At 70.5% G+C, this 209,476-nt stretch carries 195 protein-coding genes and 3 pseudogenes; 127 read left to right on the plus strand and 71 right to left on the minus strand.

From position 1 onward, the window contains the following. Positions 1–113 precede the first annotated feature (113 nt). From ACWC1K_RS18170 to ACWC1K_RS18185, 4 genes are all read left to right on the plus strand, one after another. A complete protein-coding gene (locus ACWC1K_RS18170; protein ID WP_450832460.1) occupies positions 114–758 on the plus strand; it encodes an HAD family hydrolase in 645 nt (214 codons plus the stop codon). 69 nt (positions 759–827) lie between these two features. Beyond that, a complete protein-coding gene (locus tag ACWC1K_RS18175; protein WP_450832462.1) occupies positions 828–1,562 on the plus strand; it encodes a VC0807 family protein in 735 nt (244 codons plus the stop codon). A gap of 78 nt (positions 1,563–1,640) precedes the next feature. Continuing rightward, positions 1,641–2,864, plus strand: a complete 1,224-nt coding sequence (locus tag ACWC1K_RS18180) for an MFS transporter (RefSeq protein WP_450832464.1) — start codon at positions 1,641–1,643, stop codon at positions 2,862–2,864. Next, complete coding sequence (locus tag ACWC1K_RS18185) at positions 2,815–3,987, plus strand: acetoin utilization protein AcuC (protein ID WP_450832465.1); 1,173 nt, start codon at positions 2,815–2,817, stop codon at positions 3,985–3,987. The genes ACWC1K_RS18180 and ACWC1K_RS18185 overlap by 50 nt, the downstream gene beginning before the upstream one ends. Before the next feature lie 35 nt (positions 3,988–4,022). Here ACWC1K_RS18185 and ACWC1K_RS18190 read toward each other — a convergent pair whose 3' ends face one another. Continuing rightward, positions 4,023–4,466: a hypothetical protein gene (locus ACWC1K_RS18190; protein WP_450832467.1), complete on the minus strand. Its 444-nt coding sequence runs from the start codon at positions 4,464–4,466 to the stop codon at positions 4,023–4,025. A gap of 203 nt (positions 4,467–4,669) precedes the next feature. On the opposite strand from ACWC1K_RS18190, the gene ACWC1K_RS18195 reads away from it, so the two are divergent. The 5 genes from ACWC1K_RS18195 to ACWC1K_RS18215 all read left to right on the plus strand — a co-directional run bounded on the left by ACWC1K_RS18195 (position 4,670) and on the right by ACWC1K_RS18215 (position 8,487). After that, complete coding sequence (locus ACWC1K_RS18195) at positions 4,670–5,485, plus strand: phosphatase (protein WP_450832469.1); 816 nt, start codon at positions 4,670–4,672, stop codon at positions 5,483–5,485. 129 nt (positions 5,486–5,614) lie between these two features. Then, positions 5,615–5,824, plus strand: coding sequence for a helix-turn-helix domain-containing protein (locus ACWC1K_RS18200; RefSeq protein ID WP_016437488.1), 210 nt, complete (start codon positions 5,615–5,617; stop codon positions 5,822–5,824). 155 nt (positions 5,825–5,979) lie between these two features. Continuing rightward, positions 5,980–6,078: a 30S ribosomal protein bS22 gene (locus ACWC1K_RS18205; RefSeq protein ID WP_003948845.1), complete on the plus strand. Its 99-nt coding sequence runs from the start codon at positions 5,980–5,982 to the stop codon at positions 6,076–6,078. 280 nt (positions 6,079–6,358) lie between these two features. Beyond that, on the plus strand, positions 6,359–7,420 hold the full coding sequence (locus tag ACWC1K_RS18210; protein WP_450832471.1) for an NAD-dependent epimerase/dehydratase family protein: 1,062 nt from the start codon (positions 6,359–6,361) through the stop codon (positions 7,418–7,420). Positions 7,421–7,434: 14 nt separating this feature from the next. Further along, positions 7,435–8,487 (plus strand): lysophospholipid acyltransferase family protein, encoded by a 1,053-nt coding sequence (locus ACWC1K_RS18215; RefSeq protein ID WP_450832473.1) that lies wholly within the window; start codon positions 7,435–7,437, stop codon positions 8,485–8,487. 233 nt (positions 8,488–8,720) lie between these two features. On the opposite strand, the gene ACWC1K_RS18220 is transcribed toward ACWC1K_RS18215, so the two are convergent. The 3 genes from ACWC1K_RS18220 to ACWC1K_RS18230 form a co-directional block, all read right to left on the minus strand. Continuing rightward, entirely contained in the window at positions 8,721–9,944 is a 1,224-nt protein-coding gene (locus ACWC1K_RS18220; protein WP_450832475.1) for a DUF5667 domain-containing protein, read from the minus strand. 293 nt (positions 9,945–10,237) lie between these two features. Next, positions 10,238–11,014: an ECF subfamily RNA polymerase sigma factor, BldN family gene (locus tag ACWC1K_RS18225; protein WP_351462793.1), complete on the minus strand. Its 777-nt coding sequence runs from the start codon at positions 11,012–11,014 to the stop codon at positions 10,238–10,240. Positions 11,015–12,258: 1,244 nt separating this feature from the next. Beyond that, entirely contained in the window at positions 12,259–13,170 is a 912-nt protein-coding gene (locus ACWC1K_RS18230; RefSeq protein WP_450832477.1) for an HAD family hydrolase, read from the minus strand. Positions 13,171–13,331: 161 nt separating this feature from the next. Between ACWC1K_RS18230 and ACWC1K_RS18235 the strand changes: the two genes are divergently transcribed. The 5 genes from ACWC1K_RS18235 to ACWC1K_RS18255 all read left to right on the plus strand — a co-directional run bounded on the left by ACWC1K_RS18235 (position 13,332) and on the right by ACWC1K_RS18255 (position 19,066). Next, complete coding sequence (locus ACWC1K_RS18235) at positions 13,332–13,607, plus strand: glutaredoxin family protein (protein WP_180292213.1); 276 nt, start codon at positions 13,332–13,334, stop codon at positions 13,605–13,607. A gap of 281 nt (positions 13,608–13,888) precedes the next feature. Beyond that, positions 13,889–14,659: a redox-sensing transcriptional repressor Rex gene (locus ACWC1K_RS18240; RefSeq protein ID WP_450832479.1), complete on the plus strand. Its 771-nt coding sequence runs from the start codon at positions 13,889–13,891 to the stop codon at positions 14,657–14,659. Beyond that, positions 14,656–16,410, plus strand: a complete 1,755-nt coding sequence (locus ACWC1K_RS18245; protein ID WP_450832481.1) for a glutamyl-tRNA reductase — start codon at positions 14,656–14,658, stop codon at positions 16,408–16,410. Before ACWC1K_RS18240 ends, ACWC1K_RS18245 begins: the two co-directional genes overlap by 4 nt. Beyond that, positions 16,407–17,366 (plus strand): hydroxymethylbilane synthase, encoded by a 960-nt coding sequence (gene hemC, locus ACWC1K_RS18250; protein WP_450832483.1) that lies wholly within the window; start codon positions 16,407–16,409, stop codon positions 17,364–17,366. The genes ACWC1K_RS18245 and hemC overlap by 4 nt, the downstream gene beginning before the upstream one ends. Next, complete coding sequence (locus tag ACWC1K_RS18255; protein ID WP_450832485.1) at positions 17,363–19,066, plus strand: uroporphyrinogen-III synthase; 1,704 nt, start codon at positions 17,363–17,365, stop codon at positions 19,064–19,066. Before hemC ends, ACWC1K_RS18255 begins: the two co-directional genes overlap by 4 nt. Positions 19,067–19,130: 64 nt before the next feature. On the opposite strand, the gene ACWC1K_RS18260 is transcribed toward ACWC1K_RS18255, so the two are convergent. Next, positions 19,131–20,522: an FAD-binding oxidoreductase gene (locus ACWC1K_RS18260; protein ID WP_450832487.1), complete on the minus strand. Its 1,392-nt coding sequence runs from the start codon at positions 20,520–20,522 to the stop codon at positions 19,131–19,133. 188 nt (positions 20,523–20,710) lie between these two features. On the opposite strand from ACWC1K_RS18260, the gene hemB reads away from it, so the two are divergent. The 4 genes and pseudogenes from hemB to ACWC1K_RS18280 all read left to right on the plus strand — a co-directional run bounded on the left by hemB (position 20,711) and on the right by ACWC1K_RS18280 (position 24,552). Continuing rightward, on the plus strand, positions 20,711–21,703 hold the full coding sequence (hemB, locus tag ACWC1K_RS18265) for a porphobilinogen synthase (RefSeq protein WP_030945597.1): 993 nt from the start codon (positions 20,711–20,713) through the stop codon (positions 21,701–21,703). Positions 21,704–22,003: 300 nt separating this feature from the next. Continuing rightward, complete coding sequence (locus ACWC1K_RS18270; protein WP_450832489.1) at positions 22,004–22,363, plus strand: DUF805 domain-containing protein; 360 nt, start codon at positions 22,004–22,006, stop codon at positions 22,361–22,363. A gap of 553 nt (positions 22,364–22,916) precedes the next feature. Beyond that, positions 22,917–23,232: pseudogene (locus ACWC1K_RS18275) on the plus strand (SAM-dependent methyltransferase); the annotation flags it as partial. A gap of 93 nt (positions 23,233–23,325) precedes the next feature. After that, positions 23,326–24,552, plus strand: coding sequence for an aminotransferase-like domain-containing protein (locus ACWC1K_RS18280; RefSeq protein WP_450832491.1), 1,227 nt, complete (start codon positions 23,326–23,328; stop codon positions 24,550–24,552). A gap of 193 nt (positions 24,553–24,745) precedes the next feature. On the opposite strand, the gene ACWC1K_RS18285 is transcribed toward ACWC1K_RS18280, so the two are convergent. Together ACWC1K_RS18285 and ACWC1K_RS18290 are read right to left on the minus strand one after the other, a co-directional pair. Beyond that, the gene (locus ACWC1K_RS18285) at positions 24,746–25,522 is read right to left on the minus strand and encodes a DUF4253 domain-containing protein (protein WP_450832493.1); all 777 of its coding nucleotides are present in this window, start codon (positions 25,520–25,522) and stop codon (positions 24,746–24,748) included. A 45-nt stretch (positions 25,523–25,567) separates the two neighbouring features. Next, on the minus strand, positions 25,568–26,155 hold the full coding sequence (locus ACWC1K_RS18290; protein ID WP_450832495.1) for a TetR/AcrR family transcriptional regulator: 588 nt from the start codon (positions 26,153–26,155) through the stop codon (positions 25,568–25,570). 87 nt (positions 26,156–26,242) lie between these two features. Between ACWC1K_RS18290 and ACWC1K_RS18295 the strand changes: the two genes are divergently transcribed. Beyond that, positions 26,243–27,082 (plus strand): class I SAM-dependent methyltransferase, encoded by an 840-nt coding sequence (locus tag ACWC1K_RS18295; protein ID WP_450832497.1) that lies wholly within the window; start codon positions 26,243–26,245, stop codon positions 27,080–27,082. Here the strand turns inward: ACWC1K_RS18295 and ACWC1K_RS18300 are convergent. Further along, positions 27,063–27,905, minus strand: a complete 843-nt coding sequence (locus ACWC1K_RS18300; protein ID WP_450832499.1) for a DUF2690 domain-containing protein — start codon at positions 27,903–27,905, stop codon at positions 27,063–27,065. The two genes, ACWC1K_RS18295 and ACWC1K_RS18300, sit on opposite strands and share 20 nt — an antisense overlap. Next, on the minus strand, positions 27,902–28,687 hold the full coding sequence (locus ACWC1K_RS18305) for a peptidoglycan-binding protein (protein ID WP_450832501.1): 786 nt from the start codon (positions 28,685–28,687) through the stop codon (positions 27,902–27,904). The genes ACWC1K_RS18300 and ACWC1K_RS18305 overlap by 4 nt, the downstream gene beginning before the upstream one ends. A 327-nt stretch (positions 28,688–29,014) precedes the next feature. Here ACWC1K_RS18305 and ACWC1K_RS18310 point away from each other — a divergent pair, with 327 nt between their 5' ends. Next, positions 29,015–29,398: a peptidase inhibitor family I36 protein gene (locus ACWC1K_RS18310; protein ID WP_450832503.1), complete on the plus strand. Its 384-nt coding sequence runs from the start codon at positions 29,015–29,017 to the stop codon at positions 29,396–29,398. Positions 29,399–29,473: 75 nt separating this feature from the next. Here ACWC1K_RS18310 and argS read toward each other — a convergent pair whose 3' ends face one another. Beyond that, positions 29,474–31,234 carry an arginine--tRNA ligase gene (gene argS, locus ACWC1K_RS18315; RefSeq protein WP_450832505.1) on the minus strand — a complete coding sequence of 587 codons (1,761 nt, stop codon included), beginning with the start codon at positions 31,232–31,234 and terminating at the stop codon, positions 29,474–29,476. A gap of 146 nt (positions 31,235–31,380) precedes the next feature. Between argS and lysS the strand changes: the two genes are divergently transcribed. Continuing rightward, positions 31,381–33,126 (plus strand): lysine--tRNA ligase, encoded by a 1,746-nt coding sequence (gene lysS / locus ACWC1K_RS18320; RefSeq protein ID WP_450832507.1) that lies wholly within the window; start codon positions 31,381–31,383, stop codon positions 33,124–33,126. A 57-nt stretch (positions 33,127–33,183) separates the two neighbouring features. Here the strand turns inward: lysS and ACWC1K_RS18325 are convergent, their stop codons facing one another. From ACWC1K_RS18325 to ACWC1K_RS18335, 3 genes are all read right to left on the minus strand, one after another. Next, positions 33,184–34,449, minus strand: a complete 1,266-nt coding sequence (locus tag ACWC1K_RS18325) for a DUF2637 domain-containing protein (protein WP_450832509.1) — start codon at positions 34,447–34,449, stop codon at positions 33,184–33,186. A 167-nt stretch (positions 34,450–34,616) separates the two neighbouring features. Next, the gene (locus tag ACWC1K_RS18330; protein WP_450832510.1) at positions 34,617–35,525 is read right to left on the minus strand and encodes a DUF3558 family protein; all 909 of its coding nucleotides are present in this window, start codon (positions 35,523–35,525) and stop codon (positions 34,617–34,619) included. Positions 35,526–35,645: 120 nt separating this feature from the next. After that, on the minus strand, positions 35,646–36,479 hold the full coding sequence (locus ACWC1K_RS18335) for a DUF3558 domain-containing protein (protein ID WP_450832511.1): 834 nt from the start codon (positions 36,477–36,479) through the stop codon (positions 35,646–35,648). A 204-nt stretch (positions 36,480–36,683) separates the two neighbouring features. Here ACWC1K_RS18335 and ACWC1K_RS18340 point away from each other — a divergent pair, with 204 nt between their 5' ends. Further along, positions 36,684–37,877: an RtcB family protein gene (locus tag ACWC1K_RS18340; RefSeq protein WP_450832512.1), complete on the plus strand. Its 1,194-nt coding sequence runs from the start codon at positions 36,684–36,686 to the stop codon at positions 37,875–37,877. Positions 37,878–37,938: 61 nt separating this feature from the next. On the opposite strand, the gene ACWC1K_RS18345 is transcribed toward ACWC1K_RS18340, so the two are convergent. From ACWC1K_RS18345 to ACWC1K_RS18360, 4 genes are read right to left on the minus strand one after another with little or no spacing between them, the layout of a single operon-like run. After that, positions 37,939–39,204 (minus strand): GNAT family N-acetyltransferase, encoded by a 1,266-nt coding sequence (locus ACWC1K_RS18345; protein WP_450832514.1) that lies wholly within the window; start codon positions 39,202–39,204, stop codon positions 37,939–37,941. Between the two features lie 17 nt (positions 39,205–39,221). Then, positions 39,222–39,374 (minus strand): hypothetical protein, encoded by a 153-nt coding sequence (locus ACWC1K_RS18350; RefSeq protein ID WP_351462750.1) that lies wholly within the window; start codon positions 39,372–39,374, stop codon positions 39,222–39,224. Then, positions 39,374–40,147: an SDR family NAD(P)-dependent oxidoreductase gene (locus ACWC1K_RS18355; protein WP_450832516.1), complete on the minus strand. Its 774-nt coding sequence runs from the start codon at positions 40,145–40,147 to the stop codon at positions 39,374–39,376. The genes ACWC1K_RS18350 and ACWC1K_RS18355 overlap by 1 nt, the downstream gene beginning before the upstream one ends. Positions 40,148–40,200: 53 nt before the next feature. Beyond that, on the minus strand, positions 40,201–40,539 hold the full coding sequence (locus ACWC1K_RS18360; RefSeq protein ID WP_030945548.1) for a YnfA family protein: 339 nt from the start codon (positions 40,537–40,539) through the stop codon (positions 40,201–40,203). A 119-nt stretch (positions 40,540–40,658) separates the two neighbouring features. Here ACWC1K_RS18360 and ACWC1K_RS18365 point away from each other — a divergent pair, with 119 nt between their 5' ends. After that, entirely contained in the window at positions 40,659–41,123 is a 465-nt protein-coding gene (locus ACWC1K_RS18365) for a hypothetical protein (protein ID WP_450832518.1), read from the plus strand. A gap of 61 nt (positions 41,124–41,184) precedes the next feature. Next, the gene (locus ACWC1K_RS18370) at positions 41,185–41,658 is read left to right on the plus strand and encodes a MarR family winged helix-turn-helix transcriptional regulator (RefSeq protein ID WP_450832519.1); all 474 of its coding nucleotides are present in this window, start codon (positions 41,185–41,187) and stop codon (positions 41,656–41,658) included. Positions 41,659–41,662: 4 nt separating this feature from the next. On the opposite strand, the gene ACWC1K_RS18375 is transcribed toward ACWC1K_RS18370, so the two are convergent. Continuing rightward, complete coding sequence (locus tag ACWC1K_RS18375; protein ID WP_450832521.1) at positions 41,663–42,064, minus strand: winged helix-turn-helix transcriptional regulator; 402 nt, start codon at positions 42,062–42,064, stop codon at positions 41,663–41,665. A 133-nt stretch (positions 42,065–42,197) separates the two neighbouring features. On the opposite strand from ACWC1K_RS18375, the gene ACWC1K_RS18380 reads away from it, so the two are divergent. Continuing rightward, positions 42,198–43,088, plus strand: coding sequence for an NADP-dependent oxidoreductase (locus ACWC1K_RS18380; RefSeq protein ID WP_450832522.1), 891 nt, complete (start codon positions 42,198–42,200; stop codon positions 43,086–43,088). Between the two features lie 7 nt (positions 43,089–43,095). Here the strand turns inward: ACWC1K_RS18380 and ACWC1K_RS18385 are convergent, their stop codons facing one another. Next, the gene (locus ACWC1K_RS18385) at positions 43,096–44,502 is read right to left on the minus strand and encodes an MFS transporter (protein ID WP_450832524.1); all 1,407 of its coding nucleotides are present in this window, start codon (positions 44,500–44,502) and stop codon (positions 43,096–43,098) included. Between the two features lie 46 nt (positions 44,503–44,548). Continuing rightward, entirely contained in the window at positions 44,549–45,355 is an 807-nt protein-coding gene (locus ACWC1K_RS18390; protein WP_450832525.1) for an AraC family transcriptional regulator, read from the minus strand. Between the two features lie 105 nt (positions 45,356–45,460). Between ACWC1K_RS18390 and ACWC1K_RS18395 the strand changes: the two genes are divergently transcribed. From ACWC1K_RS18395 to ACWC1K_RS18430, 8 genes are all read left to right on the plus strand, one after another. Continuing rightward, entirely contained in the window at positions 45,461–46,552 is a 1,092-nt protein-coding gene (locus ACWC1K_RS18395; RefSeq protein WP_450832527.1) for an LLM class flavin-dependent oxidoreductase, read from the plus strand. Next, positions 46,549–47,160 (plus strand): FMN reductase, encoded by a 612-nt coding sequence (locus ACWC1K_RS18400; RefSeq protein WP_450832528.1) that lies wholly within the window; start codon positions 46,549–46,551, stop codon positions 47,158–47,160. The genes ACWC1K_RS18395 and ACWC1K_RS18400 overlap by 4 nt, the downstream gene beginning before the upstream one ends. Before the next feature lie 118 nt (positions 47,161–47,278). Next, positions 47,279–47,986 (plus strand): response regulator transcription factor, encoded by a 708-nt coding sequence (locus ACWC1K_RS18405; protein ID WP_450832737.1) that lies wholly within the window; start codon positions 47,279–47,281, stop codon positions 47,984–47,986. Continuing rightward, positions 47,986–49,446 (plus strand): ATP-binding protein, encoded by a 1,461-nt coding sequence (locus tag ACWC1K_RS18410; protein ID WP_450832529.1) that lies wholly within the window; start codon positions 47,986–47,988, stop codon positions 49,444–49,446. Before ACWC1K_RS18405 ends, ACWC1K_RS18410 begins: the two co-directional genes overlap by 1 nt. 159 nt (positions 49,447–49,605) lie before the next feature. Next, a complete protein-coding gene (locus ACWC1K_RS18415) occupies positions 49,606–53,238 on the plus strand; it encodes an nSTAND1 domain-containing NTPase (protein WP_450832531.1) in 3,633 nt (1,210 codons plus the stop codon). A 165-nt stretch (positions 53,239–53,403) separates the two neighbouring features. Next, positions 53,404–54,048, plus strand: a complete 645-nt coding sequence (locus ACWC1K_RS18420) for a hypothetical protein (protein ID WP_450832533.1) — start codon at positions 53,404–53,406, stop codon at positions 54,046–54,048. Between the two features lie 26 nt (positions 54,049–54,074). Beyond that, positions 54,075–54,956, plus strand: a complete 882-nt coding sequence (locus ACWC1K_RS18425) for a glycine betaine ABC transporter substrate-binding protein (protein ID WP_450832534.1) — start codon at positions 54,075–54,077, stop codon at positions 54,954–54,956. Positions 54,957–55,032: 76 nt separating this feature from the next. Beyond that, a complete protein-coding gene (locus tag ACWC1K_RS18430; RefSeq protein ID WP_450832536.1) occupies positions 55,033–55,392 on the plus strand; it encodes a hypothetical protein in 360 nt (119 codons plus the stop codon). Positions 55,393–55,587: 195 nt separating this feature from the next. On the opposite strand, the gene ACWC1K_RS18435 is transcribed toward ACWC1K_RS18430, so the two are convergent. Further along, the gene (locus ACWC1K_RS18435; protein ID WP_450832537.1) at positions 55,588–56,988 is read right to left on the minus strand and encodes a glycosyltransferase family 39 protein; all 1,401 of its coding nucleotides are present in this window, start codon (positions 56,986–56,988) and stop codon (positions 55,588–55,590) included. A 567-nt stretch (positions 56,989–57,555) separates the two neighbouring features. Between ACWC1K_RS18435 and ACWC1K_RS18440 the strand changes: the two genes are divergently transcribed. The 4 genes from ACWC1K_RS18440 to ACWC1K_RS18455 all read left to right on the plus strand — a co-directional run bounded on the left by ACWC1K_RS18440 (position 57,556) and on the right by ACWC1K_RS18455 (position 61,141). Beyond that, positions 57,556–57,849: a lactococcin 972 family bacteriocin gene (locus ACWC1K_RS18440; protein WP_450832539.1), complete on the plus strand. Its 294-nt coding sequence runs from the start codon at positions 57,556–57,558 to the stop codon at positions 57,847–57,849. A 208-nt stretch (positions 57,850–58,057) separates the two neighbouring features. Beyond that, entirely contained in the window at positions 58,058–60,097 is a 2,040-nt protein-coding gene (locus tag ACWC1K_RS18445; RefSeq protein WP_450832540.1) for a hypothetical protein, read from the plus strand. Positions 60,098–60,139: 42 nt separating this feature from the next. Then, the gene (locus ACWC1K_RS18450; protein ID WP_450832542.1) at positions 60,140–60,823 is read left to right on the plus strand and encodes an ABC transporter ATP-binding protein; all 684 of its coding nucleotides are present in this window, start codon (positions 60,140–60,142) and stop codon (positions 60,821–60,823) included. A 93-nt stretch (positions 60,824–60,916) separates the two neighbouring features. Further along, complete coding sequence (locus ACWC1K_RS18455; protein ID WP_450832543.1) at positions 60,917–61,141, plus strand: hypothetical protein; 225 nt, start codon at positions 60,917–60,919, stop codon at positions 61,139–61,141. On the opposite strand, the gene ACWC1K_RS18460 is transcribed toward ACWC1K_RS18455, so the two are convergent. Then, the gene (locus tag ACWC1K_RS18460; protein WP_450832545.1) at positions 61,138–61,842 is read right to left on the minus strand and encodes a ribosome-inactivating family protein; all 705 of its coding nucleotides are present in this window, start codon (positions 61,840–61,842) and stop codon (positions 61,138–61,140) included. The genes ACWC1K_RS18455 and ACWC1K_RS18460 overlap by 4 nt on opposite strands. A gap of 276 nt (positions 61,843–62,118) precedes the next feature. After that, on the minus strand, positions 62,119–65,844 hold the full coding sequence (locus tag ACWC1K_RS18465) for an nSTAND1 domain-containing NTPase (protein ID WP_450832546.1): 3,726 nt from the start codon (positions 65,842–65,844) through the stop codon (positions 62,119–62,121). Positions 65,845–66,028: 184 nt separating this feature from the next. Between ACWC1K_RS18465 and ACWC1K_RS18470 the strand changes: the two are divergent. After that, positions 66,029–66,570: pseudogene (locus ACWC1K_RS18470) on the plus strand (site-specific integrase); the annotation flags it as partial. A gap of 76 nt (positions 66,571–66,646) precedes the next feature. Here the strand turns inward: ACWC1K_RS18470 and ACWC1K_RS18475 are convergent. Continuing rightward, positions 66,647–67,285 carry a hypothetical protein gene (locus ACWC1K_RS18475; RefSeq protein WP_365833696.1) on the minus strand — a complete coding sequence of 213 codons (639 nt, stop codon included), beginning with the start codon at positions 67,283–67,285 and terminating at the stop codon, positions 66,647–66,649. A 386-nt stretch (positions 67,286–67,671) separates the two neighbouring features. On the opposite strand from ACWC1K_RS18475, the gene hemL reads away from it, so the two are divergent. The 9 genes from hemL (at position 67,672) to ACWC1K_RS18520 (ending at position 76,403) form a co-directional block, all read left to right on the plus strand. Further along, positions 67,672–69,003: a glutamate-1-semialdehyde 2,1-aminomutase gene (hemL, locus tag ACWC1K_RS18480; protein ID WP_450832548.1), complete on the plus strand. Its 1,332-nt coding sequence runs from the start codon at positions 67,672–67,674 to the stop codon at positions 69,001–69,003. After that, positions 69,000–69,698, plus strand: coding sequence for a histidine phosphatase family protein (locus tag ACWC1K_RS18485; RefSeq protein WP_450832549.1), 699 nt, complete (start codon positions 69,000–69,002; stop codon positions 69,696–69,698). The genes hemL and ACWC1K_RS18485 overlap by 4 nt, the downstream gene beginning before the upstream one ends. 140 nt (positions 69,699–69,838) lie before the next feature. Continuing rightward, positions 69,839–70,174: a hypothetical protein gene (locus ACWC1K_RS18490; protein ID WP_450832550.1), complete on the plus strand. Its 336-nt coding sequence runs from the start codon at positions 69,839–69,841 to the stop codon at positions 70,172–70,174. A gap of 180 nt (positions 70,175–70,354) precedes the next feature. Continuing rightward, complete coding sequence (locus ACWC1K_RS18495) at positions 70,355–71,644, plus strand: hypothetical protein (RefSeq protein ID WP_450832551.1); 1,290 nt, start codon at positions 70,355–70,357, stop codon at positions 71,642–71,644. Between the two features lie 66 nt (positions 71,645–71,710). Beyond that, positions 71,711–72,334, plus strand: coding sequence for a TlpA family protein disulfide reductase (locus tag ACWC1K_RS18500; RefSeq protein WP_450832553.1), 624 nt, complete (start codon positions 71,711–71,713; stop codon positions 72,332–72,334). A 1-nt stretch (position 72,335) separates the two neighbouring features. Next, positions 72,336–73,109 (plus strand): cytochrome c biogenesis CcdA family protein, encoded by a 774-nt coding sequence (locus tag ACWC1K_RS18505; protein WP_450832554.1) that lies wholly within the window; start codon positions 72,336–72,338, stop codon positions 73,107–73,109. Between the two features lie 3 nt (positions 73,110–73,112). Continuing rightward, a complete protein-coding gene (gene resB, locus ACWC1K_RS18510) occupies positions 73,113–74,885 on the plus strand; it encodes a cytochrome c biogenesis protein ResB (protein ID WP_450832556.1) in 1,773 nt (590 codons plus the stop codon). Further along, on the plus strand, positions 74,882–75,985 hold the full coding sequence (gene ccsB / locus ACWC1K_RS18515) for a c-type cytochrome biogenesis protein CcsB (protein ID WP_450832558.1): 1,104 nt from the start codon (positions 74,882–74,884) through the stop codon (positions 75,983–75,985). Before resB ends, ccsB begins: the two co-directional genes overlap by 4 nt. A 25-nt stretch (positions 75,986–76,010) precedes the next feature. Next, positions 76,011–76,403, plus strand: coding sequence for an SRPBCC domain-containing protein (locus ACWC1K_RS18520; protein ID WP_450832560.1), 393 nt, complete (start codon positions 76,011–76,013; stop codon positions 76,401–76,403). Here the strand turns inward: ACWC1K_RS18520 and ACWC1K_RS18525 are convergent. Beyond that, positions 76,390–77,367, minus strand: coding sequence for an isopenicillin N synthase family dioxygenase (locus ACWC1K_RS18525; RefSeq protein WP_450832561.1), 978 nt, complete (start codon positions 77,365–77,367; stop codon positions 76,390–76,392). The two genes, ACWC1K_RS18520 and ACWC1K_RS18525, sit on opposite strands and share 14 nt — an antisense overlap. Next, positions 77,348–77,815 (minus strand): nucleoside deaminase, encoded by a 468-nt coding sequence (locus ACWC1K_RS18530; RefSeq protein ID WP_450832563.1) that lies wholly within the window; start codon positions 77,813–77,815, stop codon positions 77,348–77,350. The genes ACWC1K_RS18525 and ACWC1K_RS18530 overlap by 20 nt, the downstream gene beginning before the upstream one ends. A gap of 105 nt (positions 77,816–77,920) precedes the next feature. On the opposite strand from ACWC1K_RS18530, the gene ACWC1K_RS18535 reads away from it, so the two are divergent. Next, a complete protein-coding gene (locus ACWC1K_RS18535; RefSeq protein WP_450832565.1) occupies positions 77,921–79,192 on the plus strand; it encodes a PucR family transcriptional regulator in 1,272 nt (423 codons plus the stop codon). Positions 79,193–79,194: 2 nt separating this feature from the next. On the opposite strand, the gene ACWC1K_RS18540 is transcribed toward ACWC1K_RS18535, so the two are convergent. Together ACWC1K_RS18540 and ACWC1K_RS18545 are read right to left on the minus strand one after the other, a co-directional pair. Continuing rightward, positions 79,195–80,094, minus strand: coding sequence for a transglutaminase-like domain-containing protein (locus ACWC1K_RS18540; protein WP_450832567.1), 900 nt, complete (start codon positions 80,092–80,094; stop codon positions 79,195–79,197). A 112-nt stretch (positions 80,095–80,206) separates the two neighbouring features. After that, complete coding sequence (locus tag ACWC1K_RS18545; protein WP_450832568.1) at positions 80,207–81,181, minus strand: quinone oxidoreductase family protein; 975 nt, start codon at positions 81,179–81,181, stop codon at positions 80,207–80,209. A 155-nt stretch (positions 81,182–81,336) separates the two neighbouring features. Here ACWC1K_RS18545 and ACWC1K_RS18550 point away from each other — a divergent pair, with 155 nt between their 5' ends. Beyond that, the gene (locus ACWC1K_RS18550) at positions 81,337–81,672 is read left to right on the plus strand and encodes an ArsR/SmtB family transcription factor (RefSeq protein ID WP_450832570.1); all 336 of its coding nucleotides are present in this window, start codon (positions 81,337–81,339) and stop codon (positions 81,670–81,672) included. Positions 81,673–81,732: 60 nt separating this feature from the next. Further along, positions 81,733–82,362, plus strand: coding sequence for a hypothetical protein (locus ACWC1K_RS18555; RefSeq protein ID WP_450832571.1), 630 nt, complete (start codon positions 81,733–81,735; stop codon positions 82,360–82,362). Here ACWC1K_RS18555 and ACWC1K_RS18560 read toward each other — a convergent pair. Beyond that, positions 82,335–83,747 (minus strand): purine-cytosine permease family protein, encoded by a 1,413-nt coding sequence (locus tag ACWC1K_RS18560; protein WP_450832573.1) that lies wholly within the window; start codon positions 83,745–83,747, stop codon positions 82,335–82,337. The two genes, ACWC1K_RS18555 and ACWC1K_RS18560, sit on opposite strands and share 28 nt — an antisense overlap. A 169-nt stretch (positions 83,748–83,916) precedes the next feature. Between ACWC1K_RS18560 and ACWC1K_RS18565 the strand changes: the two genes are divergently transcribed. Next, on the plus strand, positions 83,917–84,879 hold the full coding sequence (locus tag ACWC1K_RS18565) for a DMT family transporter (RefSeq protein ID WP_450832575.1): 963 nt from the start codon (positions 83,917–83,919) through the stop codon (positions 84,877–84,879). Here ACWC1K_RS18565 and ACWC1K_RS18570 read toward each other — a convergent pair. From ACWC1K_RS18570 to ACWC1K_RS18590, 5 genes are all read right to left on the minus strand, one after another. After that, positions 84,776–85,660, minus strand: coding sequence for a LysR family transcriptional regulator (locus ACWC1K_RS18570; RefSeq protein ID WP_450832577.1), 885 nt, complete (start codon positions 85,658–85,660; stop codon positions 84,776–84,778). The genes ACWC1K_RS18565 and ACWC1K_RS18570 overlap by 104 nt on opposite strands. After that, a complete protein-coding gene (locus tag ACWC1K_RS18575) occupies positions 85,660–86,058 on the minus strand; it encodes a PLD nuclease N-terminal domain-containing protein (protein ID WP_450832578.1) in 399 nt (132 codons plus the stop codon). The genes ACWC1K_RS18570 and ACWC1K_RS18575 overlap by 1 nt, the downstream gene beginning before the upstream one ends. A gap of 96 nt (positions 86,059–86,154) precedes the next feature. After that, on the minus strand, positions 86,155–86,283 hold the full coding sequence (locus ACWC1K_RS18580) for a hypothetical protein (RefSeq protein ID WP_450832580.1): 129 nt from the start codon (positions 86,281–86,283) through the stop codon (positions 86,155–86,157). Further along, positions 86,280–87,200, minus strand: a complete 921-nt coding sequence (locus ACWC1K_RS18585; protein WP_450832582.1) for a pyridoxamine 5'-phosphate oxidase family protein — start codon at positions 87,198–87,200, stop codon at positions 86,280–86,282. The genes ACWC1K_RS18580 and ACWC1K_RS18585 overlap by 4 nt, the downstream gene beginning before the upstream one ends. Then, the gene (locus ACWC1K_RS18590) at positions 87,197–87,892 is read right to left on the minus strand and encodes a hemerythrin domain-containing protein (protein WP_450832584.1); all 696 of its coding nucleotides are present in this window, start codon (positions 87,890–87,892) and stop codon (positions 87,197–87,199) included. Before ACWC1K_RS18590 ends, ACWC1K_RS18585 begins: the two co-directional genes overlap by 4 nt. 156 nt (positions 87,893–88,048) lie before the next feature. Between ACWC1K_RS18590 and ACWC1K_RS18595 the strand changes: the two genes are divergently transcribed. The 4 genes from ACWC1K_RS18595 to ACWC1K_RS18610 are packed head-to-tail and all read left to right on the plus strand — an operon-like array spanning position 88,049 to position 94,398. After that, positions 88,049–91,381, plus strand: a complete 3,333-nt coding sequence (locus ACWC1K_RS18595; protein ID WP_450832585.1) for a BTAD domain-containing putative transcriptional regulator — start codon at positions 88,049–88,051, stop codon at positions 91,379–91,381. 49 nt (positions 91,382–91,430) lie between these two features. Then, on the plus strand, positions 91,431–92,882 hold the full coding sequence (locus ACWC1K_RS18600) for a menaquinone biosynthesis decarboxylase (protein ID WP_351462667.1): 1,452 nt from the start codon (positions 91,431–91,433) through the stop codon (positions 92,880–92,882). Next, on the plus strand, positions 92,879–93,781 hold the full coding sequence (gene mqnP / locus ACWC1K_RS18605; protein ID WP_450832587.1) for a menaquinone biosynthesis prenyltransferase MqnP: 903 nt from the start codon (positions 92,879–92,881) through the stop codon (positions 93,779–93,781). The genes ACWC1K_RS18600 and mqnP overlap by 4 nt, the downstream gene beginning before the upstream one ends. A 44-nt stretch (positions 93,782–93,825) precedes the next feature. Then, on the plus strand, positions 93,826–94,398 hold the full coding sequence (locus tag ACWC1K_RS18610) for a Uma2 family endonuclease (RefSeq protein WP_450832588.1): 573 nt from the start codon (positions 93,826–93,828) through the stop codon (positions 94,396–94,398). Here ACWC1K_RS18610 and ACWC1K_RS18615 read toward each other — a convergent pair. Next, positions 94,389–94,994: a rhomboid family intramembrane serine protease gene (locus tag ACWC1K_RS18615; RefSeq protein ID WP_450832590.1), complete on the minus strand. Its 606-nt coding sequence runs from the start codon at positions 94,992–94,994 to the stop codon at positions 94,389–94,391. The genes ACWC1K_RS18610 and ACWC1K_RS18615 overlap by 10 nt on opposite strands. Before the next feature lie 92 nt (positions 94,995–95,086). Between ACWC1K_RS18615 and ACWC1K_RS18620 the strand changes: the two genes are divergently transcribed. The 7 genes from ACWC1K_RS18620 (at position 95,087) to ACWC1K_RS18650 (ending at position 99,931) form a co-directional block, all read left to right on the plus strand. Then, the gene (locus ACWC1K_RS18620) at positions 95,087–95,770 is read left to right on the plus strand and encodes a UbiX family flavin prenyltransferase (RefSeq protein WP_450832592.1); all 684 of its coding nucleotides are present in this window, start codon (positions 95,087–95,089) and stop codon (positions 95,768–95,770) included. Positions 95,771–95,828: 58 nt separating this feature from the next. Next, the gene (locus tag ACWC1K_RS18625) at positions 95,829–96,284 is read left to right on the plus strand and encodes an Lrp/AsnC family transcriptional regulator (RefSeq protein ID WP_030945405.1); all 456 of its coding nucleotides are present in this window, start codon (positions 95,829–95,831) and stop codon (positions 96,282–96,284) included. Between the two features lie 93 nt (positions 96,285–96,377). Beyond that, on the plus strand, positions 96,378–97,541 hold the full coding sequence (gene mqnE / locus ACWC1K_RS18630) for an aminofutalosine synthase MqnE (protein ID WP_450832594.1): 1,164 nt from the start codon (positions 96,378–96,380) through the stop codon (positions 97,539–97,541). 105 nt (positions 97,542–97,646) lie between these two features. Next, a complete protein-coding gene (locus ACWC1K_RS18635) occupies positions 97,647–98,294 on the plus strand; it encodes a UdgX family uracil-DNA binding protein (protein ID WP_450832596.1) in 648 nt (215 codons plus the stop codon). Positions 98,295–98,310: 16 nt separating this feature from the next. Next, positions 98,311–98,835 carry an N-acetyltransferase family protein gene (locus tag ACWC1K_RS18640; protein WP_450832598.1) on the plus strand — a complete coding sequence of 175 codons (525 nt, stop codon included), beginning with the start codon at positions 98,311–98,313 and terminating at the stop codon, positions 98,833–98,835. A 98-nt stretch (positions 98,836–98,933) separates the two neighbouring features. Beyond that, positions 98,934–99,242, plus strand: a complete 309-nt coding sequence (locus tag ACWC1K_RS18645) for a DUF4229 domain-containing protein (RefSeq protein ID WP_450832600.1) — start codon at positions 98,934–98,936, stop codon at positions 99,240–99,242. 38 nt (positions 99,243–99,280) lie between these two features. Next, entirely contained in the window at positions 99,281–99,931 is a 651-nt protein-coding gene (locus tag ACWC1K_RS18650; protein ID WP_450832602.1) for a TetR/AcrR family transcriptional regulator, read from the plus strand. Here ACWC1K_RS18650 and ACWC1K_RS18655 read toward each other — a convergent pair. Then, positions 99,926–100,780: a MaoC family dehydratase gene (locus ACWC1K_RS18655; RefSeq protein WP_450832738.1), complete on the minus strand. Its 855-nt coding sequence runs from the start codon at positions 100,778–100,780 to the stop codon at positions 99,926–99,928. The two genes, ACWC1K_RS18650 and ACWC1K_RS18655, sit on opposite strands and share 6 nt — an antisense overlap. A gap of 284 nt (positions 100,781–101,064) precedes the next feature. Between ACWC1K_RS18655 and ACWC1K_RS18660 the strand changes: the two genes are divergently transcribed. The 3 genes from ACWC1K_RS18660 to kstD all read left to right on the plus strand — a co-directional run bounded on the left by ACWC1K_RS18660 (position 101,065) and on the right by kstD (position 107,160). Continuing rightward, positions 101,065–103,017, plus strand: a complete 1,953-nt coding sequence (locus ACWC1K_RS18660) for an AMP-dependent synthetase/ligase (protein WP_450832604.1) — start codon at positions 101,065–101,067, stop codon at positions 103,015–103,017. 262 nt (positions 103,018–103,279) lie between these two features. Beyond that, on the plus strand, positions 103,280–105,196 hold the full coding sequence (locus ACWC1K_RS18665) for an AMP-dependent synthetase/ligase (RefSeq protein ID WP_450832606.1): 1,917 nt from the start codon (positions 103,280–103,282) through the stop codon (positions 105,194–105,196). Between the two features lie 173 nt (positions 105,197–105,369). Next, entirely contained in the window at positions 105,370–107,160 is a 1,791-nt protein-coding gene (kstD, locus tag ACWC1K_RS18670; RefSeq protein WP_450832608.1) for a 3-oxosteroid 1-dehydrogenase, read from the plus strand. Here kstD and ACWC1K_RS18675 read toward each other — a convergent pair. The 3 genes from ACWC1K_RS18675 to ACWC1K_RS18685 all read right to left on the minus strand — a co-directional run bounded on the left by ACWC1K_RS18675 (position 107,157) and on the right by ACWC1K_RS18685 (position 109,260). Further along, positions 107,157–107,840: a class I SAM-dependent DNA methyltransferase gene (locus tag ACWC1K_RS18675; protein WP_450832610.1), complete on the minus strand. Its 684-nt coding sequence runs from the start codon at positions 107,838–107,840 to the stop codon at positions 107,157–107,159. The two genes, kstD and ACWC1K_RS18675, sit on opposite strands and share 4 nt — an antisense overlap. 398 nt (positions 107,841–108,238) lie before the next feature. Beyond that, entirely contained in the window at positions 108,239–108,553 is a 315-nt protein-coding gene (locus ACWC1K_RS18680; protein ID WP_450832612.1) for an AzlD domain-containing protein, read from the minus strand. Continuing rightward, positions 108,550–109,260: an AzlC family ABC transporter permease gene (locus tag ACWC1K_RS18685; RefSeq protein ID WP_450832614.1), complete on the minus strand. Its 711-nt coding sequence runs from the start codon at positions 109,258–109,260 to the stop codon at positions 108,550–108,552. Before ACWC1K_RS18685 ends, ACWC1K_RS18680 begins: the two co-directional genes overlap by 4 nt. A 65-nt stretch (positions 109,261–109,325) precedes the next feature. On the opposite strand from ACWC1K_RS18685, the gene ACWC1K_RS18690 reads away from it, so the two are divergent. After that, positions 109,326–109,892, plus strand: a complete 567-nt coding sequence (locus ACWC1K_RS18690; RefSeq protein ID WP_450832616.1) for a helix-turn-helix domain-containing protein — start codon at positions 109,326–109,328, stop codon at positions 109,890–109,892. A 106-nt stretch (positions 109,893–109,998) separates the two neighbouring features. Here the strand turns inward: ACWC1K_RS18690 and ACWC1K_RS18695 are convergent, their stop codons facing one another. Then, positions 109,999–110,202: a cold-shock protein gene (locus tag ACWC1K_RS18695; protein WP_003992177.1), complete on the minus strand. Its 204-nt coding sequence runs from the start codon at positions 110,200–110,202 to the stop codon at positions 109,999–110,001. Positions 110,203–110,509: 307 nt separating this feature from the next. Here ACWC1K_RS18695 and ACWC1K_RS18700 point away from each other — a divergent pair, with 307 nt between their 5' ends. Further along, a complete protein-coding gene (locus ACWC1K_RS18700) occupies positions 110,510–111,358 on the plus strand; it encodes a menaquinone biosynthetic enzyme MqnA/MqnD family protein (RefSeq protein ID WP_450832618.1) in 849 nt (282 codons plus the stop codon). A gap of 67 nt (positions 111,359–111,425) precedes the next feature. Further along, positions 111,426–113,213, plus strand: a complete 1,788-nt coding sequence (locus ACWC1K_RS18705; protein ID WP_450832619.1) for a serine/threonine-protein kinase — start codon at positions 111,426–111,428, stop codon at positions 113,211–113,213. A 12-nt stretch (positions 113,214–113,225) separates the two neighbouring features. Here the strand turns inward: ACWC1K_RS18705 and ACWC1K_RS18710 are convergent, their stop codons facing one another. Together ACWC1K_RS18710 and ACWC1K_RS18715 are read right to left on the minus strand one after the other, a co-directional pair. Next, positions 113,226–114,293, minus strand: coding sequence for a sugar ABC transporter substrate-binding protein (locus tag ACWC1K_RS18710; protein ID WP_450832621.1), 1,068 nt, complete (start codon positions 114,291–114,293; stop codon positions 113,226–113,228). 279 nt (positions 114,294–114,572) lie between these two features. After that, positions 114,573–116,279, minus strand: coding sequence for a sigma-70 family RNA polymerase sigma factor (locus ACWC1K_RS18715; RefSeq protein WP_450832622.1), 1,707 nt, complete (start codon positions 116,277–116,279; stop codon positions 114,573–114,575). 240 nt (positions 116,280–116,519) lie between these two features. On the opposite strand from ACWC1K_RS18715, the gene ACWC1K_RS18720 reads away from it, so the two are divergent. From ACWC1K_RS18720 to ACWC1K_RS18740, 5 genes are all read left to right on the plus strand, one after another. After that, the gene (locus ACWC1K_RS18720) at positions 116,520–116,933 is read left to right on the plus strand and encodes an SsgA family sporulation/cell division regulator (RefSeq protein WP_450832623.1); all 414 of its coding nucleotides are present in this window, start codon (positions 116,520–116,522) and stop codon (positions 116,931–116,933) included. A gap of 43 nt (positions 116,934–116,976) precedes the next feature. After that, a complete protein-coding gene (locus tag ACWC1K_RS18725; RefSeq protein ID WP_450832625.1) occupies positions 116,977–117,603 on the plus strand; it encodes a prepilin peptidase in 627 nt (208 codons plus the stop codon). A 49-nt stretch (positions 117,604–117,652) separates the two neighbouring features. Further along, positions 117,653–118,852, plus strand: coding sequence for a cyclic dehypoxanthinyl futalosine synthase (gene mqnC, locus ACWC1K_RS18730; protein WP_115906557.1), 1,200 nt, complete (start codon positions 117,653–117,655; stop codon positions 118,850–118,852). Positions 118,853–118,859: 7 nt separating this feature from the next. After that, on the plus strand, positions 118,860–119,306 hold the full coding sequence (locus ACWC1K_RS18735) for an imidazolonepropionase-like domain-containing protein (protein ID WP_450832627.1): 447 nt from the start codon (positions 118,860–118,862) through the stop codon (positions 119,304–119,306). A gap of 149 nt (positions 119,307–119,455) precedes the next feature. After that, on the plus strand, positions 119,456–120,148 hold the full coding sequence (locus ACWC1K_RS18740) for a demethylmenaquinone methyltransferase (RefSeq protein WP_450832629.1): 693 nt from the start codon (positions 119,456–119,458) through the stop codon (positions 120,146–120,148). 3 nt (positions 120,149–120,151) lie between these two features. On the opposite strand, the gene ACWC1K_RS18745 is transcribed toward ACWC1K_RS18740, so the two are convergent. Together ACWC1K_RS18745 and ACWC1K_RS18750 are read right to left on the minus strand one after the other, a co-directional pair. Continuing rightward, positions 120,152–120,454: a PASTA domain-containing protein gene (locus ACWC1K_RS18745; RefSeq protein ID WP_450832631.1), complete on the minus strand. Its 303-nt coding sequence runs from the start codon at positions 120,452–120,454 to the stop codon at positions 120,152–120,154. A 126-nt stretch (positions 120,455–120,580) separates the two neighbouring features. Beyond that, positions 120,581–121,096, minus strand: a complete 516-nt coding sequence (locus ACWC1K_RS18750; protein ID WP_450832633.1) for a GNAT family N-acetyltransferase — start codon at positions 121,094–121,096, stop codon at positions 120,581–120,583. A gap of 100 nt (positions 121,097–121,196) precedes the next feature. On the opposite strand from ACWC1K_RS18750, the gene ACWC1K_RS18755 reads away from it, so the two are divergent. Next, complete coding sequence (locus tag ACWC1K_RS18755) at positions 121,197–122,513, plus strand: geranylgeranyl reductase family protein (protein ID WP_450832634.1); 1,317 nt, start codon at positions 121,197–121,199, stop codon at positions 122,511–122,513. 3 nt (positions 122,514–122,516) lie between these two features. Here ACWC1K_RS18755 and ACWC1K_RS18760 read toward each other — a convergent pair. Next, positions 122,517–122,756 (minus strand): annotated as a pseudogene (locus tag ACWC1K_RS18760) (peptide deformylase); the annotation flags it as partial. A 229-nt stretch (positions 122,757–122,985) separates the two neighbouring features. Continuing rightward, positions 122,986–123,777: a C40 family peptidase gene (locus tag ACWC1K_RS18765; protein ID WP_450832635.1), complete on the minus strand. Its 792-nt coding sequence runs from the start codon at positions 123,775–123,777 to the stop codon at positions 122,986–122,988. A gap of 767 nt (positions 123,778–124,544) precedes the next feature. On the opposite strand from ACWC1K_RS18765, the gene ACWC1K_RS18770 reads away from it, so the two are divergent. The 15 genes from ACWC1K_RS18770 to recQ all read left to right on the plus strand — a co-directional run bounded on the left by ACWC1K_RS18770 (position 124,545) and on the right by recQ (position 142,730). After that, on the plus strand, positions 124,545–124,904 hold the full coding sequence (locus tag ACWC1K_RS18770) for an NADH-quinone oxidoreductase subunit A (RefSeq protein WP_003992243.1): 360 nt from the start codon (positions 124,545–124,547) through the stop codon (positions 124,902–124,904). A 13-nt stretch (positions 124,905–124,917) separates the two neighbouring features. Further along, the gene (locus tag ACWC1K_RS18775; protein ID WP_007383964.1) at positions 124,918–125,472 is read left to right on the plus strand and encodes a NuoB/complex I 20 kDa subunit family protein; all 555 of its coding nucleotides are present in this window, start codon (positions 124,918–124,920) and stop codon (positions 125,470–125,472) included. Then, complete coding sequence (locus tag ACWC1K_RS18780) at positions 125,469–126,212, plus strand: NADH-quinone oxidoreductase subunit C (protein WP_365833750.1); 744 nt, start codon at positions 125,469–125,471, stop codon at positions 126,210–126,212. The genes ACWC1K_RS18775 and ACWC1K_RS18780 overlap by 4 nt, the downstream gene beginning before the upstream one ends. Then, positions 126,209–127,531 (plus strand): NADH-quinone oxidoreductase subunit D, encoded by a 1,323-nt coding sequence (locus ACWC1K_RS18785; RefSeq protein WP_450832637.1) that lies wholly within the window; start codon positions 126,209–126,211, stop codon positions 127,529–127,531. The genes ACWC1K_RS18780 and ACWC1K_RS18785 overlap by 4 nt, the downstream gene beginning before the upstream one ends. Continuing rightward, the gene (gene nuoE / locus ACWC1K_RS18790) at positions 127,528–128,397 is read left to right on the plus strand and encodes an NADH-quinone oxidoreductase subunit NuoE (protein WP_450832638.1); all 870 of its coding nucleotides are present in this window, start codon (positions 127,528–127,530) and stop codon (positions 128,395–128,397) included. Before ACWC1K_RS18785 ends, nuoE begins: the two co-directional genes overlap by 4 nt. Then, positions 128,394–129,743 (plus strand): NADH-quinone oxidoreductase subunit NuoF, encoded by a 1,350-nt coding sequence (nuoF, locus tag ACWC1K_RS18795; protein WP_398962483.1) that lies wholly within the window; start codon positions 128,394–128,396, stop codon positions 129,741–129,743. Before nuoE ends, nuoF begins: the two co-directional genes overlap by 4 nt. Then, positions 129,740–132,244 carry an NADH-quinone oxidoreductase subunit G gene (locus tag ACWC1K_RS18800; protein WP_450832640.1) on the plus strand — a complete coding sequence of 835 codons (2,505 nt, stop codon included), beginning with the start codon at positions 129,740–129,742 and terminating at the stop codon, positions 132,242–132,244. The genes nuoF and ACWC1K_RS18800 overlap by 4 nt, the downstream gene beginning before the upstream one ends. Next, positions 132,241–133,605 (plus strand): NADH-quinone oxidoreductase subunit NuoH, encoded by a 1,365-nt coding sequence (gene nuoH / locus ACWC1K_RS18805; RefSeq protein ID WP_450832642.1) that lies wholly within the window; start codon positions 132,241–132,243, stop codon positions 133,603–133,605. The genes ACWC1K_RS18800 and nuoH overlap by 4 nt, the downstream gene beginning before the upstream one ends. Beyond that, complete coding sequence (gene nuoI / locus ACWC1K_RS18810; protein ID WP_450832643.1) at positions 133,598–134,239, plus strand: NADH-quinone oxidoreductase subunit NuoI; 642 nt, start codon at positions 133,598–133,600, stop codon at positions 134,237–134,239. The genes nuoH and nuoI overlap by 8 nt, the downstream gene beginning before the upstream one ends. Continuing rightward, positions 134,236–135,078, plus strand: a complete 843-nt coding sequence (locus tag ACWC1K_RS18815; protein WP_450832645.1) for an NADH-quinone oxidoreductase subunit J — start codon at positions 134,236–134,238, stop codon at positions 135,076–135,078. Before nuoI ends, ACWC1K_RS18815 begins: the two co-directional genes overlap by 4 nt. Beyond that, positions 135,075–135,374 (plus strand): NADH-quinone oxidoreductase subunit NuoK, encoded by a 300-nt coding sequence (gene nuoK, locus ACWC1K_RS18820; protein ID WP_020130147.1) that lies wholly within the window; start codon positions 135,075–135,077, stop codon positions 135,372–135,374. The genes ACWC1K_RS18815 and nuoK overlap by 4 nt, the downstream gene beginning before the upstream one ends. 14 nt (positions 135,375–135,388) lie before the next feature. Next, on the plus strand, positions 135,389–137,335 hold the full coding sequence (gene nuoL / locus ACWC1K_RS18825; RefSeq protein WP_450832647.1) for an NADH-quinone oxidoreductase subunit L: 1,947 nt from the start codon (positions 135,389–135,391) through the stop codon (positions 137,333–137,335). Positions 137,336–137,340: 5 nt separating this feature from the next. Then, positions 137,341–138,915, plus strand: a complete 1,575-nt coding sequence (locus ACWC1K_RS18830; protein WP_450832649.1) for an NADH-quinone oxidoreductase subunit M — start codon at positions 137,341–137,343, stop codon at positions 138,913–138,915. Continuing rightward, complete coding sequence (gene nuoN / locus ACWC1K_RS18835; protein ID WP_450832650.1) at positions 138,912–140,570, plus strand: NADH-quinone oxidoreductase subunit NuoN; 1,659 nt, start codon at positions 138,912–138,914, stop codon at positions 140,568–140,570. The genes ACWC1K_RS18830 and nuoN overlap by 4 nt, the downstream gene beginning before the upstream one ends. A gap of 168 nt (positions 140,571–140,738) precedes the next feature. After that, entirely contained in the window at positions 140,739–142,730 is a 1,992-nt protein-coding gene (gene recQ, locus ACWC1K_RS18840) for a DNA helicase RecQ (RefSeq protein ID WP_450832652.1), read from the plus strand. A gap of 69 nt (positions 142,731–142,799) precedes the next feature. Here recQ and ACWC1K_RS18845 read toward each other — a convergent pair whose 3' ends face one another. From ACWC1K_RS18845 to allB, 8 genes are all read right to left on the minus strand, one after another. Further along, the gene (locus ACWC1K_RS18845) at positions 142,800–145,565 is read right to left on the minus strand and encodes a fumarate reductase/succinate dehydrogenase flavoprotein subunit (RefSeq protein WP_450832653.1); all 2,766 of its coding nucleotides are present in this window, start codon (positions 145,563–145,565) and stop codon (positions 142,800–142,802) included. Between the two features lie 11 nt (positions 145,566–145,576). Next, positions 145,577–146,344 carry an ABC transporter ATP-binding protein gene (locus ACWC1K_RS18850; RefSeq protein ID WP_450832655.1) on the minus strand — a complete coding sequence of 256 codons (768 nt, stop codon included), beginning with the start codon at positions 146,342–146,344 and terminating at the stop codon, positions 145,577–145,579. Further along, the gene (locus ACWC1K_RS18855) at positions 146,328–147,248 is read right to left on the minus strand and encodes an ABC transporter permease (protein ID WP_450832656.1); all 921 of its coding nucleotides are present in this window, start codon (positions 147,246–147,248) and stop codon (positions 146,328–146,330) included. Before ACWC1K_RS18855 ends, ACWC1K_RS18850 begins: the two co-directional genes overlap by 17 nt. Then, positions 147,245–148,591, minus strand: a complete 1,347-nt coding sequence (locus ACWC1K_RS18860) for an ABC transporter substrate-binding protein (protein WP_450832658.1) — start codon at positions 148,589–148,591, stop codon at positions 147,245–147,247. Before ACWC1K_RS18860 ends, ACWC1K_RS18855 begins: the two co-directional genes overlap by 4 nt. A 16-nt stretch (positions 148,592–148,607) precedes the next feature. Further along, on the minus strand, positions 148,608–148,835 hold the full coding sequence (locus ACWC1K_RS18865) for a 4Fe-4S dicluster domain-containing protein (protein ID WP_030347217.1): 228 nt from the start codon (positions 148,833–148,835) through the stop codon (positions 148,608–148,610). Positions 148,836–148,877: 42 nt separating this feature from the next. Next, complete coding sequence (locus ACWC1K_RS18870; RefSeq protein ID WP_450832660.1) at positions 148,878–149,666, minus strand: GntR family transcriptional regulator; 789 nt, start codon at positions 149,664–149,666, stop codon at positions 148,878–148,880. Between the two features lie 217 nt (positions 149,667–149,883). Continuing rightward, positions 149,884–150,999 carry an allantoicase gene (alc, locus tag ACWC1K_RS18875; RefSeq protein WP_450832662.1) on the minus strand — a complete coding sequence of 372 codons (1,116 nt, stop codon included), beginning with the start codon at positions 150,997–150,999 and terminating at the stop codon, positions 149,884–149,886. Between the two features lie 52 nt (positions 151,000–151,051). After that, positions 151,052–152,392, minus strand: coding sequence for an allantoinase AllB (allB, locus tag ACWC1K_RS18880; protein ID WP_450832663.1), 1,341 nt, complete (start codon positions 152,390–152,392; stop codon positions 151,052–151,054). Positions 152,393–152,660: 268 nt separating this feature from the next. Between allB and ACWC1K_RS18885 the strand changes: the two genes are divergently transcribed. Beyond that, the gene (locus ACWC1K_RS18885; RefSeq protein ID WP_351466972.1) at positions 152,661–153,470 is read left to right on the plus strand and encodes an IclR family transcriptional regulator; all 810 of its coding nucleotides are present in this window, start codon (positions 152,661–152,663) and stop codon (positions 153,468–153,470) included. Between the two features lie 50 nt (positions 153,471–153,520). Continuing rightward, positions 153,521–153,829 (plus strand): antibiotic biosynthesis monooxygenase family protein, encoded by a 309-nt coding sequence (locus tag ACWC1K_RS18890; protein ID WP_450832664.1) that lies wholly within the window; start codon positions 153,521–153,523, stop codon positions 153,827–153,829. A gap of 19 nt (positions 153,830–153,848) precedes the next feature. Here ACWC1K_RS18890 and ACWC1K_RS18895 read toward each other — a convergent pair whose 3' ends face one another. Continuing rightward, a complete protein-coding gene (locus ACWC1K_RS18895) occupies positions 153,849–154,136 on the minus strand; it encodes a DUF5955 family protein (protein WP_344397933.1) in 288 nt (95 codons plus the stop codon). 215 nt (positions 154,137–154,351) lie between these two features. On the opposite strand from ACWC1K_RS18895, the gene ACWC1K_RS18900 reads away from it, so the two are divergent. Together ACWC1K_RS18900 and aceB are read left to right on the plus strand one after the other, a co-directional pair. Next, the gene (locus tag ACWC1K_RS18900) at positions 154,352–154,954 is read left to right on the plus strand and encodes a nucleotidyltransferase family protein (RefSeq protein ID WP_450832666.1); all 603 of its coding nucleotides are present in this window, start codon (positions 154,352–154,354) and stop codon (positions 154,952–154,954) included. A gap of 202 nt (positions 154,955–155,156) precedes the next feature. Further along, entirely contained in the window at positions 155,157–156,782 is a 1,626-nt protein-coding gene (aceB, locus tag ACWC1K_RS18905; RefSeq protein WP_450832668.1) for a malate synthase A, read from the plus strand. 7 nt (positions 156,783–156,789) lie between these two features. Here aceB and ACWC1K_RS18910 read toward each other — a convergent pair whose 3' ends face one another. The 3 genes from ACWC1K_RS18910 to ACWC1K_RS18920 all read right to left on the minus strand — a co-directional run bounded on the left by ACWC1K_RS18910 (position 156,790) and on the right by ACWC1K_RS18920 (position 160,438). Continuing rightward, the gene (locus tag ACWC1K_RS18910) at positions 156,790–157,071 is read right to left on the minus strand and encodes a SelT/SelW/SelH family protein (protein ID WP_115910050.1); all 282 of its coding nucleotides are present in this window, start codon (positions 157,069–157,071) and stop codon (positions 156,790–156,792) included. Beyond that, positions 157,068–157,982, minus strand: coding sequence for a HipA family kinase (locus tag ACWC1K_RS18915; protein WP_450832669.1), 915 nt, complete (start codon positions 157,980–157,982; stop codon positions 157,068–157,070). Before ACWC1K_RS18915 ends, ACWC1K_RS18910 begins: the two co-directional genes overlap by 4 nt. Positions 157,983–158,134: 152 nt before the next feature. Further along, positions 158,135–160,438 (minus strand): beta-L-arabinofuranosidase domain-containing protein, encoded by a 2,304-nt coding sequence (locus tag ACWC1K_RS18920; RefSeq protein ID WP_450832670.1) that lies wholly within the window; start codon positions 160,436–160,438, stop codon positions 158,135–158,137. Positions 160,439–161,306: 868 nt separating this feature from the next. Between ACWC1K_RS18920 and ACWC1K_RS18925 the strand changes: the two genes are divergently transcribed. From ACWC1K_RS18925 to ACWC1K_RS18945, 5 genes are all read left to right on the plus strand, one after another. After that, on the plus strand, positions 161,307–162,734 hold the full coding sequence (locus ACWC1K_RS18925) for a glycoside hydrolase family 43 protein (RefSeq protein ID WP_450832672.1): 1,428 nt from the start codon (positions 161,307–161,309) through the stop codon (positions 162,732–162,734). A gap of 217 nt (positions 162,735–162,951) precedes the next feature. Next, entirely contained in the window at positions 162,952–164,490 is a 1,539-nt protein-coding gene (locus ACWC1K_RS18930) for an alpha-L-arabinofuranosidase B (RefSeq protein ID WP_450832740.1), read from the plus strand. Between the two features lie 89 nt (positions 164,491–164,579). Next, positions 164,580–165,956, plus strand: coding sequence for a glycoside hydrolase family 43 protein (locus ACWC1K_RS18935; protein ID WP_450832674.1), 1,377 nt, complete (start codon positions 164,580–164,582; stop codon positions 165,954–165,956). A 137-nt stretch (positions 165,957–166,093) separates the two neighbouring features. Continuing rightward, on the plus strand, positions 166,094–166,504 hold the full coding sequence (locus ACWC1K_RS18940) for a hypothetical protein (RefSeq protein ID WP_450832676.1): 411 nt from the start codon (positions 166,094–166,096) through the stop codon (positions 166,502–166,504). A gap of 154 nt (positions 166,505–166,658) precedes the next feature. Continuing rightward, complete coding sequence (locus ACWC1K_RS18945; protein WP_450832678.1) at positions 166,659–167,231, plus strand: YbhB/YbcL family Raf kinase inhibitor-like protein; 573 nt, start codon at positions 166,659–166,661, stop codon at positions 167,229–167,231. Here ACWC1K_RS18945 and ACWC1K_RS18950 read toward each other — a convergent pair. Then, the gene (locus tag ACWC1K_RS18950) at positions 167,216–168,730 is read right to left on the minus strand and encodes an IucA/IucC family protein (RefSeq protein WP_450832680.1); all 1,515 of its coding nucleotides are present in this window, start codon (positions 168,728–168,730) and stop codon (positions 167,216–167,218) included. The two genes, ACWC1K_RS18945 and ACWC1K_RS18950, sit on opposite strands and share 16 nt — an antisense overlap. Before the next feature lie 93 nt (positions 168,731–168,823). Between ACWC1K_RS18950 and ACWC1K_RS18955 the strand changes: the two genes are divergently transcribed. The 3 genes from ACWC1K_RS18955 to ACWC1K_RS18965 are packed head-to-tail and all read left to right on the plus strand — an operon-like array spanning position 168,824 to position 172,460. Beyond that, on the plus strand, positions 168,824–170,335 hold the full coding sequence (locus ACWC1K_RS18955) for an IucA/IucC family protein (RefSeq protein ID WP_450832681.1): 1,512 nt from the start codon (positions 168,824–168,826) through the stop codon (positions 170,333–170,335). A 44-nt stretch (positions 170,336–170,379) separates the two neighbouring features. Then, positions 170,380–171,651, plus strand: a complete 1,272-nt coding sequence (locus ACWC1K_RS18960; protein WP_450832682.1) for a VWA domain-containing protein — start codon at positions 170,380–170,382, stop codon at positions 171,649–171,651. Further along, positions 171,651–172,460 (plus strand): hypothetical protein, encoded by an 810-nt coding sequence (locus ACWC1K_RS18965; RefSeq protein ID WP_450832684.1) that lies wholly within the window; start codon positions 171,651–171,653, stop codon positions 172,458–172,460. The genes ACWC1K_RS18960 and ACWC1K_RS18965 overlap by 1 nt, the downstream gene beginning before the upstream one ends. Positions 172,461–173,193: 733 nt before the next feature. On the opposite strand, the gene ACWC1K_RS18970 is transcribed toward ACWC1K_RS18965, so the two are convergent. Beyond that, positions 173,194–173,820, minus strand: coding sequence for a winged helix-turn-helix transcriptional regulator (locus tag ACWC1K_RS18970; protein WP_450832685.1), 627 nt, complete (start codon positions 173,818–173,820; stop codon positions 173,194–173,196). Between the two features lie 87 nt (positions 173,821–173,907). Here ACWC1K_RS18970 and ACWC1K_RS18975 point away from each other — a divergent pair, with 87 nt between their 5' ends. The 6 genes from ACWC1K_RS18975 (at position 173,908) to ACWC1K_RS19000 (ending at position 177,939) form a co-directional block, all read left to right on the plus strand. Beyond that, positions 173,908–175,116: a pyridoxal phosphate-dependent aminotransferase gene (locus ACWC1K_RS18975; RefSeq protein ID WP_344397913.1), complete on the plus strand. Its 1,209-nt coding sequence runs from the start codon at positions 173,908–173,910 to the stop codon at positions 175,114–175,116. 5 nt (positions 175,117–175,121) lie between these two features. Continuing rightward, entirely contained in the window at positions 175,122–175,442 is a 321-nt protein-coding gene (locus tag ACWC1K_RS18980) for a serine hydrolase (protein WP_450832687.1), read from the plus strand. A gap of 235 nt (positions 175,443–175,677) precedes the next feature. Further along, positions 175,678–176,049: a hypothetical protein gene (locus ACWC1K_RS18985; RefSeq protein WP_450832689.1), complete on the plus strand. Its 372-nt coding sequence runs from the start codon at positions 175,678–175,680 to the stop codon at positions 176,047–176,049. 65 nt (positions 176,050–176,114) lie between these two features. After that, entirely contained in the window at positions 176,115–176,714 is a 600-nt protein-coding gene (locus ACWC1K_RS18990; protein WP_450832691.1) for a histidine phosphatase family protein, read from the plus strand. An 86-nt stretch (positions 176,715–176,800) separates the two neighbouring features. Further along, entirely contained in the window at positions 176,801–177,439 is a 639-nt protein-coding gene (locus tag ACWC1K_RS18995) for a hypothetical protein (RefSeq protein WP_450832693.1), read from the plus strand. A gap of 77 nt (positions 177,440–177,516) precedes the next feature. After that, the gene (locus tag ACWC1K_RS19000) at positions 177,517–177,939 is read left to right on the plus strand and encodes an acyl-CoA thioesterase (protein ID WP_450832695.1); all 423 of its coding nucleotides are present in this window, start codon (positions 177,517–177,519) and stop codon (positions 177,937–177,939) included. A gap of 13 nt (positions 177,940–177,952) precedes the next feature. On the opposite strand, the gene ACWC1K_RS19005 is transcribed toward ACWC1K_RS19000, so the two are convergent. Then, entirely contained in the window at positions 177,953–178,354 is a 402-nt protein-coding gene (locus ACWC1K_RS19005) for a winged helix-turn-helix transcriptional regulator (RefSeq protein WP_450832697.1), read from the minus strand. A gap of 101 nt (positions 178,355–178,455) precedes the next feature. On the opposite strand from ACWC1K_RS19005, the gene ACWC1K_RS19010 reads away from it, so the two are divergent. Beyond that, the gene (locus ACWC1K_RS19010) at positions 178,456–179,883 is read left to right on the plus strand and encodes an MFS transporter (protein WP_450832699.1); all 1,428 of its coding nucleotides are present in this window, start codon (positions 178,456–178,458) and stop codon (positions 179,881–179,883) included. A 71-nt stretch (positions 179,884–179,954) separates the two neighbouring features. On the opposite strand, the gene ACWC1K_RS19015 is transcribed toward ACWC1K_RS19010, so the two are convergent. Beyond that, entirely contained in the window at positions 179,955–180,812 is an 858-nt protein-coding gene (locus tag ACWC1K_RS19015) for an SDR family oxidoreductase (protein ID WP_450832701.1), read from the minus strand. A gap of 87 nt (positions 180,813–180,899) precedes the next feature. Here ACWC1K_RS19015 and ACWC1K_RS19020 point away from each other — a divergent pair, with 87 nt between their 5' ends. Both ACWC1K_RS19020 and ACWC1K_RS19025 read left to right on the plus strand, forming a co-directional pair. Continuing rightward, a complete protein-coding gene (locus tag ACWC1K_RS19020; RefSeq protein ID WP_450832703.1) occupies positions 180,900–181,697 on the plus strand; it encodes a helix-turn-helix domain-containing protein in 798 nt (265 codons plus the stop codon). Positions 181,698–181,751: 54 nt separating this feature from the next. After that, positions 181,752–182,366 (plus strand): 3'-5' exonuclease, encoded by a 615-nt coding sequence (locus tag ACWC1K_RS19025; protein WP_450832705.1) that lies wholly within the window; start codon positions 181,752–181,754, stop codon positions 182,364–182,366. On the opposite strand, the gene ACWC1K_RS19030 is transcribed toward ACWC1K_RS19025, so the two are convergent. The 9 genes from ACWC1K_RS19030 to polX all read right to left on the minus strand — a co-directional run bounded on the left by ACWC1K_RS19030 (position 182,320) and on the right by polX (position 190,829). Next, complete coding sequence (locus tag ACWC1K_RS19030; protein ID WP_450697567.1) at positions 182,320–182,940, minus strand: TMEM175 family protein; 621 nt, start codon at positions 182,938–182,940, stop codon at positions 182,320–182,322. The two genes, ACWC1K_RS19025 and ACWC1K_RS19030, sit on opposite strands and share 47 nt — an antisense overlap. A 62-nt stretch (positions 182,941–183,002) precedes the next feature. After that, complete coding sequence (locus tag ACWC1K_RS19035) at positions 183,003–184,370, minus strand: nucleobase:cation symporter-2 family protein (RefSeq protein ID WP_450832707.1); 1,368 nt, start codon at positions 184,368–184,370, stop codon at positions 183,003–183,005. 220 nt (positions 184,371–184,590) lie between these two features. Continuing rightward, positions 184,591–185,970, minus strand: coding sequence for an 8-oxoguanine deaminase (locus tag ACWC1K_RS19040; RefSeq protein ID WP_450832709.1), 1,380 nt, complete (start codon positions 185,968–185,970; stop codon positions 184,591–184,593). A 130-nt stretch (positions 185,971–186,100) separates the two neighbouring features. Beyond that, on the minus strand, positions 186,101–187,024 hold the full coding sequence (pucL, locus tag ACWC1K_RS19045; RefSeq protein WP_099932192.1) for a factor-independent urate hydroxylase: 924 nt from the start codon (positions 187,022–187,024) through the stop codon (positions 186,101–186,103). Positions 187,025–187,030: 6 nt separating this feature from the next. After that, positions 187,031–187,423 (minus strand): hydroxyisourate hydrolase, encoded by a 393-nt coding sequence (gene uraH, locus ACWC1K_RS19050; RefSeq protein ID WP_450832710.1) that lies wholly within the window; start codon positions 187,421–187,423, stop codon positions 187,031–187,033. 4 nt (positions 187,424–187,427) lie between these two features. Further along, the gene (gene uraD / locus ACWC1K_RS19055) at positions 187,428–187,940 is read right to left on the minus strand and encodes a 2-oxo-4-hydroxy-4-carboxy-5-ureidoimidazoline decarboxylase (protein ID WP_450832712.1); all 513 of its coding nucleotides are present in this window, start codon (positions 187,938–187,940) and stop codon (positions 187,428–187,430) included. 136 nt (positions 187,941–188,076) lie between these two features. Further along, the gene (locus ACWC1K_RS19060) at positions 188,077–188,445 is read right to left on the minus strand and encodes a helix-turn-helix domain-containing protein (RefSeq protein WP_030940519.1); all 369 of its coding nucleotides are present in this window, start codon (positions 188,443–188,445) and stop codon (positions 188,077–188,079) included. Further along, positions 188,442–188,702: a thiamine-binding protein gene (locus ACWC1K_RS19065; protein WP_450832714.1), complete on the minus strand. Its 261-nt coding sequence runs from the start codon at positions 188,700–188,702 to the stop codon at positions 188,442–188,444. The genes ACWC1K_RS19060 and ACWC1K_RS19065 overlap by 4 nt, the downstream gene beginning before the upstream one ends. 375 nt (positions 188,703–189,077) lie before the next feature. Beyond that, entirely contained in the window at positions 189,078–190,829 is a 1,752-nt protein-coding gene (gene polX / locus ACWC1K_RS19070; protein ID WP_450832716.1) for a DNA polymerase/3'-5' exonuclease PolX, read from the minus strand. Positions 190,830–190,953: 124 nt separating this feature from the next. On the opposite strand from polX, the gene ACWC1K_RS19075 reads away from it, so the two are divergent. From ACWC1K_RS19075 to ACWC1K_RS19155, 17 genes are all read left to right on the plus strand, one after another. Further along, the gene (locus ACWC1K_RS19075; RefSeq protein WP_450832717.1) at positions 190,954–191,940 is read left to right on the plus strand and encodes a lytic transglycosylase domain-containing protein; all 987 of its coding nucleotides are present in this window, start codon (positions 190,954–190,956) and stop codon (positions 191,938–191,940) included. Between the two features lie 268 nt (positions 191,941–192,208). Beyond that, positions 192,209–193,225: a sigma-70 family RNA polymerase sigma factor gene (locus ACWC1K_RS19080; RefSeq protein WP_450832719.1), complete on the plus strand. Its 1,017-nt coding sequence runs from the start codon at positions 192,209–192,211 to the stop codon at positions 193,223–193,225. A 717-nt stretch (positions 193,226–193,942) separates the two neighbouring features. Then, on the plus strand, positions 193,943–194,890 hold the full coding sequence (locus ACWC1K_RS19085) for an ABC transporter ATP-binding protein (RefSeq protein ID WP_450832742.1): 948 nt from the start codon (positions 193,943–193,945) through the stop codon (positions 194,888–194,890). Continuing rightward, a complete protein-coding gene (locus ACWC1K_RS19090; protein WP_363299291.1) occupies positions 194,887–195,657 on the plus strand; it encodes an MlaE family ABC transporter permease in 771 nt (256 codons plus the stop codon). The genes ACWC1K_RS19085 and ACWC1K_RS19090 overlap by 4 nt, the downstream gene beginning before the upstream one ends. Positions 195,658–195,660: 3 nt before the next feature. Further along, the gene (locus tag ACWC1K_RS19095; protein WP_351467129.1) at positions 195,661–196,464 is read left to right on the plus strand and encodes an MlaE family ABC transporter permease; all 804 of its coding nucleotides are present in this window, start codon (positions 195,661–195,663) and stop codon (positions 196,462–196,464) included. Positions 196,465–196,469: 5 nt separating this feature from the next. Beyond that, on the plus strand, positions 196,470–197,705 hold the full coding sequence (locus tag ACWC1K_RS19100; protein ID WP_450832720.1) for an MCE family protein: 1,236 nt from the start codon (positions 196,470–196,472) through the stop codon (positions 197,703–197,705). Further along, a complete protein-coding gene (locus ACWC1K_RS19105) occupies positions 197,702–198,739 on the plus strand; it encodes an MCE family protein (RefSeq protein WP_450832722.1) in 1,038 nt (345 codons plus the stop codon). The genes ACWC1K_RS19100 and ACWC1K_RS19105 overlap by 4 nt, the downstream gene beginning before the upstream one ends. A gap of 260 nt (positions 198,740–198,999) precedes the next feature. After that, positions 199,000–199,980: an MCE family protein gene (locus ACWC1K_RS19110; RefSeq protein ID WP_450832744.1), complete on the plus strand. Its 981-nt coding sequence runs from the start codon at positions 199,000–199,002 to the stop codon at positions 199,978–199,980. Beyond that, a complete protein-coding gene (locus ACWC1K_RS19115; protein ID WP_450832723.1) occupies positions 199,977–201,104 on the plus strand; it encodes an MCE family protein in 1,128 nt (375 codons plus the stop codon). The genes ACWC1K_RS19110 and ACWC1K_RS19115 overlap by 4 nt, the downstream gene beginning before the upstream one ends. Beyond that, positions 201,101–202,372: an MCE family protein gene (locus ACWC1K_RS19120; protein WP_450832725.1), complete on the plus strand. Its 1,272-nt coding sequence runs from the start codon at positions 201,101–201,103 to the stop codon at positions 202,370–202,372. Before ACWC1K_RS19115 ends, ACWC1K_RS19120 begins: the two co-directional genes overlap by 4 nt. After that, entirely contained in the window at positions 202,369–203,640 is a 1,272-nt protein-coding gene (locus ACWC1K_RS19125) for an MCE family protein (protein ID WP_450832726.1), read from the plus strand. Before ACWC1K_RS19120 ends, ACWC1K_RS19125 begins: the two co-directional genes overlap by 4 nt. After that, positions 203,613–204,113 (plus strand): hypothetical protein, encoded by a 501-nt coding sequence (locus ACWC1K_RS19130; RefSeq protein WP_450832728.1) that lies wholly within the window; start codon positions 203,613–203,615, stop codon positions 204,111–204,113. The genes ACWC1K_RS19125 and ACWC1K_RS19130 overlap by 28 nt, the downstream gene beginning before the upstream one ends. A 23-nt stretch (positions 204,114–204,136) precedes the next feature. Beyond that, the gene (locus tag ACWC1K_RS19135; RefSeq protein WP_450832729.1) at positions 204,137–204,820 is read left to right on the plus strand and encodes a hypothetical protein; all 684 of its coding nucleotides are present in this window, start codon (positions 204,137–204,139) and stop codon (positions 204,818–204,820) included. 182 nt (positions 204,821–205,002) lie between these two features. Beyond that, positions 205,003–205,842, plus strand: a complete 840-nt coding sequence (locus ACWC1K_RS19140; RefSeq protein ID WP_450832731.1) for a TIM barrel protein — start codon at positions 205,003–205,005, stop codon at positions 205,840–205,842. Between the two features lie 163 nt (positions 205,843–206,005). Further along, on the plus strand, positions 206,006–206,896 hold the full coding sequence (locus tag ACWC1K_RS19145) for a 2-hydroxy-3-oxopropionate reductase (protein WP_450832733.1): 891 nt from the start codon (positions 206,006–206,008) through the stop codon (positions 206,894–206,896). A 160-nt stretch (positions 206,897–207,056) separates the two neighbouring features. Next, positions 207,057–208,529 (plus strand): catalase, encoded by a 1,473-nt coding sequence (locus ACWC1K_RS19150; RefSeq protein ID WP_450832735.1) that lies wholly within the window; start codon positions 207,057–207,059, stop codon positions 208,527–208,529. 370 nt (positions 208,530–208,899) lie between these two features. Next, a complete protein-coding gene (locus ACWC1K_RS19155) occupies positions 208,900–209,139 on the plus strand; it encodes a hypothetical protein (RefSeq protein ID WP_450832736.1) in 240 nt (79 codons plus the stop codon). Positions 209,140–209,476 lie beyond the last annotated feature (337 nt).

The raw sequence follows: 209,476 nt of genomic DNA on the forward strand, positions 1-209,476 counted from the left end.
TGCAGGGGGGACCCTGTGGGAGAGTAGGACGCCGCCGAACAATTCTTGAGAAAACCCCCGCACCATTCGGTGCGGGGGTTTTCTGCGTTTCGGCTCAAGTTAGGCTCGGAGCCATGCGCTACGACCTCGTGATCTTCGACAACGACGGTGTCCTCGTCGACAGCGAGCCGATCTCCAACCGGCTCCTCGCCGACTACCTCACCGAGCTCGGGCACCCCACCTCCTACGAGGACTCCCTGCGCGACTACATGGGCGCCGCCATGCACCGCGTACACGACATGGTGGAGGAGCGGACCGGGCAGCGGTTGCCGGCAGACTTCGACGACGTCTTTCATGCGCGGGTCTTCGCCGCTTTCGAACGGGAGCTGAAGCCCGTCGCCGGGGCCACCGACGTACTGGAGAAGCTGGCGTCGGACGGGGTGGCGTACTGTGTCGCCTCCTCCGGGAGCCATGCGCGGATCCGGGTGGGGCATCGGACGACCGGGCTCGACCGGTGGTTCGGGGAGGAGCGGATCTTCAGTTCGGAGGATGTGGGGCGCGGGAAGCCGGCGCCCGATCTCTTCCTGTACGCGGCCGAGCGGATGGGGGTCGCGCCCGGGCGCTGTGTGGTCGTCGAGGACTCGCCGCTGGGCGTGCAGGCGGCTGTCGCGGCCCGGATGGACGTCTACGGGTTCACGGCCATGACGCCTGCCGAGCGGCTGGTGGGGGCCACTGGACTCTTCGGCTCCATGGGGGAGTTGTCAGGGCTGCTGCACTGACATTTGTCATGCCGAGCTCCGGACGATCGTTTCTACTGGCGACCGGGTGCCGGACGCGAAGCTAAGGGCATGACGACGAACACGGTGTCCCAGGGCCAGAGCAGCAACCAGACTCCCAGCGCGCTCGACAACCTCCGCCCGCTGATCGTGGATGTGGCGGTCCCGCTCGGTTCGTACTACCTGTTCAAGGACGCCTTCGGGATGAGCACCTTCGCGGCGCTCGCCTGGAGCAGCGTCGTCCCGGCGGTGCGGACCGTCTGGAGCGTGGTGAAGGAGCGCAGGACGAACGGGCTGGCGGGGCTGATCCTCGCCGTCAACGTGGTCTCCCTGCTGCTGAGCTTCGTCTCCGGCGACCCGCGGCTGATGCTCGCCAAGGACGGCGCGGTCAGCAGCACGGTCGGTATCGGCATCCTGGTCTCGGTGGCTCTCGGCCGGCCGATGATGACCGAGGGGATGAAGCCCTTCCTGGTGAAGGGTGACCCCAAGAAGGAGGCGGCGTGGCAGCGACTGGCCTCGGGCCGGGCAGCCGCCTCGGCCGACTTCCTGCGCAAGGAGCGGACGTTCTCCGTGGTCTGGGGCGTGGCCCTGCTCGCCGAGTGCGTGGCGCGGGTCGTGGGGGCGTACACCGTCCCCGTGGACACCATGGTCTGGCTCGGTGGCGTCATGATGGCCGGCGTGATGGTGCTGACCTTCGTCGTCAGCGGTGGGCTGGCCGCCGGACCGATGGAGGAGATGCTCCGCGCCGAGGTGGAGGCCGAGGCCGAGGAAGCGGCCGCACGGGACTCCATCGCCGTAGCCGCCTGACAGAGAAAGTAAAGCTGAGGGAAATTCATCTTTGGCTTGATCTACCCACAGGTAGCCCGGGGCCCTACGCTCGCCGCCATGACAGATGTGCTGCGGCGCGGTAGGGCCTCTTTGGCGTTCAGCTTCCTCGCCCAGGGCGCCACCTTTGCCCTTCTGGTGACCCGTATCCCGGCCATTCAGGACCGGTACGGGGTCTCCGACGCGCTGCTGCCCGTCTTCCTGGCCGCCGTGCCGATCCTGGCCGGTGTCGGGAGTGTGACGACCGAGCAGCTGGTGAAGCGGATACGGCCCGGGCTGCTGCTGCGGTGTCTGCAGCCCGTGGTGCTTCTGGCGCTCCTCGGCGTCGGGTCCGGCGATCACCTGGCCGAGCTGGGGATCGCGCTGGGGGCCTTCGGGCTGGCGGTGGGCGGGCTCGACGCCTCGATGAACATGCTCGGGGTGAGCCTGCAGCGGGTGTACGGGCGCAGCATCATGCTCAGCTTCCATGCCGCGTTCAGCCTGGGCGGGATCCTGGGGGCCTCGCTGGCCTGGGCGGGGGCGCACTGGCATCTGGCGCTGTGGGTGTCGTATCTGCCGGTCGTCGCCGTGCTGTTGCCGGCCACGCTGGTGGGGAGCCGGTGGTACATCGACTCCGGTGCCTCCGTCGACGTACCGGAACAGAGGGAGGGCCAGGCGCCGGGGCAGTCCATCGTCTTCAAGCTGCTGCTGCCGCTGTGTCTGGTGATGACCTTCGCGTACATCGGGGACTCGACCGTCTCCAACTGGAGTGCCAAGTATCTGAAGGATGTGCTCGGGAGCTCGGAGCAGCTGTCGACCGTGCCGTACAACGTCTACATGGTGACCACACTGCTGGGGCGGTCGCTCGGGGACCTGGGCGTACGGCGGTTCGGGGCGGTGGCGGTCGTGCGGCTGGGGGCGCTGGTGGCGGCGCTGGGGTTCGCGGTGGTGGCCCTCGCGCCGGGGGCGTGGGCGGGGATGCTCGGGTTCACGCTGGTGGGGCTGGGGCTGTGTGTGCTGGTGCCGCAGACCTTTGCGGCGGCCGGGCGGTTGTTCCCGCATGCGTCCGATGCGGCCGTCGCGAGGCTGAATGTGTTCAACTACGTCGGCTTTCTGATCGGCTCGCCGCTGGTGGGTGCGCTGGGGGATGCGTGGAGCTACCGCTGGGCCATGGTCGTGCCGATGGTGTTGGTGCTGGTGACCGTGGTCTACGCCAGGTCGTTCGCTCCTCAACCGGACCGATACGGTGGCGGGCATGAGCGGCCGCGCACAGCTGATGTGGGACGAGGCAGTAACGGGCTATGACTTCGGTCCGGACCATCCGATGGATCCGGTCCGGCTCGCCCTGACCAGGCGTCTTGTCGATGCCTTCGGGCTCGACAAGGAGGTCGAGGTGGTCGCGGCGAAGCCCGCCGGGGAGTCGACTTTGCGGCTCGTCCACCGGGAGGACTACGTCGACGCGGTGAAGGCGGCCTCGGCGGAGCCGGAGGCGGCGGACGAGGCGTACGGGCTGGGCACGATGGACGATCCCGCCTTCGCCGGGATGCACGAGGTGTCCGCGCTGATCGCCGGGCAGTCGGTGGGAGCCGCGGAGGCGGTGTGGCGCGGGGACGCGCTGCACGCGGTGAACTTCGCGGGCGGCCTGCACCATGCGATGCCGGGGACCGCCTCGGGGTTCTGCATCTACAACGACGCCGCGCTGGCGATCGCCCGGCTGCTGGAGCTGGGCGCCGAGCGCGTCGCGTACATCGATGTGGACGTGCATCACGGGGACGGTGTGCAGGCGGCCTTCTGGGAGGACCCGCGGGTGCTGACGATCTCGCTGCACGAGCATCCGCGGACTTTGTTTCCGCAGACCGGGTGGCCGGAGGAGACGGGTGCCGACTCGGCTGAGGGGTCGGCGGTCAATGTGGCGCTGCCGGCCGGGACCGGGGATGCCGGATGGCTGCGGGCCTTCCACGCCGTCGTACCGGAGCTGATCGCCGACTTCCGGCCGCAGGTGCTGGTGACGCAGCACGGGGCCGACACGCACTTCGAGGATCCGCTGGCGCATCTGGCGGTGTCGCTGGACGCGCAGCGGGCCGTGCAGGTCGCCTGCCATGAGCTTGCGCACGAGTACGCCGGCGGGAAGTGGGTCGCGCTGGGTGGTGGTGGATATGCGGTGGTCGAGGTCGTGCCGCGGTCGTGGACGCATCTGGTGGGGATCGCGGCGGGGCGGGAGATCGCGCCGGAGGCCGTGATCCCGGAGGGGTGGCGGCAGGAAGTGTTCGCGCGGACGCGGCAGTTGGCACCGGCGCGGATGACTGACGGGCGGTGGCCGGTGTCGTACCCCTCCTGGGAGGCGGGGTACGACCCTGCGGACCGGTTGGATCAGGCGGTGCTGGCTACGCGGAGGGCCGTTTACCCGTTGCGGGGGCTGCTGGCGTAGCCCGTGCGGCCGCGCCGGCAGGGCACCGCGGCGGCTCAGGTGCAGAGGCCGTTGTCCGAGGTGGAGTAGATGTCGTACGAGCCGCTCCAGGTCAGGCACTGGCCGTCGTCGGGGGCGTCCTTGTAGACCGGGCCCGCGTACGAGGTGTAGGAGCCGTAGTCCTTGGCCTGCCCGCTGCTGTAGGGCCAGGTGTCGAGCGTGACCTCCATGAAGACGCGGGCGCCCGGGGTGGTGCGGACGGTGACCGCGCAGACCTTGCCGGCGTCCTTGTTGAAGGTCACGAACGTGGTGGCCGGGATGGCCGACTGCGAGGTCGAGTGGATCGGTGTGGCCCGGATGGCCTCGTAGCCCTTGCCGCAGGCGCCGTTGTAGGCGGTGGGCGTGGCGGCCGCGGCCGGGGTGGTCGCGGCGAGTGTGCCGCCCAGGGCGAGGACGGCGAGGGCGCCGGCGGTGGCTGCCTTGCGACGGATCGACTTCATGGTGTTCCCCCTGTTGGCTGATCAGTGCGTGGGTGGCGGCTGGTCGTTGCCGGCCACGCATGATGAGACCCGGGAGGCCCCCGGACAGTTGTGGGTTGTTGTGTCCCTGTCCTGTCACCAGTGTCACGGGAGCCGTTACGCCAACTGTGCGGTGTTTGCGCGTTCGCATGCCCCTGCCCGGCCCCGTCCGCCACCATCGACGTGTGTTGAGCACCGGAGCCCTGCGGGCCCATCTTCTGGCCGCCCGTCTCGCCGGGCCCGTGGCCACCTCCCGGGAGGAGAGCCTGCGTAGCTATCGGTTGTTCGCCGCCGGCGACCCCCGCGTGATGATCGGGCTCGATCCCGAATGGACCTGGGCGCAGCGGGATTTGATCGAGTTGATGGCGGACAAGTGCGGGGTTTCGGCCGATCCACGGCATGTCTCCGGCCATGACGTGATCGATCCGGAGCGGACTCTGGCCGCCCTGGATGCCTTCGCGGACCGTCTGGCCGCAGCCGCCCAGCGCAGCGCCCCTGTGCTCCTCGGCACCGGTCACCCGCACCGGCTGCTCGGCTTCTACGCCGCCTTGGCGGACGCCCTGTCGGCGGCGGGATGTACCGTCCTCACACCGGCGCATGGTCACTGTGTCGACATAACGACCCGGTTCGGTCTACGCACGTACAACCTTGACTACGTACAAGGAGTCGCGCTGGTGCGGGAACCCGGCGCGCCTCGCCCCGGTTGTGCGACCGGCGCGCACACGCATTCACCGCTCCCGGTTCGTACCGCGCTGGCCGCAGCGGCCGAGGCCGGCGGGCCGCTTCCCGAGCTGGTGGTCGGGGACCACGGCTGGGTCTGCGGGGCAGGTCAGCTGGGGTTCGAGGCCATTGGGCTGGCCGATACGGACGACCCCGCGCTCTTCGTGGGAGAGGCCGAGGGGTCCGTGTCCGTCGTCGTTCCACTTGATGACGCCGTGCGGTCTGATTACTACCGGCCGCTTACCCGCTACGTACTCAATCGAGCGTGTCTGTCACAGTAGGCCGCCGATGGGTGCACCTCTTCCCCACTCGCATCACCCGCCCCTACATTGGGGAGTGAGCACGCAGCGACGAAGAGTCACCGGAAGGGGAAGCCGGTGGCCGTCGAGTGCGGAAGGTTCAGGTGTGTCATGGCTGCTGAGCAGAGGCCTCTGAGCGAGGTTCAGTTCCTTACCGTGGCGGAGGTCGCCTCGGTGATGCGAGTGTCGAAGATGACCGTGTACCGCTTGGTGCACAGCGGTCATCTGCCCGCGATCAGGGTGGGGCGGTCCTTCCGCGTCCCCGAGAACGCGGTTCACGAGTACCTCCGCGAGAGCTACGTGGGGGTGGAAACCGCCTGACGACGATCCCCCGGGGGGATCCTCAGGGCTCTTCTGGATCTCCCCCGGCATCCTCGATTACGACCTCAGCGCTCGGGCGGGTAGGCTGACCCCTCGTAGGTCGTATGGGCCCATGGCGCCCAGCACCGAGTGATGAGAAGTGAGCGAGGGTAGTCGTGGGCTCTGTTATCAAGAAGCGGCGCAAGCGGATGGCCAAGAAGAAGCACCGCAAGCTGCTCAAGCGCACGCGCGTTCAGCGTCGCAACAAGAAGTAGGCGACGCTCCAGGAGCGTGTTCTGTGGCCCCCCACCGCAACCGGTGGGGGGCCACATGCGTTTGGAGTTCACAGGAGCTGACAGAAGCGCACGGGACCTCACACAAGGCCTGTGCGTACGCACGTGCCTCACGTGGCTTGGTCTGTTCGTACGTCTGTGGATGTCGTCACTTCGTGCATTGGGTGGTCATCACAGCGCAACATCGACCCGCTAAGTTGGCCGCACACGGGGAACACGGCAGGCTACGGGTACTGGACGGGCTGGAAGGAAGGCGCAGATCTTGGGCAAGGTCGTGCTCGTGACCGGAGTGGCCCGCAGGCTTGGGGGCCGGTTCGTACGACGGATCCAGCGTGACCCGCAGGTGGACCGGGTCGTCGCCGTGGACGCGGTACCACCCGAGCACCACCTTGGCGGTGCCGATTTCATCCAGGCCGACATCCGGCAGCCCACCATCGCGCGCGTGCTCGCCGAGACGGGCGCCGACACGGTCGTCCACATGGATGTGAGCGCGACCGGGCTCGGCAGCGGCAGCCGGACGGCGATCAAGGAAACCAACGTCATCGGCACGATGCAGCTGCTCGGCGCCTGCCAGAAGTCGCCGACCGTGAAGCGGCTCGTCGTGAAGTCCAGTACGAACGTGTACGGGTCCGCGCCCCGTGACCCCGCGGTGTTCACCGAGACGACCCCGCCCAAGTCCCTGCCGAGCGGCGGCTTCGCCAAGGACACCGTCGAGGTCGAGGGGTATGTACGGGGCTTCGCGCGGCGGCGGCCGGATGTGGCCGTGTGTGTGCTGCGGTTCGCGAACATCCTGGGGCCGACGGCCGACACGCCGCTCGCCTCCTACTTCGCGCTGCCGGTCCTGCCGACCGTGTTCGGCTACGACCCGCGGCTGCAGTTCGTGCACGAGGACGACGTGATCGAGGTGCTGCGGATCGCCTCGCACGAGCCGGAGCGGGGCACCCTCAACAGCGGCACCTTCAACATCGCCGGCGACGGCGTCCTGCTGCTCTCCCAGTGCTCCAGGCGGCTCGGCCGGCCCACCGTGCCGCTGCTGCTGCCCGCGGTCACCTGGGCGGGCTCCCTGGTGCGTACGCTGGGTATGACGGACTTCTCGCCCGAACAGATCCGGCTGCTGACCCACGGCCGGGTCGTGGCGACGGACCAGATGCGTGAGACGCTCGGATTCAAGCCGAAGTACACGACCGCGGAGACGTTCGCGGACTTCGCGCGCAGTCACGGACCCGGGCTCCTGCCGCCGGAGGCCCTTGCGGGGGCCGTCGACCGGATCGCCGCGCTGTCCCTGCCGGACAGCGGCCACCCCCCGACGCAGAGCGCCAACTGAGGAGCGCATCAACGATGGCGGATGCCAAGGTCATTCCGTTCGACGACGACCGGTCCCGTGGGAGCGCAGTACAGCGGCCGCCGCGCCGCCGGGGCGCGGGGAGCCGACGCAAGGCCAAGGAACCCGCGCTGGTCGGCGACGTCCAGCCACTGCCCAGCAGGGCGCGCACGCAGGATGATGTTCCTGTGACGCATGAGGAACAGCCGCCCCAGCGGCCGCAGAACGACGGCGGCCTGGAGCGGCGCGTCGCGAGCGGCCTGAGCTTCCTGCGCCGCCGCCTCACCGGCGACTACGAGGTCGACGACTTCGGCTATGACGAGGAGTTGACCGACCAGGTCCTGATGTCCCTGCTGCGGCCGGTGTACGAGAAGTACTTCCGGGTCGAGGTGAAGGGCATCGAGAACATCCCCTCGGAGGGCGGGGCGCTGATCGTCGCCAACCACTCGGGGACGCTCCCGCTGGACGGCCTGATGATGCAGGTCGCCGTCCACGACAACCATCCCGCGGGCCGCCATCTGCGCCTGCTCGCGGCGGACCTCGTCTTCATGTTGCCGGTGGTCAACGAACTGGCCCGCAAGCTGGGGCACACCCTGGCCTGCGCGGAGGACGCCGAACGGCTGCTGGGCCAGGGCGAGCTGGTCGGGGTCATGCCGGAGGGCTTCAAGGGCATCGGCAAGCCCTTCAGCGAGCGCTACAAGCTGCAGCGCTTCGGCCGCGGCGGCTTCGTCTCCACCGCCCTGCGGCACGGCACGCCGATCATCCCGTGCTCGATCGTCGGGGCGGAGGAGATCTACCCGATGATCGGCAACGCGAAGACTTTGGCGCGTCTGCTGGGCTTCCCGTACTTCCCGCTGACGCCGACCTTCCCGTGGCTGGGTCCGCTGGGTGCGGTGCCGTTGCCCACGAAGTGGACGATCCAGTTCGGCGAGCCGATCCCGACGGACAGCTATCCGCCGGAGGCGGCGGAGGACCCGATGCTGATGTTCAACCTGACGGACCAGGTGAGGGAGCAGATCCAGCACACGCTGTACAAGTTGCTGGTGCAGCGGCGGTCGGTGTTCTTCTGAGGCGGCGTGCTTCTGAGGCGGCGTCGGGGCCGCGGGCCGGCGGACGGAGTCCGGCGCAGCTGCTCGAAGCCTGCGAAGCAGTGCGAGGGCGGCAGATAAGAGGGGCCAAGTTGCTGGTGCAGCGGCGGTCGGTGTTCTTCTGAGGCGGCAGCGGCGGTCTGTGTTCTTCTGAGGGTTTTTCGTACGACGACGGGGGCGCCCTCTCCAGAAGGGCGCCCCCGCTGCCGTACGGGCTACTGGTTTGTTTCTCCGCTTTCGATGCCCAGGCCGGGGAGCAGGCCCGGGAGCAGGGGCGGGATTGTCACGTCCGGTTCGGTGGACGGGGACTTGGTGGACGAGGGGGAAGCGCTGCCGCTGTCCTTGGGCGGCTCGAGCAGGCCGCCGGTGCTGCCTCCGAGCAGGCCCTCGCCGGTGGAGCCGGCCGACTGGCTGGGGCTGCTGGAGTGGCTGTGCTTGGAGGAGCCGCTGCCGCTGCCGGATGCCGTCGGCCCCCGGCCGGAGCCGGGTGTCCCCTTGGTCGCCGCGCCCGAGCCGTGATGCTTGCCGTGGCCGCCGCCGTGGGCCGAGGACGGGGGCAGCAGGGACTGCAGCGGGGCGACCTCTTCGTCTATGGCGGCGAACACCGACGACACCTGGTTGCTGACGTCCCCGAGCTGGACCGGGAGCTTCTGGCGCAGGGCGCCCCAGACCTCGCGGTGCGAGCGTGAGAAGGCGGACAGGGCCTGGATGGGGCCGAGGGACCCGGGGTCGCGCTCATACGCCTCGTGCAGCAGCCGGTGGCCCTCGGACGCGTCGCGCGTCATGCCCGACAACGTGCGGCGGATCTCGCCGACGGACTCGTGGTCGAGGTGGCCGCCGCCGCGGCCGCGCTCCATCAGACGGCGGGCCTCGGCCAGCCGGGTGGAGGCCTGATCGAGGTAGGCCACTCCGCGCTCGTCGTCCCCCTGGGAGAGGTAGTTGAGCTTGAAGTCCTCGATGCCGCGTTTGAGTCCGTAGAGCGAGTCGCCGGGCAGGGCGTCCGAGCTCGCGGCGGCGACTCCGCCGAAGGCGCCCGCCGCGACGCCGACGCTGAGCCCGCCCGCGGCCAGGCCCTTGGTCAGCCGCGACCGCGGTCGCAGCTTGCCCAGTGGGCTTGCCCGGTGTGCGCCGCGGGAGCGCTGCTCGGGTACCGCCGTGTCCGCCGCCTCGCCGCCGGCGCCCTCCTGCACCATGGCCTCGAACGCGGCCACCAGTTGTGCTCGTTGGACGACCTTGACCTCGGGGTCGAGCGCCGGTCTGGGCAGCTCGCCGAGACCCTCCGCGAGGGCCAACAGACGGCCCTGCTCGGTCTGTTCCGCAGCAGCCGGGGCCGGGGCCGGTCCTTCGGACTGCTCGGCCGCCGTGCCCTGGTCCGGCTGCTCCTCCAGGGCCTGGGCGAAGGCGTTCGCCCGCCGGTGTGCCGATACGTTCGCGATCACTGGCGGCACCTCCTCTCGTGATGACGGTCGACTCCCCAGGGGGTCCTGAGGGTTGCACCCTCTGCCCGCATCCACACGATCGAGTGATCGGAGACGGCCAGGGAGTGACCACAGGGAGCCTGCATCCCGCACAACGAGTGTCTCGGCACTTGGGTTACGGACGACGGATGATCGGATCGGGAAGTCAACGGACTTTCACTGACAGCTAGTTGGGCATCACTGAGCGTGTACCGGCCTGTTCTGTCAGGTCCGGTGCGGGTGCCGGGTGCGTTTCCCGTGTGCCGTGCGTTCCGTCAGCGGGCGTCGTCCGGGAGGAGGCGGGCGAGGGTGCGTACGGCTCGGTACTGGAGGGTCTTGATGGCGCCCTCGTTCTTGCCCATCACGCGGGCGGTCTCGGCGACGGAGAGGCCCTGGAGGAAGCGGAGCGTCACGCACTCCTGCTGCTGGGGGTTGAGGCGTCGTACGGCCTCGAGCAGGGCGGCGTTGGAGAGGGACTCCAGGACGGAGTCCTCGGGGGAGCGCTCGACCTCGTTGGCGTCGAGCATCTCGCCGGTGGTCACCTCGAGGCGGAAGCGGCTCGACTTGAAGTGGTCGGCGACGAGGTTGCGGGCGATGGTGACCAGCCAGGCGCCGAAGTCGCGGCCCTGCCAGGTGAAGGTGCCGATGCGGCGCAGGGCACGCAGGAACGTCTCGCTGGTGAGGTCCTCGGCGGTGGCTTTGCCGCCGACGCGGTAGTAGATGTACCGGTACACGGTGTCGCTGTACTGGTCGTAGAGGCGGCCGAAGGCGTCGGCCTCGCCGGCCTGGGCGCGTTCGACGAGGTCCATCATCCGGGCGCTGTCGCTGTCCGCGGCCGGGCGGCGGGTGGTGGTGGCGCCGGCGGCGCGGCTGCGTCTGCCGACGGCGGCGGTGCTGCCGTCGGCGAGGGCGTAGCACGGGCCGACGGGGGTGCTGGCTACGGCTAGGGCGGGGACGGCGTACGCGGTGGGGACGAAGCCGCGCAACAGGTTGTGGACCGTTGCGCGCAGCGTAGCCAGGCCCGAGGCGTCAACCCCGACGTGTGGGTACACGGGACTCCCAGAGGCAGAGCTTCCATCACGTGCAGTGCGGGACCTTTCACCCGTCGTAGCGACGGAGGGGTACCGGTTTGCGTCTGAGGAGAATAACGCTTCGTACAGGCGCTGCTACACCCAGTTGCTCAAATCATCGATTACGTCGCTTCTGTAACCGATTGGCGGCGCATCAAGTGCCGTAGCGTGACTGATTGTTGATCGATATGGGTCTTGTTTCGAGTGGGAACGGGGCGTGTTGTGGCCGTGTGCAGCCAATGGGACTGGACAGGGGGTGTGGGGGTAGGCAGTGGGGATTGGCGTGTTCGGGGCGGGGCCGGTTGCGGTGTGATCAGGAGTGGTGCGGGTGTTGATGTTTTTCGCCCCCGCCGCCCCTACCCGTCCCGTCCCCAGGGGCTCCGCCCCTTCGACCCCGCCAGGGGCTCCGCCCCTTCGACCCCGCCAGGGGCTCCGCCCCTTCGACCCCGCCAGGGGCTCCGCCCCTGCACCCCGGCGGGGACTGCGTCCCCTGCACCCCTTGTGGGGCTCTGCCCCTGAACTCCGCCGGGGCTATGCCTCTGCACCCCTTGTGGGGCTCCGGCACCTGCGCCCCGGCGGGGACTGCGTCGCCTGCACCCCTTGTGGGGCTCCGCCCCTGAACCCCGCCGGGGCTATGCCTCTGCACCCCGCCGGGGCTATGCCTCTCCACCCGTTGTGGGGTTCCGGCACCTGCACCCCGCCGGGGCTTCGCCCCTGCACCTCGTCGGAGCTCCGCCTCTCCACCCTCTGTGGGGTTCCGGCCCCTGAACCTCGGTGGCGACCGTCCCCTGCACCCCGCCGGGGCTTCGCCCCGGACCCCGGTCGGCCTGAACGGCCTCGTCCTCAATCGCCGGACGGGCTGAGGTCTGGTGCGGCGCCGGAGCGGAGGGGGGCAACTGATGTGTGGCGCAAGGTATTTGTGCCGGGCGTCCGCTCACGATGCGCGGGTGTCAGTCCTCGGGTCGGCCTGCCGGCATTGCGCCGGGCGGTTGCCGGTGATCCGCCCTCGGGCCGGCCTGTCGGTACTGCGCCGGTTGCCGGTGGTCTGCCCTCGGGCCGGCCTGTCGGTACTGCGCCGGGCGGTTGCCGGTGGTCTGCCCGCGGGTCGGCCTGCTGGCACTGCGCCGGCCGTTGCCGGTGGTCTGTCCTCGGGGCGGCCTGGCGTACTGCATCGGGCGGTCGCCGGCGGGGCGGCTTGGAGTGCGGTGGTTGCTCGGCCGGGTGGGTCAGCGGCGGCGTTTGTGGAGGGCGATCGCTGCCGCTGTGCCGCCTGCCACTGCTCCTACGCCTGCCGCTGCGGGGATGCCGACCTTGGCTGCCTTGCGGCCGGTGCGGTAGTCGCGCAGGCGCCAGTCGAGTTTGCGGGCGTGCTTGCGGAGCTTGGTGTCGGGGTTGATCGCGTAGGGGTGGCCCACGAGGGAGAGCATGGGGATGTCGTTGTGGGAGTCGCTGTACGCGGCGCAGCGGGAGAGGTCGAGGCCTTCGGCGGCGGCGAGGGCGCGGACGGCTTCCGCCTTCGCGGGGCCGTGGAGGGGTTCGCCGACCAGTTTGCCGGTGTAGACGCCGTCGACGGACTCGGCCACCGTGCCCAGGGCGCCGGTGAGGCCGAGGCGGCGGGCGATCACCGTGGCGATCTCGACCGGGGCCGCGGTGACGAGCCACACCTTCTGGCCCGCGTCCAGGTGGGCCTGGGCGAGTGCGCGCGTACCCGGCCAGATGCGCTCGGCCATGTACTCGTCGTAGATCTCCTCGCCGATGGACTGGAGTTCCGCGACGCGGTGGCCCTTCACGATGGACAGGGCCGAGTCGCGGGCCTCCTGCATGTGCTCCGGGTCCTCGACGCCGGCCAGCCGGAACCACGCCTGCTGCCAGGCGAACCTGGCGAGGTCGCGCGTCTCGAAGAACTTGCGCTTGTAGAGGCCCCGCCCGAAGTGGAAGAGGGCGGCACCTTGCATCACGGTGTTGTCGAGGTCGAAGAAGGCTGCGGCCTTGTCGTCGCCGAGCACCGGGAACTCCGGTTCCTCCGGGGGGACGTCCTGCGAGGACTTGCGCGCAGCCTCTGCCGAGGCCTCGCCTGCCAACACGCTCCGCGCCGTGGCGGAGCGCCTACGGGGAGTGAGCCATCCGAGAGCGGCCATGCCCGTGAGCATAGCCAGTTTGTTCGGTGCCTCCAGACGCGACAGGTTTGGGGGTTGTGAACTCTCCGCGACCGCGTCGTTAAAGAACTGATCCGATCCGCCCGCTCCTTGGCGTTTTCGCGGGTGTGCCGCCGCCGTGCGCTCGCGCGAGAATGGCTGACATGAGTCCCCTCTTCCGTCGTAAGGCCCAGGACCTCCGGAGCCGGAACGTCACTCTCATCCGCAAGCCCGGGTGTCACCTGTGTGATGACGCACAGCTTGTGGTGGAGAAGGTGTGTGCGGAGGTGGGGGTGGCGTGGGAGGCGAAGGACATCTCCCTGGATCAGCAGCTCCACGACCAGTATTGGGAGCAGATTCCCGTGGTTCTCGTCGACGGCCGGCAGCACACCTTCTGGCGCGTGGACGAGCAGCGGTTGCGCAAGGCACTGACTGAGTAGTCCAAGTCGTCCGGAACCTCGCTTAGGATCGACGGCGACTGGTCTCGGGGGCGGGGATCGTAAGAGGAGAGTGTGCGGTTTTGCCCCCACGAGATGAGAAGCGGTGGTGTTTGTGCGCCGGTTCCGCACCAGTGCGCCGGGGGCGCGTGACCCCGGTCACGTTGGCCGGGCAAATCGGACACCATCTTTGTGCACGCGTTCACAAAGACATAGCCTGCTGTCGACGGGGCGGTCTGGGTACGTGTGACCGCCTACAGCCCCGCTCTACCCGCAGGAGCACCGTGGCAACTGGCCGAACTCACCGACCGGCGACCCGTAGCCGAGGGATTCCCGAGGCCACCGTCGCCAGGCTTCCGCTGTACCTCCGCGCCCTGACCGCACTGTCGGAGCGCTCGGTACCCACGGTCTCCTCCGAGGAGCTCGCGGCCGCGGCGGGGGTCAACTCCGCCAAGCTGCGCAAGGACTTCTCCTACCTGGGCTCGTACGGGACGCGTGGTGTCGGCTACGACGTCGAGTATCTCGTCTACCAGATCTCGCGTGAGCTGGGGCTCACCCAGGACTGGCCGGTTGTGATCGTCGGTATCGGCAACCTCGGCGCGGCTCTCGCCAATTACGGCGGGTTCGCCTCCCGTGGCTTCCGCGTCGCGGCGCTCATAGACGCCGATCCGGCCATGGCGGGCAAGCCTGTCGCGGGGATCCCCGTGCAGCACACCGATGACCTGGAAAAGATCATCGAGGACAACGGGGTGTCCATCGGCGTCATCGCCACTCCCGCGGGCGCCGCCCAGCAGGTCTGCGACCGGCTCGTGGCCGCCGGGGTCACCTCCATTCTGAACTTCGCGCCGACCGTGCTGTCCGTCCCGGACGGTGTCGACGTACGCAAGGTGGATCTCTCGATCGAGCTGCAGATCCTCGCCTTCCACGAGCAGCGCAAGGCCGGCGAGGAGGCCGAGGCCGCGGGTTCCGACGGCTCGGGGCCCGTCGCCGCCGCCCGCCAGGAGTCCGCCGAGCAGGGACCCGACGGGGACGTACCCGCCGTGATGCCGGCATGAGTCTCCTCGTCGTCGGGCTGAGCCACCGCAGCGCCCCGGTCAGCGTCCTGGAACGGGCCGCGCTGCATGCGGACGCCCAGGTCAAGCTGCTCCAGGACACGGTCGCCGCGGAGCCCGCCACCGAGGCCGCGGTGCTCGCCACCTGCAACCGCATCGAGCTGTACGCCGACGTGGACAAGTTCCACGCCGGTGTCGCCGAGCTGTCGACGCTGCTCGCCCAGCACAGCGGGGTGGGGCTGGACGAGCTGACCCCGTATCTGTACGTGCACTACGAGGACCGGGCCGTCCACCATCTGTTCTCGGTCGCCTGCGGCCTCGACTCGATGGTCGTGGGCGAGGGGCAGATCCTCGGGCAGATCAAGGACTCCCTCGCCAAGGCGCAGGACCTGCACACCGCCGGGCGGCTGCTGAACGACCTCTTCCAGCAGGCGCTGCGGGTCGGCAAGCGCGCACACTCCGAGACCGGGATCGACCGGGCCGGGCAGTCGCTGGTCACCTTCGGTCTTGAGCAGCTGGCGGCCGGGGCGGATGTGCAGGCGTGGGCCCGGGGGAAGAAGGCGCTGGTCATCGGGGCGGGGTCGATGTCCTCGCTGGCTGCTGCGACGCTGGTGCGGGCAGGGGTCGGCGAGGTCGTGATCGCCAACCGGACGGGGGAGCGGGCCGAGCGGCTCGCCGAGATCTTGAACGACGGTGCGGGCGACAGCGTGCTGGCCCGTGCCGTGCCGATGGGTGCGGTGTCGGGTGAGCTGACACGTGCCGATGTTGTGGTGTCTTGTACCGGGGCCACTGGGCTTGTGCTGTCCGCCGGCGCGGTTGCTACGGCGGTGCGGGGCCGGGTGGTTGACCAGGTGCCGGATGCCGGTGCGGGCCAGGGGGACGTCGCGCAACCCGGCGCTGACGGGGTGCCGCCGGCGCCCACCCGTGCCGCCCTGGCGGCACGACTGCCCGCAGGCTCCGCAGATGAAGAGAACTGCCCGCTTGATCTTCCCGCTGTGCAGCAAGGCTTCTCCGTCATGGGGGAAGCTGCCGTTGCCGGGATGGATGCGGCGACCCTGGAGCAGCATGCCGTCTGGGTGGACAACGGCGACGTCGACCGGCGTGAGGCGGCCCGGCGGGCGCCCGAGGCCGATGCCGAGCTGATCACCGCGCTGGCCGCGACCGTGGCCACGGTCGGGCGGATTCCGGAGCGCCGCAAGGCCGAGCCGGTCGTCGAGACGCCGCGGCCCGCGCCCGTGCTGTTCCTCCTCGACCTCGCGATGCCCCGCGACATCGACGCGGCCGTGCACCGGCTGGCCGGTGTGCGGCTCGTCGACATCGAGTCGCTCGCCGAGGCCTCCGCGGACGCTCCGATGGCGGCCGACGTCGACCAGGTACGCCGTATCGTCGCGGACGAGGTCGCGGCCTTCGGGGCGGCGCTCAGGGCCGCGCACATCACACCCACCGTCGTGGCCCTGCGCACCATGGCCGCCGATGTGGTCGCGAATGAGATCGCGCGGCTCGAGGGGCGGCTGCCCGGGCTCGACGACAAGCACCGCAGCGAGATCACCCAGACCGTCAAGCGCGTCGTCGACAAGCTGCTGCACGCGCCGACCGTACGAGTCAAGCAGCTCGCGGCCGAACCGGGCGGAGCAGGGTACGCGGATGCCCTGAGGACCCTGTTCGACCTCGACCAGGAAGCGGTGGCCGCCGTCTCCCGGGCCGAGGGCGCCGACGATGAATCTGAGAACAGCAAGAACCGAGGGCCGGCATGAGTAGCAAGGCATGGAGACTGGGGACGAGGCGAAGCAGACTCGCCATGGCCCAGTCCGGGCAGGTGGCGGACGCCGTGAGCCAGGTGACCGGACGGCCCGTCGAGCTCGTCGAGATCACCACCTACGGCGACACCTCTCGCGAGCACCTCGCGCAGATCGGCGGCACGGGTGTGTTCGTCACGGCGCTGCGCGACGCGCTGCTGCGGGGTGAGGTCGACTTCGCGGTTCATTCGCTCAAGGACCTGCCCACCGCGCAGCCCGAGGAGCTGGCGCTCGCCGCCGTCCCGCGGCGCGAGGACCCGCGTGACGTGATCGTCGCCCGGGACGCGCTGAAGTTCACCGACCTGCCGCGCGGGGCGCGCATCGGTACGGGTTCGCCGCGTCGCACGGCGCAGCTGAACGCGTACGCGCGCAGCCACGGGCTGGACATCGAAACGGTCCCGATACGGGGGAACGTGGATACCCGGATCGGATACGTGCGGGACGGTGAGCTGGACGCCGTCGTCCTCGCCGCCGCCGGCCTGAGCCGGATAGGCCGTAGCGATGAAGTGACCGACTTCCTGTCGGTCGACACCGTTCTGCCCGCCCCCGGCCAGGGGGCACTGGCGATCGAGTGTGCCGCGGACAACGCGGAACTGATCGCCGCGCTCGGAGAGCTCGACGACCCCTTCACCCGGGTCGCCGTGACCGCCGAGCGGTCACTGCTCGCCGCCCTGGAGGCCGGCTGCAGCGCCCCTGTGGGCGCGCTGGCCGACCTGCTGGCCGACGGGCAGATTGTCAAGGAAATGCGCCTGCGGGGCGTCGTCGGTACCACCGACGGCTCCCGCACGGTGCAGCTGTCCACCACCGGTCCCGTGCCCGAGACGTACGACCAAGCAATGGCGCTCGGCCGTGAACTCGCTGCCGAGATGCTTGCCCAGGGCGCGGCCGGTCTGATGGGGGAGCGAGCACAGTGAGCCCCACCACCCTTCCCGCCGGCCTTGAACACGGGCACGTCACCTTCCTCGGTGCCGGACCCGGGGATCCGGGACTGCTGACTCTGCGCGCCGTGGAGGCGCTGGCGAACGCGGACGTCCTCGTCGCCGAGCACGACGTGCTCGACGTGGTGCGTCAGCACGCCAGACAAGGCGTCGCCGAGGTGCACACGGACGGGGGTCCTTCCTCGGACTCGCTTCCGGGCACGGGCGCACCTCAGCTCGCGGTTGTTGACAGCTCGTCAACAACCGCTGGGGTCCCCGTGGTACGGGATGCCGCACATCTTGTCATGGAGGCCACGCGGGGCGGCAGGCGGGTCGTCCGTGCCGTGTCCGGTGACCCCGGACTCGACGCGTACGCCGCCGAGGAGATGCTCGCCTGCGCCGCCGCGGGCGTGCCCTTCGAGGTCGTGCCCGGTGTCGCCGCGGCCGTCGGCGTGCCCGCGTACGCCGGTGTTCCGCTGCGCGACGCCCACGGCGCGGACGTGCGGTTCGTGGACGCCCGTACCGCCTCGGACCGCTGCTGGACGGAGGTGGGTGTCTCCGACGGGACGGTGGTCGTGTCGACGACCCTCGACTCCGTGGGCGCGGCCGCGGGCGAGCTGGTGTCGGCCGGACGTAAGCCGGACACGCCGATCACCGTGACGGTGGCCGGTACGACGACGCGTCAGCGGACCTGGACCGCGACGCTGGGGAGCATCGCCCAGACGCTGAAGCAGGCCAAGGTGCTGCCCTCGCCCGAGGGCGGGCGGCCGGTGATAGCCGTGGTCGGTGAGCGTTCCGCCGCCGCCCAGCGCGACCGGCTGTCGTGGTTCGAGTCCAAGCCGCTGTTCGGCTGGAAGGTGCTCGTGCCGCGTACGAAGGAGCAGGCGGCGTCGCTCTCCGACCAACTGCGGTCCTACGGCGCCGTACCGCACGAGGTGCCGACCATCGCCGTCGAGCCGCCGCGGACGCCCCAGCAGATGGAGCGGGCCGTGAAGGGGCTCGTCACCGGGCGGTACGAGTGGATCGCGTTCACCTCGGTCAACGCGGTGAAGGCGGTCCGGGAGAAGTTCGAGGAGTACGGGCTCGATGCCCGGGCGTTCGCGGGGATCAAGGTCGCCGCGGTGGGGGAGCAGACCGCGAAGGCGCTCGTCGCCTTCGGTGTGAAGCCGGATCTGGTGCCGAGCGGGGAGCAGTCGGCTGCGGGGCTTCTCGAGGACTGGCCGCCGTACGACCCTGTTTTCGACCCGATCGACCGGGTGTTCCTGCCGCGGGCCGACATCGCCACGGAGACCCTCGTTGCCGGGCTGATCGAGCTCGGGTGGGAGGTCGACGACGTCACGGCCTATCGGACCGTGCGGGCCTCGCCGCCGCCGGCCGATACGCGGGAGGCGATCAAGGGGGGTGGGTTCGATGCGGTGCTGTTCACTTCGTCGTCCACCGTGCGGAACCTGGTGGGTATTGCGGGCAAGCCGCACAACGTGACGGTGATTGCTTGTATTGGGCCGGCCACCGCGAAGACCGCTGAGGAGCATGGGCTGCGGGTCGATGTGATGGCTCCGGAGCCGTCCGTGCACAAGTTGGCTGAGGCGCTTGCGGACTTCGGGCTGCGGCGTCGGGCTGCCGCCCTGGATGCGGGGGATCCAGTTACTCGGCCCAGTGAGCGGCGGCCGGGGGCCAGGCGTCGTCGGACGACCTGAGGTGTGTGGGGGTGCGCGGCCCTGGGGGCTGCGCCCCCGGACCCCCACGACGGGCTGGAATTGCTCACGCCGGCTGAGGCTTCACCGTATGGCCGTAGCGCAGCAGGTTGCACGGGTCGTATGTCGACTTCGTGTGCGTGAGGCGGTCGTAGACCTCGTCCGACCAGGCGCGCGCCCGGTCCTTCTCGTCGCCCGGGCGGCCGTGGAGGTTGACCATCGTGTGGCCGGTGCTCCACGGGGACATGGTCTGGTGGAGGGCCGTGGTGGCTGATTCCACCGCCGCTGCCGTGTCCGGGTCGGGCAGGACGCCGACCGTTTCCAGGAGGTAGCCGGCGTCGCGGGCGCAGATGGCGTCCTCGACGGGGGCCGGGCGGGAGAGTTCGCCGCCCATGTGGCGGAGTTCGATCAGCAGGAGCGGGAGGTCCGGGACGGCCGGGCCCGCCCGGTCCAGGAACGCGGTCCGGGCGTCCGGGGGCAGCGCCCTGAGCAGGGTGCAGGCCTCGCGGGCGGGGAGCGGGTCGTGCGGGTCCTCGTAGATGCGGTCCATGGCGGCGTACGGCATGTCCTCCACCGTGTCGATCGCGACGGGAGCGGCCGCGCGGATGGGGGCCAGCAGGTTCTCGCCCTCCCTCGCGTCGCCGGTCCAGGCCAGCGCGACGCGGGCCCAGAAGCCGCCGCGCAGGGGCTCGGGGATCTGCGGGATCGGCGGCAGACGCAGGATCGTGTACGCGCTGCACATCTCGGTGGGCAGGTCGGCCGTCCAGTCGGCCCAGGTGCGCAGGACCGTCTCCGCGTGTTCGCCGGGGAAGTAGATGCCGCCGCCGAGGACCGTGGCCAGCGGGACCAGCTCGAAGGTCAGCTCGGTGACCACGCCCACGTTGCCCTTGCCGCCGCGCAGGGCCCAGAAGAGGTCCGGTTCGGTGTCGGCGGTCACCGTGCGCAGGGTCGCGTCCGGCGTGACGACCTGGACGGAGCGGACCCGGTCGGCCGCGTAGCCGTAGGCCCGGCCGAGGACGGGCAGACCGCCGCCCAGGGTGTAGCCGACGACGCCCGCGTCCGAGGACGACCCGTTCAGCGGGGCGAGGCCGTAGGGGGCGGCCGCCTCCAGGACGTCGCGCCACCTCGCACCGGCGGCGACCGTCGCGGTGCGCTCGGCCGGGTCGATCGTCACGTCGGTCATGCGGGTGGTGCTGATGAGCAGGCCGCCGTCGATCGGGAAGTTCGCGCCGTGGCCGGTGGCCTGGACCGCCACCGGCGTCCCGGTGGCCGCGGCCCAGCGCATCGCCGTCACGATGTCGTCGGCGCCTGCCGCTCCGATCACGATGTCCGGGTGGTGGAAGGCCGACAGATTGAAGCCGGTGACCTCGGCCACATAGGCGTCGTCGCCGGGCCGCAGGACGGGGCCGTGGATCTCGGACAGGGCGAACAGGTCCGGGGTGTGGTGGGTGGCGGTCATCTCGTCCTCCTCCTTCGCGCAGGCGGGCAGGCGTGCGCGGCGAGGGGACGGGGGCCCGGTCCTTGCTCCTTGCTGTTTTCTCAGGATGGACCCGTGGGATGCGGGCCGCATCGCGGGGGGCGAACGGCTGCGCAGGACCGACATACCGTCGGCAAAGGTGCCGGTGGGCCGGGCGTAGCGTAGGTGGCATGACGAAGTACGGATCCTTCCCCGGCACGCGGCCGCGGCGGCTGCGGACCACCCCCGTCATGCGGCGCATGGTCGCCGAGACCCGGCTGCACCCGGCGGACTTCATCCTCCCCGCCTTCGTGCGCGAGGGCGTCTCCGAGCCCGTGCCGATCTCCGCCATGCCCGGCGTCGTCCAGCACACGCGCGACAGCCTGAAGAAGGCGGCCGCCGAGGCGGTGGCCGCCGGAGTCTCCGGGATCATGCTGTTCGGCGTGCCGGAGGAGGAGAAGAAGGACGCCCTCGGGACGCCGGGGACCGACCCGGACGGGATTCTGCAGGTCGCGATCCGCGATGTGCGGGCCGAGGTCGGGGACGACCTCCTCGTCATGTCCGATCTCTGTCTCGACGAGACGACCGATCACGGGCACTGCGGGGTGCTCGACGCGGAGGGGCGCGTCGACAACGACGCCACGCTCGAGCGGTACGCCGAGATGGCGCAGGTCCAGGCCGACGCGGGGGCCCATGTGGTGGGGCCCAGCGGGATGATGGACGGGCAGATCGGGGTCATCCGTGACGCGCTCGACCAGATCGGCCGGGAGGACGTCGCGATCCTCGCCTACACGGTGAAGTACGCCTCCGCGTTCTACGGCCCGTTCCGCGAGGCCGTCGGCTCCTCCCTGAAGGGGGACCGGAAGACCTATCAGCAGGATCCCGCCAATGTGCGTGAGTCGCTGCGGGAGTTGGCGCTCGACCTCGAAGAGGGCGCCGACATGGTGATGGTGAAGCCGGCCGGACCGTTCCTCGACATCCTCGCGCGGGTCGCGGACGCGGTGGACGTACCGGTCGCCGCCTACCAGATCTCCGGCGAGTACTCGATGATCGAGGCCGCCGCCGAGAAGGGCTGGATCGACCGCGACCGGGCGATCCTGGAGACGCTGACCGGCATCAAGCGGGCGGGCGCGCAGAACATCCTCACGTACTGGGCGACCGAAGTGGCGGAAAAGTTGCGCTGATCCGGGCTACGGATGGGGATACGTCAGGACTCGAATCGGCCACCGACCCGCATCGGAATGCACTCGGTTCGGCAACGGAACCAACTCGGAACCGTGAACTGAGGCCTCGCGCTCCATGGTTGCCCGCCGTTCGCCGCGATCAGTGGCGGGTTCGGGGCCGATTCGCGGTAGATCTGTCCGAAAAGAGCTCAACCCTTGCGCCGTACACACCGAATTGACGAGTTCTCATCAGTGTCCTTACCTTCTCGCCTGGCCTGATCCGTTCCGGATGGTCCGAACGTCGATCCCTGGGGGACACACATGAGCTGGTTCATCGAGGCGCTGAAGAAGTACGCGGTGTTCAGCGGGCGCGCGCGCCGCAAGGAGTACTGGATGTTCGTGCTGTTCACGGCGATCATCTACGCCGTCCTGCTCGGCATCGGCATCGCGATCAAGGCGCCGTTCATCGCGATCGTCTTCTACGTCGCGATCCTGCTGCCCAGCCTGGCCGTCGGCGTCCGCCGTCTGCACGACACCGGCCGCTCCGGCTGGTGGCTGCTGTTCGGGATCGTCCCGATCGTCGGCGGTATCACCCTGCTGGTCTTCAGCTGCTCCGACAGCCAGCCGGGCGAGAACAAGTACGGCCCGAACCCGAAGGAAGCGGTTGTGGCCCACGCCTGATCCTCTGAGCAGGGAGGCCGCCCGGTTCACGACCGGGCGGCCTCTTCGCGTTCCGTACGGCGGCAGTGTGCCCGGCGGGAGCGTGCAGGGAGTGGGTCGTTGCCGGGCCCTCGTCCTTGAGGCCCTTCCCGTCCCTGCACCCGGCCAGCGCGAACGCGGCGAGTACCAGGGCGGTGGCGGCGAAGAGGCGGATGCGAGGGGCTCGGGCGGGCATGGTGGTACGTGCCTTCCGTGGGCGGTGGGCTGGGGATTCCAGCCTGAGCGGTGATCGGCTCCGCCCGCCACAGTCCGCGGAGGATTCGGGACGCCGAAGCCCGGGGATGCCCTCTGACCTGCGGTGATATCGCGTCCCAAAGGCTCGGTACGGGACGCTTCCGGGGGCCGGGACTTGCGAGGTCACGGTGCCGGCCACGACAAGTGCCGCCGACGGCGAGGTCGTTGGTGACTGGTCCTGGTCTCTTGAACGACCGCCCCCACGCTCCAGGGAGACGCTCATGCCCGGTGACGTCCTCAACCGGGATCCCGCCGAGCTGAGAAGGAGGACCTCGGCCGCGACCGGCCGGTCGCGCTCCGCCTCGTGGCGCTTCTGCGCTTCGTCGACGACGAGGAGGCCTGCCCGATCGTGCGTGAACTCCTCGACACGCTGCCGTCCGGCAGCCGGCTCGCTCAGCCATCTCACCGGAGACCTCAACCCCGAGAACACCCGCGCGGTCCAACGGACGTACACCGAGCGGTGCTTCACCTTCGTGCTGCGCTCCCGGGCCGAGGTCGAGCGCTTCCTCACCGAGAGCGCCCTGGAGCCGGCGGATCCGTGTACGCGGCGGTCGGCACCAAGCCCTGAGTGGCCGGCCGAAGGCCTGAGGGGCGGTCCGTCCGTATCGCGGAAACCTGCTTGTAGAGGGCACGTACATCCCTAGGCTGCGGTCACGAGCCGCCGTCACCGCAGCCGAAGGAGCCGCGCCATGACCGTCGCACCCGCCTTTGCCCCCGTCCCGCCGCTCGCCGCGCGGGCCCGGTCGATCGGCGGTTCGCCGGTACGGGACATCCTCGCCGTCACCGCCCGCCCCGAGGTGATCAACTTCGCGGGCGGGCTGCCGGCACCGGAGCTGTTCGACGCGCAGGGGGTCGCGGAGGCCTTCGGGGCCGTGCTGTCGCAGGCGTCCGCGCAGGCCATGCAGTACTCCACGACCGAGGGCGAGCCGACGCTGCGGGGCGCGCTCGCCGCGCGGACGGCGGCCCGCGGGCTGCCCACGGACGCCGACGACATCCTGGTCACCACCGGCTCGCAGCAGGCGCTGTCCCTGCTGGCCACGGCGTTGCTGGAGCCCGGGGACGCCGTCCTCGTCGAAAGCCCCTGTTACCTCGCGGCACTTCAGGTCTTCGCGTTCGCGGGCGCGCGGGTGCTGGCGGTCCCCGGAGACGGGGACGGCGTCGACCCCGACGCCCTGGAGGAGCTGGTGGTGCGGGAGCGGCCCAAGCTGCTGTACACCGTGCCGACGTTCCAGAACCCGACCGGCCGCACCATGCCGGCCGAACGCCGGGCCGCCGTCGCGGCAGTGGCCGCCCGCCGGGGGCTGTGGATCGTCGAGGACGACCCCTACGGCGAACTCCGCTTCGAGGGCGAGCGGGTGCCGTGGATCGCCTCGTACGAGGAGGCGGCGGACCGGACCGTGCTGCTCGGCTCCTTCTCCAAGGTCATGGCGCCGGGCCTCAGGCTCGGCTGGCTGCGGGCGCCCAGGGAACTGCGGCGCGCCTGTGTCGTCGCCAAGCAGGCCGCCGACCTGCACACCCCGACCCTCAACCAGCTGGCGGCGGCACGGTACCTGGCGGACCGTGACCTGGACGCCCATGTGGCGCGGGTGGCGGGCGTCTACCGCGAGCGCCGGGACGCCATGCTCGCCGGGCTGCCCGAGGCGCTTCCCGAGGGCTCGGCCTGGGCCCGGCCCGAGGGCGGCATGTTCCTCTGGGCCCGCCTCCCGGAGCCGTACGACACCAGCGCGCTGCTGCCGCGAGTGGTGCGGCACGACGTGGCGTACGTCCCTGGCGCACCCTTCTACGCCGGCGACCCCGACCGCTCGACCCTGCGGCTGTGCTTCGTGACGCAGACGCCGGAAGAGATCCGGGAGGGGCTCAGGAGGCTGGCGGAGGGGCTGCGGGACCAGGCCCTCCCGTTTGGATCACGCCCGTAACGCGGGTGGGAATGTGACGTTATTGAGAACGGAAGAAACGTCACATTTCGCACATGGAGGTCTCGAATGGTTCTCGCTGCTCTGCTCACCGGTGTGGCTCTCCTCCTTCACCACGCTCTCGGCGTCTGAAGACAGTCCTCACACCGCGGCCGGGTCCGGTGCGCCCACCACCGGACCCGGCCGCGGCGGACCGTCAGTCCCACCAGAAGTGCCAGGCCGGCTGGTTGAGGAGCTGGTGTTCGGCATAGGCGGCCAGGGCGGTGTCCGCGCCCTGCAGGAAGTTGTCCGGACAGAACGCGAAGTGCTCGGCGGCGAGGGCCTCCGCCTCGGCGAGAGTGGTGGGCGGCGCTGCGACGGACACCGTCAGCTGGTCGAAGCCGAGCGCCACGACCCGTATGCCGAAGCGGTCCTCCCAGGAGCGGAGTACCGCGCAGAGCCGGGCCACGTCGTTCTCGTGGTTCGCGGGGCCCATCCAGCCGATCGCCGCGGGTATGTCGGCGCTGCGGCGGGCGGGGACCAGGGCCAGGCGGGGGTCCTTGAGGGGGCGGCCGCCGTCGAGGAGGGAGTCCACCACGGCGGAGGCGACGGACTCGGGGTCCGCGCCGGCGCCCACGGTCTGGGCGGCGGCCGGGCCGGGCCAGTCGGCGCCGTCCTCCGCGCACTCGTACCAGAGTTCCTCCAGCACCTCCTCGGCGTCGTGATCCCCCGGGTAGGACATCTCGCCCGGTACCAGCTCCCATTCCTCCGGGCCGCCGTGCCCGGCACCGACATCGAGGATCACCGGGAGCAGACCGGCGGCCGGTGCCGACTGCTGGAGCGCGGCCCGGGCACCGGGCACCGCCCGGCCGTCGGCCAGCCACAGCAACGGCTCGTGCCACGGCCCGTCGTCGGTCGCGTCGACCAGTACGCCCGGCGGAAGTCCGAGGCCGAGGGACGCGAGACGCGGCAGGGGGTTGGGAAGAGTCGCCATGTCAGTGACTGTAGGGGCAGCCACTGACAATCCCCCCGGCGGCCGTCACCGCACAGCGCCCCCGACGACCGTCGCCACCGTCCCGCGCACCGCCGCCGGGTCCGGCGGCCCCGCCTCCCGGTCGGCGAACAGGAGGTGCGCGGCACCCAGCAGGGTGGCCGCGAGAAGGCCCAGGTCCGCGTCCGCCGCGACACGGCCCAGGTCGCGCTCGGCGGCGAGGTAGCCCGTGAGCACCGCCGACGCCTCCGTCATGAGCGGGATGCCGCTGGAACCGGCCGCGCGCAGACGGGCGCGGAGTTCGTCCCGGGTGATGACCAGGCCCACGACGGCGATCGCCACCGCGTCGAACAGGTCCGTCAGGGCGCCGGTGAGGTTGCCGGCGACCGTGCCCGTCCCGGCGGCCTCGCGAAGGGCCGCATCCAGGCCCGCCAGCCGGCGGATACGGTCCAGCACCAGCTCGGCCAGGAACGCGTCGAAGTCCGCGAAGTGCCGGTGCAGGACCCCCTTCGCGCAGCCCGCCTCAGCCGTCACCGCCCTGCTGGTCAGGGCGGTCGGACCGGCGCGCAGCAGGATGCGTTCGGCGGCGTCGAAGAGCTGCTGGCGTGGGTCGCGGATGGCCACACCTGTCGGCATACCGCCTCCTGTCCCGGCGCGAGTGGGCGCATGCCCATGGATGGGTGCCCCTTGACGAGTGGGCATGCGCCCACTCATAGTGGGCGCATGCCCACTTTACCGTCCTCGGCATCGTCGCCGGCCTCCCCCGCCGAGAACCAGCCCCATCAGTGGCGGGACATGGCGGAGTCGTTCGGCGGCGACGCCGAGCGCTACGACCGGGCCCGGCCCCGCTACCCCGACGCCCTGGTGGCGCGGATCGTCGCCGCGAGCCCCGGACCGGAAGTCCTCGACGTCGGCTGCGGCACCGGAATCGCCGCCCGGCAGTTCACCTCCGCCGGGTGCAGCGTGCTCGGGGTCGAGCCCGACGCGCGTATGGCCGAAGTGGCCCGGCGGCCGGACGCCGGCGTGACGGTGGACGTGGCGAGGTTCGAGGAATGGGAGCCTGGGAAGCGGCGGTTCGACGCCGTCGTCGCCGGGACCGCCTGGCACTGGATCGACCCCGTCGCGGGGGCCGCGAAGGCGGCGGGCGTCCTGCGGCCCGGCGGGGTGCTGTCCGTCTTCTGGAACGTGGCCCTGCTCCCGGCCGACCTGACCGAAGCGGTCGCCGACGCCTGCGAACGCGTCATGCCCGACTCGCCGTTCGACTTCCGCGCGGCCCTCACCCGGCCCGCCGCGGTCCCGTACCGGGCCATCCTCGACAAGGCCGCCGACGGGATCCGCGCGGCCGGCTGCTTCGGTGAACCCGAACAGTGGCGGTACGACTGGGAGTTCACCTACACCCGTGACGCCTGGCTGGACGTCGTGCCCACCCAGGGCGCCTTCACCCGCCTCCCGGCCGCGGCACTCGCCGAGGTCCTGGAGGCCGCCGGGAGCGCCATCGACGCGCGCGGCGGCAGCGTCACCATGCCGTACGCCACCATGGCCGTCACCGCACAACGGACCTGAAGCACTCCTCCGCACGGCCCTTCGCCGGCCGGAAACAGGTGCGCAGGGCCGTTCCGGGGCGGGTCACCGTCATCGGGGTGTAGACGAAGCTGTCCGCGTCGACGGCGTTCCCGACCTCGGCGCCGCGGACCCGGCCGCCCGCCGTCAGCTCGATCCGGTCGCCGATCCGCGTGCCCCACATCCGGGCCCAACTCGTCCCGCACTCCTTGCTGTAGCGCACCTCCACCCAGGCGCCGGCGGCCGTGTGATGCGTGGCGATCGTGTCCGGTCTGGGGGCGCAGTACATGTCGATCGGGCTCCTGCCCTCGCAGGACGAAGCCCGGCAGTGCGGTCCCGGAGCGGAGGTGGTCGCGGCGGCCGGGCGCGCTTCCTCGTGCTGGCGCGGCAGCAGGAGCAGCGCGACCGCCACAGCGCCGACGGCCACGGCACACACCGTCGCGAGCACCGCCACGGTTGCCGCACCCCGGTGACCACCGCGCCGGGACGGCCCCGGCGGATCCGGCGGCGGGACGGGATCGGCGGCCGGGTCCGCGACCGGCGACGACGCCTGCGCGGGCGTATCCGCCCGATCCGCCCGCGACACCCGACCGCTCCACTCCGACTCCGCGATCTCCCACAGCGCCAGACACCGGCCCTCCGGTTCACCGGCCAGCCGGCACAGCTCCTGCACCGCCGTGCGCGGCGGCAGCGTCCTGCCGTTGAGATAGCGCTCCCAGGACGACTTGCTGAACGCCGACTTCGCCGCGAGAGCCGCCAGGCTCAGACCGGTGCGGGTTCTCAACTCCCGCAGTGCGGCGGCCAGTCGGGCCTGTTCCAGGGTCATCCGCGCAGCGCCTTCCAGGTGACCGGGCCCACGGTTCCGTCCACATCGACCCGCGCCTGCTTCTGGAAGGCCTTGACCGCGCCCTGCGTCAGCGGCCCGAACATGCCGTCGATACCGCCCGGCGAGATGCCCGCCCGGCGCAGCAGACACTGCACCTCGGCCACCGCCGGCCCGGAGTCGCCGTACCCCACCGTCGCGGTCCGGGTACGGCTGTTGCCCGCGTACCAGCGGCCGTCGACCTGCTGCACACGGCAGGCGTACGACGGCGCCGACGTCCCCGCCGACAAGGTGACCGTGGTCGTCGTCCCCTCCGCCGTGCCGCCGCGGTGGTCCATGAGCCGCATGGTCACCAGCACCGCCGACGACACGGCCAGCACCAGGGCCACCGCCCCCGCGACGAGCGCGACGCGCAACGACCGCGTGCCTGCGCCGCCGGGCTCCGCCGACAGGATCTCCGGCTCCGGCACGGCGGTTTCCACAACCGCCGTCTCCGGTACGGAAACCGCGCCGCGCGGGTTCCCCCAGGCCTCGGCGGCGACTTCATGCAGTGCGAGCAGCCGGGTCGGGTCGTCGCCGCCGATCCGGGCCAGCGCCTCCACGGCCTCCCGCGGCGGCAGCGAACGGCCGCCCAGATACCGCTCCCACGACTTCGGGCTGTACCCCGTCCGCGCCGCCAGCTGACGCACGCTCAGCCCGCTGTGGTCCTTCAGCCGGCGCAGGCGCACCAGTAACTGCCGTACACGCGGATCGAGTTCGGCGGGCAGCGCTTTCCAACGCGACATGGTGTGGTCCCCCCACGCGTTCATGAACAGCGGCCGTGGTCAGTGGCCCCTGTACCCCGTGCCGCATTCTGCACCAGCATCTACAAGACCGCACCGGAACCTGCGCCCTGCACCCATACGCAATCGGCCACCAGTGGGCCGCCGGCAGCCTGCCGACGGCCGTCCCGCCGCGCCGTCGCACCACCGTACGTCCCCGCAGGTCAACGCATGGGACGTCCCGCGAGGGCGTCACTTCCGCGGCAACTGTGGCTGTCGCCGCTCCCCGCCCAGCAGTCTCGTCGTCGAGCCGGCCGGTGCGGTCGGCCCGTCTAGGAGGGGGATGACAGCATGCGCTTGACCAGGAAGTTCGCGGCCGTGGCCGGTGGCATCGTGCTGACCGGTGGCCTGCTGGTCGGCGGCGCGGGGGCCGCCGGTGCGACCCAGGCCGCGCCGCAGGCGGCGTCGGACTGCCCGTCGGGCTGGTTCTGCGTCTGGTCCGGGCAGAACTACACCGGCCACATGCAGAAGGTCGCAGGGACGAACGCGTCCCTGACCCAGTACTCGGTCTTCCAGGACTTCCAGTCCTGGTACAACCACGGCAGTTCCTGTGACTTCGTGTGGTACTCGGCGACGAACTACGGCGGATCCAGCGGCGTCATTCCGAGGGGATACAAGACGTACGACAGCGACCACCACTACATCAAGTCCAACAAGTGGACCAACTGCAGCTGACCGGCCGCCCGAACGCGCCGCGGCCCGCCCTCCCGGTGGAGAGGGCGGGCCGCGGCACGCCGGCCGGTACGGGCCTCAGAGCCGCTCGGGCGTCCTGATCCCCAGCAGCGCCATGCCCTGGTGCAGGGTGCGGGCCGTCACGTCGCACAGGAACAGACGGTTCTCCACCTGCTCCGGCGTCTCGGCCTTCAGCACCGGGCACTTGTCGTAGAACGACGTGTACAGCGAAGCCAGCTGGTACAGGTACGCGGCCAGCTTGTGCGGCGCGTACTCCGCGGCCGCCTCGAAGACCGTGTCCCCGAACGCGTCCAGGTGCAGGCCGAGCGCCCGCTCCGCCGGGGCGAGCTCCAGCTCCGGGTGCGCGGCCGGCTTCGTCTCCCCGGCCTTGCGCAGGATCGACTGGATACGGGCGTAGGCGTACTGCAGATACACCGACGTGTCGCCGTTCAGCGACACCATCTGGTCCAGGTCGAACTTGTAGTCCCGGTTCGGCGACGTCGACAGGTCCGCGTACTTCACCGCACCGATGCCGACCTGCGCGGCCCGCTCCTGGATCTCGTCCTCGGTGAGGTCCTGCGCCTTCTCCCGGACCACCTCGGCGGCCCGCTGCACCGCCTCGTCCAGCAGGTCCTCCAGCCGTACGGTCTCGCCCTCACGCGTCTTGAACGGCTTGCCGTCCGCGCCCAGCACCGTGCCGTAGCCCATGTTGTGCGCGGTGACGCCCTCGTTCAGCCAGCCGGCCCGCCGGGCCGTCTCGAAGACCATCTTGAAGTGCAGCGACTGCCGTACGTCCACGACATACAGCAGCGTCGAGGCGTGCAGGTCGAAGACGCGGTTGCGGATCGCGGACAGGTCGGAGGCCGCATAGCCGAAGCCGCCGTCCGCCTTTTGCACGATCAACGGCACCGGCTGGTCGTCCTTGCCGCGGATCTCGTCGAAGAAGACCACCAGCGCGCCCTCGGAGCGCACGGCCACACCCGACTCCTCCAGGAGCCGTGCCGTCTCCGCCATCATGTCGTTGTACGCGGACTCGCCGACGATCTCCTCGTCGCGGATCTCCATGTCCAGCTTCTCGAAGACCGAGTAGAAGTAGACCTTCGACTCGTCCACGAACCGCTGCCACAGTTCGAGGGTCTCCTTGTCGCCGGACTGCAGCGCGACGACCCTCTTGCGCGCCCGCTCCTTGAACTCCTCGTCGGAGTCGAAGACCGCGCGCGAGGCCTTGTACACCCGGTTCAGGTTCGACATGGCCTGCTCGCCGTCGACCTCGTCGGCCGGAGCCAGCTCGCCGGGGTGCTCGATCAGATGCTGGATGAGCATGCCGAACTGGGTGCCCCAGTCGCCGATGTGGTGCCGGCCGATCGTCTGCTCGCCGGTGAAGTCGAGCATGCCGCGCAGGGCGTCACCGATCACCGCGGACCGCAGATGGCCGACGTGCATCTCCTTCGCCACGTTCGGCTGCGCGTAGTCGACGACCGTGATGCCCGGGTTCTCCTTCAGCGGCACACCGAGCCGGTCGCCGTCGGCGGCACGCGCCGCGAGCGTCTGAGTGATCGCCCGGTCCGAGATGGTGATGTTGAGGAAGCCGGGCCCGGAGACCTCGACGTCCTTGATCAGCCCCTCACCGGTGACGATGTGGGAGACGACCTGGGCCGCCAGCTCCCGCGGGTTCGCCTTCGCCTTCTTCGCCAGCGCCAGGATCCCGTTGGCCTGGAAGTCGGCCCGGTCACTACGTCGCAGCAGCGGGTCCGCTCCGGCGGCCTCCGGCAGGGTGGCCGAGAGCGCGGACGCAAGATGCTGCTGGACGGAGTCGCTGAGGGACTTGACCGAGGCCATAGGAAGGGGTGCCGTTCTCCTCGTGGGAATCGATAGACCCAGCAAGTATCCCACGGAGGGTAAAGCGGTTTTCCCGGGCGCGATGCGGTCTGGGAGTATGGGATGTCAGCCGTTGACCGTACTGGCTGCCCCGGAGAAAGAAGGACGTGCCGATCGTGGCTCAGAGCACCGAGACCGCCGACTGGGTCTCCCGTTTCGCGGATGACGTCATCGAGGAGTCGGAGCGTCGGGCCCCCGGCAAACCTGTCGTCGTCGCGTCCGGCCTGTCGCCCTCCGGCCCGATCCACCTCGGCAACCTCCGCGAGGTCATGACCCCGCACCTCGTCGCCGACGAGATCCGGCGCCGCGGGTACCAGGTCCGCCACCTGATCTCCTGGGACGACTACGACCGCTACCGCAAGGTGCCGGAGGGCATCCCCGGGGTCGACAAGGAGGCCTGGGCCGAGCACATCGGCAAGCCGCTGACGTCCGTGCCCGCCCCCAAGGGATCCGCGCACCCCAACTGGGCCGAGCACTTCAAGGCCGCCATGATCGAGTCGCTCGCCGAGCTGGGCGTCGAGTTCGACGGCATCAGCCAGACCGCGCAGTACACCTCCGGCGTGTACCGCGAGCAGATCCTGCACGCCGTCGCACACCGCGCCGAGATCGACGCGATCCTCGACCAGTACCGCACCAAGAAGGCCCCGGCCAAGCCCAAGCAGCAGAAGCCCGTCGACGAGGCCGAACTGGAGGCCGCCGAGGGCTCCGGAGCCGCCGGCGAGGACGACGGCTCGTCCGGCTCCGCCGGCTACTTCCCGTACAAGCCCTACTGCGGCAACTGCGAGAAGGACCTGACGACGGTCACCTCCTACGACGACGAGACGACCGAGCTGACCTACGCCTGCACCGCCTGCGGCTTCTCCGAGACCGTCCGGCTGAACGAGTTCAACCGCGGCAAGCTGGTCTGGAAGGTCGACTGGCCCATGCGCTGGGCCTACGAGGGCGTGATCTTCGAGCCGAGCGGCGTCGACCACTCCTCCCCGGGATCCAGCTTCCAGGTCGGCGGACAGATCGTCGGGATCTTCGGCGGCAAGCAGCCCATCGGACCGATGTACGCCTTCGTGGGCATCAGCGGCATGGCCAAGATGTCCTCCTCGCGCGGTGGCGTGCCCACCCCCGGCGACGCCCTGAAGATCATGGAGCCGCAGCTCCTGCGCTGGCTCTACGCCCGCCGCCGCCCCAACCAGTCCTTCAAGATCGCCTTCGACCAGGAGATCCAGCGCCTCTACGACGAGTGGGACAAGCTCGACGCCAAGGTCGCCGACGGGTCGGCCCTCCCGGCGGACATCGCGGCCCACTCGCGTGCCGTGCGCACCGCCGGCGGCGAACTGCCGAAGACACCCCGCCCGCTGCCGTACCGCACCCTGGCCTCCGTCGCCGACATCACCGCCGGCCACGAGGACCAGGCCCTGCGGATCCTCAGCGAACTGGACCCCGCCAACCCGCTCGGCTCCCTCGACGAGGCCCGCCCTCGCTACGACAAGGCCGAGGCCTGGATCAACACGCACGTCCCCGCCGACCAGCGGACCATCGTGCGCGACGAACCCGACGCCGACCTGCTCAAGTCCCTCGACGAGGCCTCCCAGCAGTCCCTGCGGCTGCTGACCGACGGCCTCGCCGACCACTGGTCGCTCGACGGGCTCACCCACCTCGTCTACGGCGTACCGAAGGTGCAGGCCGGATTCCCCGCCGACGCCACGCCCAAGGAACTCCCGCCGGAGATCAAGACCGCCCAGCGGACCTTCTTCGCCCTGCTGTACCACCTGCTGGTCGGCCGCGACACCGGCCCGCGACTGCCCACGCTGCTGCTCGCGGTCGGGCAGGAGCGGGTACGGGCCCTGCTCGGGGAGTGACGCCACGAGAAAGCGCCCGGTGCCGCACGGCACCGGGCGCTTTCTCATGCGGCACGCCTACGCGATGTGCTCTTCCGCCAGCTCTGCGTTGAGCCGGTTGGAGAAGCGATTCACCATCTGCTCGGCCTCACGCTGCGGAAGAGAGACGTTGTACGTCGCCTCCACATCGGCGATGAACCCGCGAGGAGTGGGCGCCCCGTTCCCGCTCTTTATCGACTCACGGAAAACCTGGTAGTACGCGTCCTCGTCCGGCTCCGGCGGGCCACCGCCCTCGCCGAGCTCACGGGTGCGCCCCGGGCCGGCCGGAATCGGGAAGCTGCCCGTCTCCTCCGGAGAGGGCTCCTCGTACACCGGCTGCTCCGGGAACTGCTCCTGCCGGTACTGCTCCTGCTGGTACTGCTCGGCCTGCTGCTGCTCATCGAACCACTGGGCGTACTGCTCCGGGTCGTACGTCGGGTCGTAGTCGCCGTGGTACTCCACCTGCTGGGGATGCCGGGCATGCAGCCACTGGCTCTGCTCCGGCAACTGCGCCTCCGGAACAAACTGCTCCACCGGCTGCGGAACCGGCGCCGCCACCGCGGGACGGCTCTCCACCGGCCGGGCGATCTGCGGCGCCGGCGGCAGCAACGCCGGCTCGATGCCCGCCGCCGCCAGCCCCTCCGGAGCCGTCTGCGCCAGCGGAACCCCGTACCGCGCCAACCTGAGCGGCATCAGCGACTCCACCGGAGCCTTACGCCGCCACGCCCGCCCGAAGCGCGAACGCAACCGCGCCTGATAGACCAGCCGCTCCTGCTCCAGCTTGATCACCTGCTCGTAGGAGCGCAGCTCCCACAGCTTCATCCGGCGCCACAGCAGAAACGTCGGAATCGGCGAGAGCATCCACCGCGTCAGCCGGACACCCTCCATGTGCTTGTCCGCCGTGATGTCCGCGATACGGCCGATGGCATGGCGGGCCGCCTCGACCGACACCACGAACAGCACCGGGATCACGGCGTGCATCCCCACACCCAACGGGTCCGGCCAGGCCGCCGCACCGTTGAACGCGATCGTCGCCGCCGTCAGCAGCCACGCCGTCTGACGCAGCAGCGGGAACGGAATACGGATCCACGTCAGGAGAAGATCCAGGGCCAGCAGGACACAGATACCCGCGTCGATGCCGATCGGGAAGACATACGAGAAGTTCCCGAAACCCTTCTTGATGGCCAACTCGCGGACCGCCGCATACGAACCGGCGAAGCCGATGCCGGCGATGATCACGGCGCCGGAAACGACCACGCCGATGAGAACGCGGTGCATCCGAGTCAGCTGCAGTGGCGCGGCCACCCGTACTCCCCTCCCATTGCGTGCTGTTGCGCGCAACAGAGTGGCACATGTGTACGCCGAACGAGGTAACGGTACGGATGGAGCCCGACCCCCGCAGGGGGCCGGGCTCCATCAAAAAACGGTGCTGAGCTGCGAGTTGGCGTCCACACACGGCCCAGATGTGACAGTCAGCTCTTCTTCGACGCTGAGGAGGAGGGAGAGGCCGAAGCGGACTTCGAAGGAGACGTCGAGGCCGACTTCGACGCCGACCCGGAAGGCGAGGGCTTCGCCGTGCCCGCACCACCCCCCGTACCCGCGCCTCCGTCACCGTTCGCCGCCGACACCGAGGCCACCACCTCCCTGGCTGCCGCCTCCGCGACCTTCACCAGATCGTCCGCGCTCGGGGTCTTCTCACCCGCCAGACCCGCACCGTTGTAGTCCAGCGTGATCACCACGTTCTCGACGCGCGCCACCACCGTCTGCTGCTTGAAGGCGCCTTCCTTCTTCTTCAGGTCGTAGCGCACCAGCGTCGCCTCGGCACCCGTCCCGGCAACCGGCTCCGACTTCAGGTTCTTCGCACCCTGAGCCCCCTGGGCGTCCTTCACCTGCTTCTCGAAGTAGGCGTGCGCCAACTGGTTGCCCTCACCACGCGTCGCATCCGACTCGAAGCGCAGCAGCGACACATTGAGCCAGCGGAACTGCGAGCCCTTCACACCGTTGTTGTCCAGACTGCTCCACGAACAGCTCGCCCGCGTCGCCGTATCACCGGACTTGCCCGCCTTGCCCGACTTGACGCCCTTCGGTACGAGCGACGTCAGTGTCTTCTTCGACAGCACCCCACACGAATCCGGCAGCTTCTTGTACGCCGCCGCCTGCACCGTCGGCGCCGTACTCGCCGTCGCCGGAGCCGTCTCGCCGGCGCTCGCGCCCTTGCTGTCCCCGTCACCGGAGCCGGAGTCTGAGGAGCAGCCCGCGGCGAACACCATCACGGGGACTGCGACCGCGCCCACAAGTAGACGGCCTGACCGCCCCACTCGCTTCTTACGCCGGTTGCGCTGGTCTCGCTCTGCTGGTCGCTGCATGGTTCCTTCACTCATGACGCTGTGGTTCCTGAGGTCGGCGGATCGGGTCCGAGGAGCCACCGTACGCGGTGAGGAAACTGTGTGCTTCCGGTTCTTCAGCATGACGAAGGGGCGCCCGAGGCACCCCAGCGACCCCTAACCACCCAGCGTGTCCGCCAGCTGCGCAGCCAGATTCCGGGCCCTGTCCTGCATTTCCTTGCTGTCCGGCACCACGCCGACGGCAGCCGGCTGCTCCTCGTACTCGATGGTCACCATCACGTTGGACGTGCGGAACACCACAGTCACCGTGCGCTGCCGGGCCGTCGAACCCGAGCCACTCAGAGCGTCGTTCAGGAACGCCTCGTCACCGAGATCGTCGAGCGTGCGGGGCTGGAGATTGGCCGGGGTCGCGGACGACGAGGCGGACTGTGAGCCGGAGCCGGAAGGGGAGACCGACGCCGAGGAACTGGAACCGGCGCTGGGGCTGGAACTGGCAGAGGGAGTGGAAGCGGAGCCGGAACCACTCTCCGAACTCGTCGGCTCCGGCAGGTCGGCCGCCGTCTCCTTCTCCGCGAACAACTCCTGCGCCTGGGTGTCGTCGCTCACCGAGTTGTCATAGGAGACGACACGCTCGAAATCGACCAGCAGCCGGTCGGTCGCGGTCGTCGAGTCGACCTTCCAGCGGCAACCCGCCTTGCGGTCGTTGTCGAACGCGAGCGTGGCCTCACCCTCGTACGCCTTCTCCCGCTGGTCCGCATCGGCAATCTGCTTGATGCCGGGCAACAGCGAATCGAGCGTCTCCTGACTCACCGCACTGCACGGCCCCGGCAGCGTGCGGTACTTGCCCGGCTGCGCCACGACGCTCGCCGTACCGGCGTTGCCGGGATTCGCGTCATCCGTCGCACCGCCACCGCCCGAACCGCCTGTGCAGCCGGCCAGCAGCGCCACGAGGAGCGCGGCGACGCCGGATACGTACGCCTTCCGCTGCACGGTCGGGCTCCTCTCGACGGTGGCTCTGTGCCGTTGCTCCAGTGCCCCCGCTGGTTAATCGCTTGCCGCGCGGGGGCGTCCACTGGAGACAATGTGTATCGCACGCACTGCCGTGGACGCCGGTCCGTTGTCCTTTTTCATCGACCTTGGCGCCGGTTTTGCGATCTAAGACTTCTGTCATGTTTTCGGGGGAATGAGGACGATATGTCGTACGTAGAGATGCCGGGCGCGAAGGTCCCGATCCGCATGTGGACCGACCCTGCGACGGTCGAGGACGTGGCCCTCCAGCAGCTCCGCAATGTCGCGACACTGCCGTGGATCAAGGGCCTGGCCGTGATGCCGGACGTGCACTACGGGAAGGGGGCGACGGTCGGGTCCGTCATCGCGATGCAGGGGGCTGTTTGTCCCGCGGCGGTGGGGGTGGACATCGGGTGCGGGATGTCGGCGGTGAAGACGTCGCTGACCGCCAATGATCTGCCGGGGGACCTGTCGCGGCTCCGGTCGAAGATCGAGCAGGCCATTCCGGTGGGGCGGGGGATGCATGACAGTCCTGTGGAGCCGGGGCGGCTGCATGGGTTCGGTACTGCGGGGTGGGACGACTTCTGGGGGCGGTTCGACGGGATCGCCGAAGCGGTCAAATTTCGTCACGAACGCGCCGAAAAGCAGATGGGTACGCTCGGAAGTGGCAACCACTTTGTCGAAGTTTGCACGGATACGACCGGTTCTGTTTGGTTGATGCTGCACTCGGGGTCGCGGAACATCGGCAAGGAACTCGCCGAGTTCCACATCGGCGTTGCCCAGAAGCTGCCGCACAACCAGGGCCTCGTCGACCGTGACCTCGCTGTCTTCGTGGCGGACACCCCGCAGATGGCGGCCTACCGGAACGACCTTTTCTGGGCGCAGGAGTATGCGAAGTACAACCGCACCCTGATGATGGCGCTTCTGAAGGACGTGATCCGCAAGGAGTTCCGGAAGGCGAAGCCGACCTTTGAGCCGGAGATCAGCGCTCATCACAACTACGTTGCCGAAGAGCGCTACGAGGGCATGGATCTGCTCGTCACCCGTAAGGGCGCGATCCGCGCGGGCTCCGGCGAGTACGGGATCATCCCCGGCTCCATGGGCACGGGTTCGTACATCGTGAAGGGCCTCGGCAACGAGAAGGCCTTCAACTCGGCGTCGCACGGCGCCGGTCGGCGTATGAGCCGCAACGCGGCCAAGCGGCGCTTCACGACGAAGGACCTGGAGGAGCAGACGCGGGGCGTGGAGTGCCGTAAGGACTCCGGCGTCGTGGACGAGATCCCGGGCGCGTACAAGCCGATCGAGCAGGTCATCGACCAGCAGCGGGACCTGGTCGAGGTCGTGGCGAAGCTGAAGCAGGTCGTCTGCGTGAAGGGTTGACGCGGCCGACTGCCGTGCGCCGCTCATGGGCCCGAGCCGGATGGCTCGGGCCCTCATTCCCTCAATGGAGCCGTTTCTCCAGCAGCGTCACCGCATACGGGCTCCCCAACCCGCCGTCCTTCGCCAGCTGTTCGCCTACGACCTTGTAGCCCGCCGACTCGTAGTACGCGCACAGCCGCGGGTTGGAGGCCAGGCAGTCCAGGCGGGCGTACGGGCGGCCCGTGGCGGCTATGCGGGACTCCGCCTCCGTCAGCATGTGGCGGCCTGTGCCCGGTGGGGCCGTGTGCGGAGTGGTCATCAGGCGGTGGATGTAGCCCGCGTCGGCGGGGCGGGGGCCCCAGGCGGCCTCGTCCTCCCACCAGAGTTCCCAGGCGCCCGCCAGGTGGCCGCCCGCGTGGGCCAGCCAGACCTCACCCTCCTGCATGCGCGTGCGGAAGTGGGTCTCGTCCTTCTCGCCCGGCTTCCACTGGTCGATTCCCCGGGCCAACTGCCAGAGCGCGGCCGAGTCGCGGAGGCGGACGAGGGTGCGGGCGTCGGGCGGGGTCGCCTTGCGGAAGGTGAGAGTCGGCCAGTCGATGGGCCGGGGTTCCAGGAGGGCCGTGCGCAGGGTTGCCGCCAACGCCTCTGCGTCCAGGGAGAGTTCCCGCGTGATGTAGTCCTCCAGCGAGCCGTAGCGCTGCTTCATGGAGGCCAGGAAGGTGCGCATCACCTGCTGCGGGGCGCGACCGAAGCCCGGCCAGGTCGGTTCGCGGCCGTCGTTTCTCGACTTCCAGGAGGCGAGGATGGCCGGGGTGGCCAGTTCGGTGAGGCTGTAGTCCTCGATGACGGTCTCTTCCGGGATGCCCAGCAACGTCAGGATCAGCGCGGCCAGTTGGCCCGTGCGGTCCTTGCCCGACGCGCAGTGGAAGACCAGCGGGGTGTCCGATTCCGCTGCCTCCGCCACCAGTTCCAGGGCCCGGCGGATCTCCTTCACGCCGTCCTCCGCCACCTCCATGTAGCGCTCCGCCAGGTACGGGCCGGGGTCGACGTCGGGGGCCTGGACCGCCTGCTCGTAGGCGCGGTGCTCGATGCTGAGGTTGTGGTACGCGAAGGAGGGGTGGGAGGGGACGCGTCCGCGCGCCTCCGCCTCCCACGGGTGGCGCAGGTCGATGACCGTGCGGATGCCGAGGGAGAGGAAGCGGTCCCAGTCCTGTGTGCCCTCGGTCAGCTTGCCCGGGGAGTCGGCGCGGTACAGGCGTCCGGGGCGGATGCGGTGGCCGTCCGGGGTCGTGTAGCCGCCCAGGTCACGGAAGTTGTGCAGCGCGTCGAAAGCTATGTGTCGGTCCACAGGCTGTGACCCTATGCCTACTTGGCGTGCAGCACCGCGTAGATCATCACGAAGGCCACGATGTGGATGCCGAAGAGGAAGTACGCGAGGTAGTACCAGACGTAGCGTTCGCGTTTCTTCTCCAGCCGCAGGCGCTGCTGCTCCGCCTCCCGCTCGGCGTCTTCCGCCATCACAGCTCCCTGTGGACCTTCGTGTTGGAGGCCTGCGCGCGCGGGCGGAGGACCAGGAGGTCGACGTTGACGTGGTGGGGGCGGGTGACGGCCCAGGTGATGGTGTCCGCGACGTCGTCGGCGGTGAGGGGTTCGGCGACGCCCTCGTAGACCTTCGACGCCTTGGCCTGGTCGCCGCCGAAGCGGGTGAGGGCGAACTCGTCGGTCTTGACCATGCCGGGGGCGATCTCGATGACGCGGACGGGCTGGCCGACGATCTCCAGACGGAGGGTCTCGGCGAGGACGTGGGCGCCGTGCTTGGCGGCGACGTAGCCCGCGCCGCCCTCGTAGGTGCTGAGGCCGGCGGTGGAGGAGAGCACGACGACCGTGCCGTCGCCGCTCGCCACCAGCTTGGGGAGCAGGGCCTGGGTGACGTTCAGGGTGCCGATGACGTTCGTCTCGTACATCGCGCGCCAGTCGGCGGGGTCGCCGGTGGCGACGGGGTCGGCGCCGAGTGCGCCGCCGGCGTTGTTGACCAGGACACCGATGGTCTTGAAAGCCGTCGCGAACTCGTCGACCGCGGCGCGGTCCGTGACGTCCAGCTGGTACGCCGTGGCCTGGTGGCCGGCCGCGTTGATCTCCTCGGCCAGCGCCTCGATGCGGTCCTTGCGGCGGGCGGTGAGGACGACCCGGTAGCCGGCTGCGGCGAGCTGCCGGGCCGTGGCGGCGCCGATTCCGCTGCTCGCACCCGTCACGACGGCGATGCGGGAGGCGGCGGACGGTGCGGGTGCCATGCGGTGCTCCAGGTGTTCGGTCGGCGGTCGGCTCCGTCCAGCGTAAGTGAGGCTCAGCCGCCGTTCCGCGGCGCCCACATGATGAGAGCCATGCCGGCGAGGCACACCAGTGCGCCCGTCACGTCCCAGCGGTCGGGGCGGTAGCCGTCGGCGACCATGCCCCACAGGATCGAGCCGGCGACGAAGATGCCGCCGTACGCGGCGAGGATGCGGCCGAAGTGGGCGTCGGGCTGGAAGGTGGCGACGAAGCCGTAGGCGCCGAGGGCGAGGATGCCGCCGGTGATCCACAGCCAGCCGCGGTGTTCCCGCACGCCCTGCCAGACCAGCCAGGCGCCGCCGATCTCGAAGAGGGCGGCGACGACGAAGAGGGCGGCGGAGCGGGCGACGAGCATGCCTGCAGCTTGGCATGCCGACTTTCACCGGCAGGTGTCCTGTCACCTGTTGGACGGCGCCTGCCCTGTGCTCCGCGTGGGATACATCCGTACGACTGCGTGGAGTGAGGAGTGGCGGTATGCGGAGGATGCGGGTTCCTGTGGTCGGGGCTGCCGCCCTGGTGATGGCGGCTGCTGTGCCGGGCGGTGCCGTCGGTGCGCCCGAGGCCGATCTGGCGTATCACGGTGTCGTCGCCATGTCCGGCGGCCGGGTGGACCTGCGGCTCACGCCGCGCAATTACGGGCCGTCCGCGGTGCCGGACGCGACGGTGCGGCTGCGCTGGTCGGCGGCGCCGGTGAACAAGCAGGCGCTGCCGGCCGGGTGTGTGCGGTCGGGGGCGCGGGTGATGCTGTGCCGGGTGGGGGCGCTGGCCGCGAATTCCGTGGCCCGGCAGATCCGCTTGCGGGTACGGCTGCGGGGTGCGCCGCCGGAGGTGCGGGTGGAGATCGACACGGCGTGGAACGGGGGCGCCGTCGACCGGCACCGGCACAACGACCGGCAGCGGGTGCTGGTGCTCGCCACCGGGGACGAGTACTCCTTCTAGGGAGGCCGGGTCGTACGATTCCTGCACGGCGCAGATGAAGTGGGGCGAAGAGGAGCGGGGCATGGCCGGGAACGTGCGGGAGCGGCTGCTCGACGAGCTGACCGGTGTCTCGCGTCGCTACATGGCCTCGTACGCCCTCTTCAACCAGGCCGTGGCCGACCATCTGGGGCTGCACCCCACGGATCTGCAGTGTCTGAATCTGCTGACGCTGGAGGGCGGGCCGGTGACCAGCGGCCGGATCGCCGAGATGACGGGGCTGACGACCGGTTCGGCGACGCGGCTGGTGGACCGGCTGGAGAAGGCGGGTTACGTCGTACGGGAGCGGGACGCGCAGGACCGGCGGCGGGTGCTGGTGGCGACCGTGCCGGAGCGGATCGCCGAGTTCGGGCGGATGTGGGAGCGGCTGGGCGGCGGCTGGTCCGCCCTCTTCGAGGAACTGGACGACGCCGAACTCGCCGTGGTCATCGGGCACATGCGGCGCACGGTGGAGTTCAGCGCGCGGCAGGTCGCTCGGCTGCGGGCGGGCGAGGCGTGAGCGGTCAGGCGTTCCCTGTGTCGTAGCGTTCGCGGGCCTCGTGGACCTCGTCGAAGTGGGTTTCGGCCCAGGTTTTCACGGCGGTGAGCAACTGGGCGAGGCTGCCGCCGAGTTCGGTGAGTTCGTAGTCGACGCGGACCGGTACGGACGGGGTGACGGTGCGGGTGAGGATGCCGTCGCGTTCCAGTGAACGCAGTGTCTGCGTCAGCATCTTGGGGCTCACGCCCGCGATCTTGCGGCTGAGGTCGCTGTAGCGCATGGGGCCGGAGGTGAGGGCCGCGAGGACGAGGCTGACCCATTTGTCGCTGAGGCGGTCGAGGAGCTGGTTGGTGGGGCAGGCGCGGAGGAACGCGTCGTACTCCACGCGGGCCTGTTCGCGCTTCTGGGCCGCGGTCATGGTCGCCATGGCTCTCCTCCCGGTGAGGTAGGCACCTCCAGGTAACTACTTCCTCCTGGATAGTAGCTCTTCCTAGGGTTGTTGCACGCAGAGCGGAACCAAGCAAAACCGTTCGAAGAGTCTCTTTACGGGAGCAATGACCATGCGTGCTGCAGTGGTGAGGACGTTCGGCGGGCCCGAGGCCGTGGAGCTCGTGGACGTGGAGGTGCCGGAGCCGGCGGCCAGGCAGGTACGGATCAGGGTCGCGGCGGCCGCCGTGAACCCGGTGGACGCGGGGGTGCGGGCCGGTGCCTTCGGGGGTGCGGGCAAGCAGATCGGGTTCGGCTGGGACGTCGCCGGGACCGTGGACGCGACGGGAGTGGCCACGGCGTGGAGCGTCGGCGACGCGGTGGTGGCGCTGGACCACGGCATGGTGAAGCCGCTGGGCACGCACGCCGAGTACGTCGTCGTCGACACGGACGCGGTGGCGAAGGCGCCGGCCACGGTGGACGCCGTGCACGCGGCGACGCTGCCGCTGAACGCCCTGACCGCCGTACAGGCCCTGGATCTGCTGGAGTTGACGGCGGGGCAGTCGTTGCTGGTGACGGGGGCCGCAGGTGCGGTCGGCGGGTTCGCCGTGCAGCTCGCCGCCCATCGGGGGGTGACCGTGACCGCGCTGGCCAGGGAGGACGACGAGGAGCTCGTACGGTCCCTGGGGGCCGCGCACTTCGCCTCCGGTGCCGTCGGGGCGGGGAGCGTCGACGCCGTGCTGGACGCGGCGGTCCTCGGCGAGGCGGCGCTGGAGTGGGTGCGGGACGGGGGCGCGTACGTCGGCGTCATCCCGCAGGCGGCCCCGGCGTCCGTGCGGGGTGTGCGGACCGGTGCGGTGGAGGTGAGCGCCGACGGGGCCGGGCTGGCCGAGCTGGCGGGGCTGGTGGACGCGGGGGTCCTGACGCTGCGGGTGGCCGAGACGTACGCCCTGGAGGACGCGGTGAAGGCGCACGCCCGCCTGGCGGAGGGCGGGGTGCGCGGCCGGTTGGTGCTCGTTCCCTAGGTCCTGCCTAGTGGTCCCCTTGCGGGGCTTTGTGCGGCAGCAGTCGTACGAGGGGCAGGCACAGGGCGACGGCCGCGGCGACCACGGCGAGGCTCATCAGCAGGGCGTGGGTCTCGCCGCCGTCGACCGCCTTGAAGTACACGGTGGTCACGGCTGCCGCGCCGACCGCGTTGGCGAGCTGCTGCACCGCGTTGAGGGAGCCGCTCGCGCTGCCGGCCTCCTCGGGGGCGATGTCGCCGATGGTGACGTCGTAGACCGTGCCGAAGCAGGTGCCCATGCCGAGGCCGGTCAGCAGGAGGGGTGGGACGAGCATCCAGCCGGACCCTTCGGGGAGGAGGGCGAGGCAGCCGCAGCCGCCCAGGATCATCAGCAGTCCGGCGACGACGAGCCGTCGGCCGTGGGTGTGGATCAGCCGGTAGCAGGCGATGGACGCGAGGACGATGCCCGCGGAGAGCGGGATCAGGCCGAGTGCGGTGCCGGCGGGGGAGCGGCCGAGGCCTCGCTGGAGGTGGAGGGAGACGACGTAGAGGAGGCCGGCGACCGCGGCGAAGGCGAGGACGCCGAGGACCAGGCCCGAGGTGAAGCCGCGGTTGCGGAGCAGGGTCGGGCGGATCAGGGGTTCGGCGGCGGTGCGCTGGCGGTGGCAGAAGGCGGCGAACAGCGCGAGACCGAGCAGCAGCAGGGCGAGCGGGCGGGTCGTCCAGCCGGACGCCGAGCCGTCGATGAGGCCGCCGAGCAGGCCGAGCATCGCGCCGCCGAGCAGGGCCGCACCCGGGATGTCCACGCGGACGGACGGGTCGCCGGTGTCGCGGGGGAGCAGCCGGACGGCGGCGAGCAGGGCGGCGCCGCCGAGGAGCAGGTTGATCAGGAACATGGGGCGCCAGCCGAGGCCCGCGAGGTCGGCGTCGACGAGGAAGCCGGCGAGGATCGGGCCGCCGACCGCGGACAGGCCCATGACCGGCCCGAACAGGCTGAACGCCTTGCCGATCTCCTCGCGCGGCCAGGTCGCGCCGAGGATGCCGAAGCCCTGCGGGATGACGAGCGCCCCGAAGGCGCCCTGGACCAGCCGGGCGAGGACCAGCGAGGTCGGGTTCGGGGCGAGCCCGCAGGCCAGTGAGGCGGCGACGAAGCCGGCGAGTCCGGTCAGGAACAGCCGTCGGCGCCCGTACTTGTCGCCGAGCCGTCCGCCGGGCACCAGCAGCACGCCGAGCGCGAGGGCGTAGGAGGCGCCGAGCCACTGGACGAGGCTCGCGCCGCCGCCGAGGTCGCGGGTGATGGTGGGCGCGGCGATGTTGGTGATCGTCGCGTCGAGGAGGTCGAGGACGTCGGCGGCGAGCACGACGGCGAGGACGGCCCAGCGGGCACGGGTGGAGAGCGGAGGACTTTCCGCTGCGTTACGAAGAATCTGTGTCACGCAGATAAATATGCGGAGTGGGCCGCCGGGCGTCAAGGGGATTTGGCTAGCCGGAGGTTCTGGCGGCGTAGGCGGTGGGCGGCACCCCGACCGTCGCCGTGAAGTCCCGCACCAGGTGGGCCTGGTCGGCATAGCCGAGGTCGGCCGCCAGGGCCGCCCAGTCCACCTCGCGGTCCGTCTCCGCGTGCTCCAGGGCCTCATGGATGCGGTAGCGCAGGATGACCCACTTCGGGCCCACGCCGACGTACCCGGCGAACAGCCGCTGGAGCAGCCGTACGGACATCCCCTCGGTGCGGGCGAAGTCGGCGACGCGGCGGATCGTGCGGTCGGTGCGGATGCGCTCGACCAGGGTCATCGCCAGGTCGGCCTGGGGGTCGGGGCGGGGGGAGAGGGAGAGCAGGAAGGTGTCGAGGGCGGCGATGCGGGCGGCCTCGTCGGCCGGCGTGAGGACGGCCGCCAGATCCGCCGTCGGGAAGACCTCGGGGAAACGGACCCGCCGGCCCGTCCACTCGCTCACCGCCTGCGCGGGTGCGAAGGGGCGGAAGCCGCCGGGCCGGAACTTGATGCCGCACACCCGGCCGCGCCCCTCCAGCTTCTGCGCGAAGAGCCCGTGCTGGACGCCGGCGACCTCGACGAACGGCTCCTGGTCCGCGAACTGCTGGAAGACGAGGTGGACCGCGGGGTGCGGGACCACGTGCGAGACGTACGGCGCGTCCAGGTCCCAGTCGATCAGCCAGTAGTGCTCGACATGGCGGCGCAGCGGCTCGGCGGGGTCCGGGCGGCGGAAGTCCACGTGCGCGAGGAAGTCCGCGGCGCCGACGATGCCTCGGGTGTCACGGCGTGGGGCGGCCATGTCGGGATCGTAGGACGGGGCACTGACAATCGCCGGAATAAGGGGGCCGGGGTGACGGTTGAGCGGCTATAGTTGAACAGTCAACAACTTGGAGGTTGAGCGACCATGCAGTTCGGGATCTTCAGCGTCGGCGACGTCACGCCGGACCCGACCACCGGGCGTACGCCGACCGAGCGCGAGCGCATCAAGGCCATGGTCGCCATCGCGCTGAAGGCCGAGGAGGTCGGCCTCGACGTCTTCGCGACCGGTGAGCACCACAACCCGCCGTTCGTGCCCTCGTCGCCGACCACGATGCTCGGCTATGTCGCCGCGCGGACCGAGAAGCTGATCCTGTCCACCTCCACGACCCTCATCACCACCAACGACCCGGTGAAGATCGCCGAGGACTTCGCGATGCTCCAGCACCTGGCCGACGGCCGGGTGGACCTGATGATGGGCCGCGGCAACACCGGACCGGTCTATCCGTGGTTCGGCCAGGACATCCGCGAGGGCATCAATCTCGCCATCGAGAACTACGCCCTGCTGCGCCGGCTGTGGCGCGAGGACGTCGTGAACTGGGAGGGCAAGTTCCGCACCCCGCTGCAGGGCTTCACCTCCACGCCCCGCCCGCTGGACGGCGTCCCGCCGTTCGTCTGGCACGGCTCGATCCGCTCGCCGGAGATCGCCGAGCAGGCCGCGTTCTACGGCGACGGCTTCTTCCACAACAACATCTTCTGGCCGGCCGACCACACCAAGCGGATGGTCGAGCTGTACCGGACCCGGTACGCGCACTACGGACACGGCACCCCCGAGCAGGCGATCGTCGGCCTGGGCGGCCAGGTGTTCATGCGGCACAACGCGCAGGACGCGGTGCGGGAGTTCCGGCCGTACTTCGACAACGCGCCGGTCTACGGCCACGGGCCCTCCCTGGAGGACTTCACGGACCAGACCCCGCTCACCGTCGGGTCCCCGCAGCAGGTGATCGAGAAGACCCTGTCCTTCCGGGAGTACGCCGGTGACTACCAGCGCCAGCTGTTCCTGGTGGACCACGCCGGGCTGCCGCTGAAGAGCGTGCTGGAGCAGATCGACCTGCTGGGCGAGGAGGTCGTGCCGGTGCTGCGCAAGGAGTTCGCCGCCGGGCGTCCGGCGGACGTGCCCGAGGCGCCGACGCACGCGTCGCTGAAGGCCGCCGCGGAGAAGGAGGAGGCCGCCGTATGAAACTCGTCGTCGTCTCGGCGGGGCTGAGCGTCCCGTCGTCCACCCGGCTGCTGGGCGACCGGCTCGCCGCCGCCGTGGGCCGGCAGACCCCGGTCGACATCGAGGTCGTGGAGCTGCGCGACCTCGCCGTGGAGATCGCGCACAACTTCACCAACGGCTTCCCGGGGAGGAAACTCTCCGCCGCGCTGGACGCCGTGACGCAGGCGGACGGGCTGATCGTCGTCACTCCCGTGTTCTCGGCTTCGTACAGCGGGCTGTTCAAGTCCTTCTTCGACGTGCTCGACAAGGACGCGCTGACGGGCAGGCCGGTGCTGATCGCGGCGACCGGCGGCACGGCCCGGCACTCCCTGGTGCTGGAGCACGCGCTGCGTCCGCTCTTCGCCCACCTGCGCGCGGTGGTCGTCCCCACCGGGGTCTACGCCGCCTCGGAGGACTGGGGCGCGGAGGGCCTGGACGGGCGCATCGAACGGGCGGCCGGCGAGCTGGCCGGTCTGATGGGCGGCCTGGCGCGGCCGGCGAAGGCCCCGGCAAGGACGGGCGGTTTCGAGGTGGTGCCGTTCGCCGAGCAGCTGGCCGCGCTGTCCGCCCCTTCAGTGAGAGGACGGTAGGAGGGACCGTCGGGTTGCTCGTGTGACGGTGAGAGGCGGGTAAAAAGGCAGATCGTACGGCCACCGTCCTCCGCTGAACCCCCGGATGAATTGGCAGTATGGGTACGTGCCCCAAACTGTGCTGCTCGCCGAAGACGACCGCGCCATCCGTCACGCCCTGGAACGCGCCCTGAGCCTGGAGGGCTACCAGGTGACCGCGGTCGCCGACGGCGTCGAGGCGCTGGCGCAGGCCCACAAGACCCCGCCGGACGTGCTCCTGCTCGACGTGATGATGCCCGGCATCGACGGGCTGCAGGTCTGCCGGGTGCTGCGCGCCGAGGGCGACCGCACGCCGATCCTCATGCTGACCGCGCTCGTCGAGACCGCCGACCGCATCGCGGGCCTGGACGCGGGCGCCGACGACTACGTGGTCAAGCCGTTCGACGTCGAGGAGGTCTTCGCCCGGCTGCGGGCGCTGCTGCGCCGGAGCAGCACGGACCCCGCGGCCCTGGCCGACGTCCCGAAGGAGCTGCCCGCGGCCTCCGACCGGCAGATCGAGGCCGCCGGACTGCGCATGGACGTACAGGCGCGGCGGGCCTGGCGCGGCGAGCGCGAGCTGGAGCTCACGCGGACCGAGTTCGAGCTGCTGGAGCTGCTCGTGCGCAACGCCGGGATCGTCCTCGACCACTCCACCATCTACGACCGCATCTGGGGCTACGACTTCGGACCCGGTTCCAAGAACCTCGCCGTGTACGTCGGCTATCTGCGCCGCAAGCTGGACGAGCCGGGCGCACCGGCGCTGATCCACACGGTGCGCGGTGTGGGTTACGTGCTGCGGGAAGACTAGTGGGCAGTATCAGGCGGCTGCTGGCGAGAAGACGGCCCGGGCTGGTCTCCCTGCGCACCACGTTCGCGGTCTCGTTCGCGGCGGTCACCGCCGCCGTCACGGTGCTGGTCGGCGTGCTGTCGTACAGCGCCGCGGCCCGGCTGGTGCGGGTGGACCAGGAGTCCGTGTTCGACCAGGTCGTCCAGGACCTGCGGGACGAGGTGCGGCAGCACCGGATGACGACGGACGACTTCTCCTCCTCGGCACCGGGCCACGACATCGTGCGGCCCGCCCGTACGGATGTGCAGGTGCTGGGGGCGGACGGCAAGGTCGTCGACCCGGGCAGCCCCGGGCTGCCGGTGGTCGCCGCCGACCGGTCGGTCGCGGCCGCCCGGAAGGCCGGGAAGCTGGTCGAGCACAAGGACGTCGACGTCGACACGGACGTCTACCGCATCGCGACCGTCTCGCTCGGCACCGGCCGGGGCGCGGTGCAGGTCGCGCAGGAGTTCAGCGACACCGAGGACCTGCTGCGGGCGCTGCAGCAGCGCACACTGATCCTGATGTGCGCGGTGGTGATCGCGGCGGGTCTGTTCGGCTGGTGGCTGGCGCGGCGCATCACCCGCCGTCTGATCCTGCTCACCTCGGCCGCCGAGGACGTCGCCCGCACCCGGCAGCTGGGCATCGAGGTGCCCGTCACCGGCTACGACGAGGTGGGCCGCCTCGGCCGCGCCTTCGACCGCATGCTGGGCCGCCTCGCCCAGTCGGAGGAGGACCAGCGGCGCCTGGTCCAGGACGCGGGCCACGAACTGCGCACGCCGCTCACCTCGCTCCGTACGAACATCTCCCTGCTGCGCCGGATCGACGAGCTTCCCCCGGCCACCCGCGACGAGCTGGTCGCGGACCTGGGCCAGGAGGCGCGCGAACTGACCGACCTGGTCAACGAGCTGGTGGACCTGGCGGCCGGGCAGTCCGACACCGAGCCGCCGCAGCGGGTCGACCTCGCGGACATCGCGGAGGACGTGGCCGATCTCGGGCGGCGGCGATGGGGGACCCCCATGAGCGGGGGAGGGCGGCAGATCACGGTCCGGGTGAGCGGCGACACGACGACCGACGGACGGCCCGGGATGTTGCAGCGCGCGATCTCCAACCTCGTCGAGAACGCCGCCAAGTTCGACCGCGACGGCAACGGGCCCATCGAGATCGCCGTCTCCGGGCCCGCCCGGTCGGGCACCGTGCGCGTGGAGGTCCTCGACCGCGGCCCCGGAATCGCCGACGGCGACCTGATCCGTGTCTTCGACCGCTTCTACCGCGCGGCCGACGCTCGGTCCCTGCCAGGTTCGGGGCTGGGTCTGTCGATCGTGCGGGAGGTCGCCCTGGCGCACGGCGGGGCGCCGTTCGCGGTTCAGCGGGAGGGGGGCGGAGCGGTGATCGGGTTCACCGTCGGCGGGGTGCCGGGGAGCGGGACGGGCGCCGGGGGGTGACTCCGCCTCTCCCGCCAGGGGCTGGAACAGGCCATTCCACTCAACCCCATTTAACTCTCAAGCTGTCATGACATACTCGCGATCCGGCGTGTGATCGTCCCCCTGAGGGTTGGGAAAGCGATTGCCAGTGAACGTGAGAAGCCATGTGCTGGAGCGGCCGTGAGCCGGCAGCGGGGACGTCCCGAGCGGCCGCTCGATCCCGACGCGGGGCCGGTGCAGCGCTTCGCGCACGAGCTGCGGTCCCTACGGGCCCGGGCCGGTTCCCCGTCGTACCGGACGATGTCCGGACAGGCCCGGATCTCGGTGGCCGCGCTGTCACGGGCGGCCTCCGGCGAACGGCTGCCGTCGGTGGCCGTGGTGCGCGCGTACGCGCAGGCCTGCGGGGCGGACCCGGACGTCTGGCAGGACCGATTACGGGCGGCGGCCGACGAGGTCGCGGCCTGCGGACCGGCCGAGGGGGAGTCGCCGTACCAGGGCCTGGCCCGGTTCGAACCGGGTGACCAGGAGCTGTTCTTCGGGCGGGACGCGCTCGCCGAGGACGCCGTGCAGCTGATGAAGGAGCACCGGTTCGCGGTGCTGCTGGGGGCGTCCGGCAGCGGCAAGTCCTCGCTGCTGCGGGCCGGGGTCATGCCGCGCCTCGAGCGGGTGGTGGACGAAGCGGGCTGCGGCGCCCGGCTGCGGCTGATCACGCCCGGCGCCCGGCCCGCCGCCACCCACGGCCAGCTGCTCGCACCGGGGCCGGACGAGCCCCACCGCGTGGTCGTGGTCGACCAGTTCGAGGAGATCTTCACCCTCTGCCGGGACCGGGCCGAACGATGGCTGTTCGTCGACCGGTTGCTCGCAGCCAAGGAGGGGGACGGCCGGTTGCGGGTGGTCGTCGCGGTCGGGGCGGGCTTCCACGGCCGGTGCGTGGAGCACCCCGGACTCGCCGAGGCGCTGCGGCACACCACGCTGTCGGTCGGACCGATGAGCCGGGAGGAACTGCGGGACGCGGTCGTCAAACCGGCCACGGCGGCGGGTCTGCGGGTCGAGAGGGAACTCACCGCCCGTATCGTCGAAGAGGTCCACGACCACCCCGGCGCGCTCCCGATGCTCTCGCACGCCCTGCGGGAGACCTGGCGCAGACGGCGCAGCGGAGTGCTGACGCTGGCCGCGTACGAGGAGGCCGGCGGCGTCCACGGAGCGATCGCCGCGGCGGCCGAGGAGGTCTACGGCGGGCTGTCCGCCGACCAGGCCGGCACCGCCCGGCGCCTCCTGCTCGCCCTCATCGCCCCCGGTGACGGCACCCCCGACAGCCCCCGCCCGGTCAGACGCGCCGATCTGCGCGAATGGCCGGACCCCGAGGTGCCCCTCGTCCTCGAACGGCTCGCCCGCGCCCGGCTGATCACCGTGGACGAGGAGAACGTGGAACTCGCCCACGCGGCCCTGATCACCCGCTGGCCGCGGCTGCAGCAGTGGATCGAGGAGAACCGCGAGCGGCTGCGCATGCACCGCCACCTCGCCGAGGCCGCCCGCAACTGGCAGGAGCACGGGAGCGACCCCGGCACCCTCTACCGGGGGATCCATCTCGCCCTGGCCGACGTGCTGTTCACCCGCGAGCGGCACGAGGACGACCTGACCGCGCGGGAGCGGGCCTTCCTGTGTGCCTCCCGGGTCGCCCACCGCATGGAGCGCTGGACGGCCGCCCGTATGCAACGCCGGATACGGTCACTCGTCATCGCTCTCACCTGTGTGCTCGGCGGGGCCCTGGTCGCCGGTCACCTCGCCTGGCGGCAGAGCGACGTGGCCGAGGCCGAGCGCACCCTCGCCGCGGCCCGCCAGGCCGCGGGCCTCGCCGACCGGGACCGGGTGACCGACCCCCGCACCCGCACCCTGCTCGCCGTCGCCGCCTGGCGGCTCGCCCCGCTGCCGGAGAGCCGCGCGGCCCTCTTCGACGCCCTGACCGACCCCGAGCGCGACACCTTCACCGCCCCCGACCAGAACACCACCACCCGCACCTTCCTCACCGACTCCGGCCGCACCCTCCTCACCACCGGCGCCGGCACCTGGTCGACCTGGAACGTCCCCACCCACCACCACACCGCCTCCGGCCACCTGCCGGACCTTCCGGTGACCGCGGCCAGTCCTGACGGCCGGACACTCGCCCTGGCCGGCCCCGGCGGAGAGCGACGGCTGTGGCGTCTGCCGGAGGGGGCGGGAGACCCCGCCCGGTATCGCGGTGCGGGCGGGCCGGGAACCGGTGCCGGCGGTCATGTCGTGGACGGGCCGGACACGCAGGCGCAGTTGCGGGGGTTCACCGATGATTCCGCGGTGCCGGCGGGGGCCGTCGGGGGTGTCGTGGTGGTGAGCGCGGAGGGGCGGCTGGCCGTCGTCTGCGGGCGGGAGGGGGTGCTCGTGGTGCGGGACCTCGTCCGGCACCGTACTGTTCCGGGCGCCTGGGAGGGCCGGCCGGTCGGGAACTGCGCCGCCGACTCGCTCGTCCTCGACCGGCGCGGGACACGGCTCGCCGCGGTTTCGGACACGGGAGTGCATGTCTGGGACACGGCCTCGGGGCGGCAGCTAGCGGATCTCGGCCAACAGGGCGCCACTCGCCCGGCGTTCACCGCGGACGGGCGGTTCCTGGCGGCGGCAGGGCAGGACGGGATCACCGTCTGGCGCATCCCGGGGGCGAGAGCACCGGTGTTCCGCCACGCCCTGGCCGACGGGCCCGTCACCGCACTCGCCTGGGACCCCGGCGCCCCGACCCTGCGCTACCTGACCGGCGGCACCGTCCACACCCTCGACCTCTCGGCGGCCCTCACCTCCCCGTGGCGCGACCGGCCGCTGGAGCGCGAGACGCTCAGCCCGGACGGGCGCCTGCTGGCCACCGCCGAACGGTACGGCGACAGCTACCGCTTCCGCCTGCGCTCCACCCGCACCGGCCGAAGCGCCGCCGGACTGCCCGCGCCCGCACACACCGAGACCGCCGCACCCCTCCTGGCCTTCAGCCCCGACAGCCGGACCCTCGCCTACGGCAACGGCGCCCGGATCGTCGTATGGAATGCGACAACTCGTCGTGTGAAGGCGGTACTTGAGCCGGGCGGGCCGTCCGCCGTCCGCTCGGTCGCGCTCACCCGGGGCGGCCGGGAACTGCTGCTGACCCGGGCGACCTCCAGCGGTTCGCTCGTCGGTGAGGTGTGGGACACCGCCCGGCGGACGAGGACCGGCCGGCCCGCGGCACTTACCGGAACGCTTGCGTCCGTCCTCGCCTCCGGGTTCACGGGAGCGGCCACCTCCCTGCCCTTCGGTCCGGAGACCGGCGTACCACTCGGCGACGCCGGCCTCCTCGCCGTCAGCCCCGACGGCGTCCACCTGGCCACCGGCGGTTCCTTCGGCAGCGTCACCGTCTGGCGGGGCCGCGGGGAACGCCACCGGGAGGCCGTCGTCCCGGCCGGCGCCCCGGGCTCCCCGGTCACCGCCCTCGCCTTCAGCCCCGACGGCCGCACCCTCGCGGTGGGGTACCGCTCCGGCGCGCTGCGCCTGTGGGACACCGCCGGCCGGCAACCCCTCGGCTCCAGCTTCGACACCCCCGGCGACGCGATCCGTTCGCTCGCCTTCGACCCGCACGGGGACGCCGTGTACGCCGCCGGCCCGCACATGCCCGTCCAGCGGTACGCCGTCGGCGCCGCCCAGGTCGTCACCCGGCTCTGCGCGCGCACCGGCCGTAACCTGACCGGCGACGAATGGCGGACGTACCTCCCCGAGGTGCCCTACCGGCGCGTGTGCGACATCTCCGGCGACGGGGACTCGTAGGCCCGTCGCCCGCAAGCCCGGCGCGGTCCCATGCGCGGGCACCTGTCCGGTTCCGTCCCCCCGGGTTGGGTTGTTTACGCCTCTGACCTGCATTGATCAACAAATCGGCACCCCGAAGAGTGGGGGGCCACCAGGACACCACCCCCCACTCACCGGAGTAACCCGATGCGATTCGCACGCCGCAAGCCCGCCTCCCCCCAGCGCGTCCTCCGTACCGGCGGGGCGGTGGCGGCCCTGGCGCTGGGCGCCTCGCTGCTGGCGGCCCCGCAGGCCTCCGCCGCCGACAGCCCCACCACCAAGGAACTCCTGGACGCCTGCAGCTGGGCCGACCTGTGCGAGTTCCACGCCACGGACTACTGGACGTACACCGGCCCCCAGCACCAGGTCGGCAGCACCGCCTACAACTGCGCGAGCCAGACCAACCAGCACCGCATCGACTGGGCGGACACCACCGGCTCCACCAACACCTTCGGCATCTCGATCAGCGCGGAATACAAGTGGTTCGAGGTGTTCACGGTCGGCGTCAGCACCACGTACTCGCACAGCTGGGAGGCCTCGCACACCGACACCGAGAGCAACACGGTCAACATCCCGGCCGGCTACAAGGGCTGGATAGAGCGCGGCACGGCCAAGCAGCAGGCCAAGGGCTGGTACGAGATCCACTTCGGCAAGCGCTTCTACGGCCACTACATCTGGTACGTCAACAACTACCAGTCGTCCGGCTTCAACAAGGACAACCCCAACTCGGGCTACGTCAACTTCAAGGACGCGAAGATGACCGCCGGCGAGCGCGCCGCCCACTGCAACTGACACCGGCCGACGGCATGTGGTGCTCCGTGACTCCGGGAACCCGCCCCCGGCTCCGCCTCGCGGCGGCCGCCGTCTGCTCCCTGGTCCTGCTGACCGGCTGCGCGGCCGGCACGAGGAGCGAACCCGACACCGCCCACGCGGACCGGCAGGGGCCGACGGTGATCGGCACCGACACCTCGGCGGAGAGCCGGGTGACGGCCGCGCTCTACCGCGAACTCCTCACCGACGCCGGACAGCCGGTGCGGATGGCGACCACGAGCTACCCGTCGCCCGCCGCCACCGCCAGGGCCGTGGTGGCGGGCAGGATCGGCCTGGCTCCCGCATACGAGAGCGCCCTGCTGCGCACTTTCCCGGGCGGTGGCACGCTGCCCGGGAACATGCCGGCGACGCTCAGCATGGCGCTGCCCGAGGGGATCGACGCCCTGCCGCCGGCCGCGGCCGAACACGGCGTCGTCCTCGCGGTCACCCGGGCCACCGCCCGCCGCCACGCCCTGCACAGCCTCGCCGACCTCGCCGGAGCCGGCCGCCGCCTCACCCTCGGCGGATCCGCCTCGGGTGATCCGGACGCCCCGGCGCCCTCGTCGCTGAAGAAGGCGTACGGCGTCACCTTCACCGCCGCCGGCACCTCGGCGACCGCCGATGTGCTGGCCCTGCGCGGCACCGACCCCGTCCTCACCCGTGACCGGCTGGTCGTGCTGACCGACCCCGAGGGCGTCATCCCGCCCGAGCACGTCTTCCCGCTCATCCAGGCCCCCTACGCGGGCCTGGCCGCGAGAAAGGCCCTGGCCAGGGTCAACGCTGCACTCACCACGGACCAACTGGCCGCGCTCGCCTCCGCCGTCGACGCGGGCCGGTCGCCCGCCGCGACGGCCCGGACCTGGCTGCGGTCCAAGGGCCTGCTCGGCTGACCCCCTTTCTCGTACCTCTCTCGTACCTCCCGCGTACCTCCCCCGTGCCTCACTCGTACAGAACGGTGACAGCGAAATGCGTGACATCAGAAGGAAGTTCGCCATCGCGGCACTCGCCGCAGGAGCCGCTTTCAGCTCTCTCGCCGTCCCGACGACGGCCAGCGCCGAGTCGGTCTCCGCCGTACAGATCACGGTCTGCAACGACGCCGGCGTAACACAGGTGTTCTGGGTCAAGGGCTACAACCAGCACAACGACTGGGTCGGCTCGCCGATCTGGACGGTCGACGCAGGCACCTGCGCCACCGGCTGGGACTACTGGTGGAAGAAGAACTCGTCGGTCGAACTCCACCACAAGCCGGGCAGCGCGGCCTGGACCTGGAAGCAGCAGTACGTCCCCACGACGGATGACCGGACGACGACGTTCCGTCTGCCGTAGACGGCAGACGGCAGGCGCGGCACCGAACCGCGCACGCGCCGGGGGCGGGACTCGAAAGGTCCCGCCCCCGGCGCGGCCCTGTCCGGCTTGGTCGACGCGGCGCCGATCGGCTTGTCGGCGCGCAGGCTGAGGCAAGGGACCTCAGGCCTGGGTCGCCCGGAGCAGTACGGCTGAGGCTCCGCCTCATGCAACCGTTCAGCGTGTCGGCGCGAGGCGCTCGTACACCGTCAGCCTTCGCCCGTGCACCTGCTGGTCGGCCACCACCCTGAAGTACTTCTTCAGCACGGACGTCTTCATCCTGTCCCGCTCGGCCGTCACCGGTCGCGCCACCCCGCTCGCGTCCGTCACCAGCAGGATGCGTCGCTGCGTCAGCATCGAGGCGCGTATCCGAGCCGGGGTCGCCTCGATGCCCTTCAGCGTCCCGGACTCCTGCGGGGTCCGCGCCAGAGCTATGTCCCGCAGACCGGAGAAGGCGCTCGGGGTCACGGACTTGGTGTCCCGGCGCGCCGCGGGGACGAAGAGCACGGCGTCCCCGGTCTCCTTGACCCGCCGTACGTCCGAGGCGACCGCCAGGACGTCGTCCACCCGGCTGGAGGGGGAGCGCTTGGCCAGCGACTGCGGCAGCAGCGCCACCGTCGCCACGGCGACCAGCGCGGGGAGAACCCACGTGGAGGCTCTCGGGAGGCGGGGCTGCACCGCCCGTACCGCCGAACCGATCACCGTTCCGATCAGCAGTGCCAGACCGAGCAGGCTGAAGAGAACGTACCGGTCCAGGAAGAGCGGCTGGATCAACGACAGACCCATGAGGCCGAGCTGCGGCACCGCCAGCAGCGGCAGCCCGACGGTCGCCACCGACAGCCGGCCCACCCGGGGGCGATCCAGCAGTGCGCCGAATCCGCCGATCAGCAGCAGGACCGCCGGGCCGATCAGCATGTGCCAGGTGAGCGGCGGTATCCATGACACCTGCGCGGACTGGCCCCGGCTGAAGAGCACCAAGGGCAGCGCGCAGGCCGTGGCGGTCGCGGAGGCGGCCGCCCAGCGGGTTCGGATCCCGCGGCCGGCCCGGGCCCAGACCAGCGTCGCCAGGTGTGCCGGAAGGATCATGAGCGAGAGCCAGTTCAGCAGGGCACACAGCAGGACCGTGCCGCCGTAGGCGACCCAGTGCACCGCGCGGACACGGCGTAGCAGCGCGGTCACGAGCAACAGGGTGGAGACCCCGGCCCCGGCCGCGACAAGTGCGTACGGCCGACCCTCCTGGAGGTAGAACTGCACGGCCGGCAGCAGCCCGAACGCCATCCCTCCTCCCAGGCCCACCCACAGGCCGGCCAGCCGGCGGCCGATGACGGCCACGCACGCCGCCGCCACCGCCGTGGCCAGGACCGAGGGCAGCCGCAGGGTCGTGGTGCCGGGCCCGAAGCACTCGAACAGGGCGTGCATCAGCAGGTAGTAGCAGCCGTGCACGACGTCGACGTTCCCCAGCATGTGCCAGATCTCAGCGGTGGAGCGCTCCGCCACCTGCCAGGTCGCGGCCTCGTCCCGCCACACCGTGTTCTGCCGCGATATGCCCCAGAGGCCGAGGGACACCGTCCACAGCATCGGTATCAGCCAGACGAGAACTGCCTGATGCCGTGGCGCACTTGGCAATGCCTCAGGCGGTTTTCCGGCCCAGGAGGAGCGCGGAGTCGAGCGAAAGGCATGGGTGATGGGCATGAAGGAGGACTTCCGGAAAGGCTGTTGAACAGGGCTGAGTGTCAGCGGCGCGAAGTGGCGGCGGCATGAAGAGGCAGCGCGCGGAAGCCATGCATCGCGCGCGAAGCGTATGAACCCGCAGTCCTCCCGTAGATCCCCCGTGTGTGCGGCCCGATCGAAGCCAGCCCGATCAAGGATGCCATCACGGCGTCCGCATGGCCCATGCGTTTTCGGTCACACCCCGGCCGGCGCCTTTCTGGCCACGCCTCATCGCTGAATGACCGGAATTCGCCCAACCGGCTTCCGTTCACATCCCTCCACGCGTGACTAACACTTGCTTGCTGCCGAAACCGCTTGGCTCACGGATATTTCAGAGTCGACTTGATCACACAGTTATTCGGTTGCGATGCGGCCGCACCCTGCATAAGGATTTTGCGATGTCCAGACCAAGTCATGATGAAAAGGGGATCATTCATGAACAAGAAAACTGGCATTAAGGCGGCCGTTGTGACCGCCGGTCTCCTGTTTGCCGCGGCCACTCCCGCGCTTGCGACCACCGTCGATGTCGGCGGTGGCAAGTGGAGCTACGACGAGGGCGCCAACACGGCCTGGTCGAACTACAAGCACCCGAGCAAGCTGCACTCCTCCTCGGTGAAGATCGGTCGTACGACCTTCGCCAGCGGTTGTACTTCCGCGGGGGACTGGTCCCTGGCTTCCGGGACGAAGAACGGTGGCTCGATCAGCTACTACTACAAGACCTCCTGCTAGGTCTTTCCAGTCGAAAAACGAGTTCTGAGCATGCGCGGGTGGCGCCGCCCGTGCATGCTCCACTCGGCCCAGCTGTGGAGGCGAGTTCCACCTGCCTCCACAGCTGTTTTTTCGCCGTTTCAATTGTCCTGGAAGCCTGCTCGCCGAGCGCCCTCAACCTAGGTATCCGATGCTGCATCGAGGCATACGATTCGTCCACGCCGCCCTTTTGGCGTTCTCCGCGGTACTGGCCTTTCTGTTCGTACGTGGCCTTGATGAGAACGCACCGCTGGGAAACTCGGCGCTGGTCGATGTTTTCGACTCCGACGACTCGGTGAGTGCTGCCCGGGTGGTCCGGTCCGTCGAGTCGTTCGCGGCCGAACGCGGAGTCGGCGTCGCTCGGGATGTGACCGACCTGAAGAACCCCGACGGGGTACGGAATCTCTACGTGGCCCCAGGCGGCCCGGGCTCCCTCACGGCGCGCTGGCTGGACGACGGCTATCCGTCGTTCAGCGGCCACTTCAAGACGCGCGTGCGTCCTCTCTCCGCACTGGCACAGCAGGATCCACGGGGCCCCTACTACGTGTTCGGATCACCCGCGGACGCCGACGCCCTGCGGGCGCAGTTCGCCGGCCTCGGCCTGACGGCGGCCGTTTCGCATCCGCTGTCGTACGCCGAACTGTCCGAGACGTACGCGGCCGACCCCCTGTTCCAGGCCTTCTGCGTGGTCGCTCTGGCGGCGCTGACGATGACCGGCGCGAGTGTGCTGCTCAACGCGAAGGCGTACGGGGTGCTTCGGCTGCAGGGCATGTCCTTCGCCGGCATCCTCCTGCGTGATCTGCGGCAGCTGGCGGTCTTCTGGCCGGCGGCGGCCGGTGTTGTGGTGGCCGCGAGCCTGGCCTTCCTCGGCTTCTGCAACGGCTTCGCCTGGCTGGGGCTGTTCGCCTCGGTGGCCCTGGCCGTCGCGCTCCTCCTGGTGCTCGTGGTGCTGGCCACCCATGCGGCCGTGCTCGCCCTGACCTTCAAGGTCGACGTCCTGCGCGCCCTCAAGGGCGAACTGCCCTCCCAGGGCGTGTCCATCAGCGTCTACCTGGTGCGCGTCCCCGCCCTGCTGCTCACTCTCAGCATCGCCACCAACGTCACCCTCGCGGGCCGGGACGTACTGACGCGTCAGGAGAACCAGGAGGTCTACCGCACCGTGGGCGAGGCGGTCTCGATCCGCGTCAACGGCGCCATGGCCCCCCACATGGACCAGGTGAACGGGCACGTCGGCCCCTGGCTGCGCCGAGCCGACAAGCAGGGACAGGTCATCCTCGCCGGGCGCAGGGATCTCCAGATCTCCGCACCGGGCGCTCGACTGCCGGCCGGTGAGATCTTCGTCGTCAACGACACCTATCTCGGCAGGCAGCCGGTGCTCGACCGGGCGGGGCACCGCTACGGCCCCGCCCCGGGGGCGGTGCGGGTCATCGTTCCCGAATCCCTGAGCTCGCACGCACCGGCGATCACCCGGGCGGTTTCCCGGATCGTCGATCCCGGACGCGATCGGCACATCCCGCTCAGAACACTGACAAGCCGGACGGGGCAACGCCTCTTCGGCTACAACACCGGCTCCTCCGTCTACAACGCGGCACAGGGTCCGGACGAGGACAGGTCCCTGGTGCGCGACCCGGTTCTCGTCGTCGTCCCCAACGGATCGCGATTCCTCACAAACGACGCCTACACCGCGTTCGCCACCCAGGCCGGCGTGGTCTTTCCCGACCCCGACGACGCGCTGAACGGCATCAAGACGGAAAAACTGCAGGACTATGTGAACGCCGTGAGTCCCGTCGGGCAGAAAACCGCCATGGACCTCAGGGACGCGACCGGTGAGCTCCGGCTGCAGATCTTCAATCTCCTCGTTTCCCTCATCGTGCTCCTCATCGCCGGTGTCGGCGTCTGTGTCATCTACTCGCGCAAGAACGCGCAGTGCATATTCGTGAAGCGCATCAGCGGATGGAGATATGCCGCGACCCATCGCTTCATGCTCGCCGTGGAAGTGGCCATCGCGGTCATCTTCGCCACCCGGGTCCCCTTCGTGGCATGGGAGCAGCACCAGGAACTGAAGAAGTATGCGGCTTCCGGTGCGCCGGCCCCCTTCGAGCCCATCCGCATCACCGCGCTGGATGTCACTCTCATCACCGGTCTCGTCGTTTTCGAGCTAGGGGCCGTGCTGCTCGCCCTGGCGTTCTTCCACGGCCGCATCATGAAGGGCGGAGCGACCGATTCCTGAACCCTTCACGCGTGAAACCCCTTTACCCAGCCGGAGTATGTTGTGATCGATATCGAGAACCTGTCGAAGACCTTCGGCGCCCGAACTCTGTGGCGCGACGTCAACTTCACCGCCCATCGCGGTGAGATGCTCGCCCTTGTCGGTCCGAGCGGATCGGGGAAGTCGACCCTCCTCAACTGCCTGGGACTTCTCGACAGGCCGAGTGCTGGGGCGATTCGTCATGAGGGAAAGGACATCACGCGATTCGGGAGGCGTGAAATCCTCCGGTTCCGCCGGGACGTTCTCGGCTACCTGTTCCAGCACTATGCCCTGATCGAGAACGCGACGGTCGACGAGAATCTGGAGGTGGTCACCAAGCTGCGCCGTTCGGCACAGGGCGGAGCCACCACGAGCGCTGCCGCCGCGCTCGACCGGGTGGGCCTTGCGGGTCGGGGGGACGAGAAGATCCACCATCTCAGCGGCGGAGAACAGCAGCGCGTGGCGCTCGCCCGTCTCATGGTCCAGCAGCCCGCCCTGGTCCTGGCGGACGAGCCGACAGGAGCTCTCGACGACGCCAACACCACCATGGTCGTCGACATCCTCCGCGAGATGAGCGAGACCGGCTGCGCCGTGGTCATCGCCACCCACGACACCGGGGTCCGCGACCGCTGCGACACCGTATTCGCCGTGCACGAGTCCGCACGGGTCGAGTCCGTCCGGGTCGAGTCCGCGCGGAGCACGGCCTGACACGGACAGGGAAGCATGACAGAGGCGGGGTCCGAAAACCCCGCCCGGAACCGGCGAAACCTCAGCTCAGGGCCACACGAGACAGTACGGCTGATGCCCCGCTCGACGGTCGGCTCCGGCGCGTCCGCCTTCACCGCGCTCGCCGTACGGCAGGCCCCGACGCGTGAGCTGTCTCACGGGTGGGGTTCGGGGCCGTCGTCGAGAGCGACCGTGCGCAGGTCCGCGGCGACGCGGACGTCCGTGATGGCGTTGCCGGCGACGCTGGTGCCGGCGGAGAGGTTGGTGCGGCCGATGAGGACATGGCTGATGCCGGTCTAGTGACGGATCAGGCCGACCTGCTGTGCGGTGACGAAGACATCTGACCCGTGGTCCATGCCGTTCGCGATGTGGTGGGCGATGGGGCGGAACCGGGAGGCCTCGGTGATGGCGATGATGTAGCGCAGCATGCCGCGAGCCTGGGCGGTGCGGTCGGTGCCGCGGATGCCGAGGTCCCTGAGGCTGTTCTCAAGGCTGGACTCGCTCAGGTCGACGGCGGTCAGCGACTGGTGCGCGACGCGGGCGAGGGTGTCGTAGCCCTCCTTGCCGAGGAACCAGTCGTCGTCGGCATCCGCCTTGCCGGGGACGTCGGAGGCGAGGTTCAGGACGAAGTCGTGCGGGGTGTCGCTGGAGAAGAACCGCACGACGCGGAAGTCGCTGAGCCGGACGAGCGCATGCACCGTGGGAGTGTGGTTGCCGCTGCTGATCACGATGTCGGCGAAACGCTGGCTCTCCGTGCTGGCGGTGACGGCGACGTTGCGCAGCTTGTCCAGCATGGTCAGATAGGCGCCCGAGCCGCGGTTGATGTTCCAGCGGACCTGTGGGAAGTCGACGTGTTTCTTGCCGGCGACGTTCTCGGCGTTGATCGGCACATGGTCCGCCGCCGTCGAGGCGGATGTCTCGGTGTCCCTGGGCACCGTGAAGAACACCAGGATCCCGAGAAGGACGGACAAGGCGACCACCATGAGGACGCTGGTGGGCATGGTGTGCTCCGGTTGTTCGACGTGCAGCGATGTCACGACCGACGCTCACAGCCGGGAGGTTGTCCGGCAGGCCCCCTTGGCCACCGCAAACAATTCCGGAGGATCAAGTTCCACGTTACTTGTCCGGATGTAAACCCGCTGCTCGACGCCCCGCCCGCTTCTTCGCGCCTTGCGGCGGACGCGAGACCACGGGTCACAGCCGGGTTGTGCCGGTGGGGATGCCCAGGAGGGGCCGTCCGGCTGGTTCGCGCCGTACCGGCGCGAGGCTCGTGACGGTCAGGGGCAGACCCGCCTGTACGGCCGGTCCGGAACGTAGGTGTGCCACTGCGCCCGGGTCAGCTCCGTGTTCCCGGCACGGGAGCAGACAAGGGATGCCGCCCGGTCGGGATCCACGACGTACCGCTGGATCGGGACGTGCTTGCCACCCGCGTACAGCATCGTGCTGTCCGGGCTGAAGGCGAGCGTGTCGACGCTGCCACCGGGGGTGGGCAGAGATGGACCGAGTGGTTGCTGGGTCGCGATGTCCCAGAGTTGGACGGTGCCCGCGTCGCCGCCCACGGCGAGTGTGCTGCCGTCCGGGCTGAACGCGAGAGACGTGATCGTCTCGGCTGAGCCGGTGGACGGATCGGTGGGCGCCGAGAAGACGTTGCTCAGGATGCCCGCTCGGTGCCGGAGACCGCCGTCCCAGATGGCGACCCGCCCTGTCCCGTCGCCGGCCGCGAGGCGGCCGCCGTCCGGCGCGAAGGCGATGGCTCCGATGTCGTCGTGCTGGACGAGGTCATGAGCGCGGGACCGGCCCGCGCGGACGACGCGGTTGTCGGTCACGAGGAGCCCGCCGTCCGGGCTGACGGCCAGATGACGGCCGGCCGGGCCGGGGAGAAGCGCCGTCCTCCGCTGCCGCGTGGTGTCCCATGTCTCGTTGAAGTAGCCGCCCTCGGTCAGACGTGCGGTGAGGAGCGTACGACCGCCCGGTCCCAGGGCGATCGCGTCCGTGGATGTGGTGGACGCCGTCGCCAGGTCCACCGTGGCCTTCGTGTGTCCGGCGGCCACGTCCCACACCGTCACACGCTGAGGCGCCGTGTCCCAAGGGGCGGAGACTCCGTATGCGAACGTGCCGCCGTCGGGGCTGAAGGACAGCAAGGGCTCGGTGATGTCCCCGGGGACCCTCGGGACGCCGGTGCGGAAGGAAGGACGTGACGGGGTCGGCAGGGTTCGCAGCAGACGGCCGTCACGCGTGTTCCGCAGCTGGACGACGTAGCGGTCACCGATACGTTCGGCGGTGGCGAACGTCCTGCCGTCGGGACTGAGCCGGACCCCTGCGAGCGGACTCGTGCGCCAGGCACGGGTGAGCGTCGTGGTGAGGTCGAGGGTGTGGACCGTGCCTCCCTCGAGGTACCGCAGCAGGGGCCGCGAGGGGTCCCAGGCGAGATCCGAGAGCGACGCGTTGTCCAAGGGGTGCCGGAAAACGGGGGCGCCGCCCTTGGACAGGCGCCACACTCTGATCTCCTGGCCGCCGCCCGTCGCCAGAAAGGAGCCGTCCGCGCTCACGACGGCCGAGACGGCACCCGGGTGGGCGATGTCGGCGAGTTCTCGTCCCGACGTGGTGTCCCACACCCGCACCCGGCCCCCGACAAGAGCCAGGAGTCGGCCGCCGGTGAGGCCGAGGTGGGTGCGGCCGGCATCACAGACGCCGCGAGCGCTCGTCCAGGCACCGGAGCGGACGCGGCGCGTGGAGGTGTCCCAGACCTGCGGGGCACGGCCGCGCGGGCAGACGGCCAGCAGCCGGTCGTCGGCCGCCGCGGTGGCGCGCTCCTCGCTGCCGGCCGACGGGGTCCGGAAGACCAGATGGCCGTCGGTGGCGGAGTAGAGCCCAACCCGGTCGTCGAACAGGCTCGTCACCAGGTAATTGCGCCCACTCGCCGCGAAGCTCACGGTGTACGTGTCCGGCAGGGGACCCCCGATCCAGCGCCTCGTTCGGGTGTCCCACAGCCGCTGGGTCCTGTCAGTGGTCTGGATGACGAGCACCCGGCCGCCCGGACCCGCGTCGAGTACGGCCCCGTGCGGTAGCGGCCCCGAGGCGATACGGCGGTGGGTGCCCACGTCCCACGTCCGCCAGGTGCCGCTGTCGGTGGTGCTGAGCAGAGTGCGCCCGGAGACGTCGAGGAACCGCGCCGGGGTGTCACCGGGCGCCGGGTCGGTGAAGTTGTCCAGGTCGGGCTGGGCCAGGGCGCCCAGCACGGCCCGGCGGGACTCCGGCAGCGCGGAGGTGCGCCATGCGGCGACGCCGAGCAGCATCGCGGTGCGCGGGTCGGTGGTCCGCAGTGCGTCGGCGACCGCGGCCACCCGGCGGGCCGCCGTGTCGGTGGTCTGCTGCTCGCTGTCCTGACGCAGCCGCAGAGCGGTCAGCCCGACAACCAGGGCCACCGCCAGCACGGCACAGAGCGAGGCCGTGAGCGTGCGGCTGCGGCGCCGGGCCCGGGTGGCGGACCGCTCCTCCGCCGCCCGCTGCTGCGCCGCGGCGACCAGGAAGGCCGTTTCCTCGGACGTCAGACCGTCGTGGCCGCGGTCGTCGCCAGCGAACAGTTCCTCGGCCCGCGCCAGGCGGGTGCCCCGGTAGAGCGTGCCCGGGTCGCGGTCGTGCTCCAGCCAGGTACGGGCGGCGTCGGTCAGCTGCCGGTGGTGGCGCAGCCGCTCCCGGTCCGCGTCGATCCACTCGCGCAGCCGCGGCCAGCAGGTGATGAGTGCCTCGTGGGCGAGCTGAACTCCGTCGTCGTCGGTGGTCAGCAGCCGGGCCCGGGTGAGCCGCCCGGCGACGGCTCGCACCTCAGGGTCCTCCCACCCGGCCATTTCCTCCCGGCTGAGCGGGCGGCGCGTGTCGGCGTTGCCCTGGCCGGGCTCGACCATCCGCAGGAGCAGGTGCCGGGCGACGTGCGCCTGCTCCGGTGAGAGTTCCCCGTACGCCTCCTCGGCGCTGGCCGCGATCGCGCCGCGCACCCCGCCGGCCGCCTCGTACGCGGCCAGGGTCAGCATCCGGCCCTTGCGCCGCCGCCAGGTCTCCAGCAGGGCGTGGGACAGCATCGGCAGCCCGCCGGGCTCGTCGAGCACGTCCTCGACGAGCCGTGCGGTCAGGGTCCGCTCCACGATGAGCCCGGCCGCCTGCGCGGGACCGATCACCGCCTCGCGCAGCTCGTCCGCGGTCATGGGCCTGACCAGCAGCCCACTCGAGTGCAGCGCCTCGGCCAGCCGCGGGTGCTCGGCGCACCGCGCATAGAAGTCGGACCGTACGGCTATGAGCACGCGCAGCCGGCTTCCCGGGTCGCGCGCGGCGAGCAGAAGGTCGAGGAAGCGGTCCCGCTCGGCGCGCTCGCGGCAGAGGGTGAAGACCTCCTCGAACTGGTCCACCACCACCCAGCTCTCCGGGTCGTCGGCCGTCGGAGTCAGCAGATGCCCGTAGGTGGTGGCGGGCCGGGCTCCCGGAGTGAGGATACGGAGCACCGCCGTACGCCCCTGCTGCGCGATCCTCTCCCGCAGCAGCGGAATCAGACCGGCCCGCAGCAGGGAGGACTTGCCGCTGCCGGACGCCCCGAACACCACGGCGAACGGGGACCCGCAGGCCAGCTCGCTCAGCTCGTCGATCAGCCGGTCCCGGCCGAAGAACAGCTCACGGTCGTCCGGCTCGAAGCGGGCGAGGCCGCGGTAGGGCGGTGCGGCGTCGGCATCCTCCTGCCTCTCCTCCCCGGCCAGCGCCTCGGCCTCCGCCCACCGGGCCTCCCATGGAACGGGGTCCTCCCCGCATGCCTGGACGTACGCCTGGAGCACGGCCAACGACGGCAGCCGCTCGCCGCTCGCCGCCTTCGCCAGGGTCGTCGCCGAGAAGCCGGCCTTCTTCGCCATGGCCCGGTACGACAGACCACCCGCCGAACGGCGCAGCTCCCGAAGATCATGGGCGAGTCGCTGCACGGGACCGGCCGCCGGGTCGACCGGTAGTTCGGGGCGCCCCATGGCGAAGCCTCTTTCGCATACAAGAAGAACATGCTGATCCGCAGCACAAGGTACTTTTCGTCCCCCTGGGGCGAGAACCCTTTCCGACTGTGATGTCCGCCGGAGAAGTTGTTCGTACCCGCGGTGCTGAGTTTGTTTTCCCTGATGAGAGGGGGGATGGCTGACAACTCCCGGGGTGCCGGGCTCGGTCCGGCCGCCGACCGCGACCAAGAAGAAGATCGTCCCCTGATCGTTGGAGCGCGTACGCGCCGTCATCGCCGGTCTCCCGAAGCGCTTCCAGGCCGGCGGCAAGCTGGTCTTCGGCTGCGGCCCAAGAAGGAGCGGGCGTACCACCGCAGTGTCTTCAACATGGGCGACTGGAAGCGCGCCCTGGCTGCAGCCGGAGTGATCCCACCCCGCGAGCGCGGCGCGCGCTCCCTCCAGGCGGCCCCGGAAGACGGCATGCACGCCCTCCGGCACGCCTACGCCTCCGTGCTCCTGGACGCGGGGGAGAGCATCAAGGCGCTCTCCGAGTACCTCGGCCACTCGGACCCGGGTTTCACGCTGCGGACGTGCACGCACCTGCTGCCGTCCAGCGAGACCCGCACCCGCAAGGCGATCGACGACGCCTTCACGGAAACGGAAGCCGAGGCGGAAGCGGAAGACGACGGCGGCCCGCCCGCCACCCAGGGCACATCAGCACCCCCAGCAAAACCAACGTGCCCTCAATGTGCCCTGGCCGCCTGACGGCCCCCTCCGCCACCAAAAAGGGCGAGGCCCGAAGACCCCGCCCAACCCGAAAGAAACCCCAGATCAGAGCCGATCAGGGCCAGACAAGGCAATACGGCTGATGCCCCGCCTCATGCAACCGATGGCTGAAGTCCTGCCACTCGTGCAGCAGTTGGTACACGTTGAACGCATCCCGCGGGCCCCCGCGGTCCGGCACCGTCGACCAGATGAACGCCGCCGCGCCCACCGCCTCCTCGCCTATGCCCCGCAGCGGGTCGACGACCGTCATCGGGAGCTTGACCACCGCGTAGTCGGGGTGCAGGACGACCAGTTCGAGGGGCGGGACCTTGTGGAGGGGGACGCCTTCGATGCCTGTCAGCACCATCGCCGCCATCGTCTCCGGCTTGATCTTGGTGAACATGCCGTTCATGCCGAGCTCGTCGCCGCCGAGTTCCTCGGGGCGCATCGAGATCGGGACACGGGCCGCGGTCGCGCCGTCCGGCGCGCCGAAGTACTTGTACGTCACCCCCACCCGACCACCATTCCTGCTCCCCGCCCGGAGCGCGTCGCCCCGACGGTCGATCCGCCGGTCGATCTGCTCGGGCTCACTCGGTGCACCCTGTCCCCGACGTGTCTCGGTCGCTTCCTCCGCCTCGCGTCGGTGCCTTCCTCGATGGGCACGTCGAGGACCCAGGTCATCAGTCCCCTCGCCCAGTCCGCCACCGCGATGCATATCTCCACCCGACTGCTTTTCTAGGACGCGTGGCCCCCGCCGCGCAACCCGATCATCGTGTCAGTGACCTCCCCCACGGCCGCCCGCCGAAACGTGCGTTGAAACACCTGTCCGCAGGATCTTCGCAGCCTCTGAACAAGCCTCCGTACACCTCGTCGTACACCTGGCCGCGCACCCGGTCGTACATCCGTCCGCACACCTATACGTACGTCAGGGCCGTATGAGCTGTGTGTATCAGGTCCCAGTTTCGCAGATCGCGCCGGGCGGCGGCTGTCTCCCGGGTCAGCAGCGGTGCCGGCTGCCACCCGTGCACCCTGGCCTACCCTGAGGAGGTCCCTTGCAACCGGAGCCCGAGAAGTCGGAGAAGGTCGGAGAAGTCGCAGGTCATGAGCGAACTGCCTAATTCACTGCCTTATTCATACGAAGCGCCTGCCTCGCAGGCACTGTTCGACCGGGCCGCGGCCGTCACTCCCGGTGGGGTGAACTCCCCGGTGCGCGCATTTCGTGCCGTGGGCGGTACGCCCCGGTTCATGGTGTCCGGTACCGGTCCGTATCTGACGGATGCGGACGGGCGGGACTACGTCGACCTGGTGTGCTCCTGGGGACCCATGATCCTCGGGCACTCCCACCCGGAGGTCATCGCCGCCGTTCAGGACGCCGTCTCGCGCGGTACCTCCTTCGGTACGCCCGGTGAGGGCGAGGTCGCGCTCGCGGAGGAGATCGTCGAGCGGGTCGGGCCCGTGGACCAGGTGCGGCTCGTCAGCAGCGGGACCGAAGCCACCATGTCGGCCATCCGGCTCGCCCGCGGGTTCACCCGGCGCACCAAGGTGATCAAGTTCGCCGGGTGTTACCACGGTCACGTGGACTCGCTGCTCGCCGCCGCCGGCAGCGGCGTGGCCACCTTCGCCCTCCCCGACACGCCCGGAGTCACCGGCGCCCAGGCCGGCGACACCATCGTGCTGCCGTACAACGACCTGGAGGCCGTGCACGAGGCCTTCCACCGGCACCCCGGTGAGATCGCCTGCGTGATCACCGAGGCCTCGCCCGGGAACATGGGCGTCGTGCCGCCCCGGCCCGGGTTCAACCAGGGACTGAAGGACGCCTGCTCCAAGAACGGCGCCCTCTTCATCTCCGACGAGGTCATGACCGGTTTCCGGACCAGCCGGGCGGGCTGGTTCGGGATCGACGGGGTCAGGCCCGATCTCATGACTTTCGGGAAGGTCATGGGCGGCGGGTTCCCTGCCGCCGCCTTCGGCGGGCGGGCCGATGTGATGGCGCATCTCGCACCCGCCGGGCCCGTCTACCAGGCCGGCACCCTCTCCGGGAACCCGGTCGCCACCGCGGCCGGCCTCGCCCAGCTGCGCCTGCTCGACGACGCGGCCTACGACAAGGTCGACTCGGTGTCGGAGACCATTCAGGGGCTCGTGACCGAGGCGCTCAGCAAGGAAGGCGTCGCGCACCGGCTGCAGAACGCCTCCAACATGTTCTCCGTCTTCTTCACGGACCGGGAGGTCCGCGACTACGAGGACGCGAAGAAGCAGGAGTCCTTCCGCTTCACCGCCTTCTTCCACTCGATGCTGGCGCAGGGCGTCTATCTGCCGCCCTCGTCCTTCGAGTCCTGGTTCGTGTCCACGGCCCACGACGAACAGGCCGTTCAGCGCATCGCCGACGCCCTTCCGGCGGCGGCCCGAGCGGCGGCGGAGGCCACGGCAGCATGAGCGACAGCACCAACACGGCGGGCAGCGACGTCACCGTCGTCCACGTCATGAGGCACGGCGAGGTCGCCAACCCGGACGGGGTCCTGTACGGGCGGCTGCCCGGCTACCACCTGTCCGAGCTGGGGCGCCAGATGGCCGACCGGGTCGCCGAGCACCTCGCGCCCCGGGACATCACCTACGTCTGCGCCTCCCCGCTGGAGCGGGCCCAGGAGACGGCCACCCCGATCGCCAAGGCCCACGGACTGGACCTGGCCACCGACGAGCGGCTCATCGAGGCCGACAACGTCTTCCAGGGCAAGACCTTCGGGGTCGGGGACGGCGCGCTGCGCAAGCCGGGCAACTGGAAGCACCTCGTCAACCCGTTCAGGCCGTCGTGGGGCGAGCCGTACGTCGACATCGTCGTCCGGATGATGCAGGCGCTGGACTCCGCCAAGGACCGGGCGCGGGGGCACGAGGCCGTCCTCGTCAGCCACCAGCTGCCCATCTGGATCGTGCGGTCGTACGTCGAGAAGCGGCGGCTGTGGCACGACCCGCGCAAGCGGCAGTGCACCCTCGCCTCGCTGACGTCCTTCACCTACCGGGGCGACAAGCTGGTGTCCGTCGGCTACAGCGAGCCGGCCCGCGATCTCGTCCCGGCCCATCTCCTCGCGGGCGCCAAGCCGGTGAAGGGACAGGACAAGGCCTTCGGGGCATAGGGCAGGCCCTGCCAGAAGGGGCTGGACGCGTCTGTTGGATCTTGGGTAGCGTCCTCCGCGACCATCGCCGCGGCCGTTTTCCAGGGTCCCGGTCCCGGCTGCCTGCTCGACCGGCAGGCAGACACAAGGGGGAAGAAGTCATGAAGATGAAGAAGCTGGCGTCGCTCGCCATGACGCCGCTGGTGCTGGCCGGCATCGCCGTCGCCGTGCCGATCGCGGGCGCGACCGCCGCGAGCGCCGTGCCGGACGTGTGTGAGTACGCGGAGGACGTGATCTCGCCGGTACCGACCTGGGGATCCGTGATCTGCTACGCCGGCACCGGCCAGTACCGCGTCAAGGTGACGTGCACGGACGGCATCACCGGCAACCATCTGACGTCGTACGGCCCGTGGGTCGGCATCAGGAAGACGTCCAAGGCATCCTGCGGCAACGCGTCGCGGTACGCCGTGACGAACGTCAGCTACCAGGATCGCTGAACCGGCGGGCGGGCGGTGGTGCGCCCACCGCCCGCCCCGTCTGTTTCCACGAACCCTCGCTGTTACTCATGACACGTTCGTGACATTTATTGCCAGATCGACGTGATCGAGAGGAACCTCCCCGTTCGTCATGTCCTCTGACTGGGTGACCATCACAGGAAATGACGGATCGGGGATGGAATGCGCACTCGCAGCGCTCTCACTCGCAGGGGAATGCTCGGTCTCGGCGCGGGCGCCGCGGCCGCTGTCGGACTCTCCGGCTGTGGCACCCTCACGCCGTCAGACGGGTCCACCCACTCCTCGGGTTCCAGGAGCGGCGGAGCCGACAAGCCCTCGCACCCCGCCCGCCCCATCGGCGACGGCTCGACCTCCTTCACCGGCAAGCAGCCTCACCAGCCCGCGAAGCCCGAGCCGCTGGAGCCCGGGCAGACCCCGCCGCAGTTCGTGATCTTCTCCTGGGACGGGGCCGGCGAGGTCGGCAACGGGCTCTTCCCCCGCTTCCTCGACCTCGCCAAGCAGCACGGCGCGTCCATGACCTTCTTCCTGTCCGGGCTGTATCTGCTGCCCGAGTCGAAGAAGCGCCTCTACAACCCGCCGAACAACCCGCGCGGCGCCTCCGACATCGGCTACCTCACCGACGAGCACGTCAGGGCCACGCTCACCAACGTCCGCCGCGCGTGGCTCGAAGGGCACGAGATAGGCACCCACTTCAACGGCCACTTCTGCTCCGGCTACGGCACCGTCGGCAACTGGACGCCCGCGCAGTGGAGGAGCGAGATAGCGCAGGCCAAGGCCTTCGTGAAGGAGTGGCGGACGAACACGGGGTGGTCCGAGATGCCGTCCCTGCCCTTCGACTACGAGAAGGAGCTCGTCGGCGGCCGCACGCCCTGCCTGCTCGGCCAGAACAACCTGCTGCCCACCGCCAGGGAGCTCGGCTGGCGCTACGACGCCTCCTCGCCCGGCGGCCGCCAGGTCTGGCCCGAGAAGAAGCACGGGCTGTGGGACCTGCCGCTGCAGCAGATCCCGTTCCCCGGGCGCAGCTTCGAGGTCCTGTCGATGGACTACAACATGCTGGCCAACCAGTCGGTCAACTCGACCCAGGCGCCCGCCTACAACTACCCGGGCTGGCGGACTCAGGCCTCGAAGGCCTACATAGCGGGCTTCCAGCGGGCATACGAGACAAACCGTGCACCTTTCTTCATAGGCAACCACTTCGAGCACTGGAACGGCGGCATCTACATGGACGCCGTCGAGGAGGCGTTCAAGCACATCGCGCGGGAGAAGGAGAAGGGGGCGGACGTACGCCTCGTCTCCTTCCGGCAGTTCGTCGACTGGATGGACGTACAGAAGCCGGAGGTCCTCGCCAAGCTGCGCACCCTCGAGGTCGGACGGGCGCCGGTGGGAGGCTGGAAGACGTTCCTCAAGGAGACCCCCACCTCCTCGTCCTCACCCACCGGGCAGGCTGCCTGAAATGCGGTTTTCCCCCCGCAAGGGGGGCGCGCACGACCCCGGGAACGGGCATGCGAAACTTTTCACATGAGTGCCGCCAGCCGCGCCCATGTGCGCTCGAACCGCGCACGTCGCCGAACAGTCCTGACCACCGCCGGTGCCGCGGTCGCCACGCTGCTGATGTCCGCCTGCTCCTCCGGGGGGACCTCCGGCGGGGGCGGTGACACCAACTTCGTCATGGGCAAGGACGGCATCTCCAGCGCGAAGAAGGGGGAACGGGCCACGGCGCCCGACCTTTCCGGCAAGACCGTCAACGGGGGACAGCTCGACGTCGCCTCCTACAAGGGCAAGGTCGTCGTCCTGAACGTGTGGGGCTCCTGGTGCGCCCCCTGCCGTGCCGAGGCGCCCAACTTCGAGAAGGTCTACCAGGACCTCAAGGCCAAGGGCGTCCAGTTCGTCGGCATCAACACCCGCGACACCAGCGTCCAGAACGCGGTCGCCTTCGAGAAGCAGCAGGGCATCACCTACCAGAGCCTGTACGACCCCACGGGCAAGCTGATGCTGCGCTTCCAGAAGGGCACGCTCAACCCGCAGGCGGTCCCCTCCACGCTCGTCCTCGACCGGGAGGGCAGGATCGCCGCACGCTCGCTGGCCGCGCTCAGCGAGGACAAGCTGCGCAAGATGATCGCCCCCGTCCTCGCGGAGAAGTGACGTGACCTCAGTCACCACGCTCGCCGCCGAGACGGGCTACAACACCACCGTGTTCCACGGCGCCCTGCTGATCGCCCTGCCCATCGCGCTGCTCGGCGGACTCGTCTCTTTCTTCTCCCCCTGCGTCCTGCCGCTCGTACCCGGCTATCTGTCGTACGTCACCGGAGTCGCCGGCACCGACCTCGCCGAGGCCCGGCGCGGGCGCATGGTCGCCGGGGCTTCCCTCTTCGTGCTCGGTTTCACCGCCGTGTTCGTCTCCAGCGGCGCCCTGTTCGGCTACTTCGGCGCCACCCTTCAGGAGAACAAGGACGTCCTGTCGAAGGTGCTGGGCGTGCTCATGATCCTCATGGGTGTGTTCTTCATGGGCCTGATGCCCTGGATGACCCAGCGCGAGTTCCGCTTCCACAAGCGGCCCGTGGCAGGTCTCGCCGGCGCCCCGCTCCTGGGTGCGCTGTTCGGCATCGGCTGGACCCCGTGCATCGGCCCGACCCTCTCCTCCGTCCTGACCCTGTCCGCACAGCAGGGCAGCGCGGGCCGCGGCGCCATACTGACCGTCGCCTACTGCCTCGGCCTCGGTGTGCCCTTCGTGCTCGCCGCGGTCGCCTTCCGCAAGGCGCTCGGCGCCTTCGGCTGGGTCAAGCGCCACTATGTCTGGGTGATGCGGATCGGCGGCACGATGATGATCGTGACCGGTCTGCTGCTGCTGACCGGCGCCTGGGACCGCATCGTGCAGGACATGCAGTCCTGGTCCGCCGGCTTCACTGTGGGGATCTGATCGATGAGCAAGGCCACCACCGGTACGCCCCCCGAGCGGGCCGACGACCCGGACCTCGGCGCCGCCGGCTCCCAGCTCTCCACCGCCCCCAGGGAGGAACTGGCGAACCTGCCCGCCCTGGGCGTCATCGGCTGGGCCCGCTGGTTCTGGCGGCAGCTCACCTCCATGCGGGTCGCGCTGCTGCTCCTCCTGCTCCTCTCGCTCGGCGCCATCCCCGGCTCGCTGATCCCGCAGTCCGGCATCGACGAGACGAAGGTCGCCGACTTCCGCAAGGCGCACACCTTCCTCGCGCCGGTCTACGACAAGCTCGGCCTCTTCCACGTCTACAGCTCGGTGTGGTTCTCCTCGATCTACATCCTGCTGTTCGTCTCCCTCATCGGCTGCATCATCCCGCGCACCTGGCAGTTCATCGGCCAGCTGCGCGGCCGGCCGCCGGGCGCCCCCAAGCGCCTGACCCGGCTGCCCGCCTACACGACCTGGCGCACCGGGGCCGAGCCCGAGCAGGTCCGCGAGGCCGCCCTCGCCCTCCTGAAGAAGCGCCGCTTCCGCGCCTACCTCGCCGGTGACGCCGTCGCCGCCGAGAAGGGCTATCTGCGGGAGGTCGGCAACCTCGCCTTCCACATCGCGCTGATCGTGCTGCTGATCGCCTTCGCCTGGGGCCAGCTCTTCAAGTCCGAGGGCAACAAGCTGGTGGTGGAGGGCGACGGCGACGGCTTCTCCAACACCCTCATCTCCTACGACGACTTCAAGTCGGGCAACCTCTTCAGCAGCGACGACCTGGTGCCGTTCAGCTTCAAGCTGGACAAGTTCACCGGCACCTACGAGACCAGCGGCCCCAACCGCGGCACCCCGCGCACCTACCAGGCCGCCCTCACCTACAGCCAGGGCGCCTACGGCAAGGACAAGAAGGACCTCGTCAAGGTCAACGAGCCGCTGGAGATCGGCGACGCCAAGGTCTACCTCACGGCCCACGGCTACGCCCCCGTCATCACCGTGCGCGACGGCAAGGGCAACGTCGTCTACCGCGACGCCGTGCCCCTGCTCCCGCTCGACTCCAACGTCACCTCCACCGGTGTGGTCAAGGTCCTCGACGGCTACAAGAACGCCAAGGGCGTCAGCGAGCAGCTGGGCATCTCGGCCTTCTTCCTGCCGACCTACAGCAAGGGCAGCGAGACGGCCTCCACCTTCCCCGCGCTGCAGAACCCGGTGCTGAACCTGACGCCGTACCACGGCGACCTCGGCGTCAACTCCGGTATCCCGCAGAGCGTGTACCAGCTCGACAAGTCGCATGTGAAGGAGTTCAAGGACTCCAAGGGCGCCCAGCTCAGGGACAACCTGAGGCCCGGCCAGACCATGCAGCTCCCGAACGGCGCCGGCTCGATCACCTACGAGACCACCAAGCAGTGGGCGAACTTCCAGATCGTCCAGCAGCCCGGCACCTCCTGGGCGCTCGCCGGTTCCCTCACCGCGATCTTCGGCCTCGCCGCGTCCCTGTTCATCCAGCGCCGCCGCGTCTGGGTACGGGCCGTCAAGGGCGCCGACGGTGTGACCGTCGTCGAGATGGCCGGCCTCGGCCGCAGCGAGTCCGCCAAGGTGCCGGAGGAACTCGGCGACCTCGCCGGGATCCTCTACGACCAGGCGCCGGGCGCACCCGAGCCCGACGAGGACTCCCAGGACCACTCCGACGCCGAACCCGACGCCGGCTCACCGGACCAAGACGACACCACCACCCCCGACACCGAAGTCGTACCTGCCGAAGGGGCTGAGACGAAGTGACTCTCGCCGCCGGAACCGAGTTGGCCACGGCCACCAACGAACACCTCGCGAACATCAGCAACACGCTGATCTACTCCGCGATGGCCGTCTACACCCTGGCCTTCTTCGCGTACATCGCCGAATGGCTCTTCGGCAGCCGCAGCAGGGTCGGCCGCACGGCCGCCGCGCTCACCACGGAGGCGAAGGGGGCCAAGGGCAAGGCCCCCGCCGTCACCGTGAACAAGGCCGGCGGCACCGCCGTACTGGAGCGGCCCAAGGTCGTCGTACGGGCCTCGGCCGGTGCGCGGGACGTGCCCGACGGGCCCGGGGCGCACGGCGGGGACGAGCAGGGCGACCTCTACGGGCGTATCGCCATCTCGCTCACCGTGCTCGCCTTTCTCATCCACCTCGGTGGTGTGGTCGCCCGCGCGGCCTCGGTGGAGCGGGCGCCGTGGGGCAACATGTACGAGTTCAACATCACCTTCTCCACCGTCGCCGTCGGCGTGTACCTGACGCTGCTCGCGCTGAAGAAGAACATCCGCTGGCTCGGGCTGTTCCTGATCACCACGGTCCTCCTCGACCTCGGCATCGCCGTCACCGTCCTGTACACGGCCAGTGACCAGCTGGTTCCCGCCCTCCACTCGTACTGGCTCTACATCCACGTCTCCACCGCCATCCTGTGCGGAGCGGTCTTCTACGTGGGCGCCGTCGGCACGCTCCTCTACCTCTTCAAGGACTCCTACGAGACCAAGCTGGAGAACGGCGGCACCCCCGGCCGCTTCGCGACGTCCTTCCTGGAGCGGCTGCCCGCCTCCTCCTCCCTGGACAAGTTCTCCTACCGCATCAACGCGGCCGTCTTCCCGCTGTGGACGTTCACGATCATCGCGGGCGCCATCTGGGCCGAGTCGGCCTGGGGCCGCTACTGGGGCTGGGACCCCAAGGAGACCTGGGCGTTCATCACCTGGGTCGCCTACGCCTGCTACCTGCACGCCCGCGCCACCGCCGGCTGGAAGGGCCGCAAGGCCGCCTACCTGGCGCTGATCGCCTTCGGCTGCTGGCTGTTCAACTACTACGGCGTCAACATCTTCGTCAGCGGCAAGCACTCGTACGCGGGCGTCTGAGCCGCGGGTGGCCGACACTGGTGTCATGAGCGGTTCCATCGCCCAGGGCACCAGTCAGAGCCACGGGAACACGCACATGCTCCACTTCCTGGTGCGGGTCCCACGGCGCATGGAGGACGTCTGGCCGGCGGTGGCCACCCCCGAAGGGCTCGCCCGGTGGTTCACCGCCGCCGACGTCCTCGAACCCAGACTCGGCGGCGCGGTCACCCTGCGTGACCTGGGGAGCGGCCGGGTCACCGCATGGGACGTGGACCGGGTCGCCGAGTACACGCTGGACGACGGCGACCGGATCCGCTTCCACCTGGAGCGGGACGGCGAAGAGGGCACCGCCCTCCGCTTCACCCACGAGTACCGGGGAGACGAGGCGGCGGAGCCCGTCTGGCGGGCCCGCTTCGAGAAGCTGGTCAGCCGACCGTGATCGAGTCCAGCTTCTCCCGCAGATAGCGGTGCGAGTCGACCGGCTCGTACGCCACCCGCCCCACCGGAGCAGGCACGGACTCCACCAGCGTCCCCGGTGTGCACTCGCCGAAGTAGACGAGCGACATCAGCTCCTCGGCGGGCGCGTCCGCGGGCGGCGGCAGCACCCGGTGCCGCCCCGACCGCCACCTGTCACCGGTCCAACGGGCCATCAGATCCCCGATGTTGATGGTGAAGGCCTCCGGGTCGAAGGGCGCGTCCTCCCAGCCGCCCTCGTCCGTGTACACCTGCAGCCCGCCCTTGCCCGCCTGCCGGTCGAGGATCGTGACCGTCCCGAAGTCGGTGTGCGGCCCGATGCGGAACTGACCCGGCTGCGGCTCCCCGATCACCTCGGTGCCCGGGTACCAGTTGATGTTGAAGCCGTATGTCGGATGGTCCATGTGCCGGGAGAAGAAGTCCGGTTCCAGGCCCAGCGCCTCGCCGAGCAGGGACAGGAGCTGCTTCTCCAGCTCGCCCATGCGCTCCAGGTACTCCTCGCACAACGCCCTGAGCTCCGGCACTTCCCGCGGCCACACATTGGGCGCGTACCACTCCGCGTTGACGACCGGGTCCTCGAAGGGCTCGTGTGTCGCGAAGGTCAGCGACTCCTTCAGGTCCGGCGGGGTCTGCGTGCCCTCCGAGTAGCCGTTGGCCTCGGCGCCCGGGCCGAGCCAGCCGCGGCCGCCGACCTTCGCCGCGTACGGCTCCTTGACGCCGGCGGGCAGCCGGAAGAACGCCCGAGCCGCCTCCCGGATCGCGGACCGCAGCGCCGGATCCACACCGTGCCCGGTGACCAGCAGGAAGCCGGCGGTCTGCAGGGCCTCGTCGACGGTGCGGGCGATGGCGGCACGGGCGTCCTCGTCGCCGTCGAGCCACGGCCGCAGATCGATGGTCGGAATACGCGGGTCACTCACCGATGTCCTCATTCCACAGTGCCGGATGGTTCTTGATGAAGTCGCGCATCATCCCGATGCACTCGGGGTCGTCCAGCAGCACGATCCGCACGCCGTGCTCCGCCAGCCAGTCGTGCCCGCCGTGGAAGGTGGCCGCCTCGCCGACCACCACCCGGGAGATGCCGAACTGGCGGACCAGACCGGAGCAGTACCAGCACGGCGACAGGGTCGTGACCATCGTCGTACCGCGATACGAGCGCTGCCGTCCCGCATTGCGGAAGGCTGCCGTCTCCGCGTGCATCGAGGGGTCGTCGTCCTGGACGCGCCGGTTGTGGCCGCGCCCCAGCAGGGTGCCGTCGGCGCCGTAGAGCGCGGCGCCGATCGGGATGCCGCCCTCCGCGAGCCCGGCGCGCGCCTCCGCGACGGCGGTGGCGAGCCAGGCCCGTGCCGTCGCCCGGTCCATGGGGTCCTCAAGGTCCATGTCCTCACTCTGCTGTGGCCGAAACACGAGGGCAACGTGCGGAAAGTACTCTCCGGGCATCCCGCCGCCGGACGAACTGTCCACGCGCCGTCCCTGGAGGTGCCCGTGGCCGCACTCACCCTCCGCGAAGTCCTGGACCTCGATCCCGTCCGAGCCTCCGAGCCCGCCCTCCTCGCCGGCGAGAACGCCCTGGACCGCCCGGTCCGCTGGGTGCACTCGAGCGAGGTGTACGAGGGCGCCAACTTCCTCGACGGCGGAGAACTGCTGCTCACGAATGGTTTCGGCCTGATGGACGCCGACGAGGAGGTCCGCCGCCGGTACGTCCGCGAGCTGGCCGCGCGGGGCGCCGCCGGGCTGGCTGTGGAGGTGGGCCGCTCACTGCCGCAGATGCCCGCCGAGGTCGTCGACGAGGCCCGCCGCCTCGGCCTGCCCCTGCTGGCCCTGCACCGGGTCGTGCCCTTCGTACGCATCACGGAGGCGGCGAACCGCGCGATCGTGGCCCGGGGGCTGTCCGGGCGGTCGGTGGTGCGTCCCTGGGGCGACGACCACGCGGCGGCCCTGCTCGCCGACCTGGCCGACCGCGCGGCCCTCAACCAGCCGGAGGTCGAGGCACGGTCCGCGCTCGCCGGGTTCCACCCCGGGCCGGGGGCCCGGCTCATCGGGGTGTCGGTGCACGGCACGCGCGAGGTGGCCGCCGTGGACCGGGCGGCACGGCTGCTGGGCGGGGCGAGGGCACTTCGGGCGCCGTTTCCGGGCGATGTGCTGGCGCTGCTCGCGCTGCCCGGCGACGGCGGTGGCTTCGGTTCCGGTGACCCGGTCCGTGCCGTCCAGGAGGCCTTTCGTACGGCGGCGGACGCGGGCCTCACCGTCGCCGTCGGGCACGCCGTCGACGCGGGCAGCGGCTGGCTGCGCTGGAGCGACACGCTGCGGGCGGCGCGTACGACCCTGGAGCTGGCGCTGACCGTGCCGGCCGCCGAACCGCCCGCCCCCGAGGGCCCGTTGGTCACCTCCGCCCGCGCGCTCGCCCTGGAGCGGGAGCTGACCCGCGGCGGCATCGACACCAACCGCGACCGTCTCGACCGGCTGGTCCAGCACACCCTGGGCCCGCTGCTGGCCTGGGAGGCGGCCCACCCCAGCGACCTGGTCCGCACCCTGGAGGTCCATCTGCGCCACGGCTGCTCCCCGACCCGCACCGCGGCTCTGATGCACATCGGCCGCCAGTCGCTCTACCAGCGCCTGGAGCGGATCGAGTCCCTGCTGGGGCTGGAGATCGACGATCCGGAGCTGTTGGGGGAGTTGCTGGCGGCGACATGTGCGCATCGGGTCGTCCGGGGGACGGCGGCGCCCTCGGTCCGCGGACTGCGAACGGTTGCCTGAGCTCAGCGCAGGGTGACCTGGCTCGGTCCGTTGTACGGGGCCGAGCAGAGCACTGTTCTCGGAGTCCGCAGGGTGTCGTCCTCCGTGAACAGCGCGCGGGCTTCGTCGAAGGGGACCTCGTCGCCCGCTACCTGGGCTGCGCGGTCGTAGAGCTCGCGGGCCGCTTCGGACAGGGGGGTGCCGGGCTTCCCCTCGTCCATTCCCCACTCGTCCCACAGCAGCGTCTCCACCTTGTTCAGGGCCGCGAGGTCGAGCCGGATGTTGCCGGCCACGAACCGCTCGCCCCAGAGCGGCCCTTCCTCCGGTGGATGCAGCCCGAAGGTCCTCGGGTCCGCCGCGCCCTCACGGATGGCGCGCCACGCCCTGCCCGCGACCAGGAAGCGGTCGCGCGGGACGTCCATCGGGTCGAAGTCCACGTTCCAGTGGGCGGTGACACCGGGGTCGGCGAGCTGGGCGTCCGCGAACAGCCAGCCCCGCTCCTCGTCCCAGTACTCGGTGACCACGTGGTCGCAGTGGAAGCCGTCGGAGCCGAAGTAGTCGGCGAAGCCTGACCGGATGCGCGCCGGGATGCCCGCCTGCCGCAGGAACGAGCAGTGCAGCAGCGAGAAGTCCCGGCAGGTGCCGACGAAACGGTCGCCGACCTCGCGCCGCACCTTCAGCGGGGCGTCGTTCCGGGCCACGAGGATCCGCAGGATGTCGTCGATGTAGCGGGTCTCGGCGTCGTGGTGCAGGCGGTCGTCCGGATGGGTGTGGTCGAAGAGGGCGCCCTCCACGCGGTGGACGATCAAGTCGCGTGCGATACGGGCGAGTCGGGTGGGGTCGCGCGGTAAGCCGGCGTAGTGGCCGACGAGTTCGCCGGGGTCGGAGAAGGTGCTGTGCGTGGCGTAGAAGGCAAGTGGCACGGCCGGCCTCCCGGTTGTCCGGAGTCATCGGGTCACCGATCGCATGTTCGAATGCGGATCGGTGCGGCTCACCGTGTCAAAATTCGCCGGCCCATGTCCAGCCCGCGCCGCCTCAGCCGGTCACCCGCAGCAACAGCTTCCCGGTGCTGGTCCGCGTCCCCATCAGCCGGTGCGCCTCCGCCGCCTCCTCCAGCCCGAACTCGGCGGTGACCGGCAGCGACACCGTGCCGTCCACCGCCTTCGCGAAGGCCCGCTCGGCGAGGGAGCGCAGCTCGCCGGGGGCCGTCTGCGCCAGCGTCAGGATCGAGAAGCCGCCGACCGACACCCCGGCGGGGTAGAGCTCCGGCTGGCCCACCGTCCACGCCGGCGCCGAGCTCGCGTTGCCGAAGGAGACCAGGCGCCCGAAGACCGCGAGCGAGGCCAGGCTGCCCCGGAGCGTCTCGCCGCCGACCGGATCGAACGCCAGGTCGACGCCCCGGCCGCCGGTCGCCTTCCGCACCGCCTCGGTGAACTCGCCGACGAACACCTCGTCGTAGCCGTACTCGCGTGCGTACGCCGCCTTGGCCGCGCCCGACACCACCCCGTACACGGCCCCCGCGCCGGCCGCCTTCGCCAGCTGCCCCACCACCGTGCCGACGCCGCCCGCCGCACCCTGTACGAGCACCGTCTCGCCGGGCTGCAGCCGGCCCACCGCGTGGACGAGCGCGTACGCCGTCGGCAGCACGGTCGGCAGGGTCGCCGCCGTGCGCAGGTCGACGCCGGCCGGGACCGGGAAGACGGTCGCGGTGTTCGCCAGCGCCACGTCCGCGTAGGCGCCGCCCTCCGTCAGCGCGGTCACCTCCTGGCCGACGGACAGGCCCGTGACCCCCTCGCCGAGCGCTCGGATGCGCCCCGACGCCTCGAGCCCCGGGACGAAGGGCAGCCGCGGCACCCGGTAGCCCTCGCCGCGCGCCTTGAGGTCGGCGAAGTTCACCCCGGTGTACGCCACGTCGAGGCTCACCTGGCCCGGACCGGGCTCGGGGACCTCCGCCTCCACGACCTTCAGGACCTCGGGTCCGCCGTACTCCTGGAACTCCACCGCACGCATCCCGCACCACCCATTTCTGTTCGGCCGGCGACTGTTCGGTCGACGACTGTTCAATGAAAAGCGAACAGTCGCGAGTGTATGATTTTCATCGAACACTCTGCAAGAGTGAACCTCGGCAGGACCTGGACCTCGGCAAGACGTGAAGGGAGACCCGCGTGGCGCAGCGCACCAGTCATCGGGCCGCCCCCGAGCACACCCACCCCGACGACGTCTCCGTCCCGACCGCGCTCGCCGCGCTCGCCGACCCCGTACGCATCAGCCTCGTAAGAGAGCTGGCGGGCTCGGCGGAGTGGTCGCGCAGCTGCGGCAGCTTCGACGTGCCGGTCGGCAAGGCGGCGCTCAGCCATCACTTCGCGGTGCTGCGGGGCGCGGGCCTGGTCGAGCAGCGGGACGAGGGGCCCCGGCGGGTCAACCGGCTGCGGCGGGCGGAGTTCGAGGCCCGCTTCCCGGGTCTGCTGGACCTCGTCCTGCGGGAGGAACCGACGCTCTGAACCTCTTCGCCCCCTCCGGCGTCACAGTGCTGACGGCAACACGGGGGAATGGAGGGGGACATGCGCAGCAACCGCACCTGGATCGCATCGGCCGGAGCGAGCGTCGCGCTGGTGGTGGCCACGGGCCTGTACGTCCAGGCCATGGGGGCCGGCCACACCGACGGGGGCCTGAGGTCGGATCCCGTTCGGGTCGAGTCGGCGGCCACGGACCGGACGTGCGTCGGCACCCGCCCCGTCGACAGCCTCCCCGACCGCGACGACGGCACTCCGCTGACGCGCGTGGTCATACACGTCGACGACCTGGCCCGGAAGAAGTACTCCGACGTCTACACGGGTCTTTCCGTTGACGAGGACCACCAGGTCACCGATGTCTGGCGCATACCTTCCGCCGCGTTCGACGACGAGGTCTGCGGGGTGGCCGTCCGGGGTGTGACCGTGCGGCTGCACGACACCGACGTCAGCAGAAGGACACTCGACGCCCTCTCCGACCGGATCGGCGACGACATGCGCCGCTGGGACGGAACCTTCGAGATGCGCGAAGTGGCCGCGGACGAACGGGGCTTCGTCCTCATCGGGGTCGACGACCCCGACAAGGCGGAACCGATCCTCAAGGAGGCCTACGGGGAGAAAAACAGCAGGTACATCAGGGTCGAGTACGCGGATCAGGCAGAACCGCTGGACGCGGAGTAAGCCTTCGCCCGGCGCAGCACCGCATACAACCCCGCGCTCACCACGAAACCGACCACCGGCGTGATGTCGCCGAAGGACGGCCAGTGCTTCGGGACGTAACCGACGAAGTCCTCCTGGTTGGAAAAGAGCGGGACGGACACCGCGACGCCGATCAACAGGGCCGCGATACCGGGCCAGTTGGTGAAGAAACGGTCGGTCAGCCGGGCCGACAGCTCCTCGTCCGTGGCCGTGCGGGACTGGAGCCACCGCTCCACCAGGACGACCCCGAGCCAAGGGGCCACCCAGTACGCGATCACCAGCAGGAACGCCTCGTACGCCGACCCCGCGTCGTCGAGCGAGGCCCACGCCGCCGCCGTACCGGCCACACCGGACACCACGACCAGCACGCTGCGGCTCAGCCACGTCGGGAGCTTCAGGCCGAAGGAGGTGATGGAGATCGCGCCCGAGTAGATGTTGAGGGCGTTGGCGGAGATGGCGCCGAGGATGATGGCGAGGAGCACCAGGTCGCCCAGCCAGCCCGGGAGATGACCGGTGAAGGCCGCCGTCGGGGTGGCGTCCTTCGGCGCCACGATCGTCGCCGAGGCCGCGCCGATGATCGCCACGAGGGCGACGGACACGAACAGGCCGACCGCCGGGTAGACGATCGTCTTCACCTTGTTCGCGGTGCGCGGCAGATAGCGCGAGTAGTCCGTGGCGTACGGGTTCCAGCCGGCCGCGTAGCCCCAGGCCGCGCTGAACGCGAGCAGGAACCCGCCGATGCCGCCGCCCGTGCCGCCTCCGCCGAGGTTCGCGTCCTTGAAGGTCCACACGCCCGCGAGAAGGAAGATCACGGCGAGCGCGGGGAACGCGTACTTCTCGAAGGTGTGCACGAAGTTGTGGCCGATGAAGCCGATCACGATCTCGACCACGACCACGACCAGCAGGGAAGGCAGCGGACGCAGCCCGGTCAGCGTGTTCAGGGCGAAGGCCGCGCTCACGCTGTTCACCGCGAACCAGCCCACGCCCGCGATCAGGCCGTTGGCCGCGGACGGCAGGATGTTGCCGAAGTAGCCGAAGGAGAACCGGCCGATCACCATCTGCGGGACGCCGAAGCGCGGGCCGTCCAGGGAGAGGAAGCCCTGGGTGATCGCGCCGACGGCGGTGCCGAGGACGATGGCCGCGGTCGCCTCCCAGAAACTCAGACCGAAGAACAGCACCGAGATCACACCGATGAAGACGGTCGCGAACTCGATGTTGGGGGAGGCCCAGGTCCACAGCAACTGCAGCGGCGTGCCATGGCGTTCGGCGTCCGGGATGGGCTCGGAGCCCGCCGTCTCGACGGCGATGACCTTGTCACCGTATGCGGGGGCGAGGGTGCCGGAGGAGTCGGCGGGAGCAGTCGTCATGCGAGGTAAGTGTCCGGTTCCGACCGGTCCGGGCACAGGGGCGCATTGTCCGCTTCGGGGGGCCCGACGGCGTACAACCTGTAGGCATCGGCGCCGCCGATGACCCCATCGGCAGGACGCCCCACTGGCGCGTGGACCGGCACCGCCGCCCGCTCGTAGCGTCCAGGACATGAACACGCAGAGCACATCCGCAGAGAGCAGGGGCATCGCCCAGTTGATGACCGCGATGGTGCTGTCCGGCACCCTCGGCGTCTTCGTCGTCGAGTCGGGCGCCTCGCCCTTCGACGTCGTCTTCTTCCGGGTCGTCTTCGGAGCCCTCGCGCTCGGCTCCTACGTCCTCGCCCGCGGCTGGCTCCGCGATCACGGCTTCACCCCGCGCACACTCGGACTCGCCGTCCTGGGCGGCGTGTTCATCGTCTTCAACTGGGTCTTCCTCTTCGAGTCGTACGAGAACACCTCGATCTCGGTCGCCACGGTCGTCTACCACACCCAGCCCTTCTACGTGGTCCTGCTCGGCGCCCTCCTCTTCCGCGAGCGCCTCACCGCCGCCAAGGTCGGCTGGATCGCGCTGGCCTTCGTGGGCCTGATCCTGGTCTCGGGCGTCACACCGGCCGACTTCACCAGCGGCGGCACCTATCTGACGGGCGTGGGCCAGGCACTCCTCGCCGCGCTCCTGTACGGACTGTCCACCCTGGTCACCAAGCGCATCACCGGCGTCCGCCCGCACCTCATCGCGCTGGTCCAGGTCGTCGTCGGCATCCCGCTGCTGCTTCCCTTCGCCGACTTCGGCGCGATGGCCGGCACCGGCTGGGACTGGGGCTGGCTGGTCGGCCTCGGCTTCATCCACACCGGCGTGATGTACGTCCTGATGTACGCCGCCTACGCCAAGCTGCCGACCTCGAAGATCGCCGTCCTCGCCTTCGTCTACCCGGCGGTCGCGATGGTCATGGACTGGGCGGTGTACGGCCACCACATCGGCCTCGTCCAGGCGCTGGGCGTCCCGCTGATCGTGCTGGCCAGCCTGAAGGTCACGCTTGCTCGGCCACCAGCTTCCGCGCCTGATCGAGAAACAGCCGTACGTGCGCCGGAAGCCGCTTCCCGGCCCGCCACGCCAGTTGCGTCCGAAGCGTGAACGGCGGCTGCCACGGCAGCCGTACCAAAGACCCTTCGGCGAGTTCGGCGGCGACCGTCACCTCGGGCAGCAACGAGACCCCGAGGCCGGCCGCCGCCGCGCGTTTGGTGGCCTCGATCGTGCCGAACTCCATGAAGTCGGCCGGCTCACCGGACGATTCGAGCTCCCGCTCGAACAAGTCCCGGTAGGCGCAGCCCGGCTCGGTCGCGAGAAGGGACTGCCGTACGAGAGCGGCGGTGTTGAACTCCCGCCCGGCGAGGGCGTGTCGGGGCGCGGCGACCAGCGCCAGCGGCTCCTCGCACAGCACCACGCTCTCCAGCCCCGGGTGCTCGGTCGCCTCCTCCATCAGGAAGCCGAGATCGTACGTGCCCTGCCGCAGCGCCTGCCGGGTCTCGTCGCCGATGGTGGTGCGCAGGGAGAGCCGCACCTTGGGGTAGCGGTGGTGGAAGAACTCAAGCAGCGGCGGCAGCCGGTACGAGGTCAGCGACTCCATCGTCCCGACCACCAGCGAACCGGCGGGCTCCTCGGTACCGGTGACCGCGGCCCGCGCCTCCTCGTTCAGCTCGATGATCTGCCGGGCGTAGGGGAGCAGCCGCTCACCCGCCTCCGTGAGCCGGATACGGCTGCCGAGCCGGTCGAACAACTCGACGCCCAGGGACGACTCCAGGGCCCGTACCTGGCTGGTCACGCTGGACTGCGCGTACTTCAGCTCGGCCGCGGCCTGTGTGAAGCTCAGCACGGTCGCGACCTTCTCGAAGGTGACGAGCAGCCGCAGCTCCATCAGTCCGCCTGGGGGTCCTCGCCGCGCTCCCGCCGACGCAGCTCCTCCTCGCGGCGCCGCAGATCGGCCTCCCAGTCCTTGAGGAGGGCCTCGTCCTTTTTGTTCTCTTCCTTGAGGGACTTCAGGAACTCGGGGTTGTCGTCGGGTGCGACGAACTCCGTGCGGTGGTTGCGGTGCCACTCGGAGGGCGTGGACCCGCCGGCCGGGACGGGCCCGCGGTACTTGCCCGCGACCAGCCAGGCGATCGGCCCGACCAGCACCTCCCCGAACAGCAGGATGATGATGACCCACACCACCTTGGGCAGCCCGCGCACCTGCTCCTCAGGGGTGTTCAGACAGTCGATGAAGGCATAGATCCACAGCGCCAGGACCAGCAGGAACGGCAGATACCGGAACATGGTGTGCGATCCCCCAAAGACGGTGACGGGGCGCTGTCGGGCCCCGGTGACGGGGTCAGGGTAGCGGGTGGCCGCAACTCCTCTCCCGTCCGCCGGTCAGTGGTGGGGCGAGCGCATCACCTGCCGGATCCGGTCGGTGTCGGTGTGCTGGTGGGGCCGGCGGCCGAGCGCCCGGACACCGGCCGCGGCGGCCACCGTGACGACGAGGACGACCATGACCGTCATCGCGGACCCGCCAGCGCCCGGAACGCCTCCCACCGCACCCGCGGCCGGGGCAGGCCACGCCGTTCCAGATAGCGTGCGGTGGCCCGCTTGGTCTGCCGCAGCACCCGTACCGCGTCGGTGGGGCGTCCGGAGCCCATCGGCTCCACCACCCGGCCGGGCACCAGCAGCCAGCCGTCGCCGGCCCGGCGCAGCTCTCCGCGCACGAGCGTGTTCTGCATGTGGTTGAGCCGCTCGTCGTGCCGGTGCACCAGCAGGGAGGCGGGGCCGGCCGTCACGGCGCAGTCGGCGGGCACCGTCAGCGCGAAGCCCGCGTCCGTCGCCACCGGCCGGGTCCGGGCGAGCACGGGCGCCCCCGTCTTGTCGCAGGCCGCCAGCACCGCGCTCGGGTAGCGGGCGAGCTGCGCGGCCCCGAGCAAAGGCGCGGCGGCCTCGGGCCCGGTGGCCGGTCCCTCCGCGAGCAGGGACGCCAGCGGAGGGCGTACGACGACCTGTTCCGGGGTGACGGTGATGAGCAGGCGCAGGTAGTACCACTCCATCAGCCGCCTGAAGCCGGGGGCGAGGTAGGACCGGCTGTGCGGCTGCCGCTCGAAGAGCATCCGCCAGTACTCCTCGGCGCCTTCCGGTCCCGTCATGATGTCGTCCGGGCACACGGCAAGACCGCCGACGAAGATCTGCGGGGCCTCCGCGAGGCCGCTGCCGGTGGGGTCGGACCAGAGCAGGGCCACGCGCCCGTCCCGGCGCACGTTCAGTGCCTTCTGCGCGAACGCCAGGGACGTGGTCAGCAGCAGCGTCCCGTCGTCCTTGCGCCGGACCGCGGCGGGCCAGGCCACCGGGGCGCCGTCGCGGCCGAGCGTGACGAACTCGCAGGTCCGGTAGGCGTCCAGGGTGTCGAGGGGCGCGGAGTCGAGCACGGTCACCGGCCCGTCTCCCCGTCCAGCGGGCCGCGCAGGGCACGGCAGGACGCGGCGTACTTCCGCCGGCCGACGAGCCGCCACATCAGGCGGCCGAGGAGCGGGGCCCGGCCGAGGAAGTAGGCGCGCTCCTCGGGCGTCGCGTCCTCCAGGATCGCGCCCACGGCCAGCAGCACCTTGTCCTTGGGCAGCCCCTCAAGACCGCGCCGGCCCACCAGCTCCCATTCGGCGACGCTCAGATGCTCGGCGACCAGCGGCAGCACCAGCAGCTCCTCGTCGTCGAGATGCTCCAGGAGCACCGTGTGGTGCTCGGTCAGCGCCAGGGCCAGTTCCTCCCGGGCGATGGGGCTCGCCTCCCGCAGCCATGCGGGCAGCCACTCGGCCACCACCGCGAGGGTCCGGTCGATGCGCCGGTGCTGTTCCTCCATCCGCTCGACGAACCCGCCGTCCGCGCCCCGCGCGTGCAGCAGGGGCCAGATCAGCTCGTCCTCGAGGGCGTGGTGATGGTGCAGCCCCATGACGTAGTCGTCCAGGTGGGCCGCGACCTGGGCCGCGCGGGCCGTGCCGCCGTCCGGCACGGCCCGTACCAGCCGGGGAGCCAGCGCCGACTCGCGCCGGAAGACCCGGTGGACGACGACCATCTCGTGTGTGTAGGGCCGTTGGCCCGGGGGTGCGGGAAACGCGGGACTGCGGGACACGCCTGCCTGCTCCAGGGATGAGGTACCGATCAGGAACGCCCACCGTCGCGCGGCCGTCTTGGCGCCCACTTGGCATCGCACTTGGTGCGCCGCCGACCAGGGCGTTTAGCGAACCGTTAACGCTCCGCGACCAGCGCTCGGGTAGATTCGCGCGGCGTGCTGCGCATACGAGTCCTGGGCTCCCTGGGCGCCGAGGCCGGCGGGCAGCCGGTCGAACTGGGCGCCCCCCGGCAGCGGGCCGTACTCGCGCTGCTGGTCGCGGCCGGCGGGCGGGTGGTGCCCGTCGACCGCATGATCGACGAGCTGTGGCGCGGGGTGCCCCCGGCCAGGGCCACCGTGTCCCTGCACACCTACGTGTCCCATCTGCGTCGCCTGCTGGAGCCGGAGCGGCTCCCGCGCGCCCCCGCGTCCGTGCTGGTCACCTCCCCGCCGGGCTATGCCCTGCGGCTGCCCGCCGAGGCGGTGGACGCCTGGTGGTTCGAGACCCTGGTCTCCCGGGCCCGCAGCGCTCCGCCCGACCGGGCGAGGGAGCTGCTGTCCGAGGCGCTCGGCTGGTGGCGGGGTCCCGCGTTCCTGGAGCACGCGAGTGAACCGTGGGCGGAGTCCGAGGTGGCCCGGCTGACCGAACTGTGCGCCCAGGCCCGCGAACTCGCCGTCGCGGCCGACCTGCGCACCGGGCGCCCGGCCGAAGCGGTGCCGGCGGCCGAAGTCCTCGTACGGCAGAGCCCGTTGCGGGAGGAGGGCTGGCGGCTGCTCGCCCTCGCCCAGTGGGCCTGCGGACGTCAGGGAGACGCCCTGGCGTCCCTGCGCCGGGCCGCCGCCGTGCTGCGGGAGGAACTCGGCTGTGATCCCGGGCCGGCCCTGGCCGAACTGGAACACGCCGTCCTCAACCGGCGGCTGGACGTGCTGCGCGCGGCTGTACCGCTCGCCCCGCTGGAAACCGCTGCCGCCGCCGCACCCGAGGACGAGGGCGGCCTCTTCGTCGGCAGGGAGGCCGAGCTGGGCGCCGCAGCCGCGGCCGCGCGGGCCGCCCGGCGTACGGGCGGTGTCGTCCTGGTCACCGGGGAGGCCGGAGCGGGGAAGTCGGCGCTGCTCGAACGGTTCGCGGGACGGCTGCGGGCGGCGGGGTGGACGGTGGTGATCGGCCGCTGCCCCGAGTACGAGGGCGCGCCGCCCGCCTGGGCCTGGGTGGAGGCGCTCGGCGCCCTTGCCGGTGTCGTGCCGCCGGCCCGCCCCGAGGAGCTGACCGCCCTGCTGCACGAGCCTCAGACGGTGGCCGCCATGACGCGTGACGAGGCCGCCGCGGGCCGCTTCCGTACCCACCTGGCCCTCGCCGCCTGGCTGCGGGACGCGGCCGCCGGACAGCCCCTCGCCGTCGTCCTGGAGGATCTGCACCGCGGCGACGGCGAGACCCTGGCCCTCCTGGAGACGGCCGCGCAGATCACCGGCGTACCCCTGCTGATCGTGGCCGGCTACCGGCCGGCGGAGGTCGGCGATGACCTGGTCAAGACCCTTGGCCGGCTCGCCCTGCGGGCCCCGCGGCGCATCGCGCTCGGTGGCCTGTCGACCCGGGACGTCGCGACCGTGGTCACCGCCGTCTGCGGCGAAGGGGTCGACGACACCACGGTGACCGCGCTCGCCGAACGCACCGGCGGCAACCCCTTCTACGTCCTGGAGAGCGCCCGCCTGCTGGTCGGCGAGGGCGCTCTGGTGGCCGTGTCGGAGGTACCCCAGGGGGTACGGGACGTGCTGCGCAGGCGGCTGGCCCTGCTGCCGGCCGAGGCCCGCTCGGCGCTGCAGCTCGCGGCCGTCGCGGGGCCGGAGGCCGAGGTCGCCCTCCTCGTCGACGCGGCCGACGCCGACGAGGACACCGTGCTGGCGGGACTCGACGCCGCGGTGAGAGCGGATCTGCTGACCGAGCCCGCTCTGGGCCGGGTCCGTTTCGTGCACGCATTGGTCCGCGACACCGTCTACACCGACCTGTCCGGGGTCCGGCGGGCCCGTCTGCACGACCGCATCGCGCAGGGCCTGCGCCGCCACCGCCCGCACGACCTCGCGGCCCTCGCCTTCCACTTCGCCCGCACGGGCCGGACCGCGAACGCGCCCCTGGCCGTCGACTACGCGCTGCGGGCGGCCGAACTGGCCGAGCGGCGGTACGCGCACGACGTGGCCGTCGAGCTGATCGAGCACGCCCTGGAGGCGCACCGGGCGGCCGGGGCCGACCCCGACGCCGACCCGGACGAGACGGTGGCTCTCCACGTACGGCTGCTGGCGGCACAGTTGCGGGCCGGGTCCACCGACGCCGCCCGGCACACCCGGCAGCGGGCGGTCGACCTCGCGGTGCGGGCCGGCCGGGACGACCTGGTCGCCGCGGTCTACGGCGCCTGGACCGAGCCCTCGCCCTGGCGCTCCCGGCTGGAGGGGCTCTTCGACCGCACCGCCCTGGCCCGGCTGGAACGGCTCGCCGACGACCCCGCGCTCGACGGCGCGACCCGCGCCCGGGTCCTTCAGGTCCTCGTCGACGCCGTGGCCGCCGAGGAGGCACCGCGGGCCCTGCGGGCGGCGCACGCGCAACTGGCGCTGGCCCGGGCCGAGGCCGAACCGCGCCTGCTGGCCTCGGCGCTGATGACATCCGCCAAGCTGCTGCCGCACGAGGCACAGGGCGCGCTGCGCACGCCGCTCGTCGCGGAACTGCGGCAGTTGGCCGAGGCACACGACTTGCCGGCCTACCGCTGGGTCTGCGAGCACCTCGACGGCATGACCGCCGCGACCCGCAACGACCCCGACGGGCTGCGCCGGCACAACACCGAAGCCCTGGAACTGGCCCGCCGCTACCGCATGCTGTGGGCGCAGGGCATCGCCGCCGCGACCTCGGCCATGCTGGCCACGGTCACCGGCCGCTTCGACGAGGCGGAGGCCCGCTACGCCGAGGCCGACGGCCTGCTGCGGCGCGTGGGCGCCCACCACGCCACCGGCCCCCGCACGCTGGGTCTGATCACCATCCGTCTCGCCCAGGGCCGGGCGGCCGACATCGAGGGGGTCGTCCGCGACCTGTACGCGGAGATCGGCGCCCCGGTCGCGGTGGCGCACGCCCTGGTCCTGGCCCGGCGGGGACGGCTGGACGAGGCGGCCGCGGTGTCGATCGCGCCGCGACCGGTGACGGACCACCTCTACGGCCTGGAGCTGGACTACCGCTCGGAACTCGCGGTCCTGCTCGGCGACACGGAGACGGCCGCCATGCTGCTCGGGCATCTGCTGCCGATCCGCGACCAGTTCGCCGGTACGGCCGGCGCCGCCTACGCCACCCGGCCCCTCGCCCACGGCCTCGCGGACCTGTACCGGCTCCTCGGCGAGGACGGGGCCGCGGCCGAGAACTACGCGCTGGCCGAACGCGTCGCGTCCGCCTGGGACTCGCCGCACCGCCTCGCCGAGGCACGCCGCGCGGCCGCCCGGCTGACCGCCGAGCGGGAGCGCCGGCGAACCGCCTGAGGGCGGGGCGGGCATCGGCGGCCCGAGGGGCTCGGCGATACTGGGACGCATGGCTTACGACGATCTTCGCTCCCTGCTCAGGGCCCTGGAACGCGAGGGTGACCTCAAGCGCATCAAGGCCGAGGTGGACCCGTATCTGGAGGTCGGGGAGATCGTCGACCGGGTGCAGAAGGCGGGGGGCCCGGCGCTGCTCTTCGAGAACGTGAAGGGCTCCGCCATGCCCCTCGCGATGAACGTCTTCGGCACCGACCGGCGCCTGCTGAAGGCCCTCGGCCTGAAGTCGTACGGCGAGATCAGCGAGAAGATCGGCGGACTGCTCCGCCCCGAACTGCCGCACGGCTTCGTCGGCGTCCGCGAGGCCTTCGGGAAGCTCGGCGCGATGACGCACGTCCCGCCGAAGAAGGTGAAGGAAGCCCCCGTCCAGGAGGTCGTCCTCACCGGCGACGACGTGGACCTGGACCAGCTGCCCGCCCTCTTCACCTGGCCGCAGGACGGCGGTTCCTTCTTCAACCTGGGGCTCACCCACACCAAGGACCCGGAGAGCGGCATCCGGAACCTGGGCCTGTACCGGCTGCAGCGCCACGACAGGCGCACCATCGGCATGCACTGGCAGATCCACAAGGACAGCCGCAACCACTACCAGGTCGCGGCGCGGCGCGGCGAACGGCTGCCGGTGGCAATCGCCTTCGGCTGCCCGCCCGCGGTCACCTACGCCTCCACCGCGCCGCTGCCCGGCGACATCGACGAGTACCTCTTCGCCGGGTTCATCGCCGGGAAGCGGATCGAGATGGTCGACTGCAAGACCGTGCCGCTGCAGGTGCCGGCCCAGGCGGAGGTCGTCATCGAGGGCTGGCTGGAGCCCGGCGAGATGCTCCCCGAGGGGCCCTTCGGCGACCACACCGGGTTCTACACCCCGCAGGAGCCCTTCCCCGCCCTGAAGATCGACTGCGTGACCATGCGGAAGCGCCCGCTGCTTCAGTCGATCGTCGTAGGCCGGCCTCCGACGGAGGACGGACCGCTGGGTCGTGCGACGGAGCGCTTCTTCCTGCCCCTGCTGAAGATCATCGTGCCGGACATCGTGGACTACCACCTGCCGGAGGCGGGCGGCTTCCACAACTGTGCGATCGTCTCGATCGACAAGAAGTACCCCAAGCACGCCCAGAAGGTGATGCACGCGATCTGGGGGGCACACATGATGTCCCTGACGAAGCTGATCGTGGTCGTGGACTCCGACTGCGACGTCCACGACCTCCACGAGGTCGCGTGGCGCGCGCTCGGCAACACGGACTACGCCCGTGACCTCAGCGTCGTCGAAGGTCCCGTCGACCACCTCGACCACGCCTCCTACCAGCAGTTCTGGGGCGGCAAGGCAGGCATCGACGCGACCAAGAAGTGGCCCGAGGAGGGCTACACGCGCGACGGCGGCTGGCCCGACATGGTCCTGTCCGACCCGGAGACGGCGGCGAAGGTCGACCGCCGCTGGAAGGAGTACGGCCTGTGAGCAGCGCCTCCGCCGCGATCCCGCAGCCAGGACGCACCAAGGCGTTCCTCCGCCTGGTGATGATCGAGCACTCGGTCTTCGCCCTGCCCTTCGCCTACATCGCCGCGCTGACCGCGATGTTCCAGTGGGACAAGAACATCCACTGGGGGCGGCTGCTCCTGGTCACCGTCTGCATGGTGGGCCTGCGCACCTTCGCGATGGCGGTCAACCGGATCATCGACCGCGAGATCGACGCCCGGAATCCGCGCACGGCCCAGCGGGAGCTGGTCACCGGCGCGATGTCGGTGAAGCACGCCTGGACCGGCGCGCTGATCGCGGTCGTCGTCTTCCTCGGCTCGGCGGCCCTGCTCAACCCGCTCTGCTTCGCCCTGGCCCCCATCGCGGTGATCCCGATGGTGGTCTACCCGTACGGCAAGCGGTTCACGAACTTCCCCCAGGCCATCCTCGGTCTCGCCCAGGCGATGGGCCCGGTCGGCGGCTGGCTGGCGATCAGCGGGGAGTGGTCCTGGGACGCGGTGATCCTGGGGCTCGCCGTCGGCATCTGGATCGGCGGCTTCGACCTGATCTACGCCTGCCAGGACGTCGAGACCGACCGCGAGATCGGCGTGATGTCGGTCCCGGCGCGCTTCGGCATCCCGGCGGCGATCTGGGGGGCGCGCGTCTGCCACCTGCTGACGATGTCCCTCCTGGTCTGGTACGCAGTCGTCACCGACGCGGGCGGCTTCCTCTGGGTCGGCCTGATGATCGTCGCGGGCGCGTTCGTCTACGAGCACAACATCGTGCGCCCGACCGATCTGTCCCGCCTGAACAGGGCGTTCTTCAGCGTCAACGGGTTCATCGGGATTGCCCTGTTCGTGTGTGCGCTGCTTGATCTCTTGGTTCGAGGTCTGACCGTGTAAGTACGGTGCGGCCTACCATCGAGTGCAGAGAGAGGGAGGCTGACGTGACCGTCTCGGACAGCGACCGCCTGCACTCGCAGCTCGCCCGGTACGAGGACATGTTCCGCGGGTACCGGATGGAGATTGTCGAGGGCAATATCGTGATGAGTCCGCTCAGGCCGTTCCACAACGAGACCATCGTGCGGCTGTGGACCCAATTGGAAGCTCAGCTCGGCCAGGAGTGGGCCTTCATCAGCGATGTCGCGATCCCGTTCAGCGAGGACTTCGAGTTCTGCCCTGACCTTGCCCTCATCCCGGCGGCCGAGAAGAACCGCAATCTCACCGCCTACGCGCCCGACCTGATCGAGCTCGCCATCGAGGTCGTTTCGCCGTCCAGTGTCCGCAACGACTACGAGGTCAAGAACAAGCAGTACGCGGCGCGAGGCATCCCGAACTACCTGATCTTCGATCCCATGAAGGGACATCTCGTCACGCTCTGGAACCCCGGTCCGGACGGCTACCTGGGACGCGACACGTTTCCCTACGGCGGCAAGGCCACCGTGGAGACCAAGCTCGGACGGCTGGCCATCGACACCGACCGCCTTCCCGTGAATCCGGAAGCGCGCCCTCAGCCCTGAATCGCGCGAGCCTCCACGGCCCGCCGCCGGAACCAGAACGCCGCCCCCACACCCGCCGCCAGGCCGATCAGATGGCCCTGCCAGCTGACGCCCGTCTGCAGCGGGGAGAGGCCGAGCAGGATCGAGCCGCCCCACACCGCACCCACCAGCAGACCCACCAGCACGCCCAGCGGCCGGCGCTCCACGAAGCCGCTGACCAGCAGGAAGCCGAAGAGGCCGAAGATCAGGCCGGAGGCGCCCGCCGTGTTGGTGTGCGCCGGGGCTATGAGCCACACCCCCAGTCCGTCCGCCACGATGACGAACAGGCACAGCGCGGCGAACCGGCGTATCCCGCCCAGCGCCGCCAGGAAGCCCATGACCAGCAGCGGCACACTGTTGGCGGCCACATGGGCGAAGCCGAAGTGGATGAACGCGGCCGGCACGACATCCACCAGCTCGGAGGGCTCGCGCGGCGTGATGCCCAGCCCGTCCAGCGCATGGCCGCTGATCACGTCGACCACTTCCAGCAGCCACAGCAGCGCGACCCAGCCCACCATCAGCTTGGCCGCGGCCTTCGCCCGGTCCCCGCGCGACCACTCGAGCCCGCTGTCCGACATGGCAACCCCCACCGCTCACTCGTCCCCGCCCGAAGAACGCCCGAGCCCCCTCGACCGGTTCCCACCCTGCGAGGCCGGATAGGCTCGGTGTTGTGAACCCAGCCAAGCCAGGAGAGACGGCGCGTACACCTTGGATCGTAGGGGTGTCCGGGGCCTCCGGCACGCCTTATGCCGCATCGGTGCTGCGCGCACTCCTGGAGGCCGGCGAGAGCGTGGACCTGGTCGTCAGCCGGGCCTCGCGGCTCACGCTGCTGGACGAGACGGGGATCTCGTTCCGGGACGCGCACTGGCGGGACGACCTGCGGGAATGGCTGGGCCGGGGAGCCGACGGCAAGCCCGGGGTCCACGACGCGGACATCGACGGGGTGCGGTACTGGCCCGCCGGGGACCTGGCCGCGGGTCCGTCCTCGGGCTCGTATCCGAGCAAGGGCATGCTGATCGTGCCCGCCTCCACCGCCTGTGTGGCCGGTGTCGCCCTCGGGCTGTCCAAGGACCTGCTCCAGCGTGCGGCGAGCGTCACGCTCAAGGAGCGCCGGCCGCTGGTGGTGACCGTACGGGAGACCCCCTTGAACGGTCAGACCCTGCGGCACCTGGTGGCGCTGGACGACGCGGGCGCGACCGTGGTGCCGGCCTCGCCCGCCTTCTACGGCGGTGCCACCCACATCCAGGACCTGGTGGACTTCGTCGCCGGGCGGGTGCTGGACGCGGCGGGCGTCGAGCACGGTCTGTACCGGCGCTGGGCGGGCGAACTGGGCGGCGGGAGCGCCGGCCAGTAGGGCACGCCGCAGTACCTCTCATCTACTCGGGAATCTTCAGCGGAAGGCATCGAATCGCATGGACGCGGTGGACAGGCAGCTCATCCAGGCCCTGAGGGAGAACGGCCGGGCCTCGTACGCGGAGCTGGGGCGCCTCGTCGGCCTGTCGGGACCCAGCGTCACCGACCGCATCAACCGGCTGGAGGCGGCCGGGGTCATCACCGGCTACCGCGCCACCGTGGACGCCGCCTCGCTGGGCCTCGGCGTCACCGCCCTCATCGGCATCTCGCTGTCCGACGCCGCCGACCACGAGGACGTGGCCCAGCGGATGAAGGAGCTCAGCGAGATCGAGGACTGCTGGTTCATCGCCGGTGACGACTCGTACATGCTCAAGGTGCGGGCGAACGACGTGGACGGCCTGGAGAAGATCATCCGGCGGCTCAGCGGCACCAAGGGCGTCTCCCGTACCCGTACGACGATCGTCCTCTCCACGAAGTGGGAGAACCGGGTCGGGGAACTGCCCGAAGAGGTCTGAGTTCGTAGGCGCGGAGCGCCGTATGGGGGCACCTCCCGCCCGAAGGGTGGGGGAGTACGTTGGGTCGAGCTGTCGTAGAAAGAGGTTGAGGGTATGGACGTCGGGCTCAAGCGCGAGCTGGAGGAGAAGGTCAGGGCCGGTGAACGGCTGACCCGCGAGGACGGCATCGCGCTGTACGAGTCGGACGACCTGGCGTGGCTCGGCGGCCTCGCCCACGAGGTGCGCACGCGCAAGAACGGTGACGTGGTCCATTTCAACGTCAACCGCCACCTCAACATGACCAACGTGTGCACCGCCTCGTGCGCCTACTGCTCCTTCCAGCGCAAGCCGGGCGAGAAGGACGCGTACACGATGCGCATCGAGGAGGCGGTGAAGCTCGCCAAGGCGATGGAGGGCGAGAACCTCACCGAGCTGCACATCGTCAACGGCCTGCACCCGAACCTGCCGTGGCGCTACTACCCGCGTTCGCTGCGGGAGCTCAAGGCAGCCCTGCCGAACGTCTCGCTCAAGGCCTTCACGGCCACGGAGATCCACCACTTCGAGACGATCTCCGGGCTGAGCGCGAGCGAGATCCTGGACGAGCTGATCGACGCGGGCCTGGAGTCCCTCACCGGCGGCGGCGCGGAGATCTTCGACTGGGAGGTCCGGCAGCACATCGTCGACCACCGCACCCACTGGGAGGACTGGTCGCGCATCCACCGCCTGGCGCACGAGAAGGGTCTGAAGACCCCGTGCACCATGCTGTACGGCCACATCGAGGAGCCGCGGCACCGCGTCGACCACGTGCTGCGCCTGCGCGAGCTCCAGGACGAGACCGGCGGCTTCCAGGTCTTCATCCCGCTGCGCTACCAGCACGACTTCGTGGACGTGAAGGACGGCAAGGTCCGCAACCGGCTCCAGGCCCGGACGCAGATGGCGACCGGCGCGGAGGCGCTGAAGACCTTCGCGGTCTCGCGGCTGCTGTTCGACAACGTCCCGCACGTCAAGGTCTTCTGGGTCATGCACGGCGTCCAGACCGCTCAGCTCGCGCTGCAGCACGGTGCGGACGACATGGACGGCTCGGTGGTCGAGTACAAGATCACCCATGACGCGGACAATTACGGCACGCCGAACAAGCTGACCCGTGAGGATCTGCTGGATCTGATCCGGGACGCCGGGTTCCGGCCGGTGGAGCGGAACACTCGGTACGAGATCATTCGGGAGTACGAGGGGCCCGACCCGGCTCGGCGGGAGTCGCCGCAGCCGATGCGGGTCTGATCTTCGGCCTGTTCTTCGGCTGCGGCCGCGTGGGGGCTTGTCGCGCCCCGCGGCGGAGCCGCAAAAGATACGGTCCCGCGCCCCTCAGGGGGGTACCCGGGGCACATGGTGACGAAGGCGCCCGAGGACGAGTACACCGCTGAGCCCTTCCTGCCCGAGCGCGGCGGGCTCCAGGCCCTCCGCAAGGCTGCCGCCGACTGCCGGGGCTGCCCCCTGCACCGCGACGCCACGCAGACCGTCTTCGGTGCGGGGAACGCCCACGCGCGCGTCATGCTCGTCGGGGAGCAGCCCGGCGACCAGGAGGACCGGCAGGGAAAGCCGTTCGTCGGTCCTGCGGGCAAGCTGCTCGACCGGGCTCTCGCCGAGGCCGGTCTGGACCCCGCGGACGCGTACGTCACCAACGCGGTCAAGCACTTCAAGTTCACCCGGGCCGAACCCCGCAAGCGCCGTATCCACAAGGCCCCCAGTCTGCGGGAGATGACGGCGTGCGGGCCGTGGCTGGCCGCCGAGCTGGCGGTGGTGGAACCCGAGCTGATCGTGGTGCTGGGGGCGACCGCAGGGAAGGCGCTGCTGGGCTCCTCGTTCCGGGTCACCCAGGTGCGCGGGACGGTCCTGGAGGAGGAGATCCACGGCAGGCGGGAGCGGCTGGTGCCGACCGTGCACCCCTCGGCCGTACTGCGGGCGGACGACAGGGAGGCGGCCTACCGGGGCCTCGTCTCGGATCTGGAAGTGGCGGCGCGAGCACTGTCGTAATGAGTACTATGGCGCGGTGTCCCTTACCTTCACTCTCGACCCCGCCGTCACTCCCGCCCTGCGCGACGGGATCCTCGACCTGTGGGCCGACGTCTCGAACGCGGGCGGCTCGGTCGGCTTCGTACCGCCGGTCACGGCCGAGGACATACGACCGGAGCTCGTGAAGCACTTCGCCGCCATGACGGAGGGGCGGACCCGGCTGCTGGTCGGCCTGGACGCGTCCGGCGCGGTCGCGGCGACCGCCTTCCTCAGCTTCAACACCCACCGGCTGATGGCGCACTGGGTCTGGCTGTACACGGTGATGGTGCACCCCCGCCACCAGGGCAAGGGATACGGCCGGGACCTCCTCGCCGCCGCCGAGGACGCGGCCCGCGGCTTCGACGGGATCGAAGCGATCCGGCTCACCTGCCGCGGCGGGAACGGCCTGGAGCGGTTCTACGGCTGCTGCGGCTACAAGGAGGTCGGCCGGGTCCCGGGCGCCATCCGCGTCGCCCCGGACGACTACCGCGACGACGTCTTCATGCTGCTGTCGCTGGGCTGAGGGCCTGCCCACCCCCCTGCAAGATCGGGTCCCGGGCGTGCTTCACTGGACGGTGCCCTTTGGGAATGTTCGTACCGTTGACGGAAGAGTGGATTGAGATGCTCCGCTACACGCTGATGCGCCTCGGGATCTTCGTGGGCTGCTTCGTGGTCGTCTGGGGCCTCGTCTACTCCGGCATCGTCCCGCGTGGCTACGGCGCCTCCAACTTCATGTGGCTCGTCCTGCTGTCGCTGGTGCTCTCCGCCCCCATCAGCTTCGTCGTTCTGCGCAAGGAGCGCGACCGCGCCTCCGTGCAGGTCGTCGAGCGGGTGGACCGGATGAAGGCCGGCTTCGCGGCGACCGCCGCCCAGGAGGACGAGGCGGACGACGCGAGCCGCTCGCAGGGCCAGGCACCCCAGGCTTCCTAAGGGGGTTGCGGGCGCCCGCTCCCAATTACCCTTGCCCCATGGGTGCCGTGAAGACCAAGCGGATGCCGCGGGCGGTCCGTGAGCAGCAGATGATGGACGCCGCCGTGCGGACCTTCGGGCAGCGCGGGTACATGGCCGCGTCGATGGACGAGATCGCCGAACTGGCGGGCGTGTCCAAGCCGTTGGTGTACCTGTACCTGAATTCGAAGGAAGACCTGTTCACGGCCTGCATCCGCCGGGAGGCGACGGCGCTCGTCGAGGCGGTCCGGGCCGGGGTCAGGCCCGAACTGCCCGCCGACCGCCAGCTCTGGGAGGGGCTGCGGGCGTTCTTCACGCACACCGCGCAGAACCCGGACGGCTGGGCCGTGCTGCACCTTCAGGCCCGTACCCGTGAACCCTTCGCGGCCGAGGTCACCGCGATGCGCGAGGAGATCGTCGCGTTCGTGACGCAGCTCATCGTCGTCGCGGCGAGGGAGGCGCACCGGAACCCGAACCTCCCCGAACGGGAGGTCGCCGGGCTCGCCGAGGCCCTGGTCGGCGCCGCCGAGTCCCTCGCGGCCTGGGCCAACGCGACCCCCGGCACCACGGCCCGCCAGGCGGCGGCCACCCTGATGAACTTCGCCTGGGCGGGCCTGGGCAACCTCATGGACGGGCGGCCCTGGTCGCCGCCGCCCACCCCGGAGTCATGACGCGACGTCAGTTGCGCCGAGTTCGCCGACACTTCCGCTCACATGGACGCGGCCCCCGCTCCCACGCAGCTCGAACCGCCCCCCGTCCGCCGCATACGTCACCGTCCCCGGCAGCAGCACCGGCGCCCTGAACTGCGCCTCCACCCGGGCCCGTTGCGGCACCCCGTGCGCGGCGAGGCAGCGGGCCACCGTCCACATGCCGTGCGCGATGGCGCGCGGGAAGCCGAAGAGGCGGGCGGTGAGGGGGTGCAGATGGATGGGGTTGCGGTCGCCGGACGCGGCGCCGTACCGCCGCCCGACGTCGGCGGCCAGCCGCCACTCGGCCACGGCGGGCAGTTGCTCGCGGTCGTCCCTGGGCGGCTCACCGGAATGCTGCGTCCGGTGCCGGGCCAGATAGGTGCTGCGTGACTCCCAGACGATGTTCCCGCCGGCCCGCATCTCGGTGATCACCGAGGCCTCGGTGCCGCGTCTGTGCGGCTCCAGCCCGCCGACGTACACGGCGAGTTCGTACTCGCCGGTCGCCGCGGGCGCGTACCGCTGCGTGATCTCGATCGAGGTGTGGACGAGGCCGAGCAGCGGCAGCGGGAAGCCACGGTCGCTCATCAGCCGCATGGCCAGCGGGAAGCCCAGCACATGCGGATAGGTCGGGGGCAGCGCGTCGGCGCCCGTCGCGAAGCCGCACACCCGCTCGTAGGCCGCCAGCCGCGCGAGATCGATCCGCAGCCCGGGCAGGACGAGCCGGCTGCGCGGGAAGTCGGCGTCCGGGCGGGGGCGTTTGAAGGGGGACAGCAGGGCGCCACGGGCGAGCAGCGGCCCGAGGGCGGGCGTACCGGGCAGGACGACGGACATCGACATTCCGAGACTCCCCACGGGCGGCTCTGCTTACTCCAGAGTCAGGTTACCCGAGGTAAGGGCAGGTGGGGGCGGGGCAGAAGATGAAAAACGCTCACCATCCCGTCCGGCCCGTCGCTATCGGCCAGAAAAGCCACGAGCTTGCACATCCCCGACGCATCCCCGCCGCCGGACCACCTTGGAACCCACACCGACTCATCACGGGCGCGCCGTACGATCACCTCCCCGACCTGCGGTGACTCCCCCCGCAGGGCAACTCTGGTGAACGTCTGGAGTCGCCCGTGTCCGCCTCGCAGCCGTCCGCGCCCGCCGTCGTCCACTCCACGACGTACGACGGCACGCCGGTTCTCGTGGAGCCCGTCATCCGACGGCTGGACGGGGAGGTGCGCGAGGTCTCCGTGCCGCCCTTCGTCCCGCCGGTGACCTACGGCTCACTCGCCGACCTGCCCTTCGACAACGCCCGCATCGCCCCCGACGACAAGGTGCTCAGCCGTCGCACCGAATCGGGCCGCTGGGCGGACGTGACGGCGGCCGAGTTCGCCGACGAGGTGCTGGCGGTGGCGAAAGGGCTGATCGCCGAGGGGCTGGTCCCGGGGGACCGGCTCGCCGTGATGGCGCGGACGATCTACGAGTGGACGCTCCTGGACTTCGCCGCCTGGGCCGCGGGCCTCGTCACCGTCCCGATCTACCCCAGCTCCTCGGCCTTCCAGGCCCGGTGGATCCTCCAGGACTCCGGCGCGGTCGCCCTCGTCACGGAGACCGCCGCCCAGGCCGCGGCCCTCGGCCCGGAACTCGACCGGGTGCCGGACCTGCGGCACCTCTGGGTCGTCGAGAAGGGCCACGTGGAGCGGCTGGCGGAACAGGGCGGCCAGGTACCGGACCAGGAAGTGGCCGTACGACGTGGGATGTTGAGCCCCGATACGCTCGCCACCGTCGTCTACACCTCGGGCACCACCGGCCGCCCCAAGGGCTGTGCGATCACGCACGGCAATTTCTTCGCCGAGGTCGACAACGCCATCGAACTCCTCTACCCGGTGTTCCGCTCACGGACCAGCGAAGAGGCGTCCATCCTGCACTTCCTCCCGATGTCCCACATCTTCGGCCGCATGGTGGCGGTCGCCTGCATCCGGGCCCGGGTACGACTGGGCCACGCGCCGAGCCTGAAGGCGGACGAACTCCTCCCCGACCTGGCCGGCTTCCGCCCCACCTGCCTCGTCGCCATCCCCTACATGCTGGAGAAGGTGTTCAACGTGGCCCGCGCGAGGGCCGAGTCCGGCGGCCGGGTCACCTCCTTCGACCGCGCCGCGGGCGTGGCCCGCCGCTACGGAGAGGCGGCGGAGGCCCTCCACGCCGGTGCGGGACCCGGCCCGAGCGCCGCGCTGAAGGCCGCCCGCGCCTTCTACGACCCGCTCGTCTACCGGCGGATCCGGGGCGCCATGGGCGGCAGGGTCCGCTACATGATCTGCGGCGGCTCCCCGCTGGGCCGCCGGCTGGCCGCGTTCTACGCCGGGGCGGGCATAGAGATCTACGAGGGCTACGGCCTCACGGAGGTGACGGGCGCGTCCACCGTGACCCCACCGCTCAAACCCCGTCTGGGCACCGTGGGCTGGCCGATACCGGGCACGAAGGTCCGCATCGCCGCCGACGGCGAGATCCTGCTGGCCGGTGACCACGTCCTGCGCGGCTACTGGGACCCGAACGCGGGCGGCGTCGTCCCGGCGACCGTCGACGGCTGGCTGGCCACCGGCGACATCGGCCGCCTCGACGAGGAGGGCTACCTCTACATCACCGGCCGCAAGAAGGAACTGCTGATCACGGCGGGCGGCAAGAGCGTCGCCCCGGCCCCGCTGGAGAACTGGCTCCGTGCCCACCCCCTGATCTCCCAGGTCATGGTCGTCGGCGACAACCGCCCCTACGTCGGCGCCCTGATCACCCTGGACATGGAGGGCGTCAGCCACTGGCGCCGGATGCGCGGCAAGTACCCGGTACCGGCCGGACTCCTCCTGGACGACGACGAGTTGAGACAGGTCCTGCAGCGCGCGGTGAACGAGGCCAACAAACTGGTCTCCCGCCCGGAGTCCATCCGCCGCTTCACCATCCTCCCGGTCGACTTCACGGAGGAGGCGGGACATCTGACTCCGTCGATGAAGCTGAAGCGGGAACTGATCGCAGAGGAATTCGCCGAGCACATCGAGCAGCTCTACGACCTTCGCGGCACGGGAGCGCCCCTATAGGGGCGCGGGGCTGTGTCGACTTGCGGCTCCGCCGCGGGGCGCGAGCAACCACGACGGACGCCGTAGCCGGCAGACGGCCAACCAAGGCACAACCCCACCCCAAAACCCCCGGAGGGCCCGCACCAACTCAACACGGCCGCACCGTACGATCACCGTTATAACCCGCGGTAACCCCGAAGCCGCACACCGCTGGTGAACGTCTCGGTACGCGCACTACGTACAACAGCACAGCGGTACCGAGCTGCACGCCCCAGGAGCTGCCATGTCCGTGCCCGTGCCCTATCCGTCCGCGTCCGACTACGACGGCGTGCCCCAGCTGGTGGAGCCCGAGATACGGCGGCTGGACGGCGAAGTGCGTGAGGCGTCGGTGCCGCCGCTCGTCCCGCCGCCCACCCATGGTTCGCTCGCCGACCTGCCGTTCGACAACGCGGAGGCGGCACCCGAGGCCCGCGTCCTCAGCCGCCGTACCCAGGACGGGGACTGGGCGGACGTGACCGCGGCGGAGTTCGCGGAGCAGGTCCTGGCCCTGGCCAAGGGCCTGATCTCGGAAGGGCTGGTGGCAGGCGACCGTATCGCCGTCATGGCGCGGACGATCTACGAGTGGACGCTCCTCGACTTCGCCGCCTGGGCCGCAGGCCTCGTCACCGTCCCGATCTACCCGACCTCCTCCGTCTACCAGACCCGTTGGATCCTCCAGGACTCCGGCGCGGTGGCCCTCGTGACGGAGACCGCGGGGCAGGCATCGGCCCTCGGCCCGGAGCTCAGCCGGCTGCCCGACCTGAAGCACATGTGGATCGTGGAGAAGGGGCACCTGGAGCGGCTGGCCGAACTCGGCGCGCCCGTCCCCGACCAGGAAGTCGCGGTGCGCCGGGGGATGTTGGTGCCCGACACGCTCGCCACGGTCGTCTACACCTCGGGCACCACCGGCCGTCCCAAAGGCTGTGTGCTCACGCACGGCAATTTCCTCGCCGAGGTCGACAACGCGACCGAACTCCTCTACCCCATCTTCAAGTCGAAGTCGGAAGACCCGGCCACGCTGCTCTTCCTGCCCATGTCGCACGTCTTCGGCCGCATGGTGGCGATCGCCTGTATCCGCGCCCGGGTCCGCCTGGGCCACGCCGCGAGTCTCCAGGCGGACGACCTCCTGGCCGACCTCGGCACCTTCCGCCCGACCTTCCTCCTCTGCATCCCGTACATGCTGGAGAAGGTCTACAACAACGCCCGTGCCAAGGCGGAGATCGGCGGCCGGGTCTCCGCCTTCGACCGCGCGGCGAGCGTGGCCGTCCGCTACGGCGAGGCGATGGAGGCCCGCCACGCCGGCACCGGCTCCGGCCCGGGCGCCGCCCTCAAGGCGTCCCGCGCCCTCTACGACCCGCTCGTCTACCGCCGCATCCGCAACGCGATGGGCGGCCGCATCCGCCACATCATCTCCGGTGGCTCCCCGCTCGGCCGCCGCCTGGCCGCCTTCTACGCGGGCGCCGGCATGGAGATCTACGAGGGTTACGGCCTGACCGAGTCCACCGGGGCCGCCACGGTCACCCCGCCCCTCAAGCCCCGCCTGGGCACGGTGGGCTGGCCCATGCCCGGCACGAGGGTCCGCATCGCGGCGGACGGCGAGATCCTCCTCCAGGGCGGTCAGGTCTTCCGCGGCTACTGGGATCCGCACGGCGGGGGAGTGATCCCCTCCTCGGCGGACGGCTGGTTCCCGACGGGCGACATCGGCCGTCTCGACGACGAGGGCTACCTCACGATCACCGGCCGCAAGAAGGAGATCCTGATCACGGCGGGCGGCAAGAACACCGCGCCGGCCCCGCTGGAGAACTGGCTCCGCTCGCACCCCCTGATCTCCCAGTGCATGGTCGTCGGCGACCGCCGGCCGTACATCGCCGCCCTCATCACCCTCGACATGGAGGGCGTCAGCCACTGGCGCCGGATGAACGGCCGGCACCCCGTCCCCCCGGAACTCCTCCTCGACGACGAGGAGTTGAGGGCGATCCTGCAACGTGCGGTCGACGAGGCGAACAAACTGGTCTCCCGCCCGGAATCCATCCGGCGCTTCGTCATCGTCCCCCGGGACTTCACGGAGGAGGAGGGCCATCTGACCCCGTCGATGAAGCTGCGGCGGGAGGCCGTGATGCGGGACTTCTCCGCGGAGATCGAGGGTCTGTACGAGCGGTGAGCCGCCGCTTGTGAGTCTTTCGTAGGTCTCGACGGCATCGCATCGAAACGTTTACCGCTTCTGCCTCCGCCCTTGACTTCCCAAGACCCCCGCGCCACATTCCCACCCCGCACCTCCGCACCTCCGCACCTGCGCAACTCACCCCACCCCACGTCCGGTTGGAGCGACCTGCCATGGTCACGAGCGCGGAACCCGTGAGACGTACAGCACGACCCACCCGGAGGCAGGTGCTCGGTACCGCGGGCGCCACCGGTCTCGCCCTGGCCGCCGGCGCGGGTCCCGGCGCCCGCACGGCCACCGCCGCCGACCTCCCCCTCCTCGGCACCTATGACGTCGTCGTGATCGGCTCCGGCGCGGCCGGAATGACCGCCGCGCTCACGGCGGCCAAGCGGGGGCTGAGCACCGTCGTGGTCGAAAAGGCCCCCACCTTCGGCGGATCCGCCGCCCGCTCCGGTGCCGGTATCTGGATCCCCAACAATCCCGTGATCCTCGCGGCCGGTGTCCCGGACACCCCCGCCAAGGCCGCCGCCTACCTCTCCGCGGTCGTCGGCCCGGACGTGCCCGTCGCCCGGCAGAACGCCTTCCTCGCCCACGGCCCCGACATGATCTCCTTCGTCATGGCCAACAGCCCGCTCCGCTTCCGCTGGATGGAGGGGTACAGCGACTACTACCCGGAGCTGCCGGGCGGTCTGCCGGGCGGCCGCTCCATCGAGCCCGACCAGTTCGACGGCCACCTCCTCGGCGCCGAACTCGCTCATCTCAATCCGCCGTACATGCAAGTCCCCTCCGGCATGGTCGTGTTCAGCGCCGACTACAAGTGGCTCGCCCTCGCCGCCGTGAGCGTCAAGGGCGCCGCCGTGGCCGCCGAGTGCCTGGCGCGCGGCACGAAGGCGGCGCTGCTGGGGCAGACGCCGTTGACCATGGGGCAGTCGCTGGCCGCAGGGTTGCGCAAGGGGCTGCTGGACGCGGGTGTTCCCGTCCGGCTGGGCACCCCGCTCACCGACCTGTTCGTCGAGGGCGGTGCCGTCACCGGGGCGGTGGTCACGAAGGACGGCGCCCCCGGTCTCGTACGCGCCCGCCGTGCCGTGGTCGTCGGCTCCGGCGGCTTCGAGCACAACGGTGCCATGCGCGCCCAGTATCAGCGGCAGCCCATCGGGACGGAGTGGACGGTCGGCGCGAAGGAGAACACCGGCGACGGCATCCGGGCGGGTCGGCAACTGGGCGCCGCACTCGCCCTCATGGACGACGCCTGGTGGGGACCGGCCATCCCGCTCCCCGACCAGCCCTACTTCTGTCTCGCCGAACGCACCCTCCCCGGCGGCCTCCTCATCAACGCGGCGGGCTCCCGCTTCGTCAACGAGGCCGGCCCCTACAGCGACGTCGTCCACACCATGTACGACCGCGACCCGACCTACCCGGACATCCCGGCCTGGCTGATCGTCGACCAGAACTACCGCAACCGGTATCTGTTCAAGGATGTCGCCCCGACCCTCACCTTCCCCGACGACTGGTACACCTCGGGGGCGGCGCACAAGGCCTGGACCCTCGATGCCCTCGCCGCCTCCGTCGGCGTCCCCGCCGCGGCCCTGCGCGCCACGGTCGGCCGCTTCAACTCCCTTGCCCTCAAAGGGACCGACAGCGACTTCCACCGCGGTGACAGCGCCTACGACCACTACTACACGGACCCCTCCGTCCTCCCCAACTCCTGCCTCGCACCCCTGTGGCTGCCTCCTTACTACGCCTTCCGCATCGTCCCCGGGGATCTGGGAACGAAGGGCGGGCTGGTCACGGACGCGCGGGCGCGGGTGCTGCGGCCGGACGGCTCGGTGATCCCGGGTCTGTACGCCGCGGGGAACGCCAGCGCCGCCGTGATGGGACACAGCTACGCCGGGGCCGGCTCCACGATCGGGCCCGCGATGACGTTCGGGTACATCGCCGCGCTGGACATCGCCGGGGCGCTCTAGGAGGCCGGCGATGCCGGCTTCCGGGCTATGAGGAAGGCCTGCGGGCAGGTCTCCTCCAGGCTTTCCTCCGGCTCCCGCACCGTCTGCGACAGGAGCGTGAAGCCCGCGCCCGCCAACAGCCGGACCATGTCCTCCGGCCGGCGGCGCCTGAAGGTCAGCGAGACCGGGCGGCCCCAGGGGCGGTCGTGGTGCCGGTGCTTGTCCCCCGCCTGGAAGCCGACCAGGAGGTGGCCGCCGGGTGCGAGCACTCGGTGGAACTCGGCGAACAGGGCGGGCAGTTCGTCCGCGGGGGTGTGGATGGAGGAGTACCAGGAGAGCGCCCCGGCCAGTGCCCCGTCGGGGAGGTCCAGGTCCAGCATCGAGCCCTGCTCGAAACGCAGCCCCGGGTTCTCCCGGCGGGCGACCGCCAGCATCGACTCCGACAGGTCGAGTCCGAAGACGTCCAGTCCGAGCGAGGCGAGGCGGGCCGTCGTCCGCCCCGGACCGCACCCGAGATCCGCCACCGGCCCTTCGCCACCGACGAGTTCGGCGAACGCCCGGACTATCGCCCGCTCCAGCGGCCTGTCCGCGAGCTCGCGCTCGAACAGGGCGGCGTAGTCCTCGGCCACGGCGTCGTAGAACGTCCGTGTCCTGGTGACGAAGTCGGCTTCGGTCGCGCTCTCGTCGCGGATCTCGGTCATGGTCAAAACCGTAGCGACCACCACTGACAACCGCCCGCCCTCACCTGCATCGGCCTGCTGGCCGTTGGTCTGCTGGCCGTTGGCCTGTCGGCCTTGGCCTGTCGGCCTTGGCCTGTCGGCGTCGGCCCGACCTCCTTGGCCCGACCTCCTCGGCCTGTCGGGCCGGACCCGTCCGCGTTGGCTCGCCCGTGTCGGCCTGTCGGCCTGGGTGCGTCTGCGGCAGCCCGCCGTCTCGGCTCATCGGCCTCGGCTGGTCCTCCTCGGCCCGCCTATCTCCGCCGTCGGCCTCGGCCCGACCTCCTCCGCCCGTCCTCCTCGGCCCCCCGGACTTGGGCATTCCGGCGGCTCACCCCACCCCACTCACGCCGACTTGGGCATCCCGGCTCACCCCACCCCGCTCACCCCACCCCCACCCCCCGCAGCACCGCCGTCGTCCCCGCAGCGCCCAGTACCACCACCGCGAACGGGGCCCTCCGCCATGCCAGTACGCCGCCGGCCAGCACCCCGGCCGGTCGTGCCCAACCCGCGAAGCCGCCGCTCTCCGTCAGCGCGCCCGTGGTCAGGAGGGCGGCCAGCAGTACGACCGCTCCCGCCGACAGCAACTCCTGCACCCGCGCGGGAAGCTCCACGCGCCCGTGCAGCGCCGGACCTACCAGCCGGAAGGCGTACGTCCCGGCCGCCAGGGCCAGGATCATCGCGACCGTGGCGCTCATGCGGAGACCCCCTTGCGGCCGTGCAGGACCAGGCCCACCAGTGCCAGCAGCACCGGCACCCCCGCCGGGACGGCCGGTGTCACGGTGAGGGCCACGGCGGCGCCGAGCAGCGCGCACCGCCGTATCCGCGCATCCGCGCGCAGGGTGGGCAGCACCAGGGCCACCAGCACCGCGGGGAAGGCCGCGTCCAGGCCGTACGTCGCCGTGTCGCCCAGCGCGCCCCCGGCCAGCGCTCCGGCCAGGACGCCCACGTTCCACACGACGAACAGGCCGATCCCCGAGACCCAGAACGCCCTCCGCCGCCGTACCGGATCGGCCTGGGCCAGGGCGAAGGCCACCGTCTCGTCGGTGACCAGGTGGGCGCCGATCAGGCGGGTGAGGCGGCCCGGCCCGAGAGTGTCGGCGATCGCGAGGCTGAAGGCGGCCGTACGGGTGTTGAGGAGCAGACCGGTGGCCGCCGCAGCGATCGGGCCGCCCCCGGCCAGCAGCACGCCGACCGCGCTGAACTGGGCGGAGCCCGCGCAGACCACGAGGGACATCACCACGGGCACCCACACCGGCAGACCCCCGGCCACGGCGATTGCGCCGAAGGAGACACCGACGATGCCGCTGGCCAGCCAGACGAGCGAGGCGTCGCGGATCAGGTCCCGCGGCGGGGCGAGGGCCGAGGGGCCGGTGCTTCGGGGCGTTCGCCATACCGTACGCATGTTCTCTAGAATGAACAGCAGAGCTTCTGTTCGTCAAGGCGAACGGTCGTACCGATGGAGCGAACATGACGTCCGATGTGCCACCCCGGCTCCCCCTGGACTGGATCGCGGCCGCGCTGCGGCGCGAGCGCACCCGTGCCGGGCTGTCCCTCTCCGAGCTGGCCAAGCGGGCCGGCATCGCGAAGTCGACGTTGTCGCAGCTGGAGGGCGGGAGCGGAAACCCGAGCGTGGAGACGCTGTGGGCGCTGGGGGTGGCCCTGGGGGTGCCGTTCAGCGCGCTGGTGGAGCCGCCCGCCCCGGCCGTGCACGTGATCCGGGCGGGAGAAGGGCCGGTCGTGGCCTCCGAACGGGCGGACTACCGGGCCACCCTGCTGTCCGCGAGCCCGCCCGGCGCCCGGCGCGACATCTACCACCTGCGTGCGGAGCCGGGAGCTGCCCGTGAGTCGGATCCGCACATCCCGGGCTCGGTGGAGCACCTGATCGTGTCCACGGGGAGGCTGAAGGCCGGGCCGGCGGGGGAGGCCGAGGAGCTCGGGCCGGGGGACTACATGACGTATCGCGGGGATGTGCCGCACTCGTACGAGGCGCTGGCGCCCGGGACGACGTTCGTGCTGGTCATGCAGCATGTATGAGCTGAACGAAGCGGGAAAGGCAGGAGCCCCGCCGCCTTGCGGCGCGGGGCTCCTTGGGTACTGCTCTCAGTTCCGGATCAAAGCACCAGGCTCCGAGACCGAATGATCAGACGGGGGTGACGTTCTCCGCCTGCGGGCCCTTCGGGCCCTGGGTCACGTCGAAGGAGACCTGCTGGTTCTCCTCCAGCGAGCGGAAGCCGCTCGCGTTGATGGCGGAGTAGTGGACGAACACGTCCGGGCCGCCACCTTCCTGGGCGATGAAGCCAAAGCCCTTTTCGGCGTTGAACCACTTCACGGTTCCGGTAGCCATAAGCCCTCCTTGGGCCCAAAGGGTTGCCCTGCTCCAGAACCTGCAAGTGTGAAAACAGTGCCGCACAACTGCATACGTCTGAAAACGACGAGAGCCCGCGGTTACATGCTCCGCAGGCTCTGTACTGCAAGGGAAACCAAACTGCAACTTGCGGCGAGCCTAGCACGCGGGCAGCCGAAAGCAATAGAGGGCAAGATCACGTCACTCGGACGTTTGAAGGTCTTGCGGTGGGATTGACGGGACACCCGCGACGACGCCACACCACCCTGAAGGCTGCACCGTACCTCATAGGGTCTAGCCTCGCGATGTGGACAATTCTCGCACCCGGCCGCGCGTCGGCCACATCCAGTTCCTGAACTGCCTGCCCCTGTACTGGGGGCTCGCGAGAACGGGCACGCTCCTCGACTTCGAGCTGACGAAGGACACCCCCGAGAAGCTCAGCGAGCAGCTGGTGCAGGGAGACCTCGACATCGGGCCCATCACCCTCGTCGAGTTCCTCAAGAACGCGGACGACCTGGTCGCCTTCCCGGACATCGCGGTGGGGTGCGACGGCCCGGTGATGTCCTGCGTGATCGTCTCGCAGGTCCCGCTGGACGAGCTGGACGGCGCCCGGGTCGCGCTCGGCTCGACCTCGCGCACCTCCGTCCGTCTCGCCCAGCTCCTCCTGGCCGACCGCTACGGCGTCCAGCCCGACTACTACACCTGCCCGCCCGACCTCAGCCTGATGATGCAGGAGGCCGAGGCGGCCGTACTCATCGGGGACGCGGCCCTGCGGGCGAACCTGCACGACGGGCCGCGCTTCGGCCTCCAGGTGCACGACCTCGGCACGCTCTGGAAGGAGTGGACGGGGCTGCCGTTCGTGTTCGCCGTGTGGGCGGCCCGCCGGGACTACGTCGAGCGCGAGCCCGAGATCACCCGCAAGGTCCACGAGGCCTTCCTCGCCTCCCGCAACCTCTCCCTGGACGAGGTCGGCAAGGTCGCCGAGCAGGCCGCCCGCTGGGAGGAGTTCGACGAGCGGGTCCTGGAGCAGTACTTCACCACGCTCGACTTCCGCTTCGGCGGTCCGCAACTGGCCGCGGTCGCCGAGTTCGCCCGGCGGATCGGTCCGACGACCGGCTTCCCGGCGGACGTGAAGGTGGATCTGCTGCAGCCGTAAGCCGTACGGGAACGGCGCACTACCCTTTTCTCGTCGTTACGGGGGATACGGGGGAGGGGTGGACGCCATGCAGCCGCTCGGAGCCGACGAGCCCACCGTCGTGGGGCCCTACCGGCTGCTCGGCCGGCTCGGCTCCGGCGGGATGGGCCGCGTCTACCTGGGCCGCAACGCCGGGGGCCGCACGGTCGCGGTCAAGATCGTGCACCCGCACTTCGCGCTCGACGAGGAGTTCCGCGCCCGCTTCCGCCGCGAGGTGGAGGCCGCGCGGCGGGTGGGCGGCGCCTGGACGGCCCCGGTGCTCGACGCGGACCCGGGGGCGGCCGTCCCCTGGGTGGCCACGGCGTATGCGGCGGGTCCGTCGCTGGCGTCGGCGGTCGCGGACGACGGCCCGCTGCCGGCTCATTCGGTACGGGTGCTGGGTGCGGGGCTGGCGGAGGCGCTGGCGGCGGTGCACGAACTGGGCCTGGTGCACCGGGACGTGAAGCCGTCCAACGTCCTGCTGACGCTCGACGGTCCGCTGCTGATCGACTTCGGCATCGCGCGGGCGACGGACGGCACGGCGTCCCTGACGTCCACCGGCGTGTCCATCGGCTCGCCCGGTTACATGTCGCCCGAGCAGATCCTCGGGAAAGGGGCCACGGGGGCGGCCGACGTCTTCTCGCTGGGCGCGGTGCTGGCGTATGCGGCGACCGGGGAGCCGCCGTTCCCAGGGGACTCGTCCGCGGCCCTGCTCTACAAGGTCGTCCACGAGGAGCCCGAACTCGGCTCGCTGAGCGGTGAGGTGCGGGACGTGGTGGAGGCGTGCCTGGTCAAGGAGCCGGGGCGGCGGCCGACGCCCGGTGAGGTGGCACGGCGGCTGGCTCCCGAGGGCGCGGCGCGGCTGGCGGCGGGCGGGTGGCTGCCGGGGGCGCTGGTGGAACAGGTGAGCCGCAGTGTCGTGAAGCTCCTGAACCTGGAGGCGGGGGACGAGGCGGCCTCGGGGCCGGTGGCGTTCAGCAGCCCGTCGGTCGGGGACGCGGTGACGGCGGGCGGGGAAGGAGCCGGGTGGTCGACAGCCGGCCGGGAGGCGACCGGGCAGCCGGCCACGGGGGAGTTCGGGCCGGCGCCGGTCATGCCGGCGGCTGCGTCGTTCTCCGGCACCTCGGGTTCCGCGCCCGCACCCGCAGCTTCCGCCTCTTCCACTCCCGCGCCTCCCGTCTCCCTGCCCGAGCCGCGGGACGCGCCTCCCGTCGAACAGCGCCCCGGCAGGGTCACCGTGTCCGTGGCGGCCGTGTCCACGCCGGGCGACGGCGGGCGCGGGCGGCGGCTGAGCTGCACGGTGGCACTGGCGGTCGCGGGGGCGTTGGCGGCGGTGACGGTGGGGTCGGTGTTCCTGTTCCACCTGCTGCCGGGCACCGGGGAGAACGACGCGGGCAGTTCCGGAAGCGGTGCGTACTCCCCTGGGCCGGGCGCCACGTCGAGTGCCTCACCCAGCGCCGACTCCACCACCGCCGCCGACGGCGCCGCCGTCCCCGCCGGTTACCTCGGCACCTGGGAGGGCCAGGGCCTCGTCCTCGAGGGTGCCCTGCCCGCGGGGACCTTCCGGGTGACGGTCCATCAGGCGGTCGTGGGCGAGGAGGTGGGCAGGGTCCGGCAGACCGACCAGCTCGGGGGCGTCTGCAACGACGTACTGACCCTGAAGAAGGTGACGAAGCAGGAGCTCGTCACGACATCGGTGGGCGCCAAGTCCAACCACACGGGGTGCAACCCGGTGGCGCACACGGTGCGGTTGGCCCGGGTGGGCAACGACCTCAAGTACATGTCGGACAGCGACGCGGAGGGGAAGCCCACGGCGCGGATGTCGAAGGTCGAGTAGACGAAGCCCAGGTCAGGGGTTGTTGCCCCAGAGGGACGTGTCGTCGCTCCTGAGACTGGGAACCCCGCCGTAGGTCCCGCCGCCCGCGGTCACCAGCGGGGCGGGGAGCTGGTCCTCCAGCAGACCCTCGCGGACCTGGACGATCGTGCTGTCGTGGTCGGTCCTGCCTGGTTTGAACGTCCTGCCCTCGATCGCCGCCTTCAGGTAGGAGAGGGCGTACTTCGCGTAGAGGTCGGCGGGCTGGGAGACCGTGGCGTCGATCTTGCCCTGGGTGATGTCCTGGAGCTCCCTGGGGGTGCCGTCGTTGGAGACCACGAACACGTGCCTGTGGTCCTTCGGACCGACCAGCAGACCCTGCTGCCTGAGCACCTGCAGGGTGCCGGAGAGCATGGAGCTGGCCTCCATGTAGACGCCCTTGATGTCGGGGTGAGAGGTGAGATCCGTCTGCAGCTTCCGGGCCGCGATCGCCCCGTCCCAGTTGGTCGCCTCACCGAAGACCTCGATCTTGGGGTAGTTCTTCTTCATGCACCCGCTGAACCCCTCGGTGCGGTCCCGGGCATTGATCGAGGCCAGGTCGCCTTCGAGCATGACGACCTTGCCCTCACCGCCCAGCTTGGTGCCGAGGAACCGGCAGGCCTTCTCGCCGTATGCGCGGTTGTCGGCGCGGACGATCATGTAGACGCGGCCGGTGTCAGGGCGGGTGTCCAGGGTGACCACGGGGATCTTCTGCGCGGACAACTGCCGCAGGACGGGCCCGATGGCACCGGTGCTCTGCGGAGCCAGCGCCACGCCCTTCACCCCGTGGATGATGAGCGTCTGTACGTTGGCGGCGAGATTGCCGACGTCGTTCTGCGAGTTGGTCGTCTCCAGCCTCAGGCCGAGCTCCTTGGCGAACTGAGGGGTGTACTTGATGTACGAAGTCCAGAAGTCGGTGTCGGAGCGGGGATAGTCGACGCCCACCATCGGGGCACCCTTCGCGCCGCCCCCCGAGTCGGTGCCGGAGCCGCCGCAGGCGCTGAGCGCGGCGACGGCGAGGACGGTGACGGCGCCGAGACCGGGATGTCTCAGGCATCTCTTCACGGCGGGCCCCCCTTGGGGGGCGGTTTCCTGCCGGAGATCAGGCCCGGGGGCGGACCGGTGGCCCGTGCATGCCGCCGTCGGCGACGAGATCGGTACCTGTGACGGCAGCGGGGAGCGGGCTCGCGAGGTACGCGTTCCGGCGTGGTTTCCGCTGCTCATCAGGCCTCCTCGCCACCACTGTAGACGTCGTGCCCCCGACCTGCGGGTGCTCGGCCGACGCACCGTGCATCCGTGACCACGGCGGGTTGTCACGTCGGCGGGTCCGTGGTGGCGGCGGCTCTAGTCCGAGCCGTACCCCCCGCTGTCGTGCTGGTTCCCGCAGTCGTCCCCGGGAGGTGCGGAGACCGTTGGGGCGGTGGGCGCGGGGCCGGATGGCGGCTCGGTCCCGGTGGGGCCGGGTGAGGGGTCCTGGGGGTCCTCAACAGGCCCGGGCTCCACGGGAGTCGGTGTCTCGGGCTGCGATGCGGGCGGGGAGGAGGGGACGGCCGGGGTTTCCCGCGCATCCTCGCTGGGGGGTTCCGAATCCTCCGGAGGCTCCTGGGTCGGAGGGGTCGGAGGGGTCGGAGGCGTCGGAGGGGTCGGAGGCGTCGGAGGCGTTGGGGGCGTTGGGGGCGTCGGGGTCTTTGGGGGCTTTGTGGTGGGAGGTGCCGGGGTCTTCGGGGGCTGCTTGGTAGGAGGTGCTGGGGCCTTCGGGGGCGGGTCGGTCGGAGCCGGGGGTTTCGGGTGCGGGGCGGGGGGCGCCGGCGGAGCCTTCGGGTCTTCGTTCGAACCACCCGACTTCGGCGGAGCCGGATCCGTGCCCTTCGGTGCGGGCTCGGTCGGCTCCTCCGGCGCGGTCCTGGTGGGCGGTGCTGTGTCGTCCGTCCTGCCGGTGTCGGCCGTGCGCGCCCGCTCGCCGCTCGGAACACCGGCCGCACGGGTCGACGTACCGTCCTTCCTCGGTGCCCCACTCCCGGCACCCGGCGCCGGCGCCTCGGCCACCGGTGCGTGGGCCACGGGCGCGTCGGCCACCGGCATCCGGTGCGGAATCCGGCCCGAGTCGGCCGGGCCGAGGACGAGCAGGAGCGCGGCGGCGCCCGCCACGACCGCCCCGGTGGCCGCCGCCACCTGCGTCTTCGAACCGCCGACCGCCGCTTGACGCACTGCGTGCAGCAGCCCGGCGTGTCCGCCGGCCGCCGTCGCCGCACCGGCAGACCCGGCGGCGAAGGCGAGCAGGAACTTGCCCGCACCGCCCACCGCGAACACGAGAAGCGCCGGCCCGACGAGCGCGGGCAGCCGGTCGTTGGCGCTCATCAGCGCGGCCAGCCGCCCCCGGCAGTCGTCGCACGCGTCCACATGCCCGAGCAGCCGCTCGGACTGCTTGGCCGTCGCCGCACCCCTTACATACGCGGGCATCCGCGCCCAGTACACCTGGCACGCGGGGTCGTCGGGCGCACCGGTCTGCGTCCGCAGGAACGCCTGCCGCATACCCTCCCGGGCCCGGTGCAACAGCACGGCCGTGGCACCCTCCTTGGTCCCGAGCTGCGGACCGATCGCGGCCAGCGGCTGTCCCTCCGCCTCCGCCAGCCACAGCGCCTTCACCCACCGCTCGGGCAACTGCTCCAGCACCCGTACCACCAGGTCGACGGAGGACACGCGCTCGGCGGGGTCGTCCGTGTGCGGATGAGCGTCCGTCTCGACCCGCTCCTCGCCGTGCGGGTCCCGCGGCGTCTCGCGCACCGCGCTCCCGGCGGCGATCGCGAGGTGCCGCACCGTCGTCATCAGATACGCCGGCACGTTGTCGATCTCGTGCCCCGCGGCCAGCCGCCGCCATACCCGGAAGTGCGCCTCGGCGACCAGGTCTTCGGCGGTCCAGGCGTTCCGGGTGAGCGAGCGGGCGTAGGCGACGAGTCGCGGCTGCTGTTCCTCATAGATCCGGGCGTACGCGGTCGTGGCGGCGTGGGACGCGGAAGCCGGTGCGGACACTGCAGTGGAACCGTCGGACATGGCGGAACGCTCCAGTTGCCTACTACTGAGGACGGAGAAGGTTTTGTAAACCTAGATGGCAAAAGGTTCAATCAAAGTTGCGGCGTATCGCCGATGTGACGCACGTCACGAGAGTTGATTTCTGTCGCGGCGTAATGACCGCGCCCCGAAGGGGCTCCCAAGAGGTACACAGGCCCAACGGGCCGCCGCAGAACCCGACATGCTCGAAATGCTCTACATGCCCGAAAAGGGAGCCCCCTCGTGTACATAGCCCTGGAGCAGCCCACCGGCGCCCACCTGCTCACCCCCGACCAGGAGGAGCTGGCGGTGCCCGTCACCCTCCGATATCTCTCCGACGACCCGCTGGCGGTGCATCTCGTCTTCCCGGCCTGGATCTCGCTCGACGAGGAGGAGGTGACCTGGACCTTCGCCCGCAGCCTCCTGGAGGAGGGCCTGGGCGGCCCCGCGGGTCTCGGCACGGTACGGCTCCGCCCCTACGGCCCGGCCCACACCGTCGTGGAACTCCACGCCCCGCAGGGCATCGCCGCGGTCCGCTTCGAAACCACCGCCCTGCACCGCTTCCTGCTCCGCTCCTACACGGTCACCGAGCCGGGCGGCGAGCCCCTGGAACCGGCCCTCGACCGGGGGCTCGCCTCTCTGTTCGGCGCTGTGTGAGGCTGGGGGCCACGGTTTCGCCGGCCAACGACCCCCGGGACGGATGAAGTTGCTGATCGCCGTCGCCGCGCTCTGGGGCGCGGCAGCAGGGGCGCTGCTGCCGAGGGCCGCCCACCGGTTCTCCGTGCAGGCGTACGGCCCCGGTGTCCTCGCCCTCACCACCGCCCTCGTCTGTGCGGCTCTGGCCGCCGCCACCGGCACCCGCCCCGAACTCGGTGTCTGGCTGCTGCTCGGGCCCGTCGGGGTGCTGCTGACGGTCGTCGACCTGAAAGTGCGGCGACTGCCCGACGCTCTGACGCTGCCGCTCGCGGGCACCGTCCTCGTGCTGCTCGGCGTGGTGACGCTGCTGCCCGAGCACGCCGGTGACTGGACGACAGCCCTGTACGGCGTCCTCGCGCTCGGCGGGTTCTTTCTCGTGCTGTCCCTCATCGAGCCGGACGGCATGGGCCTGGGGAACGTCAAGTTGGCGCTCGGGCTGGGCGCAGCCCTGGGCTGGTACGGCTGGCCCACGCTCATGCTCGGCACCCTCGCCGCCTTCCTGCTCGGGGCGTTGTACGGGGGCGCGGTCTCCGTCGCGCGGCGGGCCGGGCGGGAGGCGGCCGTCGCGTTCGGGCCTTTCCTGCTCGGCGGGGCGTTTCTCGGGCTGCTGATCGGGGCGTACACGGCCTGACGTAGGCTGGCCTGGTCTGTCCACAACCCTTGACGAAAGGGACGCCCCGGTGACCGAGAAGGCCGACCTTCAGTCCGTCCTCGACCGTGCCGCGGCCGGTGGTCGGATCACCCCCGAAGAGGCACTCGACCTCTACCGCGACGCCCCGCTGCATGCGCTGGGCGCCGCCGCCGACGCCGTGCGCCGCCGTAAGTACGCCGGCACCGAGCACATCGCGACGTACATCATCGAGCGCAACATCAACTACACGAACGTGTGTGTCACGGCGTGCAAGTTCTGCGCCTTCTACGCCGCTCCCAAGGACACCGCCAAGGGCTGGACGCGGGATCTGGACGACATCCTGCGGCGCTGTGCGGAGACCGTCGAGCTCGGCGGCACCCAGATCATGTTCCAGGGCGGGCACCACCCGGACTACGGCGTCGAGTACTACGAGAAGCACTTCGCCGCCATCAAGAAGGAGTTCCCGCAGCTCGTCATCCACAGCCTGGGGGCGAGCGAGGTCGAGCACATGGCCCGGATCTCCAAGGTGAGCGTGGAGGAGGCCATCTCGCGTATTCACGCCGCCGGGCTCGACTCGTTCGCGGGCGCCGGTGCCGAGCTGCTTCCCGAGCGGCCGCGCAAGGCCATCGCGCCGCTCAAGGAGTCCGGCGAGCGCTGGCTGGAGATCATGGAGACCGCGCACCGCCTGGGTGTCGAGTCGACGTCCACCATGCTCATGGGCACGGGCGAGACCAACGCCGAGCGCATCGAGCACCTGCGGATGATCCGTGACGTACAGGACCGGACGGGCGGCTTCCGCGCCTTCATCCCGTACACCTACCAGCCCGAGAACAACCACCTGAAGGGCCGCACCCAGGCCACGCTCTTCGAGTACCTGCGGATGATCGCCATCGCGCGGCTGTTCATGGACAACGTCCAGCACATCCAGGGTTCCTGGCTGACCACCGGCAAGGAGGTCGGGCAGCTGTCCCTGCACTACGGCGCCGACGACCTCGGATCGATCATGCTGGAGGAGAACGTCGTCTCCTCGGCCGGCGCCAAGCACCGCTCCAACCGGCTCGAGATCATCGACCTGATCAGGAAGGCGGGGCGCGTTCCCGCCCAGCGGACCACGACGTACGAGCACATCGTCGTCCACGACGACCCGGCGAACGACCCGGTCGACGAGCGGGTGATGTCGCACATCTCGTCCACGGCGATCGCGGGCGGCACCGCGCATCCCGAGCTGAAGCTGCTGGCCTCCAACTGACGTACCGGTGCTGACGATTCACACCGCGGACGAGGTCCGCACCGGCCGGGACGCCGAAGCGATCGAGGACGGAGCCGTGGCGGTCGAGGGGAACCGGATCGCCGCGGTGGGTCCGCTTGCCCAGGTGCGGGAGCGGTTTCCGCAGGCGCGGGTGCGGAGTTGGCCGGGCGTCCTGGAGCCCGGGCGGCTCCACGAGGGCCCGCTTCCCGATGCGCCGAGCCCGCGCGAACGCATCCATGCCGTGCTGAAGTCGGGCGCCGTGGCGATCCTCGCGCAGCACGCCGACTCGCCGGAACTGCGGGCGGCGGCCGACCGGAACGACGTCCTCGTACTGTCCGGTGCGGTGCCTTCGGTTCTGGTCGAGTCCGGCCGGGCCGACCTCGCCGTGTTCGACGAAACCGGCGCGTGCCTCGCGACGGTGTGCGCGGGGCGCCTCGTCCACAGGCGTCGTTAGCCCGCGAACGCCTTTCCGAAGGCTGCCGAAACCTCGTGGTGCCCGGTGTCGCCACTGTTGGGCGGCCGGCCGGAGGACGCGGCCGCGAAGAAGAAGCCCAGGGTCCTCCCCTGCGCGGGTGCCGTGGGTCGGGCTGCAAGAATGACGGTGTGACCCGCGCTTCCCTGAACAAGCAGCCGCACGAAGTCGCCTCGATGTTCGACGACGTGGCGGAACGGTACGACCTGACGAACGACGTGCTGTCGCTCGGCCAGGACCGGGTGTGGCGCAGGGAGGTGGCCCGGGCGGTCGATGCCCGGCCCGCGCAGAAGATCCTGGACCTGGCCGCCGGCACGGCCACGTCCTCGCTGCCCTTCGCCCGCACGGGCGCGTACGTCGTCCCCTGCGACTTCTCGCTCGGCATGCTCCAGGTCGGCAAGAAGAAGCACCCCTGGCTGCCGCTGACCGCGGGCGACGCGACGAAGCTGCCGTTCAAGGACGACACCTTCGACGCCGTCACGATCTCCTTCGGGCTGCGCAACGTGCAGGACTTCGACACGGCCCTGCGCGAGATGCACCGGGTGACCAAGCCCGGCGGCCGGGTGGTGATCTGCGAGTTCTCGCACCCGACCTGGGCGCCCTTCCGCACGGTCTACACCGAGTACCTGATGCGCGCCCTGCCGCCGGTCGCCCGCGCGGTCTCCTCGAACCCGGAGGCCTACGTCTACCTCGCCGAGTCCATTCGCGCCTGGCCCGACCAGCCCGCGCTGGCCGAGCACCTGCAGAAGGCCGGCTGGTCGAAGGTCGCGTGGCGGAACCTCACGGGCGGGGTCGTGGCCCTGCACCGCGGTTTCAAGGGCTGACGTTCAGGCGGAGCTGACGACGTACGGGTCGCCCGGCTCGTCCAGCTCGCGCTGCAGCCCGCCGGTGGGGGGCCTCGGGATGCGCGGCTCACGCACGCCTCCGCCGCCCTCTCCCTCGCCGAAGTCGAACCAGACGTAGATCACGGAGTCCGGCGGCACCTCCGCATTGGGCTGCGGGTACTGCCGTACGACGTACTCGACCACGGTCTGGTGGAAGTCGGGCCGGTCCGGCGCATTCAGGAAGAGGCCGGTCGCCTCCGCCGTCTTGCGCGCGTCCATGGCCATCAGTCCGACCAGCCGTGGCACGCGTACCTCGGGTGTTTTGGGTGTTATTCGCACAGATGTCACCCCCAGCGGTACTGGAAGGGTAACCGCACGGGGGTGTCGACCGGAAGCGTCAAGTATCTTTCTGTAGCAGTCGGTTACCGTGCGTCACGTACTGTGGAGCTGGAGCCGGAAGCAGAGGGCGTCCTCCTGGAGCCGGGGGTGCGGGAAGCTCTCCGCCGGCTCCATGCCCAGCCGCCTGGTGACCGCGATGGACCGCTCGTTCCCGGGCCTGACCATGGCCACCACACTCGGAACGCCCGCCGCCCTGAGCCGTTCCAGGGTCATCTGCGCGGCCGCGGTGGCATACCCCTTGCCCCAGAAGTCCCGCCCGAGCCGCCAGCCGATCTCGATCTCGCCCGTGGGGCCCCAGTCCTGCGGCCACGGCTGGGCGCCCGTGAAGCCCATGACCTGCCCGGACTCGTCGACCATGGTCCACAGGCAGAAGCCGAGTTCCGCGTCATGTCTGCGCTGCCGGGCGGTGAGCTCCTCGTAGACGGACAGGTCGGCGGATTTCCCGCCGTGGAACTCCATGACATCCGGGTCGTCGAAGACGCGATGCCAGGCGACCGCGTCCTCGTCGGTGGGGACGCGCAGCCGTACTACGGGGAGAGCTCGGTTCACGAGGGCAGCCCTTCAGCCTGGTGATCAATTCTGCTGAATAGACTGCCTGTGTCCAGTGCCGCTCGGCACAGAGATTTATCGAACTTGGGGAGATCCCGCCGTGACCGTCGTGACCGAGCCCCACTCCGAGCCCTCCCCCGAGCCCTTCTCCGAGAACACCGCCGATGTGATCGTCGTGGGCGCGGGCCCGGCCGGCTCCACCACGGCGTACCACCTCGCCAAGTCCGGCCTCGACGTCCTGCTGCTGGAGAAGACCGAGTTCCCGCGCGAGAAGGTCTGCGGCGACGGCCTGACTCCGCGCGCGGTCAAGCAGCTCGTGGCGATGGGCATCGACGTCTCCGAGGAGGCCGGCTGGCTGCGCAACAAGGGTCTGCGCATCATCGGCGGCGGCGTCCGCCTCCAGCTGGACTGGCCGGATCTCGCCTCCTTCCCGGACTACGGCCTCGTCCGCAAGCGCGACGACTTCGACGAGCAGCTCGCCCGCAACGCCCAGAAGGCGGGCGCCCGGCTCTTCGAGCGCTGCAACGTCGGCGCCCCGATCATCGACGACCGCACCGGCCGTATCACCGGCGTGCACGCCAAGCTGGGCGAGGAGAAGCGCGAAGTCACCTTCCACGCCCCGCTCGTGGTCGCCGCCGACGGCAACTCGACGCGCCTGTCGCTGGCCATGGGCCTGCACCGCCGCGAGGACCGCCCGATGGGCGTCGCGGTCCGTACGTACTTCGAGTCGCCCCGCCACGAGGACGACTACCTGGAGTCCTGGCTGGAACTCTGGGACCGCCGGGGCCCCCAGGACCGCCTGCTCCCCGGCTACGGCTGGATCTTCGGCATGGGCGACGGCACGTCCAACGTCGGCCTGGGCGTCCTGAACACCTCCGACTCCTTCAAGGAGCTCGACTGGCGCGAGGTCCTGAAGGCCTGGTGCGCCTCCATGCCGGAGGACTGGGGCTACACCCCGGACAACATGACCGGCCCGATCCGCGGCGCCGCCCTCCCGATGGCCTTCAACCGCCAGCCCCACTACACCAAGGGCCTGCTGCTGGTCGGCGACGCCGGCGGCCTGGTGAACCCCTTCAACGGCGAGGGCATCGCCTACGCCATGGAGTCCGGGCAGATCGCCGCCGACGTCATCGTCCAGGCCCACGCCCGCCCGACGCCTGCGAGCCGCGAACTCGCCCTGCAGCGCTACCCGCGTGTCCTCAAGGACACCTACGGCGGCTACTACACATTGGGCCGCGCCTTCGTGAAGCTCATCGGCAACCCGAAGGTCATGAAGATCGCGGCCCAGCGCGGTCTGACCCACCCCATGCTGATGAAGTTCACCCTGAAGCTGCTGGCGAACCTGACGGACCCGACCGGCGGCGACGCGATGGACCGCATCATCAACGGACTGAGCAGGGTGGCCCCGAAGGCGTGACCAGCTGCTGAGAGTCACCACGGTGGCGGCCCGGCGTGCGAACACCTCGTCGCGCGCCGGGCCGCCACGTGCCTGAGGGCGTCCTGCCGCTCCCGCGTGAAGAGCTGGTCCAGGCAGACCTGGCCGTTGCAGTGGTAGTGGTCGGGCTCGCGCCAGGCAGCGCCCTGAGTACCCCGTGCCCTCGATGCTGAGGGGCGCGCCGTCGTTGTCCCACCCGCGCACCACTGCCCGGTCCGGGAGCGGACCTGGCGACGACGGAAGGCGCCGACGAGTCCGCGCGACGGGCCCTCAACGCCCTCCTGGACGCGGACAATTCGGACGCCGAACCGTATGAGATCCGGGAGCCGAACCGGCCGCCGGAGACGGAGCCCCAGAAGCGGGTCGACGGCGGAAAGGACGGAGGGGCCGCTGCCCCCGAGCGGCTGCGGCCCTTCCGTGCGTCCGTGCAGCACGGGTTGTGCTGCGGGGTACGTCAGAGCACCCGCACCGCGCCGGTCGGCGGGTCGTAGGAGAGCGGCCTCTCGACCACACCGGTCGACGGGTTCTGCGCGCCGACGAACATGCCGTCGCCGACGTACACCGCCACGTGGTACGCGCTGCCCGCGCTGCCCCAGTACAGGATGTCGCCCGGCTGCAGGTTGCTCAGCGAGACCTGGGTGCCGGCGGTCGACTGGTCCTGCGAGACCCGCGGCAGGCTGATGCCGATCTGCTTGAAGGCGGTCTGCACCAGGCCCGAGCAGTCGTAAGCGGACGAACCAGTCGCACCGGACACATAGGCCTTACCGACCTGAGCCTTGACGAAGTTGACGATCGCGGCGGCCGAACCGGTGGCCGTGGACGTCGAGGTGCTCGTCGTGGCGGCGAGCGTGGTCCGCTCCGCGCTGCGGGAGGCTGCCTGCTCGGCAGCGGCCTTGCGGGCGGCCTCGGCCTTCTTCTTGGCCTCGGCCTTCTTCTTTGCCTCCGCGAGGTCCGCCTTGGCCTGCTTCGCGGCCTTTGCGGCGGCCGCGTCACGCTCGGCCTGCAGCTCGTAGTTCGCGGCTGCCTGCTGCGTGGCGTCCGCGGACTGGGCGACCTGAGTGGCCAGATCGGCCGTCAGGGTGGGCAGTTGCAGGGTCTGCGTGGTCTCGGCGGCGCTCGCCGAGGCCGACGCGCCCGCGGCAGCCATGCTGAGGACGCCACCGGCAACTCCGGCGCGCACCGCGAGACTCGTCGTCGCGCTGCGGCGGGGCTTCCGGTGGCTGCGTATGTGAGCGGTGTGGGACATGAGGACAACGGGTATCAGGGGCTCCTCCATACCTTCAAGAAACGTGTGGTGCGCCACAGTTGTTCAGCCGTCGGCCCGAATTCCGGGCGGCTCGCTCTTTATTGACGCCGTAACGGACATTGCGGACGCGGCCCATCAGGCCTGTGATCACGGCGTTTCATGATTACGCCCGAATTGCCCCGCACCTACCATTGGTTGGCGCAGGTGGCCAAGCCCCGTTCTCAGGCGCCTCTCGCGGTGTGGCGGAGGTCACGCAACGGTCACGGCAATGTGCGCGTCTCGCGCGAAGATCACGACCAGATTGCGCTCGGGTCACGACCGGGCCCCCGCTCGTGAATGCGTGCACGCGTCCACACCGCACCGCGCGCCTCCCTCTGATGTGTGAACGGGGCGCATTATCAGGACATCTCGTCCAAGACCAATTTGCATGCAAGGGAAGTCTCTTGATATTGAGACGCCCCTCCCCAGCTGCGCGGATGAGCGAAAATGTCACCTCTGGTGATCACTTGGACGCTTCACGTACGAAGATCACCGCTCATCCGACTTCATGATCCTTCATCAGGTGGTGGAGATCACAAAGGTTGTGCAATACCCCGTGTCGCAGATCACAGAGCGGCGGGCATAAGATGCGAGGCAGTTGGGCTTGTGACCTGCTTCACATGTTCTCGATCTTCGCCGGGACGCGCGGGGTTGGAGAGACGTATGAGGTGGGTGTGAGTCCGATGCCATCGCCAGCAGTCAGTGCCGACTGAGAGGAGCGAGGAGCGGTGAACGCGTATGCGCCCATCCTCGTACTGGGAGCCCTCGGGGCAGGCTTTGCGATCTTCTCCGTGGTCATGGCCACGCTGATCGGTCCGAAGCGGTACAACCGGGCCAAGCTCGAGGCCTACGAGTGCGGAATCGAGCCGACCCCCACGCCGGCCGGCGGCGGGCGCTTCCCCATCAAGTACTACCTGACGGCGATGCTCTTCATCGTCTTCGACATCGAGATCGTCTTCCTCTACCCCTGGGCCGTCACCTTCGACGCCCTGGGGATTTTCGGGCTCGTGGAGATGCTGCTCTTCGTGCTCACCGTCTTCGTCGCGTACGCGTACGTATGGCGGCGCGGCGGCCTGGAATGGGACTGAGGGGCCTTAACACATGGGACTCGAAGAAAAGCTGCCGAGCGGATTCCTGCTGACCACCGTCGAGCAGGCCGCGGGCTGGGTGCGCAAGGCGTCCGTCTTCCCGGCCACGTTCGGCCTCGCCTGCTGCGCCATCGAGATGATGACCACCGGCGCCGGCCGCTACGACCTGGCGCGCTTCGGCATGGAGGTCTTCCGCGGTTCGCCCCGCCAGGCGGACCTGATGATCGTGGCCGGCCGGGTGAGCCAGAAGATGGCGCCGGTGCTGCGCCAGGTCTACGACCAGATGCCGAACCCCAAGTGGGTGATCTCCATGGGGGTCTGCGCCTCCTCGGGCGGCATGTTCAACAACTACGCGATCGTCCAGGGCGTCGACCACATCGTGCCGGTCGACATCTATCTGCCCGGCTGCCCGCCACGGCCCGAGATGCTGATGGACGCCATCCTCAAGCTGCACCAGAAGATCCAGTCCTCCAAGCTCGGCGTGAACGCCGAGGAAGCGGCCCGCGAGGCGGAGGAAGCGGCGCTCAAGGCCCTGCCCACGATCGAGATGAAGGGGCTGCTGCGGTGAGCGACGCGAACGGCACCAACGGGGTCAACCCGGAGAAGGATCTCGGCGCCTCCAACCTCCCCGGCCAGCGCGGCGAGGGCGGTGAGGAGATCCGCGTCCAGCGCGGCATGTTCGGCGCCAACAACGGCGGCGACACCTCCGGCTACGGCGGCCTGGTCCGCTCGGTCCGCCTCCCGGGACCGGCGGCCCGCCCCTACGGCGGATGGTTCGACGAGGTCGCCGACGAACTGGAAGGCGCACTGGAGGAACAAGGACTCCTCCCGGACAACGCGATCGAGAAGACAGTCGTCGACCGCGGCGAACTCACCTTCCACATCGAACGCGAGCACCTGCTGCGCGTCGCCCGCACCCTGCGCGACGACCCCGCCCTGCGCTTCGAGCTCTGCACCGGTGTCAGCGGAGTCCACTACCCGCACGACAAGGGCCGCGAGCTGCACGCCGTCTACCACCTGCGCTCGATCACCCACAACCGGCTGATCCGCCTCGAAGTCAGCGCCCCGGACGCCGACCCGAAGATCCCGTCGCTGGTGTCGGTGTACCCGACGAACGACTGGCACGAGCGCGAGACCTACGACTTCTTCGGGATCGTCTTCGACGGTCACCCGGCCCTGACGCGGATCATGATGCCGGACGACTGGCAGGGCCATCCGCAGCGCAAGGACTACCCCCTCGGCGGCATCCCCGTCGAGTACAAGGGCGCCCAGATCCCGGCTCCGGACCAGCGGAGGTCGTACTCGTGAGCACTTCGCAAGCCTCTCCTCGCGAGACCACTGAAGGCACCGTATATACGGTCACCGGTGGTGACTGGGACGAGGTCGTCCAGTCAGCGGCCCGCGCCGACGACGAGCGCATCGTCGTCAACATGGGGCCCCAGCACCCCTCCACCCATGGAGTGCTCCGTCTGATCCTGGAGATCGAGGGCGAGACGGTCACCGAGGCCCGCTGCGGCATCGGCTACCTGCACACCGGCATCGAGAAGAACCTCGAGTTCCGCACGTGGACGCAGGGCACCACGTTCGTGACGCGCATGGACTACCTGACGTCCTTCTTCAACGAGACCGCCTACTGCCTCGCCGTCGAGAAGCTCCTCGGCATCGAGGACCAGATCACCGAGCGGGCCAAGATCATCCGGGTGCTCCTGATGGAGCTGAACCGGCTCTCCTCGCACCTGGTGTGCATCGCCACCGGCGGTATGGAACTGGGCGCCACCACGATCATGATCTACGGATTCCGTGATCGTGAAATGATTCTCGACATCTACGAGCTCATCACGGGCCTGCGCATGAACCACGCGTACATCAGGCCCGGCGGACTCGCGCAGGACCTGCCGCCCGGCGCGGTGGACCACATCCGCGAGTTCGTGAAGAAGATGAAGAAGAACCTCCCGGAGTACGACAAGCTCGCCACCGGGAACCCCATCTTCAAGGCCCGTATGCAGGACGTCGGCTACCTCGACCTGGCCGGCTGCATGGCCCTCGGCGCCACGGGGCCGATCCTGCGCTCCACCGGCCTCCCGCACGACCTGCGCAAGGCGCAGCCGTACTGCGACTACGAGACATACGACTTCGACGTCCCGACCGCCGACACCTGCGACTCCTACGGGCGCTTCCTGATCCGCCTGGAGGAGATGCGCCAGTCGCTCAGGATCGTCGAACAGTGCCTGGACCGGCTGCAGCCCGGACCGGTCATGGTCGCCGACAAGAAGATCGCCTGGCCCGCCCAGCTCGCCCTGGGACCGGACGGGCTCGGCAACTCCCTCGACCACATCAAGAAGATCATGGGCACCTCCATGGAGGCCCTGATCCACCACTTCAAGCTGGTCACCGAGGGCTTCCGCGTCCCGCCGGGACAGGTGTACGCGGCCGTCGAGTCACCCAAGGGCGAACTCGGGGTGCACGCCGTGTCCGACGGAGGCACCCGCCCCTTCCGGGTCCACTTCCGTGACCCGTCCTTCACCAACCTGCAGGCCATGGCGGCGATGTGCGAGGGCGGCCAGGTCGCCGACGTCATCGTCGCCGTCGCGTCCATCGACCCCGTGATGGGAGGCGTCGACCGGTGACCACCAGTTCCTCTGGCGTCAGCCTGGGCATGCCCGAACTGCCCGCGCCCGCCTACCCGGACGACGTCCGAGCCCGGCTCGAGGCGGATGCGCGCGAGGTGATCGCCCGCTACCCCGACTCCCGGTCCGCGCTCCTGCCGTTGCTGCATCTCGTGCAGTCGGAGGAGGGCCATGTCACGCGCACCGGGATGCAGTTCTGCGCGGACGTGCTGAACCTGACCACGGCCGAGGTCACCGCCGTCGCCACCTTCTACACGATGTACCGGCGCAAGCCGAGCGGTGACTACCAGGTGGGCGTCTGCACCAACACCCTGTGTGCGGTGATGGGCGGTGACGCGATCTTCGAGGAGCTCCAGGAGCACCTGGGCGTCGGCAACGGTGAGACCACCGACGACGGCAAGGTCACCCTGGAGCACATCGAGTGCAACGCGGCCTGCGACTTCGCGCCCGTGGTGATGGTCAACTGGGAGTTCTTCGACAACCAGTCCCCGGCCAGCGCCAAGCGCCTCGTCGACGACCTGCGCGCGGGACGGCCGGTCGAGCCCACGCGCGGGGCGCGCCTGTGCACCTTCAAGGAGACCGCGCGGATTCTGGCCGGCTTCCCCGACGAGCGGCCAGGGGCCGTCGAGGAGAGCGGCAGTGCGGGACCGGCGTCGCTGGTGGGCCTTCGCCTGGCAAGGGGAGAGGCCGCACCCGCGCGCGTGGTCCATCCGCGGGACGGCGGCCCGCACGAGGACGAGCCGCAGGACAGCGCAGTGCACGAGCCGTCGCCGACCGAGCACCTCAGCTCACACGATGCGCCACAGGACACGTCGGCCTCCGACCCGGCCCACCCGGCAGGGCCTGCCGCCGAGGAGGGGGAGTGATGACCTTGGCACCCGAACTCAGGAACAACAGCCCCGAGAAGCTGCTCGCACCCGTGCTGTCGGCCTTCTGGGACGAGGACCGGTCCTGGACCCTGGACGTCTACCGAAGGCACGAGGGATACGAGGGGCTCCGCAAGGCGCTCGCGATGTCCCCGGACGACCTGATCGCGTACGTCAAGGACTCCGGGCTGCGCGGCCGCGGCGGCGCGGGATTCCCCACGGGAATGAAATGGCAGTTCATTCCCCAGGGAGATGGAAAGCCGCACTATCTAGTTGTCAACGCCGACGAATCGGAGCCGGGAACCTGCAAGGACATCCCGCTCCTCTTCGCGAACCCGCACAGCCTCATCGAGGGCATTGTCATCGCGTGTTACGCCATCAGGTCTTCGCATGCCTTCATCTATCTGCGTGGTGAAGTCGTCCCCGTTCTGCGGCGGTTGCACGAGGCCGTGCGCGAGGCCTACGAGGCCGGCTACCTCGGCGAGAACATCCTGGGCAGCGGGCTGAACCTCCAGCTCACCGTGCACGCCGGCGCCGGCGCGTACATCTGCGGTGAGGAGACCGCACTGCTCGACTCGCTCGAAGGCCGCCGGGGTCAACCGCGGCTCCGTCCCCCCTTCCCTGCGGTGGCGGGCCTCTATGCGTGCCCGACTGTTGTGAACAACGTCGAGTCGATCGCGTCGGTTCCCGCAATTCTGCACCGGGGCAAGGAATGGTTCCGGTCGATGGGCAGCGAGAAGTCCCCCGGCTTCACGCTCTACTCGCTCAGCGGCCATGTCGCGAGCCCCGGCCAGTACGAGGCCCCGCTCGGCATCACACTCCGCCAGCTGCTCGAGATGAGCGGCGGCATGCGGCCGGGCCACCGCCTCAAGTTCTGGACGCCGGGCGGCTCTTCGACGCCGATGTTCACCGACGAGCACCTCGACGTACCTCTCGACTACGAGGGAGTGGGCGCCGCCGGATCCATGCTCGGCACCAAGGCCCTGCAGTGCTTCGACGAGACGACCTGCGTCGTACGCGCCGTCACCCGCTGGACCGAGTTCTACGCCCACGAGTCCTGCGGCAAGTGCACACCGTGCCGTGAAGGGACGTACTGGCTCGTGCAGTTGCTGCGCGACATCGAGGCCGGCAAGGGCGTGATGTCCGACCTCGACAAGCTGAACGACATCGCCGACAACATCAACGGCAAGTCCTTCTGCGCCCTCGGCGACGGCGCCGCCTCGCCGATCTTCTCCTCGCTGAAGTACTTCCGCGAGGAGTACGAGCAGCACATCACGGGCCGCGGCTGCCCCTTCGACCCGGCCAAGTCGACGGCCTGGGCCGACCGCACGGAGGTGAACGCATGACCGTGACCACCAGCGCTCCCACAGGTGGGGGAGAGGCGGCGGTCCCGCCGGAGGATCTCGTGACGCTGACCATCGACGGCGCCGAGATCAGTGTGCCCAAGGGCACCCTGGTCATCCGGGCCGCCGAACAGCTCGGCATCGAGATCCCCCGCTTCTGCGACCATCCCCTGCTCGACCCGGCCGGCGCCTGCCGCCAGTGCATCGTCGAGGTCGAGGGCCAGCGCAAGCCGATGGCGTCCTGCACCATCACGTGCACGGACGGCATGGTGGTGAAGACCCACCTCACCTCGCCGGTCGCCGAAAAGGCCCAGCACGGTGTGATGGAGCTCCTCCTCATCAACCACCCGCTGGACTGCCCGGTCTGCGACAAGGGCGGCGAGTGCCCCCTGCAGAACCAGGCGATGTCCCACGGGCAGGCCGAGTCCCGCTTCGAGGGCAAGAAGCGCACGTACGAGAAGCCCGTGCCGATCTCCACGCAGGTGCTGCTCGACCGTGAGCGGTGCGTGCTGTGCGCCCGCTGCACCCGCTTCTCCAACCAGATCGCGGGCGACCCGATGATCGAGCTGGTCGAGCGGGGCGCGCTCCAGCAGGTCGGCACCGGTGAGGGCGACCCCTTCGAGTCGTACTTCTCCGGCAACACCATCCAGATCTGCCCGGTGGGCGCGCTGACCTCGGCGGCCTACCGCTTCCGCTCCCGTCCCTTCGACCTGGTGTCCTCGCCGAGCGTGTGCGAGCACTGCTCCGGCGGCTGCGCCACCCGCACCGACCACCGGCGCGGCAAGGTCATGCGGCGCCTCGCCGCCAACGACCCCGAGGTCAACGAGGAGTGGATCTGCGACAAGGGCCGGTTCGGGTTCCGGTACGCACAGCAGCGGGACCGGCTCCAGACACCCCTCGTACGGAACGCGGAGGGCGACCTCGAACCGGCCTCCTGGCCTGAGGCGCTGCAGATCGCCGCTCAGGGACTGCTCGCCTCTCGCGGCAGGACCGGTGTCCTGACCGGCGGCCGCCTCACCGTCGAGGACGCCTACGCGTACAGCAAGTTCGCGTGCGTGGCCCTCGACACGAACGACATCGACTTCCGCGCGCGCGTGCACGGCAGCGAGGAGGCCGACTTCCTCGCCGCGAAGATCGCCGGACGCGGACGTGATCTCGACGGTACGGGCGTCACGTACACCTCTCTGGAGAAGGCGCCCGGCGTTCTGCTGGTCGGGTTCGAGGCCGAGGAGGAGGCGCCCGGCGTCTTCCTGCGGCTGCGCAAGGCCTGGCGCAGCCATGGCCAGCAGGTGTTCTCGCTCGCCACGCACGCCACGCGCGGTCTGGAGAAGGCCGGGGGCACGCTGCTGCCGGCCGCCCCGGGCACCGAGACCGAGTGGCTGGACGCACTGGCGAGCGGGGTCGGGCTGGAGGACGACGGGGCCAGGGCGGCCGAGGCGCTGCGCGCCGAGGGCGCGGTGATCGTCGTCGGCGAGCGGCTGGCCGCCGTGGCAGGCGGGCTGACCGCAGCCGTACGGGCCGCCTCCGCGACCGGCGCCCGGCTGGTGTGGATCCCGCGGCGGGCCGGTGAGCGCGGTGCCCTGGAGGCGGGCGCGCTGCCGTCGCTGCTGCCGGGCGGCCGCCCGGCCACCGATCCACGCGCGCGTGAGGAGGTCGCCGCGGCCTGGGGCCTCGCCGAACTTCCGCACCGCTACGGACGCGACACCACTCAGATCGTCGAAGCCGCGGCGACCGGCGAGCTGCAGGCACTGCTGGTCGCGGGCGTCGAGGTCGCCGACCTGCCGGACCCGGCACGCGCGCGTGAAGCGCTGCAGGAGGCCGGCTTCGTGGTGTCCCTGGAGCTGCGCCCCAGTGAGGTCACCGAACGCGCCGATGTCGTCCTTCCCGTCGCCGCGGTCGCCGAGAAGGCCGGGACCTTCCTCAACTGGGAAGGCCGGGTGCGGTTCTTCGAGGCCGCGATCAAGCCGGACCAGATGACCCGCCGCCCCGCGCCCACCGACGCGCGCGTGCTGCAGATGCTGGCCGACGCCATGGATGTCCACCTGGGTCTGCCGGATCTGCGCACCGTACGCGCGGAGATCGACCGGCTCGGTCCGTGGGACGGCCCCCGGGCCACGGAACCCCTGGAGACCGCGGCCCCGTTGCCGCGGCCCGCCGCCGGGGAAGCCGTACTGGCCGGCCATCGGCTGCTGCTCGACCAGGGGCTCCTCCAGGAGGGCGACGAAGCGCTCGCCGGAACGCGGCACGCCGCCCACGCGCGCGTGTCGGCCGCGACCGCCGCCGAGGCGGGCGTCAAGGACGGCGACACCCTCGCGGTGACCGGTCCCTCCGGAGCGGTCGAACTCCCGCTGCGGATCGCTCAGATGCCCGACCGGGTGGTCTGGCTCCCGCTGAACTCCGCAGGCGGGGGCGTCGCCTCCGACACCGGGGCGCTGCCCGGCGCTCTCGTCCGTATCGGCCCGGCGACGCTCGTCGGCGAGGCCCCCGAGGAGGTGGAGGCATGAGCCCGTACCTCGCCGCTGAAGACCTCTCGATGTTCGGCCGCGACCCCTGGTGGCTGGTCGTCGTCAAGGCGGTCTTCTGCTTCGCCTTCCTGATGGTGACCGTGCTGTTCTCCATCGTCTGGGAGCGCAAGGTCGTCGCCTGGATGCAGCTGCGCATCGGCCCCAACCGGCACGGCCCCTGGGGCATGCTCCAGTCCCTCGCCGACGGCATCAAGCTGATGCTGAAGGAAGACGTCATCGTCAAACGCGCGGACAAGGTCGTCTACGTCCTCGCGCCGATCATCGCGGCCATCCCGGCCTTCATGGCGATCGCGGTGATCCCCTTCGGCCCGGCCGACAACGAGATCTCCATCTTCGGCACCCGCACCACGATGCAGCTCACCGACCTGCCGATCGCGATGCTCTACATCCTCGCGGTCGCCTCGGTCGGCATCTACGGCATCGTGCTGGCGGGTTGGAGTTCCGGATCCACCTATCCGCTCCTCGGTGGCCTGCGCTCCTGCGCACAGATGATCTCCTACGAGATCGCGATGGGCGCCGCCTTCGCCTCCGTGTTCCTCTACTCGGGGTCGATGTCGACGTCGACGATCGTCGAGCAGCAGCACGACCGCTGGTACATCGTGCTGCTGCCGGTCTCCTTCATCCTCTACATCGTCACGATGGTCGGCGAGACCAACCGCGCCCCCTTCGACATGCCGGAGTCCGAGGGCGACCTGGTCGGCGGCTTCAACACCGAGTACTCGTCGATCAAGTTCGCGATGTTCATGCTCGCCGAGTACGTGAACATGGTGACGGTCTCGGCAGTGTCGACCACCCTCTTCCTCGGCGGCTGGCGCGCCCCCTGGCCGATCAGCACCTTCTGGGAGGGTGCCAACCACGGCTGGTGGCCGCTGCTCTGGTTCGTGATCAAGGTGCAGCTGCTGCTGTTCCTCTTCATCTGGCTGCGCGGCACCCTCCCGCGGGTCCGCTACGACCAGCTGATGAAGCTCGGCTGGAAGGTCCTCATCCCGGTCTCCGTGGTCTGGCTGATGCTGGTCGCGACCGTCCGGGCCATGAAGAACGAGAACTACGACTTCGCCGACATCGCCCTCTACATCGGCGGCGGCGTCCTCGCCCTGCTGCTCCTGTCCTTCGTCGTCGACATCTTCCGCGACAAGGGCGGGAAGGCCGAGCAGCCTGCCGAACAGGCCGCCGGATTCGACCCGATGGCGGGCGGATTCCCCGTACCGCCACTGCCGGGACAGGAGTTGCCGCCGGTGCCGAGGCGCAGTCCGCGCCGCGAGCGAGAGCTGATTGTCAGTGGTGGGTCGGATACTGCCAGTGACGGATCTTCGGATGGAAAGGAGGCGTCCGATGGCTGAGGAGCCCAAGGAGACCAAGCCCGGTTTCATGAACCCCGTCGCAGGCTTCGGCGTGACCTTCAAGGCCATGTTCAAGAAGCGGCTGACCGAGCAGTACCCGGAGCAGCAGAAGACCACCGCCCCCCGGTTCCACGGACGGCACCAGCTCAACCGCCATCCGGACGGCCTGGAGAAGTGTGTGGGCTGCGAGCTGTGCGCCTGGGCCTGCCCCGCCGACGCCATCTATGTGGAGGGCGCCGACAACACGGACGAGGAGCGCTACTCGCCGGGCGAGCGGTACGGGCGCGTGTACCAGATCAACTACGCCCGCTGCATCCTGTGCGGCCTGTGCATCGAGGCGTGTCCCACCCGCGCGCTCACGATGACCAACGAGTTCGAACTCGCGGACAGCAGCCGCGCCAACCTCATCTACACCAAGGAGCAGCTGCTCGCCGGTCTCGAAGAGGGCATGGTCGACAGCCCGCACGCCATCTATCCGGGGATGGACGAGCAGGACTACTACCGGGGGCTCGTCACCGAGGCCGCGCCCGGCACCGAGCGCCAGGCGGCCCCCTCCAAGGGCGAGGTCACCCAGGAGGCCGCCTCCACCTTCGGCGAGGACGAGCCCGCCTCGGAGAAGGTGATCGGCCGATGAGCGCGCAACTCGCCGCCTACTCCACCTCCACCGGAGAGGCCTTCCAGTTCTGGGTCCTCGGCACCGTCGCCGTGATCGGAGCCCTGGCCACCGTCTTCATGAAGAGGGCCGTGCACAGCGCGCTCTCGCTGGCCGGCACCATGATCATCCTGGCGGTCTTCTACCTCGCCAACGGCGCCTACTTCCTGGGCATCGTGCAGATCGTCGTCTACACCGGCGCGATCATGATGCTGTTCCTCTTCGTGGTGATGCTCGTCGGCGTGACGGCCGCGGACTCCCTGAAGGAGACCATCAAGGGCCAGCGCTGGCTGGCCCTTCTCTGCGGCCTCGGCTTCGGCGTCCTGCTGCTCGCCGGGATCGGCAACGCCTCCCTCAAGGACTTCAACGGTCTGGGCGAGGCGAACGCGAACGGCAATGTGGAGGGCCTCGCGGCCCTCATCTTCACCAAGTACGTCTTCGCCTTCGAAATCACCGGCGCCCTGCTGATCACGGCCGCCGTCGGCGCCATGGTGCTCACGCACCGCGAGCGCACCGAACGCGCCAAGACCCAGCGCGAGCTGTCCGAACAGCGCGTCCGGGAAGGCAAGTACGTGCCGCCGCTGCCGGCGCCCGGCGTGTACGCCCGGCACAACGCGGTGGACATCGCGGGCCTGCTGCCCGACGGCACCCCGTCCGAGCTCACGGTCAGCAAGACGCTGCGTGATCGCGGCCAGATCCGTGACGTGTCGGCGGAGGCGCTCAACGACCTGCGGGCGCTGGAGCAGCGTGCGGAGGAGCGCCTGGAGCGGACCGCGATCGATCCGGCGAACCTCAAGCGGGCCGAGGAGGCGTCGAAGTGAACCCGGTCAACTACCTGTATCTTGCCGCCCTGTTGTTCACGATCGGCGCCACCGGCGTACTGATCAGGCGCAACGCGATCGTCGTGTTCATGTGCATCGAGCTCATGCTCAACGCCTGCAACCTCGCGTTCGTCACCTTCTCCCGGATGCACGGCAATCTCGACGGCCAGATCATCGCCTTCTTCACGATGGTCGTGGCCGCCGCGGAGGTCGTGGTCGGGCTCGCGATCATCGTGTCCCTGTTCCGTTCCCGCCACTCGGCCTCGGTCGACGACGCCAGCCTGATGAAGCTCTGAGGGGTCGCTGAATCGTGGAGAACCTGATTGCGCTGCTGGTGGCGGCGCCACTGCTCGGAGCGGCCGTACTGCTGTGCGGCGGTCGGCGGCTCGACGCCGTCGGCCACTGGATCGGCACGGTCCTCGCCGGCGCCTCCTTCGTCATCGGCGTCGTCCTCTTCGCCGACCTGCTCGGCAAGAACGCCGAAGACCGGACCCTGATCCAGCACCTGTACACCTGGGTCCCGGTCGAGAGCTTCCAGGCGGACGTCACCTTCCGCCTCGACCAGCTGTCGATGACGTTCGTCCTGCTGATCACCGGCGTCGGCTCGCTGATCCATCTGTACTCGGTCGGGTACATGGAGCACGACGAGCGTCGCCGCCGCTTCTTCGGCTATCTGAACCTGTTCCTCGCGGCGATGCTGCTGCTCGTCCTCGCCGACAACTACCTGCTGCTGTACGTCGGCTGGGAGGGCGTCGGCCTCGCCTCCTACCTGCTGATCGGCTTCTGGCAGCACAAGCCCAGCGCGGCGACGGCGGCGAAGAAGGCCTTCCTGGTCAACCGCGTCGGCGACATGGGCCTGTCCATCGCCATCATGCTGATGTTCACGACCTTCGGGACCTTCGCCTTCGGGCCGGTCCTCAGCCACACCGGGGACACCGGCGAGGGCAGGCTCACCGCCATCGGCCTGATGCTGCTGCTCGCCGCCTGCGGCAAGTCCGCCCAGGTGCCGCTGCAGTCCTGGCTCGGGGACGCGATGGAGGGCCCGACCCCGGTCTCGGCCCTCATCCACGCCGCGACCATGGTGACCGCGGGCGTCTACCTCATCGTCCGCTCCGGAGCGATCTTCAACGGCGCGCCCGACGCACAGCTGGCGGTCACCGTGGTCGGTGCCGTCACGCTCCTGTTCGGTGCGATCGTCGGTTGCGCGAAGGACGACATCAAGAAGGCGTTGGCCGGCTCGACCATGTCGCAGATCGGCTACATGGTGCTGGCGGCGGGCCTCGGCCCCATCGGCTACGTCTTCGCGATCATGCACCTGGTGACGCACGGCTTCTTCAAGGCCGGGCTCTTCCTCGGCGCCGGATCGGTCATGCACGGCATGAACGACGAGGTCGACATGCGGAAGTACGGCGGCCTGCGCAAGTACATGCCGGTCACCTTCATCACCTTCGGCCTCGGCTACCTCGCGATCATCGGCTTCCCGGGCCTGTCCGGCTTCTTCTCCAAGGACAAGATCATCGAGGCGGCCTTCGCGAAGGGCGGCACCGAGGGCTGGATCCTCGGCGGCGCGGCGCTGCTGGGCGCGGCCATCACCGCCTTCTACATGACGCGCGTGATGCTGATGACGTTCTTCGGCGAGGAGCGCTGGCGCAACCAGCCCACCCGCTCCCCTGAGGCGCCGAGCGCGGAGCCCGCCGCCGAGCACCACGGCGAGCACGCCGAACCGCACCCGCACGAGTCCCCGAAGGTCATGACGATCCCCATGATCGTGCTGGCCGTCGGCTCGGTCTTCGGCGGCGCGTTCTTCAGCATCGGCGACCGCTTCCTGCACTGGCTGGAGCCCGTCACCGGCCACAGCGAGGGCAACTCCCCGCTGAGCGCGGCGGCGGTCACCGGCGGGACGATGGTCTGCCTGCTCATCGGCGTCGGCATCGCGTACGCCATGTACGGCCGCCGCCCGGTCCCGTCCGTCGCCCCCCGCGGATCGCTGCTCACCCGGGCCGCCCGCCGCGACCTGCTGCAGGACGACTTCAACCACGTCGTCCTGGTCCGCGGCGGCGAGCACCTCACACGCTCCCTGGTGTACGTCGACCACACCCTGGTCGACGGCGTCGTCAACGGCACGGCCGCGTCGGTCGGCGGCCTGTCCGGACGCATGCGCAAGCTGCAGAACGGCTTCGCGCGGTCGTACGCGGTCTCGATGTTCGGCGGTGCGGCGGTCCTCATCGCCGCGACCCTGCTGATGAGGGCGGTCTGATACCGATGTCCTTTCCTCTGCTGACAGCGACGGCGGTGCTCCCGGCGATCGGGGCCATCGCCACGGCCGCCGTACCGGCCGCGCAGCGCACCGCCGCCAAATGGCTCGCGCTGATCGTCTCGCTCGCCACACTCGCCCTCGCGGTCACGATCCTGGTCCGCTTCGACCCGGACGGCGGCCGCTACCAGCTCACCGAATCCCACGCGTGGATCAAGGACTTCGGGGTCAGGTACGAGCTGGGCGTCGACGGCATCGCGGTGGCGCTGATCGCGCTGACCGCCCTGCTGATCCCGTTCATCATCCTTGCGGGCTGGCATGACGCCGACCCGCTGGAGACCGGAAGCAAGCGGTGGCGGCCGACGCAGGGCTTCTTCGCCCTGATCCTCGGCGTCGAGGCGATGGTGATCATCTCCTTCGAGGCCACCGACGTCTTCCTCTTCTACATCTTCTTCGAAGCCATGCTGATCCCGATGTACTTCCTCATCGGCGGTTTCGGGGACCGTGCGCACGAGCACGGCGAGGAAGCGGCGTCCACGCAACGGTCGTACGCGGCCGTGAAGTTCCTCCTCTACAACCTGGTCGGCGGCCTGATCATGCTGGCCGCCGTGATCGGGCTGTACGTGGTGGCCGGGAACTTCAGCCTCCAGGAGATCGCGCAGGCCCGCGCGAACGGCTCGCTCCACATGGCGACCAACACCGAACGCTGGCTGTTCCTCGGTTTCTTCTTCGCCTTCGCGGTGAAGGCGCCGCTGTGGCCGCTGCACACCTGGCTGCCCAACGCCATGCAGGAGGCCACCGCCCCGGTCGCCGTCCTCATCACCGCGGTCGTCGACAAGGTGGGCACCTTCGCGATGCTCCGCTTCTGCCTCCAGCTCTTCCCGGAGGCCTCGAAGTGGGCGACGCCCGCCATCCTCGTCCTCGCCCTGATCAGCATCATCTACGGGGCGCTGCTCGCCGTCGGGCAGCGGGACATCAAGCGGCTGGTGGCGTACGCGTCGATCTCCCACTTCGGGTTCATCATCCTGGGCATCTTCGCGATGACCAGCCAGGGCCAGTCCGGAGCGACGCTCTACATGGTCAACCACGGCATCTCCACCGCCGCGCTGATGCTGGTGGCGGGCTTCCTGATCTCGCGGCGCGGCTCGCGGCTCATCGCCGACTACGGCGGTGTGCAGAAGGTCGCCCCCGTCCTCGCCGGCACCTTCCTGGTCGGCGGCCTGGCCACCCTGTCGCTCCCCGGTCTCGCGCCGTTCGTGAGTGAGTTCCTGGTCCTGGTCGGCACCTTCACGCGCTACCCGGCCATCGGGATCATCGCCACCTTCGGCATCGTGCTCGCCGCGCTCTACACCCTCGTCCTGTACCAGCGGACGATGACCGGCCCGGTGAAACAGGAGGTCTCCGCGATGCCGGACCTCAGGGCACGCGAACTCGTGGTCGTCGCCCCCCTGATCGTGTTGCTGATCTTCCTGGGCGTCTATCCGAAGCCGGTCACCGACATCGTCAATCCGGCGGTGAAGTCGACCTTGTCCGACGTACACAAGAAGGACCCCAAGCCTGAGGTGGAGGCGGTGGCCAAGTGAGCGCATCAGCCGTCCACAGCCTGTGGACAACGGCGGCAACCGCAGCCGATCCGATTTCCAAGATCAATGCTCCGAAGATCGAATACGGGCAGTTGTCGCCCACCTTGATCGTCGTGGGCGCGGCGATCGTCGGGGTACTGATCGAGGCCTTCGTGCCGCGCAGGTCCCGCTACTACGCCCAGGTGTTCGTGTCCGCCGTCGCGCTCTGCGCCGCCTTCGCGGCGGTCGTCGGACTCGCGGCCGACGGGTACGGCACCACCAAGGCGCACATCGCGGCGATGGGCGCGATCGCGGTCGACGGGCCGTCCCTGTTCCTGCAGGGCACGATCCTGCTGGCCGGACTGGTCGGCCTGTTCACCTTCGCCGAGCGGCGCCTGGACCCGGAGGCACACGGCAACCGCGTCGACTCGTTCGCCGCGCAGGCCGCGTCCGTGCCCGGCAGCGACAGCGAGAAGGCGGCCGTGAAGGCCGGGTTCACCACCACCGAGGTGTTCCCGCTGCTGCTCTTCGCGATCGCCGGCATGCTGGTCTTCCCGTCGGCCAACGACCTGCTGACCCTGTTCGTGGCCCTGGAAGTCTTCTCGCTGCCGCTGTACCTGCTGTGTGCCCTCGCCCGCCGCAAGCGGCTCATGTCGCAGGAAGCCGCGGTGAAGTACTTCCTGCTCGGCGCGTTCGCCTCCGCGTTCACGCTGTTCGGCATCGCACTGCTCTACGGCTACGCGGGCTCCGTGTCGTACGCGACGATCGCGCATGTCGTCGACGGTTCGGTCACGAACGTCGACCCGGCGCTCGCCGACACGATGGGCAACGACGCCCTGCTGCTCGTCGGCGGCGCGATGATCGTCATGGGGCTGCTGTTCAAGGTCGGCGCCGTCCCGTTCCACATGTGGACCCCGGACGTCTACCAGGGCGCACCGACACCGGTGACCGGGTTCATGGCAGCGGCGACCAAGGTGGCCGCGTTCGGTGCGCTCCTTCGGCTGCTCTACGTCGTCCTGCCCGGCCTGCGCTGGGACTGGCGCCCGGTCATGTGGGCCGTCGCGATCGTCACCATGCTCGGCGGCGCGATCGTCGCGATCACGCAGACCGACATCAAGCGGCTGCTGGCGTACTCGTCGATCGCACACGCCGGATTCATCCTCGCGGGTGTCATCGCCACGTCGAAGGACGGCGTCTCCTCCGTCCTCTTCTACCTGGGCGCGTACTCCTTCGTGACCATCGGCGCCTTCGCGGTGGTGACCCTGGTGCGCGACGCGGGCGGCGAGGCGACGCATCTGTCCAAGTGGGCGGGGCTCGGCAGGCGTTCACCACTGGTGGCGGCCGTGTTCGCGGTGTTCCTGCTGGCCTTCGCCGGCATTCCGCTGACCTCCGGCTTCGCCGGGAAGTTCGCCGTGTTCAAGGCGGCGGCGGAAGGCGGGGCGGCCCCGCTGGTCGTGGTCGGTGTGATCTCGTCCGCGGTCGCGGCCTTCTTCTACATCCGCGTGATCGTGCTGATGTTCTTCAGCGAGCCGCGGCCCGAGGGCCCGACCGTCGCCGTGCCGTCGCCGCTGACCATGGCCGCGATCGGGCTCGGCGTCGTGGTCACGCTGGTGCTCGGTGTGGCACCGCAGTACTTCCTGCACCTGGCGAGCCAGGCAGGAGTGTTCGTGCGCTGACCTGCACGAACCTGCGTTGAGCGGGTGTGGGCCCCGGTTCTCGAACAGGAACCGGGGCCCACACTGCCGTGAGGAGGGGGTGCGGGCCTGTGGATAACTCTCGGGCTGTCAGTGCGGGCCCCTATCGTGGAGGCAGTGGTCGAGGGACGACGTACGGGGGACGGAACTATGCGTGGGACGGGCGGGATCAGCGAGATGCCAGGGGTGACAGACAGCGAGGCGCTGGCCACGCTGCACCGGGTCTTCGGCTACGAGGCCTTCCGCGGCGAGCAGGAAGCCGTCATCGAGCATGTGGTGGCCGGCGGCGACGCCGTGGTCCTGATGCCGACCGGCGGCGGCAAATCGCTGTGCTACCAGATCCCCGCCCTGGTCAGACCCGGTACAGGCATCGTGATCTCGCCCCTCATCGCGCTGATGCAGGACCAGGTGGACGCGCTGCGGGCGCTCGGCGTGCGCGCCGGGTTCATGAACTCCACGCAGGACTTCGACGAGCGCAGGGTCGTCGAGGCCGAGTTCCTGGCCGGGGAGCTGGACCTGCTCTACCTCGCGCCGGAGCGGCTGCGCCTCGACTCGACGCTGGACCTCCTCTCCCGCGGCAAGATCGCGGTCTTCGCGATCGACGAGGCACACTGCGTGTCCCAGTGGGGCCACGACTTCCGCCCCGACTATCTCGCCCTGTCCCTCCTCGGCGAGCGCTGGCCGGACGTCCCACGGATCGCGCTCACGGCCACGGCCACGCACGCCACGCACCAGGAGATCACCCAGCGGCTGCACATGCCGACGGCCCGGCACTTCGTCGCCAGCTTCGACCGGCCCAACATCCAGTACCGGATCGTGCCCAAGGCCGACCCCAAGAAGCAGCTGCTGAGCTTCCTGCGGCAGGAGCATGAAGGGGACGCGGGCATCGTCTACTGCCTGTCCCGCAAGTCGGTGGAGTCGACGGCGGAGTTCCTGAGCCGCAACGGCATCGAGGCGGTGCCCTACCACGCAGGCCTGGACGCGGGCACGCGCGCAGCACACCAGTCCCGCTTCCTGCGGGAGGAAGGCCTGGTCGTGGTCGCGACCATCGCCTTCGGCATGGGCATCGACAAGCCGGACGTCCGGTTCGTCGCCCACCTCGACCTGCCGAAGTCGGTCGAGGGCTACTACCAGGAGACGGGACGGGCCGGCCGGGACGGACTCCCCTCGACGGCATGGATGGCGTACGGCCTCAACGACGTCATACAGCAGCGCAAACTGATCCAGTTGGGCGAGGGCGACGAGGCGTTCAGGCGCCGGGCCGCCGCCCACCTCGACTCGATGCTGGCGCTGTGCGAGACCGCCCAGTGCCGGCGCGGCCAGCTGCTCGCCTACTTCGGCCAGGACCCCGATCCCGCGGGCTGCGGCAACTGCGACACATGCCTGGTCCCGCCGGAGACCTGGGACGGCACGGTCGCCGCCCAGAAGGCGCTGTCGACGGTGGTGCGGCTGCAGCGGGAGCGGGGGCAGAAGTTCGGCGCCGTCCAGATCGTCGACATCCTGCTCGGCAAGCGCACGGCCAAGGTGATCCAGTTCGACCACGACCAGCTGTCCGTGTTCGGCATCGGCGAGGAACTCGACGAGGGCGAATGGCGGAGCGTCATACGGCAGTTGCTGGCGCAGGGGCTGCTCGCGGTCGAGGGGGAGTACGGCACGCTGGTGCTGACGGAGGCCAGCGGGTCGGTGCTCCGGCGCGAGCGGGAGGTACCGCTGCGCAAGGAACCGAAGAAGCCGGCGACCTCGCGCTCGGCCTCGGGGTCCTCCTCCGGCAGGGGCGAGCGGAAGGCCAGGGCCGCGGCGGCCGAGCTGCCCGAGGAACTGCAGCCCGCGTTCGAGGCGCTGCGCGCCTGGCGTGCCGAGCAGGCGCGGGAACAGGGCGTCCCGGCGTATGTCATCTTCCACGACGCCACGCTCCGGGAGATCGCCACCGCCTGGCCGACGTCGGTGACGCAGCTCGGCGGCATCAGCGGGGTCGGCGAGAAGAAGCTGGCGACGTACGGGGAAGGAGTGCTGGAGGTGCTGTCCTCACTGAGCGGCGCACCGCACACGGCTCCCGCCGGGGATGCCGGTGCGGGGGTCGGTGCGGGCGCCGAGGACGACTGGCCCGAGATGGACGCGGAGCCGGAGCCGGACTGGATATAGGGGTGGGCCGGCGGCGACTGGTCGGCGCCGGCCCGTGGCGAAGGCACGGCCACAGGGCTCGGGGCGCCGTCACAGCCCCCGCGCCGCGTACGCCCTGACGTCCGCGTCCGGGTCCGATGTGACGGTGGCGAGGGCCGCCCGGGCCTCCGCTGTGCCGTTGTGCCGGGTCAGGGAGAGCACCGCTGCCTTGCGCACGTCGGCGTTGGCGTCGGCGAGCGTCTTGGCGAGGGCGGGCACGGCCGTGTCGGCGGGCGCGGTGGACAGGGCGGCGGCGGCACCGGCGCGGACCTGCCACGCCGGGTCGGCCAGCGCGGCCACGGCACGCGCGGCGAGCGGGGCCGGGCAGCCGACGGTGGACAGGGCGCCGAGCGCGGCACCGCGGACCAGGGGGTCGCTGTCCTCGGAGAGCCGGTCCAGGGTGCCGGTGAGCAGCTCCCGGCCGCTCGCGGCAAGGGCCCCCGGGCTGACGGCGGCGAGCGCCTTGGCCACGGCGACGCGGACCTCGCGCGAGGCGTCGGCCGCCGCACCGGACAGCGGTTCGACCGCATCGACCGAGACGAGCGCGCGCACGGCTTCGATACGGACGGCGATGTCGGGGTCGTTAAGCGCCCCGGCGAACACGCCGACGTTCCCCAGGCGCAGGGCGCGCAGTACGTCGAGGGCGGCGGCGCGCACCACCGGGTCGGCCTCGGTGACCGCAGTGACGAGGGCGGCACCCAGGTCGGGCTCGGGCGGGAGGGTCTCGACCAGCTCGCGCAGCGAGGCAGCGGCGGCCGCACGTACGTCACCGTCGGGGTCGCCGAGGGCGCCGGCCAGGGCCTGCCCGGTGCCGGGCGGCACCGTCTCGGTGAGAACCGAGACCGCAGTGCGCCGCACGGCGGCGTCGAGGTCGGTCAAGTAGGGCTCGATCGCGGCGAGTTCCGGCTGCTCCTCGGCCAGCTCCAGCAACTCCAGGAGCCGGGGGGAGGCGGTCTCGCCCGAGCCGTGGCCCATGGGCGTGGCGGCACGTGCGGAGGTCGGCCCCGTGGCGACCGGCGCCGCATTCCGCGACCCGGCCGTCGCCACGTCGTCGGCGTGGACCTCGCCGATGTGCCGGGACGGGCCGCCCACCGGCGTGAACTCGTCGACAGGGACCAGATACGGAGCCACGGGACGGGCCGTGAACTCCATCGAACCGGAGGGGGACTTGTGCAGGTCGAGGTGGTGGAACCAGGAGGCGTCGTCGCGCCGGGGGTGGTCGATGCGGTCGTGGTACAGCCCCCAGCGCGACTCCGTGCGGGCCAGGGAGGCCCGGGCGGCCATTTCCGCGCAGTCGCGGATGAAGGAGACCTCGGCGCAGCGCATCAGCTCGTGCGGGGTGCGCGCACCCATCGCCGCGATGTCGCCGTGCATCCGCTCGAAGGCCTCCAGGGCCAGGGACAGGCGGGCGCCGGACTTCGGCGGCGCGACGTAGTCGTTCACGAAGCGGCGCAGTTTGTACTCGACCTGGGTCTGCGGGGGGCCGTCCGGGTTGCGCAGCGGACGGTAGATCAGTTCGTGCGCCTCGCGCAGCTGCTCCTCGGGCAACTCGCCCTCGTAGGCCTGGTACTGGGACGCGTCCGCGCCCGCCAGGTCGCCGAAGACGAACGCGCCGATCATGTAGTTGTGCGGCACGCAGGCCAGGTCGCCGGCGGCGTACAGACGGGGGACGGTCGTGCGGGCGTGGTCGTCGACCCGTACGCCCGAAGCGGAATGGCCGCCGCACAGGCCGATCTCGGAGATGTGCATCTCGACGTCGTGGGTGCGGTAGTCGTGCCCTCGGCCGGCATGGAAGGTCCCCCGCGTGGGCCGCTCCGTCGAGTGCAGGATCGACTCCAGGGCGGAGATCGACTCCTCGGGGAGGTGGCTCAGCTTCAGGTACACGGGACCCCGGTCGCTTGCGACCTCCGCCGCGAACTCGGCCATCATCTGGCCCGACCAGTAGTCGGAGTCGACGAAGCGTTCGCCGTGCCGGTTGACCTGGTAGCCGCCGAAGGGGTTGGCGACGTAGGCGCAGGCCGGGCCGTTGTAGTCCTTGATCAGCGGGTTGATCTGGAAGCACTCGATACCGGTGAGCTCGGCGCCCGCGTGGTAGGCCATGGCGTAACCGTCACCGGCGTTGGTCGGGTTCTCGTACGTGCCGTAGAGATAGCCGGAGGCCGGGAGGCCGAGTCGGCCGCAGGCACCAGTCGCGAGGATCACCGCGCCCGCGCGCACCACCACGAACGCGCCGGTGCGCGTGTTGAAGCCGACCGCGCCCACGGCGCGCCCCTCGGCGGTGAGCACGCGTACCGGCATCACCCGGTTCTCGATGCGGATCCGCTCCCGCATCTCGCGTCGCCGCAGCTGCCGGTAGAGGACCTTCTTGACGTCCTTGCCCTCCGGCATCGGCAGGACGTAGGAGCCGGAGCGGTGGACCTGGCGGACCGCGTAGTCGCCGTGCTCGTCCTTCTCGAACTTCACGCCGTACGACTCCAGGCGCTGCACCATGCCGAAGCCGCGGGTGGCGGTCTGGCGGACGGTGGACTGGTCGACGATGCCGTCGTTGGCGCGGGTGATCTCGGCGACGTAGTCGTCGGGCTCGGCGCGGCCGGGGATGACCGCGTTGTTGACTCCGTCCATGCCCATGGCGAGCGCTCCGGAGTGGCGGACGTGGGCCTTCTCCATCAGGAGGACGTTCGCGCCGTGCTCGGCGGCGGTCAGCGCGGCCATGGTGCCGGCCGTGCCGCCGCCGACGACGAGGACGTCGCAGTGGATCTCCTCGGCGTCGGTGAGGGCGGGGATCTCCAGGGGCGTGTTCAAGGAGGGGGTGGTCACCGGAGGGCCTTTCAGGTACCGAGCGAGGTGAGGACGTCGCGCCGTAGCGCCACGCGCGCGGGATCGTCGTGCGCCGTACGGTCGCGCGGGCGCGGCACTTCGCGTACGGCGGTCAGCCGGCCGTTGCCAAGGAGGGCCACGCGGTCGCCGAGGAAGAGGGCTTCGTCCACGTCGTGGGTGACGAAGACGACCGTCGCGCCCGTGCCGCGCAGTACCTCCACCAGCAGGTCCTGCATGCCGGCGCGGGTCTGGGCGTCGAGGGCGCCGAAGGGTTCGTCCATGAGGACGGCGCGGGGTGCGCCGGCCAGCGCGCGGGCCAGCTGGGCCCGCCCGCGCTGGCCGCCGGAGACGCGGTGCGGCAGCTGCCGGGACTGTTCGGCGAGGCCGACGCGCTCCAGCCAGTCCTCCGCCTGGCGCCGGCGCTCCGCACGGGGCAGTCCCTTGATGGCGAGGGGAAGTTCGACGTTCGCGCGCAGGGTGCGCCAGGGCAGGAGGGCGTCCTCCTGGAAGATCAGGGCGCGGTCGGCGGCGGGGCCGGTCAGCGGGTGCCCGTCCTGGCCGACGTCTCCGGCGAGGGGGGCGAGCAGTCCGGCCAGGGTGCGCAGCAGGGTCGACTTGCCGCAGCCGGAGGGTCCGACGAGGGTGAGGATCTCGCCGGGGCCCACGTCGAGGTCGACTCCCTCCAGGACGGGTGCGCCGGGCCGTCCGAGCGTGGCGTCCCGCAGGGTCAGCCCCGCGCCCGGGCGGGCGGGCGAGCGGAGGTCAGACGAGCTGGTCATGGGGCGCCTCCTCCTTGGTGGTGGGGCTCACCGGCGCGGGGGCGGCGGCACCGCGCGCCGGGCGTGGAGTCCGTGCGCCGGGGAGGTACCACGTGCGCGGCAGCCAGCGGGTCAGGCGGCGGCCGATGAACTCCACGGCCGTGGACGTGACCCAGCCGAGCACGCCGATCGTGATCATGCCGACGAAGACGCCCGCGTAGTTGACGACGGTGTAGTCCTGCCAGGTGCGGTAGCCGACGCCGTACTGGCCGGAGATCATCTCGGCGGAGATGACGCAGATCCACGAGACGCCGATGCCGACCGACAGCCCGCCGAAGATGCCGGGCAGCGCACCCGGCAGGACGACGGAGCCGAGGATCCGCCATCGGCCGCCGCCCATGGTGAGGACCGCCTCCTCCCACACGGGGGTCAGCGCGCGGACCGCATGCCGGGTGGAGACCAGGACGGGGAAGAAGGCGGCGGTGCAGGTGATGAAGACGATGCCCTGTTCGTTGGAGGGGAAGAGCAGGATCGCGACGGGGACCAGGGCGATCGCCGGGATCGGGCGGACGACCTCCAGCACCGGCCCGAGCAGGTCCTCGGCGAGGCGGGAGCGCGCCACGAGCACGCCCGTCGCCACCCCGAGCACGGCGGCGAGGAGGAAGCCGGTGAGGATGCGGGTGAGGCTGTCGGTGAGATCCGTCCAGTAGTCCGGGCCGGACAACCGGTCGGCGAAGGTGCCGGCCACATCGGTGACGGTCGGGAACTGCGAGAAGCGCAGCCACAGGTCGACCTTGAGTCCGGCCAGCAGTTGCCAGGCGCCGAGGGCGGCCGCGAGCGAGACGAGCCGCAGGGCGTACCGGCCCGCGCGCCGCGGACGGCGGGGCGCGAACCGGTTCTCCCGTTGCGGCGTGCGCCGGGTCACGACGCCTGCCCCAGCGCGTCGGCATACGTGATGACGCGGGCACCCCCGTGTGCGGCGACGTAGGCCTTGGCGGTGGCGGGTGCGACGAAGGGCAGGAGCCGGCTGCCGTCGGCCACCCAGACCGCCTTGTCGGCGAACCAGAGGGTGCCGGTGGTGGCGTCGGGGACGTAGGCCGCTCGGATGCCGTCCTTGTGCTTCTTCACGTAACCGAGCAGCTCGGCGGGCGACTTGAAGGAGACGGTCTTCTCGGCGCCCTTGGGCCACACCTCGCTCGCGGAGGCCGGCGGCGTCGCGGCGAGCCGCTGGGCGTAGTCCGCGCCGAGGGCCTTCCTCACGTACTGGTCGTCGACGAAGGAGTCCACGTCGATGTCGCCGGTCAGCTTGGCCGACTTCAGGACCGCGACGTCCTTCTTCAGTGCGGAGAGCAGCTGCGGCTTGACCACCGGGTCGAAGGTGGAGATGCCGTGGGCGCCGTTGTAGAGGTAGACGACCTCGGCGGGCAGTCCGGTGGCCTTGGCGACCGACTCGGCGGCGGCGACCGGGTGGGCGTTGAGGTAGTCGGTGGCCTCCGACTGGGCCTTGAGGAAGGCTTCCAGCACGGCGGGCCGCTGCCCCGCGAAGTCCTCGCGGGCGGTGACGCCGTGGAAGGTGGGGAGGCTCAGCTGGGCGCCGTCGTACAGGGCCTTCGCCTTGCCCTGGAAGGTGAGCAGGCCCGGCCAGGCGACGAACTGCGACAGGGCGTCCGCGCTGCCCGCGGTCAGGGCCGAGGCGCCGACCGTGGGCTGCTGGTTGAGCTTCTGGATGCCCTTGTCGGGGTCGATGCCGGCGCGCTGCAGGGCCCGTACGAGCGTGCCGTCGGCGGCGGAGCCGACGCTCGTGGAGACCTTCTTGCCCTTCAGGTCGGTGAGAGTGGCCAGCTTCGAGTCCGGGGAGGTGACGATCGTGTTGAGGCCGCCGCGCAGGTTGTAGCCGGTGATGGAGACCAGGTGGGTCGGCTTGCCGAGCTGTTTGCCGCGGGCCGCGTTGATGAGGAGCGGGAAGTCGCCCATCGAGCCGATGTCGATCTTCCCCGCGGTCATCTGCGCGGTGATGGGGGCGCCTGTGGCGTAGTCCTGCCAGTCGACCTTGTAGTGCTTGCCGTCACCCAGCGAGTTCAGCTCCTTCTCGAAGTAGCCGAGGGAGCGCAGGAGGGTGCCCGCGGTGACCGTGTTGATGGTCTTGGACTGGTAGCCGACGGTGACGGTGACCGTGGAACCGTCGCTGCCGGCCTCCGCGTTGCCGCCGCAGGCCGTCAGCGGGAGGAGAAGGAGGGCGGCGGCTGCGGCAACTGCTTTGTGTTTCATGGGGGTTCGGGGCCTTTCACCGAAGCAGATAGGGCATGTTGACCGTCACGGCTCCGGTGGGACAGCGGGCCGCGCACGGGCCGCAGTACCAGCACTCGTCGACGTGCATATAGGCCTTGCCGCTGCTCTCGTCGATGGCGAGGGAGTCCAGCGGGCACATGTCGACGCAGAGGGTGCAGCCGTCGATGCACTTCGACTCGTCGATGGTCACGGGCACGTCGGCCCGCTGGGGCGCCAAAGGCATGGCTGTCTCCAGGAAACGGGTCTGAAAGAGGTCGGGGAGAGGTCAGAGGGAGCGGTGCAGCAGACCGCTCATGGTGATGCGGTCGCCGCGGAAGCGGATGAACTCCAGGTCGACCGGGCGGCCGTCGGCGAGGTGCGTGAGCCGTTCCAGCATGAGGACGGCCGCACCGCGCGGGGCTTCGAGTACGGCGGCGGAGTGGGTGTCCGCGTTGACCGCTTCCAAAGTGATCTCGGCGTGCCCGAGACGCCGGCCGGTGATCGTCTCCAGGAGGCGGAAGACGTCGGTGTTCTCCAGGTCGGCGCCGAGCAGGGCGCTGCCGATGTCGAGCGGGATGTAGGTGAGGTCGAGGGAGAGGGGGAGGCCGTTGAGCCGGCGCAGGCGTTCGATGTAGAGGACGTCGTCGCCGGCGGGGACGCGGAGGCGTTCGGCGACCGGGGCGGGTGCGGGGGCGGGACCCATGGTGCGGACCTCGTTGGTGACGCGGCCGTGTTCGTGGAGGGTCTCCGCGAGGCCCATCAGATGGTCGAGGCCGTGCGGGTACTTCTCGGCGACGACCACGGTGCCCACTCCGGGGAGCCGTTCCACGAGGCCTTCGGCCCTGAGCAGGTCCAGGGCCTGGCGGACGGTGTTGCGGGTGGCGCGGTACTCCGTGGCGAGGGTCGTCTCGTGCGGGAGTGTGCCGTCCGGGAAACCGCCGGCCAGGAGCTGGTGGCGGAGCAGGTCGGCAAGCTGCCTGGCCTGGTCGGCACGCAGCCGACGCCGCGCCCGGTGGGCGGCGACGGTGGTCGCGCCCTGTCCGGCGTGGTCTCGGATGCGGTCGACGGGAGGCATGCTTCGAACCATAGCGAGCTCGTGGGGAATGGAGTATTGCAGCGGTGTTGCGCCACTTGCCGAGGCATCAGGTAGGCCGCTGACCTGGAATTACGTTCACTCTCAAGCAAGATCTGCCACGACCTGCCAGCCCGTCCGGCGTTTGAGGACGAGGCCGTTCAGGCCGAAAGCGGGGGTCTGGGGGCGGCAGCCCCCAGGGGGCCAGGAAGGGGCTGTGTCAGCCGCCCAGTTCCTGGTGCCGGGCCGTCAGGCCCGTTGCGCCGGCCTCCGTCAGGGAGCCGTACAGCCGCAGCCGCGAGATCCCCCCGTCCGGGAAGATGTCCACGCGCGCGTGGGTGCCGACCGCCGGGGCCGGCAGGACGAAGCGGTGGTTGGTGTCGGGCTGCAGGCGGGTGCGCGGCAGGATCTCGCGCCAGTCGCCGTCCTCACCGTCCTTCACCGACACCGAGGCCCAGCCCGCGCTGTTGCCCTTCAGATACGCCGTGTCGATCTCGATCGCGCGGATCTGGGACTGGGCCGCCAGGCGGTAGCGGATCCAGTCGTTGCCCTGGTCGCGGCGGCGGCGCGTCTCCCAGCCGTCGTCCATCTTGCGGGAGCGGCCCGGCTGGATGGTGTTCGTGGCCGGGGAGTAGAAGAGGTTGGAGGCGTCCTCGGCCTGCCCGCCGTTCTCCAGGGCGACGACGTCGAAGGTGCCCAGGGTCGCCAGCCACTCGGGGTCCGGGACGACCTCGCCGTACACGCGCAGGCGCGCGATGCCGCCGTCGGGGTGCTGGTTGACCCGCAGGTGGGTGAAGCGCTGCTCGACCGAGACGGAGAAACCGTTCGCCGCGTGGCCGCCCACCGGGGTGCGCGGGACGAGGGTCGTCCACTTCACGTCGTCGCCCAGCAGCTCCTCCGGGGAGGGGGAGCCGGGGACCGAGGCAGCCTCGACCGACACCGCCTGCGGGTAGTTGCCGCGGAAGTGGGCCGTGTCGATCACGATCCCCCGTACGACACCCGGCGCTCCCAGCCGGACCAGCGCCCAGTCGTGGTCCTCGGCCGTGGGCCAGGGGTGGTCGGCGGAGGCGCCACGGCGGCGGCGCGTCTCCCAGCCGTCCATGATCTTGCCCTTGTGCCCGAAGTGCTCGGGGTCGAACTCGGCCCGCTCGGGCACCAGCAGGTTCTCGCGCTGGGCGAAGAACTCGTCGTTGGCGGCGATCACGCCGGCCCCGAGGCGCCGGTCGGCGAGGTTGGCGTACTGGGTGAAGGGGAAGTCGGCGGTGCGGTAGTCGGCGTACGGGTCACCGCCTCCGTACGGGTTCGCGTCGCCGGTGAAACTGGGTATCGCCGTCACGATGATCAGATCTTCCTTCGGGGGTCGGCCGCTGCGGGGGCGGGAGGGTCGGTCAGTGGTCGCGGGTGAGCAGCTGCCCCTTCGGCTCGGTGAACTCGCCGTCCGCGACGATCCGTTCACCGCGCAGCCAGGTCGACTTCACGACGCCGTACAGGGTCCTGCCCGCGTACGCCGTCACGCGGTTGCGGTGCTGGAGGGCCGCCGGGTCCACGGTGAACGTCTCGTCGGGTGCGAGGACCGCGAAGTCGGCGTCGCGGCCGGCCTCGATGGCGCCCTTGCGGGTGTCCAGGCCCACCAGTTCGGCCGTGCGCGAGGACATCCAGCGGACCACGTCCTCCAGGCCGTGCCCGCGCCTGCGCGCCTCGGTCCACACCGCGGCCAGGCTCAGCTGGAGACCGGAGATGCCGCCCCAGGCGGTCGCGAAGTCGTCCGTCTTGAGGTCGGCCGTGGACGGGGAGTGGTCGGTGACCACGCAGTCGATGGTGCCGTCCGCCAGCGCCTGCCAGAGCAGGTCCTGGTTGGCGGCCTCGCGGATGGGCGGGCAGCACTTGAACTCGCTTGCGCCGTCCGGGACTTCCTCGGCCGTCAAGGTCAGATAGTGGGGGCAGGTCTCGACCGTGACCCGCACGCCTTCCGCCTTCGCCTCGGCGATCAGCGGGAGTGCGTCGCTCGACGACAGGTGCAGGACGTGCACGCGCGCGCCCAGTCGTTTCGCCTGGCCGATGAGCTGGGCGATCGCCGTGTCCTCGGCGTCGCGCGGGCGGGAGGCGAGGAAGTCGGCGTACTTGGGGCCGCCGTGCTGCGGGGCCGCGTCCAGGTGGTGCGGGTCCTCGGCGTGCACGATCAGCAGGCCGCCGAAGGAGGCGATCTCGGCCAGGGACTGGGCGAGTTGATCGTGGTCGAGGTGCGGGAACTCGTCCACCCCGGACGGCGACAGGAACGCCTTGAAGCCGAAGACGCCGGACTCGTGCAGCGGGCGCAGGTCCTTGACGTTGCCGGGCAGGGCGCCGCCCCAGAAGCCGACGTCGATGTGCGCCTTGTCGGCGGCGACCGCCTGCTTCGTCCGGAGGTTGTCGACCGTCGTGGTCGGCGGGAGGGAGTTGAGCGGCATGTCGACGAGGGTGGTGATGCCGCCGGCCGCCGCCGCCCGGGTGGCGGTCCAGAAGCCCTCCCACTCGGTGCGTCCGGGATCGTTGACGTGCACGTGCGTGTCGACCAGGCCCGGCAGCAGGACGTCGTCACCGAAGTCCTCCAGGCGGGCGTCCGCGGGTACGGCGGCGTCGTACGGGAGCACGCCGGTGATCCGGCCGCCCGCGACCGTGACCGTGGCGGGACGCGTTCCCTCGGGTGTGATGACGCGCGTCGAGCGCAGCACCAGCTCTGTGTCGGACACCCGGACCCCTCTCAGCCGCCGCGATGTACTACCACGCGATTTACTTCCGCGTAACGGAATTCAACTTTCTGTTGAAGGAGTCTTCACTCCCGAATCCGCGCCGTCAAGGGCACACTTCTCCACAGTGCACCCCCTGCGCCCACTCTGGACGTTTCCACAAAGCGGAATTAAACTTCCAGCAAGCAGAACGTAGTGAGGTACAAGCAGGGAGTCAACCGACCGGCGGGTAGGCTTCTGCCCTTCCCGCCAGCCCCGAAAGGAACGCGCCGTGCCGACGTCCAGCGCCAGCGACGCCCCCGCAGTAGACGCCGCCGCCAAGTCCAACGGCGGTGGCGTCCAGTCCCTCGAGCGCGCCTTCGATCTGCTGGAACGGATGGCGGACGCGGGCGGCGAGGTCGGGCTGAGCGAGCTCTCCGCGAGCAGCGGGCTGCCGCTGCCCACCATCCACCGACTGATGCGCACGCTCGTGGCCTGCGGATACGTCCGCCAGCAGGCCAACCGCCGGTATGCGCTCGGTCCGCGCCTGATCCGTCTCGGCGAGTCCGCCGCCCGGCTGCTCGGCACCTGGGCGCGCCCCTATCTGGCCCGTCTGGTGGAGGAGACCGGCGAGACGGCGAACATGGCGCTGCTCGACGGCGACGAGATCGTCTACGTGGCCCAGGTGCCGTCCAAGCACTCGATGCGGATGTTCACCGAGGTGGGCCGCCGGGTGCTGCCGCACTCCACGGGCGTCGGCAAGGCGCTGCTCGCGAACACCCCGGACGACGAGGTGCGCGCCCTGCTCTCCCGCACCGGCATGCCCGCCGCGACGGACAGGACGATCACCACGCCGGAGGGCTTCCTGGCCGCCCTTGAGGAGGTGCGCCGGGACGGCTACGCGGTCGACGACAACGAGCAGGAGATGGGCGTGCGCTGCCTCGCCGTCTCCGTGCCCAACTCCCCCACCGCCGCCGCCATTTCGATCTCGGGCCCGGCCGGCCGGGTCACGGAGGCGGCGACGGACAAGATCGTGCCGGTGCTGCAGCAGGTGGCGGTGGAGCTGTCGGAGGCGCTCGCAAGCTCGGGGCCGGCGGCCTAGCCTGGAAACCGGGGGGACCGGCAGTCCGGCAGCGGAGCGAGGTGTCCACCATGCTGCAGGAGAACACGCACTGGTCCTCGGGGAAGTGGCAGGTCAAGGAGGGTAACGCCGACGAGTTCATCGAACGCTGGCGGGAGTTCCTGACTTGGACCAAGGAGGCGAACGAGGGGTTCCTCGGGGCTCGCCTGGTCCGCGACGTCCGCAACCCGAACTCCTTCGTGTCCTTCGCCAGCTGGCAGGACCTCGACGCGATGCGGGCCTGGCAGGGCTCCCCCGAGTTCAAGGAGCGCTTCGACGCCGCCTACGTCCTGTGCGAGGACATGCAGAGCAGCGGCTACGAACTGGTCGTCGAGATCTGAGCGGACCCCGAAAGGCGGCTCAGCGGCGCGGTGGTTCCCCGAACAGGTCCACCGCGTTGCGTACCTCCGACAAGCCCCTGGCCAGCGCGCTCACGGACCCGATCGCTCCGGCGATCAGCAGCAGCGAGCGGCGCAGGCGGGGGATTTCGGGGGCGCCGTCGATCGTCATCGCGGCCAGGGCGGCGAGTTCGTCCTCGGCTATGCCGCGGTCGGGGAACTCGGCGGGGTGCGCGGCGAGTTCGCGGCGCAGCCGGGACACCGCGGTCCGCAGTTCCGCCACTCTCGGGTCCTCGTCGCTGCCGGTCACTGGCCTCTGCCCCAAGCTCCGCAACACAGCTCTCCCCCTCGCACGCCCTCGTGCGCAGTCTCTTCGCGTTCCCGCAGTGCAGCCCCGTGGCGGTGGTCGGGCGCCGGGGGACGCGGGTCAGTAAACGCCACTCGATGCCCGGCGCGCCACCGTGCGGACCGAAATTCAGCCCCAGGAAACCGGGCGCTCGCCCTGGCGTCAGGTATGCAGGACCCATGACGGAGAACGAACGGCAGGAGGTGGCCGGGCTGGTCCTCGCCGCCGGCGGCGGGCGGCGGCTCGGCGGGCGCCCCAAGGCACTGCTTCAGCACCGTGGACGGCCGCTGGTCGAGCACGCGGTCCGTGTACTGCGCGCGGCCGGCTGCACCCGCGTCCACGTGGTCCTGGGGGCGCGGGCCGACGCCGTACGGGAGCGGGCCGAACTGGAGGGGTGCGTGCTCGTGGAGAACCCGGAGTGGGAGCAGGGCATGGGCACCTCACTGCGGGCCGGGCTGGACTCACTGGCCGGTACGGGTGCGCGGGCCGCGCTCGTCTCACTCGTCGACCAGCCGGGGATCGGCCCGGAGGCGGCAGAACGGGTGCTGGCCGCCTACCGGGACGAGGCGTCTCTCGTCTCGGCCGCCTACGAGGGCGTACGCGGTCATCCCGTTCTGTTCGGCAGCGCGCACTGGGCGGGCATCGCCGAGACGGCGACCGGGGACCGCGGGGCCCGCGCCTACCTCAAGGCGCACGAGCCGGCGGTCACGCTCGTCGAGTGCGGGGACGTGGCACAGCCGTACGACATCGACACGGAAGCCGATCTGGTCCACCTTGAGTGAAGCTTGAACCTTGAGTGACCGGGGTGGCACCGAGCGCCACCTTCCCTCGACCCGGAGAATCTCGACATCAACAAACCATTGAAGTTCCACGATGAGGAAACTAGTATCCACTGTTCAGAAGCGCCCTCCCGCTCCAGGGGCGCCGCTCGCCGTACCCGGTTCGACTGGCACCCGGTGCCACCGCTGAAGGAAGTGACAGCTCATGTCCGCACCAGCGCCGTCCCCGCTGGCCATCGTCGACGCCGAGCCGCTGCCGCGGCAGGAGGAGGTCCTCACGGAGGCGGCCCTGGCCTTCGTGGCCGAGCTGCACCGGCGGTTCACGCCCCGGCGTGACGAACTCCTCGCCCGCCGCGCGGAGCGCCGCGCCGAGATCGCCCGCACCTCCACGCTCGACTTCCTGCCGGAGACGGCCGCGATCCGCGCGGACGACTCCTGGAAGGTGGCCCCCTCCCCCGCCGCCCTGAACGACCGCCGGGTGGAGATCACCGGCCCCACCGACCGCAAAATGACCATCAACGCCCTCAACTCGGGCGCCAGGGTCTGGCTCGCGGACTTCGAGGACGCCTCCGCGCCGACCTGGGAGAACGTGGTCCTCGGTCAGGTCAACCTGGCTGACGCGTACACCCGCACCATCGACTTCACCGACCCGGCGAGCGGCAAGTCCTACGCCCTGCGCCCGGACGAGGAGCTGGCGACGGTCGTCATGCGCCCGCGCGGCTGGCATCTGAACGAGCGCCACCTCGTCGACGCCGACGGCACCCCCGTCCCGGGCGCCTTCGTCGACTTCGGCCTGTACTTCTTCCACAACGCCCAGCGCCTGCTCGACCTCGGCAAGGGCCCGTACTTCTACCTCCCGAAGACCGAGTCGCACCTCGAAGCGCGCCTGTGGAACGACGTGTTCGTCTTCGCGCAGGACTACGTCGGCATCCCGCAGGGCACCATCCGCGCCACCGTCCTGATCGAGACGATCACGGCCGCGTACGAGATGGAGGAGATCCTCTACGAACTCCGGGACCACGCCTCCGGGTTGAACGCGGGCCGCTGGGACTATCTGTTCTCGATCGTCAAGAACTTCCGTGACGGCGGAGCCAAGTTCGTCCTGCCGGACCGCAACGCGGTCACGATGACGGCCCCGTTCATGCGGGCGTACACCGAGCTCCTCGTCCGCACCTGCCACAAGCGCGGCGCGCACGCGATCGGCGGCATGGCGGCGTTCATCCCCTCCCGGCGGGACGCCGAGGTCAACAAGGTGGCCTTCGAGAAGGTCCGCGCCGACAAGGACCGTGAGGCGAACGACGGCTTCGACGGCTCCTGGGTCGCCCACCCCGACCTGGTCCCGATCGCCATGGAGTCCTTCGACAAGGTCCTCGGCGACAAGCCCAACCAGAAGGACCGGCTGCGCGAGGACGTCCACGTCGAGGCCGCCGACCTGATCGCCGTCGACTCCCTGGACGCCAAGCCGACGTACAACGGCCTGGTCAACGCCGTCCAGGTGGGCATCCGTTACATCGAGGCCTGGCTGCGCGGGCTCGGCGCGGTCGCCATCTTCAACCTGATGGAGGACGCGGCGACCGCGGAGATCTCCCGCTCGCAGATCTGGCAGTGGATCAACGCGGGCGTCGAGTTCGAGAACGGCGAGAAGGCCACCCCGGAGCTGGCCCGCAAGGTCGCCGCCGAGGAGCTGTCCACCATCCGTCAGGAGATCGGCGAGGAGGCCTTCGCGGCCGGTCACTGGCAGCAGGCCCACGACCTGCTGCTCCAGGTCTCCCTCGACGAGGACTACGCGGACTTCCTCACGCTGCCGGCGTACGAGCAGCTCAAGGGCTGACCTCCTGCTAGTCCTGCGACGCCTTGTCCGAGTGGCCCAGGGACCTTCCCGGGGCCACTCGGTCGCGTACGGCCTGCTTCACGGCTGTCGGCTCCGGGAAGCCCTGTTCGCGGCGGTCCCAGACCACCTCGTCGTCGACCCGGACGACGAAGACACCGCCGGTTCCGGGCTTGAGCGACAGTTCGGTCAGCTCCGCCTCGAAGGTGGTCAGCAGCTCCTGTGCCAGCCAGGCCGCGCGGGGCAGCCAGCGGCACTGGGTGCAGTACTCGATCTGTACGACGGGACTCATCCGAGGTGCACCGACCAATCCTGTTCCGCCGCCGGTTTGCCGTGCAGGTCGGGGACCCGCTTCAGCCAGTTCGGGCGGCCTTGCTGGGTACGCGCCGTCCGGAGGGCCTCCTCGGCGGCGAGTTCCTCCCGGGTGGGGAAGTCGGTGGGGAGCCAGTCCGCGGAGGCCTGCACGCGCGCGTGGAGGTAGTCCACGTAGGCGGCCCGGATGTCGTCCGGGGTCGCGAAGCCCTCCTCTCCGGCCAGCCAGGCGTCGGGGACCTCCGCGGCGATGTCCCGCAGCAGCTCCCGCGTGACCTTCGGCGCCAGCTCCGCGTCGGCCGCCCGTACGTCGGGCGCGTAGTGGCCGAGGGCGTGATGCCGGAAGTCGTACGCCTTGGTGGGGTCCGAGCTGTCCCAGCGGTGGTGGAAGACGAGGGCCGCCCCGTGGTCGATCAGCCACAGGCGCGGGGGCACGATCCCGAGCGTCGGCCAGACCATCAGGTTCGAGCTGTGGACCGTGCGGTCCACGTTCACGGTCAGCGCGTCGAGCCAGACGATCCGGCCCGCCTCCAGCGCGTCGACCCGGAAGGACTTCGCGACCTCCGGGGTGAAGTCCCGCGCCCCCGACAGGTAGTCCATGCCGAGGTTGATCCCCGCGCTGGCGCTGTGGAGTTCCCGCACCTCCTGGTGGGGCTCGCCGTCGGCGATCGCCGGGTCGAAGTGCACCAGCACCAGCTCGGGGAAGCGCAGTCCGAGCGCCCGGGCCAGCTCACCGACGATCACTTCGGCGACCAGCGCCTTGTGTCCCTGCGCGGAGCCGGTGAACTTCACCACGTACGTCCCCAGGTCGTCGGCCTCGACGACGCCGGGGACGGAGCCGCCGGACCGCAGAGGGGCGACGTAGCGGGTCGCGGTCACCTCTCTCAGCATTTTCTCAGGTCACCACCTTCATTGACCTTGCCATCCATGCTGGACCTCGTAGGTGCCTGTCAGCGGGAATTGCCCGTCAGTAGCCCTGGGGAGAATCTGGGGTGAGCATAGTAACCGAGGGTGATTGCCGACGACGAAGCCATTCCCGGACGCTAGTTCAGCACGATGCGCCAGCGGTTGTCGGCGGTGCCGTCGTCCAGGTCCTGGACCGCGAACGCGCCGACGGCGGTGGAGTTGCCCGCGATGGCGAGCAGTTTGCCGCTGTTCACGTTGCGGATCTTGTAGGTCCCGTCGCCCTGGTCGAGCAGGGTCCACTTGTGGTCGGCGGTGCCGTTGTCCGACCACTGCAGAACGGTCGCGCCGTCTGCCGTGTCCATGTTCAGGACGCCGAGCACCTTGCCGCTGTTGGCGTTGCGGAAGCGGACCGCGCTTCCATCAGTGATCATTTCCCAGTTGTGGTCGGCGGTGCCGTTGTCCGTCCATTGCAGAGCGCGGCCGCCGTTGGCCGTGGACATGTTCTGAATGCCCAGCAGGAGCCCGCTGCTCGCGTTGACGAGACGGACGGTATTGCCGGTGGTGTTCCAGTAGACGGTGTAGTTGAAGCCGTGCGCGTCGTGGAACGGGCCCAGGTTGACGGTGGAGCCGCCCGCGGTGGCGGTGAAGGCGAGCGAACTGCTGCTCGTCCGCTTGACCGAGGACGTGTCCAGCGTGGGGAGCGAGCTGAGAGCGGTGTCGCCGTAGTTGCCGGCCAGGACCACCGGGCCGTAGGTGATCGCGGCGACGTTCGCGTTGTCGTTGGCCGGCCGGATGCCGATCCGCATGGGCAGGCGGACGGTGACCGTGTCGCCGGAGGTCCACGAGCGGTTCAGGGTGGCGTAACTGCCGGGCGTGGTGGTGATGTTCTGCGCGACGCCGTTGACGCCGATGGTGGCCCCGGTGGTCCAGCTCGGTATGCGGATGCGCATCGCCCACGTTCCGCTGACACTGCCGGTGACCTGGAGGGTCGTCGTGTCGCTGACAGGGTAGGTCGTCGTCTGGGTGACGGTGATACCGCGCTCCGTCCAGGTGAGCACCGACGGCACGAACATGTTCACGGTCAGCGTGGTGTCGTTGTGGAAGTAGACGGAGTCCATCAGTCTGGTGTGCATCTCCAGGCCCGTGCCCTGGCAGCACCAGAAGGTGCCGTAGTCGGTGCTCCAGGTGCCGCCGCCCAGCGCCGGGCCCACACCGCGTCGGCCTCCCGGCTTGAGGGGGGTGAAGTAGGTGACGTGGCCGTGGTCGTCGGCCGGGTTCTGCTGGCCGATGATCTGGTTGAGCCACGCCCGCTCGTAGTAGTCGAACAGAGCGACACGGTTCGGGTCCAGCGTGAACAGCTCCCGGGTGAGGGTGAGCATGTTGATGGTGTTGCAGCTTTCGCACGTGTCGTTGTTCAGGTAGCCGGCGATGGCGTTCGGGGCGCGGAAGTGCTCCGCCTGGCTGTTGCCGCCGATGGCGTAGGTGTGCGCGTCGACGGTGATGTTCCAGGCGTTGGTGGCGATGTCGCGGTAGCGGGTGGTGCCGGTGGCCTTGTACTCCCGGGCGGCCCCGATCCACTTGGGCACCTGGGTGTTGGCGTGCAGTCCGTTGAACTGGTCCTGGTTGGCCGCCAGCGGGTCGAACACCGCGGCGTGGTCGAAGCGCTGGGCGACGGTGAGCCACCGCGCGTCGCCTGTCTGCTGGTAGAGATCGGTCAGCACGGCGTTCATGCCGCCGAACTCGATGCGCAGCATGGTCTGCATCTGCTGGGTGGTCAGCCGGCCGGTGCGCCAGTCGACCCATCCGGCCAGGGCGAGGAGCACGTCCCGGGCTTGTGTGCTGCCGATGTGGCGCCATACGTCCAGCAGGCCGGTGAGGGTCTTGTGGATGGTGTAGTACAGCACCTCGCCACTGGTTCCCTGCTCGAGAGCAGTGAAGTTGGACTCGGGGTAGCCGGAGAGGTACCCGGGGTTGAAGCCGGCAGCGCTGTTGTTGGCCTGGCACTTGGCCAGTTCCGCGACCATGTAGGTGGCCTTGTCCCGGCAGGTGGTGTCCCCGGTCACCGCGTACGACTGTGCCCATGCCGTGAGGAAGTGTCCCTGGATGTGGGTGCGGAAGCCGAAGTTCGGCGCGTCCCAGCCGCCGCCCGCGGTCGCACCGTTGGTGGACAGCTTGTGGGTGGCGCGGAAGTTGTACAGCAGCCGGTCGACATCGATGAACCGCAGGTAGTTCTGGGTGCGGTTCTGGTTGTCCAGCCACCGGCTCGCGGTGAGCCGGACCTGGCCGAGTTCGAAGGGGTGCGCCAGGACCCCGATGTCGGTCCTCGCGGGGGCGACGGCCGCTTGGGCAGCAGACGCGCCGAGGAAGGGTCCGGTGGCAGAGGCGGCCACGGTGGCCCCGGCCAGTTGCAGGAGACGACGTCTGCTGACGTGGGGAGACATCTTGAGCCTTTCGCTAGGGCAGGGCGACTGCTTGGACTTTTGATGTGCCGGCTCACCCGTCCGACGGTCGGGCGTGGCGCGTCGCGGGCCTGTGTGCCTTCCTCGTGCGGTTCGACTCTTCAAACGTCGTTCGACATATGGAACGCTGATCTCCGCTGACACATGGGATGTGATTAAGGGACATGGACGTTGCCCGTGTCCAGACGTGTGAACACAAAATCCTTACCGGCTGTCGGGTCATCCCGTAGTCCTACGGCCACGTGCCGCGGGGGCGCAGTTCCACTTGGCCATGCGGGCGAGGTCGGCGCCGGCATGGAACGGTGCGCCGACTGATCTGTCGTGTCGCGTGCATGCACAGGAGACGTGGGGACGGCGGGGCGATAACAGAAACCGGGCCGCCGGTGCGATGCGCCGGGGGTTGTGCGGGCGGAGGCGATCGCTCATTTGTCCGTTCGGTTAATCGGATGTGTCGGATGTATTGACGCGCTCTCTTTTCCGGATTTAGCCTCTGCCCGATTTCACGAACAGCGTTCGATATATCGTCCACCCTGCCTGATCGGACAGTGAGTTGACAATGAAGGCTTCCGGCCGAAGCGCCCCCACCTGAAACGCCCTCACGGGCACCGAGACGCACAGACACCCGGCCCGTGCCGCAACCGCCCCACCTGGTCGGACGCACGTGCTCGCACGCCCTGACCCGCCGTCACCACAGCGCCCTGGGCGAAGCGGTGAAACACCGTCGTTCGGATCCCCCCTTCCGGCCCGCGCGGTGTCCGGGTCCTGTCCCGCTCATTACGAGACCAAGTTCCCCCCGCCACACCGCTCCCCCTTCGCCCGGCGGTGGCACCCGCACCCGACAGGAGATCCGATGTCTGCGCTCCGCGCCCGGCTGACGGTGATGTTGCTTGCCGTCTGCCTTCTCTTCACGGGCCAAGCCCTCACCACACCCCAGCGGGCGGCCGCCGCCGACCCCGGCTACCTGATGGTGCACTTCACCGGCGACTCCGCGACCGGTCAGATGCTGTACCTCGCCCACAGCACGGACGGCCTGCACTGGAACGACCTCAACGGCGGAGCGCCGGTCCTCAACTCCCAGATCGGCACGAAGGGGGTGCGCGACCCCGCTTTGGTGCGCTCCCCCGACGGCAGCAAGTACTGGATCATCGCGACCGACCTGTGCATCCACTGCGGCTCGACGTACGCCAACGGCAGCCCCAACTTCGTGGTGTGGGAGTCGACCGATCTGGTCACCTGGTCGAAGCCGTGGCTGCTCGGCGCCGCCGGACTGATCCCCGGCGGAAAGAACGCGTGGGCACCGGAGGCGATCTGGAACCCCGAGACCAACGACTACGTCCTGTACTGGGCGACGAACGCCACGGTCAACGGCATCTTCAAGTACCGCATCTACGCCGCCCGCACCAAGGACTTCCGCACCATCACCACCCCGCAGATCTGGATCGACCCGCCCGGCAGCACCCCGGTCGTCGACACCCAGATGACCGAGGTGCCCTCAGGTACCGGTCCCTACCGCTACCTGAGGGTCTCCGGCGACGGCCAGAACAACGTCGAGGGCAGCAACTCGATCCTGGGGACGTGGACCAACCTCGGCAACCTCTCCAGCATCGGCCTCACCGGCAATGTGGTCGAAGGCCCGGTCTGGATGAAGTTCCAGAACAGCAATCAGTGGGCCCTCTACATCGACTACAACAACCCGCAGGGCGTACGCGAGTACCGGCCGATCCTGACGACCAACCCGTTCGACGTCAGCACCTACCAGCTCCAGCCGGCGGCCAACTACGACATGGGCGGCACCGCCAAGCGCCACGGCGCGATCATGGCCCTCACGGCCGGCGAGGAGAGCCGCGTGCTGGCCCGCTGGCCCAACACCCCGGCGCAGCGGCTCCAGTCGTACAACTTCCAGGACCGGTACGTGCGCCAGACCAACTTCGACGTGCGCATCGACCCGAACGTCAGCCCCGTCGAGGACTCCCAGTTCCGGCTGCGGCCCGGCCTGGCGGGCACCGGCACCGTCTCCTTCGAGTCGGTGAACTACCCCGGCTACTTCCTGCGGCACGCCAACTACGACTTCCAGCTCGTCCTCAACGACGGCAGCAGCCAGTTCGCCGCGGACGCGACCTTCCGCAAGGTCGCCGGGCTCGCCGACGCCACCTGGTCGTCGTTCCAGTCGTACAACTTCCCCGACCGCTACATCCGCCACTACGCCTACTACTTGAAGCTCGATCCGATCACGACCGAGACGGGGCGCGGCGACGCCACCTTCCGCGTGACGAGCTGACCCCACCGTCTCACGGGGGCCCCACCCTGAGCGCTCTGAGGGTCCGCCGCTCCGGCGGCGGAATCCACAGCTCCGGTGACGGCGCCCGCCGCCTCGGCCGGCCCACGGAGCCACCGGCCGGGCCGGGTGCCGCCGTGACGGCGGCACCCGGGAGTTCGTCGACACTCACCTCCCACTCCACCTCGAAAAGGAGTTCTTCGTGATCAAGCCACTCTGGATGCGCGGCGTCAGACGCGCGCTGCTCGCGGCCGGTGCCACCGCCGCGCTCGCCGCCGGACTGCTCACCGCCACGGCCACCACCTCGCAGGCCGCCACCCAGGGGCCGTGCGACATCTACGCCGCGGGCAACACCCCCTGCGTCGCCGCACACAGCACCACCCGCGCCCTGTACGGGGCGTACAACGGCCCGCTGTACCAGGTCAAGCGCGCCTCGGACAACGCGACCAAGGACATCGGCCTGCTGAGCGCGGGCGGATACGCCGACGCCGCACAGCAGGACTCCTTCTGCGCGAACACCACCTGCGTCATCACCGTCATCTACGACCAGTCCCCCAAGGGCAACAACCTCACCCAGGCACCCGGGGGCGGAGCCGCCGGCGGTCCGGACAACCTCGCCAACGCCGTCGAGGCGCCGGTCACCGTCGGCGGGCACAAGGCGTACGGCGTCTACATCGCCCCCGGCACCGGCTACCGCAACAACAACACCAACGGCATCGCCACCGGCGACCAGCCCGAGGGCATGTACGCCATCTTCAACGGCAAGCACTTCAACGGCGGCTGCTGCTTCGACTACGGCAACGCCGAGACCAACAGCCTGGACACCGGCAACGGCCACATGGAGGCCCTCTACTTCGGCAACAACAAGGGCTGGGGCTGGGGCAGCGGCAACGGCCCCTGGGTCATGGCCGACCTGGAGAACGGTCTCTTCTCCGGAGTCAACCGCGGACTCAACGCGGGCAACCCCAGTGTCGACCACCGGTTCCTGACCGCCATGCTCAAGGGCGGCGCGAACCAGTGGGCCCTGCGCGGCGGCGACGCCCAGTCGGGCGGCCTGTCCACCTTCTACAACGGAATACGCCCCACCGCCTCCGGCTACAACCCGATGCACAAGGAAGGCGCGATCATCCTCGGCATCGGCGGTGACAACAGCAAGTGGGCCCAGGGCACCTTCTACGAAGGCGTCATGACCCAGGGCTACCCCTCGGACGCCACCGAGAACGCCGTCCAGGCCAACATCACCGCCGTCGGCTACGACGGCGGCTCGACCAGCACCGGAACCCTCACCCCCGGCTCCCGGATCTCTCTCAAGGCCACCACCTCGCCCTGCTGCACCTCGCACTACCTGCGCCACAACGACGCCGACAACAAGGTCGTCATCTCCAACATCACCTCAGCCAGCTCGGCCACCGACAAGGCCGACGCCACCTGGATCGTCCGGGCCGGACTGGCCAACCCCTCGTGTGTGTCCTTCGAGTCCGTCGACAAGCCCGGCCAGTTCCTGCGCCACTACAACTACCAGCTCAACCTGAACTTCGACGACGGCGGAAGCAACTTCGCCAAGGACGCCACCTTCTGCCCCACCGCGGGCAACAGCGGCGTCGGCACCTCCTTCCAGTCGGTCAACTTCCCGACGAAGTACCTCCGCCACTACAACTACACGGTCTACATCGCCAGCAACGGCGGCTCCAACGCCTTTGACTCCACGACGTCATGGGCCCAGGACACCAGCTGGCTCACCTCGGCTCCCTGGAACTGACGAGGGACCGAACCCGTGGGCGGCTCCGGGCCGGGGCCGCCCACGGGTTCTTCATCCGCCCGCACCTCCCTACGCCCCGGAGGCACCAGATGAGCGCAACCCCCCTCCCGTCGCGCCGGCTGTTCCTCGGCATGGCCGCGGCCGTGCCGCTGTCCATGACCGGCGCGCTGACCCTCGGCAGCCGGTCCGCGAGCGCCGCGACGGCCTCCCCGTACGTCATGGCCTACTTCACCCAGTCACCGAGAAACCTCGGCACGGACTACGGCCTGCACCTCGCGGTCAGCACCGACGCGCTGCAATGGATGCCGCTGAACCAGAACAACCCCGTCGTGACCCCGACCGCGGGCGACCTCGGTCTGCGCGACCCCGTCATCGTGCCCAAGCAGGACGGCACCTACGTCGTCCTGGCGACCAACCTGAAGGGCACCGACTGGACCAAGAAGACCCCGTACATCCACGTCTGGGACTCCGCCGACCTGCGCTCCTTCGACAACTACCGCCTGCTGAAACTGCACGACATGGCCACCCACACCTGGGCGCCGGACGCCTTCTGGGACCCCTCCCGCGGCCAGTACGCCATCATCTACTCGGCCGTGAACAGCAGCGGCCACAACGTGATCATGGTCAACTACACCACGGACTTCCAGACCGTGACGGCACCGCAGGTCTTCTTCGACCCGGGCTACGACGTCATCGACGGCACCCTGGCCAAGGACGTGAACGGCGTCAACTACCTGTACTACAAGGGCCACAACAGCCTCACGGGTGCGAAGTCCACCTCGCTCGATCCGGGCAGCTTCACCCAGTTCACCTCGGGCCTGGCGCCCCAGGGAGGCATCGAGGGCCCGATCCTCGCCCAGGCCGCCGGCACCTGGTACCTGTGGGGCGACGCCAACGCACTCTTCTACGCCTACCAGTCCAACGACCTCTCCACCGGCACCTGGACCGCCACCGACCGGCGCCTCTACACCCAGCCGCTGAACTCCAAGCACGCCGACATCAAGCAGATTCCCCAGACGGTGTACGACAACATGGTCGCCAAGTGGGGAAAGCCGGCCTGGAACCGGCTGAAGTCCTACAACTTCCCGGACAGATACTGGCGGCAGGTCGACTCCCTCGGCCGCATCGACCCCTACCCGTTCGATCCGTACACCGACTCGCAGTGGAAGCTGGTGCCGGGGCTGGCCGACCCCTCCGGCGTCTCCTTCCAGTCCGTCACCGACCCGACCCGCCACCTGCGGCACTCCTACTTCCAGCTGCGACTGGACGCCAACGACGGCACCGCGAAATTCGCCCAGGACGCCACCTTCCACAAGACGTCCGGGCTCGCCGACCCGTCCTGGTCGTCGTTCCGCTCCCACAACTACCCGGACCGCTACATCCGGCACTACGACTACGCGCTGCGCATCGACCCGATCTCCACCACCACCGGCCGAGCCGACGCCACGTTCTCCGTCTGGTACTGAGCAGGTTCACGTCGGTCTTGGACCGTTGTCCATCCCTGCTGTGACCTGAGATGATTCGGCCCGAATCATGATCACGAGAGAGTCCAGGCATGCGAACTTGGAGACCAGGCACGCCCAGCACTGTGGCCTGCCGGAGCGTGAAGCGGCCGCGTATTTCGCTGCTGGTCGCCGCGCTGGGCATCGTTGCCGTCTCCGTTACGGGGTGCGGCAGTTCCGATGATGAAGGACGGCCGGTGCGAGTGGTCAACGAGTCGGCCTGGGATGCCCACGTGTTCGGTTGTCCGCAGTGCGGAAAGCTCGGCCTCGTGGTCGAAGGGGAACCTGACCGAAAGCCTGGCGAGGGCGGCGGTTCCTACTCTGGGTGGACCGAGGGACGCGCGTGGCCCAGGACGTACAAGGTCGTTGTCCGTGGAGTGGAGTCGGTCTGCCCGTTCATCGACCCCGAGCCTGGTAAGGCGACGGGCGAAGTGGGGACCCGTGACGTCATCTACGTGGTGAACGAGAGCGGGAAATGCGTCGCAGGCCCGGCGAGCATGGACGACATCTGACATCAGCGGCCGGCACCGACAAGCGCGAACAGCGGCGGTCAGCACCAGATCTCGGCGGACACCGAGGATTTCCCTGCCCGCAGCCCGAAATGTTCCTGTGCGAACCCTCGCGATCCCCGTGTATAAGGATCGAAACCCCCACGAGGAGCAACTCATGGCTGTCATGGGCAAGTTACTGAAGAACAAGCGGGCCGGGGACGAGGGCCTCGCCTGGAACGCGCCGAACCTGGCGGGCGCGAACACGCTGAGGCTGAGCAGTCCCGACTTCGCCCACGAGGCGACGATCCCGACCCCGCACGCCGGCAAGCGACTCGGCGGCCGGAATCTGTCACCGGCCCTGACCTGGAGCGCGGCGCCCGCGGGAACGGTTCAGTTGCTGCTGGTCATCGAGGACCCCGACGCACCGACGGCGCACCCGTACAACCACGGCATCGCCCTGCTCGCCCCGTCCCTGACCGGTCTCCCCCAGGGCGGCCTCGACGCCGGGACCCCCGCCGACGGCGTACGGCTGCTGAGTTCGGGCTCGCGCCGCGGCTACCTCGGACCGGCGCCGATCAAGGGCCACGGCCCGCACCGTTACGCCTTCCAGCTGTTCGCCCTGGGCAAGCGGCTGACGATCGGCAAGAGCGACACCGTGCCGGACTCCGCCAGACCGCGGGCCGTGCTCGCCGCCGCGGGTGACGTACTCGCGCGCGGCCGCCTCGACGGTTTCTACGAGCGCGTCTGACCGGTGGCCAGCGGGTTCGGCAGCGGCAGATAGCGGGCGTCCGCGCCGTCCGCGCCCGTCCAGCGCAGCAGCAGGTTCGTCTTGCCGGGGAGGGTCGGCGCGGTGAGCAGGGCCGCGGTCTCGGGGAGGTCGTGGCGGGCGAGTTCGCGGCGTACGGCCGGCCAGGGGTCGAGGCCGGGCCGGCGTTCGGCCAGGGCGGCGGCGACCTCCGTGACGTGGTTGACGACCAGGCAGTAGACCAGCCGTTCCCAGCCGGCCGCGCGCGAGACGGCCGGCAGCAGCTTCACGCCCTCGGCGTCCCGGAACAGCGCCTGCACCGGGGTGCCGTCCGGGTCGACGGCGACCAGCGTGTTCTGCAGATGTGCCTCGAGTACGACACCGTGGTCCGCGAAGGCCGCCAGGGCCGGGGGCACGACGGCCCTCAGATACGCCTCCCACCAGGCCCCCGGGTCGCGGGCCCCGTCGAGCGGGCTGCCCGCGAAGCCCTCCACCAGGCCCGCGGCGAGCAGCGGGGTCGCGCCGGGCAGCAGATGACCGTGCAGTCCGTCGCGGACCAGGACGGCGAGTTCCTCGAAGGCGAAGGCGGCGGTGCGGTAGCCGCGGTCGCCGAGCCAGGCCGCCGGGCCGTCCATCGCGGCGAAGGCGGCGGCCGCCGCCGCGTCCGTCCGGCGGAGCTTCAGCAGGTCGTGGCGCCACAGCCGCCGGATGTCGTTGGTGATGCGGACGTCGAGGCTGAACTTCAGGAAGAAGTCGCGCCCGGGGACGTAGAGGGTGCGGATCGCGGCCGTGGGCCAGGTGTCGAAGCCGGTCGTGCCCAGCCGGATCAGACGGCGGTCGGCGAAGGCGGGCGCGAGGTCCAGGAGGTCGAGCTGCCAGGGGTGGGCGGGCAGCAGCCGGTAGCCGGGCGGGGCCTCGCCGAGGGCGTCCAGCGCCGAGGTGTCGCCCTCCTCGACGACCAGGTCCTCGCGCACGCCGAGCAGCACCAGCGGGAAGCGGGCGTGGGCCTCGGGGGCGTACGGCAGCCAGCCGGCGACCGGGCCGCCGCCGCGCGCCTTGGGGGCCGGGTGGTAGGGGTGTCCGGTGATCAGGGACTGCTCGGAGCGCTGGTACGGGTCCTCGGGCGCCGTCGTCCGGGCGCGGGCGGTGAGCAGTGCGGCCACGGCGTCCCGGCTGTCGATCATCTCGGCGGGGAGTTCGTGGTTGGACAGGCCCGTGTGGCGGCACAGCTCCTCGGCGACCAGCTTGACGAGCTCGGTGTGCCCGATGTGGTGCCAGTGGCCCGCCGCGTACACCTCGGGTTCGGCGGGCCGCCGCTCGCCGCGGACCCGCAGCAGCCGGTCGACACCGGGCAGCCGGTAGGTGAGGCGCTCGCCGGCCCGCCCGACCGGCTGGGCCACCTCGCGCAGCAGACAGTTCAGGAGCGGTGCGGCCGCGTACGCGTCGGCACCGCCGGCGGGGTCGTCACCGGTGTGCGGGGGGATGAGATCCACGCGATCCACTCGTTCTCCGAGGTCCGTTCGGGCGGAGACGATCAGTATGTATGCCGTCACCTCCCGTCCGTGACGCCCTACTCGTACCCGAGGAGCCCACCCGTGCACCGTCCCCACCCCGCGGAGGCCGAGGTCGCCGACGAGCTGGCCGCCGTACGCCCCGCGCTTCTGTCACGGTACGCGGCCGAGCTGCCGGGCGCCCGGGCGGCCGTGCTGACCCGGCTGTGGCGGGCGCTCGCCCATGAGCCGCTGCCGTGGATCACCGGCCGGGACCCGGCCGGGGACGGCCTGACCCTGCGCCTTCGCGACGGGCGCCGGCTGCACGGGCCGGCCGCGGATCCGTACGCCACCGCCGCCCACGTCACCGCCGTACAGCTGGACAGCGTGGCCTACGACCATCCGGCGCGGCTGATGACCGCGCTCGCGGTGCCGCACTGCGTCGACTTCGCGGCCGAACTGGGGCACAGCGTGGCGTCCTTGGCGCTGTCGCGGGCCGATCAGGAGCGCCACCCGGACGAGTGGCCCGCGCAGGACTGGGAGTGGGAGCAGCGGGTGGTCGACGGGCATCCCTTCCATCCGGGCTGCCGTTCCCGGCCCGGTTTCTCGGTGGCCGAGCAGCTGGCCTACGGACCCGAGCACCGGCCGCGGGTCGGGCTGGGGATGCTGCCGGTCCGGACGGACGAGTGCCTGGTGACGGGGGTGTGGCCGGACGGCATGCGGGACGGGGAACGGCTGTTGCTGCCGGTGCACCCGTGGCAGGCGGCACATGTGCTCAAGCGGACCTGCGACGAGCAGCTCACCGCGCACCCGCTGATGTCCCTGCGCACGCTCGCGCTGCCCGGCGGGCCGCATGTCAAGACCGCGCTGAGCGCCCGGCTGACGTCCTCGGTGCGGGACATCTCGCTCTACTCGATCGCGCTGTCGGCGACGTTGTCGGCGTTCGCGGAGTCACTGGCGGCGCGCGCCGACGGCCTGCTGCATGTCACGCGCACACTGGGTGCGGCCGCGGCCGGGTCCGCGGACCTCGCCGCCGTGCTGCGGGAGTCGCCGCAGACGTACGCCTCGACGGCCCGCGGCGAGCGGGTCGTGCCGGTGGCCGCGCTCGCCACCACCGCGCTGCCCGAATCCCCCGCCTGGCTCGCCGACTTCACCCGCCTCACCCTCACCGTGGGCCTGCGCCTGCTGGAGCTGGGAGTGGCCCTTGAGGCGCATGGCCAGAACCTCCTGGTCGTCCTCTCGGCGACGGGTGCCCCGCTGCGGCTGGTCTACCGCGACCTCGCCGACATCCGCGTCAGCCCGGCGCGGCTGGCCCGGCACGGCATCCCGGTCCCTGAGCTGTCCGGACGGATCGTGACCGACGACGTGACGGCGCTGCGGCGCAAACTGTTCGGGTCGCTGGTGGCGGGCGCCCTCGCCGGTACGGCGGGTTCGGCGCAGGCGCTCGGAAGGGCCCTGGAGACGGCCGTACGGGATCTGCCGCGCACCCCCGACCTGCTCGCGCTGCTGGAAGAGCCGCTGCCCGCGAAGGCTCTGACGCTGATGCGGATGTCGCCGGGGACGCCCGGTGACCAGTGGGCCGAGCTGCCCAATCCCCGGCACTCCGGGGCCCGCTGACGCTCGTTTTGGAGCCCGGCACATCTGATCAATAAGATCCGCCGATGATCAGAAGACAACGGCTGGCGGCTGGGGTGTGCGCCCTGCTCGCCGCCCTGGCGGCCGGGATCGCGTTCCCGGCCGCGGCGAGCGCCGGCGAACCCACGGGCGGGGCCACCGCGAAGGTCGATCTCGTCCTCGACGTCAGTGGTTCCATGCGGACCCGGGACATCGACGGCGGGACCCGGATGGCCGCGGCGAAGCAGGCGTTCAACGAGGTGCTCGACGCGACGCCCGAGGAGGTCCAGCTCGGCATCCGCACGCTCGGTGCCAACTACCCGGGCAACGACCGGAGGACCGGCTGCAAGGACACCGCGCAGCTCTACCCGGTCAGCGCCCTGGACCGCACCGAGGCGAAGACGGCGGTGGCGACCCTCTCGCCCACCGGCTGGACCCCGATCGGCCCGGCCCTCCTCAAGGCGGCCGACGACCTGCGGGACGGCGACGGCTCCAAGCGGATCGTGCTGATCACCGACGGCGAGGACACCTGCGCCCCGCTCGACCCGTGCGAGGTGGCCCGCGAGATCGCCGCCAAGGGCATCGGCATGACCATCGACACCCTCGGCCTGGTCCCCGACACCAAGCTGAACAAGCAGCTCAGCTGTATCGCCGAGGCGACCGGCGGCACCTACACCTCGGTCGAGCACACCGACGAACTCACCGACAAGGTCAACCAGTTGGTGGACCGGGCGGCAAACCCCGTGGTGACTCCCGTCGCCACCGAGGGGGCCACGCAGTGCACGGACGCGCCGGTCCTGAAGTCGGGTCTGTACACGGACCGTGAGGAGTTCGGGCAGCAGCGCTGGTACCGCGTGGAGGTCATGGCGGGACAGGAGCTGCGCGCCTCGGTGAGCGTGGCGGCCGACCGGGCCGTCGGTCCCGACTACGGGGCGCTGCTGCGGGCCGTCACGGTGCACGGCCGCGAGATCGTGCGCGGGGAGGCCGCGGGCAACGGTCGTACGGACGTCCTCTCCACCGGCCTGCGCTACCCCAAGCCCGACCGGGACGACGACAGCGACAAGCCCGCCGCGGAGACGGTCTGCCTTCAGGTCACCAACTCCTTCTCGGCTGCCTCCGGCGTGAAGACCACGCCCGGTCTGCCGCTGGAGCTGACCGTGGACGTGGTCGACGGCCCGTCCCACGCGAGCGACGTGGCCTCCTTCGGCCTCGGCCGCGGCTGGTGGCTGCTCGGCGTGCTGGTGCTGGCCGGCTTCCTGGCCGGTCTGATCTGGGGCTGGCTGTCACGCTGGCGGGTCGCGGTCTGGAGGACCAACTGATGCGGATCACCAATGTGTTGAGCGCGGCCCTGCTGACGCTGGGGCTGGCGGCCGCTCCCGCGGCGGCGGACTCGTCCCCGTCGCCCAGCGCCTCCGACAGCAGCTCGGCGCCGACCTCGGCGGGTACGTCCTTCCGTACGGCGACGGAGTTCGAGCAGGGGCAGCAGGCCACGGCGGTCGGCTCCACGGGCGACTACCTGTACTGGTCGTTCCCCGCGGACGCCGGTCAGCGCCCCACCGTCGAAGCCACCGTGAAGCTGCCGGACACGCATGCCGCGCAGACCTGGCAGATCGACGTCTACGACGGACTGCGGCGCCGCCAGGCCTGCCAGTACGGGGCGCAGACGCGCACCGCGGCCCAGGGCTCGGCCAGGGTCGACCTGGCCTGCACCCTGCGTACCGTGCGCGCCTGGTCGGAACCGTGGGCCGATGACCCGCTGCCGGGGACGTACTACATACGGCTGACCGCGGTGAGCCTGGCGACGGCCGACCTCGGCCAGCCGATCCGCGCCTCGGTCCGGGTCGGCTCCAAGGACATCGGCGGCTCGGCGGCGGTGGACGGCTCGCTGGCGCAGCCGCTGGTGCCGGGCATCGCCGTGACCTCCAAGTCCGAGGCGGCCGACGGGGATTCGTCGAAGCCGGCCGTGCTGTCGAGCATCGAGCCCGAGGACGGCTGGGCGTCCGGCTGGTGGTCGGACCGGTGGGTGTGGACGGCGATCGGCGGCGCGCTGGCCGCGCTCGCGGGCGTCGGCGGATACGCACTGACCCGCGGCTCGGGCCGCCCCTCACGGGTACCACCGGGCACCTGACACCCTGGTAGAAGGCCCGCACCCGGCGGGCCTTCTGCCGCCTCAGGCCTCACGCGGCGCCTTTGCCAGGGTGCCGTCTCCGGTGACGCCGTACCGCCCCTCCCGCACCACGGCACCGCGCCTCGCAGGTACGAGCTGACGCGCGGGTCGGGGCCGACCCTCACAGGTGCCGCCGGGCACCTGACGCCCCCACGGAAGGCCCGCACCCGGCGGGCCTTCCTGTCCTCTCAGGCCTCGCGCAGTGCCTTTGCCAGGGTGCCGTCGCCGGTCGACGCGGCGGAAGGGACAACCCCTCGCACACCGCCGGATGCCAGACCCTCGACAAAAGCCCCGCTGGCGCCGGCGCCCCGTCCTCCGTGCCACGCCTCACGCAGCACCTTCGCCAGGGCGTCCTCGCCGGTGACGGCGAACCAGCCCCTGCCGCACCGCGCCTCGCAGGTACGAGCTGACGCGCGGGTCGGGGCCGACCCTCACAGGTGCCGCCGGGCACCTGACGCCCCCACAGAAGGCCCGCACCCGGCAGGCCTTCCTGTCCTCTCAAGCCTCGCGCGGCGCCTTTGCCAGGGTGCCGTCGCCGGTCGACGCGGCGGAAGGGACAACCCCTCGCACACCGCCGGATGCCAGACCCTCGACAAAAGGCCCGCCCGCGCCGGCGCCCCGTCCTCATCACAGGTGCCGCCGGGGACCTGACGCCCCCACAAAAGGCCCGCACCCGGCGGGCCTTCCTGTCCTCTCAGGCCTCGCGCAGTGCCTTTGCCAGGGTGCCGTCTCCGGTGACGGTGGCCCGTCCGGTCCGTACCGCGTCGGCCAGGGTCAGCTCCCCTCGTGCGAGGGCCGCGCCCGTCCCGGCGTCCAGGGCCAGCCGCGCGTCGGGCTCCCCCGGAGCCGGTCCGTCGCCGTACACCGGGCCGTCCTCGGCACCGACGTACAGATGGAAGTCACCCTCCTCCAGCCGGACCTCGACGAGCCCCTCCCCCTCCAGCGAGCGCAGCAGGGGCAGCGCGAACCAGTGGGCGCGCAGGGCGTCCGTGGGCCGCCGCTCTCCCAGCTCGTCCTGGCCCCACACGCTCAGCGCCTGCAGCACCGGCAGCAATTCCCGTCCCCGCGGGGTGAGTTCGTAGACGTAGGCCGCACCGGGCGGCGGCAGCCGGCGGCGCGTGCTGAGTCCGTCGCGTTCCATGTCCTTCAGCCGTGAGGCGAGTACGTCCGTGCTCACGCCGGGCAGGTCCGCGTGCAGGTCCGTGTAGCGGCGAGGCCCGGCCAGCAGCTCCCGGACGATCAGCAGGGTCCAGCGGTCGCCGACGAGGTCGAGGGCGCGGGCGGCGGAACAGTACTGGTCGTAGCTTCGGCGTCGTGACATGCGACGCAGTCTAGACATGTTGTTGGACTTTCCAAGCTCGAACTTGGTAAAACCAAGCAACACACGAAAGCGGAGGGGCGAGCGAGCATGGAGTTCCGGCAGTCGAACAAGCTCAGCGAGGTCTGTTACGAGATCCGCGGCCCGGTGATCGAGCACGCCAACGCGCTGGAGGAGGCGGGCCACAGTGTGCTGCGCCTGAACACCGGCAACCCCGCGGTGTTCGGCTTCGAGGCGCCGGAGGAGATCCTCCAGGACATGATCCGGATGCTCCCGCAGGCGCACGGCTACACCGACTCCCGCGGCATCCTCTCCGCCCGCCGGGCCGTCGCCCAGCGCTACCAGACCCTGGGCCTGGAGGTCGACGTCGACGACGTCTTCCTCGGCAACGGCGTCTCCGAGCTGGTCTCGATGGCCGTACAGGCGCTGGTCGAGGACGGCGACGAGATCCTCATCCCCGCCCCGGACTTCCCCCTCTGGACGGCGGTGACGACCCTCGCGGGCGGCAAGGCCGTCCACTACCTCTGCGACGAACAGGCCGACTGGTACCCGGACCTGGACGACATGGCCTCGAAGATCACCGACCGTACCAAGGCCGTCGTCATCATCAACCCGAACAACCCCACCGGCGCGGTCTATCCCAAAGAGATCATCGAGGGCATCCTCGACCTCGCCCGCCGCCACGGGCTTATGGTCTTCGCCGACGAGATCTACGACCAGATCCTCTACGACGACGCCGTGCACCACTCGGCCGCCGCGCTCGCCCCCGACCTGGTGGTCCTCACCTTCTGCGGACTGTCCAAGACCTACCGGGTGGCCGGCTTCCGCTCGGGCTGGCTGGTGGTGACGGGCCCGAAGCAGCACGCGAAGAACTACCTGGAGGGCCTGACGATGCTGGCCTCCATGCGGCTGTGCGCCAACGCGCCCGCCCAGTACGCCATCCAGGCCGCTCTCGGCGGCCGCCAGTCGATCCGCGAACTGACCGCGCCGGGCGGCCGCCTGCACGAGCAGCGCAACGTCGCCTGGGAGAAGCTGAACGAGATCCCGGGCGTGTCCTGCGTGAAGCCGAAGGGCGCGCTGTACGCGTTCCCGCGCATCGACCCCAAGGTGCACCGGATCCACGACGACGAGAAGTTCGTCCTGGACCTGCTGCTGCGGGAGAAGATCCAGGTGGTGCAGGGCACCGGCTTCAACTGGCCGACACCGGACCACTTCCGGATCCTGACGCTGCCGTACGCGGACGATCTGGAGGCGGCGATCGGCCGGATCGGACGGTTCCTGAGCGGGTACCGCCAGTAGCGGGAATGACGTGCCACGGGCGGCGGGTGGTGGACCTGTGGGCCGGCGAGGGAATCGACGGGTCCTCGCCGACCGGTCTGTTCTCCATCACCAGGGACGCGGCGCATCTCGTCCTCGCGCTGCTGGAGCACCGGGCCGGGCCGGTCGGCATCCCCGACGGCGGTTTCAGCACGGAGGAGTTGGCCGACGACCGGCTGATGGCGGCACGCCCCACCGGGCAGAAGCCGCTGTGGGACCCGGAGAGCGGATACGGCTACCACGGGCTCGTCATCGGCGCGCTCACCGGCGAGGTGGTGCGCCGGGCGACCGGGAAATCGATCCAGTAGATCTACGAGGAGCGCGTCCTGGCGCCCTACGGCCTCGACTTCCACCTCGGTCTGCCGGAGGCGCGGAGCCGCGGTGGCGGGAGGTGCAGCCGCTCCTTCTCACGCCCGCGGAGGCCGCCGCGCCGGCGGCACGGGCGGCCGCCCCCGGCAGCATCCGGTCCCCCGAGCCCACCGACCTGCCCGCCTTCGCGAACGACCGCCGCACACGGGCCCTCGGCCGACGCCCTCGGGCGGGGTGGGCAACGCGCGCGGCGTGGCCGGCATGTACGCCACCGCGATCAGCGCCGTGGACGGCAGGGCGCCCCTGCTCACCCGCGAGACGGCGGCCCTGTTCGGCGGGCTGCGGACGTCCGGCCCCGACCTGGTGACCGGCGGCGACGACCACTTCGCGGTGGGCTTCGAGTACCTGGCCGGCCGCTGTCCGCCCCTCGGCGAGGACCCCTTCGGACACAACGGCGCGACGGGCTCGCTCGCCTTCGCCGACCCGGCGGGCGGCGTCGCCCACGCCTGCACGCGGCGCCGCTTCGCCTTCCCCTCGGGCGTCGGCGCGTCCCCCGAGAACGGCCGTCTGGCCGATGCCGTACTGCGGGCGGCCTCGGCCTCGTGACACGGTGGGGGTCAAGGCACCTGTACGGCCATTTCCGGCGGGGCCCGACGGGAAGGGTGCGCGGCATGGGCGACGTGTTCCTCGTCCGGCACGGTGAGACCGAGTGGTCGCGGTCCGGGCGGCACACCGGCTGGACGGACGTGCCGCTGACCGAGCGCGGCCGCGCGGAGGCCCGGCAACTGGAGCCGCTGATCCGCTCGCACCAGGTCGGTGCCGTGTTCGTCAGTCCGTTGCAGCGGGCGCGGGAGACGGCGGAGCTGATCGGCCTGCACGACGTGCGGGTCGACCCGGATCTGCGGGAGTGGGACTACGGCGGCTACGAGGGGATCACGACGGTTGAGATCCACCGCACCCGGCCGGACTGGTTCCTGTTCCGGGACGGGGTGGAGCCCGGGCCGCCGGACCACCCCGGGGAGACCCCCGAGCAGGTCGGCGAACGCGCGGACCGCATGCTGGCCAAAGTGGACGCGTCACTCGCCACCACCGAGGGCTGCGTGGTCCTGGTGGCCCACGGCCACTTCCTACGGGTACTCACGGCCCGGCGGCTGGGGCTGCCACCCTCGGGCGGGGCCCTGTTCCAGCTGGCCACCGGGACGGTGTGCCGGCTGGGGACCGAGCACGGGCGGCCCGTGATCGCGGAGTGGAACGTGCGGCCCGGGGCGTGAGCGCCGGGCACCGGGCGTTGTCAGCCCCTCGCCGTAACCTCGAACGAGGTGGGGAACAGGGGCCCGGCGACGGGAAGGGGCATGCCGTGACACGACCGCCGACCGCCGCTCAGCGGCGTGTGATCGATGCCGCCGATCCGGTGACCGGGCGGCTGCGGGGTACGGAGGCGCAGCTGGCGGCGCTGGTGAAGTGGGGGTTCGCCTTCCGGCATCCGCGGCCGCCGCACGACCACTTTCTGACGCCGGCCGGACATCGGATACGGGAGGCCGGGGAGCCGGAGACGCCCGCGCCCGAGGCCGACCGGGAGGCGACCGCCGCCACCGGTGTGTTCGCCGCGCGGGTCGGCGGTGAGGAGGAGCCGCCGGGGGCCGGTCCCGCCCGTGGGCGTGAGGTGCGCAGCGCCTGGGAGGGCTTGCTGGAGCTGCGGCGGATGACCAATCCGGACGGGGCCATGGACCGGCCGTGCGGCTGGGAACGTACGCATCTGGTGCAGGCCGCCGCGCTCGCCCTGGAGGCGGCCGGTCACCGCCCCGCCGGTGCGGACCTGGTCGGATACCGGGTGCGGGCCACCCCGCAGCCGGAGGCCGTCGCCGTGCGCGAGCCGGATCCGGCGGCGCTGCGGGCCTGCGCGGCCACGCTGGAGGGGGCGGGATGGCAGGTCGGCGAGCACAACGACCCGCGTTCCAGGGCCCGTTATCTGCTGGCGTCACCGCGCCGCGCATAGCGAGGCATGTCAAGATCGGTCGGTCACATCGTCCATCAGTACGAGCTGTACTGCGAGCTGTACGAGGAGAGAAAGCAGTGACCGAACCGTTTTCCGTCCCGGTGACCGTGCGCGGGTACGAGACCGATGTGCTGGGCCACCTCAACCAGGCCGTCTACCTCAACTACGCGGAGCACGCCCGCTGGTCCTTACTGCATGCGGCCGGGATAACCCAGGCGACCCTCGTGGCCAAGGGCATGGGCCCGGCGGCCCTGGAGACCACGCTGCGCTTCAAGCGTGAGCTGGTCGCCGGCGACGAGGTCGAGGTGACATGCGCCTTCGACTGGGGCGGCGGCAAGACCTTCCACATTGAGCAGACGATACGCAAGGCCGACGGCACGGTGGCGGCGGAGGTCACCGCGGTCGTCGGCCTGATGGACCTGAAACAGCGACGGCTGGTCCCCAACCCGTCGGAGTTCTTCAAGGAACTGTCCACGGACCCGGCGCTGTTCGGGCTGTGACGTCCCGCGCGGCCTACACGTCCGCCGGCTCCGGGCTGTGCTCGCCGTCGTAGGCCGCGCGGGACTCCGCGATGTAGACGCGGTTGCGTTCCGCCCAGTCGGTCAGGCGCTGCAGCGTCTCGTGCAACTCACGGGCCACCGGCGTCAGTCCGTACTCGACCTTCGGCGGGACTGTCGGGTGGACGGTGCGGGTGACGAGGCCGTCGCGCTCCAGGTTGCGCAGGGTGAGGGTCAGCATGCGGCGGCTGATGCCCTCGATGCTGCGCTCCAACTCGGTGAAGCGAATGGGGCCGTGCGCGGCGGCGACGAGGATCTGCACGCTCCACTTCCCGGAGACCCTGTCAAGAACTTCGCGGACCGGGCACGCGTGCGCGTTCACGACCTGGACAGTAACACCGGTGTTCCTCTGGGACATCGGACTGCCTCCTTACGGCGTCCTCCATGGTCACTCACGATGTACTCCGTTACAAGTCGTGCACCTATGGTTCCCATGGAGAACGCGGAGGCCACACCGCCATGACGGCCCTCATCGAGTCACCCACGAGCTCCTCGCCCCGAACGTACTCCCGCTGGGCGTCCCTCGTCGTGCTGTGCGCCGGGGCGCTGATGACGATTCTGGACGGCTCCATCGTCACCGTGGCGATGCCGGCCATCCAGAGCGACCTCGGCTTCAGCCCTGCCGGACTGGCCTGGGTCGTCAACGCCTACCTGATCCCGTTCGGTGGGCTGCTCCTGCTGATCGGGCGGCTGGGCGATCTGCTGGGCCGCAAACGGATGTTCACGGCCGGGCTCGCCGTCTTCACCGTGGCGTCCGTGCTGTGCGGGACGGCCGGCAGCCAGGGCCTGCTGATCGCGGCACGGGCCGTGCAGGGCGTCGGCGGGGCCATGGCCTCGGCGGTGGTGCTCGGCATGCTGGTGGCCTTGTTCCCCGAGCCGCGCGAACAGGCCCGCGCCATTGCCGTGTTCAGCGCGGTCGGCTCGGTGGGAGCGACGTTGGGCACGTTCCTCGGCGGGGCGCTCACCCAGGCCCTGAGCTGGCACTGGATCTTCCTGATCAATCTGCCGATCGGCATCGTCGCCTGGCTGGCGGCGGTCCGGGTGCTGGCTCCGGAGCGCGGCTCCGGCCTCGGCAGTGGGGCCGACTACCCCGGAGCGGCGCTGGTCACCGCCGCGCTGATGCTCACGGTGTACGTCATCGTCGGCTCCGGCGGCCGCGGCCCGTCCGCGACGCTGCTCCTGGCCGCGCTCGCCCTCGCCCTGTTTGCGGGGTTCGCCGTCCGCCAGGTCCGAACCGCCCGCCCGCTGCTGCGGCCCAGGCTGCTCCGCTCCCGGGTGCTGACCGGGGCGAACACCGTGCAGATCCTGATGATCGCGACGATGTACGGATTCCAGTTCATCGGCGCCCTGTACATCCAACGCGTCCTGCGCTTCGGTGAGTTGGCCACAGGCTTCGCCTTCCTGCCCGCTCCCGTCGCGATCGGCGTGCTGATGATGACCCTGTCCGCGCGGGCGATCGGCCACTTCGGGGCGTACCGGGTGCTGCTCGCCGGGCTGGTGCTGATCACCGGCGGGATGGCGCTGCTGAGCAGGGCCCCCGTGCACGGCTCGTACGTCGCCGACGTACTGCCTGCGATGCTCCTGCTGGCCGCCGGGTTCGCCGCCGCGATGCCCCCGCTGACCGGGCTCGCCATGTCGGGGGCGCGGGAGGAGGACGCGGGCCTGGCGTCCGGGTTGTTCAACACCACGCAGGTGGTGGGCGGTTCGCTGGGCCTGGCCACGCTGTCGACGCTGGCGGCGAGCCACACCGAGGGGCTGCTCGGCCGGGGCACGGAGATGCTGACGGCCACGGCGGAGGGATATCAGCTGGCGTTCCGGGCGGCGACGGGGATCGCGGTGGCGGCGCTGGCGCTGGCGGCGGTCGTCCTGCGGGAGCGGCGCTCCTGACCCGGGAGACCGGGGCGGGGCGGGGCGGCGGGCCTTGGTGCCCGCCGCCCCTCGGGCGCGCCCGCCGGGCCTCAGGCGAACGCCTCCTTGTGGTCCTGCGCCCACTCCTGGTAGCTCCGCGCCGGGCGCCCCAGTACCTCGGGCACGTCCTCGGTGACGACCGCGTTGCCGCCCCCGCGAACGAAGGCGGTGCCGGCCAGGACGCCCTCCGCCTGCGCGTCGTCGAAGCCCCACACGGTCCGCAGGTGGTCGCGTGTCTCGTCCGGCGAGAGATCCTGCGTGGCGATCGGCCTGCCGAGCACCGAGGCGAGTACGGCGGCCTGTCCGGGGACGCCGATCGCATCCGGCCCGGTCAGGGTGTACATCCGCCCCGCGTGTCCGCCGTCGACGAGGACCCGCGCCGCGACCTCGGACACGTCTCGTGGATCGATCACCCCGGACAGCCCGTCACCGGTCATGTTCGGCACCGGCTCCCCCTGCCGGACGGCCGGCGCCCAGCTCAGCGTGTTCGAGGCGAAGGACGAGGGCCGCAGGATCGTCCACTCGGTGCCGCTGTCCCGCACGGCCTGCTCACCGGGCACGTGCCACGCGCCGGACGGACCGACGCCGGGATCGCCCGTCCCGATCGCCGAGAGCTTCACCAGCCGATGAACCCCCGCCACACGTGCCGCCGCCACCAGCGCCTGGTCGTGCCGCGAGCCCGGACCGGGTGCGCCCAGCAGGAACGCGGCCGTCACCCCCGCCGTCGCGCCCTCCAGGGAAGCCGGGTCGAGGTAGTCCCCGCCCACCACCTCCACTCCCGAGGGGAAGCGGGCCCTCGCCGGGTCCCGGGTCAGGGCGCGCACCTTCTCACCGCGCGCCACGAGCTGTCGTACGACTTCACTGCCGATGGTGCCCGTGGCACCCGTCACAAGGATCATGTCCACCACACTGGGCGGCGGACGGCCCCGATCGCTTGGAAATTCCGGCACGGTTCCGGAGCCCGGACGCCCGTGCGGCGCGCTTACGGTGGAGGGGTGACGAACATCGTGTCCCGAGAGGTCCTCCCCACGCCCGAGGCGCTGCGCCCGTGGATCGCAGCCATCGGGTCCGTCTGGGTCGGCGACGTGCCGACGGAGCCCTTCGTCCATCTTCCCGAGGCCTCCACCAAGGTGGTCGTCCGCACCGGGGAACACGGCACCCGCAGTGCCCTGGTCGTCGGCCCGCGCGCCCGTGCCTCCTATCACCGGGGCAGGCGTCGCGCGTCCTGCGTGGAGCTGCGGCTCGCGCCCGGCACCGTCCGCCCCCTGCTCGGCGTTCCGGCCGTGGACCTGGTCGGACGTGCGGTACAGCTCGGCGAACTTCCGGACCCGTTCTCGCGTCAACTGGCCACAATACTGAGCCGGTTGGAGCTCGAGGAGGCCGTGGCCCATCTGGCGGACGTGCTCCCCGAGCGGCTCGCGGCCGCCGCGGACCGTTCCCGCACCGACTTGGTGCGCGCGGGCGTCGACGCGATGTCGGTCCGCACCGGCCGCACACCCGCCCAGGTGGGCGAGGTGGCGCGTGAACTCGCCGTCAGCGAGCGGCAGTTGCGCAACCTGTTCGCCGAGGGCGTCGGCCTCTCCCCCAAGCACTACGCCCGTATCAACCGGGTGCGCACGGTACTGGACCACGCCGCGACCCGCCCCTGGGCCGACCTGGCCGCCTCGACCGGCTACTACGACCAGTCCCACATGACGACCGACTTCCGCACCCTGATGGGCGTACCGCCCCGCTCGTACTTCACCGGCCGGCTGCCGGACGCGACGCCCTGCCAGGCGATCCGCCGGGGCTGAGCGGGGTGGAAATCGGATGCGGGCAACCCCGCCCGCCTGCGATGCTCCACCCTCATGGCCGCACGACGTATCAGACCCAGCCGCTACATCTCCCTCGACATCGAGGCCGACGGCCCCATCCCCGGCCCGTACTCGATGCTGAGTCTCGGCGCGTCGGTCGCGGGGACACAGGATGCCGACGGGTTCACGGCCGCCGACCCACAGCGGCAGACCTTCTACCGCGAACTGCGCCCGATCAGCGAGGAGTTCGACCCGGAGGCGCTCGCGGTGAGCGGGCTCGACCGGGAGCGTCTGAAGAGCGAGGGCGCCGAACCCGCCGTCGCACTGGGCGAGTTCAGCGACTGGGTGCGCGAGGTGAGCGCGGGCGCGCAGCCCGTGATGTGCGGTTACCCGGCCTCGTACGACTGGACGTTCCTGTACTGGTATCTGATCCGCTTCACCGGGGCGAGCCCCTTCGGGCACTCGGGCTGCCTGGACATGAAGACGCTGTACGCGACGAAGGCGGGGCTGCCGCTGCGGGCGGTGGCCAAGGGCACGATGCCGCGCCATCTGCTGTCGAGCCGCCGGCACACCCACCACGCCCTCGACGACGCCATCGAGCAGGCCGAGTTGCTCGCCAACCTCATGAACTGGCCGGGGCCTCACGCGTCGGCACCGGTACCTGATTGAACGCGTAGTACAGGGCGATCAGGCCGTGGGCCGCCAGGGTCAGCGGGGCCGAGACGAAGGCGAGGCCCACCGTCACCGGGTAGGCCAGGGACCCCAGCGCGAAGCGTGCGCGGGTCGCCCGCGCCGCCGGGACATCGACACGGGAGTCGAAGAGGTGTCCGGTGCGGGTCAGATGCCACCACAGGGCCTGGAAGGTGAGCGCCATCAGGACCATGACCAGGCTGTAGACGGCCGCCGCCACATGGGAGGCGGCGTCCTCGCGCAGATACTCCGCGAGCATCGCGGTCGGCCACGGCACCGCGGCCACCACCATCAGCACCAGCAGGTTCAGGAACATCAGCGTGCGGTCGACGCGGGCGACGTAGCTGAACAGCTGGTGGTGGTTGATCCACATGATGCCGATGACCAGGAAGCTCACGACATAGGCCGCGTACGAGGGCCACTGGGCGCCCAGCGCGTGCCACAGGCCGCCGTGTTCGCCGACCTCAGGGACCTTGATCTCCAGGATGAGCAGGGTGATGGCGATGGCGAACACGCCATCGCTGAAGGCCTCGACGCGACCGGACTCATTCATGGAGACAGACTGCCTCATCGCCGGTGCGGGGCACGGCCATTGCCGTGCCCCGCACCGGTGGATCAGTGGGCGGCGGCGATCTGCTCGCCGGCCTCCATGGGGTGGGTGACGTCCTGGTCGTCACGGCTCCTGCCGAGGTGGTTGAAGACCAGGTTCAGCAGGACCGCCGCCACACAGCCCGTGGAGATGCCCGAGTCGAGGACGATCTTCGCGGTCTGCGGGAAGGCGTGGTAGAAGTCCGGCGCGGTGATCGGGATCATGCCGACGGCCAGCGACACGGCGACGATCAGGACGTTGTTGTCCTTGTCAAGGCCGGCCTTGACGAGGGTCTGGATACCGCTGGCCGCGACCGAGCCGAACAGGACCACGCCCGCGCCGCCGAGCACCGGGCGCGGTACGACGGCGATGAGTGAGGCGGCCATCGGGCACAGGCCCATCAGGACCAGGAAGCCGCCCCCTGTGGCGACGACGTAGCGGCTGCGGATCCTCGTCATCGCGACCAGGCCGATGTTCTGGGCGAAGGCGCTGCACATGAAGCCGTTGAACAGGGGGCTCAGGGCCGAGCCGAGGGTGTCGGCGCGCAGGCCCGCGGCGATGGTCCTCTCGTCCGCCGGGCGTTCGACGATCTCGCCGAGCGCCAGCATGTCCGCGGTGGATTCGGTCATCGAGACCACCATCACCACGCACAGGGAGAGGATCGCGGCGAGCTGGAACCGGGGCGCCCCGAAGTGGAACGGGGTGGGGAAGCCGATGACGGCCGCGTCCGTGACGGGCCCGAAGTCCGTCGCGCCGAAGGGGATCGCGAGGAGTGTGCCGGCGACCAGGCCGAGCAGCACGGCGATCTGCTTGACGAAGCCGCGGGTGAAGCGGCGAAGGACCAGCACGATCAGGAGCGTTGCGGCTGCCAGCCCGAGGTTGGTCGTGGAGCCGTAGTCACCGGCGGTGGGACTGGGTCCCTGCGCCCAGCCGAAGGCGACCGGCAGCAGGGACACGCCTATGAGGGTGATGACGGTGCCGGTGACGACCGGTGGGAAGAAGCGGACCGCCTTGCTGAAGAACGGGGCGGCGATGAAGCCGAGCAGGCCCGCGACGATGACCGCGCCGAAGATGATCGGCAGGGCGTCGGACTTGTCCTTGGTGGAGGCGACCACCGCGGTCATGGGGGCGACGCCGGCGAAGGTGACGCCGTTGACGAAGGGCAGCCGGGCGCCGATCTTCCAGATGCCGAGGGTTTGGAGGAAGGTCGCGAGGCCGGCGGTGAAGAGGCAGGCGCCGGTGAGGAAGGTGAGTTCGGTGCCGGTCAGGCCGATGGCCGCGCCGACGATCAGGGGCGGGGCGACGACCCCCGCGTACATGGCGGCCACGTGTTGCAGGCCAGTGGTGGCCATTTTGAGCGCGGGGAGTTTTTCGTCGACGGGGTGGGCGGTCACGGCGGTTCCTCCGGGTCAGCTAACACGTCGGCTCTGACGTGGGTTTCTTGGAGGTGGTGCGCGGTCGTGCGGGACCGAGGCCCTTGCGCGGGCCGGAGACGGTGACCGTTCCGGGGCGCACGCGTCAGGCGCACGCCCCGGATACGGCCGCCATGGAACCCGCTGGGGTCCACGGCTACCGGTCGAGGGCCGTCCCCCTCGACCGGAGATCTTCGACCGCTCAGGCCTGCGCGGCGATCTGCGCCAGGCGCTGGGCCTCGGCCCGCGTGGAGCGGGCGACGGCGTCCTCGTCGACGTGCAGCAGGCGGCCCGCCTCGACGATCTGCCGGCCGTTCACGAAGGAGGCGGTGACCGGGGCGGCCGCGCCGAAGACCAGCGCGGTGACCGGGTCGGCGATGGAGGCGTGGGCAAGGGTGTCCAGATTCCACAGCACGAGGTCGGCCAGCTTGCCCGGCTCCAGGGAGCCGATCTCGGCGCTGCGGCCGAGGACCTGGGCGCCGCCGTAGGTGCCGAGGCGCAGCGCCTGGCGGGCGTTGAGGGCGGCCTCGCGGTGGGCGCCGAGACGGTTGATGAGCAGGGCGTTGCGCAGCTCGGTGTGCAGCTCCCCGGACTCGTTGGACGCCGTGCCGTCGACGCCGAGGCCGACCGGGACGCCGGCCGCCAGCATGTCGGGGACCCGGGCGATACCGGCCGCGAGGCGGGCGTTGGAGGACGGGCAGTGGGCGACACCGGTCCTCGTACGGGCGAAGGCGGCGATGTCGGAGTCGTTCATGTGGACGCAGTGCGCCATCCACACGTCCTCGCCGAGCCAGCCGGTGGACTCGAAGTAGTCGGTCGGGCCCATCCCGAACAGCTCCTTGCAGAACTGCTCCTCCTCGACGGTCTCCGAGCCGTGGGTGTGCAGGCGCACGCCGAGACGGCGGGCCAACTGGGCGCCCTCACGCAGGAGTTCGGTGGAGACGGAGAAGGGCGAGCAGGGCGCGACGGCCACCTGGGTCATCGCGTCGAAGGAGGCGTCGTGGTGCTCCTTGACGGTGGCCTCGGTCGCGGCCAGGGCGCCTTCGAGGGTCTCGACGGCGAAGTCCGGGGGCAGGCCGCCGTCCTTCTCGCTGCGGTCCATGGAGCCGCGGGCGAGGGTGAAGCGGACGCCCATCTCGCGGGCGGCGCGGATGATGGCGCCGGACAGGTCGCCGGAGTCCTTCGGGAAGACGTAGTGGTGGTCCATGGCGGTCGTCACGCCACCGCGGGCCATCATCGCGAGGGATCCCTGGGCGGCCGCGTACACCATCGGCTCGTCGATGCGCGCCCAGGTCGGATACAGCGCGACCAGCCAGTTGAACAGGTTGTGGTCGGTGGCCAGGCCCCGGGTGATCCACTGGTAGAAGTGGTGGTGGGTGTTGACCAGGCCGGGGGTCACCAGGTGACCGGAGGCGTCGATACGGCGTACGACGTTCTCCAGGCCCTCGGGGGCCCTGCCCGCGCCGAGCGCCTCGATGCGGTTGCCGGCGATGACGACGTATCCGTCGGCGTACTCGGTGTCGTCGGCGTCGACCGTTGCGATCGAACAGTTCTCGATGACGATGCGCTGGGCTGCTGCCATGATTCGTCCTTTTCGCTCAGTGGACTTATGCGGAGAGGGCACGGCAGGACCCTAGGAGTTTTGAGTGCCGTGACCGGGGATGCTGGTTCCCCGGTCACGGGTGCCGAATATCGAGCCGCCCGGAAGGTGCTCAGAGGTTGGTGAGGTCCACCGGGATCTTCGGCTCGCAGCCGTCCCGCAGGATCGTCGCCTCGATCAGGCCGTAGGGGCGGTCGGCGGCGAAGTACACCTCGTTGTCGTTCTTCAGCCCGAAGGGCTCCAGGTCGACGAGGAAGTGGTGCTTGTTCGGCAGCGAGAAGCGGACCTCGTCGATCTCGCTGCGGTTGTTGATGATCCGCGAACCCATTTGGTACAGGGTCTGCTGGAGGGAGAGCGAGTACGTCTCGGCGAAGGCCTGGAGCATGTGCTTCTTCGTCTGCTCGTAGGACTTCTCCCAGTTGGGCATCCGCTGCTCGTCGTCGGTCCAGTTGAACCGCCAGCGGGCCGAGACCGACGTGGCCAGGATGCGGTCGTACGCCTCCTGGAGCGTCGTGTACTTGTCCTTGACGTAGCCCCAGAACTCGGAGTTGGTCGAGTTCATCACCGTCAGGTCCTTGAGTCCGGAGACGACCTCCCACGACGAGCCGTCGTAGGTGATCTGGGTCAGCCGGGTCTCCTGGCCCTTGCGGACGAAGGAGTGCTTGACCTCGTCCGCGCCGATGAACTGGGAGTTCGCGTCGGACGCGGCGATCCGCTCCCAGGCGTACTCCTCGATACGGATCCGAGCCGTCTTGATCGGCTCCTGGCTGGTGACGAAGTGCCTGGCCAGGTGGATGCCGAACTGCTCGGCCGACTCGATGCCGTGCTCCTTGGCGAACGCGTACACCGTGTTCTTGGTGGTGTCGGTCGGCAGCACGTTGGCGTTGGAGCCGGAGTAGTGGACCTCGTCCATGTCGCCGCTCAGCGCGACGGACACGTTCAGGTCCTTGATGTGGTGGGTGGCGCCGTCCCGCGTGATCTTTACGACTCGGTTCTCGGCCTTGCCGTACTGGTTCTGTCCCAGGATCGTGGGCATTGTCTGCTAGCTCCCTCGGTAAACGGAGTAGCCGAACGGGTTGAGCAGCAGCGGCACGTGGTAATGCTCCCCGGGCTTGACGGCGAAGGTGATCGCCACCTCGGGAAAGAACACGGCACCGCTGTCCCGATTCGCGGGGGCGTCCTGCTGCGCATCGGCTTGCTTCTTCTCGAAGTACGGTTCCACGGCGAAGTCGAGCCGTACATGGGTCGTCCCTTCCGGCAGGGCCGGCAGGTCCTTGCACCGTCCGTCCGCGTCGGTCGCGGAGCCGCCGAGCGTCTGCCACGCGGCGTCCCGGCCGCTACGGGCCCAGAGCTCGATGGCGACGCCCTCGGCGGGGCGGCCGATGCTGGTGTCCAGGATGTGCGTGGACACGGAGGCGGTGGTGCTGGTGCTCATGGTGTCAGGCTTCCTCTTCGACGAGTCGGGCCAGTCGGATGCGGTTGATCTTGCCCAGCTCGGTGCGGACGATCTCCCGCTCCTGCTCCGGCGAGTTGCCGATCCGGTCCTTGACCGCGTCCCGCATCTGCTCGCCGGTCCGGCCGGTGGCGCAGATGAGGAAGACATGGCCGAACCGCTCCTGGTAGGCCAGGTTCAGTTCGAGCATCTCCGACTTGAGTTCCTCGGAGGCGCCGGCCATACCGCGCTGCTCCCTGGCCGAGGTGGGGTCGCCCGGCTTGGGGCGGCCGATCGGCGGGTGCCCGGCCATCGCCTCGGCCAGGTCCTCGGCGCTCAGCTCGGCCATGGCGGCGTCACTGGTGGCGAAGAGGTCCTCCGCGGTGGCGTACGGGCGGGCGGCGAGCAGCCGGCGCGCCCAGGTGGTGGAGGCACACGCCTCGTGGAGGGCGGCGAGGGCCGCGTGCTCCTCCAGTACGTTGAACCGGGCCAGGCCCGGGGGCGTGGAAGTCGACGTCACGGGTGCCTCCGTGGCCGTGAGAACGGCCTTCGTGCTGAACTGGCTGCGGTTAGCTAACGCCCCCACGCAACGCCACGTCAACACTTTGTTGAAAATTCGGGGTAACAAACCCGTCCGGACGGCGACCCCCGGGGCCTCAGCCCTCCTTCTCACGGTTCAGATAGTTGTAGACCGTGAACCGGCTGACGCCGAGCGCGCCCGCGACGGTCTCCACGCCGTGCCGTACGGAGAAGGCGCCGCGCGCCTCGAGTATCCGTACGACCTCCTGCTTGGCCTTGCGGTCCAGGTCGGCCAGGGGCTTGCCCTGCTTGCGCTCCATCGCGGCGAGGATGTGATCGAGGGAGTCGGCGAGCTGGGGCAGGCGTACGGCGACCACGTCGGCGCCCTCCCAGGCGAGCACGACGTCGTCGGGGCCGGCCTCGTCGGGCGGGAGCAGCTCGCCGCCCATGGCGTCGACCAGTGGTTTCACGGCCGTGATGAACGGCTCGTCCCCGGTGCCGGTCACTCGGCGCCCTCCCCGGCCGTGTCGACCACGTTGACCTGCAGCGAGACCCGGGTGGCACCGGCCTCGAGCGTCCGGCGGAGCAGCGCGTCCACGGCACTCAGCACGGCGTCGGCGGCGCCCTCCGCCGTGTTGCCGAACGGGCCGACGTCCACCGCGTCCAGCTCGGCCGCCTCGATGACCTGGCGGGCGACCACCGCGTGCGCGGGCGCCTCGTCGAGATCGAAGGGCTCGGTCGTGAACTCCACTCTCAATCGCACTGTGCCCCCAGACACCCTTCTGACCTGCTCTTTCACCCTGACGTCCCTTGGCGAGGGGCAGCAGGGCGGAACGGGGACGCCTTCATCGACTGCTCGACTGGCGCGATGCACCGCAGGCCGGCCAATTTCACCGCGGCGGAGCCGGTACGTCCGCCACGAGGCGACCCTAACCGACCCGCGGCCCACACGGCCCCGCAGACGACCAAGCCGTCCGCGCACCCGGTCATCCGCCCGGACTTCACGGCGCCGCCGCTCGGGTACCCGCTTCGCAGACTCGACGGTCTGCGCCGGCCCTGGTCCACGCCCTTCCAGCGAGCGCCGCGCCCGCTGGGCCACTCCCGTGGCCTGATGACCGATGACGGTCGCGGCCTTCCGTCACGGCCTGCCCTGCCGCCCCTTGTGCAGGAAGCCCCGCAGCCGGCGCTCCGGCCAGGTGTTGATGACGTCCTCCCGGGTGAGCCGGCCGCGCTGGGCGGTGCCGATGCCGTAGCGCATGTTCGCCAGGTGGGGGACGGCGTGGGCGTCGCTGTCGACGGCGAACTTCACGCCGTGCCGTCCGGCCCGCAGGATGTCCTCGTCGCGCAGGTCGAGGCGGTCCGGATGGGCGTTGATCTCCAGGGCGGTGCCGGTGCGGGCGCAGGCAGCGAAGATCGCGTCGAGGTCGGCGTCGATGCCGGGCCGCTTGCCGATGATGCGGGTGGTGGGGTGGCCGATGATGTTGACGTACGGGTTCTCGCAGGCCCGTACGATCCGCCGGGTCAGGGCCTCGCGCTCCTGGCTGAAGTGCGAGTGCACGGAGGCCACGCACAGGTCGAAGCCGGCGAGGAACTCCTCGGGCCAGTCCACCTCGCCGTCCGGGCCGATGTTCAGCTCGACGCCGTGCAGCAGCCGCAGACCGCCGCGCCTGCCCCGGGTGGCGTACGTCCCGTCGAGCTCGCGCACCCGCGCGCGCTGGGCCAGCATCCGCTCGTCGGTCATGCGCTGCATGGCCATGTCCGGGCCGTGGTCGGTGATCGCGTAGTAGGCCCAGCCGCGCTCGGCGGCGGCCTGCACCATCTCCTCCAGCGGGGCGAGGCCGTCGGTGAGGTCGGTGTGGGAGTGCAGATCGCCGCGCAGGTCCGCCTCCGTCACCAGGTCGGGCAGTTCGCCGTGCAGCCCGTCCTCGATCTCCCCGCGGTCCTCGCGCAGCGTCGGCGGGATCCAGGGCAGCCCGAGCCGGGCGTACACCTCCTCCTCGGTCTCGGAGACGATCTTCTTGCCGCTCTCGACGTCGAAGAGCCCGTACTCGGAGAGCTTCAGCTTCTGGTGCACGGCCAGTTCGCGGGTGCGGATGTTGTGCGCCTTGGAGCCGGTGAAGTACTGCAGTGCCGCGCCCCAGGAGTCCGGCGGTACGACCCGCAGATCGACGTTGAGGCCCTTGCTGGTGCGCACGGACGTCTTCTTCTCTCCCGTGCCGATCACCTCGGTGACGTACGGCAGCTCGGTGAACGCCCGCATGATCGGGGCCGGTTTCGTGGCCGCGGCGAGGATGTCGATGTCGCCGATCGTCTCGCGCATCCGGCGCAGTGACCCCGCGTAGGCGCAGCGCAGACAGCCGGGCACGGCGGACAGACCGGTCACGATGTCGTCGGCGAGGTCCATGGCCAGGTCGATCTGGACGCGGCCCCCCGCGGACTGCAGGAGCGAGATTCCGTGGAGGATGTTCTCCTCCGTCTTCGGTCCGAAGCCCTTCAGATCGCGCAGCCGCTCCTCGTGGATGGCGTCGGCCAGTTCCTCGACCGAGGAGATGCCCAGCTCCTCGTAGACCGTCAGTGCCTTCTTCGGGCCGAGCGTGGGGATGGCGGTCAGCCGGCAGACCCCGGCGGGGATCTTCGCCCGCAGCTCCTCGACGGCGGAGACGCTGCCGTGGTCGAAGTACTCCAGCACCTTCTGGGCGATCGACCTGCCCACGTTCGGGATCTGCTGGAGGCCCTTGAGGTCGAGCGTGGCGACGTCGGCGTGGTGGCCGCCGAGCGACCGGGCAGCCTTCTCGTAGACGCGTGCCTTGAACGCGTCTCCTCCGGTGATCGAGATCAGGTCCGCGTACTCCTGGAGCAGCGCGGCGACCTCGTCGTTGGACCGGGCCACACCTTCAGGGTAGGCACGCCGCGACGGACGTGCCGTCCTCCCCCGTAGAGCAGATGACAGGAGTTCTCAGGGAGGGGACCGCAAGGTGACAGGGCGCAGGGTCAGGCGGGTCAGGGGTACGGCGGTGGCAGCGGCGGCGATGGCGGCACTGACCGCGTCGCAGGCGCCGGGGACGGTCCCGGCACGGGCGGATGCGCCGGTGGCGCAGCCCGCCGGGCACGGGCCGAGTGTGTCCGGCGACGCCCCGTACCGCACGGAGCTGCCCCCGCTCACGCGCAAGCACGAGGGCCACGAGGGCCACGAGGGCGGCGCACCGGCGGCCGTGGGCGGCGCGGTGCCCGCGACGGTCTTCGCCGCGTACCGCCGTGCCGAGGCGGAGCTCGCGCGCACCGCGCCCGGCTGCGGGCTGCGCTGGCAGCTGCTGGCCGCGATCGGGCAGGTGGAGTCGGGGCAGGCGGACGGCGGGCGGGTGAGCGCGGACGGCACGACCGTGACGCCGATCCTGGGTCCGCGTCTGGACGGCGGTGCCTTCGCCGTCGTAGCGGACACGGACGGTGGCGCGTACGACGGGGACACGGTGTACGACCGTGCGGTGGGCCCGATGCAGTTCATTCCGTCCACCTGGGCCCGCTGGGGAGCGGACGGCAACGGCGACGGACGGGCCGACCCGGGCAACGTCTTCGACGCGGCCCTCGCCGCCGGGCGGTATCTGTGCGCGGCCGGAGGGGACCTGTCCGAACCGGCGGGGCTGGACCGGGCGATCCTCGGCTACAACCACTCGGAGGCCTATCTGCGCACGGTGAAGGCCTGGTACGCGTACTTCCTGGAGGGGCACACGGTGGTACCGGACGGCTCCACGGGTTCCTCGGTACGGCCCTCGACGCGTCCCGGATCCTCGCACCCCGCGAAACCGGCCGCGACCCCGAAACCGACGCCGAAGCCGTCCCCTCGGCCGGCCACCACCCCGTCCGTGCCCGCCTCTCCGCCCCCGTCCAACTCCCACCCGACAGCCGGTACTTCACCCGAGCCCCTCACCCCGATGCCCACCCCGTCCATCGCCCTGCCGACCGACGACGTGCTGCCCAGCGGCCTCCCGCTGACCGGCGGCTGACCAGTAACGGCGCGGACTCGATGCCCGCTCCCCCCTCCACAACCGCCGCTACCGGGCGGTAATGTCGCCCTCCGCCGGGCTGGGACGAGACCGGTGGGTGCGCCTGTGTCATGTCACCGGCCGGATCAGCGCGCTGCGTCCGGGGGTCCCCCCGCTCGAGCGAAGTCGAGAGTGGGGGCGCGTGCGAGCCGAGGCGCCGGAGCGTGCGTGCCGGACGTCGCGCGCCTGGCCGGGACACGACACAGGCGCTGAGAGCAAAGGGGCCCTCATGGCGACGGAGATACCTGCGGAGGCAAGAGCTGCCGACGAGCGTTGGCGCCGCATGTGGAGCCACCGTGAGCAGCTGCTCAGGGTGGCCCGGCGCAGGTCGATGAGCCAGGAGGACGCCGAGGACGCGGTGCACGAGGCGATGCTGCGCGCGGCCGAGCGGCCGGACCTGGACGACGAGCGGCTCGGGGCGTGGCTGACAACGGTCACCATGCGGTTGTGCGTCGACCGGTACCGGCAGGTCAACCGGGAGGCCGAGGTTCGCACCAGCCCCACGCTGATCGCGCCCGGGCCGGTGCCGGTGGAGGAGGCCGTGTGCGACCGGGCGGAGGCCAGGTGGCTGGCGGTGCGCAGCGGTGAGCTGCCGGCGCGGCAGGCGGAGGCGCTGCGGCTGAAGTCCGAGGACCTGGACGTGAGCCAGGTCGCGGTGCGAATGGGGCTCAGCTACCGGACCGTCGAGTCGCTGCTGGCCCGGGCGCGGCGGACGCTGCGCGCCTCGCTCGCCGGGACGCTCGGGTTCGTGCTGTTCCTGTTCGGGCGGGGGCGGCTGCGGGCGGGCGGCAAGGCGCAGGCGGTGGCGGCCGCGTCGACGGCGGCCACGCTGGCGGTGGCGGGTTTCGTCCTGCCGTACGCCCTGGACGGTGGCCACCCGGCCACGACTCCTGCGCCGGCCGCGTCCCCCGCCCCCGGGAAGGCCGCCGAGACGGTACGCCCGGAAGGCGCCGGCCGCACGCCCACCGCAAACGCCCGCAAACTGTCGACGGCGGCATCGACACCGTCGACCGGCACCCGCAAGGGCTCCCTGCTCCCCCTCTCGGTCCCGCCCCTCCCAAAGGCATCACTGTCCCCCTCGGTCCCGGCAGTCCCCGAGGTCCCGAAGCTACCGAGCACCCCCCACCTCTCAGCCCTGCCGGACGTCCCCACCCCGACGACAACACTGCCCAGCCTCCCGGAGACTCCGGACATCCCGTCCGCACCGACCTCACTCCCGGCACCGACGCCGACCGGACTGCCGTAAAGGCGACAGCCGCACCACCAGCGCCGACCGCGCCGCCGCAACTGCGGTCGTGCCGCCGGCGCCGTCATGCCGCCATAGCTGCGACCAGTCGCGGCGCCGTCGCCGCCCGTCCCCCCATAGCAGCGGCCGGTCGCGCCGCCATCGCCCACCGTCCCGCCCTAGCTACGAGCACTCGTGCTGCCGGTGCAAGTCCATGCCGCCATGGCTGCGGCCAGTCCCGCAGCCGTCGCCGCCCATCCCACCGCAGCTGCGACCAGTCGCACCACCAGCGCCCCCCATCCCGCCGCAGCTGCGGGCAGTCGTGCCGCTGGGGCGGCGCCCGTCCCACTGAAAGCGGCACCCGTCCCACGCGGGCCCCCTCCCGACGCCAGCGACACGCCTCCTCCGGCCGTCCCTCAAGCCCCCGAGCACCTCGGACCGCGCCCACCCCCAAGCCGCCGCAGGCACCCCGCAGCTGCGACCAGTCGTGCCGCTGGGGCGGCACCCGTCCCACTGAAAGCGGCACCGTCCCACGCGGGCCCCCACCCCGACGCCCACTTCCGGTCCCCCCCCAGCCCCCGAGCGTCTCGGCCCCGCCGACCGCGCCCGCCCCCCCCAAGCCGCCGCAGGCAAACCCCGCACACCCCTCAGAAAAAAATCCGCCTCCCCGCGACGGACCCCCCGCCCCTCCCCGTAGAGCAGATGTCGGAGCTGCTCCAGGGCCGAGAGGTGGACCGGATGGGTGTCGAGATCTGTGTGGAAGGGCTGACCAAGTCCTTCGGTCACCAGGTCATCTGGCAGGACGTCTCGCTGACGCTGCCCGCCGGGGAGGTATCGGTCATGCTCGGCCCCTCGGGCACGGGCAAGTCGGTGTTCCTCAAGACGCTCGTGGGCCTGCTGAAGCCGGAGCGCGGCTCGATCACCATCCAGGGCCGGGACATCACGAAGCTGCGCGAGCACGAGCTGTACGAGGTGCGGAAGCTGTTCGGTGTGCTGTTCCAGGACGGCGCGCTGTTCGGTTCGATGAACCTCTACGACAACATCGCGTTCCCCTTGCGCGAGCACACCCGCAAGTCCGAGAGCGAGATCCGGCGCATCGTGCTGGAGAAGATGGACATGGTCGGGCTCATCGGCTCGGAGCCGAAGCTGCCCGGTGAGATATCCGGTGGAATGCGGAAACGGGCCGGGCTCGCCCGCGCCCTCGTCCTCGATCCCGAGATCATTCTCTTCGACGAGCCCGACTCCGGTCTCGACCCCGTCCGCGTCGCCTATCTCAACCAGCTCATCGTCGACCTCAACGCCCAGATCGACGCGACCTTCCTGATCGTCACCCACGACATCGCCTCCGCCCGCCAGGTGCCGGACAACATCGGGCTGCTGTTCCGCCGCGAGCTGGTGATGTTCGGGCCGCGGGAGGAGCTGCTGACCAGCGACGAGCCGGTCGTCAGGCAGTTCCTGAACGGGCGGATGCAGGGCCCGATCGGCATGGCGGAGGAGAAGGACGCCGCCCAGGTCGAGCAGGAGCTGGCCGCGCTGGGCGGCAGCGAGAGCGCACGGACACCCGGCAGCCAGGCTCTGACTCCCCGCCTGCTGCCGGGGCCGGGCATCACCCGGCCTCCACGCTGGGAGGCGATCGCCCGGCGGGAGGCGGAACTGCGGCGCCGGAAGGCGGTGGCGGACGTATGAGACTGTCGCCGACCGGAGCGCTGCGGCAGTCGGGGAACCTGTTCGCGATGGCGCTGGACGTCGTCCGGACGTTGCCCCGACGGCCGTTCCAGGCAAGGGAGTTCATCCAGCAGGCCTGGTTCGTCGCCAGCGTCACCATCCTGCCGACCGCGCTCGTGTCCATCCCCTTCGGGGCGGTCATCGCGCTGCAGATCGGCAGTCTGACGCGGCAGCTCGGCGCCCAGTCCTTCTCGGGTGCCGCCTCGGTGCTCGCCGTACTGCGCGAGGCCTCACCGATCGTCACCGCGCTGCTGATCGCGGGCGCCGGCGGCACCGCCATCTGCGCGGACCTCGGCGCCCGGAAGATCCGCGAGGAGATCGACGCCATGCAGGTCCTCGGCATCGATCCCATCCACCGGCTGGTGGTGCCGCGGGTGCTGGCCTCGATGGTGGTGGCGGTGCTGCTCAACGGGCTGGTGTCGGTGGTCGGCGTCGCCGGCGGCTATTTCTTCAACGTCGTCCTGCAGAACGGCACCCCGGGCGCCTATCTGGCCTCCTTCACCACCCTCGCCCAGCTCTCCGACCTGTGGGCGGCGGAGATCAAGGCGCTGGTCTTCGGGGCGATCGCGGCGATCGTCGCCTCGTACAAGGGACTGACGGCGAAGGGCGGCCCGAAGGGTGTGGGCGACGCCGTGAACCAGTCGGTGGTGATCACCTTCATGTTGCTGTTCGTGACGAACTTCGTGATGACCGCGGTGTATTTCCAGGTCGTCCCGCAGAGGGGTTGAGGCATGGCGCTGTTCAGCAGTCTGGAGGAGCTCGGCCGTCAACTCTCCTTCTATGGAAGGTCGTTGGCGTGGACGGGCCGTACCGTGCGCCGGTACAAGAAGGAGATCCTGCGGCTGCTCGCCGAGGTGAGCTTCGGCCGCGGCGCCCTCGCCGTCGTCGGCGGCACGGTGGGCATCATCGCCTTCCTGTCGTTCTTCACCGGCACCGAGGTGGGACTCCAGGGGTACGCGGCGCTCAACCAGCTCGGCACCTCCAACTTCGTGGCGTTCCTCTCGGCGTACTTCAACACCCGGGAGATCGCCCCACTGGTCGCCGGACTCGCGCTGTCGGCGACCGTCGGCGCGGGCTTCACCGCCCAGCTCGGCGCGATGCGGATCAGCGAGGAGACCGACGCCCTGGAGGTCATGGGCGTGCCCTCGCTGCCGTTCCTGGTGACCACGCGGATGATCGCGGGGTTCGTGGCCGTGATCCCGCTGTACGTGATCGGGCTGCTGTCCTCCTACCTCGCCGCCCGCACCATCACCACCGGCTACTACGGGCAGTCGGCGGGCACCTACGACCACTACTTCCAGCAGTACCTGCCACCGGTCGACGTGCTGTGGTCCTTCGGGAAGGTGCTGGTCTTCGCCGTTCTGATCATCCTCGTGCACTGCTTCTACGGCTACTACGCGAGCGGCGGCCCGGCAGGGGTCGGCGTCGCGGTGGGCCGGGCCGTGCGGACCTCGATCGTGGCGATCAACGTCCTTGATTTCTTCCTCTCGTTGGCCATCTGGGGCGCCAACACGACCGTACGGATTGCGGGGTGAACCGTATGAGGGTGTGGAGACTGCGGTTGTACGGCGTGGTGTTCCTCGCCGTACTCGCCCTGCTGCTGTCGCTGTCCGTCGCCGTGTACCGGCAGGCGTTCACGCCGGTCGTACGGATCAGGCTGGAGGCCGACCGCCTCGGCAACCAGCTCGACCCGCGCGCCGACGTCAAACTGCGCGGCCTGCTGGTCGGCGAGGTGCGCTCGGTGCACGCCGACGGGCACAAGGCGACGCTCGACATCGCGCTCAAGCCGGAGTACGCCGCCGACATCCCGTCCGACGTGCGGGCCCGGCTGCTGCCCAAGACGCTGTTCGGCGAGAAGTACGTCGACCTGGTCGCGCCCGCGCGTTCCTCGGCCCGGCCCATCCGCGCCGGTGACGTGATCACGCAGGACCGCACCCGCGTCGGCATCGAGTTGCAGCAGGTGATGAACGACCTGCTGCCGCTGCTGCGGACCGTGCAGCCCGGCAAGCTCAACGCCACGCTGTCCGCGTTCGCCACCGCCCTCGAAGGCCGCGGCGACCGGATCGGCGAGAACCTCACGCGCGTGGAGGACTATCTGCACCGCATCAACCCTCATCTGCCGTCCCTCACCGAGGACTTCGCCCGGCTGGCCGATGTCGCCCAGGTGTACGGCGACGCGGCGCCGGACCTGATGGAGATCCTGCGCAACACCGTGACCACCAGCCGCACGCTGGTCGCGGAGCAGGACCGGCTCGCGTCGGCCCTCACCACGACGGCGGGAGCCGCGGGCACCGCACAGGACTTCCTCGACGAGAACGGCGACCGGTTGATCACCCTGGGGCAGGTCTCCCGCCCGACCCTCGCACTCTTCGCCCGCTACTCCCCCGAGTACCCGTGCCTCTTCGCAGGCCTGGTCCACGAGGAGCAGGCGTCCGAGCAGGCGTTCCGGGGCGGCAAGATGCACATCACGCTGGAGGTCGTACGGCAGCAGGGGGCGTACCAGCCCGGCGAGGAGCCGCGCTACGCGGACCGGTCGGGGCCCGACTGCCGTGACCTGCCGCATCCTTCGGTGCCCGCACCGGGGTTCCACCTCAACGACGGCTCCAGGAAGGGCGGTTCGTCCGGTCCGCTCGGTGTCTCCGCCACCCGGGCCGAACAGCGGGCGGTCGGCTCGCTGGTGTCGCCCGTGATGGGGATGCCCGCCGACGAGGTGCCGCCGGTCGCGACGCTGCTGTTCGGGCCGATGGCGCGCGGGACGGCGGTGAGCGTCGCATGAGGACCTCGGCAGCGCGGCAGACCGCCGCTCCCCTCATCAAGTTCAGCCTCTTCGCGCTGGTGACGATCGTGGCGACGGCCCTGCTCGCCGCCACCATCGTGAACCTCTCCTTCACTCCCGACCGCACCTACCGTGCCGTCTTCAGCGATGTCACAGGCCTGGAGAAGGGCGACGACATCCGGGTCGCCGGAGTGCGCGTCGGGCAGGTCCAGGGCATCCGGATCAAGGACCGCACGCTGGCGGAGATCACCTTCACCGTCGGCGCCGACCGGCCGCTGCTCACCAGCACCCACGCCGTCGTCCGCTACCGCAACCTGGTCGGGCAGCGCTATGTGGCCCTGACCGAGGGCCCGGGCGACGGCACCCCGCTGAAGCCCGGCGGCACCATCCCGCTGCGGCGAACACAGCCGGCACTGGACCTCAACGCCCTGCTCAACGGCTTCAAGCCGCTGTTCGCCGCGCTCAGCCCGCAGGACGTCAACCAGCTCGCCACCGAGATCATCAAGACGCTGCAGGGCGAGGGCGGCACGGTCACCAGCCTGCTCGCGCACACCGCTTCGCTCACCACGACCCTGGCCGGCCGGGACAAGCTGATCGGCTCGGTGATCGACAACCTCAACACCGTGCTGAAGACGCTGGACAAGCGCGGCTCCCGCTTCTCCGAACTGATCGGGCAGTTGCGGCGGGTGATCTCCGGGCTGTCCGCCGACCGGAAGCCCATCGGCCAGTCCTTGGCGAGCATCGGCGATCTGACGGACGCCACCTCGGGGCTGCTGAAGGACGCGCGGCCGCCGCTGAAGGACGACATCGCCCGGCTGACCGATCTCACCGGCACGCTGAACGACAACGAGAAGACCGTGGAGGGCGTCCTGCAGCGGCTGCCGAACAAGCTCAACGCACTGACGGGGACCGCGTCCTACGGCTCCTGGTTCAACTTCTACCTCTGCGACTTCGACGGCCGGATCGTCCTGCCGAAGACCAAGCAGGCGCTCACCCCCGATCTGCACGTGGCGAGGGCGAGGTGCGGATCATGAGCCGAAAGACCCGCCCGGAACCGCTGGTGAAGGTCCGCATCGACCGGCCGAAGCTGCCGAGGCCACGGCTGCCCCGGCGTGCGCCCCGGCCGCACAAGCCGGAACCGCTGATGAAGGTGCGCATCGACCCGCCTCGCCTGCGGCGCCCGAAGCCGCAGCCGCTGCCGCAGCCGCTCCCGGCGACACCGCGCCCGCAGCCCATGATGAAGGTGCGCATCGACCCGCCCAGGCTGCCGCGCATACGGATCCGGCGGCCCCGCCTGATCCCGTTCCGCGAACGCAACCCCGTGGTGATCGGGGCCGTCGGCCTCACCGTCCTCGCCCTGCTGACCGTGGCCGCGTTCAACGCCGACAGCCTGCCGTTCATCGGCGGCGGCGACACGTACAGCGCGGCCTTCTCGGAGGCCGGCGGGCTCAAGCCCGGTGACGAGGTGCGGATCGCCGGGGTCAAGGTCGGCAAGGTGGAGACCGTCGACCTGGACGGCGACCACGTCAAGGTCACCTTCAAGGTCAAGGGCGATCCCGGCCTCGGCACCGACACCGGCGCGTCGATCCGGATCAAGACGATCCTCGGCGCGAAGTACCTCGCGCTGCAGCCCAAGGGGCCGGGCCGGCTGAAGCCGGGCAGCGAGATCCCGCTCAGGCACACCGTGCCGGCGTACGACGTCGTGCAGGCGTTCAGCGACCTGACCACCACCACGGAGAAGGTCGACACCGGGCGGCTGGCGAAGGCCCTGGACACCATCTCCACCACCTTCCAGGACTCGCCCGCCGAAGTGCGCGCGTCCATCAAGGGCCTGTCGGAGATCTCCCGCACGGTCGCCTCCCGCGACCAGGCCCTCGGTGAACTCCTCGACCACGCGAACGGCACGACCGGTGTGCTCGCCGACCGCTCGAAGGACTTCACCGCGCTGGTCAAGGACGGCGACCAGCTGTTTCGGGAGATCAGCAGGCGGCGGGAGGCGATCCACAAGCTGCTGAAGACCTCCGCCGCGCTCGGCATCGAGCTCTCCGGCCTGGTCCAGGACAACGAGAAGGAGATCGGGCCCGCGCTCGAGGGCCTGAAGCGTGTGGTGCAGATGCTCGAACGCAACCAGGCAAGCCTCGACCGCAGCGTGCAGCTGCTCGCGCCGTATGTGCGGGTCTTCACCAACGCCCTGGGCAACGGCCGTTGGTTCGACTCGTACGTCCAGAACCTGGTCGCCGCTCCGGTGACACCGCGGACGGGAGGTTCACAGTGAGGCGCCTGAAGACACGCCTGGCGGTGCTCACCGCACTCGCCCTGGTCGCCGCCCTCACCTGTGTGCTGTGGCCGCGGCCCGAGCCGGTGCGCGTCACCGCGTACTTCCCGCGCGCCGTCGGCATCTACCCCGGCTCGGACGTCCGCGTCCTCGGCGTCCGCATCGGCGAGGTCAAGAAGATCACGCCCGAGGGTGAGCGGGTGCGGGTGGAGCTGGAGTACGACCACGGGCGCAAGGTCCCCGCCGGCGCCCGGGCGGCGATCATCAACTCCTCGGTGGTCAGCGACCGTTATGTGCAGCTGCTGCCGGTGTACCGGAAGGGTCCGGTCATGCGCAGCGGTGCCGTCATCCCCGAGAACCGCACCGCCGTACCCGTGGAGCTGGACCGGATCTTCGACAGCCTGCACACCACGGCCGAGGCGCTGGGCCCCAAGGGCGCCAACAAGGACGGCTCCCTCTCCCGGCTGCTCGGGGTGAGCGCCGACAACCTCGACGGGCAGGGCGCGAACCTCAACCGGAGCGTCCAGGACCTGTCGCAGGCGGTCACCACCCTGTCCGACGGCCGCAAGGACCTGTTCGGGACGGTGCGGAACCTCCAGGTGTTCACGGCGGCACTCGCGGCCGACGACAAGAGCGTGCGGTCCTTCAACACCAGTCTCGCCGACGTCGCACAGCAGCTCTCGGGCGAGCGTCAGGATCTGGCGGACGCGCTGACGAACCTGGGGACGGCGCTCGCCGACGTGTCCGCGTTCGTCAAGAACAACAAGAAGTCCCTGACCTCGAACGTGAAGGGCCTCAGCAAGGTGACCAAGGTGCTCGTCACCCAGCGGGCCGCTCTGGACGAGCTGTTGCGGGTCGCCCCGACGGGCCTGTCGAACCTCAACAACGCCTACAACCCGTCCTCCGGCACCCTCGACACCCGCAACAACGCCCAGCAGGCGCAGGACCCCGCCTCGCTGCTGTGCTCGATCCTGCGGACGACCGGCGACACGGGCGGCAGGAACCCCGACTGCAAGCAGCTGAAGAAGCTCTTCGACTCGCTGCCCGAACTGCCCACGCAGGGCACCGCGGTGACCGGCACGGTCGACAGGACCCTCGGCGGGATCCTGGGGGCGAGCGCATGAGCACACGACGCAAGGCCGGGACACTCGCCTGGGCGGCGGTCGGTTCGCTGCTGCTGTCCGGCTGCGAGTTCAACGGCTGGTACGACGTCCCGCTGCCCGGCGGCGCGGCCGACGACGGACACGCCTACCACGTCACCGTCGACTTCCGTGACGTCCTCGACCTGGTGCCGCAGTCGGCGGTGAAGGTCGACGACGTCACCGTCGGCGCGGTGGAGAAGGTGGAGCTGGACGGCTGGCACGCGCGTGTACGGCTGCGGGTCGCCGACTCGGTGAAGCTGCCCGCGAACGCGGTCGCCGAGCTGCGGCAGACCAGCCTGCTGGGCGAGAAGTACGTGGCGCTCGCGCCCCCGACTGGCACCGCCCCCGTGGGCCGGCTCCGCGAAGGCGACCGCATCCCGCTCTCCCGCAGCGGCCGCAACCCGGAGGTCGAGGAGGTGCTCTCCGCCCTGTCCGCCCTGCTCAACGGCGGTGGGGTCGCCCAGCTGAAGACGATCACCGTGGAGCTGAACAAGGCCCTGGACGGCCGGGAGAACCGGGTCAGATCACTGCTGAAGGAGCTGGACACGTTCGTCGGCGGACTCGACAAGCAGAAGGCCGACATCATCCGCGCGATCGAGGCCGTCGACCGGCTCGCGGGGCGGCTCGGCAAGGAGAAGAAGACCATCGCCGAGGCCGTCGACACGATGCCGCCCGCCCTGAAGGTCCTGGCCGACCAACGGCGCAACCTGACGAAGATGCTCACCGCCCTGTCGAAGCTGGGCAAGGCGGGCACCAAGGTGGTCGACGCCTCGCACGACGACACGGTCGCGAACCTGAAGAAGCTCCGGCCGATCCTGCAGCAGCTGAACAAGTCGGGCAACGACCTGCCCAACTCCCTTGAGCTGCTGACCACTTACCCGTTCCCGCGCAACGCCGTGGACACGGTCAAGGGCGACTACGTCAATCTGCACATCACCGCGGATCTCGATCTGGCGGACCTCTACGGGAACGTGGCGGGCGGCAACTCCGGCCATGGCCAGGGCGGTTCGCCGACGCCGGGCGGCTCCCCCACCCCGGGCCTCCCGCAGGTGCCGGGCGTCCCGACGCCGGCCCCGCTGCCGAGCACGCCGAGCCTGCCGTCGTCGCCCTCCGTGCCGTCGCCACCCTCGAGTGGCGGCGGGCCGCTGTGCCCGCCGGTGTGCACGAGCAGCTACACCACCGGAGCGAAGCCGCCCGAGGGCATCGACCTCGCGCTCGCCGAGCTGATGCTGAAGGGGGTTCAGCCGTGATCACTCGTACGGTCAAGGCCCAGCTGGTGGCCTTCGCCGCCGTCACCGCGGTCGGGGTGTCGTACGTCGGCGCCCGGTACACCGGCCTGGTGGACGACGTCCTGGGCCGCGGCTACACGGTGCGGGCCGACTTCGCCGACTCCGGGGGCATCTTCCCCGGCGCGGAGGTCACCTACCGCGGGGTGCCCGTGGGCAAGGTCGGCGCGCTGAGGCTGAGCGGCTCCGGGGGTGTCTCGGTCGCCCTCGACATCAAGGACGGGGCGCCGCGCATCCCGGCGGACACCCTCGCGGTGGTGGCGGACCGCTCGGCGGTGGGCGAGCAGTACGTCGATCTGCAGCCGCGCACCTCGCACGGCCCCTATCTCCTCGACGGCAGCGCCATCCCGCGCGGCAGCACCCGTGTGCCGCTGCCCACGACGGACCTGGTCCTCAGCCTGGACCGGCTGGTGAACTCGGTCGGCAAGCACGACCTGCGGGTCACCGTCGACGAGCTGGGCAAGGCCTTCGACGGCACCGGCCCCCACCTGAGCCGCCTGGTCGACTCGGGCAACGCGCTGGTGGAGTCGGCGTCCCGGTCCCTGCCCGAGACGGTCTCGCTGATCGAGAACTCGCGGAAGGTCCTGAAGACACAGGCCGACCAGGGTTCGTCCATCAAGTCGTTCGCGCACGATCTGGCGGCGCTCAGCGCGCAGTTGAAGGCGAGCGACGGGGACCTGCGCAAGGTGATCGGCAACGCGACACCGGCCGCGCAGCAGGTCGACTCACTGCTGAAGTCGACCGGCCCGGGCCTGTCGGTCCTGCTGGCCAACCTGATCAGCGGCGGCCGGGTCACGCTGGCACACCTGCCCGGCGTCGAGCAGGCCCTGGTGACCTTCCCGGCGCTGGTCGCGGGCAGCTACACGGTGGTCCCCGGCGACGGCACCACCCACTTCGGGCTGGTGGTGAACGCGGGCGACCCGCCGCCGTGCACCAAGGGATACGGCACCACCTGGCGCGACCCCTCGGACACCAGCACCCGTGCGGCCAACACCGCCGCGCACTGCACCGCCCCGCGCGGCGGCAAGACGTCGGTGCGGGGCGCGCAGAACGCGCCCGGCGCGACGTCCGGCGGCGCGAACCAGGCGGCGTACATCACGCCGTACGACCCGGACACCGGCACCGCGACCGGTCCGGACGGAAGGCCCGTCGAGATCGGCTCGACGGGCGGCCAGCAGACGGTGTTCGGAAAGGAGTCGTGGCAATGGCTGCTCGTCGGCCCGATGGCATGAACAGGGTCCTGACGGTGGGGCTGGTCGCGGCGACCGTCCTCACCGCCGCGGTCGCCGGCTGGCTGGGCTTCGCCCTGCACGACCGGCACGCGACGGAACAGCGGCGCCAGGACCTCCTGGCCGCGGCCCGCCAGTCCGCGCTGAACTTCACCTCGCTCGACTACCGCCACTACGACCGGGACAGCGCGAACGTCCTCAAGGGCGCCACCGGTGACTTCAAGAAGCAGTTCACCGCGCAGACGGCACAGCTGACCAAGCTGGTGGCCGAGAACAAGTCCGTGTCCGAGGGGCAGGTCCTGGACGCCGGCATCGTCCGCTCCGACGCCCACTCGGGCCGCGTCCTGGTGGTGGCCGACAGCAAGGTCACCAACACCGCCGCACCCCAGGGGCAGGCGCGCACCTACCGGCTGCAGCTCGACCTGGTGTACCGGGGCGGGCGCTGGCTGACCTCCGACGTCGAGTTCGTGGGCTGACGGGCCCAGTGAGGAGTACGACCATGGCGAACCCGACCACCCGGAGCCGCACGATGAGCGCGGCCGCCCGTGCGGCGGCCAAGCGCACCAAGCGGGTGGAGCACCTGAAGCTGCCCGAGCCGCCGGCCACGGACCGCTGGGACGACCCGCCGGAGCCCTCGCCGGAGCCGCTGGAGCAGGACCCGGACGCCCTGACGGAACCGGAGGGGAGCGCACCCCGGCCCGGGCCCCGGCGGAGACTGCTTCCCGCGGTGCTCGGCGTCCTTCTGGTGGCGGCCGTGGTCGCCGCCGCGCTGCTCGGGCGGCAGTACGCGCAGGGCCGGCAGGCGGAGAGCGCACGGTCGCAGGCGCTCGCGGCCGCGAAGCAGGCGGCGCCGGTCGTGCTGTCGTACGACTACCGGCATCTGGACCGGGACTTCGCCCGGGCCCGCACGCTGCTGACCGGGCACTTCAAGGAGCAGTACGGGAAGACCACGAAGACGGTGGTCGGGCCGACGGCGCAGAAGTACCACGGGGTGGTGAGGGCGACCGTCCCCGCGGCCTCCGTCGCCTCGGCCGCACCGGACAGGGTCACGGTGCTGCTCTTCGTCAACCAGGTCACGCAGAGCACCCAGGTCTCCAGCTCCCGGCTGGACCTGAACCGGGTGCGGATGACGATGAGCCGTACCTCCGAGGGCTGGAAGGTGAGCGCCGTGGACGCCCTGTGATCAGCCGCTTCACCGTGCCCCCGCGCCTTGTGCGCGGGGGCACTTTTTTGTCCGCGCTTCGGCGGGCGCTCTTGACAGTCCTCCCCGACCACAGGCAGTCTTCCATTAAGCAGAAAGCAACTTCCACATTACGGAATCGCTAGCGATAGCCAGAGTCGCCACGGAAGGGAGCGCCGACCCCCATGGGATTTGCAGAGCAGCGCTTCAACGTCAACCTGTCGATCCTCTTCACGGAACTCCCGCTTCTGGAGCGCCCCGCGGCCGCCGCCGCCGCGGGCTTCACCGCGGTCGAGCTGTGGTGGCCCTGGGTCGACTCCCCCACCCCCGAGCGGTCCGAGCTCGACGCCCTGAAGAGGGCGATCGAGGACGCGGGCGTCCAGCTCACAGGCCTGAACTTCTACGCCGGGCAGCTTCCCGGACCCGACCGCGGCGCCCTGTCGATCCCGGGTGAGGAGTCGGAGAAGTTCCGCGCCAACATCGAGGTGGCGACGGAGTTCGCCCACTCGCTCGGCACCAAGGCGCTCAACGCGCTGTACGGCAACCGCGTCGAGGGCGTGGACCCCGCCGAGCAGGACGCGCTCGCCCTGGAGAACCTGGTCCTCGCGGCCCGCGCGGCCGACCGCATCGGCGCGATCCTGCTGATCGAGACGCTCAACCAGCCCGAGTCGCCGCTGTACCCGCTGGTGTCCGCCCCGGCCGGCATCGGCATCGTCGACAAGGTCAACGCCGCGACGGGGCTCGGCAACGCGAAGTTCCTCATGGACCTGTACCACCTGTCCATGAACGGTGAGGACCTTTCCTCGGTGATCGAGCAGTACGCGGCGAAGACCGGCCACGTCCAGATCGCCGACACCCCCGGGCGCGGCGCCCCCGGCACCGGCTCGCTCCCGCTTCAGGAGCTCCTCGACCAGCTCAAGAAGGCCGGATACGAGGGCTGGGTCGGCCTGGAGTACAAGCCGGGCGACCGGCCCAGTGCGGAGGCCTTCGGCTGGCTGCCGGTGGAGTACCGCGCCGCTCGCTGACGGCGTCGCCGCCCGGGGGCTGCCGCCCCCAGGCCCCCGCTTTCGGCCTGAACGGCCTCGTCCTCAAACGCCGGACGGGCTGGATTTCGCCGACCGGCGCCAAGAAGTGCGCCCGGCCTCAATTCACAGACGTAGCACCGCAGTTCAGAGAGGTACCCCCAATATGAGCACCCTCCCCAAGATCGCCTGGATCGGCCTCGGCATCATGGGCTCCCCCATGTCCGAGAACCTGATCAAGGCGGGTTACGACGTCACCGGGTTCACCCTGGAGCAGGACAAGCTGGACCGCCTGGCGGCCGCCGGCGGCACCGTGGCCGGGTCCATCGCCGAGGCCGTGCGGGACGCCGACGTCATCATCACGATGGTGCCCGCCTCGCCGCAGGTCGAGGCGATTTCCTACGGCCCCGACGGCATCCTGGAGAACGCGAGGGCGGGCGCGCTGCTGATCGACATGTCGTCCATCACGCCGCAGACCTCCGTGGACCTGGCGAAGGCCGCCGAGGCCAAGGGCATCCGGGTGCTGGACGCGCCGGTGTCCGGCGGTGAGGCCGGCGCCGTCGAGGCCGTACTGTCGATCATGGTCGGCGGCGAGCAGGCCGACTTCGACCTCGCGAAGCCGATTCTCGAGGCGCTCGGCAAGACCATCGTGCTGTGCGGTCCGCACGGCTCGGGCCAGACCGTGAAGGCCGCCAACCAGCTGATCGTCGCCGTGAACATCCAGGCGTGCGCCGAGGCCGTGGTCTTCCTGGAGAAGTCCGGCGTGGACCTCAAGGCCGCCCTGGACGTCCTCAACGGCGGTCTCGCGGGCTCGACCGTGCTGACGCGGAAGAAGGACAACTTCCTCGCCCGCGACTTCAAGCCGGGCTTCCGTATCGACCTGCACCACAAGGACATGGGCATCGTCACCGACGCCGCCCGCAACGTCGGCGCCGCCCTGCCCGTCGGTGCCGTGGTCGCGCAGCTGGTCGCCAGCCTGCGTGCGCAGGGCGACGGCGGCCTGGACCACTCGGCTCTGCTGCGGGCGGTCGAGCGCCTCTCGGGCGCTCAGCTCTGAGACTTCCGGGTCGCGGCGCCGCTGACATCTGTCCTGTCGCGCCCAGGCGGCGCCGCGACCCGGAATCAACTTCAACAAACTGTTGACGCCCAACCCGCCCACTTCTAGGCTCCACAAAGCGGAAACAAGTTTCCGCTGACACCCGCACGGAAGGTCCACGATGTCGAAGCGCGTGCTCACGGCGAGAACTCTCACTACGGAGTCCGGCGCCCCGGTCGCAGACAACCAGCATTCCGCCTCCGCCGGCATCGGCGGACCGCTCCTCCTCCAGGACCAGCACCTCCTGGAGAAGCTGGCGCGCTTCAACCGCGAACGCATCCCGGAGCGCGTGGTGCACGCCCGCGGCTCGGGCGCCTACGGCTACTTCGAGGTGACCGACGACGTCACCGGGTTCACGTACGCCGACTTCCTGAGCGCGGTCGGCAGGCGCACCGAGGTCTTCCTGCGGTTCTCGACGGTGGCGGACTCGCTGGGCGGGGCGGACGCGGTCCGCGACCCGCGCGGCTTCGCCGTCAAGTTCTACACCGAAGAGGGCAATTACGACCTCGTCGGGAACAACACCCCGGTGTTCTTCATCAAGGACCCGATCAAGTTCCCGGACTTCATCCACTCGCAGAAGCGCGACCCGTTCACCGGCCGCCAGGAGCCGGACAACGTCTGGGACTTCTGGGCGCACGCCCCCGAGGCCACGCACCAGGTGACCTGGCTGATGGGCGACCGCGGCATCCCCGCCTCGTACCGCCACATGAACGGCTACGGCTCGCACACCTACCAGTGGACGAACGCCGACGGCGAGGCCTTCTTCGTCAAGTACCACTTCAAGACCAACCAGGGCGTCCGCTCCCTCTCCTCCGAGCAGGCCGCCGAGATCGCGGGCAAGGACCCGAACTCGCACCAGACGGACCTGCTGCAGGCCATCGAGCGCGGGGTGAACCCGTCCTGGACCCTCTACGTCCAGATCATGCCGGCGGCCGAGGCGGCGGACTACCGCTTCAACCCCTTCGACCTCACCAAGGTGTGGCCGCACAAGGACTACCCGCTGCGGCGCGTGGGCCGCCTGGTCCTCGACCGCAACCCGGACAACGTCTTCGCCGAGGTCGAGCAGGCCGCGTTCTCCCCGAACAACTTCGTGCCGGGCATCGGCCCCTCGCCGGACAAGATGCTCCAGGGCCGGCTGTTCGCCTACGCGGACGCCCACCGCTACCGGCTGGGCGTCAACCACACCCTGCTGGCGGTGAACGCGCCGAAGGCGACGACCGCGCAGAACTACGGCCGCGACGGCTTCATGGCGGTCAACGCCCAGGGCCGCGGGGCGAAGAACTACGAGCCGAACTCGTACGGCGGCCCGGTGGAGACCGGCCGCCCCCTGTCCGCCCCGCTGGCGGTGACCGGCCACACCGGCACCCACGAGGCCCCGCCGCACACCAAGGACGACGACTTCTTCCAGGCGGGCGAGCTGTACCGGCTGATGTCCGCGGACGAGAAGTCCCGTCTGATCGCCAACATCGCCGGCGGCCTCTCCCAGGTCTCCCGCGACGACGTGATCGAGAAGAACCTGGCCCACTTCCACGCCGCCGACCCGGAGTACGGCAAGCGCGTGGAGGAGGCGGTCCGCGCCCTGCGCGAGGACTGACCCACAAAGCGGCCCGCGAGCGCCGGACGGCCCGGATGAGGGGTGGCCGGCCGGCGGTGGCGGGCGAGGCAAGGACCGCGGCGGCGTGCGAGCCAGTGCGGTGGTGAAGGTCCCGGGCGCTGCTTCTTCGACCTGAGGGGAGCAGCGCCGCGGTTCCGTCGCACCCGCCGCGGTCCCAGCCGTCCTCCGTACCACCCGCAGACTCCGTCCGGCGGCGCGAACGTCCTGTCGCGCCCAGCCTCGCACCGCCGGACGGCCACAACCGAAGACCTCACCGGCCGAGCGGCGCCGGATGCGGACGGTCCCGCATCCGGCGCCTTTCGGCGTTCGTGGGGGTGCGCATCGGCGCGGCCCGCAGGACGCTGAAGGCATGGCACATCCAACGCAGCATCCGCACATCGTGGTGCACTCGCCGGCCCTGGACGGCTCCCGGCGGGTCACGGAGGGCGACCAGACGCTGGGGATCGCCACGCACGTCGACGACGTCAGCGAGATCCTGCGCCTGGCCGACCTGTACGTCACGGACGTCGAGCACAGCGACCTCATCGAGTGGCAGGGCGGCGGCCCGGACGACTGGCCGGGGCTGTCGGAACACCACGAGGGGCCGTGAGCACATGCGTACTCCTACGCCCCGGGACGTAGGACGTCTACGCAAACCTCAAATCCAGCTCTGAACATGGTTCAAGAGGCTTCAGCCGCACCCGCCCGAGGGCATAGTCACGTCACATGGGGCCCGCCGACACGGGGGCGGCGGGCTCCATGACGGGGGAACCGGGAGATCGCACGGGGGAAACGGGGGATCTCACGGGGGAAACGGGGGATCTCACGGGGGAAACGGGGGACGGCTCCTCGGAGCCGGGCACGCGAAAGGGGCGGTCCGACCGGAAGGTCGGACCGCCCCACAGCAGTCGGCCGGGTCACACCTTCCCCGCATGCCCCCAGCGCCG

This window comes from Streptomyces sp. NPDC001492 (assembly GCF_053597275.1).

Excerpts from the sequence above, each read along its gene's own strand:
- ACWC1K_RS18715 (WP_450832622.1), bottom strand. The coding sequence starts at position 116,279 with ATGTCCGACGGTTCCACTGCAGTGTCCGCACCGGCTTCCGCGTCCCAC.
- ACWC1K_RS18350 (WP_351462750.1), bottom strand. The coding sequence starts at position 39,374 with ATGGCGGAAGACGCCGAGCGGGAGGCGGAGCAGCAGCGCCTGCGGCTG.
- ACWC1K_RS18285 (WP_450832493.1), bottom strand. The coding sequence starts at position 25,522 with ATGGCGACTCTTCCCAACCCCCTGCCGCGTCTCGCGTCCCTCGGCCTC.
- ACWC1K_RS18215 (WP_450832473.1), top strand. The coding sequence starts at position 7,435 with ATGGCGGATGCCAAGGTCATTCCGTTCGACGACGACCGGTCCCGTGGG.
- ACWC1K_RS18890 (WP_450832664.1), top strand. The coding sequence starts at position 153,521 with ATGCTGCAGGAGAACACGCACTGGTCCTCGGGGAAGTGGCAGGTCAAG.
- ACWC1K_RS18545 (WP_450832568.1), bottom strand. The coding sequence starts at position 81,181 with ATGCGTGCGGTGGAGTTCCAGGAGTACGGCGGACCCGAGGTCCTGAAG.
- ACWC1K_RS18655 (WP_450832738.1), bottom strand. The coding sequence starts at position 100,780 with ATGTCCGTCGTCCTGCCCGGTACGCCCGCCCTCGGGCCGCTGCTCGCC.
- ACWC1K_RS19105 (WP_450832722.1), top strand. The coding sequence starts at position 197,702 with ATGAGGACCTCGGCAGCGCGGCAGACCGCCGCTCCCCTCATCAAGTTC.
- ACWC1K_RS18370 (WP_450832519.1), top strand. The coding sequence starts at position 41,185 with ATGGCCGGGAACGTGCGGGAGCGGCTGCTCGACGAGCTGACCGGTGTC.
- ACWC1K_RS18970 (WP_450832685.1), bottom strand. The coding sequence starts at position 173,820 with ATGTCACGACGCCGAAGCTACGACCAGTACTGTTCCGCCGCCCGCGCC.
- ACWC1K_RS18930 (WP_450832740.1), top strand. The coding sequence starts at position 162,952 with ATGCGCGGCGTCAGACGCGCGCTGCTCGCGGCCGGTGCCACCGCCGCG.
- ACWC1K_RS18245 (WP_450832481.1), top strand. The coding sequence starts at position 14,656 with ATGAGTCTCCTCGTCGTCGGGCTGAGCCACCGCAGCGCCCCGGTCAGC.
- pucL (WP_099932192.1), bottom strand. The coding sequence starts at position 187,024 with ATGCCCACGATCCTGGGACAGAACCAGTACGGCAAGGCCGAGAACCGA.
- ACWC1K_RS19080 (WP_450832719.1), top strand. The coding sequence starts at position 192,209 with ATGGCGACGGAGATACCTGCGGAGGCAAGAGCTGCCGACGAGCGTTGG.
- ACWC1K_RS18925 (WP_450832672.1), top strand. The coding sequence starts at position 161,307 with ATGTCTGCGCTCCGCGCCCGGCTGACGGTGATGTTGCTTGCCGTCTGC.
- ACWC1K_RS18435 (WP_450832537.1), bottom strand. The coding sequence starts at position 56,988 with ATGCTGTGGACGGTGTCCCTCGGCCTCTGGGGCATATCGCGGCAGAAC.
- ACWC1K_RS18920 (WP_450832670.1), bottom strand. The coding sequence starts at position 160,438 with ATGTCTCCCCACGTCAGCAGACGTCGTCTCCTGCAACTGGCCGGGGCC.
- ACWC1K_RS18270 (WP_450832489.1), top strand. The coding sequence starts at position 22,004 with ATGAGCTGGTTCATCGAGGCGCTGAAGAAGTACGCGGTGTTCAGCGGG.
- ACWC1K_RS18975 (WP_344397913.1), top strand. The coding sequence starts at position 173,908 with ATGGAGTTCCGGCAGTCGAACAAGCTCAGCGAGGTCTGTTACGAGATC.
- ACWC1K_RS19130 (WP_450832728.1), top strand. The coding sequence starts at position 203,613 with ATGGCTGCTCGTCGGCCCGATGGCATGAACAGGGTCCTGACGGTGGGG.
- recQ (WP_450832652.1), top strand. The coding sequence starts at position 140,739 with ATGCGTGGGACGGGCGGGATCAGCGAGATGCCAGGGGTGACAGACAGC.
- ACWC1K_RS18645 (WP_450832600.1), top strand. The coding sequence starts at position 98,934 with ATGCTCCGCTACACGCTGATGCGCCTCGGGATCTTCGTGGGCTGCTTC.
- ACWC1K_RS19155 (WP_450832736.1), top strand. The coding sequence starts at position 208,900 with ATGGCACATCCAACGCAGCATCCGCACATCGTGGTGCACTCGCCGGCC.
- ACWC1K_RS18290 (WP_450832495.1), bottom strand. The coding sequence starts at position 26,155 with ATGCCGACAGGTGTGGCCATCCGCGACCCACGCCAGCAGCTCTTCGAC.
- ACWC1K_RS18850 (WP_450832655.1), bottom strand. The coding sequence starts at position 146,344 with ATGACCAGCTCGTCTGACCTCCGCTCGCCCGCCCGCCCGGGCGCGGGG.
- ACWC1K_RS18600 (WP_351462667.1), top strand. The coding sequence starts at position 91,431 with ATGGCTTACGACGATCTTCGCTCCCTGCTCAGGGCCCTGGAACGCGAG.
- ACWC1K_RS18960 (WP_450832682.1), top strand. The coding sequence starts at position 170,380 with ATGATCAGAAGACAACGGCTGGCGGCTGGGGTGTGCGCCCTGCTCGCC.
- mqnE (WP_450832594.1), top strand. The coding sequence starts at position 96,378 with ATGGACGTCGGGCTCAAGCGCGAGCTGGAGGAGAAGGTCAGGGCCGGT.
- ACWC1K_RS18475 (WP_365833696.1), bottom strand. The coding sequence starts at position 67,285 with ATGCATCGCGGTGGCGGACTGGGCGAGGGGACTGATGACCTGGGTCCT.
- ACWC1K_RS18280 (WP_450832491.1), top strand. The coding sequence starts at position 23,326 with ATGACCGTCGCACCCGCCTTTGCCCCCGTCCCGCCGCTCGCCGCGCGG.
- ACWC1K_RS18575 (WP_450832578.1), bottom strand. The coding sequence starts at position 86,058 with ATGTTCCGGTATCTGCCGTTCCTGCTGGTCCTGGCGCTGTGGATCTAT.
- ACWC1K_RS18695 (WP_003992177.1), bottom strand. The coding sequence starts at position 110,202 with ATGGCTACCGGAACCGTGAAGTGGTTCAACGCCGAAAAGGGCTTTGGC.
- ACWC1K_RS18360 (WP_030945548.1), bottom strand. The coding sequence starts at position 40,539 with ATGCTCGTCGCCCGCTCCGCCGCCCTCTTCGTCGTCGCCGCCCTCTTC.
- ACWC1K_RS18520 (WP_450832560.1), top strand. The coding sequence starts at position 76,011 with ATGAGCGGTTCCATCGCCCAGGGCACCAGTCAGAGCCACGGGAACACG.
- ACWC1K_RS18555 (WP_450832571.1), top strand. The coding sequence starts at position 81,733 with ATGCGCAGCAACCGCACCTGGATCGCATCGGCCGGAGCGAGCGTCGCG.
- ACWC1K_RS18705 (WP_450832619.1), top strand. The coding sequence starts at position 111,426 with ATGCAGCCGCTCGGAGCCGACGAGCCCACCGTCGTGGGGCCCTACCGG.
- ACWC1K_RS18680 (WP_450832612.1), bottom strand. The coding sequence starts at position 108,553 with ATGAGCGCCACGGTCGCGATGATCCTGGCCCTGGCGGCCGGGACGTAC.
- ACWC1K_RS18400 (WP_450832528.1), top strand. The coding sequence starts at position 46,549 with ATGAAACTCGTCGTCGTCTCGGCGGGGCTGAGCGTCCCGTCGTCCACC.
- hemB (WP_030945597.1), top strand. The coding sequence starts at position 20,711 with ATGACGAAGTACGGATCCTTCCCCGGCACGCGGCCGCGGCGGCTGCGG.
- ACWC1K_RS18355 (WP_450832516.1), bottom strand. The coding sequence starts at position 40,147 with ATGGCACCCGCACCGTCCGCCGCCTCCCGCATCGCCGTCGTGACGGGT.
- ACWC1K_RS18990 (WP_450832691.1), top strand. The coding sequence starts at position 176,115 with ATGGGCGACGTGTTCCTCGTCCGGCACGGTGAGACCGAGTGGTCGCGG.
- ACWC1K_RS18200 (WP_016437488.1), top strand. The coding sequence starts at position 5,615 with ATGGCTGCTGAGCAGAGGCCTCTGAGCGAGGTTCAGTTCCTTACCGTG.
- ACWC1K_RS18800 (WP_450832640.1), top strand. The coding sequence starts at position 129,740 with ATGACCGTGACCACCAGCGCTCCCACAGGTGGGGGAGAGGCGGCGGTC.
- kstD (WP_450832608.1), top strand. The coding sequence starts at position 105,370 with ATGGTCACGAGCGCGGAACCCGTGAGACGTACAGCACGACCCACCCGG.
- ACWC1K_RS18915 (WP_450832669.1), bottom strand. The coding sequence starts at position 157,982 with ATGCTGAGAGAGGTGACCGCGACCCGCTACGTCGCCCCTCTGCGGTCC.
- ACWC1K_RS18690 (WP_450832616.1), top strand. The coding sequence starts at position 109,326 with ATGACGTCCGATGTGCCACCCCGGCTCCCCCTGGACTGGATCGCGGCC.
- ACWC1K_RS18330 (WP_450832510.1), bottom strand. The coding sequence starts at position 35,525 with ATGAGTGAAGGAACCATGCAGCGACCAGCAGAGCGAGACCAGCGCAAC.
- ACWC1K_RS18305 (WP_450832501.1), bottom strand. The coding sequence starts at position 28,687 with ATGTCGCGTTGGAAAGCGCTGCCCGCCGAACTCGATCCGCGTGTACGG.
- ACWC1K_RS18525 (WP_450832561.1), bottom strand. The coding sequence starts at position 77,367 with ATGAGGACATCGGTGAGTGACCCGCGTATTCCGACCATCGATCTGCGG.
- ACWC1K_RS18190 (WP_450832467.1), bottom strand. The coding sequence starts at position 4,466 with ATGAAGTCGATCCGTCGCAAGGCAGCCACCGCCGGCGCCCTCGCCGTC.
- ACWC1K_RS18365 (WP_450832518.1), top strand. The coding sequence starts at position 40,659 with ATGCGGAGGATGCGGGTTCCTGTGGTCGGGGCTGCCGCCCTGGTGATG.
- ACWC1K_RS18260 (WP_450832487.1), bottom strand. The coding sequence starts at position 20,522 with ATGACCGCCACCCACCACACCCCGGACCTGTTCGCCCTGTCCGAGATC.
- ACWC1K_RS18945 (WP_450832678.1), top strand. The coding sequence starts at position 166,659 with ATGGCTGTCATGGGCAAGTTACTGAAGAACAAGCGGGCCGGGGACGAG.
- ACWC1K_RS18830 (WP_450832649.1), top strand. The coding sequence starts at position 137,341 with ATGTCCTTTCCTCTGCTGACAGCGACGGCGGTGCTCCCGGCGATCGGG.
- ACWC1K_RS18725 (WP_450832625.1), top strand. The coding sequence starts at position 116,977 with ATGAAGTTGCTGATCGCCGTCGCCGCGCTCTGGGGCGCGGCAGCAGGG.
- ACWC1K_RS19150 (WP_450832735.1), top strand. The coding sequence starts at position 207,057 with ATGTCGAAGCGCGTGCTCACGGCGAGAACTCTCACTACGGAGTCCGGC.
- ACWC1K_RS18910 (WP_115910050.1), bottom strand. The coding sequence starts at position 157,071 with ATGAGTCCCGTCGTACAGATCGAGTACTGCACCCAGTGCCGCTGGCTG.
- ACWC1K_RS18560 (WP_450832573.1), bottom strand. The coding sequence starts at position 83,747 with ATGACGACTGCTCCCGCCGACTCCTCCGGCACCCTCGCCCCCGCATAC.
- ACWC1K_RS19005 (WP_450832697.1), bottom strand. The coding sequence starts at position 178,354 with ATGTCCCAGAGGAACACCGGTGTTACTGTCCAGGTCGTGAACGCGCAC.
- ACWC1K_RS19040 (WP_450832709.1), bottom strand. The coding sequence starts at position 185,970 with ATGGCAGCAGCCCAGCGCATCGTCATCGAGAACTGTTCGATCGCAACG.
- ACWC1K_RS18815 (WP_450832645.1), top strand. The coding sequence starts at position 134,236 with ATGAGCGCGCAACTCGCCGCCTACTCCACCTCCACCGGAGAGGCCTTC.
- ACWC1K_RS18900 (WP_450832666.1), top strand. The coding sequence starts at position 154,352 with ATGACGGAGAACGAACGGCAGGAGGTGGCCGGGCTGGTCCTCGCCGCC.
- ACWC1K_RS18530 (WP_450832563.1), bottom strand. The coding sequence starts at position 77,815 with ATGGACCTTGAGGACCCCATGGACCGGGCGACGGCACGGGCCTGGCTC.
- ACWC1K_RS18865 (WP_030347217.1), bottom strand. The coding sequence starts at position 148,835 with ATGCCTTTGGCGCCCCAGCGGGCCGACGTGCCCGTGACCATCGACGAG.
- aceB (WP_450832668.1), top strand. The coding sequence starts at position 155,157 with ATGTCCGCACCAGCGCCGTCCCCGCTGGCCATCGTCGACGCCGAGCCG.
- ACWC1K_RS18870 (WP_450832660.1), bottom strand. The coding sequence starts at position 149,666 with ATGCCTCCCGTCGACCGCATCCGAGACCACGCCGGACAGGGCGCGACC.
- ACWC1K_RS18775 (WP_007383964.1), top strand. The coding sequence starts at position 124,918 with ATGGGACTCGAAGAAAAGCTGCCGAGCGGATTCCTGCTGACCACCGTC.
- ACWC1K_RS18300 (WP_450832499.1), bottom strand. The coding sequence starts at position 27,905 with ATGACCCTGGAACAGGCCCGACTGGCCGCCGCACTGCGGGAGTTGAGA.
- ACWC1K_RS18395 (WP_450832527.1), top strand. The coding sequence starts at position 45,461 with ATGCAGTTCGGGATCTTCAGCGTCGGCGACGTCACGCCGGACCCGACC.
- argS (WP_450832505.1), bottom strand. The coding sequence starts at position 31,234 with ATGGCCTCGGTCAAGTCCCTCAGCGACTCCGTCCAGCAGCATCTTGCG.
- ACWC1K_RS19095 (WP_351467129.1), top strand. The coding sequence starts at position 195,661 with ATGGCGCTGTTCAGCAGTCTGGAGGAGCTCGGCCGTCAACTCTCCTTC.
- ACWC1K_RS18665 (WP_450832606.1), top strand. The coding sequence starts at position 103,280 with ATGTCCGTGCCCGTGCCCTATCCGTCCGCGTCCGACTACGACGGCGTG.
- ACWC1K_RS18580 (WP_450832580.1), bottom strand. The coding sequence starts at position 86,283 with ATGACGGTCATGGTCGTCCTCGTCGTCACGGTGGCCGCCGCGGCCGGT.
- ACWC1K_RS18675 (WP_450832610.1), bottom strand. The coding sequence starts at position 107,840 with ATGACCGAGATCCGCGACGAGAGCGCGACCGAAGCCGACTTCGTCACC.
- ACWC1K_RS18860 (WP_450832658.1), bottom strand. The coding sequence starts at position 148,591 with ATGAAACACAAAGCAGTTGCCGCAGCCGCCGCCCTCCTTCTCCTCCCG.
- ACWC1K_RS19090 (WP_363299291.1), top strand. The coding sequence starts at position 194,887 with ATGAGACTGTCGCCGACCGGAGCGCTGCGGCAGTCGGGGAACCTGTTC.
- resB (WP_450832556.1), top strand. The coding sequence starts at position 73,113 with ATGAGCAAGGCCACCACCGGTACGCCCCCCGAGCGGGCCGACGACCCG.
- ACWC1K_RS18230 (WP_450832477.1), bottom strand. The coding sequence starts at position 13,170 with ATGGCCGCTCTCGGATGGCTCACTCCCCGTAGGCGCTCCGCCACGGCG.
- ACWC1K_RS18180 (WP_450832464.1), top strand. The coding sequence starts at position 1,641 with ATGACAGATGTGCTGCGGCGCGGTAGGGCCTCTTTGGCGTTCAGCTTC.
- ACWC1K_RS18685 (WP_450832614.1), bottom strand. The coding sequence starts at position 109,260 with ATGCGTACGGTATGGCGAACGCCCCGAAGCACCGGCCCCTCGGCCCTC.
- ACWC1K_RS18420 (WP_450832533.1), top strand. The coding sequence starts at position 53,404 with ATGCGATTCGCACGCCGCAAGCCCGCCTCCCCCCAGCGCGTCCTCCGT.
- ACWC1K_RS19145 (WP_450832733.1), top strand. The coding sequence starts at position 206,006 with ATGAGCACCCTCCCCAAGATCGCCTGGATCGGCCTCGGCATCATGGGC.
- ACWC1K_RS18440 (WP_450832539.1), top strand. The coding sequence starts at position 57,556 with ATGAACAAGAAAACTGGCATTAAGGCGGCCGTTGTGACCGCCGGTCTC.
- ACWC1K_RS19135 (WP_450832729.1), top strand. The coding sequence starts at position 204,137 with ATGGCGAACCCGACCACCCGGAGCCGCACGATGAGCGCGGCCGCCCGT.
- nuoI (WP_450832643.1), top strand. The coding sequence starts at position 133,598 with ATGGCTGAGGAGCCCAAGGAGACCAAGCCCGGTTTCATGAACCCCGTC.
- ACWC1K_RS18310 (WP_450832503.1), top strand. The coding sequence starts at position 29,015 with ATGCGCTTGACCAGGAAGTTCGCGGCCGTGGCCGGTGGCATCGTGCTG.
- ACWC1K_RS18460 (WP_450832545.1), bottom strand. The coding sequence starts at position 61,842 with ATGCCCACCAGCGTCCTCATGGTGGTCGCCTTGTCCGTCCTTCTCGGG.
- ACWC1K_RS18565 (WP_450832575.1), top strand. The coding sequence starts at position 83,917 with ATGAACACGCAGAGCACATCCGCAGAGAGCAGGGGCATCGCCCAGTTG.
- hemC (WP_450832483.1), top strand. The coding sequence starts at position 16,407 with ATGAGTAGCAAGGCATGGAGACTGGGGACGAGGCGAAGCAGACTCGCC.
- ACWC1K_RS18390 (WP_450832525.1), bottom strand. The coding sequence starts at position 45,355 with ATGGCCGCCCCACGCCGTGACACCCGAGGCATCGTCGGCGCCGCGGAC.
- ACWC1K_RS18765 (WP_450832635.1), bottom strand. The coding sequence starts at position 123,777 with ATGTCCCACACCGCTCACATACGCAGCCACCGGAAGCCCCGCCGCAGC.
- ACWC1K_RS19030 (WP_450697567.1), bottom strand. The coding sequence starts at position 182,940 with ATGAATGAGTCCGGTCGCGTCGAGGCCTTCAGCGATGGCGTGTTCGCC.
- ACWC1K_RS18430 (WP_450832536.1), top strand. The coding sequence starts at position 55,033 with ATGCGTGACATCAGAAGGAAGTTCGCCATCGCGGCACTCGCCGCAGGA.
- uraH (WP_450832710.1), bottom strand. The coding sequence starts at position 187,423 with ATGAGCACCAGCACCACCGCCTCCGTGTCCACGCACATCCTGGACACC.
- ACWC1K_RS19085 (WP_450832742.1), top strand. The coding sequence starts at position 193,943 with ATGGGTGTCGAGATCTGTGTGGAAGGGCTGACCAAGTCCTTCGGTCAC.
- ACWC1K_RS18485 (WP_450832549.1), top strand. The coding sequence starts at position 69,000 with ATGAGCGACAGCACCAACACGGCGGGCAGCGACGTCACCGTCGTCCAC.
- ACWC1K_RS19120 (WP_450832725.1), top strand. The coding sequence starts at position 201,101 with ATGAGCACACGACGCAAGGCCGGGACACTCGCCTGGGCGGCGGTCGGT.
- ACWC1K_RS18625 (WP_030945405.1), top strand. The coding sequence starts at position 95,829 with ATGGACGCGGTGGACAGGCAGCTCATCCAGGCCCTGAGGGAGAACGGC.
- ACWC1K_RS18295 (WP_450832497.1), top strand. The coding sequence starts at position 26,243 with ATGCCCACTTTACCGTCCTCGGCATCGTCGCCGGCCTCCCCCGCCGAG.
- ACWC1K_RS18495 (WP_450832551.1), top strand. The coding sequence starts at position 70,355 with ATGCGCACTCGCAGCGCTCTCACTCGCAGGGGAATGCTCGGTCTCGGC.
- ACWC1K_RS19140 (WP_450832731.1), top strand. The coding sequence starts at position 205,003 with ATGGGATTTGCAGAGCAGCGCTTCAACGTCAACCTGTCGATCCTCTTC.
- ACWC1K_RS18455 (WP_450832543.1), top strand. The coding sequence starts at position 60,917 with ATGCCCCGCTCGACGGTCGGCTCCGGCGCGTCCGCCTTCACCGCGCTC.
- ACWC1K_RS18185 (WP_450832465.1), top strand. The coding sequence starts at position 2,815 with ATGAGCGGCCGCGCACAGCTGATGTGGGACGAGGCAGTAACGGGCTAT.
- hemL (WP_450832548.1), top strand. The coding sequence starts at position 67,672 with ATGAGCGAACTGCCTAATTCACTGCCTTATTCATACGAAGCGCCTGCC.
- ACWC1K_RS18170 (WP_450832460.1), top strand. The coding sequence starts at position 114 with ATGCGCTACGACCTCGTGATCTTCGACAACGACGGTGTCCTCGTCGAC.
- ACWC1K_RS18235 (WP_180292213.1), top strand. The coding sequence starts at position 13,332 with ATGAGTCCCCTCTTCCGTCGTAAGGCCCAGGACCTCCGGAGCCGGAAC.
- ACWC1K_RS18175 (WP_450832462.1), top strand. The coding sequence starts at position 828 with ATGACGACGAACACGGTGTCCCAGGGCCAGAGCAGCAACCAGACTCCC.
- nuoH (WP_450832642.1), top strand. The coding sequence starts at position 132,241 with ATGAGCCCGTACCTCGCCGCTGAAGACCTCTCGATGTTCGGCCGCGAC.
- ACWC1K_RS18465 (WP_450832546.1), bottom strand. The coding sequence starts at position 65,844 with ATGGGGCGCCCCGAACTACCGGTCGACCCGGCGGCCGGTCCCGTGCAG.
- ACWC1K_RS18965 (WP_450832684.1), top strand. The coding sequence starts at position 171,651 with ATGCGGATCACCAATGTGTTGAGCGCGGCCCTGCTGACGCTGGGGCTG.
- ACWC1K_RS19025 (WP_450832705.1), top strand. The coding sequence starts at position 181,752 with ATGGCCGCACGACGTATCAGACCCAGCCGCTACATCTCCCTCGACATC.
- ACWC1K_RS18570 (WP_450832577.1), bottom strand. The coding sequence starts at position 85,660 with ATGGAGCTGCGGCTGCTCGTCACCTTCGAGAAGGTCGCGACCGTGCTG.
- ACWC1K_RS18935 (WP_450832674.1), top strand. The coding sequence starts at position 164,580 with ATGAGCGCAACCCCCCTCCCGTCGCGCCGGCTGTTCCTCGGCATGGCC.
- ACWC1K_RS18650 (WP_450832602.1), top strand. The coding sequence starts at position 99,281 with ATGGGTGCCGTGAAGACCAAGCGGATGCCGCGGGCGGTCCGTGAGCAG.
- ACWC1K_RS19100 (WP_450832720.1), top strand. The coding sequence starts at position 196,470 with ATGAGGGTGTGGAGACTGCGGTTGTACGGCGTGGTGTTCCTCGCCGTA.
- ACWC1K_RS18615 (WP_450832590.1), bottom strand. The coding sequence starts at position 94,994 with ATGTCGGACAGCGGGCTCGAGTGGTCGCGCGGGGACCGGGCGAAGGCC.
- ACWC1K_RS19010 (WP_450832699.1), top strand. The coding sequence starts at position 178,456 with ATGACGGCCCTCATCGAGTCACCCACGAGCTCCTCGCCCCGAACGTAC.
- ACWC1K_RS18380 (WP_450832522.1), top strand. The coding sequence starts at position 42,198 with ATGCGTGCTGCAGTGGTGAGGACGTTCGGCGGGCCCGAGGCCGTGGAG.
- ACWC1K_RS18635 (WP_450832596.1), top strand. The coding sequence starts at position 97,647 with ATGGTGACGAAGGCGCCCGAGGACGAGTACACCGCTGAGCCCTTCCTG.
- ACWC1K_RS18500 (WP_450832553.1), top strand. The coding sequence starts at position 71,711 with ATGAGTGCCGCCAGCCGCGCCCATGTGCGCTCGAACCGCGCACGTCGC.
- ACWC1K_RS18490 (WP_450832550.1), top strand. The coding sequence starts at position 69,839 with ATGAAGATGAAGAAGCTGGCGTCGCTCGCCATGACGCCGCTGGTGCTG.
- ACWC1K_RS18980 (WP_450832687.1), top strand. The coding sequence starts at position 175,122 with ATGACGTGCCACGGGCGGCGGGTGGTGGACCTGTGGGCCGGCGAGGGA.
- ACWC1K_RS18340 (WP_450832512.1), top strand. The coding sequence starts at position 36,684 with ATGTCGTACGTAGAGATGCCGGGCGCGAAGGTCCCGATCCGCATGTGG.
- ACWC1K_RS18375 (WP_450832521.1), bottom strand. The coding sequence starts at position 42,064 with ATGGCGACCATGACCGCGGCCCAGAAGCGCGAACAGGCCCGCGTGGAG.